This is a genomic window from Allobosea sp. P4_E12 (assembly GCF_056401655.1).
This window is the reverse complement of record NZ_JBFUIY010000005.1, coordinates 55,354-282,361: the sequence shown is the minus strand read 5'-3', so window position 1 is coordinate 282,361 and position 227,008 is coordinate 55,354. Positions and strand designations below refer to the sequence as shown.

Annotated in this window: 213 protein-coding genes, 1 tRNA gene and 1 pseudogene (2 of these 215 running past the window's edge); 95 read left to right on the top strand and 120 right to left on the bottom strand. The window is 64.9% G+C overall.

Translation table 11 applies throughout. The annotated features are described in order from the left end of the window. Positions 1–699, bottom strand: the 5' portion of a protein-coding gene (locus AC1DW9_RS08615) for an ABC transporter ATP-binding protein (RefSeq protein WP_441487889.1). The gene continues 120 nt to the left of window position 1, outside the view; 699 of the gene's 819 nt are visible here — the first part of the coding sequence; it begins with the start codon at positions 697–699; its stop codon lies off the left edge, out of view. Continuing rightward, positions 696–2,633, bottom strand: a complete 1,938-nt coding sequence (locus AC1DW9_RS08610) for an AMP-dependent synthetase/ligase (RefSeq protein WP_476775379.1) — start codon at positions 2,631–2,633, stop codon at positions 696–698. Before AC1DW9_RS08610 ends, AC1DW9_RS08615 begins: the two co-directional genes overlap by 4 nt. Before the next feature lie 381 nt (positions 2,634–3,014). On the opposite strand from AC1DW9_RS08610, the gene AC1DW9_RS08605 reads away from it, so the two are divergent. After that, positions 3,015–3,755, top strand: coding sequence for a bestrophin-like domain (locus tag AC1DW9_RS08605; RefSeq protein WP_441487888.1), 741 nt, complete (start codon positions 3,015–3,017; stop codon positions 3,753–3,755). Between the two features lie 26 nt (positions 3,756–3,781). Here the strand turns inward: AC1DW9_RS08605 and AC1DW9_RS08600 are convergent, their stop codons facing one another. Both AC1DW9_RS08600 and AC1DW9_RS08595 read right to left on the bottom strand, forming a co-directional pair. Further along, positions 3,782–4,456, bottom strand: coding sequence for a Crp/Fnr family transcriptional regulator (locus AC1DW9_RS08600; protein ID WP_441487887.1), 675 nt, complete (start codon positions 4,454–4,456; stop codon positions 3,782–3,784). 119 nt (positions 4,457–4,575) lie between these two features. Then, a complete protein-coding gene (locus AC1DW9_RS08595) occupies positions 4,576–5,853 on the bottom strand; it encodes an MFS transporter (protein WP_476855071.1) in 1,278 nt (425 codons plus the stop codon). A gap of 105 nt (positions 5,854–5,958) precedes the next feature. Here AC1DW9_RS08595 and AC1DW9_RS08590 point away from each other — a divergent pair, with 105 nt between their 5' ends. Further along, complete coding sequence (locus AC1DW9_RS08590; RefSeq protein ID WP_441504319.1) at positions 5,959–6,435, top strand: winged helix-turn-helix transcriptional regulator; 477 nt, start codon at positions 5,959–5,961, stop codon at positions 6,433–6,435. A gap of 39 nt (positions 6,436–6,474) precedes the next feature. On the opposite strand, the gene AC1DW9_RS08585 is transcribed toward AC1DW9_RS08590, so the two are convergent. Continuing rightward, positions 6,475–7,068 carry a LysE family translocator gene (locus AC1DW9_RS08585; protein WP_476775353.1) on the bottom strand — a complete coding sequence of 198 codons (594 nt, stop codon included), beginning with the start codon at positions 7,066–7,068 and terminating at the stop codon, positions 6,475–6,477. A 126-nt stretch (positions 7,069–7,194) separates the two neighbouring features. Further along, complete coding sequence (locus AC1DW9_RS08580) at positions 7,195–10,752, bottom strand: indolepyruvate ferredoxin oxidoreductase family protein (RefSeq protein ID WP_476855070.1); 3,558 nt, start codon at positions 10,750–10,752, stop codon at positions 7,195–7,197. Between the two features lie 255 nt (positions 10,753–11,007). Between AC1DW9_RS08580 and AC1DW9_RS08575 the strand changes: the two genes are divergently transcribed. Both AC1DW9_RS08575 and AC1DW9_RS08570 read left to right on the top strand, forming a co-directional pair. Beyond that, the gene (locus tag AC1DW9_RS08575) at positions 11,008–11,658 is read left to right on the top strand and encodes a DUF1007 family protein (RefSeq protein WP_441504316.1); all 651 of its coding nucleotides are present in this window, start codon (positions 11,008–11,010) and stop codon (positions 11,656–11,658) included. After that, positions 11,649–12,668: a nickel/cobalt transporter gene (locus AC1DW9_RS08570; protein ID WP_476775351.1), complete on the top strand. Its 1,020-nt coding sequence runs from the start codon at positions 11,649–11,651 to the stop codon at positions 12,666–12,668. The genes AC1DW9_RS08575 and AC1DW9_RS08570 overlap by 10 nt, the downstream gene beginning before the upstream one ends. A gap of 44 nt (positions 12,669–12,712) precedes the next feature. Here AC1DW9_RS08570 and AC1DW9_RS08565 read toward each other — a convergent pair whose 3' ends face one another. From AC1DW9_RS08565 to AC1DW9_RS08540, 6 genes are all read right to left on the bottom strand, one after another. Beyond that, on the bottom strand, positions 12,713–13,654 hold the full coding sequence (locus AC1DW9_RS08565; RefSeq protein ID WP_441504314.1) for a DUF6454 family protein: 942 nt from the start codon (positions 13,652–13,654) through the stop codon (positions 12,713–12,715). Positions 13,655–13,784: 130 nt separating this feature from the next. After that, positions 13,785–14,174: a nitrile hydratase accessory protein gene (locus tag AC1DW9_RS08560; RefSeq protein ID WP_441504313.1), complete on the bottom strand. Its 390-nt coding sequence runs from the start codon at positions 14,172–14,174 to the stop codon at positions 13,785–13,787. Then, complete coding sequence (nthB, locus tag AC1DW9_RS08555; RefSeq protein WP_441504312.1) at positions 14,161–14,820, bottom strand: nitrile hydratase subunit beta; 660 nt, start codon at positions 14,818–14,820, stop codon at positions 14,161–14,163. The genes AC1DW9_RS08560 and nthB overlap by 14 nt, the downstream gene beginning before the upstream one ends. Continuing rightward, positions 14,817–15,446 (bottom strand): nitrile hydratase subunit alpha, encoded by a 630-nt coding sequence (gene nthA / locus AC1DW9_RS08550; protein WP_441487877.1) that lies wholly within the window; start codon positions 15,444–15,446, stop codon positions 14,817–14,819. The genes nthB and nthA overlap by 4 nt, the downstream gene beginning before the upstream one ends. 10 nt (positions 15,447–15,456) lie before the next feature. After that, complete coding sequence (locus AC1DW9_RS08545; protein ID WP_476775350.1) at positions 15,457–16,653, bottom strand: amidase; 1,197 nt, start codon at positions 16,651–16,653, stop codon at positions 15,457–15,459. A 5-nt stretch (positions 16,654–16,658) separates the two neighbouring features. Next, entirely contained in the window at positions 16,659–18,248 is a 1,590-nt protein-coding gene (locus AC1DW9_RS08540; RefSeq protein WP_476775349.1) for a gamma-glutamyltransferase family protein, read from the bottom strand. Between the two features lie 113 nt (positions 18,249–18,361). On the opposite strand from AC1DW9_RS08540, the gene AC1DW9_RS08535 reads away from it, so the two are divergent. Next, entirely contained in the window at positions 18,362–18,601 is a 240-nt protein-coding gene (locus AC1DW9_RS08535; protein ID WP_476775348.1) for a hypothetical protein, read from the top strand. 16 nt (positions 18,602–18,617) lie between these two features. Here AC1DW9_RS08535 and AC1DW9_RS08530 read toward each other — a convergent pair whose 3' ends face one another. The 3 genes from AC1DW9_RS08530 to AC1DW9_RS08520 all read right to left on the bottom strand — a co-directional run bounded on the left by AC1DW9_RS08530 (position 18,618) and on the right by AC1DW9_RS08520 (position 22,173). Further along, a complete protein-coding gene (locus AC1DW9_RS08530) occupies positions 18,618–18,983 on the bottom strand; it encodes a DUF1850 domain-containing protein (RefSeq protein WP_476775347.1) in 366 nt (121 codons plus the stop codon). After that, positions 18,980–21,118 carry a TRAP transporter permease gene (locus AC1DW9_RS08525; protein WP_476775346.1) on the bottom strand — a complete coding sequence of 713 codons (2,139 nt, stop codon included), beginning with the start codon at positions 21,116–21,118 and terminating at the stop codon, positions 18,980–18,982. Before AC1DW9_RS08525 ends, AC1DW9_RS08530 begins: the two co-directional genes overlap by 4 nt. Positions 21,119–21,204: 86 nt before the next feature. Further along, a complete protein-coding gene (locus AC1DW9_RS08520; protein WP_441487871.1) occupies positions 21,205–22,173 on the bottom strand; it encodes a TAXI family TRAP transporter solute-binding subunit in 969 nt (322 codons plus the stop codon). Positions 22,174–22,413: 240 nt separating this feature from the next. On the opposite strand from AC1DW9_RS08520, the gene AC1DW9_RS08515 reads away from it, so the two are divergent. Next, positions 22,414–24,033, top strand: a complete 1,620-nt coding sequence (locus AC1DW9_RS08515) for an OpgD/OpgG family glucan biosynthesis protein (protein ID WP_476775345.1) — start codon at positions 22,414–22,416, stop codon at positions 24,031–24,033. A gap of 12 nt (positions 24,034–24,045) precedes the next feature. On the opposite strand, the gene AC1DW9_RS08510 is transcribed toward AC1DW9_RS08515, so the two are convergent. Further along, positions 24,046–24,309, bottom strand: coding sequence for a hypothetical protein (locus tag AC1DW9_RS08510; RefSeq protein ID WP_141740062.1), 264 nt, complete (start codon positions 24,307–24,309; stop codon positions 24,046–24,048). Between the two features lie 115 nt (positions 24,310–24,424). Between AC1DW9_RS08510 and AC1DW9_RS08505 the strand changes: the two genes are divergently transcribed. From AC1DW9_RS08505 to AC1DW9_RS08470, 8 genes are all read left to right on the top strand, one after another. Further along, complete coding sequence (locus AC1DW9_RS08505) at positions 24,425–24,571, top strand: hypothetical protein (protein WP_441504308.1); 147 nt, start codon at positions 24,425–24,427, stop codon at positions 24,569–24,571. Positions 24,572–24,586: 15 nt separating this feature from the next. Beyond that, positions 24,587–25,321 carry a zinc ABC transporter ATP-binding protein AztA gene (gene aztA, locus AC1DW9_RS08500; RefSeq protein WP_476775344.1) on the top strand — a complete coding sequence of 245 codons (735 nt, stop codon included), beginning with the start codon at positions 24,587–24,589 and terminating at the stop codon, positions 25,319–25,321. Positions 25,322–25,345: 24 nt separating this feature from the next. Then, positions 25,346–26,221 carry a metal ABC transporter permease gene (locus AC1DW9_RS08495; protein ID WP_441487868.1) on the top strand — a complete coding sequence of 292 codons (876 nt, stop codon included), beginning with the start codon at positions 25,346–25,348 and terminating at the stop codon, positions 26,219–26,221. A 37-nt stretch (positions 26,222–26,258) separates the two neighbouring features. Further along, a complete protein-coding gene (locus AC1DW9_RS08490) occupies positions 26,259–27,200 on the top strand; it encodes a metal ABC transporter substrate-binding protein (protein ID WP_476775343.1) in 942 nt (313 codons plus the stop codon). 42 nt (positions 27,201–27,242) lie between these two features. After that, positions 27,243–28,205, top strand: a complete 963-nt coding sequence (locus AC1DW9_RS08485; protein ID WP_069879062.1) for a CobW family GTP-binding protein — start codon at positions 27,243–27,245, stop codon at positions 28,203–28,205. A 14-nt stretch (positions 28,206–28,219) separates the two neighbouring features. Further along, on the top strand, positions 28,220–29,227 hold the full coding sequence (locus tag AC1DW9_RS08480; protein WP_476775341.1) for a WD40 repeat domain-containing protein: 1,008 nt from the start codon (positions 28,220–28,222) through the stop codon (positions 29,225–29,227). A 3-nt stretch (positions 29,228–29,230) separates the two neighbouring features. Further along, complete coding sequence (locus tag AC1DW9_RS08475) at positions 29,231–29,515, top strand: hypothetical protein (protein ID WP_476775340.1); 285 nt, start codon at positions 29,231–29,233, stop codon at positions 29,513–29,515. A gap of 84 nt (positions 29,516–29,599) precedes the next feature. Next, positions 29,600–30,028, top strand: a complete 429-nt coding sequence (locus AC1DW9_RS08470; protein ID WP_441487864.1) for a GNAT family acetyltransferase — start codon at positions 29,600–29,602, stop codon at positions 30,026–30,028. A gap of 19 nt (positions 30,029–30,047) precedes the next feature. Here the strand turns inward: AC1DW9_RS08470 and mutT are convergent, their stop codons facing one another. From mutT to AC1DW9_RS08450, 4 genes are all read right to left on the bottom strand, one after another. Further along, the gene (gene mutT / locus AC1DW9_RS08465; protein ID WP_069879059.1) at positions 30,048–30,452 is read right to left on the bottom strand and encodes an 8-oxo-dGTP diphosphatase MutT; all 405 of its coding nucleotides are present in this window, start codon (positions 30,450–30,452) and stop codon (positions 30,048–30,050) included. Between the two features lie 173 nt (positions 30,453–30,625). Beyond that, the gene (locus AC1DW9_RS08460; protein ID WP_441504303.1) at positions 30,626–31,552 is read right to left on the bottom strand and encodes a DMT family transporter; all 927 of its coding nucleotides are present in this window, start codon (positions 31,550–31,552) and stop codon (positions 30,626–30,628) included. Next, positions 31,533–32,783 carry a bifunctional glutamate N-acetyltransferase/amino-acid acetyltransferase ArgJ gene (gene argJ, locus AC1DW9_RS08455; RefSeq protein ID WP_441487862.1) on the bottom strand — a complete coding sequence of 417 codons (1,251 nt, stop codon included), beginning with the start codon at positions 32,781–32,783 and terminating at the stop codon, positions 31,533–31,535. The genes AC1DW9_RS08460 and argJ overlap by 20 nt, the downstream gene beginning before the upstream one ends. Before the next feature lie 170 nt (positions 32,784–32,953). Then, entirely contained in the window at positions 32,954–33,814 is an 861-nt protein-coding gene (locus tag AC1DW9_RS08450) for a peptidylprolyl isomerase (protein ID WP_441487861.1), read from the bottom strand. 350 nt (positions 33,815–34,164) lie between these two features. On the opposite strand from AC1DW9_RS08450, the gene secA reads away from it, so the two are divergent. Then, positions 34,165–36,942 carry a preprotein translocase subunit SecA gene (gene secA / locus AC1DW9_RS08445; protein WP_476855069.1) on the top strand — a complete coding sequence of 926 codons (2,778 nt, stop codon included), beginning with the start codon at positions 34,165–34,167 and terminating at the stop codon, positions 36,940–36,942. An 87-nt stretch (positions 36,943–37,029) separates the two neighbouring features. Here the strand turns inward: secA and AC1DW9_RS08440 are convergent, their stop codons facing one another. The 4 genes from AC1DW9_RS08440 to AC1DW9_RS08425 all read right to left on the bottom strand — a co-directional run bounded on the left by AC1DW9_RS08440 (position 37,030) and on the right by AC1DW9_RS08425 (position 41,595). Beyond that, positions 37,030–37,953: a TorF family putative porin gene (locus tag AC1DW9_RS08440; RefSeq protein ID WP_441487859.1), complete on the bottom strand. Its 924-nt coding sequence runs from the start codon at positions 37,951–37,953 to the stop codon at positions 37,030–37,032. A gap of 226 nt (positions 37,954–38,179) precedes the next feature. Beyond that, on the bottom strand, positions 38,180–39,607 hold the full coding sequence (locus AC1DW9_RS08435) for a L,D-transpeptidase family protein (RefSeq protein WP_476775338.1): 1,428 nt from the start codon (positions 39,605–39,607) through the stop codon (positions 38,180–38,182). Positions 39,608–39,775: 168 nt separating this feature from the next. Next, positions 39,776–40,729: an acetyl-CoA carboxylase carboxyltransferase subunit alpha gene (locus tag AC1DW9_RS08430; RefSeq protein WP_441504299.1), complete on the bottom strand. Its 954-nt coding sequence runs from the start codon at positions 40,727–40,729 to the stop codon at positions 39,776–39,778. Between the two features lie 98 nt (positions 40,730–40,827). Next, a complete protein-coding gene (locus tag AC1DW9_RS08425) occupies positions 40,828–41,595 on the bottom strand; it encodes a class I SAM-dependent methyltransferase (protein ID WP_441488330.1) in 768 nt (255 codons plus the stop codon). A 159-nt stretch (positions 41,596–41,754) separates the two neighbouring features. Between AC1DW9_RS08425 and gloB the strand changes: the two genes are divergently transcribed. From gloB to AC1DW9_RS08410, 3 genes are read left to right on the top strand one after another with little or no spacing between them, the layout of a single operon-like run. Next, positions 41,755–42,519 (top strand): hydroxyacylglutathione hydrolase, encoded by a 765-nt coding sequence (gene gloB / locus AC1DW9_RS08420; RefSeq protein WP_441487856.1) that lies wholly within the window; start codon positions 41,755–41,757, stop codon positions 42,517–42,519. Between the two features lie 9 nt (positions 42,520–42,528). Beyond that, positions 42,529–42,987 (top strand): cupin domain-containing protein, encoded by a 459-nt coding sequence (locus tag AC1DW9_RS08415; protein WP_441488329.1) that lies wholly within the window; start codon positions 42,529–42,531, stop codon positions 42,985–42,987. Then, positions 42,987–43,748, top strand: coding sequence for a GNAT family N-acetyltransferase (locus AC1DW9_RS08410; RefSeq protein ID WP_476775337.1), 762 nt, complete (start codon positions 42,987–42,989; stop codon positions 43,746–43,748). Before AC1DW9_RS08415 ends, AC1DW9_RS08410 begins: the two co-directional genes overlap by 1 nt. A gap of 117 nt (positions 43,749–43,865) precedes the next feature. Here AC1DW9_RS08410 and AC1DW9_RS08405 read toward each other — a convergent pair whose 3' ends face one another. The 3 genes from AC1DW9_RS08405 to AC1DW9_RS08395 all read right to left on the bottom strand — a co-directional run bounded on the left by AC1DW9_RS08405 (position 43,866) and on the right by AC1DW9_RS08395 (position 47,743). Beyond that, positions 43,866–45,845: a potassium transporter Kup gene (locus AC1DW9_RS08405; protein ID WP_476775336.1), complete on the bottom strand. Its 1,980-nt coding sequence runs from the start codon at positions 45,843–45,845 to the stop codon at positions 43,866–43,868. Between the two features lie 106 nt (positions 45,846–45,951). After that, positions 45,952–47,226, bottom strand: coding sequence for a flavodoxin-dependent (E)-4-hydroxy-3-methylbut-2-enyl-diphosphate synthase (gene ispG / locus AC1DW9_RS08400; protein WP_441487853.1), 1,275 nt, complete (start codon positions 47,224–47,226; stop codon positions 45,952–45,954). Next, on the bottom strand, positions 47,219–47,743 hold the full coding sequence (locus AC1DW9_RS08395; RefSeq protein WP_441487852.1) for a transcriptional repressor: 525 nt from the start codon (positions 47,741–47,743) through the stop codon (positions 47,219–47,221). Before AC1DW9_RS08395 ends, ispG begins: the two co-directional genes overlap by 8 nt. Positions 47,744–47,873: 130 nt before the next feature. On the opposite strand from AC1DW9_RS08395, the gene AC1DW9_RS08390 reads away from it, so the two are divergent. Together AC1DW9_RS08390 and AC1DW9_RS08385 are read left to right on the top strand one after the other, a co-directional pair. Further along, positions 47,874–48,659, top strand: coding sequence for a 3-hydroxybutyrate dehydrogenase (locus AC1DW9_RS08390; protein WP_441487851.1), 786 nt, complete (start codon positions 47,874–47,876; stop codon positions 48,657–48,659). Then, positions 48,656–49,726 carry a patatin-like phospholipase family protein gene (locus AC1DW9_RS08385; protein ID WP_441487850.1) on the top strand — a complete coding sequence of 357 codons (1,071 nt, stop codon included), beginning with the start codon at positions 48,656–48,658 and terminating at the stop codon, positions 49,724–49,726. The genes AC1DW9_RS08390 and AC1DW9_RS08385 overlap by 4 nt, the downstream gene beginning before the upstream one ends. A 106-nt stretch (positions 49,727–49,832) precedes the next feature. On the opposite strand, the gene AC1DW9_RS08380 is transcribed toward AC1DW9_RS08385, so the two are convergent. The 8 genes and pseudogenes from AC1DW9_RS08380 to AC1DW9_RS08345 form a co-directional block, all read right to left on the bottom strand. Then, entirely contained in the window at positions 49,833–50,438 is a 606-nt protein-coding gene (locus tag AC1DW9_RS08380) for a class I SAM-dependent methyltransferase (RefSeq protein WP_441488328.1), read from the bottom strand. A gap of 56 nt (positions 50,439–50,494) precedes the next feature. Then, positions 50,495–51,649, bottom strand: a complete 1,155-nt coding sequence (locus AC1DW9_RS08375; protein WP_476775335.1) for a glycosyltransferase — start codon at positions 51,647–51,649, stop codon at positions 50,495–50,497. A 112-nt stretch (positions 51,650–51,761) separates the two neighbouring features. Next, a complete protein-coding gene (locus AC1DW9_RS08370; protein ID WP_476775334.1) occupies positions 51,762–52,976 on the bottom strand; it encodes an MFS transporter in 1,215 nt (404 codons plus the stop codon). A gap of 209 nt (positions 52,977–53,185) precedes the next feature. Beyond that, on the bottom strand, positions 53,186–53,485 hold the full coding sequence (locus tag AC1DW9_RS08365; protein ID WP_441504292.1) for a hypothetical protein: 300 nt from the start codon (positions 53,483–53,485) through the stop codon (positions 53,186–53,188). 99 nt (positions 53,486–53,584) lie between these two features. Further along, positions 53,585–54,214: a S8 family serine peptidase gene (locus AC1DW9_RS08360; protein ID WP_476775378.1), complete on the bottom strand. Its 630-nt coding sequence runs from the start codon at positions 54,212–54,214 to the stop codon at positions 53,585–53,587. 50 nt (positions 54,215–54,264) lie between these two features. Beyond that, positions 54,265–54,639, bottom strand: a pseudogene (locus AC1DW9_RS08355) (hypothetical protein); the annotation flags it as partial. Between the two features lie 763 nt (positions 54,640–55,402). Continuing rightward, positions 55,403–56,086, bottom strand: coding sequence for an anti-sigma factor family protein (locus tag AC1DW9_RS08350; protein ID WP_441487845.1), 684 nt, complete (start codon positions 56,084–56,086; stop codon positions 55,403–55,405). 45 nt (positions 56,087–56,131) lie between these two features. Then, positions 56,132–56,692, bottom strand: coding sequence for a sigma-70 family RNA polymerase sigma factor (locus tag AC1DW9_RS08345; protein WP_476775333.1), 561 nt, complete (start codon positions 56,690–56,692; stop codon positions 56,132–56,134). A 253-nt stretch (positions 56,693–56,945) separates the two neighbouring features. Here AC1DW9_RS08345 and AC1DW9_RS08340 point away from each other — a divergent pair, with 253 nt between their 5' ends. Then, positions 56,946–58,559, top strand: a complete 1,614-nt coding sequence (locus AC1DW9_RS08340) for a gamma-glutamyltransferase (RefSeq protein ID WP_476775332.1) — start codon at positions 56,946–56,948, stop codon at positions 58,557–58,559. A 21-nt stretch (positions 58,560–58,580) separates the two neighbouring features. On the opposite strand, the gene AC1DW9_RS08335 is transcribed toward AC1DW9_RS08340, so the two are convergent. From AC1DW9_RS08335 to cax, 3 genes are all read right to left on the bottom strand, one after another. Continuing rightward, entirely contained in the window at positions 58,581–60,167 is a 1,587-nt protein-coding gene (locus tag AC1DW9_RS08335) for an ABC transporter substrate-binding protein (protein WP_441504288.1), read from the bottom strand. A 41-nt stretch (positions 60,168–60,208) separates the two neighbouring features. Continuing rightward, positions 60,209–61,702: an amidase gene (locus tag AC1DW9_RS08330; RefSeq protein ID WP_441504287.1), complete on the bottom strand. Its 1,494-nt coding sequence runs from the start codon at positions 61,700–61,702 to the stop codon at positions 60,209–60,211. A 180-nt stretch (positions 61,703–61,882) separates the two neighbouring features. Beyond that, positions 61,883–62,977, bottom strand: a complete 1,095-nt coding sequence (gene cax / locus AC1DW9_RS08325; protein WP_441504503.1) for a calcium/proton exchanger — start codon at positions 62,975–62,977, stop codon at positions 61,883–61,885. An 861-nt stretch (positions 62,978–63,838) separates the two neighbouring features. Between cax and AC1DW9_RS08320 the strand changes: the two genes are divergently transcribed. Continuing rightward, positions 63,839–64,903 (top strand): AI-2E family transporter, encoded by a 1,065-nt coding sequence (locus AC1DW9_RS08320; protein ID WP_441487840.1) that lies wholly within the window; start codon positions 63,839–63,841, stop codon positions 64,901–64,903. A gap of 119 nt (positions 64,904–65,022) precedes the next feature. Here the strand turns inward: AC1DW9_RS08320 and aptA are convergent, their stop codons facing one another. Next, positions 65,023–66,372 carry an omega-aminotransferase AptA gene (aptA, locus tag AC1DW9_RS08315; RefSeq protein ID WP_476775330.1) on the bottom strand — a complete coding sequence of 450 codons (1,350 nt, stop codon included), beginning with the start codon at positions 66,370–66,372 and terminating at the stop codon, positions 65,023–65,025. Between the two features lie 351 nt (positions 66,373–66,723). On the opposite strand from aptA, the gene AC1DW9_RS08310 reads away from it, so the two are divergent. Beyond that, a complete protein-coding gene (locus AC1DW9_RS08310) occupies positions 66,724–67,272 on the top strand; it encodes a cupin domain-containing protein (protein WP_476775329.1) in 549 nt (182 codons plus the stop codon). Between the two features lie 149 nt (positions 67,273–67,421). Here AC1DW9_RS08310 and AC1DW9_RS08305 read toward each other — a convergent pair whose 3' ends face one another. Next, positions 67,422–68,645 carry an MFS transporter gene (locus AC1DW9_RS08305; protein WP_476775328.1) on the bottom strand — a complete coding sequence of 408 codons (1,224 nt, stop codon included), beginning with the start codon at positions 68,643–68,645 and terminating at the stop codon, positions 67,422–67,424. 158 nt (positions 68,646–68,803) lie between these two features. Between AC1DW9_RS08305 and AC1DW9_RS08300 the strand changes: the two genes are divergently transcribed. Both AC1DW9_RS08300 and AC1DW9_RS08295 read left to right on the top strand, forming a co-directional pair. After that, positions 68,804–69,340: a TetR/AcrR family transcriptional regulator gene (locus tag AC1DW9_RS08300; RefSeq protein ID WP_476855068.1), complete on the top strand. Its 537-nt coding sequence runs from the start codon at positions 68,804–68,806 to the stop codon at positions 69,338–69,340. 48 nt (positions 69,341–69,388) lie between these two features. Beyond that, positions 69,389–69,871 carry a Rid family hydrolase gene (locus AC1DW9_RS08295; RefSeq protein ID WP_476775326.1) on the top strand — a complete coding sequence of 161 codons (483 nt, stop codon included), beginning with the start codon at positions 69,389–69,391 and terminating at the stop codon, positions 69,869–69,871. A gap of 166 nt (positions 69,872–70,037) precedes the next feature. Here the strand turns inward: AC1DW9_RS08295 and AC1DW9_RS08290 are convergent, their stop codons facing one another. Next, positions 70,038–71,246, bottom strand: a complete 1,209-nt coding sequence (locus tag AC1DW9_RS08290) for an MFS transporter (RefSeq protein ID WP_476775325.1) — start codon at positions 71,244–71,246, stop codon at positions 70,038–70,040. 299 nt (positions 71,247–71,545) lie between these two features. Further along, positions 71,546–72,160: a TetR/AcrR family transcriptional regulator gene (locus AC1DW9_RS08285; RefSeq protein WP_476855067.1), complete on the bottom strand. Its 615-nt coding sequence runs from the start codon at positions 72,158–72,160 to the stop codon at positions 71,546–71,548. Between the two features lie 307 nt (positions 72,161–72,467). Here AC1DW9_RS08285 and AC1DW9_RS08280 point away from each other — a divergent pair, with 307 nt between their 5' ends. Then, entirely contained in the window at positions 72,468–73,586 is a 1,119-nt protein-coding gene (locus AC1DW9_RS08280; RefSeq protein ID WP_476775323.1) for a helix-turn-helix transcriptional regulator, read from the top strand. Between the two features lie 84 nt (positions 73,587–73,670). Here AC1DW9_RS08280 and AC1DW9_RS08275 read toward each other — a convergent pair whose 3' ends face one another. Beyond that, positions 73,671–74,033 (bottom strand): winged helix-turn-helix transcriptional regulator, encoded by a 363-nt coding sequence (locus AC1DW9_RS08275; RefSeq protein ID WP_476775322.1) that lies wholly within the window; start codon positions 74,031–74,033, stop codon positions 73,671–73,673. Positions 74,034–74,128: 95 nt separating this feature from the next. Between AC1DW9_RS08275 and AC1DW9_RS08270 the strand changes: the two genes are divergently transcribed. The 10 genes from AC1DW9_RS08270 (at position 74,129) to AC1DW9_RS08225 (ending at position 86,154) form a co-directional block, all read left to right on the top strand. Then, positions 74,129–74,782, top strand: coding sequence for a hydrolase (locus AC1DW9_RS08270; protein ID WP_441487830.1), 654 nt, complete (start codon positions 74,129–74,131; stop codon positions 74,780–74,782). A gap of 2 nt (positions 74,783–74,784) precedes the next feature. After that, entirely contained in the window at positions 74,785–75,615 is an 831-nt protein-coding gene (locus tag AC1DW9_RS08265) for an alpha/beta fold hydrolase (protein ID WP_476775321.1), read from the top strand. 33 nt (positions 75,616–75,648) lie between these two features. Then, positions 75,649–75,933, top strand: a complete 285-nt coding sequence (locus AC1DW9_RS08260) for a XapX domain-containing protein (RefSeq protein WP_441487828.1) — start codon at positions 75,649–75,651, stop codon at positions 75,931–75,933. After that, a complete protein-coding gene (locus tag AC1DW9_RS08255; RefSeq protein ID WP_476775320.1) occupies positions 75,930–77,897 on the top strand; it encodes an amidohydrolase in 1,968 nt (655 codons plus the stop codon). The genes AC1DW9_RS08260 and AC1DW9_RS08255 overlap by 4 nt, the downstream gene beginning before the upstream one ends. A 19-nt stretch (positions 77,898–77,916) precedes the next feature. Then, complete coding sequence (locus tag AC1DW9_RS08250; RefSeq protein ID WP_476775319.1) at positions 77,917–78,363, top strand: DoxX family protein; 447 nt, start codon at positions 77,917–77,919, stop codon at positions 78,361–78,363. Beyond that, positions 78,363–79,991 (top strand): MFS transporter, encoded by a 1,629-nt coding sequence (locus AC1DW9_RS08245; protein WP_476775318.1) that lies wholly within the window; start codon positions 78,363–78,365, stop codon positions 79,989–79,991. Before AC1DW9_RS08250 ends, AC1DW9_RS08245 begins: the two co-directional genes overlap by 1 nt. Before the next feature lie 259 nt (positions 79,992–80,250). Further along, the gene (locus AC1DW9_RS08240; protein ID WP_441487824.1) at positions 80,251–80,712 is read left to right on the top strand and encodes a hypothetical protein; all 462 of its coding nucleotides are present in this window, start codon (positions 80,251–80,253) and stop codon (positions 80,710–80,712) included. Positions 80,713–80,741: 29 nt separating this feature from the next. Next, complete coding sequence (locus AC1DW9_RS08235) at positions 80,742–81,383, top strand: L,D-transpeptidase (RefSeq protein ID WP_441487823.1); 642 nt, start codon at positions 80,742–80,744, stop codon at positions 81,381–81,383. A 94-nt stretch (positions 81,384–81,477) separates the two neighbouring features. Next, complete coding sequence (locus AC1DW9_RS08230; RefSeq protein ID WP_441504272.1) at positions 81,478–82,515, top strand: amino acid ABC transporter substrate-binding protein; 1,038 nt, start codon at positions 81,478–81,480, stop codon at positions 82,513–82,515. Positions 82,516–82,812: 297 nt separating this feature from the next. Beyond that, positions 82,813–86,154: an autotransporter outer membrane beta-barrel domain-containing protein gene (locus tag AC1DW9_RS08225; protein WP_476775317.1), complete on the top strand. Its 3,342-nt coding sequence runs from the start codon at positions 82,813–82,815 to the stop codon at positions 86,152–86,154. A 150-nt stretch (positions 86,155–86,304) separates the two neighbouring features. On the opposite strand, the gene AC1DW9_RS08220 is transcribed toward AC1DW9_RS08225, so the two are convergent. Continuing rightward, entirely contained in the window at positions 86,305–86,967 is a 663-nt protein-coding gene (locus tag AC1DW9_RS08220) for a peroxiredoxin (RefSeq protein WP_476775316.1), read from the bottom strand. Between the two features lie 193 nt (positions 86,968–87,160). On the opposite strand from AC1DW9_RS08220, the gene AC1DW9_RS08215 reads away from it, so the two are divergent. Beyond that, positions 87,161–88,227, top strand: a protein-coding gene (locus AC1DW9_RS08215) for an IS630 family transposase (RefSeq protein ID WP_476775315.1) whose coding sequence is annotated in 2 segments (ribosomal slippage) — positions 87,161–87,647 and positions 87,647–88,227 — 1,068 coding nt in all. Because the reading frame shifts where the segments join, the coding sequence is not laid out codon by codon here. A gap of 141 nt (positions 88,228–88,368) precedes the next feature. Here AC1DW9_RS08215 and AC1DW9_RS08210 read toward each other — a convergent pair. From AC1DW9_RS08210 to AC1DW9_RS08180, 7 genes are all read right to left on the bottom strand, one after another. After that, complete coding sequence (locus tag AC1DW9_RS08210) at positions 88,369–89,349, bottom strand: peptide ABC transporter ATP-binding protein (RefSeq protein ID WP_441487820.1); 981 nt, start codon at positions 89,347–89,349, stop codon at positions 88,369–88,371. After that, the gene (locus AC1DW9_RS08205) at positions 89,346–90,371 is read right to left on the bottom strand and encodes an ABC transporter ATP-binding protein (protein WP_441487819.1); all 1,026 of its coding nucleotides are present in this window, start codon (positions 90,369–90,371) and stop codon (positions 89,346–89,348) included. Before AC1DW9_RS08205 ends, AC1DW9_RS08210 begins: the two co-directional genes overlap by 4 nt. A 2-nt stretch (positions 90,372–90,373) precedes the next feature. Beyond that, positions 90,374–91,285, bottom strand: a complete 912-nt coding sequence (locus AC1DW9_RS08200; protein ID WP_441487818.1) for an ABC transporter permease subunit — start codon at positions 91,283–91,285, stop codon at positions 90,374–90,376. A gap of 48 nt (positions 91,286–91,333) precedes the next feature. Further along, positions 91,334–92,344 (bottom strand): ABC transporter permease subunit, encoded by a 1,011-nt coding sequence (locus AC1DW9_RS08195; protein ID WP_069879020.1) that lies wholly within the window; start codon positions 92,342–92,344, stop codon positions 91,334–91,336. Positions 92,345–92,412: 68 nt separating this feature from the next. Next, positions 92,413–93,237, bottom strand: a complete 825-nt coding sequence (locus AC1DW9_RS08190; RefSeq protein WP_441487817.1) for a M55 family metallopeptidase — start codon at positions 93,235–93,237, stop codon at positions 92,413–92,415. 66 nt (positions 93,238–93,303) lie between these two features. Further along, entirely contained in the window at positions 93,304–94,914 is a 1,611-nt protein-coding gene (locus AC1DW9_RS08185; RefSeq protein ID WP_476775314.1) for an ABC transporter substrate-binding protein, read from the bottom strand. A 73-nt stretch (positions 94,915–94,987) separates the two neighbouring features. Then, on the bottom strand, positions 94,988–96,577 hold the full coding sequence (locus AC1DW9_RS08180) for an ABC transporter substrate-binding protein (protein WP_441487815.1): 1,590 nt from the start codon (positions 96,575–96,577) through the stop codon (positions 94,988–94,990). A gap of 413 nt (positions 96,578–96,990) precedes the next feature. On the opposite strand from AC1DW9_RS08180, the gene AC1DW9_RS08175 reads away from it, so the two are divergent. The 10 genes from AC1DW9_RS08175 to AC1DW9_RS08130 all read left to right on the top strand — a co-directional run bounded on the left by AC1DW9_RS08175 (position 96,991) and on the right by AC1DW9_RS08130 (position 106,363). Continuing rightward, positions 96,991–97,674 carry an RNA polymerase sigma factor gene (locus AC1DW9_RS08175; protein ID WP_476775313.1) on the top strand — a complete coding sequence of 228 codons (684 nt, stop codon included), beginning with the start codon at positions 96,991–96,993 and terminating at the stop codon, positions 97,672–97,674. A 95-nt stretch (positions 97,675–97,769) separates the two neighbouring features. Further along, the gene (locus tag AC1DW9_RS08170; RefSeq protein WP_441504266.1) at positions 97,770–98,294 is read left to right on the top strand and encodes a DUF4142 domain-containing protein; all 525 of its coding nucleotides are present in this window, start codon (positions 97,770–97,772) and stop codon (positions 98,292–98,294) included. Between the two features lie 10 nt (positions 98,295–98,304). After that, positions 98,305–98,625, top strand: a complete 321-nt coding sequence (locus AC1DW9_RS08165; protein WP_441504501.1) for a cupredoxin domain-containing protein — start codon at positions 98,305–98,307, stop codon at positions 98,623–98,625. A gap of 73 nt (positions 98,626–98,698) precedes the next feature. Then, positions 98,699–99,604, top strand: a complete 906-nt coding sequence (locus AC1DW9_RS08160; RefSeq protein ID WP_476775312.1) for a patatin-like phospholipase family protein — start codon at positions 98,699–98,701, stop codon at positions 99,602–99,604. Between the two features lie 154 nt (positions 99,605–99,758). Continuing rightward, the gene (locus tag AC1DW9_RS08155; RefSeq protein ID WP_441504264.1) at positions 99,759–100,661 is read left to right on the top strand and encodes an amino acid ABC transporter permease; all 903 of its coding nucleotides are present in this window, start codon (positions 99,759–99,761) and stop codon (positions 100,659–100,661) included. A gap of 10 nt (positions 100,662–100,671) precedes the next feature. After that, a complete protein-coding gene (locus tag AC1DW9_RS08150) occupies positions 100,672–101,436 on the top strand; it encodes an amino acid ABC transporter ATP-binding protein (protein WP_441487809.1) in 765 nt (254 codons plus the stop codon). A 20-nt stretch (positions 101,437–101,456) separates the two neighbouring features. Next, on the top strand, positions 101,457–102,287 hold the full coding sequence (locus AC1DW9_RS08145; protein ID WP_441504263.1) for an ABC transporter substrate-binding protein: 831 nt from the start codon (positions 101,457–101,459) through the stop codon (positions 102,285–102,287). A gap of 124 nt (positions 102,288–102,411) precedes the next feature. Next, positions 102,412–103,809, top strand: a complete 1,398-nt coding sequence (gene argH, locus AC1DW9_RS08140) for an argininosuccinate lyase (RefSeq protein ID WP_476775311.1) — start codon at positions 102,412–102,414, stop codon at positions 103,807–103,809. 86 nt (positions 103,810–103,895) lie between these two features. Beyond that, positions 103,896–105,005 carry an aminotransferase class I/II-fold pyridoxal phosphate-dependent enzyme gene (locus AC1DW9_RS08135; protein ID WP_476775310.1) on the top strand — a complete coding sequence of 370 codons (1,110 nt, stop codon included), beginning with the start codon at positions 103,896–103,898 and terminating at the stop codon, positions 105,003–105,005. A 5-nt stretch (positions 105,006–105,010) separates the two neighbouring features. Next, the gene (locus tag AC1DW9_RS08130) at positions 105,011–106,363 is read left to right on the top strand and encodes a M20/M25/M40 family metallo-hydrolase (protein ID WP_476775309.1); all 1,353 of its coding nucleotides are present in this window, start codon (positions 105,011–105,013) and stop codon (positions 106,361–106,363) included. A gap of 65 nt (positions 106,364–106,428) precedes the next feature. On the opposite strand, the gene AC1DW9_RS08125 is transcribed toward AC1DW9_RS08130, so the two are convergent. From AC1DW9_RS08125 to AC1DW9_RS08110, 4 genes are all read right to left on the bottom strand, one after another. Further along, positions 106,429–107,400 carry a Rossmann-fold NAD(P)-binding domain-containing protein gene (locus tag AC1DW9_RS08125; protein WP_476767662.1) on the bottom strand — a complete coding sequence of 324 codons (972 nt, stop codon included), beginning with the start codon at positions 107,398–107,400 and terminating at the stop codon, positions 106,429–106,431. Beyond that, complete coding sequence (locus AC1DW9_RS08120) at positions 107,393–108,010, bottom strand: helix-turn-helix transcriptional regulator (RefSeq protein WP_476775308.1); 618 nt, start codon at positions 108,008–108,010, stop codon at positions 107,393–107,395. Before AC1DW9_RS08120 ends, AC1DW9_RS08125 begins: the two co-directional genes overlap by 8 nt. 25 nt (positions 108,011–108,035) lie before the next feature. After that, positions 108,036–109,151: an aminotransferase class I/II-fold pyridoxal phosphate-dependent enzyme gene (locus tag AC1DW9_RS08115; protein ID WP_476775307.1), complete on the bottom strand. Its 1,116-nt coding sequence runs from the start codon at positions 109,149–109,151 to the stop codon at positions 108,036–108,038. A gap of 285 nt (positions 109,152–109,436) precedes the next feature. Further along, positions 109,437–112,484 (bottom strand): aminotransferase class III-fold pyridoxal phosphate-dependent enzyme, encoded by a 3,048-nt coding sequence (locus AC1DW9_RS08110; protein ID WP_441487801.1) that lies wholly within the window; start codon positions 112,482–112,484, stop codon positions 109,437–109,439. A gap of 140 nt (positions 112,485–112,624) precedes the next feature. Between AC1DW9_RS08110 and AC1DW9_RS08105 the strand changes: the two genes are divergently transcribed. Continuing rightward, entirely contained in the window at positions 112,625–113,059 is a 435-nt protein-coding gene (locus AC1DW9_RS08105; protein ID WP_476855066.1) for an Lrp/AsnC family transcriptional regulator, read from the top strand. Between the two features lie 58 nt (positions 113,060–113,117). Here AC1DW9_RS08105 and AC1DW9_RS08100 read toward each other — a convergent pair whose 3' ends face one another. Beyond that, a complete protein-coding gene (locus tag AC1DW9_RS08100; RefSeq protein WP_441487799.1) occupies positions 113,118–113,657 on the bottom strand; it encodes a phosphatase domain-containing protein in 540 nt (179 codons plus the stop codon). 186 nt (positions 113,658–113,843) lie between these two features. On the opposite strand from AC1DW9_RS08100, the gene AC1DW9_RS08095 reads away from it, so the two are divergent. From AC1DW9_RS08095 to AC1DW9_RS08085, 3 genes are read left to right on the top strand one after another with little or no spacing between them, the layout of a single operon-like run. After that, positions 113,844–114,938: an amino acid ABC transporter permease gene (locus AC1DW9_RS08095; protein ID WP_476855065.1), complete on the top strand. Its 1,095-nt coding sequence runs from the start codon at positions 113,844–113,846 to the stop codon at positions 114,936–114,938. A 2-nt stretch (positions 114,939–114,940) separates the two neighbouring features. Then, positions 114,941–116,038: an amino acid ABC transporter permease gene (locus AC1DW9_RS08090; protein ID WP_476775305.1), complete on the top strand. Its 1,098-nt coding sequence runs from the start codon at positions 114,941–114,943 to the stop codon at positions 116,036–116,038. Between the two features lie 25 nt (positions 116,039–116,063). Further along, positions 116,064–116,750 (top strand): GntR family transcriptional regulator, encoded by a 687-nt coding sequence (locus tag AC1DW9_RS08085; RefSeq protein ID WP_441487796.1) that lies wholly within the window; start codon positions 116,064–116,066, stop codon positions 116,748–116,750. On the opposite strand, the gene AC1DW9_RS08080 is transcribed toward AC1DW9_RS08085, so the two are convergent. Together AC1DW9_RS08080 and AC1DW9_RS08075 are read right to left on the bottom strand one after the other, a co-directional pair. After that, a complete protein-coding gene (locus AC1DW9_RS08080) occupies positions 116,726–117,190 on the bottom strand; it encodes a protein-tyrosine phosphatase family protein (protein ID WP_441504254.1) in 465 nt (154 codons plus the stop codon). The two genes, AC1DW9_RS08085 and AC1DW9_RS08080, sit on opposite strands and share 25 nt — an antisense overlap. Before the next feature lie 354 nt (positions 117,191–117,544). Beyond that, complete coding sequence (locus AC1DW9_RS08075) at positions 117,545–118,588, bottom strand: transporter substrate-binding domain-containing protein (RefSeq protein WP_441504253.1); 1,044 nt, start codon at positions 118,586–118,588, stop codon at positions 117,545–117,547. Positions 118,589–119,101: 513 nt separating this feature from the next. Between AC1DW9_RS08075 and pepT the strand changes: the two genes are divergently transcribed. The 6 genes from pepT (at position 119,102) to AC1DW9_RS08045 (ending at position 127,082) form a co-directional block, all read left to right on the top strand. Continuing rightward, positions 119,102–120,358 carry a peptidase T gene (pepT, locus tag AC1DW9_RS08070; protein WP_441504252.1) on the top strand — a complete coding sequence of 419 codons (1,257 nt, stop codon included), beginning with the start codon at positions 119,102–119,104 and terminating at the stop codon, positions 120,356–120,358. 282 nt (positions 120,359–120,640) lie between these two features. Further along, positions 120,641–121,507, top strand: coding sequence for a helix-turn-helix transcriptional regulator (locus AC1DW9_RS08065; protein WP_441504251.1), 867 nt, complete (start codon positions 120,641–120,643; stop codon positions 121,505–121,507). Positions 121,508–121,821: 314 nt separating this feature from the next. Beyond that, positions 121,822–123,894: a TonB-dependent siderophore receptor gene (locus AC1DW9_RS08060; protein ID WP_441504250.1), complete on the top strand. Its 2,073-nt coding sequence runs from the start codon at positions 121,822–121,824 to the stop codon at positions 123,892–123,894. Between the two features lie 11 nt (positions 123,895–123,905). After that, entirely contained in the window at positions 123,906–124,763 is an 858-nt protein-coding gene (locus tag AC1DW9_RS08055; RefSeq protein ID WP_476775303.1) for an alpha/beta hydrolase, read from the top strand. Beyond that, the gene (locus tag AC1DW9_RS08050) at positions 124,760–125,941 is read left to right on the top strand and encodes an ABC transporter substrate-binding protein (RefSeq protein WP_476775302.1); all 1,182 of its coding nucleotides are present in this window, start codon (positions 124,760–124,762) and stop codon (positions 125,939–125,941) included. The genes AC1DW9_RS08055 and AC1DW9_RS08050 overlap by 4 nt, the downstream gene beginning before the upstream one ends. A 52-nt stretch (positions 125,942–125,993) precedes the next feature. Beyond that, positions 125,994–127,082 (top strand): DUF2218 domain-containing protein, encoded by a 1,089-nt coding sequence (locus AC1DW9_RS08045; RefSeq protein ID WP_476775301.1) that lies wholly within the window; start codon positions 125,994–125,996, stop codon positions 127,080–127,082. Positions 127,083–127,182: 100 nt separating this feature from the next. On the opposite strand, the gene AC1DW9_RS08040 is transcribed toward AC1DW9_RS08045, so the two are convergent. The 12 genes from AC1DW9_RS08040 to AC1DW9_RS07985 all read right to left on the bottom strand — a co-directional run bounded on the left by AC1DW9_RS08040 (position 127,183) and on the right by AC1DW9_RS07985 (position 138,457). Further along, positions 127,183–128,139, bottom strand: a complete 957-nt coding sequence (locus tag AC1DW9_RS08040) for a VOC family protein (RefSeq protein WP_441504246.1) — start codon at positions 128,137–128,139, stop codon at positions 127,183–127,185. After that, on the bottom strand, positions 128,136–129,242 hold the full coding sequence (locus AC1DW9_RS08035) for a 5-methyltetrahydropteroyltriglutamate--homocysteine S-methyltransferase (RefSeq protein WP_441504245.1): 1,107 nt from the start codon (positions 129,240–129,242) through the stop codon (positions 128,136–128,138). The genes AC1DW9_RS08040 and AC1DW9_RS08035 overlap by 4 nt, the downstream gene beginning before the upstream one ends. Before the next feature lie 27 nt (positions 129,243–129,269). Next, complete coding sequence (locus AC1DW9_RS08030; RefSeq protein WP_441504244.1) at positions 129,270–129,980, bottom strand: ABC transporter ATP-binding protein; 711 nt, start codon at positions 129,978–129,980, stop codon at positions 129,270–129,272. After that, positions 129,973–130,725 (bottom strand): ABC transporter ATP-binding protein, encoded by a 753-nt coding sequence (locus AC1DW9_RS08025; RefSeq protein WP_441504243.1) that lies wholly within the window; start codon positions 130,723–130,725, stop codon positions 129,973–129,975. The genes AC1DW9_RS08030 and AC1DW9_RS08025 overlap by 8 nt, the downstream gene beginning before the upstream one ends. Continuing rightward, positions 130,722–131,723, bottom strand: coding sequence for a branched-chain amino acid ABC transporter permease (locus tag AC1DW9_RS08020; RefSeq protein WP_476775300.1), 1,002 nt, complete (start codon positions 131,721–131,723; stop codon positions 130,722–130,724). The genes AC1DW9_RS08025 and AC1DW9_RS08020 overlap by 4 nt, the downstream gene beginning before the upstream one ends. Next, positions 131,720–132,577: a branched-chain amino acid ABC transporter permease gene (locus AC1DW9_RS08015; RefSeq protein ID WP_476775299.1), complete on the bottom strand. Its 858-nt coding sequence runs from the start codon at positions 132,575–132,577 to the stop codon at positions 131,720–131,722. Before AC1DW9_RS08015 ends, AC1DW9_RS08020 begins: the two co-directional genes overlap by 4 nt. Before the next feature lie 27 nt (positions 132,578–132,604). Beyond that, entirely contained in the window at positions 132,605–133,780 is a 1,176-nt protein-coding gene (locus AC1DW9_RS08010; protein ID WP_476775298.1) for an ABC transporter substrate-binding protein, read from the bottom strand. A gap of 45 nt (positions 133,781–133,825) precedes the next feature. Continuing rightward, the gene (locus AC1DW9_RS08005; RefSeq protein ID WP_113516179.1) at positions 133,826–134,509 is read right to left on the bottom strand and encodes a 4-carboxy-4-hydroxy-2-oxoadipate aldolase/oxaloacetate decarboxylase; all 684 of its coding nucleotides are present in this window, start codon (positions 134,507–134,509) and stop codon (positions 133,826–133,828) included. Continuing rightward, the gene (locus AC1DW9_RS08000) at positions 134,506–135,231 is read right to left on the bottom strand and encodes a PIG-L deacetylase family protein (protein ID WP_476775297.1); all 726 of its coding nucleotides are present in this window, start codon (positions 135,229–135,231) and stop codon (positions 134,506–134,508) included. Before AC1DW9_RS08000 ends, AC1DW9_RS08005 begins: the two co-directional genes overlap by 4 nt. Positions 135,232–135,257: 26 nt before the next feature. Next, positions 135,258–136,373: a 4-oxalomesaconate tautomerase gene (locus AC1DW9_RS07995; protein WP_476775296.1), complete on the bottom strand. Its 1,116-nt coding sequence runs from the start codon at positions 136,371–136,373 to the stop codon at positions 135,258–135,260. Between the two features lie 3 nt (positions 136,374–136,376). Beyond that, complete coding sequence (locus AC1DW9_RS07990; protein WP_476855064.1) at positions 136,377–137,363, bottom strand: Bug family tripartite tricarboxylate transporter substrate binding protein; 987 nt, start codon at positions 137,361–137,363, stop codon at positions 136,377–136,379. A 182-nt stretch (positions 137,364–137,545) separates the two neighbouring features. Beyond that, positions 137,546–138,457 carry a LysR substrate-binding domain-containing protein gene (locus AC1DW9_RS07985; protein ID WP_476775294.1) on the bottom strand — a complete coding sequence of 304 codons (912 nt, stop codon included), beginning with the start codon at positions 138,455–138,457 and terminating at the stop codon, positions 137,546–137,548. 503 nt (positions 138,458–138,960) lie between these two features. Here AC1DW9_RS07985 and AC1DW9_RS07980 point away from each other — a divergent pair. Continuing rightward, on the top strand, positions 138,961–140,124 hold the full coding sequence (locus AC1DW9_RS07980; RefSeq protein ID WP_441504500.1) for an MFS transporter: 1,164 nt from the start codon (positions 138,961–138,963) through the stop codon (positions 140,122–140,124). Between the two features lie 273 nt (positions 140,125–140,397). Here the strand turns inward: AC1DW9_RS07980 and AC1DW9_RS07975 are convergent, their stop codons facing one another. Continuing rightward, complete coding sequence (locus tag AC1DW9_RS07975; protein WP_476775293.1) at positions 140,398–141,711, bottom strand: aspartate aminotransferase family protein; 1,314 nt, start codon at positions 141,709–141,711, stop codon at positions 140,398–140,400. A 135-nt stretch (positions 141,712–141,846) separates the two neighbouring features. Between AC1DW9_RS07975 and AC1DW9_RS07970 the strand changes: the two genes are divergently transcribed. Beyond that, the gene (locus tag AC1DW9_RS07970; RefSeq protein WP_441492102.1) at positions 141,847–142,638 is read left to right on the top strand and encodes an IclR family transcriptional regulator; all 792 of its coding nucleotides are present in this window, start codon (positions 141,847–141,849) and stop codon (positions 142,636–142,638) included. Positions 142,639–142,703: 65 nt separating this feature from the next. Here AC1DW9_RS07970 and AC1DW9_RS07965 read toward each other — a convergent pair whose 3' ends face one another. The 11 genes from AC1DW9_RS07965 to AC1DW9_RS07915 all read right to left on the bottom strand — a co-directional run bounded on the left by AC1DW9_RS07965 (position 142,704) and on the right by AC1DW9_RS07915 (position 156,157). Then, complete coding sequence (locus AC1DW9_RS07965) at positions 142,704–143,651, bottom strand: ABC transporter permease (protein WP_476775292.1); 948 nt, start codon at positions 143,649–143,651, stop codon at positions 142,704–142,706. Beyond that, entirely contained in the window at positions 143,648–144,517 is an 870-nt protein-coding gene (locus AC1DW9_RS07960; protein ID WP_476855063.1) for an ABC transporter permease, read from the bottom strand. Before AC1DW9_RS07960 ends, AC1DW9_RS07965 begins: the two co-directional genes overlap by 4 nt. A 79-nt stretch (positions 144,518–144,596) precedes the next feature. Continuing rightward, positions 144,597–146,138 (bottom strand): ABC transporter substrate-binding protein, encoded by a 1,542-nt coding sequence (locus AC1DW9_RS07955; RefSeq protein ID WP_476775290.1) that lies wholly within the window; start codon positions 146,136–146,138, stop codon positions 144,597–144,599. Between the two features lie 33 nt (positions 146,139–146,171). Next, entirely contained in the window at positions 146,172–147,680 is a 1,509-nt protein-coding gene (locus AC1DW9_RS07950) for a M81 family metallopeptidase (protein WP_476775289.1), read from the bottom strand. Between the two features lie 191 nt (positions 147,681–147,871). Then, positions 147,872–148,906: an ABC transporter ATP-binding protein gene (locus tag AC1DW9_RS07945; protein ID WP_476775288.1), complete on the bottom strand. Its 1,035-nt coding sequence runs from the start codon at positions 148,904–148,906 to the stop codon at positions 147,872–147,874. Next, positions 148,903–149,721, bottom strand: coding sequence for an ABC transporter ATP-binding protein (locus AC1DW9_RS07940; RefSeq protein ID WP_441492108.1), 819 nt, complete (start codon positions 149,719–149,721; stop codon positions 148,903–148,905). Before AC1DW9_RS07940 ends, AC1DW9_RS07945 begins: the two co-directional genes overlap by 4 nt. Continuing rightward, positions 149,718–150,587 carry an ABC transporter permease gene (locus tag AC1DW9_RS07935; RefSeq protein ID WP_441492109.1) on the bottom strand — a complete coding sequence of 290 codons (870 nt, stop codon included), beginning with the start codon at positions 150,585–150,587 and terminating at the stop codon, positions 149,718–149,720. Before AC1DW9_RS07935 ends, AC1DW9_RS07940 begins: the two co-directional genes overlap by 4 nt. A gap of 5 nt (positions 150,588–150,592) precedes the next feature. After that, positions 150,593–151,534 carry an ABC transporter permease gene (locus tag AC1DW9_RS07930; protein WP_441492110.1) on the bottom strand — a complete coding sequence of 314 codons (942 nt, stop codon included), beginning with the start codon at positions 151,532–151,534 and terminating at the stop codon, positions 150,593–150,595. Positions 151,535–151,571: 37 nt separating this feature from the next. After that, positions 151,572–153,170, bottom strand: a complete 1,599-nt coding sequence (locus AC1DW9_RS07925) for an ABC transporter substrate-binding protein (protein WP_476775287.1) — start codon at positions 153,168–153,170, stop codon at positions 151,572–151,574. 222 nt (positions 153,171–153,392) lie between these two features. Next, positions 153,393–154,703: an alanine racemase gene (locus AC1DW9_RS07920; protein WP_476775286.1), complete on the bottom strand. Its 1,311-nt coding sequence runs from the start codon at positions 154,701–154,703 to the stop codon at positions 153,393–153,395. After that, on the bottom strand, positions 154,694–156,157 hold the full coding sequence (locus AC1DW9_RS07915; RefSeq protein WP_476775285.1) for a M81 family metallopeptidase: 1,464 nt from the start codon (positions 156,155–156,157) through the stop codon (positions 154,694–154,696). The genes AC1DW9_RS07920 and AC1DW9_RS07915 overlap by 10 nt, the downstream gene beginning before the upstream one ends. Positions 156,158–156,348: 191 nt before the next feature. Between AC1DW9_RS07915 and AC1DW9_RS07910 the strand changes: the two genes are divergently transcribed. Beyond that, positions 156,349–157,863 carry a M81 family metallopeptidase gene (locus AC1DW9_RS07910; RefSeq protein WP_441504222.1) on the top strand — a complete coding sequence of 505 codons (1,515 nt, stop codon included), beginning with the start codon at positions 156,349–156,351 and terminating at the stop codon, positions 157,861–157,863. A 115-nt stretch (positions 157,864–157,978) separates the two neighbouring features. Next, positions 157,979–158,173, top strand: coding sequence for a DUF6494 family protein (locus AC1DW9_RS07905; RefSeq protein WP_441504221.1), 195 nt, complete (start codon positions 157,979–157,981; stop codon positions 158,171–158,173). 181 nt (positions 158,174–158,354) lie between these two features. Here the strand turns inward: AC1DW9_RS07905 and AC1DW9_RS07900 are convergent, their stop codons facing one another. Continuing rightward, positions 158,355–159,329, bottom strand: a complete 975-nt coding sequence (locus AC1DW9_RS07900; protein ID WP_441492116.1) for a LysR family transcriptional regulator — start codon at positions 159,327–159,329, stop codon at positions 158,355–158,357. 68 nt (positions 159,330–159,397) lie between these two features. Between AC1DW9_RS07900 and AC1DW9_RS07895 the strand changes: the two genes are divergently transcribed. The 11 genes from AC1DW9_RS07895 (at position 159,398) to AC1DW9_RS07845 (ending at position 169,455) form a co-directional block, all read left to right on the top strand. Then, positions 159,398–160,555: an NAD(P)/FAD-dependent oxidoreductase gene (locus AC1DW9_RS07895; protein WP_441492117.1), complete on the top strand. Its 1,158-nt coding sequence runs from the start codon at positions 159,398–159,400 to the stop codon at positions 160,553–160,555. Beyond that, positions 160,552–160,815, top strand: a complete 264-nt coding sequence (locus tag AC1DW9_RS07890; RefSeq protein ID WP_441504220.1) for a 2Fe-2S iron-sulfur cluster-binding protein — start codon at positions 160,552–160,554, stop codon at positions 160,813–160,815. Before AC1DW9_RS07895 ends, AC1DW9_RS07890 begins: the two co-directional genes overlap by 4 nt. Beyond that, positions 160,808–162,094 carry an FAD-dependent oxidoreductase gene (locus AC1DW9_RS07885; RefSeq protein ID WP_476775284.1) on the top strand — a complete coding sequence of 429 codons (1,287 nt, stop codon included), beginning with the start codon at positions 160,808–160,810 and terminating at the stop codon, positions 162,092–162,094. Before AC1DW9_RS07890 ends, AC1DW9_RS07885 begins: the two co-directional genes overlap by 8 nt. 3 nt (positions 162,095–162,097) lie before the next feature. After that, complete coding sequence (locus tag AC1DW9_RS07880; protein WP_441504218.1) at positions 162,098–163,504, top strand: aldehyde dehydrogenase family protein; 1,407 nt, start codon at positions 162,098–162,100, stop codon at positions 163,502–163,504. 25 nt (positions 163,505–163,529) lie between these two features. Continuing rightward, positions 163,530–164,438 (top strand): 4-hydroxy-tetrahydrodipicolinate synthase, encoded by a 909-nt coding sequence (gene dapA, locus AC1DW9_RS07875; RefSeq protein WP_476775283.1) that lies wholly within the window; start codon positions 163,530–163,532, stop codon positions 164,436–164,438. 121 nt (positions 164,439–164,559) lie between these two features. Then, positions 164,560–165,387, top strand: coding sequence for a transporter substrate-binding domain-containing protein (locus tag AC1DW9_RS07870; protein ID WP_441492122.1), 828 nt, complete (start codon positions 164,560–164,562; stop codon positions 165,385–165,387). A 49-nt stretch (positions 165,388–165,436) separates the two neighbouring features. Then, a complete protein-coding gene (locus AC1DW9_RS07865) occupies positions 165,437–166,099 on the top strand; it encodes an amino acid ABC transporter permease (protein WP_441492123.1) in 663 nt (220 codons plus the stop codon). Between the two features lie 13 nt (positions 166,100–166,112). After that, positions 166,113–166,910 (top strand): amino acid ABC transporter ATP-binding protein, encoded by a 798-nt coding sequence (locus AC1DW9_RS07860; RefSeq protein WP_441492124.1) that lies wholly within the window; start codon positions 166,113–166,115, stop codon positions 166,908–166,910. Between the two features lie 7 nt (positions 166,911–166,917). After that, complete coding sequence (locus AC1DW9_RS07855) at positions 166,918–168,069, top strand: saccharopine dehydrogenase family protein (RefSeq protein WP_476775282.1); 1,152 nt, start codon at positions 166,918–166,920, stop codon at positions 168,067–168,069. Continuing rightward, positions 168,066–168,800, top strand: a complete 735-nt coding sequence (locus tag AC1DW9_RS07850; RefSeq protein WP_441504215.1) for an aspartate/glutamate racemase family protein — start codon at positions 168,066–168,068, stop codon at positions 168,798–168,800. The genes AC1DW9_RS07855 and AC1DW9_RS07850 overlap by 4 nt, the downstream gene beginning before the upstream one ends. 97 nt (positions 168,801–168,897) lie before the next feature. Next, positions 168,898–169,455: a L,D-transpeptidase gene (locus tag AC1DW9_RS07845; protein ID WP_476775281.1), complete on the top strand. Its 558-nt coding sequence runs from the start codon at positions 168,898–168,900 to the stop codon at positions 169,453–169,455. Between the two features lie 66 nt (positions 169,456–169,521). On the opposite strand, the gene AC1DW9_RS07840 is transcribed toward AC1DW9_RS07845, so the two are convergent. Genes AC1DW9_RS07840 through AC1DW9_RS07825 form a run of 4 tightly spaced genes read right to left on the bottom strand, consistent with a single transcriptional unit; the run spans position 169,522 to position 173,680 of the window. After that, on the bottom strand, positions 169,522–170,271 hold the full coding sequence (locus tag AC1DW9_RS07840; RefSeq protein ID WP_441504213.1) for an SDR family NAD(P)-dependent oxidoreductase: 750 nt from the start codon (positions 170,269–170,271) through the stop codon (positions 169,522–169,524). Between the two features lie 4 nt (positions 170,272–170,275). Further along, positions 170,276–171,568, bottom strand: coding sequence for an ABC transporter substrate-binding protein (locus tag AC1DW9_RS07835; RefSeq protein ID WP_441504212.1), 1,293 nt, complete (start codon positions 171,566–171,568; stop codon positions 170,276–170,278). 53 nt (positions 171,569–171,621) lie between these two features. After that, positions 171,622–172,917, bottom strand: a complete 1,296-nt coding sequence (locus tag AC1DW9_RS07830) for an ABC transporter substrate-binding protein (protein WP_441504211.1) — start codon at positions 172,915–172,917, stop codon at positions 171,622–171,624. Next, positions 172,889–173,680: a FadR/GntR family transcriptional regulator gene (locus AC1DW9_RS07825; protein WP_441504210.1), complete on the bottom strand. Its 792-nt coding sequence runs from the start codon at positions 173,678–173,680 to the stop codon at positions 172,889–172,891. The genes AC1DW9_RS07830 and AC1DW9_RS07825 overlap by 29 nt, the downstream gene beginning before the upstream one ends. Positions 173,681–173,785: 105 nt before the next feature. Between AC1DW9_RS07825 and AC1DW9_RS07820 the strand changes: the two genes are divergently transcribed. From AC1DW9_RS07820 to AC1DW9_RS07800, 5 genes are read left to right on the top strand one after another with little or no spacing between them, the layout of a single operon-like run. Then, positions 173,786–174,910 carry a mandelate racemase/muconate lactonizing enzyme family protein gene (locus tag AC1DW9_RS07820; RefSeq protein ID WP_441504209.1) on the top strand — a complete coding sequence of 375 codons (1,125 nt, stop codon included), beginning with the start codon at positions 173,786–173,788 and terminating at the stop codon, positions 174,908–174,910. Between the two features lie 5 nt (positions 174,911–174,915). Next, positions 174,916–175,791 carry a carbohydrate ABC transporter permease gene (locus tag AC1DW9_RS07815; protein WP_441504208.1) on the top strand — a complete coding sequence of 292 codons (876 nt, stop codon included), beginning with the start codon at positions 174,916–174,918 and terminating at the stop codon, positions 175,789–175,791. Next, the gene (locus tag AC1DW9_RS07810) at positions 175,784–176,617 is read left to right on the top strand and encodes a carbohydrate ABC transporter permease (RefSeq protein WP_476775280.1); all 834 of its coding nucleotides are present in this window, start codon (positions 175,784–175,786) and stop codon (positions 176,615–176,617) included. Before AC1DW9_RS07815 ends, AC1DW9_RS07810 begins: the two co-directional genes overlap by 8 nt. Before the next feature lie 35 nt (positions 176,618–176,652). After that, positions 176,653–177,522 (top strand): DUF6772 family protein, encoded by an 870-nt coding sequence (locus tag AC1DW9_RS07805; protein WP_476768824.1) that lies wholly within the window; start codon positions 176,653–176,655, stop codon positions 177,520–177,522. Continuing rightward, positions 177,522–177,857 (top strand): hypothetical protein, encoded by a 336-nt coding sequence (locus AC1DW9_RS07800; RefSeq protein ID WP_476768816.1) that lies wholly within the window; start codon positions 177,522–177,524, stop codon positions 177,855–177,857. Before AC1DW9_RS07805 ends, AC1DW9_RS07800 begins: the two co-directional genes overlap by 1 nt. A gap of 42 nt (positions 177,858–177,899) precedes the next feature. Here AC1DW9_RS07800 and AC1DW9_RS07795 read toward each other — a convergent pair whose 3' ends face one another. Further along, on the bottom strand, positions 177,900–179,099 hold the full coding sequence (locus AC1DW9_RS07795; RefSeq protein ID WP_476768815.1) for an aminotransferase class V-fold PLP-dependent enzyme: 1,200 nt from the start codon (positions 179,097–179,099) through the stop codon (positions 177,900–177,902). A 65-nt stretch (positions 179,100–179,164) separates the two neighbouring features. Here AC1DW9_RS07795 and AC1DW9_RS07790 point away from each other — a divergent pair, with 65 nt between their 5' ends. Continuing rightward, positions 179,165–179,974: an IclR family transcriptional regulator gene (locus AC1DW9_RS07790; RefSeq protein WP_441504205.1), complete on the top strand. Its 810-nt coding sequence runs from the start codon at positions 179,165–179,167 to the stop codon at positions 179,972–179,974. A gap of 2 nt (positions 179,975–179,976) precedes the next feature. Here AC1DW9_RS07790 and AC1DW9_RS07785 read toward each other — a convergent pair whose 3' ends face one another. The 6 genes from AC1DW9_RS07785 to ybaK all read right to left on the bottom strand — a co-directional run bounded on the left by AC1DW9_RS07785 (position 179,977) and on the right by ybaK (position 184,451). Further along, positions 179,977–180,477, bottom strand: coding sequence for a RidA family protein (locus AC1DW9_RS07785; protein ID WP_441504204.1), 501 nt, complete (start codon positions 180,475–180,477; stop codon positions 179,977–179,979). 43 nt (positions 180,478–180,520) lie between these two features. After that, positions 180,521–181,315 (bottom strand): amino acid ABC transporter ATP-binding protein, encoded by a 795-nt coding sequence (locus AC1DW9_RS07780; RefSeq protein WP_441492139.1) that lies wholly within the window; start codon positions 181,313–181,315, stop codon positions 180,521–180,523. Positions 181,316–181,329: 14 nt separating this feature from the next. Then, positions 181,330–181,965 (bottom strand): amino acid ABC transporter permease, encoded by a 636-nt coding sequence (locus AC1DW9_RS07775; protein WP_441492140.1) that lies wholly within the window; start codon positions 181,963–181,965, stop codon positions 181,330–181,332. A gap of 6 nt (positions 181,966–181,971) precedes the next feature. Next, positions 181,972–182,640 carry an amino acid ABC transporter permease gene (locus tag AC1DW9_RS07770; RefSeq protein ID WP_441492141.1) on the bottom strand — a complete coding sequence of 223 codons (669 nt, stop codon included), beginning with the start codon at positions 182,638–182,640 and terminating at the stop codon, positions 181,972–181,974. 103 nt (positions 182,641–182,743) lie between these two features. After that, a complete protein-coding gene (locus tag AC1DW9_RS07765) occupies positions 182,744–183,616 on the bottom strand; it encodes a transporter substrate-binding domain-containing protein (protein ID WP_441492142.1) in 873 nt (290 codons plus the stop codon). Positions 183,617–183,977: 361 nt separating this feature from the next. After that, on the bottom strand, positions 183,978–184,451 hold the full coding sequence (gene ybaK / locus AC1DW9_RS07760; RefSeq protein WP_441504203.1) for a Cys-tRNA(Pro) deacylase: 474 nt from the start codon (positions 184,449–184,451) through the stop codon (positions 183,978–183,980). A 284-nt stretch (positions 184,452–184,735) separates the two neighbouring features. Between ybaK and AC1DW9_RS07755 the strand changes: the two genes are divergently transcribed. The 3 genes from AC1DW9_RS07755 (at position 184,736) to AC1DW9_RS07745 (ending at position 186,002) form a co-directional block, all read left to right on the top strand. Then, positions 184,736–184,954 (top strand): hypothetical protein, encoded by a 219-nt coding sequence (locus AC1DW9_RS07755; protein ID WP_441492144.1) that lies wholly within the window; start codon positions 184,736–184,738, stop codon positions 184,952–184,954. Between the two features lie 222 nt (positions 184,955–185,176). Then, positions 185,177–185,386, top strand: a complete 210-nt coding sequence (locus AC1DW9_RS07750) for a hypothetical protein (protein WP_113516134.1) — start codon at positions 185,177–185,179, stop codon at positions 185,384–185,386. A gap of 139 nt (positions 185,387–185,525) precedes the next feature. After that, positions 185,526–186,002 carry a Ros/MucR family transcriptional regulator gene (locus AC1DW9_RS07745; protein WP_441492145.1) on the top strand — a complete coding sequence of 159 codons (477 nt, stop codon included), beginning with the start codon at positions 185,526–185,528 and terminating at the stop codon, positions 186,000–186,002. A gap of 141 nt (positions 186,003–186,143) precedes the next feature. On the opposite strand, the gene AC1DW9_RS07740 is transcribed toward AC1DW9_RS07745, so the two are convergent. The 3 genes from AC1DW9_RS07740 to AC1DW9_RS07730 are packed head-to-tail and all read right to left on the bottom strand — an operon-like array spanning position 186,144 to position 189,365. Next, entirely contained in the window at positions 186,144–187,223 is a 1,080-nt protein-coding gene (locus tag AC1DW9_RS07740; RefSeq protein WP_441504202.1) for an HlyD family secretion protein, read from the bottom strand. Positions 187,224–187,239: 16 nt separating this feature from the next. Then, positions 187,240–188,910 (bottom strand): MFS transporter, encoded by a 1,671-nt coding sequence (locus AC1DW9_RS07735; RefSeq protein WP_476768813.1) that lies wholly within the window; start codon positions 188,908–188,910, stop codon positions 187,240–187,242. An 11-nt stretch (positions 188,911–188,921) separates the two neighbouring features. Beyond that, positions 188,922–189,365, bottom strand: coding sequence for a MarR family winged helix-turn-helix transcriptional regulator (locus tag AC1DW9_RS07730; RefSeq protein ID WP_476768823.1), 444 nt, complete (start codon positions 189,363–189,365; stop codon positions 188,922–188,924). A 208-nt stretch (positions 189,366–189,573) separates the two neighbouring features. On the opposite strand from AC1DW9_RS07730, the gene AC1DW9_RS07725 reads away from it, so the two are divergent. Further along, on the top strand, positions 189,574–190,665 hold the full coding sequence (locus AC1DW9_RS07725; protein WP_476775279.1) for a tartrate dehydrogenase: 1,092 nt from the start codon (positions 189,574–189,576) through the stop codon (positions 190,663–190,665). A 45-nt stretch (positions 190,666–190,710) separates the two neighbouring features. Here AC1DW9_RS07725 and AC1DW9_RS07720 read toward each other — a convergent pair whose 3' ends face one another. Continuing rightward, the gene (locus AC1DW9_RS07720) at positions 190,711–191,718 is read right to left on the bottom strand and encodes a PdxA family dehydrogenase (protein ID WP_476855062.1); all 1,008 of its coding nucleotides are present in this window, start codon (positions 191,716–191,718) and stop codon (positions 190,711–190,713) included. Between the two features lie 86 nt (positions 191,719–191,804). Here AC1DW9_RS07720 and AC1DW9_RS07715 point away from each other — a divergent pair, with 86 nt between their 5' ends. Together AC1DW9_RS07715 and AC1DW9_RS07710 are read left to right on the top strand one after the other, a co-directional pair. Further along, positions 191,805–192,770 carry an alpha/beta fold hydrolase gene (locus AC1DW9_RS07715; RefSeq protein WP_476768811.1) on the top strand — a complete coding sequence of 322 codons (966 nt, stop codon included), beginning with the start codon at positions 191,805–191,807 and terminating at the stop codon, positions 192,768–192,770. Then, positions 192,770–194,335, top strand: coding sequence for a rhodanese-like domain-containing protein (locus tag AC1DW9_RS07710; protein WP_476768810.1), 1,566 nt, complete (start codon positions 192,770–192,772; stop codon positions 194,333–194,335). The genes AC1DW9_RS07715 and AC1DW9_RS07710 overlap by 1 nt, the downstream gene beginning before the upstream one ends. A 61-nt stretch (positions 194,336–194,396) precedes the next feature. On the opposite strand, the gene AC1DW9_RS07705 is transcribed toward AC1DW9_RS07710, so the two are convergent. Both AC1DW9_RS07705 and AC1DW9_RS07700 read right to left on the bottom strand, forming a co-directional pair. Then, on the bottom strand, positions 194,397–195,464 hold the full coding sequence (locus AC1DW9_RS07705) for an isocitrate/isopropylmalate dehydrogenase family protein (protein WP_441505604.1): 1,068 nt from the start codon (positions 195,462–195,464) through the stop codon (positions 194,397–194,399). Between the two features lie 2 nt (positions 195,465–195,466). Then, positions 195,467–196,885 carry an MmgE/PrpD family protein gene (locus AC1DW9_RS07700; RefSeq protein WP_476768809.1) on the bottom strand — a complete coding sequence of 473 codons (1,419 nt, stop codon included), beginning with the start codon at positions 196,883–196,885 and terminating at the stop codon, positions 195,467–195,469. Between the two features lie 121 nt (positions 196,886–197,006). Here AC1DW9_RS07700 and AC1DW9_RS07695 point away from each other — a divergent pair, with 121 nt between their 5' ends. After that, entirely contained in the window at positions 197,007–197,693 is a 687-nt protein-coding gene (locus AC1DW9_RS07695) for an FCD domain-containing protein (protein ID WP_441505606.1), read from the top strand. On the opposite strand, the gene AC1DW9_RS07690 is transcribed toward AC1DW9_RS07695, so the two are convergent. From AC1DW9_RS07690 to AC1DW9_RS07680, 3 genes are all read right to left on the bottom strand, one after another. Then, a complete protein-coding gene (locus tag AC1DW9_RS07690; RefSeq protein ID WP_476775277.1) occupies positions 197,694–199,424 on the bottom strand; it encodes an ABC transporter permease in 1,731 nt (576 codons plus the stop codon). Between the two features lie 111 nt (positions 199,425–199,535). Further along, positions 199,536–200,597, bottom strand: a complete 1,062-nt coding sequence (locus AC1DW9_RS07685) for an ABC transporter substrate-binding protein (protein ID WP_441492157.1) — start codon at positions 200,595–200,597, stop codon at positions 199,536–199,538. A 54-nt stretch (positions 200,598–200,651) separates the two neighbouring features. Next, positions 200,652–201,746, bottom strand: coding sequence for an ABC transporter ATP-binding protein (locus AC1DW9_RS07680; protein ID WP_441492158.1), 1,095 nt, complete (start codon positions 201,744–201,746; stop codon positions 200,652–200,654). Positions 201,747–202,097: 351 nt separating this feature from the next. Between AC1DW9_RS07680 and AC1DW9_RS07675 the strand changes: the two genes are divergently transcribed. The 9 genes from AC1DW9_RS07675 (at position 202,098) to AC1DW9_RS07635 (ending at position 211,173) form a co-directional block, all read left to right on the top strand. Further along, on the top strand, positions 202,098–202,799 hold the full coding sequence (locus AC1DW9_RS07675) for an FCD domain-containing protein (protein ID WP_441505608.1): 702 nt from the start codon (positions 202,098–202,100) through the stop codon (positions 202,797–202,799). A 32-nt stretch (positions 202,800–202,831) separates the two neighbouring features. Beyond that, the gene (locus AC1DW9_RS07670; protein WP_441505609.1) at positions 202,832–204,274 is read left to right on the top strand and encodes an MmgE/PrpD family protein; all 1,443 of its coding nucleotides are present in this window, start codon (positions 202,832–202,834) and stop codon (positions 204,272–204,274) included. Between the two features lie 95 nt (positions 204,275–204,369). Beyond that, positions 204,370–205,332, top strand: coding sequence for a tripartite tricarboxylate transporter substrate binding protein (locus AC1DW9_RS07665; RefSeq protein WP_476768806.1), 963 nt, complete (start codon positions 204,370–204,372; stop codon positions 205,330–205,332). Between the two features lie 49 nt (positions 205,333–205,381). Beyond that, positions 205,382–205,879 (top strand): tripartite tricarboxylate transporter TctB family protein, encoded by a 498-nt coding sequence (locus AC1DW9_RS07660; protein ID WP_441492161.1) that lies wholly within the window; start codon positions 205,382–205,384, stop codon positions 205,877–205,879. A 10-nt stretch (positions 205,880–205,889) separates the two neighbouring features. Next, positions 205,890–207,386 carry a tripartite tricarboxylate transporter permease gene (locus tag AC1DW9_RS07655; protein ID WP_441492162.1) on the top strand — a complete coding sequence of 499 codons (1,497 nt, stop codon included), beginning with the start codon at positions 205,890–205,892 and terminating at the stop codon, positions 207,384–207,386. Further along, complete coding sequence (locus AC1DW9_RS07650; protein ID WP_441505611.1) at positions 207,383–208,756, top strand: MmgE/PrpD family protein; 1,374 nt, start codon at positions 207,383–207,385, stop codon at positions 208,754–208,756. Before AC1DW9_RS07655 ends, AC1DW9_RS07650 begins: the two co-directional genes overlap by 4 nt. 3 nt (positions 208,757–208,759) lie before the next feature. After that, a complete protein-coding gene (locus AC1DW9_RS07645; RefSeq protein WP_441505612.1) occupies positions 208,760–209,509 on the top strand; it encodes an SDR family NAD(P)-dependent oxidoreductase in 750 nt (249 codons plus the stop codon). After that, positions 209,506–210,279 carry a sulfite exporter TauE/SafE family protein gene (locus AC1DW9_RS07640; RefSeq protein WP_441505613.1) on the top strand — a complete coding sequence of 258 codons (774 nt, stop codon included), beginning with the start codon at positions 209,506–209,508 and terminating at the stop codon, positions 210,277–210,279. The genes AC1DW9_RS07645 and AC1DW9_RS07640 overlap by 4 nt, the downstream gene beginning before the upstream one ends. Before the next feature lie 117 nt (positions 210,280–210,396). Continuing rightward, positions 210,397–211,173, top strand: coding sequence for an enoyl-CoA hydratase/isomerase family protein (locus AC1DW9_RS07635; protein WP_441505614.1), 777 nt, complete (start codon positions 210,397–210,399; stop codon positions 211,171–211,173). 37 nt (positions 211,174–211,210) lie between these two features. On the opposite strand, the gene AC1DW9_RS07630 is transcribed toward AC1DW9_RS07635, so the two are convergent. Genes AC1DW9_RS07630 through cyoA form a run of 5 tightly spaced genes read right to left on the bottom strand, consistent with a single transcriptional unit; the run spans position 211,211 to position 216,171 of the window. Continuing rightward, complete coding sequence (locus AC1DW9_RS07630) at positions 211,211–211,960, bottom strand: SURF1 family protein (RefSeq protein WP_441505615.1); 750 nt, start codon at positions 211,958–211,960, stop codon at positions 211,211–211,213. A 10-nt stretch (positions 211,961–211,970) separates the two neighbouring features. Then, positions 211,971–212,348: a cytochrome o ubiquinol oxidase subunit IV gene (gene cyoD, locus AC1DW9_RS07625; protein ID WP_441477516.1), complete on the bottom strand. Its 378-nt coding sequence runs from the start codon at positions 212,346–212,348 to the stop codon at positions 211,971–211,973. Further along, positions 212,345–212,980 (bottom strand): cytochrome o ubiquinol oxidase subunit III, encoded by a 636-nt coding sequence (gene cyoC / locus AC1DW9_RS07620; protein WP_441505616.1) that lies wholly within the window; start codon positions 212,978–212,980, stop codon positions 212,345–212,347. The genes cyoD and cyoC overlap by 4 nt, the downstream gene beginning before the upstream one ends. 9 nt (positions 212,981–212,989) lie before the next feature. Then, positions 212,990–214,990, bottom strand: coding sequence for a cytochrome o ubiquinol oxidase subunit I (gene cyoB, locus AC1DW9_RS07615; RefSeq protein WP_476775276.1), 2,001 nt, complete (start codon positions 214,988–214,990; stop codon positions 212,990–212,992). A gap of 41 nt (positions 214,991–215,031) precedes the next feature. Next, positions 215,032–216,171: a ubiquinol oxidase subunit II gene (cyoA, locus tag AC1DW9_RS07610; RefSeq protein ID WP_441505618.1), complete on the bottom strand. Its 1,140-nt coding sequence runs from the start codon at positions 216,169–216,171 to the stop codon at positions 215,032–215,034. A gap of 126 nt (positions 216,172–216,297) precedes the next feature. On the opposite strand from cyoA, the gene AC1DW9_RS07605 reads away from it, so the two are divergent. Then, complete coding sequence (locus AC1DW9_RS07605) at positions 216,298–217,623, top strand: MFS transporter (RefSeq protein WP_441505619.1); 1,326 nt, start codon at positions 216,298–216,300, stop codon at positions 217,621–217,623. A 101-nt stretch (positions 217,624–217,724) separates the two neighbouring features. On the opposite strand, the gene AC1DW9_RS07600 is transcribed toward AC1DW9_RS07605, so the two are convergent. From AC1DW9_RS07600 to proB, 12 genes are all read right to left on the bottom strand, one after another. Then, positions 217,725–217,931, bottom strand: a complete 207-nt coding sequence (locus tag AC1DW9_RS07600; RefSeq protein ID WP_441492172.1) for a hypothetical protein — start codon at positions 217,929–217,931, stop codon at positions 217,725–217,727. Between the two features lie 571 nt (positions 217,932–218,502). Beyond that, positions 218,503–218,579 (bottom strand) — tRNA-Arg (locus tag AC1DW9_RS07595). A gap of 142 nt (positions 218,580–218,721) precedes the next feature. Further along, positions 218,722–219,108, bottom strand: a complete 387-nt coding sequence (hisE, locus tag AC1DW9_RS07590; protein ID WP_476770380.1) for a phosphoribosyl-ATP diphosphatase — start codon at positions 219,106–219,108, stop codon at positions 218,722–218,724. 142 nt (positions 219,109–219,250) lie between these two features. Beyond that, positions 219,251–219,757, bottom strand: a complete 507-nt coding sequence (locus AC1DW9_RS07585) for an RNA pyrophosphohydrolase (protein ID WP_441492174.1) — start codon at positions 219,755–219,757, stop codon at positions 219,251–219,253. Next, complete coding sequence (locus tag AC1DW9_RS07580) at positions 219,754–220,962, bottom strand: divergent polysaccharide deacetylase family protein (RefSeq protein ID WP_476775275.1); 1,209 nt, start codon at positions 220,960–220,962, stop codon at positions 219,754–219,756. Before AC1DW9_RS07580 ends, AC1DW9_RS07585 begins: the two co-directional genes overlap by 4 nt. A 125-nt stretch (positions 220,963–221,087) precedes the next feature. Further along, positions 221,088–222,422 (bottom strand): S41 family peptidase, encoded by a 1,335-nt coding sequence (locus AC1DW9_RS07575; RefSeq protein WP_441492176.1) that lies wholly within the window; start codon positions 222,420–222,422, stop codon positions 221,088–221,090. Then, positions 222,422–223,792 carry a murein hydrolase activator EnvC family protein gene (locus AC1DW9_RS07570; protein ID WP_441505622.1) on the bottom strand — a complete coding sequence of 457 codons (1,371 nt, stop codon included), beginning with the start codon at positions 223,790–223,792 and terminating at the stop codon, positions 222,422–222,424. The genes AC1DW9_RS07575 and AC1DW9_RS07570 overlap by 1 nt, the downstream gene beginning before the upstream one ends. After that, the gene (gene rlmH / locus AC1DW9_RS07565) at positions 223,789–224,268 is read right to left on the bottom strand and encodes a 23S rRNA (pseudouridine(1915)-N(3))-methyltransferase RlmH (RefSeq protein ID WP_441505623.1); all 480 of its coding nucleotides are present in this window, start codon (positions 224,266–224,268) and stop codon (positions 223,789–223,791) included. Before rlmH ends, AC1DW9_RS07570 begins: the two co-directional genes overlap by 4 nt. 12 nt (positions 224,269–224,280) lie before the next feature. Then, positions 224,281–224,610: a ribosome silencing factor gene (gene rsfS / locus AC1DW9_RS07560; protein ID WP_441477524.1), complete on the bottom strand. Its 330-nt coding sequence runs from the start codon at positions 224,608–224,610 to the stop codon at positions 224,281–224,283. Positions 224,611–224,760: 150 nt separating this feature from the next. Continuing rightward, positions 224,761–225,372 carry a nicotinate-nucleotide adenylyltransferase gene (locus AC1DW9_RS07555; protein ID WP_441492179.1) on the bottom strand — a complete coding sequence of 204 codons (612 nt, stop codon included), beginning with the start codon at positions 225,370–225,372 and terminating at the stop codon, positions 224,761–224,763. Beyond that, on the bottom strand, positions 225,369–226,610 hold the full coding sequence (locus AC1DW9_RS07550; protein WP_476775377.1) for a glutamate-5-semialdehyde dehydrogenase: 1,242 nt from the start codon (positions 226,608–226,610) through the stop codon (positions 225,369–225,371). The genes AC1DW9_RS07555 and AC1DW9_RS07550 overlap by 4 nt, the downstream gene beginning before the upstream one ends. Positions 226,611–226,710: 100 nt before the next feature. After that, positions 226,711–227,008, bottom strand: the 3' end of a protein-coding gene (gene proB / locus AC1DW9_RS07545) for a glutamate 5-kinase (RefSeq protein WP_441505624.1). It continues 827 nt past the right edge of the window; only the last 298 of its 1,125 coding nucleotides appear in the window; its start codon lies off the right edge, out of view — the gene reads right to left on this strand; its stop codon occupies positions 226,711–226,713.

Genomic DNA, 227,008 nt, shown 5'->3' with positions numbered 1-227,008 from the left:
GACCACACCCATGTCGTGCTCGATCAGCGCGATCGTCGTGCCAAACTGGTTGTTCACGTCGAGGATGAAGCGACACATGTCCTCCTTCTCCTCGAGGTTCATGCCGGCCATCGGCTCGTCGAGCAGCAGGAGTTCCGGCTCCATCGCCAGCGCGCGGCCCAGCTCGACACGCTTCTGCAGCCCGTAGGGCAGCTTGCCGACCGGCAGCTTGCGGATGTGCTCGATCTGCAGGAAGTCGATGATGTCCTCGACCACCTTGCGGTGCTCGATCTCCTCGGCCATCGCCGGCCCCTGTCGCAAGGCCTGCCAGAAGAAGCCGCGCCGCATCTTCAGCGTGCGCCCGGTCATGATGTTGTCGAGCGTCGACATGCCCTTGAACAGCGCGACGTTCTGGAAGGTCCGCGCGATGCCGGCCGCAGCCGCCTGATGCGGCTTCATCCTGGTGCGCCGCACGCCCTTGTAGGTGATCTGGCCTTCCTGCGGATGATAGAAACCATTGATGCAATTCAGCATCGAGGTCTTGCCGGCCCCGTTGGGGCCGATGATGGCGCGCACCTCGCCCTTGCGGATGTCGAAGGAGACGCCAGAGATCGCCTTCACGCCGCCGAAGCGCAGCGAGACATTCTCGACCGAGAGCAGGATCTCGCCCTTCTTGGCGGGGATCGGCGTGCCGGTGACGTTCATGGGTTCCGCATTCATGCTGCCCTCGCCGCGCCAGGTCGCTCGGGCGCCGTTGCCGGGTAGGTCTTGGCGTCACGCACCTTGACCCGTGCGGAAATCACGCCCTTGCGGCCATCCTCGAAGGTGACTTCGGTAGAAATGTCGGCCTCACTCGAGCCGTCATAGAGCGCGTTCACTAGGGGCGCGTAGCGTTCGGCGATGAAGCCGCGCCGGACCTTCTGAGTCCGCGTCAGCTCGCCATCGTCGGCGTCGAGTTCCTTGTGCAGGATCAGGAAGCGCTTGACCTGGGCTCCGCCCATCGCCGGCTCGGACGCCAGCGACTTGTTCACCTCGTCGATATGTTTGGCGATCATGCCGTAGACGAGATCGTGGCCGGCCAGTTCCTGATAGGAGGCATAGACGACGTTGTTGCGCTCGGCCCAGTTGCCGACGGCCGTCAGGTCGATATTGAGCGCAACCGTCGCGTAGTCGCGGCCTTGGCCGAAAGCGACCGCCTCCTTGATGTTCGGATAGAACTTGAGCTTGTTCTCGATGTATTTCGGCGGGAACAGCTCGCCGGAATTGAGCTTCCCGACATCCTTGGCCCGGTCGATGATTTTGAGATGGCCGGTCTCGTCGAAGAAACCGGCATCGCCGGAACGGACATAACCATCCGCGGTCATCGTCTCTGCCGTCTTCTCCGGATCCTTGTAATAGCCGCCGAAGATGGAGGGCGACCGGTAGAGGACCTCGCCATTCTCATCGAGTTTGATCTCGACCAGCGGCGCCGGGCGGCCGACGGTGTCGGCCCGGATTTCGCCATTGGGCTGCATGGTGATGTAGACCCCGGCCTCGGTCTGGCCGTAGAGCTGCTTCAGGTTGACGCCGATCGACCGGTAGAAGCGGAAGATCTCGGGGCCGATCGCCTCGCCGGCGGTGTAGCCGACCTTGATGCTGGTCAGGCCGAAACGATTGCGCAGCGGAGCGTAGATCAACGCCTCGCCGAGCTTGTAGAGCAGCCGCGCTCCGAGCGGGACCGGTTCGCCGTTCAGGATCTTCTCACCATGCTTCTTCGCCACGCCGAGGAAGAAATGGAACATCTTGCGCATCAACGGCCCGGCATCCTCCATGCGCACCATGGTGATGGTCAGCATGTTCTCGAAGACCCGCGGCGGCGCGAAAGCGTAGGTCGTGCCGACCTCGCGGCGATCATCGATCACCGTCTCCGGCCCTTCCGGGCAGTTGACGCAGAAGCCGGCGACGATCGCCTGCGCATAGGAGAAGACGTGGTCGCCGACCCAGGCGATCGGCAGATAGGCGATGACCTCGTCTTCCTCGTTCAGCCCGTCGAACTGGCAGCCGATCTCGGCCGCCGTGATGACGTTGTAATGGCTGAGCATCACGCCCTTGGGGCGGCCGGTGGTRCCCGASGTGTAGAGGATGACAGCGAGGTCCGAGCCGGTCCCGGCCTCCATCTCGCGGTCGAGCCCGGCCGACGCTGCTGAATTCGCCTTCAGGGCCTTGGCCCCGGCCTCGATCACGCGACCAATGTCGTGCAGCTTGGCATGGTCGTAATCACGCAGGCCACGCGACTCGTCGTAGAGCATGTTCCTCAGGCGCGGCAGGCGGTCGGCGATCGAGAGCACCTTGTCGACCTGCTCCTGATCCTGGACGCAGGCGAAGACCGCCTCGGCATGGTCGAGCACATAGGCCATCTCGTCAGCGACGGAATCGGCATAGACTGGCACCGGAATGGCGCCGAGCCACTGCGCCGCGCACATCGACCAGTAGAGGCGTGGCCGGTTGTAGCCGATGATCGCGACCTTCTCGCCGCGCTTGAGACCGAGTTCCTGCAATCCCTTGGCATAGGCACGAACCTGCTCGGCCATCTCGGCCCAGTTCCAGGATTGCCAGATGCCGAGATCCTTGTGCCGGTATGCCGTGCGGCTGCCGCGCTCACGCGCATTGCGCATCAGCAATTTCGGAAAGGTATCCGCCTGGCCGGCGGTTGCGCTTGCCACGGTTGCGTTCTCCCTGTCCGGCCGCCGTACATTGCAGCAGCCTTCTTTCCGGGCCGGTTCCGACCTCTTTGTTCATGCAAGCCTTGCAGGCCCGACACATCTTCGCAAGGAGGCACTTGACAGACAACTTGTTAATTGGTCGCTATTGTCCCGCCGAAGTGTGCGAGAGCGTGAATCCTTGCCGTTCTGGAGACTTCGGCAAGCCTGAATTCGGGACCTGCCAGATCCAGCCGGCCACTCCTATTCCTAGGAGTTGCGCGAATTGACTGAGCTGTCTTCTTCGATGTTCTGAAAAACGACACCGCAAGGCAGCCACCAACCAGGCGCCGCTCCATGGATCCTTACGTCATCGGCTGCATAGCCTTTCTGTGCGTGTTCGGCGCGGCCTTGATCGGGATGTTTTTGCGCGCACGCCTGCCGGAACATCACCTGAGTCCGGAGTCCCGGGACGCCATCAAGCTTGCGACGGCAGTCGTTGGAACGCTCTCGGCGCTCGCGCTTGGCCTCTTGATCGCCTCAGCGAAACGATCATTCGACGAGGCAGGGACGGGCTTGAGAACAACGGCGGCGCGCGTACTCCTGCTCGACCGCGTCATGGCGCAGTACGGCCAGGAGACGAGGGAAACGCGGGAAACGCTCCACAAGCTTCTCGAGATCAGGTTGAGCGATGCCGGCAGCGAACGGTCGCTCGACGACGGTCTGGATATCGAAACGGTCCAGGGGGCGCTACGAAACCTGTCGCCACAAACTGACTCCCAGCGCTGGCTCCAGGCGCGCGCCCTTCAACTCAGCGGACAGATTGCGGAGGCGCGATGGATGCGCGCCGAAACGGAAGTGGGAGGATTTCCCGGCGCATTCCTGGCCATCCTCGTGTTCTGGCTCGCCTTGCTCTTCGCCTCGTTCGGTCTGTTGGCCCCGGGCAATGGAACGGTTATGGCGACTTTGTTCGTCTGCGCCTTGTCGGTGACCGGAGCGCTGGTGCTGATCATCGACATGGACCATCCCTATCTCGGCTTCATCCGGATCTCGGACGCTCCCTTGAAACAGGCATTCGAACGCCTCGGCCGAGAGTGATCAGGCATGCTGGATGGTTTGTGCTCCTAACCATCGTAACGCGCGAGCCGATCCAGATCGAGCACGGTCACCGCGCCGTGGCCGACCTCGAGCAGACCGAGGTCTGCAAGCTTAGCAAGCCCCTGATTGGCCATCTGCCGCGACATGCCGGCGAGCAGGCCGAGCTCTTCCTGCGAAATCGCGAGTGTCAGGCTCTGGCCGGGATACAGGATCGGGTTGAACAGCCAGGCAAGATTGCGGGCGAGACGGGCGGTCGAGTCCAGCATCCGCTCGGTCTCCGCCAGTGCGATGAACTGGCCGAGCCGCTCGTTGAACTGATGGACGAGGAAGCGATTGAACGCCGCACTGTGTTCGAACAGCCAGAGGAAGGTCGAGCGCCGCATCAGCGCGAGCTGGGTGTCGCGTAGCGCCACCAGATCATAACGACGCAGCTCAGCCTTGATCACCGTGCCTTCCCCGAACCAGGCCCCGGCACGCAGGCCGGCCAGCGTCGCGGATTTGCCCTCCTTCGAGGTGGTGCTCATCTTCACCAGCCCCTCGGCGACACCGGTCCAGGATTCGAGCCGGTCGCCGACATGACAGATGTAGTTGCCCTTCCCGTAGGATTTCAGGCTGATTCCGCGTCGCGCTTCCTCAAATTCTTCCGGCTTCAGGTCGCGCGACCAGGCAGCGATGCGGCGCAGGTCTTCGGGAGAGATCAAGGCATGTTCACCGCGCGTTAGAGCGGGCATGGGCCCGCAATGCCGAACCATTATGCGGCGTCATGGACGGCCAACTCAAGCCCGGCGCACCAAGCGGGGTTTGGTACGGGCTCTTCGGTTCATTCGGCCCGGATCTCTGCGGGCTCGTGCCGCCGGGTCGCCGCCCAGAACAGCAGCGCCAACAGGCTGATCGAGGCTCCCAGCACGCAGACGCCAGTCCAGCCTGCGCGGGCATGGACCATGGTTGAGGCGATCGAGCCCAGCGCGCTGCCCAGCGAATAGAAGACCATATAGCCGCCGACGAGCCGGCTTCGGGCATCGGGCCGCACCGCGAAGATCATGGTCTGGTTGGTGATATGCACGGCCTGGATCGCGAGATCGAGCAGGACAACGCCGATGATCAGGTTCCAGAGCGATGCGCTCATCGAGGCGATCGGGACCCAGGACAGCACCAGCAGGCCCAGCGAAAGACCGGTGACGCGCTGACCGAATCCTCGGTCCGCGAGGGATCCGGCACGGGCGGCAGCAAGTGCCCCCGCCAGCCCGACGAGACCGAACATCCCGATCTCGGTATGGGACAGGGAGAAAGGCGCGGTGGTGAGCGGCAGGACCAGCGACGTCCAGAACACGCTGAAACTGGCGAAGATCAACAAGGCGAGCACGGCTCGTACCCGCAGAACCGGCTCCTTGACGAACAGGTCGACGACGGACGCGAGCAGCTCCGGATAGGAGATCCTCGTCGCGGCGCGCTCATGCTTCGGCAGCACCCGGAACAACAGGAAGGCCATCAGCACGGAGAGCACGGCCGACGCCAGATAGACCAGGCGCCAGCCCCCGATATCGGCGAGCACTCCCGAAACGAACCGCGCCAGGAGAATGCCGATCACGATCCCGCTCGTGATCCTGCCCACGGTCCGCCCGCGCTCCTCGTCTGCCGCCATGCTGGCCGCAAAGGCAACGAGCACCTGCACGACGACTGCGAGCAGGCCAACTGCCACCATCCCCGCCAGCAGGACGGCTGCGCTCGGGGCCAAGCCGACGACAAGCAGTGCCAGGCCTGAGAGCAGCGCTTGCGTGCCGATCAACCGCCGACGATCGAGCAGATCGCCAAGCGGCACGATGAAGACCAGCCCGAGCGCGTAGCCAATTTGCGTCACCGTCACCACGCCGCCGATCGCGGCCGGACTGATCGCGAGATCGCGCGCCATCACATCGAGCAGCGGCTGGGCATAATAAATATTTGCCACGCTGAGGCCGCAGGCGACGGCGAAGAGCAGCGTTACCGCGTGGGAGAGGCCCTGGCGCGCGCTGGCTCCGTCTTCCTGTCCCGGGGCATTGYGGCCGCTGGGAGGCTCGACCCGGGATATGGCGGGGGTGGCTGAATTCAGAGGCTTCATTAGGTTATCCCATGCAACATGGTTCTATAATAGAACCATGTTGCATGTAGCTGAATCCAGTCCTATTTTGGAACCGGACATCACGGGGAAGTGAGACGGAAACCGATGGTCAAACGCACCAGCCTCAGGGATGCGGATTGCCCCGTCGCCCGCGCCCTGGACGCAATCGGCGACTGGTGGTCTCTCCTGATCATTCGCGATGCGTTCAGCGACGTGCGGCGCTTCGGTGAATTCCAAAAGAGCCTCGGCGTCGCCAAGGGCATCCTCGCCGCACGGCTGCGCAATCTTGTCGAACTCGGCATTCTTGAGATCGCGCCCGCTTCGGATGGCAGCGCTTATCAGGAATATGTGCTGACGCAGAAGGGCCGCGGCCTGTTCGTCGTCGTTGCTGGATTGCGGCAATGGGGGGAGGACCAGTGCTACGAGCCGGGCGAGCCCCATTCCGCACTCATCGACAACGAAACCGGGCAGCCCGTCGGGCGCCTCGAACTGCATTCCGCCGACGGGCGGGTCCTTGGCCCGCTCAACACGACCGTGCGCTTGGCCGCACCACCGTCCACACGGCCCCATGGCGGGGCCTGAACCTGCAGTCGACCGGCCGCATTTGCCTATGGGCGAGCCTCAACGCACCAGCGCAAATGCGACCGACGCAATCAGCAGGACCGCGAAGACGATATTGATGGCCCGATTCAGCCGCGGCCGACGAAAACAGCGGGTCAGCGCCGCTCCCGTGGCGAGCCAGAGCAGATTGACCGCGGCGATGATCGCCATCAGCACCGCCGCCTTCGCCAGCGCATCGGCGGCAACCCGCTCGCGCAACAGGACAAAACCGGAGAACAGCGCCGCCATCGCCGCATAGCCCTTCGGGTTGACGAGCGACAGCAGGGCACCTGCTGCGAAGGACGGTCGCTCGCCGCGTTCGCTCGCCTCGCTCAGGGGCGGCGCAGTGGCGATGCGATAGGCCAGATAGAGAAAATACCCGGCCGCAGCGACCGTCACCACTGGCGCTACGCCAGGCAGCGCCATCAGCATCCCGACCATGCCGCTGGCGGTGATCGCGATGACCGCGGCCATACCGCTGGTGATGCCGGCAGCATAGACGAGCCCCTCGCGGGCCCCGAAGGCAGCACCGGTTGCAGCCAGGCTCAATGTGGCAGGTCCGGGACTGCCCGCGAGTGCGAGCCCGGCAAGGACGAAACCGAACAACCCCTCCATGCTGCGCCTCCACTGGTGGATGAGCAGCATGTTGTCAGGCCCGGGCGGCTGAATGTCTTGAACGATCGTGCGGACCAAACCGGACGGCGGAGGTCATCCCCCTGGGACGACCCCGGTCAGGTCCGTCTACTCGGCCGCTCTCGGCATGGCCAATGCCGCAGCCGAGCCGTCACGCAGCCGGGCCAGGAGATCGGTCTCCTCGGCCTTGGCCTGCTTGAGGTGGCGTTCCTTGACATGGCCAAAACCACGGATCTTCTCCGGAATTGCCGTCAGTGCCACGCAGAGCGCATGGTTCTCCGGTGTCAGCCGGTTCACCAGCTCGCCGATCAGCGCGTCGTATTCAGCGATCAGCCGGCGCTCCGTTCTGCGCTCCTCGGTACGGCCGAAGATGTCGAAGGCCGTGCCGCGCAGGCCCTTCAGTTTCGCCAGCAGGCCGAAGGCCTTCATCATCCAGGGGCCGAAGCTCATCTTCCGCGGCAGGCCGGTATGGGGATCGACCTTGGCGAGCAGAGGCGGCGCGAGATGAAACTCGTAGCGCAGCCTCTCACCCGAAGCGCTGTCCTTCTCGAAGGTGGCGGCCACCTGCTTCTGGAACGAGCCATCGGCATAGAGCCGCGCGACCTCATACTCGTCCTTGTAGGCCATCAGCTTGAAGAGATAGCGCGCCACGCTTTCGGCAAGCGCGCTCTGCCCCGGCATGACCTGCACTTCCTTGACCTGGATGCGCGCGACAAGATGGCGATAGCGCGCCGCATAGGCCGCATTCTGGTAGGCAGTGAGATAATCGACGCGACGCGCGATGATCTCTTCCAGCGTCTCGGAGAGATGCCGCGCCCGTGTCGGCGCCTTGGCCTCCGCAAGGGCAGAGATCAGAGCGTCCGGATCATGCGCCGCACGCCGGCCGAGCTCGAAGGCCTGCTTGTTCGTGGCGATCGCTTCGCCGTTGAGCTCGATCGCTCGGAGCAGCGAGGCGCGCGACAGCGGCACGCCGCCGAACTGCCACGCATAACCGAGCATGAACATGTTCGCGGCAATGGCGTTGCCGAGGAAAGCGTTCGCAGCCGCCGTCGCATCGACGAGATGCGTCCGCTCACGCCCTGATGCCGAGATGATCGCCCGTTTCAGCCGCTCGATCGGCAGCGAGAAATCGGCATTGCGGGTGAAATCCCCCGGCATGCTCTCGGCCGTATTGACCACGACGATCGCGCCGTCCGGTCGTATCGCGCCAAGGACCTTCTTCGAGCCAGTGACGGTGAGATCGCAACCGAGCACCAGATCCGCCTGACCGGCGGCGACGCGAATGGCGTGAATGTCTTCGGGCCGCGGCGCGAGCTTGACATGGCTGAAGACCGCCCCGCCCTTCTGGGCAAGACCGGCCATGTCGATCATGCCGCAGCCCTTGCCCTCGAGATGCGCCGCCATGCCGAGAATGGCGCCGATCGTCACCACGCCGGTGCCGCCGACACCGGTGACAACGACCGCGAAACTGCGATCGAGGGCCGGAACCTGCGGCTCTGGAAGCTCGCCTGCGCTGAGCGCGCCGGCATCGAGCCGGCGCGGCGCCGCCTTCTTCGGCCGGGCGCCATGCACGGTAACGAAGGAGGGGCAGAAGCCCTTCACGCAGGAAAAGTCCTTGTTGCAGTTCGACTGGTCGATCTGGCGCTTGCGGCCGAACTCGGTCTCCAGCGGCTGCACCGAGACGCAGTTCGACTGCACGCCGCAATCGCCGCAGCCTTCGCAGACGAGTTCGTTGACGATCACCCGCTTGTCGGGATCGGGATAGGCGCCACGCTTGCGCCGGCGGCGCTTCTCGGTGGCGCAGGTCTGGTCGTAGAGCAGCAACGACACGCCCGGAACCTGCGCAAGCTCGCGCTGCACGGCATCGAGGTCATCGCGATGATGGATCGTCGTGCCGGCGGGCCATTGCGTGCCCGGCGGGTATTTGTCCGGTTCGTCGCTGACCACCGCGACGCGATGCACGCCTTCCGCTGCGATCTGGCGGGCCATCTGGTCGGGCGTCAGATGCCCTTCCGCCTGCTGGCCGCCGGTCATGGCGACCGCATCGTTRTAGAGCAGCTTGTAGGTGAYGTTGACGCCAGCAGCGACCGCCCAGCGGATCGCGAGCGAGCCGGAATGAGTATAGGTGCCGTCGCCGAGATTCTGGAAAACGTGCTGGCGCGTCGAGAACGGCGCTTCGCCGATCCAGTTCGCGCCTTCTCCGCCCATCTGGGTGAAGCCTGCAGTGCTCCGGTCCATCCACTGCACCATGTAATGGCAGCCGATGCCCGCATAGGCGCGCGAGCCTTCGGGCACCACGGTGGAACTGTTATGCGGGCAGCCCGAGCAGTAATAGGGCGTGCGCTTGGCGATATCCTGCGCCTCGGCGAGGCGCCCCTGCGCCTGGGCGATCTCCTCGAGCCGGCCCCGTAGCACAGGGTCGTCCTTGTATTGCAGCAGCCGCGCGCCAAGCGCGATCGCGACGTCGTTGGGATCGAGCGCGCCATGGACCGGAAAGAGCCATTCGCCCTTCTCGTCCTTCTTGCCGATCACCATCGGCTGGTGCTTGGAGCCATAGAGCTCCTCGCGGACCTGCACCTCGATCAGCGAGCGCTTTTCCTCGACCACCATGACGAGATCGAGCTTTGAGGCAAAATCCTTCAACTCGCTCGGATCGATCGGCCAGGGACAGGCGACCTTGAACAGCCGGATGCCGAGGTCATTGGCGCGAACCTCATCGATGCCGAGGTCTTCCATCGCCTGGCGGACATCGAGATAGGATTTTCCGACGGTGATGATGCCGATGCGCGGCTTCTTCCCCCCGGATGTGATGGTCTGGTTGAGCTTGTTGGCACGCAGATAGGCAAGCATCGCGGCGCGCTTGTGGATATGCAGCCGCTTCTCCTGATCGACGAAATCCAGCTCGCGGCGGATGCTCAACCCGCCCGGCGGCATGACGAAATCGTCCGGCGTCACGATCTTGACCCGGTCGACCGAGCCATCGACGGAGGCCGTCGACTCGATATTGTCCTTCACGCATTTGATGCCGACCCAGACCGAGGCAAAGCGCGAGAGCGCGATGCCGTGCAGGGAATAATCCATGATCTCCTGAACACCGGCCGGGTTCAGGATCGGCATCATCCGGTCGACGAAGACGAACTCGGTCTGATGCGCATTGGTGGACGATTCAGCGGTGTGGTCGTCGCCCATCAGGCAGATGACGCCGCCATGGGGCGAGGTGCCGGCCATGTTGCCATGGCGGAAGACGTCGCCGCTGCGGTCTACGCCCGGGCCCTTGCCGTACCAGAGCGCGAAGACGCCGTCATGCTTGCCTTCGCCCTGCAGCTCGGCCTGCTGCGTGCCCCAGACCGCGGTCGCGGCCAGATCCTCGTTCAGCCCCGGCTGGAAGACGATATCGGAGGCCTTGAGCTGTTTGCCGGCCCGTAGCAATTGCTGGTCGAGCCCTCCCAGCGGCGAGCCGCGATAGCCCGAAACGAAGCCCGCCGTGTTCAGGCCGGCGCGGCGGTCGCGCTCGCGCTGGACCATCAGCATGCGGGCGATCGCCTGCGTTCCGGTCAGGAATATCTGCTGTTTCGAAAGGTCGTATTTGTCGTCCAGCGCGACCTCGCGCAACAGGCCGGCCTCGGCCAAGTCTGCGGTGCCGGATTTCTGTTCCATCTCGGCCATGTCCGACCTCCCCGATCGTCCCGTTACGGCAGAATGGGGCCAGTTGGTCCGGCCTCCAACTTGATATTATGTCAGTAATGCTGACATATCGCCTCGTTACGGTCAATCACCCTGGGATCGTTCCAGAATGCGCCGCGATTTGGCCCCCTTTGCGAGTGATGGGTGGGCTTGAACCGGCCTTGGCATCGGCCGCCGTTTACGGTTGGTTAACCATGTCGGGCCAGCTTCGCCGCTGAAATCGAGGGATTCCCTGTCGTGACCCGATGCCGCCGCGGCCTTCTCATTCTCGCCGGACTTGCGGCCTGGTTCGGGTTCACCGGCCTCGCGGCCGCGCATCCCCATGTCTTCGTCAGTGCGCGCACCGAGATCATCTACGCCCCCGACGGCAGCGTGAAGGCTCTGAAGCATATCTGGAGTTTTGACGAGGCCTATTCCGCCTTCATCACGCAGGGGCTCGACAAGAATGGCGACGGCAAGCTCACGCCCGACGAGCTGACGGAGCTCGCCAAGGTCAACATGGAATCCCTGCCCGATGTCGGCTTCTTCACCATCGCCAAGGCGAACGGCAAGGTGCAGGCCTTCGGCGAGCCAAGCGAGGCTGCGCTCGCCTTCGAGAACAAGATCCTGACCTTGACCTATGTCCTGCCCCTCAAGCAGCCAGCCACCGCCAATCGGTCCTTCGGCATCGAGATCGGTGACCCGACCTATTTCGTCGCCTTCGACATCGCCGAGGCCGCTGACGCCGTGATCGCGCGCGATGCACCCAAGGGCTGCGTCGTCCGCATCGCTCGTCCGCCCAAACTCGACGCTGCCGTCCAGCAGAAGCTCGCGCAGGAAGACATCACAGCCCAGCCCGACATGAGCGGATACCAGGTCACGACGCGCGCGCTGGTCGCATGTCCCTGAGTCTCGCGCGTTCGACATCGCTACGCCTGCCGATCGTCTCGCGTCGGCTCGCCCTGATGGCCCTCGCGCTTCTGGCCGTTGCCGGCACCCTTGCCGTGCTGGCCTATGTGATTGCCAGCGTAAGCCCACCACCGCCCCCGCCACCGCGCAACCCCTTCGGGACTGCCCTGCCCCGCGAGGCCCTGCCTTCGACGACGGGCATCGGCGCGCTGCTCCTGTCCTGGCAATCGGCCTTCTATCGCGAACTCACCGCGACGCTGAAGGCGATCCACGCCAGCGGCGCAGCCCTGCCCGGCTTGCTTGCTCTGGCCTTCGGCTATGGCGTCTTTCATGCAGCCGGCCCCGGCCACGGCAAGGCAGTGATCTCCGGCTATATCGTCGCCGATAATCGCGGCCTCAGGCGTGGCCTCGCCTTGAGCTTTGCCGCCGCGATCCTCCAGGCGCTGGTCGCCATTGCACTGGTCCTGACCCTGACGATCGCCTTGAGAACGACCGCTGCGACCATGAGCGCGACGACGACGCTGATCGAGCAGGCGAGTTTCGCGCTGGTCGGGCTGGTCGGACTATGGGTGCTTTGGCGCAAGGCCGGGGCGCTGCTCGCCCTGTCGGGCGATGCCGCCGCCCATGATCCGGCCTGCGACCATGTTCACATGCCCGGTCCCGACGAGATCGCCCGATTGCGCGGCTGGCGTGAGATGGCCGGCGTGGTTTTCGCGGCCGGCCTGCGTCCTTGCGCCGGCGCTCTCATTATTCTCGTCTTCGCCTTCTCGCAGGGGCTGCTCTGGGCCGGCATCGCCGCGACCTTCGCCATGGCGCTCGGCACGGCCCTGACCACGGGAGCGCTTGCTGCGCTCGCGGTCTTCTTCAAGTTCGCAGCCCTGAAACTGGCCGGAGGCAGCAGCCTGCGCGGAGCAAGAGTGATCGCAGGGCTCGAACTGCTCGCCGCCGCTTTCGTCGCCGTGCTGGGCGCAGCACTCTTCCTCGGACTCTGGGTGACCCAGGGAAGCTGAGCCCCCGATGCCGCCGCGCTTGCGTCCGTTTTGCTTCGTCGCCCTTACTTGGCCGTCGCCTCGTAGGTGAAGAGCACCGACTTGTCGTCATCCGGGATGAAATGGGCCCGCACGCCGTCAGCAGTCGGCTCGACCCAGAACGGGTTCTGCGTCATCGGCAATCCAGACGGCGACCAGAGCTCGATCGGTACCTGATAGACGGGCCGATTATCCCTGAGGTCGACGATCTCGAACCCGCCGAGGCGAAAGATCGGTCCGTCTTTCGTCGCGCGATAGGCGTTGAGGCCGGAGCAGAGCATCCGGCTCATGCCGATATAGTGGCAGTCCTGATAGTCGATATAGAGCGCGGGATTGATGACCCGCAGTTGTTCAGGCGCCACGTCTGGATTGGTCACCCGGCCCTCGCCGTCCAGGGTCCATTTGTAGAAGCGGCGCGAACCCCAGCTTACCCCATGCAGCGATTTGTCGTCGGTATTGTGGACGATGCCGCCGATATGGTCCTTGAAGCGCAGCACCTCGGTCGCCTTCAGCGTCTCCGGATCGACCTTGTAGACGATCGACTGACTATTCGGCCGATACTCGGCAACCGTCACCCAGATATGCTTGCCATCGAAGTCGATCCCGCCGGGGTGGTACATCGAGCCCTCGCCGAGCGTGATGCTGGCCAGGAGCTTCCCCTCGGCATCGACCTTGAAGAGATGGCCGACGCCCTCGCCGGTATCACGATCATAGCCATCGCGGGGTTCGGAGAAGCGGGTCGTCGGCTTCGTGATCTCGACCGAGGAGACGAAGAAGGCATCGCCGATCTTCAGCATGCCTTGCGGGTGATGTGTCGGGAATTGCAGCGGAACGGCAGCTTTCTGCGTCCATTGCGTGTTGCGGGTGAGCTTTTCGATACGCCCGTTGAGGGCCGGATCGGCCGCATGGGCAGGCGCGGTCAGCAACAAACCGGCAAGGCCGACCAGGCAAGTCATCGTCTTTTTCATCAGGGCCTCCCAGACCGCATGTTTCTCCGAAAGCAGAGCCGATGCCGATCGCGATGTCGTCCCCTATCCAGCGCCCGACAAACTCATGTGACAAGTCCACGCCGCAGTGATGCCGAAGCGTTGCGCGCCCTCAGCTCACGCGCTGCGGGTCGTTCTCCAGCAGGATCGGCTTGCCATGCGGCGTCGCCTCGGCCGCGCGCTCCCAGGACGCCGCGAGCGCTTCGACGCCCTCATGCGAGGCCAGCCCCTTGGCGATCAGGAGATGCTCCAGCGCCTCGCACCAGCGTTCGTAATAATCGGAACCGTCGCGGCAGCCGCCGGCCGCGACCGCCTCCCGGATTTCGGCCCCGAGGGCTTGCGCCCATTCCTGCGCGGAAAAGATGCCCCGGTTCTGCAGCGCAACGACCAGCGCAAAGGCCTGGGCCTGCCAGGGTTCCGCAAAGACCGGCCCTTCCGCATCGCGCGGGATCGGCGTGCCCGCTGCGAGCGCATCGGCAAGGGCTGCGTCAGGCCGGTTCAAGATAGCTCTCCCACGCCTCGACGCTGACGCTGGACGTCGGGTCCGCATCGCGGCCCCAGAGTTCGGGGCCACTGAAGACCACGGTATAGAGCCATTGCGCTGTTTCCGGTGCACCATGGGCGCCGGTATCGGGGAAGACGTGGTTGCCGCGGATTGCCTCGATCCGGCCGAGCTTGCCGCGGGCATAGCGTGGCAGGCGAGTATGGCCGGCCGGGTGCATCACGATGGCGCGCACACGATCGCCGACAGCAAACAGCGCCGACGCCGAAGCCTCGCGCTCATAGGGAAAGCCACGCCGCAACACGGCTGGGACATCTGCGCCGTTCAGCACCCGTTTAGGCGTCGTCCCTGCCCCTGCGGATGTCCCGCTGTCCATCTCGGCCGGCGTCGCAAAGCCGTGCCGCTGCAGCACCGTCCGCAACCCTTCGTACCAGATCTCGTAATAGGAGAAGGAAAGGTAATCTGCCGGCGGGATGCTCTCGCGCGCATGCCGGATCTCGTCGATGGTCCAGTGCCCCATGGCGCCTGCCGCGACGTTCAGCGCGAGCATGCGGCTCTCCCATCCGCCATGGAAGACCGGCTCGTTCGGCTCCGGCATAACGGGCCCGAAGCCCATTTGGCCGCCGAGATCCTGCCCGCCATTCATGCTGACGCTCCCGCCTTCGGCAACCCGACGCCGATCATCGAATCCCGCGTGACGATGCCGGCAAGCCTCTCCTCGTCCCAGCCCTCGGTACCGGCAGGGCGCTGCGGGATGACGAGGAAGCGCGTCTCGGCGGTTGAATCCCAAACCCGGATGCGCTGGCCCGCGGGCAGCGTCACGCCAAAATCGGCCAGCACGCCGCGCGGATCGATGACGGCGCGCGAGCGATAGGGCGGCGACTTGTACCAGACCGGCGGCAGGCCGAGCACCGGCCACGGATAGCAGGAGCACAGCGTGCAGACGATCAGATTGTGCTCGTCGGGAGTGTTGAACACCGCAACGATATGCTCCCCGCCACGGCCGCCATAGCCGAGCTCGGCGACGGCCGCCGTGCCGTCCTGCCTGAGCCGTTCTGCGAAAGCGGGGTCCGTCCAGGCCTTCGCCACGACCAGCGCGCCATTGCGCGGGCCGACCTTGGTCTCGTAGGTCTCGACAATGGCATCGAGCGCCGCCGGGTCGACATAGCCCTTGGCGACGAGGAGCGTTTCCAGCGCCTTCACCCGCGCCTCGATCGGCGTGAAGTGATTGTCATGGTCGTGATGATGGTGGTGGTGATCGTGCCCGCTCATGGCAGCCTCCTCACGCAATCCTGATCCGTGCCGCCCGCTCGAACTTGACGGCGAAATGCACAAGCGACTTGTCCGAGCCCTTCGGCCCGATCAGAGACAGGCCGAGCGGCGCCTCGTCGCGCTGGGCCGCCGGAATCGTCACCTGCGGAAAGCCGGAGAGCCCGGACAGGCAGAGTAGCCGCAGTGCCCGGTTGCGGAAATCCTCCAGCTCGCCTTCGGTCGCGCTGACCAGCGGCGCGATATCCGGCACCGTCGGCAGGATCAAGACACCGTCCGAGCCCAGCAGCCGCGCAAGCTTGGCCCGGAAGGCCTTGCGCAGACTTTCGCCCTTGGCGTAGTCCTCGTCACTCACTGATTTCGAAAAGGCGAAGCGCTCGGCGACGCCCGGTCCGAGCGGCGGATGGAACCGCTCGATCATCGCGCCGTCGGCGTTCCAGGCATCGCGCCCTTGCACCCAGCGGAACGCCCAATAGAGCGCATCGATATCGCGCGCGACCTTGACGGTCTCGGGCTGACCCATCAGCGGCATCGCGCGCTGCACGACATTGCGCAGCACATTCTCGGCATCCGGCGTCGCTTGCGCAAACATGTCCTGTGCCAGCAGGAGACGCGGGATCTCCGGCAGGACCGACCGATCCTTGCCGAGCACGACATCGGCGACGCGGGCAAAGGTCTTGCCGTCGCGCGCGAACCAGCCCGGTGTATCCAGGCTCTCGGCCAGCGGCCAGGTCCGCTTCAGTGAAAGTCGGCCATGTGTCGGCCTGATGCCGAACAGCCCACCATAGCTCGCGGGCGCGCGGACAGAGCCGCCCGTGTCGGAGCCAAGCGCGATATCGGCAAGCTTGCCGGCAACGGCCGCCATCGAGCCCGAGGACGAGCCGCCGGTGATGCGGTCGGGCGCAGCCGGATTGATCGGCGCGCCGAAATGCGCGTTCTTGCCATTCATCGAAAAGGCGAGTTCGTCGGTGATCGTCTTGCCGACGAAGCGAGCCCCGGCATCCAGCAGCGCCTTCACGATCGGCGCCGTCTTGGTCTTGATCCCCGACTGCGCCAGCACCGTCGGCGAACCCGCCCCCGTGGGGTAACCCTTGACGTCGAACAGGTCCTTGACCGCGAGCGTCAGTCCGGCGAGCGGGCCATCCGGCGCGTTCTTAACCGGCGCGTCCGGATAGGGCATGAAACAGCGGAAGGGATCGTCCTTGACCATCAAGCTCAAACTCCCCTCGCATCGCCATCGGAGCGCGGATCATGCGTCGCTTCGACATGGCCCTTCTGATGTTTCACCAGCATGCCGGCATGGCCGAAGCTGTCGGCATAGGCTTCGCTGTACTCCTCGACCGGGTGGCCGGCGGCAGTAAGCCTCGCGAGCAGCATCGGATCGAACCGGCTTTCCAGCTTGAGCGAAAGCGAACCGGCACCCCAGGTCTTGCCGAAGAGCCAGCGCGGCGCATCGACTGCGGTCGCGGGATTCTGGCCGAACCGATAGCGCGTCAGGATCTGCGCCTGGAACTGCGGCTGGCCGTCACCACCCATCGCGCCATAGGAAACCACGCGCCCGTCATCGAAGCGGGCGAGCGGCGGATTCAACGTGTGGAAGGGCTTGCGGCCCGGCGCCAGCGGATTCAGCGCGGCCTTGTCGAGCGAGAAGGAGACGCCGCGATTCTGCCAGTGGATACCGGTCTTGGGCAGGACGCATCCCGAGCCATATTCCCAATAGATCGATTGGATATAGGAGACGGCGAGCCCGTTGCCGTCGATAGCGCCCATCCAGACCGTGTCGCCCTCGCGAGGCGCGAAGAGCCAGCTCGCGGCCCGCTTGCGATCGATCGCCGCCGCCTCGCGGGCGAGGGCCGCCTCGGTGAGGAAGCTCGCAGGATCCGCCTTCATATGGGCAGGGTCGGTGATCTGCCGATCGCGGATGGCAAAGGCGCGCTTGGTCGCTTCGACCAGCCCGTGATGATGGTCAAAACCCTCCGCCCGCGTCACGCCGAGCTTCTCGAAGATGCCGAGGATCAACAGCGAGGCGAGCCCCTGGGTCGGAGGCGGGAAATTATAGACGGTTAGGCCTGGCAGTTTCATCGACAGCGGCTGGACGGCGCGGGCCTTGAAAGCGGTGAGATCCGCCCGTGTAACCGGCGCGCCCATCGCCTCAAGATCGGCGCCGATCTCCCGGCCGATATCGCCGCGGTAGAAATCATCGAGCCCGGCATCGGCCAGCTGCTTGAAGGTACCCCCGAGCGCATCCGGCTTCCGGCGCGCACCCGCCGTCGGCCGCTCGCCGTCCGGCCAGAAGAAGTCGCTGAAACCGGGAGCCAGCTTTGTCGCCTCTGCCTCTTGCGGCCAGGTTCTCAGCTCGGAGTCCGGGACGGCGTAACCGGCGTCGCAATGAGTGATCGCATCGGCGAGCAGATCGCGCACCGGCATTTTCCCGCCGAGTGTCTTCGCCAGCTCCAGAGCGGCCTGCCAACCGCCGACCGCACCAGCAACGGTCACCGCCGCATCGGCGCCGCGCGAGGGGATGCTGTCATGCCCCTTCTCGCGATAGCGCTCGATCGTCGCCAATGTGCCCGCCGGACCACAGGCCTCGATCGCATGCACCTTGCCGCCGGGCTCGTGCACCAACCAGAACCCGTCACCACCAATGGCATTCATATGCGGATAGACCACGGCAATGGTCGCCGCCATCGCCACCATGGCCTCGATCGCATTGCCCCCCTCGGCGAGAACGGCGCGCCCGGCTTCCGAGGCGAGGCGATGGGGCGCAGCTGCGGCACCAGTGGAGAAAACAGGCGTATCGATCATCAGGGGGATTTCAATCCAGCCGGGAGCAACCATTTGCCGAGTGGCGCGATTTTGTTGCATGCCGGCAGCGCGTCGGCTAGGTCGTAGCGCGCATGAATTCTCAAGGAACGAACATGGCTGAAGAGAGTGGCACCTGGCGTACCATGATCATGGTGATCTCGCTCGGCATTCTGATCGCCGTCGAGCTCTTCGGCGTCGCACTGGCATCGGGCTGGGCCCTCGCCGGGCTTTTCGAGCTCGGCCATATCGTCGGCTATATCCTGATGGCGCTGTTCTCGGGCTTTGCGGCCTACGGGATGCTCGCCTTCATGCGTCGCGTGTTCAAGTTCGAGCATATCGGCGAGCGCCACTGAACTCAGCCACACGGCCTCAGCCGCAGGGTTTGAGAACGACCGGATCGGCCTCTTCGGGCAGATAGCTGCCCATTGGCCGGCAAGCTGCCCCGACACAGATCGTCCAGTCCGCCGTCGCGCCCGAGCGCCGCATCACGACCTCGGCGAGTGCCGGCAAGGCCGGTGTCCAGCGCCAGAAGCCGTCGCGCAATCTCGCGCCGTCGGGCGGGTCCATGCCGGCTCCTGATCCTTCGATGCGGGCCTCGACGAGCCGCAGACCGTCTGGCGTCTCCCTCCAGACCTCTTCCCACAGCGTCTTCTGTACCGAATGCCGCCAGCCGAGCGTGATCTCGTCGGCGCCGAGCGCGACGACGAGTGCGCCGGCCGCCAGGCACAGGCTCACGCTGTGCTGCTCGCCCGCTGGCCGCGCGTCTCCCACCAGTGGCGTGCAACCAACGCGGCAGCGAGCAGATAGCCGAGCGCGTCGCTATAGGCGAACTCTCCGAACAGGAACACCGCAGCCACGAAGGCGAGGATGCGTTCCGTCACGTTGAGACGGTCGAACAGATAGCCGATGGCAACGATCCCGAAGAGACCGATGGCGACGCTGGCCTTGAAAACGGCGTAGATCACCGAAGGCCAGAAACCGATCAGGGCCGACATCGGATCGCCCTGTTGCAGCATCAGCGCCGGCGAATAGACCGCGATGAATGGGATAACATAGCCCGCCAGCGCGACCCGCATCGCTTCCCAGCCGATCTTGTCCGGGTTTTCCTTCGCGATCGGCGCCGCCGCGAGTGCCGCCAGGGCCACGGGCGGCGAGAGATCGGCCATGATGCCGTAGTAGAACGCGAACATGTGGCTCACGATCAGCGGTACGCCAAGCTGCTCTAGCGCCGGAGCCGCCAAGGCTGCCACGATGATGTAGGTCGGGATCGTCGGGATCCCGGTGCCGAGCAGGATCGACAGGATCATCGTCAGGACCAATGCCAGGAACAGGCTGGTCTTGCCGAGCCCGATGACCCAGGCGCCGAAGGTCGTGCCGATGCCCGTCTGCGTCATCAGGCCGATGATGGTTCCGACGATCGCGCACGCAATGCCCACAGGCAGCGCGGTCTTGGCCGCATCGGCCAGCGCATTGCGGCAGATCACCAGCGTGGCGCGACCGCCGATGGTGAGGGCGTTCAGGGCGATCAAACCGGCGATCAGCCCCGCGACAACCCTGACGTCCATCCCGTTGCGCAGCAGCGCCCCCGCAATCAGGCCGAGGCCCACCCAGAAGATCACGCGCAGCGTCATCGTCTTGAACCCGAGCGCGACACCGGTGCCCAGCAGCAGGCCAACGGTCAGCGCTAGCCCGATCGTGCCGGCGAAGAGCGGGGTGAAGCCGTGGAACAGCATGAAGACCAGCACGGCGAGCGGCAGCGCCAGATACCAGCGCTCGCGCAGGGCCTTGAGCGGGCTGGGCAGCAAGCGCCGCTCGATGCCTTTGAGGCCGTGTTTGCCTGCCTCGAGATGCACCATCCAGAACGCCGAGGCGAAATAGAGCACTGCCGGGATTGCTGCGGCCTTGACGATCTCCGAATAATCCACGCCCAGCGTCTCGGCCATGATGAAGGCGGCCGCCCCCATCACGGGCGGCATGATCTGCCCGCCCATCGAGGCAGTGGCTTCGACTCCGGCGGCGAAGGCGCGCCGATAGCCGAACTTGATCATGAGCGGGATCGTGAACTGCCCGACCGTGACGACATTCGCGACACCCGAGCCCGAGATCATGCCCATCAGGCCGGAGGAGAACACCGCGACCTTGGCGGGGCCCCCACGCGCGCTGCCGAAGAGCCCAAGCGAAACGTCATTGAAGAGGTGGATCATCCCGGCCTTCTCCAGGAAGGAGCCGAAGACGATGAAGAGGAAGATATAGGTCGCCGACACATAGGTCGGCACGCCGTAGAACCCCTCAGTGCCGAAGGACAGATGGCCGATGATCTGATCGAAACCGTAGCCGCGATGATTGAGCGGCGACGGCAGGTACTGGCCGAAGAACCAGTAAAGCAGGCACACACCGCACATGATCGGCAGGGCATTGCCCATCAGCCGCCGCGCGGCCTCGAAGATGAGAACGATCAGCAGCGTTCCAACCACGAGATCGGCGGTCGAGGGATCGCCATCGCGCAGGATCAGATCGGCGTAGAAGACGAGCTGATAGAGGCCGACACCGAAACCGATGACACCCAGCGCCCAGCCAGCCCAGCGCCCTGCATTGGTCTTCGCCTTGAAATTGGCGACGAGGCCGAAACTGAGCAGCAGAAGGAAGCCGACATGGACGCCGCGCACCGCCTGGCTCGGCAGCACATGCCAGGCTGAGATCGCGATCTGGAAACAGGCGAATGCGAGCGCGACGGCATAGGCTAGCAAGCCCCAGCGGCCGGGCCCGAAACCCGGCGGAAAGCCGTGCTCGAAATTGTCGAGCGCCGCATTCTCGACCGGCGTTTCGCTCGCGCCCGAAAGCGCGTGCAGTTGGTCCGTCTGACTCGTCATCGCGTCGCATATCCCCAATGGCGTGCGCATGCGCCGGCGCCGCCTGCCCGAAGGCCAGCGCCGGGAGAGTTAAATGCGAGAGCTGATCAGGACCCGACCTTGAGGCCCTTTTCCTTCAGATAGCGCGCCGCGCCCGGATGCAGCGGCACCGGCATGCCCTCGAGCGCGCTCTCGAGCTTGATCGCCTTGCCGGCCGAGTGCGCTGCGCCAAGTTCCCCGAGATTATCGAAGATATTCTTCGTCATCTGGTAGACGAGCTCCTCCTTCACCCCCTCATGAGTGACGAGGTAGTTCACCACTGCCGCCGTGTTCACCGCGGCCGCCTGGCCGCCATAGGTGTTGGCGGGAATGGTCGCGCTGACGAAAGGCGCTCCGGCCTTGTCGATGACCGCCTTCGGCACTTCGACGACGACGATCTCGACCGAGGATGCGAGATCGCGGATGGAGGCCACGCCGAGGCCCGCCGACTGAAGCGTCGCGTCGAGCTGGCGGTTCTTCATCAGCTCGACCGATTCGGCGAAGGGCAGATACTCGATCTTGCCAAGGTCCTTGTAGGCCAGGCCTGCCGCCGCGAGGATCGCGCGCGCATTCAGCTCGGTGCCGGATTTCGGGGCTCCCACCGAAAGCCGCTTGCCCTTGAGATCGGCGAGCGTCTTGATGCCGCTTTCCTTGGACGCGACGATCTGCACGAAATTCGGATAGATCGCGGTGATGCCGCGCAATTTCTTCAGAGGGCTCTTGAAGCCGGCATCTTCATCGCCCTTCCAGGCCGCATCGAGGGAATCGCCGAGCGTGAAGGCGAGTTCGCCACGCCCCTGCTGCAGGAGCACGAGGTTCTCGACTGATGCCTTGGTCGCCTGCACCGTCGGGCGGGTGCCCGGAATCTTCTCGCCGTAGATCTTCGAGAGGGCAACGCCCATCGGATAATAGACGCCGGAGGTGCCTCCGGTCAGCACGTTGACGAACTCTTGCGCGCGAGCGCCCGCAGGAGCAGCGGCGATCAGCAAGGCGGTAGCGATACCGGCCAGAGACCGGCCGCGAAACAGCGTCTTCATGGATCCTCCCAGAACCTTAGTTCCCAGCACGAGCGGCCGGGCTTTAACCCTTGTAGAACGGCCCGTTGAGACAAGGAAAGCCCAGGAAATGCATTGCCGGGGCAGCTCCGCCGCGCGCCCGTGACGCTTTCGCCATTTTTCCGGTGCATCCGGCAGGCTCCCGAGCCTGGTTGCCCTTGCCCTTTGGACAGGTTAGCCCGGACAATATTCCCTCAGAAGCGTTCCGAGATCCGTCCAACCATGCAAGCCCGCACGAAATCGCCTTCCCTGGACCGCCGCACGCTGCTCGCCGGCGCAAGCGCCACGGCGGCGCTCGCCGCGCTCGGCTTCGCACCGGCAGCCCTGGCGCAGCAGGGGCTGAAGCTCGGCGAGGCTGAGGCGTTCAGCTTCGAAGGGCTGAAGGCGCGCGCCCGCGACCTCGCGAACAAGCCTTATGCGCCGCCCCCGCCGCCGCGCGCCGATATCTTGGCGCGGATCGATTACGACGCCCATGGCAAGATCAAATTCAAGCCGGAGATGGCCTTGTGGGCGAACGGTCCCTCGCCCTGGCCGGTGACCTTCTTCCATCTCGGCCGCTACTTCCAGAAGCCGGTGCGCATGCATGTCCTGGACAGCGGCAAGGCGCGCGAGATCGTCTATGACGAGAGCTATTTCGAGATGCCGGCGGATTCACCGGCGCGCCAATTGCCGGCGGGAGCGGGTTTCGCGGGTTTCCGCTTCCAGGAGAGCCGCTCCGGACATCCCGGCCGCAAGGGCGAGAAGCTCGACTGGCAGAAGAATGACTGGGTCGCCTTCCTCGGCGCCTCCTATTTCCGCGCCATCGGCGAACTCTATCAATATGGCCTGTCTGCCCGCGGCCTTGCCATCGATCCGGCCGTCGGCGGCAAGCCTGAAGAGTTTCCGGATTTCACCCATATCTGGCTGGAGACGCCGCAGGCCTCGGCCGAGTACGTCGTTGTCTATGCCCTGCTCTCCGGCCCCAGCGTCGCCGGCGCCTATCGCTTCCGGATGCATAGAGGCAAGGGCGTCGACATGGAGATCGAGAAGGCGATCTTCCTGCGCAATGACGTCGCCCGGCTCGGCATCGCGCCCCTGACCTCGATGTACTGGTATTCGGAGACCGCGAAATCGACCGCCGTCGACTGGCGCCCCGAAGTGCATGATTCCGACGGCCTCGCGCTCTGGACCGGCTCCGGAGAGCGCGCCTGGCGCCCCCTCAACAACCCCAGCCGCACCACAGCCTCGTCCTTCGTCGACAACAATCCGCGCGGTTTCGGCCTGATGCAGCGCGACCGCGAGGTCGGTCATTATCTCGACGGCGTCTTCTACGAGCGCCGCCCCAGCCTCTGGATCGAGACGATCGGCCAATGGGGCAAAGGCGCCGTTCAGCTCATCGAGATCCCGACCGACGACGAGATTCACGACAATATCGTCGCGATGTGGGTGCCCGAGGGTCCCGCCAAGGCCGGGGCCGCCTACGAGTTCCACTACAAGCTGCATTGGCTCGCGGACGAGCCCTTCCCCTCGCCGCTCGGCCGCGTCGTCGCGACACGGCTCGGCAATGGCGGCCAGCCCGGGACCACCCGGCCGAAGGGCGTGCGCAAATTCATGGTCGAGTTCAAAGGCCCGGTGCTGGAGAACATTCCCTTCGGCGTGAAGCCCGAGGTCGTGCTCTCGGCCTCGCGCGGCGCGTTCTCCTATGTCTTCGCCGAGGCCGTGCCGAACGACGTGCCCGGCCATTGGCGCGCGCAATTCGACCTGACGGTCGAGGGAGCGGATCCGGTCGAGATGCGCTGCTTCCTGCGCGGCGGCGACACCGTCCTGACCGAAACCTGGCTGTACCAGTATCTGCCGTTCTGAGCGGGAACTGGTTCAGCCCTCCATCTGGCGTTTGCGCACCCGCTCCACTGACACGAACAGGGTATTGGCGGCGCCGGGCTCGACGTTGAACACGTCGAAACTCGGCGCATCCGGATGATCGGCCGGCATGTGCAGCGCCGCGGCCCCCTTGCGGCCGGCAAAGGCCATGATGCGGAAACTCAGCCCGTCAGGCAGGCCGATCTCGATCGCATCGGCCGGAATTTCCGTGACGACGCCGTCACGGACGGCTCTGAAGGTCACTCGGTCACCACTCACGCGCGCGCTCCGGTTCTGCTGCCATTGACCATGGTGGATAACGCCACGGCCGGAAGCCGACAACAATCGCGATCTCGCTTGCTCCGGAGATCGCGTAACATTATATCATTCACCCATGAGCCATTCGCACCGCCCCGCAGCCGCTGCCCTCTCGGAAGATCCGGGCTGGTCGCTGCTGCGCCTTTCGGCGGCGGGTCGGCTCGGGCTCGCGCTCGGCATCATCGCCTTGCTCTGGCTTGCCACATTTGCAGTCATCTCCTGACGAAAGCTGCCCTTCGTGCCCGCCATTCGCCTCGATGACCTCACGCTCGGGTATGACCGTCACCCGGCGGTTCATCACCTCTCCGGCGAAATCGCCGCCGGAAGCCTGACTGCGATCGTCGGACCGAATGGCGCCGGAAAATCGACGCTGCTGAAGGCCATTGCCGGTGCCTTGACCCCGCTCGACGGGCACCTGACTCTCGCCCGCGGCAAGCGCCTCGCCTATCTCCCGCAATCAGCGGAGCTCGATCGTTCCTTCCCAATCCATGTCTACGATCTCGTTGCCATGGGGCTGTGGGGCAAGGCCGGYATCTTCGGCCGCATCGGCTTTGGAGCGAGGACCAGGATCGAGGAAGCGATCGCCGCCGTCGGCCTGACCGGCTTCGAGCGCCGCCCCATCGGCAATCTCTCCGGCGGCCAGATGCAGCGCGCGCTCTTCGCCCGCCTGCTGCTGCAGGACGCCGATATCATTCTGCTCGACGAACCCTTCACCGCCATCGATGCTCGGACCACGGCCGATCTGCTCGCCTTGGTTCAACGCTGGCATGGCGAGGCGCGCACCGTGGTTGCCGTCCTCCACGATATCGAGACGGTGAAACGCGCCTTCCCCGAGACGCTGCTGCTGGCCCGGGAGGCTGTCGCCTGGGGCGCGACCAACGACGTCCTGACGCCTGAAAACCAGCTCAAGGCCCGGCGCATGGTCGAGGCTTTCGACAGCCATGCGCCCGCCTGCGACCGCGACGCGGCCTGAACCTTCCGCAAACCTGGCACGCCGATGCTCCACGATATTTTCATCGGCCCCTTCGCCGAATTCGACTTCATGCGCCGGGCCCTTGTCGGCGTCTTCGCGCTCGCCGTCTCCGGCGCGCCGATCGGCGTCTTCCTGATGCTGCGACGCATGAGCCTGACCGGCGACGCCATGGCACATGCGATCCTGCCCGGCGCTGCCATCGGCTATCTCGTCGCCGGGTTCTCGCTGCCAGCCATGACGATTGGCGGCCTCGTCGCCGGCTTTGCCGTCGCGCTGGCGGCCGGCGCGGTCGCCCGGCTGACCGTGATGAAGGAGGATGCCTCGCTTGCCGCCTTCTACCTGATCTCACTGGCGCTCGGCGTCACCATCGTCTCGCTGCGCGGCTCGGCGGTCGACCTTTTCCATGTCCTGTTCGGCAATGTGCTGGCGCTGGATGACGATGTGCTGGTGCTGCTTTCGAGTGTCGCGACACTGACCCTGGTCACGCTGGCCTTGGCCTATCGCCCTCTCGTGCTCGAATGCGTCGATCCGGGCTTCCTGCGCTCGGTCAGCCGCTCCGGCGGTGTCGTGCATCTCACCTTCCTTGGCCTCGTCGTGCTCAATCTGGTCGCCGGTTTCCATGCGCTCGGCACCCTGCTTGCGGTCGGCCTGATGATGCTGCCTGCTGCCGCAGCGCGCTTCTGGACAGCCGACATCACGCGACTGATCCTGCTCGCCTCCGGTTTCGGTATCCTGTCCGGCTATGCCGGGCTGGTTGTCTCATACTCGGCCGGCAGCAATCTTCCCGCGGGCCCAGCCGTCATCCTGTCCGCCGGCGCACTCTATCTCGGCTCACTCCTGTTCGGCACGCAGGGCGGGCTCGCACGCCGGCTCTTGCCTCGGTCCCATCTCCAACGTTAGTAATGTTATAGTGTTTCATTATTCGCTGGAGAGCCGCATGTTGAATCGTCGTTGCCTCATCGCCGGGCTCACCGCGGGACTGGCCCTCTCGGCCGCGCCGCTGATCGCGCGTGCCCAGGAGAAACTGCCGGTCGTTGCGAGCTTCTCGATCCTTGGCGACTTCGCCAGGGAGATCGGCGGCGAACGCGTCGCGGTGACGATTCTCGTCGGCCCTGATGGCGATGCGCATGTCTATTCGCCGACGCCGGCCGATGCGAAGAGCGTGGCGGCGGCGAAGCTGGTCCTGATCAACGGGCTCAAATTCGAAGGCTGGTTGTCCCGGCTGATCAAGTCCTCCGGCACGAGCGCAACCGTCGTGACGGCGACGCGGGCAATCTCTCCCCTGAAGCTGCAGGACGACGATCATGACCACGGCAAGTCGGGCGGCCATGATCATGCGGGCCGGGACGACCCTCATGCCTGGCAGAGCGTCGTCAACGCCAGGCTCTATGTCGCGAATATCCGCGATGCGCTGAGCGCGGCCGACCCTGCCGGCAAGGTGGCTTACGAGGCCAATGCCGCGGCCTATCTCGGCAAGCTCGATGGACTTCAAGGCGAGATCCAGGCTGCCGTAGCCCGCATCCCGGTCGACCGACGCAAGGCCATCACGTCGCACGATGCCTTTGGTTATTTCGTCAGGGCCTATGGCATTGAATTCGTGGCGCCACAGGGTGTTTCGACCGAGGCTGAAGCCTCGGCCAGGGACGTGGCGCGCATCATTCGCCAGGTTAAGGCGCAGAAAATTCCGGCGGTCTTCCTCGAGAATATCACCAATCCCCGGTTGATCGAGCAGATCGCGCGCGAAACCGGAGCCAAGATCGGCGGCCGGCTCTACTCCGATGCACTCTCGACCGCATCCGGCCCTGCCGGGACTTACATCGAGATGATGCGACACAATATAAGGCAGATCGAAAAGGCGCTCGGCACAGGCGCAGCGTAAGCTGCGCTGACGAGCGGCACTCGGCAGCAATCAGGTCGTCCCATGTCTGAAAAGATCCCCGTTACCGTGCTCACCGGCTATCTCGGAGCCGGCAAGACCACGCTCCTCAACCGCATCCTCACCGAAGACCACGGCAAGAAGTTCGCCGTGATCGTCAACGAGTTCGGCGAGGCCGGCATCGATGGCGACCTCGTCGTCGGCGCCGACGAGGAAGTCTTCGAGATGAACAACGGTTGCATCTGCTGCACCGTCCGCGGCGACCTGATCCGCATCCTCGACGGGCTGATGAAGCGCAAGGGCAAGTTCGACGCGATCATCGTCGAGACCACCGGCCTCGCCGACCCGGCCCCCGTCGCACAGACCTTCTTCGTCGACCAGGATGTCGGCGATGCGACCAAGCTCGACGCCGTCGTCACCGTGACCGACGCCAAATGGCTGAAGGACCGCCTGAAGGATGCTCCCGAGGCGAAGAACCAGATCGCCTTTGCCGACGTCATCATTCTCAACAAGACCGATCTGGTCACGGCCGAAGAACTGGCCGGGGTCGAGGCGGCGATCCGCGCGATCAACCCCTATGCCAAGCTGCACAAGGCGACCCGCTGCGACGTCGCGATCGACAAGCTGCTCGACCGCAACGCCTTCGATCTCGATCGGATTCTCGACATCGAGCCCGACTTTCTCGAGTCCGGCCATCACCATCATCATTCCGATGATGTGCGCTCGATGTCGTTCACGATCCCCGGCGATGTCGATCCCGACAAATTCATGCCGTGGATCAACGACATCTCTCAGGCGCAGGGTCCGAACATCCTGCGTTCCAAGGGCATCCTGTCCTTCAAGAACGAGCCGCGCCGCTTCGTTTTCCAGGGCGTGCACATGATTCTCGACGGCGATCTGCAGCGTGACTGGAAGGCAGACGAGAAGCGTGAATCGCGTCTCGTCTTCATCGGCCGCGATCTCGACGAGAACGAGTTGCGCAAGGGGTTTATGGCCTGCGCGGCGTGAGCTAAAGCCACGCCATGGACACGCAGACAAAACCCGTTTCGCTCCGCGAGCATGTCGTCCCGGTCACGGCCGGCGAGCATGTCGTCTCGGCTTCATGGCTCAAGCAGACGCTGGTGTTCGCGCTCGCCGACGGGCGCGTGCTGCGCTGGCGTGACGGTGAGGCCGAGAGCATTGACGCCCATGCTGGCGGTATCCTCTCCGCCTGCTCCGCTGGCGAGCGCCTGATCAGCGGCGGCGATGACGGACGTGTCGTCGCCACGGCGGCCGAGGGTGAGCCGGTCGAGATCTACCGTGATCCCAAGCGGCGCTGGATCGATGCCGTGACGTTCTCAGGCTCGGGTGCCATCGCCTGGAACACCGGAAAGACCGTCCATGCCCGCGACGACAAGGGCAAGCTCCGGTCCTTCGACTTCGCCTCGACGCCGCAGGGCCTCGTCTTTGCACCTAAGGGGTACAGGCTCGCCGTCGCGCAGATGAACGGCGTCTCGCTCTGGTATCCGAACACCGAAGCGAAGCCTGAATTCCTTGAATGGAAGGGGTCGCATCTCGACGTGACCTGGTCCGCCGACGGCCGCTTCGTCGTCTCGTCGATGCAGGAGAACGCGCTGCATGGCTGGCGCCTCGGCGACAAGCCGACGCATATGCGCATGACAGGCTATCCGGCAAAGCCACGCTCGCTGTCCTGGTCGCATGACGGGCTCTGGCTCGCCTCCAGCGGCGCGGATGCGGCCATCATCTGGCCCTTCCAGGGCGAAGGCCCGACGGGCAAGGCCCCGCGCGAGTGCGGCGCGCGCCATGCCAAGATCACCCGCGTCGCCTTCCACCCCAAGGCGCTCGTGCTGGCCGTCGGCTATGACGATGGCTGCATCCTGCTGGTCCGGCTGACCGATGCCTCCGAGCTGCTGGTGCGCCCTCCGCTCAAGGCCAGCGGTATCACGGCCTTCGCCTGGGACAAGCTTGGCAAGCGCCTCGCCTTCGGCGCCGAGGATGGTGCGGCCGGCATCCTGACCCTGCCGACCTGAGCGATGCGCTTCGGCCTCTTCGGCAAGGACCCTGCGGGCAAGGCCGTCGCTTCGGAAGCGGCCACCCGGATCAAGGCCGAGACCCGGGACCTCCTCGACCTGCCGGAGCGGGCCGCGATCGCCGTCAACGAGATCCTCTGTGCAGACCCCGCCTGCCCCGGCACCGAGACGGTGATCCTGGTGATGAACCCCGGTGAGAAGACCAGGGCCTACAAGGCGCAGATGCCAATGGCGGAGCTGACGCGGGAGGCCTTGATCGTGACGTTGGAATTGGTCGCGGATCGCTAAAGCATCGGCCCGAAAAGTGGATTGCGGTTTTCCGGAAAGCCGATGCAGACACGAGAGCCAAGTGCCTGAACCGAGGGGTAGCGCGTGACGGACTCACTCTTGATCCGCGATATCGGCGATGATGACGTCGAACAGGTCAGCGCTCTCTGGCGCGCCGCCGGCGTCGCGCGCCCCTGGAACGACCCTGAAACCGATATCGCCTTTGCTCGCCGTGATTCGCACTCGACCGTCCTGGTCGCAGTGCTGGACGGCACGATCGTCGCAACGGTGATGGTCGGCGAGGATGGACATCGCGGCTGGGTCTACTACGTCGCGGCTGATCCGGAGCATCAGGGCCAGGGCCTTGGCCGCCGCATCATGGACGCGGCCGAGCACTGGCTCGCCGAACGTGGGGTGTGGAAGCTGAACCTGCTCGTCCGCGGCGACAACGCCAGGGTCAAGCAGTTCTACGAGCACCTCGGCTATACCGACACGCAGTCGACCTGTTTCCAGAAGGTCCTCTCCCGGGCCTGAAGCGGCCTCGAACAGCCCGTCACGCCCCCAAGAGATCGATCAGGTGCGGGATCAGCGGCTCGTCGGCCGGCGGCATGGCGAGATCCCGCAGCTTGCCGGGCCGCACCCATTTCAGCGCCTGACCTTCTGCCGAGACGACCGCACCTTCCCAACGCCGGCAGATATAGAGCGGCATCAGCAGGTGGAATTCCGGATAGGCGTAGCTCGCGAAGGTCAGGGGCGCCAGGCAGTCCTCTTTCACGCTGATGCCGAGTTCCTCAGACAGCTCGCGGATCAGCGCCGGCTCCGGCCGCTCCCCCGCTTCGAGCTTGCCGCCGGGGAATTCCCACAGTCCGGCAAGCGACTTGCCCTCCGGACGCTGCGTGACGAGAACGCGGTTGTCGGTATCGATCAGTGCACAGGCAACAACGAGAAGCAGTTTCACGAAGGCTCAGGTCCCCGGAGAGGAGGTGATGGCTCACGCTCCTTACCGTCAACGGTGGCCGCGTCATAGGCCGAACCGTCTGTTCCGGTGAGCGCATCCGCCTCGCGGCCGGATCTCCTTCGCGAGGACGCTCGGCCCCGAGGAGCAAGGCAAGCGCCGCCCCCGGGTGCGGCTCAGGCCTCCCTCACCCGTCGTGCCGTCGAGACCAGAAACACCCCGACGAGGATGATGCAGCCCCCGACGAGCTGCCGCAGCTCCAGTGTTTCACCAAGGATGAGCACACCCATGACGGTCGCGACGGTGGGAACGAGATAGCCGGTCATCGCCGCCCGCGTCGGCCCCGCCGCACGGATCAGCTTCATGAAGATCGCCATCGGGACCGCCGTCGAGGCGACTCCGAGCGCTAGCATGACAGGCAGGTGATTCTGGATCGGAAGCAGTCCGGCGGGCCCGATGAAGACGAGTGTCAGCCCAAGCGCGACAATCCCGGAGACGACCTGCTGGCCGAGCGCGAGGCGCGCGGGATTTCCGGCCGGGGCAGGCACGGCACGGACATAGAGATTCCCGGCAGCATAGGCCAGCATCACACCGACCATGGCGGCGACGCCATAGGCAGTCGCGCCGCCTGCGACCAGGCGTGGGCCGATCAGGATCGCGACGCCGACCATCCCGAGCAGGACGCCAAGGACACGGCGGCCGGAAAGCCGCTCCTCCGCAAAGAGAAAATGCGCGAAGATCGCGGTCACCAGCGGACCGGCGGCCTGGATCATCGCGGCAGGCCCGCTGGCGAGCTGCGTCAGCGCATAGGCGACGAGCACATTCGGCACCCAGCCATTGGTGGTGCCGAGCACGAGCCAGTGCCGGAGTTCATGCCGCCGGGGCAATGGGCTCTGCCCGAGAAAGCTCACCCAAAGGGCCAGCGCTGTCGCCCCGAGCAGACCGCGCCCCGCCGCGACGGCCAGCGGCGGCACCTCGCCGCTCATCAGCTTGATGAGCAGGAAGCTGCAGCCCCAGAAGAACGAGCAGAGGAACAGATTGCCGACGATGAAGCTCCGGCTGGGTTCAGCCGGAGCGGTCGCCTCAGGAGCGATAATCGCCATTGATCTCGACATAGGCCTTGGTGAGATCGCAGGTCCAGACGGTGGACTTGCCCCGGCCCAGCCCGAGATCGGCCGTGATGACGATGTCGTCGCCCTTCATGTAGTCGGAGACGGCGGTCTCGTCATAGGACGGCGCACGGGCGCCCTGCTTCGCGACCGTGATGTCGCCGAAGGAGATGTCGAGCCTGTCGCGATCGGCCGGCTCGCCGGCCTTGCCGACGGCCATGACGACGCGGCCCCAATTGGCGTCCTCGCCGGCGATCGCCGTCTTGACCAGCGGCGAATTCGCGATCGAGAGCGCAACGCGCTTGGCAGAGCGCGCGGAGGTGGCACCGGTGACCCGCACCTCGACGAATTTCCGCGCACCTTCGCCGTCCTTGCAGACGAGATGGGACAGCTCGAGAAGCAATGCATTGAGCGCACGCTTGAAGCCGGAGAGGCGTGCATCATTGACCTCGGTGATCTCCGGCACGCCGCGCGCCGCCGCCTTCCCCGTGGCGAACAGCATCAGCGTGTCGGAGGTCGAGGTGTCGCTGTCGACCGTGACGGCATTGAACGAACCCTTGACGCCCTTGGAGAGCAGCGCCTGCAACACCGGCGCGGCAATCGGCGCGTCGGTGAAGACGAAGGAGAGCATCGTCGCCATGTCGGGCGCGATCATGCCGGCGCCCTTGGCAATGCCGGCGATGACCACCTCATGCCCGTCGATCTTCGCCTTACGCGAGAGCGCCTTGGGGAAGGTGTCGGTGGTCATGATCGCCTTGGCCGCATCGATCCACGGGCCGTCCGCCGCGCGGGAGGCGCAGTCCTTCAGGACGCCCTCGAACTTCGTCGCATCCAGCGGCTCGCCGATCACGCCTGTGGAGGCGATGAAAACCTCCTGCGGCTTGCAGCCGGCCGCCTTGGCGGCGATCTCGGCGGTCAGCTTGACGGAATCGCGGCCCTTGAGGCCGGTAAAGGCATTGGCGTTGCCGGAATTGACGACGATCGCCCGCGCCTTGCCTTGCGCCAGGTTCTCCCGGCACCAGTCGACCGGCGCGGAGGGGCATTTCGAGCGGGTGAAGACACCGGCGGCCTGCGTACCCTCGTCGAGCAGCATGAAGACCACATCCGTTCGCCCCTTGTAGCGAATGCCCGCTTCGGCGGTGGCAAAGCGCACGCCCGGCACAGCCGGGACCTTGGGCTGGCGTTTCGGCGCGAGCGGGGAAACGGGAACATCCTTGCCAGCCATCGAAGCATCTCCTGAAACGAGGCGTCCGATTTGCCGCAGCAGCGGACGGAAGACAAGAGTTGGAAATGCAGAGCCCAAACGCATGATGCCCGGGTTTGCCCCGGGCATCATGTCGTAATTCTCCCTGAAATTCCCGGGCCAGGCCCGGGAACGGAGCAACGATCAGCCGTTCAGGGCTTCTTCGGCTCGGCCGGCTTGTCCGCGGGCTTCTCGGCTGGCTTGTCCAGCCGCTCGACCTTGGCCTTCTCGCGCATCGCCAGCACGATGTCCTGCTGGGCCTTGCGCTCGAGATACTGGTCGATCTGCGGCTTGACATCCTCGAACTTGGGCAGCGGCTTGGAGCGCTTGTCCTCGACCTTGATGACATGCCAGCCAAACTGGCTCTGCACCGGCTCCGAGATCTGTCCCTTCTCGAGCTTGAAGGCAGCCTCCGAGAACTGCGGAACCATGCGCTCCTTCGTGAACCAGCCGAGATCGCCGCCTTCCTTGCCCGAACCAGGATCCTTGGAGAGCTCGGCTGCGACCTTGGCGAAATCCTCGCCCTTCTTCACCCGTGCCGCAGCGTCCTTGGCCTTGGCTTCATCCTCGACCAGGATGTGGCGCGCATGCACCTCTTCCTCGGGCGCCATGGCCTTGACGGTATCTTCGAAGAGCTTCTTCGCCGCTTCCGGCGTCGCAGCCTTCTTGGCCTCGCGCGTCAGATACTCGTCGAGCAGCACCTTCTCGCGGTAATAGGCGAGGCGCGACGCGAAATCCGGCCCTTCCGCGATCTTGGCTGCTACGGCAGCCTTGGCCCCAAGCTTGAGGTCGACGAGGTAGTTGATCACCTCGTCGCGCTTGCGGTCTTCGGGGAGCTGCGCGAGGCGTTCGCCCAGATCTTCGCTGGCAAGCGTCATGTCGCGCTCGGTGATCGCGATTCCGTCGACCTTGGCCACGACCTTGTCCGCCTGAGCGAAGGCCGGCAGGGCAAGCATCGGTGCGCCGGCCAATGCAAGCCCAAGCGGCAGCATGGCGAAACGGGACAATTTCATCGGGACGGCCTTTCGCTGATGTCCAGAATAATGCTGGCGCTCCACTGCCAGTTGAACACGGCGAAGGCAAGGCGATTGAGCCACTTAGAGGTTGCCTGAAGATTGCTTTTCGGTAATCCGCAGGCGCTTTTTACATCCCCGCCACCGATCCCCTTGGCACCTGCGGTGCAAAACCCCACATCCCGGCGAGCGATGCCTCACGATCAGCGCGCCGGCTCCGGCAAAAGCGACGCTGGACCCCGCACCCGCACGCGTCTAAACACGCGGTCGAATTGAGATAATCCGGCTTCCGTCGGCGCAGGATGATGACCATGCGCCGCCGCGAGCCAGGCACCGAAAGAAGGCCAGACATGCTTGGCGCGCTCGCAAAGAAACTCTTCGGCTCGTCGAATGACCGGCGCGTCAAGGGCTATGCCCCTCGCGTCGCTGCGATCAATGCCCTCGAAAAGGAAGTCGCCGCCCTCAGCGATGAGGCGCTGCAGGCCCGTACTCAGGAATTCCGCCAGCAATTGGCGAACGGCGCCAAGCTCGACGATCTGCTCGTGCCGGCCTTCGCAACCGTGCGCGAAGCTGCCAAGCGCGTGCTCGGCCAGCGGCCCTACGATGTCCAGCTCATCGGCGGTATCGTGCTGCACGAGGGTGCGATCTCGGAAATGAAGACCGGCGAAGGCAAGACGCTGGTCGCGACGCTGCCGACCTATCTCAACGCGCTTGAAGGCAAGGGCGTCCATGTCGTCACGGTCAACGACTACCTCGCCCGCCGCGACGCCGAATGGATGGGCAAGCTCTACAACTTCCTCGGCCTGACCACCGGCATCATCGTCCACGGCATCGATGACGACGAGCGCCAGCGCGCCTATGCCAGCGACATCACCTACGGCACCAACAACGAATTCGGCTTCGACTATCTGCGCGACAACATGAAATACGACGTCGCGCAGATGTCGCAGCGCGGCCACCATTTCGCGATCGTCGACGAGGTCGATTCGATCCTGGTCGACGAAGCCCGCACGCCGCTGATCATTTCCGGCCCGCTCGACGACAAGTCCGATCTTTATGTCATGATCGACAAGCTCATCCCCTCGCTGGTCAAGACCGATTTCGAAGTCGATGAGAAGCAGCGCGCCGTCTCCCTGACCGAGGCCGGCAACGAGCATATCGAGGAGCTGCTGCGCCAGGCCGATCTGCTCAAGGAAGGCGATCTCTACGACGCGGCCAACGTCACATTGGTCCATCACGTCAACCAGGCCCTGCGCGCCCACTCGCTGTTCACCCGCGACAAGGATTATATCGTCCGCAACGACGAAGTCGTGATCATCGATGAGTTCACCGGCCGCATGATGCCCGGCCGGCGCTACTCCGAGGGCCTGCACCAGGCCCTGGAGGCCAAGGAGCACGTCACGGTCCAGCCCGAGAACGCGACGCTCGCCTCCATCACCTTCCAGAACTATTTCCGGCTCTATTCGAAGCTCGCCGGCATGACCGGTACGGCCTCGACGGAAGCTGACGAGTTCTTCCAGATCTACAAGCTGGAAGTGCTCGAGATCCCGACCAACGTCCCCGTCGCGCGCCTCGATGAGGATGACGAGGTCTATCGCACCTTCGAGGAAAAGGTCCGTGGCGTTATCCGCGAAATCAAGGCCTCGCAGGACAATGGCCAGCCCATGCTGGTCGGCACCACGTCGATCGAGCGCTCCGAGCTCGTCGCCGAAATGCTGAGCAAGGAAGGCTTCAAGCAGATCGATTTCAGCGCTCCGAACGCTTTGGAGCCGATCTATGAGGCCGCCCGCCAGGGCAAGCCATCCAAGTATTTCGCCGTGCTGAACGCCCGCTTCCACGAGCAGGAAGCCTATATCGTCGCCCAGGCCGGCGCCCCAGGGGCGATCACCRTCGCCACCAACATGGCCGGYCGWGGCACYGACATCMWGCTCGGCGGCAATGCCGAGATGCGGATCCAGCACGATCTGCGCGACATGCCCGAAGGGCCCGAGCGTGACGAGAAGGCCAAGGCGATCCGCGCCGAGGTCGCCGACTTCAAGCAGCGCGTGCTCAAGGCCGGCGGACTCTACATCGTCGGCACCGAGCGCCATGAAAGCCGGCGCATCGACAACCAGCTCCGTGGCCGTGCCGGCCGCCAGGGTGACCCGGGCCGCTCGAAATTCTTCCTGTCGCTGCAGGACGATCTGATGCGGATCTTCGGCTCCGACCGCATGGACGGAATGCTGCAGAAGCTCGGCCTCAAGGAGGACGAGGCCATCGTCCATCCCTGGATCAACAAGGCCGTCGAGAAGGCGCAGGGCAAGGTCGAGGCGCGCAACTTCGACATCCGCAAGAACATCCTGAAATACGACGACGTCATGAACGACCAACGCAAGGTCGTCTTCGAGCAGCGCCGCGATTTCATGCGCCAGGCGAGCGTGCGCGAGACCATCGACGACATGCGCCACGGCGTCGTCGAGGACGTCGTAACCCGCCGCATCCCCGAAGAGGCCTATGCAGAGCAGTGGGATGCTGCTGGCCTGCGCGAAGACGTCCATAACTTCCTCAATCTCGATTTGCCGATCGAGGACTGGGCCAAGGAGGAAGGCATCGCCGACGCGGAACTCCGCGAACGCATCCGCACCCAGGCCGACCTGGCCTATGCCGAGCGCATCGCCCGCAACACCGAAGAGGTCATGACCTATGTCGAGAAGCAGGTGCTGCTGCAGACGCTCGACCATCTCTGGCGCGAGCATCTCGTCACGCTCGACCATCTCCGCCAGGTTGTCGGCTGGCGCGGCTATGCCCAGCGCGACCCGCTGAACGAGTACAAGCAGGAAGCCTTCGAGCTCTTCGACGGGTTGATCGGCCATCTGCGCGAGCAGGTCACCGGCAACCTGATGCGCATCGAGGTCCGCTTCGATCAGCCGGAGGATGGCATCCTGCCACCCCAGGATACCCTGCCTGCTCCCGCCTTCGGCGATTACGGCGGCAGCGGCCTGCAATATGCCGCAGTCGAAGAGGGCGAGGTCGCGGTTGTGGACCGTGACCCGACCGATCCATCGAGCTGGGGCAAGGTCGGCCGCAACGAGCCCTGCCCGTGCGGCTCCGGCAAGAAGTTCAAGCACTGCCACGGGCAGTTCGCCTGACACCCCGGTGGCCTCAAGCTTCGGAATATGAAAAAGGGCCGCTCTCACGAGCGGCCCTCTTCGTTTGTCCTGCATGATCGCGCGGCGTCACTTCGGCGCGAAGACCCCGACGCTGCTGGCCGTGATGTCGAAGGAGAGCGTCCCGACTACGGTCGGGTTGCACCAGTTCGAGCTATAGCCGCCTCCCGCGTTGCCTCGGGTGATCCCGCGCGGATCGGAGGTCAGCAGGAAGCAGTTGGCCTTGGACAGGTTGGTGTCGTGATAGCGCAGATCGGCGGTCAGGTTCTTGTAGGTGTAGGACAGGCCGGCATTCCAGTAATTGTAGTCGGGCAGCCGGATCGGCGTCGGGAACGCGATGTTGGTGCTGGTGGTGCCGAGCCAGTAGCGGCCGAACTCTCCAGAGACCGAGAGACCCTCGAGGAAGGGCAGATTGTACTTGGCCGTCAGCGAAGCGTAGGTGCCCGTTGCGCCCGTGCCGAGCCAGTCCCAGGCATAGAAGACATTGGCGCCGAGCGTGGCCTTGTCCTCCCAGTTATAGGAGACCTTGCCGGCAAGCTCGGTGAAATCGGTATTGCGCGGCGTCCAGATCACGCCGAGCCCGTCGATGAAGCGCTTCTCATTCGGATAATAATATTGGATCACGCCCAGGTCGAAGGTGACCGGGCCGAATTTCGGACGGATACCGCCATAGAAGTCGATCTCGGCGGGCGGGCTGGTCGCGAGATCGACATTGGCACCGAAGACGCCGAGATAGAACAGGTTGTCATAGAACTGCAGCTCCACCGAGCCTTGGGCGCCGGGCTTGCGGTCCGTCTGCGAGATGCCGCGGAAAACGTAGTCGGTCACGCCCTTGATGCTGACCGCAGCATCGATCCAGGTGATGCTCGGCGGAACCGGTGCCGGCGGCGGACCCTTCTTGCTTGGCAGGTCGGATGCCTGGGCCGCACCAGCAAACATGGCGAGCGACAGCGCCGCGCCAGTCGCCGGAAGACGTATCAGATCGAGAACCATCAGTAGCTCCGTCAAAAGACAGAAACCGCGCGCGAATTGCCGCGTTTCTGCCCCAATCAGGCCGATGGAACCGGATTCTCAGCAAGACGAGCTTTTTGGCATCCTGCACAGGAAAATCGCAGAAGCCGCCTGTCGGGCGGCATCTGCGCTGTCAAAATGAGCTTCTGCGAGGAAGTCAGGATCTGGTGATATTTTTGTCACGCATCGAATGCGCGACAAAGGAGACTCAACGGGTCGCGGACTGGCTCGAATAGGCAGCGTTCGACTGGTCGAGTTGCGTCGTGCGCAGCGTGTCTGCCCGACGCGGCGGCAGCGGCGTGCGCACATTGGTCGGCTTCGCCGGAACGACGGAAGCGACTGGCGCGGCCACAGGCGCCTCCACAGGCTGCGCCGAGCCTCCGATCAAGGGCACGAAGCTCAGCGCACGCTGATAGAAGGGGCGGTTATCAGCGACGGTGCCCACGGCAGGGGCCGCCGGCACCGCGCTGGCAACGACTGGCACCTGCTGGGCAGCACCCGGCAGGACCTTGGCCACCTGGGTCGCGGCAACAGCCGCGGCCGGCGCAGCGGCGGGCTTGACCACCACAGCGGGAGCAGCAGCCGGCGTCGCCACTTCGGCCGGCGCGGCGGCAACTGCCGCGAGGACAGCCTCATTATCGGCCGAAACCGCACGCACCGTCGCCTTGGTCCGTCCCTTGTCGTCCAGCACGACGACGCGCGGGCCAACGGTCAGCGCGTCCGGGCGGCTGATGCCGACGTCCCGCGAAGCCCAGGATGCCGACCTGTTCAGCGAATCGGACCCACCCGTGACGAGCGTCTGCTTGAAGGAACTGTGCTGGTCTCCGTCATCATAGATCAGCTTCACCGCCGGCGTGCCCTTCGCCACCAGCGCCGCAACCTGGACCTCGTCCTGCTGGCGCTTCTGCGCCACGGCCCCGCCCAAATTGCCGCCGTTGAAGACGTAGCGGCCGCCACTGACACCGACGCTCGGCTCGTCCTTGGCGACCTCGAAATAGTCCGAGCCTTCCTTCAGGTTCTTCCAGAAGGCGATATTGGGGTCGAGCCGGTGCTTGGCGAGGTTTTCCGGCGTCATCCGGAAGGGGAAGGCCTGCATCTGCACGGACTTCTGGCCGGCGCCCTGTGCTTCGCGCACCAGCGCATAGATCTCGCCGATCTGATCGTCGGTCATCGAATAGCAGCCCGCCGAGGAGCAGGCGCCATGAACCATCAAATGCGCGCCGGTGCGCCCATGGGACCGGTCATAGGCATTGGGATAGCCCATGTTGAACGAGACATAATAGGACGAATTCGGGTTCATCTGCCCCGGGGAGATGGCATAGAAGCCCTCCGGCGCCATGCGATCGCCTTCGCGGACCTTCGGACCGAGCTGGCCGGACCAGCGGCACATCGGGAAGGTCTTCAGCAACTCGTAGCGGCCATCGCCCTTGCGCTTCCAGACCTCGAGCTCCGACTCCTTCTTGTAGGAGCGGATCAGGATCGGCTGATCCTTGCTCATGCCCTTCTCGGACATCAGCGCATAGGTCGCCGATGGGATCGGGATGTTATGGCGCGCAGAGCCGCGATACCGCTCCTCTTCGCAGGCGCCCAGGGTCAAAGCAACGAGCGCCACGAGGGCGATGTGTCTTGCTGCCACGTCGTCGATCCCATTGATCAAGCGGTCGTCGCCGACCTTCTATGCTCAAGACGGCAAAATCGTGCCGCTCATCATGGTTGTGAAGCGTTAGGCTTGACCGTTCCTTACCACAAGGGGGTCAGATCTGGCCATACGGTAAAGGAAGCGTAAACAGCGGGATTGCGAAGCTCAAAGGCTGCGGCCGATCGCGAGGAATTTCTCCTCGCGCTGGGCGACGACCTGCTCGGCCGAGAGGCCCGCGAGATCGGACAGGGCAGCTGCGATCGCATCGCCAGCGCGCGAAATCGCCATCTCGGGATCGCGATGCGCCCCTCCGGTGGGCTCGCTGACGATCCGGTCGATAATGCCGAACTTCAGCAGGTCCTGCGCCGTGATCTTCATGCCGGTCGCGGCGTCCTGCGCGCGTGCCGTATCGCGCCAGAGAATCGAGGCAGCGCCCTCCGGCGAGATCACCGAATAGATCGCATGTTCCATCATCATCACGCGGCTCGCGGCAGCGATGGCGATGGCGCCGCCTGATCCGCCCTCGCCGATCACCAGCGCGACGCTCGGGCTGCGCAGACCGAGCCATGCCTCGGTCGAGCGCGCAATCGCTTCCGCCTGCCCGCGCTCCTCGGCCTCGATCCCCGGATAGGCACCGGCGGTGTCGACGAAGCTCAGAACCGGCAGGCCGAAACGGTCGGCGAGCTCGGCCAGACGAACGGCCTTGCGATAGCCCTCAGGCTTCGGCATGCCGAAATTGTGCCGGATGCGGGTCTCGGTGCTGTTGCCCTTCTCCTGCCCCATCACGCAGACCGGCTGGCCGCGGAAGCGCCCGAAACCGCCGACGATCGCCTCGTCCTCGCCGAAGGCGCGGTCGCCCGCAAGCGGCGTGAATTCGGTGATCAGCGCCGCACAGTAATCGATGAAATGCGGCCGCTGCGGATGCCGGGCGACCAGCGTCTTCTGCCAGGGCGTCAGGGCGCCATAGAGGTCCTTGAGCGCCTGGTTTGCCTTGGCATCGAGCTTTCCGATTTCCTCGGACAGAGAATAGCCGTCCCCCTTTGCATCCAGGGCACGCAATTCATCCGCCTTCGCCTCAAGCTCGGCGACCGGTTTCTCGAAATCAAGATAGCTACGCATTGTGATCCAGTTCTGGGGCGGGGCCGTCGATCCGCAGGGGGAGACGGAAGACCGGGGCCCGAAAAGCGGCGGACCTTGGCCGTGCCACGCTGTGATTGTCAACCCGCCGGGCGCTTGTCCGGCGTTTCGCCCAATCGTGGCGTCGGGGTGGGCTGGGGCAGCAGGACGGGACGAAAGGCAAAACTGCGCCGCGTCGCACGCAGCGGCGCCCGGCGATAGAACTGCTTGGTCGCATCGATGACATGGACGCCAGCGAAGGGCAGCGACAGCCCCGAGCCAACCCGCTCCCAGGCTGGGGCGGAGCGCATGAACAGCTTGCGTTTGAGCGGGGGCACATAGAGCGCCTCGGCCCAGTTCTCCGGAGCGAAAGTCGCGCCGCGCATCAGCGATTCGAGCTGTGAGCGGCTGAACGGGCGGCCGTGACCGAAGGGCGTTCCGTCCATCCGGGCCCAGAGCCCACGGCGATTGGGCGCGACGACGAGCATGCGGCCACCGGGACTGAGCACGCGCGCCACCTCGTCGAGCAGGTCGTCGGGGCTCTCTGTCTCCTCAAGAGCATGAACCAGCACGACCCTATCGACCGAGGCTGTCGGCAAGGGCAGCAGCGTCGGCTCGACCAAGGCCGAGGCCGAGAGACCTTCCGACGGCCAGTTCACCACGCCTTGCGCCGCCGGCATGAAGGCGAGCACGCGCTCGGCATTGGCGCCAAGCACCGTCAGGTAGGGGGTGCAGAAACCCAGGCCGAGCAGGCGCTGGCGTCCGCAATCCGGCCAGAAACGCAGCATCGCCCGGCCGATGAAGCGCCGGGCGACATGGCCGAGGGGACTGGCATAGAAGGCGCGAAGGTCGACGACGTCGAGAGCCATGAACATGAAATGGACCGGCGGTGGCGCCGACGCAAGGGCACCGGGTTCTGCTCGGGCAGCACACGGCCATGCTTGATCGCGTGCCGGTCATGCCCCAATTCATGATGCGCTGATCGCCTCCCGGCGGTTATCCTTCGCTTCCCGCGCCAGGAGCCTTCCATGTCCCTCGACATCCATATCTTCCGCACGCTGAGCGACAATGCCGGCGCCTTGATTCGCGATCCCGCGACCCATGCCTGCGCGGCGGTCGACGTCCCCGACGCAAAGGAGGTGCTGGCCGCAGCCGAGGAGAAGGGCTGGGCCATCTCCGACATCTTCATCACCCATTCCCATTTCGACCATGTCCAGGGCGTCGCCGCGCTCAAGCAAGCCACGGGCGCGACAGTCTACGGCCCCGCGGACGCCCGGGACGCTGCCCCCGTCGACACCGTCGTCGGCGAAGGCGATCGGGTTCCACTCGGAGGCTTCGTCTTCGACGTCTGGCACACGCCCGGCCACGCCGATGGGCATCTGACCTTTGTCGGCGAGCAGACCCGGCTCGCGCTCGTAGGCGATGTCGTCTTCGTCATGGGTTGCGGACGCGTTCAGCCCGGGCAGTTGCCCGCCATGTGGACGTCGCTGTCGCGGATCATGACCCTGCCCGACGACACCCAGCTGATCACGGGGCACGACTACACCCTCGCCAACGCCCGTTTCGCGGTGTCCGTGGATCCCGCCAATGCCGTGCTGAAGACCAGGCTCGCCGAGGCCGAAGCGGCCAAGGCGGCCGGGCGGTTCTGGGCGCTGACCACGATCGGCGAGGAAAAGGCCACCAACCCCTTCTTCCGCGCCGGACAAGCCGCGCTCGCAACCTCTGCCGGCCTTGCCGGGGGTGAACCCGGCAAGGTCTTCGCCGCCCTTCGTGAAGCCAAGAACAGGTTCTGAGCGATGACGATGAACCGGCTCGACGGGTTGAGCGCGGCAGAGATCATTCGCCTGCTCGAGCTCAAGCCGCATCCGGAAGGCGGGCATTATCGCGAGACCTTTCGCGACGGGGCAGGACCGGAGGGGCGCGGCTTTTCGACGGCGATCTATTATCTGCTCGACACCGGCGAGACATCGGAATGGCACCGCGTCGATGCAGCCGAGATCTGGCATCACTATGCCGGTGCGCCGTTGGTGATCAGCGTGTCCCCAAACGGCCATGACGCCTCGGCGCATCATCTCGGCGGCGATCTCCTCGCCGGACAGCGCCCGCAATTCGTGGTGCCGACCCGCTGGTGGCAAAGTGCGACGTCGCTCGGTGCCTGGACGCTGGTCGGCTGCACGGTCGCGCCCGGTTTCGACTTCTCCGGCTTCGAGATGGCGCCACCGGGCTGGCGGCCTCAACCCCGCGCGGCACGAGGCGCCTGATGATCTCTGATGTTCCGTACGATCCGGCATGCATCGCCGAATGCGAAAGGCGCATCGTCAACGCCTGGCCGGCTCCCTCGACGCTGCTGATCGGCGACTGGGTCGTGCGCTTCGCCAACGGCTATTCCGGCCGGGCGAATTCCGCCTCGCCCTTGAAGCCGGAGGCCGAACTCGACGATGCGACCCTCGAACTGATCGAGGAATTCTACAAGGCCGACGGCCTCCCGCCCTGTGTCAGGCTGACCCCGCTGATCTCGGCAGCAACGCGCGAGCGCATCCTCGCCCGCGGCTACCGGCTGAAGGATGCATCCTTTGGGCTGATCGCCGATCTCGACGGCAAGCCGCCGGAGGTCGAACCCGCGCTTCAGATCGAGGCCCGTCCGAGCCGGGACTGGATTGCGGGAGTGACGTCGCACCAGACCGGCTCGAGACGCAGCGAGACCAAGCTGGCGGCGATCGTCGAGAAGGTGCGCCTGCCTGCGGCTTTCGCCACGCTGTTCCATGGCGGCGAGCCGGTAGCCTTTGGCATGTGCGTCGCCGAGCGCGGCATGGCCGAGATCGGCTCGATCGGCGTCGATCCCGGTCACCGCGGACAGGGACTTGGCCGGCGCATGGTTTCCGGGCTCATGTCCTGGGCGCAGCTGCTCGATTGCGACCGTGCCTATCTCCAGGTCGACCAGACGAATGCGGTCGCGATCAGCCTCTATGCGAGCCTCGGCTTTCGCCGGCTCTATGCCTACGAGACGCGCATCCTGGAATGACACCGCGCCTTGGCCGCCTTCACCGGCGACCCAGGAAAGACCCGCGATCCAGGCCCGAACATCGACAGGCTGCAATCAGGGACGGGGTCGGCTCGCCGCCGTCCTCATCATCCTGCGCTACACCGTCACTTGCGTCCCGACCTCGACCACGCGTCCCGTCGGGATCTGGAAGAAGCTGGTCGCGTCCGTCGCGCTCTTGGTCAGGGTGATATAGAGCTTGTCCTGCCAGATCGGCATGCCCGATTGCGGTGAGGCCTTGATCGAGCGCCGCGACAGGAAGAACGAGGTCGACATGATGTCGAACTTGAAGCCCTGCTTGCGCAGCATGGCGAGCCCTTTGGGCACGTTCGGGCTCTCCATGTAGCCATAGACCAGTTCGACACGCCAGAAATCGTCGGTGATGCGCGAGAGGCGAACGCGCTCTTCGTCGGCGACGCGTGGCGTATCGGCCGAGCGCACGGTCAGGATGACGTTGCGATCATGCAGCACCTTGTTGTGCTTCAGGTTGTGCAGCAGCGAAGCCGGGGCCGTCTGCGGGTCGCTGGTCAGGAACACCGCCATGCCCTTGACCCGGACAGGCGGGCTCTTGGAGAGCATCGCGACCAGCTCGAGCAGCGGGACATCGGTCTTGCGGGTCTTGTCGAACAGGATCCGGGTGCCGCGCACCCAGGTCGCCATCAGGACAACCAGGGCGATGGCCAGCAGCACCGGCATATAGCCGCCACTGAAGAGCTTCAGCAGGTTCGCGGTAAAGAATGCGACGTCGATCACGAGGAACGGCAGGATCAACGCCGCGGCGGCCGGGCGGCTCCAGCCCCAGCTCTTCTCGATGACGATGAAGGCCAGCAGCGAACTGACGACCATCGTGCCGAAAACCGCGATACCATAGGCATGCGAGAGGCTCGACGACGTCTTGAAGCTCCAGACCAGCAGCAGCACAACGAGCAGCAGCAGCATGTTGATTCGCGGAATATAGATCTGCCCGGAGGTGTGCTCGGAGGTATGGCGGATTTCCAGGCGCGGCATCAGGCCGAGCTGGATTGCCTGTCGGGTCAGCGAGAAGGCCCCGGTAATCACGGCCTGGCTGGCAATGATCGTCGCAACCGTCGCCATGATCACGAGCGGCAGGATGAAGCCTTCCGGCGCCAGCTTGTAGAACGGGTTGTCGATCGCGGTCGGGTCGGACAGAACCAGCGCGCCCTGGCCGAGATAGTTCAGCACGAGAGCCGGGAAGACGAGGTAGATCCAGGCGCTACGGATCGGTCCACGGCCGAAATGGCCCATGTCGGCATAGAGCGCTTCTGCGCCCGTCACGGCCAGGCAGACCGAGCCGAGCACGGCCAGCGACACGTTCGGATGATCGACGAAGAAGCGCAGGCCATAATAGGGATTGATCGCTGCAAGCACGCCGACATCGTCCGCGATGTGGAGAATGCCGAGCCCCGCCAGGGTCGCGAACCAGATCAGCATGATCGGCCCGAAGAAGGTCGCCACCTTGGCGGTGCCATGGCTTTGCACCATGAACAGGCCGACGAGGATCACGGACGCGATCGTGACGACGTAGTCGTCGAGAGCCGGCGTCACGAGCTTGATGCCTTCGACCGCGGAGAGCACCGAGATCGCGGGTGTAATCACCGCATCGCCATAGAACAGAGCAGCGCCGGCCATGCCGAGGAAGAGCACCACTCCTCCCCGCATGCGGCCAAGCGCGCGCTGCGCCAGCGCCACCAATGTCAGGATGCCGCCTTCGCCATTATTGTCGGCTCGCATCAGCAGCACGACATATTTCAGCGTGACGACAATGACGAGCGACCACAGGATCAGCGAAAGCACGCCAATGACGATGTCGCGCGGCACCGCCGCCACTTCACTCCCACCGCCGCTATGCACCGCCGCGGCCGTAACGATGGTCTCGCGCAGGGCGTAAAGCGGGCTCGTACCGATATCGCCATAGACGACGCCAAGCGCCCCAAGTGCGAGAGCCGTGTAGCTTGCCGTCGAATGCCCGCCTGTCGCAGAAGAGCCGTGCCCGTCTTCAAGGCCGAAACGTGTCTCGCCAACCTGTCCGGTCGGCGGAGTCGGCTGCTCATGCCCCATCAGGGTTCTCCGCGGGTGCTGCAATGCAGCGAAAGGCCGGGGCCTCTAACATAACGCCGCCACCGCGCAAAGGCGCGCGGCCGAACCGCGCACAAGGAGAGCCGGCTCATTCCGCCGCATCGGCGCGCATCCCGTAGCGTCGCTCGATATAGGCGTTGACCATGTCCTTGAATTCGGATGCGATTCCGGCGCCGCGCAATGTCGCGACCTTCTTGCCGTCGACGAAGACCGGAGCGGTCGGGACCTCGCCCGTTCCCGGCAGCGAGATGCCGATATCGGCATGCTTGGATTCGCCCGGCCCATTCACGATGCAACCCATCACCGCGACGTTCAGCATCTCGACGCCGGGATAGCGGGTCTTCCAGTCCGGCATCGAGGACGAAATCCAGTTCTGGATATCCCGCGCCAGTTCCTGGAACACCGTCGATGTCGTGCGGCCGCAGCCGGGACAGGCCGCGACCAGCGGCACGAAGGCGCGGAACCCCATGGTCTGCAGCAATTCCTGCGACGCCTTGACCTCCAGCGTCCGGTCGCCGCCGGGCTCCGGGGTGAGCGAGAAGCGGATCGTGTCGCCGATGCCTTCCTGCAGCAGGATACCGAGCGCAGCCGAGGACGCGACCAGCCCCTTCGACCCCATGCCCGCTTCGGTCAGGCCGAGATGAATGGCATAGTCGCCGCGCTCCGCAAGCGTCCGGTAGACCGCGATCAGATCCTGCACGCCCGAGACCTTGGCCGAAAGGATGATGCGGTCCTTGGCCAGACCGATCTCTTCGGCCCGTTGAGCCGAGAGCAGGGCCGACTGCACCATGGCCTCGCGCATCACTGCCCGCGCATCGAGCGGCTGCGGGGAGGAGGCATTCTCGTCCATCAGCGCGGTCAGCAGCTCCTGATCGAGCGAGCCCCAGTTGGCGCCGATACGGACTGCCTTGCCATGCTTGATCGCGAGCTCGACGATCTGGCCGAATTGCCTGTCCTTCTTGTCCTTGAAGCCGACATTGCCGGGATTGATCCGGTATTTTGCCAGTGCCTCCGCGCAGGCCGGGTGATCCGTCAGCAGCTTGTGACCGATATAGTGGAAATCGCCGACCAGCGGCACGTCGATGCCGAGGATATCGAGGCGCTCGCGGATATGCGGCACGGCAGCCGCAGCCTCGTCACGATCGACGGTGATGCGAACGAGCTCGGACCCCGCACGCGCAAGCGCGGCGACCTGCCCGACGGTGGCCGCGATATCGGCAGTATCGGTATTCGTCATCGACTGCACGACGATCGGCGCGCCGCCCCCAACCTCGACGGTTCCGACCTTAACCGGGACTGTGTAGCGGCGCGGCCGCGGCCCGGCGACATCGGCAAGCGCGGCCGTAAGAACCGTTTCATTCATGGGGATGTGCGCTCCGGCAATGGTCGCAGCGACCGACGATCTCGACGACCTGATGCGAGGGCACGAATTGTCGCCCATGTACGATCGCCGCCACCGCCTGACGCATGGCCGGCGAGGAATCCTCGTCGACGCCGCCACAGGTCTCGCAGATCAGGAAGGCGACAACGTCGCTGGCGCCGTGACCGTGCAGGCAGGCGACATAGGCATTGCGCGAGCTCAGGCGGTGCACGAACCCCTGCTCGACCAGGAAATCCAGGGCGCGATAGACCGAGATCGGCGCGAGACGCCGGCCACCGGGCGGCGAAATGCGATCGGCCAGATCATAGGCGCCGACCGGGCGATGGTCGGCATGCAGGGCCTCCAGGGCCTTGCGACGGATCGGCGTCAGTCTCAGGCCGCGCTCCCGGCAGAGCTTCTCGGCGCGCGCCAGCGCTTCCGCGGCATGACGCTGGTGATCCTGGGCATGGCGACAGGCCGCATGGTCATGGCCGTCATGCGCGTGGGCGTGTGGCTGCATTTTCATCATGTTGCGTTGCAATACTACATCGGGCAACGTGCCGCGACCGCCTTTGCGGGGACGGAAAGACTGCCCGTTCAAATATGCAACGTAAGCATTTTCTCAGCCCGTGTCAGGAGCCTCGACGCTCATGTTCCTTAAAGATCGTACCGCCCTCGTCACCGGATCGACCTCCGGCATCGGTCTCGCCTATGCGCGCGCACTCGCCAGGGAAGGCGCCCATCTTGTCATCAACGGCATCATGCCGGCCCCCGATGCCGAGGCGCTGCGCAGCGGACTCGAGAAGGAGTTCGGAATCAAGGCCCAGTTCTCGCCGGCCGACATGACCAAGCCGGCCGAGATCGCCGCCATGGTTGCGGAGGCGGAGAAGACATTCGGCGCCATCGACATCCTGGTGAACAATGCCGGGATCCAGCATGTCGCGCCGGTCGACGAGTTCCCGATCGAGAAATGGGACCAGATCATCGCGATCAACCTGTCCTCGGCCTTCCACACCACCCGCGCCGCGCTGCCCGGAATGAAGCGCAAGGGCTGGGGCCGGATCATCAACACTGCGTCGGCCCATGCCTTTGTCGCCTCGCCCTTCAAGTCGGCCTATGTCTCGGCCAAGCACGGCATTGCCGGCTTCACCAAGACGGTCGCGCTTGAAGTCGCAACCAAAGGCATCACGGTCAACGCCATCGCACCCGGCTACGTCTGGACCCCGCTGGTCGAGAAGCAGATCCCCGATACGATGAAGGCGCGCGGGTTGACCAAGGAGCAGGTCATCAATGACGTGCTGCTCGAGGCCCAGCCCACCAAGGAGTTCGTGACGGTCGAGCAGGTCGCGGCGCTCGCGATCTTCCTTTGCACGGATGCGGCGAAATCCATCACCGGTGCCACCTTGCCGATGGATGGCGGCTGGACCGCAGCGTGACCGGCAGGCGCAGGACCGGCGCGCGTCTGGTCGAGGGCCTCGCCGGTCCCAAGGCCGAGAAGAGCGTTTCCCTTGCTCTCCAGGGTGGTGGCGCCCATGGCGCCTTCACCTGGGGCGTGCTCGATGCGATCCTCGAGGACGGACGCCTCGCCATCGAGGCGCTGTCTGGCACCAGCGCCGGTGCGATGAACGCAGTCGTGCTTAGCGAGGGCTGGATCGACGGCGGCATCGACGGCGCCCGCACCCAGCTCGAGAATTTCTGGCGGCGCATCAGCGTCGACGGCAAATATGGCGGCTCCGAGCGTTCGCTGATCGACACCATGCTCGGCGCCTGGGGCAAGAACGGCACCCAGCCTGGACTGCTCTGGTTCGAGCTCTTTTCCAAGGTCGCGAGCCCCTATGACGTCAACCCGCTGAACATCAACCCGCTGCGCGGCGTGATCGCCGACCTGATCGACTTCGACAAGGTTCAGGCGTGCCGGGCGGTCAAGCTCTTCATTGCCGCAACCAATGTCCGCACAGGCAAGATCAAGGTCTTCAATGGCGACGAACTGACGGCCGACCACCTGATGGCCTCGGCGTGCCTGCCGATGCTGTTCCAGGCGGTCGAGATCAAGGGCGAGGCCTATTGGGACGGCGGCTATATGGGCAACCCCGCCCTGTTTCCCCTGTTCTATGAGGCTACCGGCGACGACATCCTGCTGGTGCAGATCAACCCTCTGCAGCGCAAGGAACTGCCGACCAATGCCCGCGCCATCCAGGACCGGCTGAACGAAATCACCTTCAACGCCTCGCTGCTGCGCGAGCTGCGCGCCATCGATTTCGTCAATCGCCTGGTCGATGCCGGCAAGCTGCCCAAGGACGAGTACAAGCGCGTGCTGATGCACCGCATCGATGGCGGGCCGCCTCTGGCCGAGTTGACCAGTTCCACGCGCATGAACGCGGAATGGGACTTTCTGCTGCGGCTGCGCGACATGGGCCGTGCTGCCGCGAAGCGCTGGCTGAAACGCAATTACGACGCCATCGGCGTCCAGGGAACGCTCGACCTGAAGGAGGCGATCTCCTAGGGCATCGGCCCGGAAAGTGGATTGCGGCTTTCGTGAAAGCCCATGCAACCGCAGACGTTAGATCATGGGATCGGATACGATATGCCCCATGATCGGGGCCATCGGGTCAGGCGATACTCAATCGCCAGACCGTGCTCTTCTTGATCTCGGCGTCTTCCAGCGAGCGCGTCACGGGGACTTCATAGGTCGCCAGTTCCTGCAAGCGCTGCCGCGGCAGATAGCTGCGCCCCGGATCGCCGATCAGCACTTCGGCGCCGCGGGCAACCAGCCCCGAAAGCCAGTCGACCACGCTCTCCGCCATGGCCCGTTCATAGCAGACATCGCCGGCGCAGATCAGCTCCCAGCCGTCATCGCGCCCGATCAGGTCTTCCAGAGCTGCAGTCACCGAGACACCGTTCGCCTCCGCGTTCAGCGTGATCGCCTCGGCCGCGAAAGCATCGATGTCGCAAGCCTGAACATGGGCCGCCCCTGCTTTTGCCGCCGCGATCGCGACGAGACCCGAGCCGCTGGCAAAATCGAGCACGCGCTTGCCGCGCACGATCTCGGGATGATCGAGAAGATGCCGTGCCAGCGCCTGTCCGCCTGCCCAGGCGAAGGCCCAGAACGGCGGCGGCAGCCCGATGACCGCAAGCTCGTCCTCTGTCTTCTGCCAGAGTTCGGTCGCCTCCTCGGCGACATGCAGGCTGATTTCGGACGCATGAGGCACCGGCATCAGCCGCGTATGCGCGAGGATGAAGCCGCGCCGATCAAGCGTGGCGAGCGGCGCGCTCACGCTGCGACATCCGTCTGGGGCCGGGCCAAGAGGCCACGATAGAGCGCCTTCACCGCATCCATGACATCGCGTTCGGTGTGGCCATCGAGCAGACGGTTGCGCGCGCTCGCGCCCATCCGCTCAACCAGCCCCGGCGCAGCTGCGAGCACGATCAGCGCCTTGGCGAGCGCAGCCGCATCGTCCGACGGCACCACCATGCCGTCCTGCCCGTCGCGCACGAAGCTGCGGCAGCCCGGCACATCGGTCGTCAGGATAGCCCGGCCGCAGGCCGCCGCCTCGAGGATCGTTCGCGGCAGCCCTTCGCCGCCGCGCGATGGCAGGCAGCAGAGATGGTGGTTCCGCCAGACACCCTCGATATCGCGCGTCGGACCGGCCCAATGGATGCCGGGACGCGCAGCCCATTCCTTGAGAGTCGTCTCCGGGATCGCCTTCGGATTGGACGCATCAGGCGCACCATGGATGGTGAGTTCGACGCGCACCCCCTGCGCCCTGGCGAGCTTCACCGCCTCGACGGCGAGGTCGACGCCCTTCGACCAGAGCATGCGCGCGACCAGCGCGACCTTGAGCGGCGGCGCCGGCGGCATCGGCTCCGGCATCAGCACGAGCGGATCGACCCCCGCGCCGCCGACGATCGCGACCTTGCCCTTGTCTTGCGGATCGAACCCCAGCGTCACCGGATCATCGGGATTCTCGAACAGGAAGCGGACGCCGGGTCCGTCGATCGCCTCACGCAGCCAGGTCCGGGCGGCCAGCCGCGCCAGGGCGGCGAGCTGCCCCTGTCTGGCCCCGAGGAAGCCGAGCCCGGTCAGCGCATAGACGCGCCGGTCGATCCCGGCGAGCCTGCCGGCCAGCCCTGCCAGCGCGATCGGCTTCAGCGCGATGCAGTGCAGGATATCCGGCCGTTCGGCTGCGATCAGACGCTTCAGTGTCTGGACCTGGCGCACCAGTGCCAGCGGCGAGAGGCTGCCCCGTTCCGCTTCGAGCGCAATCAGCCGGGCGCCCGTCGCCTCGATGACGCGACGATGCTGGCGCTCACGCGCGATCACGACGACATCCAGATCCAACTCGCGCGCAGCGCGCGCCATCGGCAGGAAATGCGAGGCGAAGAACCAGTCTTCCGTGACGACGAAGAGGAGTTTGGGGCGGCGCATGATGGCCGGACATGAGGCTGAAGCGGACGAGAAGGTCAAGCGGCCCGCTTGTCAGGGGCCGTGCCGCAGACCTGTCCGGCCACGAGCCAGACAAGGCCAAACCCTCCATGGCTCAGCTATGGCGCGGTTCCTTCAGGGTCGGCAGGAACCAGGCGAGCAGGCCTATCGCCGGCAGGAACGAGCAGATTCGATAGATCGTCTCGATGCCGAGCTGGTCGGCAAATTCGCCGAGCAGGGCTGCCGCAATGCCACCGAGTCCGAAGGACAGCCCGTAAAAGAAGCCCCCGACCAGTCCGATGCGGCCCGGCATCAGTTCCATCGCATAGATCAGGATGGCGGCGAAGGCGCTCGACATGATCAGGTTGATGATAATGGTCAGGACGCCCGTCCAGAAGAGGTCGGCATAGGGCAGCACGAGCGTGAAGGGCAGCGCACCCAGGATCGAGAACCAGATGATCTTGTTGCGCCCGATCCTGTCACCGAGCATGCCGCCGAACAGGGCACCGGCCGCCGAGGACCCCAGGAACAGGAACAGCATGACCTGGGAGGTCTGGACGGAAACGCCGAACTTCCCGATCAGGTAGAAGGTGTAGAACGAGCTGAAGCTCGCGCTGTACGCGTTCTTCGAGAACAGCAGAATAATCAGGATTGCGATGGCCGGAGCAACGCTCGCCAGGGGCGGTGCCGGGATCGCGACCGGGTCGGCTGCACCCGCGACCTTGCCGCGCACCTGCCGCGGACCGACGAGTGCGGACTGCCCTGCGGTCCAGACCATCAGTGCCATGGCGATCAGTGCCGCCGCCGAGAACCATGCCAGGCTGCCCTGGCCGTTCGGCACGATGATGAAGGCTGCCAGCAAGGGCCCAAGGGCGCCCCCGGTCTGACCGCCGACCTGGAAGATCCCCTGTGCCAAGCCATGCTGCCCGCCGGACGCATTGCGCGCCATGCGCGTCGCCTCGGGATGAAAGATCGATGAACCGATGCCGACGCAGGCTGCCGCCAGCAATAGCAGCGAATAGCTGCTGGCAAAGGCCAGGCCGACGAGGCCGAACAGGGAAAACCCCATGCCGACGACCATCGAATACGGCATCGGCTTCTTGTCGGTGTAGAGACCGACCAGCGGCTGCAGCAGCGAGGCCGAGACCTGAAATGTCAGGGTGATCAGCCCGATCTGTCCGAAATCGAGCGCATAGGCGGTCTTGATGATCGGATAGATAGCCGGAATCAGCGACTGAATCATGTCGTTGAGCAGGTGCGTCACGCTGAGGGCGATCAGCACGGGCATTGTTGCGCGACGGGCGATCCCGACCGGCGTAGTCACATTCATGAGCTATGACTTATGTTTCGGCTAACCAGTCAGTCGCTCACTAAAGCAAGCCGAGAGGCCGGACAATTTCATTGCCATGCTCTGCAAGCGATGCTGCGCGTCGCCCAGCGCGGACACTTCACGGCTGGACCAGTTGCGGCCGGACACTCAAACGGGTCCGGCCCTCCGGAGGTTGCGGAGAGCCGGACTGCAAGAGGCCACGCGCTGGCTCAGTAGAGGCTGCAGACCCGGCGGTGGCCGACGACGTCGCCGAAACGGTTGATGCGCTCGACCAGCTCGCAGCGGCGGACGGGAGCATCCTCCTCATAGACCGGCTCGGCATAGGCACGGCCAGTTGAGGCAGCGAGCAATCCGCCGACGGCCAGCGCTCCGACGATGCCGGCACCGACACCCCAATACGGGCCGCGGTAGCGCGGGCGGGCTTCGGCGCCACCTACGCTGGCGAGGAGCGCGGTGCCGAGCGTGAAGGCGGCGAGAGTGGCGGCCATGCTCTTCCGGAAGGTGGTCATCGTCTGTCTCCTGCAGCTCGATCGGGAGCGAACCATTCGCCCTCCATGACCATTGGTCGCGGCAAGCGCGCAGAAGGTTCAAAGCAGCGCCGTTTTTTTTCAGGGGCGAGCCGTCGACATTGGCAGGGCGCGCGACAGGGCCGCCGGTCCGTCGACCCGGCCCGCTCCGAAGACAGGGTCCTTGCCCCTGCCGCCGAGATCGACGGCGCTTTCGCTCAGGAGCCTGCGCACCTCATCGAGGCCGAGCTCCGGACGCTTCTCGAGCAGCAGTGCCACGAGTCCCGAGACATGGGCCGCTGCGATCGAGGTGCCTGACGAGAAGGCGTAGCGTCCTTGCGGCTCGGCCGCGAGCACATCGACTCCCGGTGCGGCAACCGCAATGTAATCACCCCGGTTGGCCCCGGAGAACGGCTTGTCGTCTGCATCGGTCGCAGTGACGGCAATGACATTCGGATCGGCGCCCGGATAGAGCGGCGCCGCCTTGGCTCCGCCATTGCCCGCGGCCGCGACCGCGATCATGCCCTTGGTCTTGGCCCCTGCGAGCGAGCGTGACAGCAGCCGGTCCTGCGGGCCGGCGAAGCTCAAGTTGAGAATGCGGGCGCCCTCGCCTGCCGCCCAGTCGAGCGCCGCCAGGAATGGGAGGTCGTGCCATTGGCGGGCCCCGTCGTCGCCGCTCCCGAGAAGGCGCGCGCCGCCAGAAGCCGCGCGCCCGGAGCAATCCCCTGCAATTGCGCCTGCGCCAGGATCGCCGCCGCCATCGCAGTGCCATGCGCATCGGGTTGGCCTTCGCCGCCGAGCGCATCGAAGGAACCGGCAAGAACACCCTGCAGCTCCGGATGGCTGGTATCGGCACCGGAATCGATCACGGCCACGCGGATCGCCGCACCGCGCGCGATCTTGTGCAGATCGTCGAGATGCAGCTTCTCGACCACATATTGCGGCTGCAGCTCGCGCTTGGGCACAGTCGAGACAAGTGGCGGGATCGGAGGAAGATCCGGGATGACGATCGTTTTTTCGGCATCGTCAGGCCTGCCTGCTGGCGGTACCGGTACACCATCCGCGCCCGCCGGCTGGGCGGTGCCCTTCGGTTCGTCCTGCTGCAAGGTATAAAGATAGTTCGGCTGGGCACTGGCGACGCGCGGATCGCCCACCATCTCGGCCAGCACGCCCCTGGCGCTGCGGCCGCCCTCGAGACGCGCACGAATGATGGTCATGCCGGCAAGCGCGAACCGCCGGCTGGCAATCTGCGTCGCGCGATAGCGGCGAAGCACCGCCTCGGCTTGCGCATTCGGCGCGAGCTCGAACAGGATCTCCTCATTGACCAACCGCCGTTCGGTGGCCGGCGGGACGATCACATTGGGCTGACGCGCGGCCGGCCGGGCGGCTCGGGTCGGCGGCGGTGAGACGGGAGGAGCGGCGCGCCGCGTCCGGGGCGGCGCAACCTCTCGAACCGACGGCGGCCGCCGCGGCCTGCGCAACACCGGCTCCTCCTCATAATCCTCGATGATGACCGGCCGGCGGCTCGCTTGATCCAGGATCAACCCGCCGATGATGCCGGCGCCGACACCGACGGCCGCGGGCCCCCAGCTACCTCCGCCCGGATATCGTCCAGGATAACGAGGCGGCCGCCCAGGCGCGCCACCGGGACGCTGGTCGGGATAGGGCCTGGTCGTCGGGACGCGATCGCTTCCTGTCTCCGACCTCTGGCTCAGTCCCTGGCCCTGGCCGAAGCGCTGACCGCCGGTCCTGAAATCTTGAGCGGAAGCTGGGAAAATCAGCCCGATGAGCCAGACAAGGGCGGCGCAACCGGCAAATCGCGCCCACTGTTGATGCGACCTCCCGCTGGTTTGACGGAGCACGGCACCCACTCCCCATTTCGGCCCCAAGGCCAGCATCCCAAAGCCCCCGTCGCGCCCGCTACGGGGCCGGCGCTACGAAGCTGATGATCGCAGCCTCGGCCTTCATCCGCGCCGCGATGGCGTCGACCTGCGCCGGCGTCAGCTTCGCGTCGCCGACGCGCACCTTGAAGAAGCCGTTGGCGCGCGGACCGTCGACCACCGACGCCTCGTAGCGCTTGAAGAAAGCGGCAATGTCGGCGGCCCTTGCATCCGGTACGAAGCTGAGCAGGACATAACGCTCCGAGGACGATGTTCCCGGCGCAGACGCAGTCCGGAACCCACCCCCGCCACCGCGCAGGGCAACGCCCGTCAGCGCAACGCCCTGAATCGCGATCAATGCCAGAGCCGCGGCGCTGGCATAGGCAAGCTTTCGCGGCGGCAGCGCCGCCAGCCATTGGCCGAGCCAGCTCAGGAAGCCGCCGCGGGCCCGTGCCAGAAGCGGCGCCTGCTGCGGTTCGGCTTCGATGCCGGCCATCAGACGGTCGAGCGCGCGTGGCGAAGGGGCGCCCAGGCTCTCGTTGAGCAGGATCGTCTCCGCCATATCCTCACGGATGATCTCGAGCCGTGCGGCGAGTTCAGGATCAGTCGCCAGCGCCGTCTCGACGCGCGCCTTGTCGGCAGCCGAAATGCGGTCATTGGCGTAGAAGGGCAGCAGCTCTTCGAGCTCACGTCGCCTCGGATCGGTCGCGATGCCCTCAGTCATGGCGCACCTCCCGATTGGGCGGATCGAACCGGCCTCCGAAAGCACTCATGGCCAGCCCCGATCGATCCCGGCCGCCTTGAGCAGCTCGCCCAGCTTCTTGCGGGCATGGAAGAGCCGCGTCTTGACGGTGTTCTCGGGGATGCCGACAATCCGCGCCACCTCCTCCACGGAGGTCTCGTGATAATAGACGAGATCGATGACCTCGCGGTGTTCGAGGCTGAGTTTCCCGAGGCAGGCCCTGATCGCGAGACCCTTGTCCTGCTTCTGCAGCACGATTTCAGGATCGTCCGCCTCGTCCTCGATGGATTCGGCGAATTCGTCGTCCAGGCCAGCCTCGCGCCGCTTGCGCAGCAGCGAGTAGGCCTTGTTGCGGGTGATGGCGAGGAGCCAGGTCGTGACGCTGGCGCGCGCCTCGAACCGGTCCGCCTGCCGCCAGAGGTCCATGAAGACGTCACTGATCACATCCTCCGCAACCGTCTCGTCGCGCACGAGCCGCAGCGCGAAACGAAAGACATGCACCTGGTGCCGCGAGAACAGCACCTTCATCGCGAGCCGGTCGCCCGAGGCGATCCGCTTGACGAGGTCTTCGTCGGACTCGGTATGCATCGCGCGGGGCCCTGCATGCCGGCTCGCAGGTTTGTCGCTGCGAATGCGGCGGAGGTTCAATCCGTTCCAAGATTAATGGCTCGCACGCATTGCGCCAGCCATTTGCTGCGACATCCTCAACCTGGGGTCGCGAACCCTGCCGCCGCAGCAGAGCCGCCCCCGAGCCGATCGCAGGGCGGGCCTGCTTTGCCAGCCTTCCGCCGCGCCGCGGAATCGTGGAAGCATGCGCCCTCGAACAAGGGGAGTTGGATATATGGCCGTTGCCAAGAGCGCGCGTGAGACTGTCTACCGGACGCAGAACTGGAACCTGACCAAGCCCTCGGCGCGCGGAAAGAACGGCATTGTCGTCTCGCAGAACCGCGAGGCAGCCGCAGCCGGCGCAGCGATCCTGGACGCCGGCGGCAATGCCGCAGACGCCGCCGTCGCTGCCTGCTTCGCGCTCGCCGCGGTCGAACCCTGGAACAGCGGTCTCGGCGGCATCGGCTTCGCGGTCGTGCTGAAGGCCGGTGAGCAGCGGGCGCAGGTCATCGATTTCGGCCCCGTCGCGCCCCGTCGCGCCGATCCGGCGGACTACCCGCTGACCGGCGCGATGAAGAAGGACCTCTTCACCTGGCCGGAGGTGGTGGACGACCGCAATATCCACGGACCGCTCTCCTTCTGCATCCCTTCGTCGGTTGCGGGCTATGCGGCGCTGAAACAGCATTTCGGCAGCGGACTGCCGGTCTCCGACCTCCTCGCCCCTGCGATCGCGCTCGCCAGGCGCGGGCTGGCGCAGGACTGGTACACGACGCTGAAGATCGCCTCCTCGGCCTCGGTCTTGCGGCTCTATGAAGAAAGCGCCCGCATCTATCTGCCTGGCGGCCTGCCGCCGGTGCCGCCCTATCAAGGTGTCCCGGGCTTCATGAGGCTCGGCAATCTTGCAGCGACCCTGGAGCGCCTGGCCGAGGCCGGCCTGCGCGACTTCTACGAAGGCGAAACCGCAAGGCGCCTCGCAGCCGATATCGCGGCAGTGGGCGGCGTCGTCGATGCGACCGACCTCGCAGGCTGCGAAGCGACCGTCCGGCAGGCTCCCGTGATCGACTGGCGCGGAACGCATCTGCTGCACACGGCCGGCGGGCTGACGGCCGCCCCGACGCTCGCCGCAGTCGTCGAAGGCATGGCGGCAGTCGCTCCGCCGACGGGAGGCCCGGACGCCGCCTGGTTCGCAAAGCTCTCGACGGTGATGCGCGAGGCCTATGCCGAGCGCCTCTCCGGACTCGGCGCCGCACAAGCTGCACCGGAACCGGCCGACACCTGCACCACGCATCTGACCGTGGTCGATGGCGAGGGCAATCTTGTCGCCATTACCACCACGCTGCTCTCGTCGATGGGCAGCCGCGTCGTGCTGCCCGAGACCGGCGTGCTGATGAACAACGGCATGATGTGGTTCGATCCGCGCCCCGGCAGCGCCAATGCGATCACCCCTGGCGCGCGACCGCTCTGCAACATGTGCCCGGTCGTGGTGACTCCGAAGGACGGCAACTGGCCGCGGTTTGCCATGGGCGCCTCGGGCGGCCGGCGCATCCTCGCCAGCGTCTACCAGAGCCTGGCCTGGACGCTCGATTTCGGCATGGACGTCGGCGAGGCCGCCCATGCGCCGCGCATCGACGTCTCCGGGCCGGATTCGACCAGCGCCGATTGCCGCCTGCCCGACGATGTTCTCGATGCGCTGGAAGCGGCCGGACCGGTCTCGATCGTCGAGCACGGGGTGCTGCCGATCAACTTCGCCTGCCCGAACCTGATCCGCGCCGACACCGACGGCGCGGAGGGTTGCAGCGATCTCGTATCGCCCTGGTCGGCCGCGGTCGCGGCAGCCCCTGCGGCCTGACGCGACTCCGCCCTGCGCCGGTCAGGCCCGGCGCAGGCCCCACGGATAGGGCGCGGAGCCCGGCAGCATGCCGGTCAGGCTCTTGCGATAGGCCGTGCGAATAACGAACTGGCCGAGCGGGATGGTCGCAACCTCTTCCAGCGCCAGCCGCGCCAGGGCAACGGCCGCCTTCTTCTGGCCAGCCGCATCGGCGGCGTAGAGCCACTCCTCGGCCAGTTTCTCGGCGGTCTCGTTCTCCCACCAGCCGAACCAGCCCTTCGCTCCCTGACCACGGACGAGCAGCGACAGGGCCGGGTTGCTCCAGCCCACCGCCGGGCCGGTGGTGTGAAATATGCTCCAGCCGCCCTTCTCGACGCTTTCGCGATTGCCGCGACGCTGCACGACCGTGCCCCAGTCGCTGTCGGCCATCTGCACATTCATGCCGAGACGCTGCAGCAATTCACCGGTGACCTGCCCGAGCGGGCCGATATCGGGGAAATCGGTGGGGCTGATGATGACGACCTTCTCGCCAGCATAACCGGACGCCGCCAGGGCGGCCTTCGCCTTGTCCAGGTTTTGCGGCATCAGGTCTTCCTGCTCGCCGGTATAATAGGGCGTGCCGCGCGGCCAGAGGCTGCGGCAGGTCTGCCAGAGCGTGGTGTCGTCGCCCTGCGTCGCCTGCATGTAATCCTCCTGGTTGACCGCCATGCGAACGGCTTGGCGCACCTTGGGATTGTTGAAGGGCGGGTGCAGGTGGTTCAACCGCATGATCGCCATCCGGCCGGAGGTGTCGGTCGCCTCCCGCCTGATCTCGGGATTGCTCGCGAGCAGCGGCTGCAGGTCGGTCAACGGACGCTCCCACCAGTCGACCTCGCCCTTCATCAGGGCCGAAGCCGCGGTCGCGGGATCGGGCAGGACCTGCCATTCCACCCGCTCGAAATAGCCGGTCTTGCCGCCGGCGTTGCGGCTCGCCGGCTCGGGACGCGGCTTGTAGCCGGCGAATTTCTCGTAGACCACCCGGCTGCCGGAGACATACTCGCCCGGGATGAAGCGGTAGGGGCCGGAGCCGACGATCTCCGTCACCTGCTTGCTGGCATCGGTCACGGCCAGCCGTTCGGGCATGATGAAGGGCGGCGTATCGACCTTGGCGAGAGCCTCGAGCATCGTCGGGAAGGCGCGCGTCAGCTTGATCTCGAAGACCCGGTCATCGACGACCTGCCAGCTCTCGACCACCTTGGCCAGCAACTGCCCGTACGGGTCGCGCTGGCACCAGCGCTTCAGGCTGGCGACGCAATCGGCGGCCTTGACCGGCGCGCCGTCATGGAAGACCAGACCGTCACGAAGCGCGATGCGCCAGGTCTTGCCATCGTTCAGCACCTCGTGCCCTTCGGCCATTTGTGGCTGCGGCTTGAAGTCCATATCGGCGCCGAAGAGCGTGTCGAAGACATAGTAGCCGTGATTATTGGTCACGGTCGCGGTGGTCCAGATCGGGTCGAGCGCGCTCAGATTGGCCTGCGGCACGAATTTCATCAGCGTGGAGCGCCCGGCCTGGGCCCGGGCGAGAGACGTCAACGAGGCACTGCCGAGGCCGGCTGCGACGGCCCCCTTCAAGAATATACGGCGCTTCAACGGAAATCCCCTCTTGTCATTGTATTGGCGGCGACGGCGCGTCAGTCGAACCCCAGGAACCCTGGACTGTCGCTCAGGCGTCGAGCCTTCGCCAGCGCGGCGATGTCCGGCACCGGTCGCGCCGTACGTGGATCGCCTGCCAGCACCCGCTCGAGGGCCGCCGCAACGGCAAGCACCTTGGCGTCGCCGCCGCGCGGACCGACGATCTGCAAACCAAATGGCATGCCGTTGCGATCCAGTCCGACCGGCAGCGAGATCGCGGGGTGGCCGACCACGGTGACGGCATAGGCCAGTGCCAGCCAGTGGAAATAGGTTCGCGTCGCCTTGCCGTCGATTTCGGCCGGATAGAGTTCGCTCCAGGGCCGCGGGCTCAACGTCACGGCCGGCGACAGGATGACGTCGAAGCGCGAGAAGAAGCTCTGCCAGTTCTTGTAGAGCACGGTCTGCTGCTTCAGCGCCTGGGTGACGTCGAGTGCGCTGTAGCGCAGTCCTTCCTCGACATTGGCGCGAACATTGGGGCCGACCTGTTCGGGCGTGTCGCGCACCCGCTCATGCATCGAGGCCAGGAAGGAGAGCGAGCGCAAGACCTCGAAGGTTTCGTCCGTGCCGCTGCAATCGGGCGTCGCCTCGTCAGCGACGGCAAAGAGGTGATTGAACAACCCGGTCTTCTCGGCAAAGACCTCACGGATATGCCGCTCGGTCGGCGCGAAACCGAAATCGGGCGTCAACGCGACCTTCAGCGAGGCAAGGTCGATCTCGGCCGGCCGCGCGAAATCCTCCGGTTTGCGCACGGTCTGGCCGAAGATCGTCGTTGCCAGCGGATCGCAGGCATCGTCCGAGACCATGGTCGAGAGCAGCAGGCAGAGGTCGGGCACGGTCCTCGCCATCGGGCCCAGCACACTCAGCGGGTTCCAGCCGAAGGGTCGCTTATCGCTCGGGACCAGCCCCGGTGTCGGCCGAAAGCCGACGACGCCGTTGAAGGCCGCCGGATTGCGCAGCGAGCCGCCCGTATCCGAGCCGGTCGCGATCGGCACCATGTTGGTTGCCAGCACGACGCCGGACCCGCCGGAGGAGCCGGCCGCCGATTTGGAGGGATCGAAGGGATTGCCGGTGACGCCATAGACGGCATTGCGCGTGTTCGCGCCGGCGCCCCATTCCGGCGTGTTGGTCTTTCCGGCGATGATGGCGCCGGCCTTGCGGACCGAGGCGACGATCAATTGGTCTTCAGGCGGCACGAAGTCCCGAAACAGCGGGCTGCCATAGGTCGTCCGCAGGCCCGCGACATTCTCGAGATCCTTGATGCCGACCGGCAGGCCATGCAGGGCGCCGAGAGCATCGCCGCGCATCGTCGCCTCATCTGCCATTCTCGCCGCCGCCCGCGCTCGCTCGTCATCGCGCGCAACCATGGCATTGACGGCCGGGTCGACGGCATCGATGCGGCGGATGCAGCTTTCCAGCAATTCGCTGGCTGAGAGGGACTTCGCCCCGATCAGGGCGCGCGCCTCGACGGCACTGAGATCGCAAGGTTCGCTCAAGGCAGGCCCCTCCATTGGCATGACGCGGCGCAAGGGCCGCGTCTCGTCAGCCAGATCGACAGGAGGCCAAGCTGGCATCGCGGGGACAGGCCTCGCAATGCACAGGATTGCATCGACCCGATGCGCCGGCCGGCGGTCGGGCCGATGGCCGGCTCGCGGGCCAAGATCGGGCCGCTTCGCCTACTGCATATTTGGCGGCAGAAGGTAAAGCGTCATGGCGAAAATCAGATAGACCATCAGCAGGAGCACGCCGACGAACCAGGTCGAGCGACCACCGCTGGTCGTCAGGAACGCGGTCAGCGTGGAAATGAGCACCATGACCACCGCGCCCGGCCAGAACAGCAAATTCATCGGCGCTGGACCGATGACGTAGCTGAGCAGGACCAGCACCGGAGCGACGAAGAGCGCGATCTGGGATGCGCTTCCCAAGGCGATGCCCACGCTCAGGTCAAGCCGGTTTCTGCTCGCGCCGGAGAACGCCGAGGCCATTTCGGCAGCGCCGCCGACCAGCGCCACGACGATGAATCCTACAAACGCAGGCGTCATTCCCAACGCAACAGCGGCTTGCTGGACGGATTCGATGAAGACTTCGCTGACCAGTGCCACGAGGACCGTAACGCCGGCCAGGGTCGCGAGAGCCAAGCCCAGCGGAAATGCCTCTTCGCCGGCCTCCGCTGTATCCGTGCTGCCGAAGAACTCCCGGTGTGACTTGAGCGAGAATACCAAGCCCAACGCATAGGTCCCGATCAGCAGCACCGACAGACCCACGCTCAATTGATGGGCGAAGCTCGATGACGCCACGGAGCCCGCATCGGGAACGATCGACGGAGCCAGCATGGCGACAACGGCAAGAAAGAGAAGGCTCGTTTGGAGGCGGGCACTGACCCGATTGTAGTCCTGCACATGGTATTTGAGACCGCCGATCAGAAATGACGCCCCCAGCATGAACAGAGTGTTGGTCACGATCGCTCCGGCGATGGACGCCTTCACCAACGTGAATTCACCGGCGCGTAGCGCGGCCAGCGCAATGATCAGCTCGGTCAGGTTGCCCAACGTGGCGTTGAGAAGGCCGCCCACGGCATCACCTGTCTTCACGGCAACGGACTCCGTCGCGTGACTCAGCAACGTCGCCAAGGGTACGAGTGCAAGTACGGCAAGCACGAACAGGAGTGTATGTGCTTCGGGCTTGAGGCGCTGGGCGATGAATACTGCGGGTACCATCGCCAACAGCCAGAGAATGGCATTGTGGCGGATTTCTCGGAGCAGCGGCGCAATCATTGCCATCAGGTAGGCCTTCCCTGTCTTGGAACTGGCACCTTCGTTTGGGCTCCGGGCGTCACTCCAGGCGTTCTCAGTTGAACCTTATTTCTCGTCAGTAAAATCGATCTCCGTCGCGCGGAGCGCTTGGACGCTGCCCGCTGCAACAAGACCGGTCAGGACGATGCGCTCAATCACCAATCCCGAGCCCGATCATGACAACCAGAACTCCGGACAGAATTGGCCCTATCACACGGAATTGTTGCGCGAGGGCGAAGAAAGAGGCGCGCCTTTTCTCTTTGGGCTCCATCAGATGAAACCTCGTAAGATTAGGCACCCACACGCCCCCAAGCAGACCGCGGCAGCCTTCCATTATAGTAAGGCAAGCGCTTCCATCTGTGCGTCGAACGCTAGAACAAGGCGTCGGCCACCGAACGGATCGAAAGCTGCCATGAGCGAATTTCCGACTGCCGGAACTGTCTATCGATCGTATTCACCGGTCAAGATCGCCGTTTCGGATGGATTAATCTGTTCTCGCGAAGATGGGTGCGCCGCCGGTACGCTGACGAGCGCGTTGGAGAGTACTCGACTTTCTGCCAGTCGCCAGCGGAACCGGACATGCCGATTCCCGGGCACATCATCGAATGCCAGAACGTTAGTTTACAGGGCTTACGTTCATTGTACTGTGTTCTGCGTGTCAGCCAACGATGAGCCGTGGTTGTTCGGCCAATCGGATAGGCAGGCACTTGGAACTCGTCTTCCGCTGCGTCCACCGGAGATCCAGCCCATTCTCGTCGCAGTTCCGACCTGGTCCAGAATGGGCTGAGTACTACACACCACGCGAGGCTCTTGCAGCAAACTGTTTAAGGGGGCAGATCGATGGACGGGAAGGCTCCAAACCTCGGTCGCCCATCGACCATGATCGACAATGCCATTCGGGTCGGTCTGGTTGCCCTGCTGGTCTATGCCTGCGCACGGATCGTGCTTCCCTTTGCATTCCTTTTGATTTGGTCAGCGATCCTGGCGGTGATGCTGTATCCGCTCCATCTGCGCTTGATGCCGCGGCTCGGGAATCGTGGATCGGCGCTGCTGATCGGACTGATCGGCGTCGTGTTGATGCTGGGGCCGATGGTGATTGCGGTGACGTCGCTTGCGACGACGCTCTATTCGCTGATCTCGACCTTGCAGAGCCAGAACGTAACCATCCCACAGCCACCCCTATGGCTCGATGGCACCCCTTTGATCGGCAAGAAATTAACGGAGATCTGGACACTCGTCGCCTCCAACCTGCCGGCGGCGCTGGCAAAATACGGCCACCTGCTCAGCGGGCCCTTGGCATGGCTGGCTACGTTCGCTGGTGGCCTTGCCGTTGGCGAACTCTCATTCGTTCTTTCCTTCGCGATCGCCGCGGTACTCATTGTCTACGGCAAGGACGCAGCAACCTTCGCTAGACGCCTGTTGACACGCGTCACAGGGAGCAACGAGCGCGCGGTGCAACTGGTCACGCTCACTGCAGCCACGATCCGCGGCGTGGGACTCGGGGTTGTTGGCGTTGCTCTGATCCAGTCATCGCTTTTAGGCCTGGGCTTCTTCGCCATAGGAATTCAGGCAGCCGGTCCCTTGACCCTTGTTGCGCTCATATTGGGCATCATGCAGGTGCCGCTGATTTTGCTGACGCTGCCTGTGGTCGGCTATGTCTTCATTTACGAAGCAACGCAGCCGGCAGTCATCTTTCTGATCTGGAATATTGTCGTCGGTCTCGGCGACAACATTCTCAGACCATTGATGCTCGGCAGAGGGCTGAATGTCCCGATGCCGGTCATTCTGATGGGTGTTATCGGCGGCATGATCGTCGACGGGCTCCTCGGACTATTCGTCGGGCCCGTTCTTCTGGCCGTCAGCTACGTGTTGCTGCTGGAATGGCTGCAGCAACACCCGGTGTGAATTGCTCTCCTACGGCGTCCTTACCTCGATCGCAGGCAGCGCCGCACCGGCGGAGGCGCGCCTCACGCCCTCCGTCGAAGGCGGCAAGCGCAATGGCCGCGAATGCACCGGCGCTTGCTCTAGGCTGCGCGCTTCAGCGCTTCGCCGAGCAGGGACACCATGTCGTCGATCTGCCCGGGCTCGACGATCAGCGGTGGCGACAGAGCGATGATGTCGCCGGTGACGCGGATCAGCAGCCCCTTCTCGAAGCAGTCGACGAAGATGTCATAAGCCCGCGCCCCGATCGCTCCAGCGCGCGATTCGAGCTCGATGCCGACGACGAGGCCGATGGTGCGGATATCGATCACATGCGGAGCGCCCCTGAGGCTATGCATCGCCTCCTGCCATTTCGCCGCGAGCTCGGCGGCGCGCGTCAGGAGCCCCTCTTCGGCATAGATGTCGAGCGTCGCGAGACCAGCGGCGCAAGCGATCGGGTGGCCGGAATAGGTGTAGCCATGGAACAGCTCGATCGCAGCCTCCGGACCGGTCATCAGCGCATCATGCACCTTGCGGCTGGCGAAGACGGCGCCCATCGGCACCGCACCATTGGTCAGCCCCTTGGCCGTCGTCATGATGTCCGGCACCACGCCAAAATACTCGGCCGCAAAGGGCGTGCCGAGACGGCCGAACCCGGTGATGACCTCGTCGAAGATCAGCAGGATGCCGTGACGCGTCGCAATCTCGCGCAGGCGCTGCAGATAGCCCTTCGGCGGCAACAGAACGCCGGTCGAGCCTGCGACGGGCTCGACGATCACCGCCGCGATCGTTTCCGCGCCATGCAGCGCGACCAGGCGCTCCAGATCGTCGGCAAGTTCGGCGCCGTGCTCCGGGAGCCCCTTCGTGTAGGCATTGCGGGCAAGATCATGCGTATGGCGCAGATGATCGCTGCCCGGAAGCTGCGGGAAGACACGCCGGTTATTGACCAGTCCACCGACAGAAATGCCGCCGAAGCCGACGCCGTGATAGCCGCGCTCGCGGCCGATCAGGCGGGTTCGCGTCCCCTGCCCGATCGCGCGCTGATAGGCGATGGCGATCTTGAGAGCCGTATCGACTGATTCCGAGCCCGAACCGGTGAAGAAGACGCGATCGAGTTTCGCCTCTCCGGCCCCTGGCGCCAGGGCGGCGAGGCGCTCGGCGAAGTCGAAGGCGATCGTGTGCCCCATTTGGAAGGACGGCGCATAATCGAGGGTCGAAAGCTGGCGCTCGACCGCTTCCGTGATCTGGCGGCGGCCATGTCCGGCATTGACGCACCAGAGCCCGGCCGTGCCGTCGACCACCTTGCGACCATCATCGGTGGTGTAGTGCATGCCCTGGGCCGAGGCGAGGAGCCGCGGCGCGGCCTTGAACTGCCGGTTGGCGGTAAAGGGCATCCAGTAGCTGTCGAGCGAGCGGGCGTTCTGCAATGAGGCTGGCGGAGTGTTGGCGGTCATGGCGTGCTCCCTTGTCTGCCTGCCACAAGCCACGTTCCGTCATTGCCAACAAGTCTGTTTCGGATGAAACATAAGACGCTGATTTATAAGGAGACAAAGATAGATCGATGCAGATATTGAACAGAAGGAACAGCGGGTGATCGGCATCGATGTCGGAGGGGTGACTGCGCCATGCCGGTAAGCTCCGACACGAAAATGAGCTCATTTGGGGCCCGTGGGCGTCGGTTTGACAGATAAGCTGTCCCCTTCGCGTCAAACACAGTTGGCATATGTCCCACGGCAAGCGCACGGGACGAAGATGTGTCGAGGATCGTCGCGGGACAAGCACGGGTTGGCGGGGAGGAGAGTTCGGTGTCTGTGGACGTAGGTGCTCGCCTTAGATTCATCCGACAGAAATACAATCTATCGCAGCGCACGCTCGCTAGGCGTGTCGGCATAGCCAATTCGTCGATATCGCTGATCGAGTCGAACTCCATTAGCCCATCCGTTGGAGTCCTGAAGCGAATTCTCGATGGAGTTCCCATTGGACTCAGCGAATTCTTCTCAATGGAGCCTGACGGGCCGCAACAGACCTTCTATCAAGCCAGTGAATTGGTTGAGATTGGCAAGGGCGGGATTTCGTATCGGCAAGTGGGCGAGAGCCTGTTCGGTCGCGCACTTCAAATCCTGAAGGAACGCTACGAACCAGGGACCGACACAGGTCGTGTGCTGCTCGCCCATGATGGCGAAGAGGGCGGAATTGTCCTCATTGGCCGGCTGGAGGTCACGGTCGAGGATCAGCGCCGAATACTGGGCCCCGGCGATGCGTATTATTTCGATAGCCGAAGGCCGCATCGGTTTAGATGCGTGGGGCCGGTTGCCTGCGAAGTTGTAAGTGCCTGCACGCCGCCATCGTTTTAGCCCCGAGTTTGGGCCGGTGACGCGCCAACCGCTCTTGACGCCAACCGTCGATCGCGGACGGCATCTGCGATTGGCCGTCCAGGCTGCCCTGGCCTGCGAACCGTCTGAGTGCCTGCATCCCCGGATATTGCTTGGCGTCCGTTAGGCAGTCATTGCACCGATCTCCTGACGCTGCGCGGCATGAGGCTGACGAGACCGAGCAGCGCCAGCGCGACACCGATCCAAAGCGGCGAGCGCAAACCATAACCGGCGACGATACCGATGCCACCGAACCAGGCGCCTGCCGCAAGACCGATATTGATGACCGATGTGTGGACTGTGTTCACCAATGGCCCGGGGTGCGCTGTCTTCATGACGCGTGAAATCATCGCCGGGTTCATGGGGACCCCGACCAATCCTATCGCAATGAAAGCAACGACGCTGACAATGCGGTGATCGGCAAAGACTGCGAATGTCGCGAGCGTCCCCGCCAATGCGATCAGGCCGCCGACGAGGATCGGAATCGTATGCTTGTCGGCGAAGCGCCCAACGATCGCGTTGCCGATGACGTTGGCTGCACCATAAGCGCCGAGCAGCAGGGGTACCGTGGCAGGAGAAAAGCCCGTCACATCCGTAAAGATCGGCGAGAAATAACTGAATGCGGCAAAGGTCGCGCCAATGATCAGACCGCTCGTGGCATAGGCCGCCCAAAGCTGGCCGTTTCGGAACGATGCCAGTTCAGTGCTCAAGCTGATTTGGGCCGATTTCCTGGATGCCGGAACCAATGCTGCTATGATAGCGGCACACAGCATCGCGAGCGCGACGACCAGCCAAAAGCTCGCTCGCCAGCCAAAGCGCTGATCAATCAAGGTCGCAGCCGGCACGCCCAGGACCGTCGCGAGCATCAACCCGGCGAGCACGATCGATGAGGCCCGCCCTCTCGCGTCCGGTCGAACGACTTCGGCACAGATGGCCAACGACACCCCGAAACATGCCGACCCGGCAACACCGGTGATGATCCGCGCGGCAACCATGATGCCATAACCATCCGCCGTCGCGGCGATGATCCCTCCAACACTGTAGAGCGCAAGCAAACCAAGCAGTGCGCGCTTGTTTGGAACTCCGAGTTTGAGAAGCGCGAGGGTCAGCAGCGGCCCACCGACGACCATCCCCGCCGCATAGATCGAGATCAGATACCCGACCTCGGCAATCGTTACGCCAAGCGCGGCCGACAGCGAGGGCATCATGCCGGCGACCATGAATTCCGATGTGGTCAGCGAAAAGATCGTCAATCCCAGGACATAGACCACTACCGGGAGTCCTTCCCGCACGGCCTGCGCTGTCGGCGTTCCGGAAGCCGAGCTCGCCGGGCTGCTGCGATCGACAGTGTCCATTGTCACTCAATCCATTCTATAATTCTTACTATAAAATTCGCTACCCGGCTTGCGTGCCATGGTCAAGGATTTATATAATTCACGCTACAGAAAGGAACACCATGGCAGTCCGAGGCCGCCCGCGCAGCTTTGCCCGTGACCACGCACTTCAGCGCATCATGGAAGTGTTCTGGGCCAAGGGGTATGAGGGCACTCAGCTCAACGACCTGACGGCAGCGATCGGGATTACGCCGCCGAGTTTTTATGCAGCCTTTGTCTCGAAGGAATCAGCGTTTCGGGAGGCGGTAGAGCTCTATGTGGCGACCGCGGGATCTGGCGCCCTGCGCGCGCTCGACGAAGGCACCACCGTACGGGAGTCGATCCGCGCCATGCTTCAGGCCAGCATCGACACGGCGCTCAGCGCACCACACTCTGGCGGCTGCCTGCTGATCCTCGGCGTGGTGAACTGCCAGATTGAAACCGAACCACTGCGCGAACTGCTCAGGAGCATTCGCGAGGAAACCGAGATGCGTATTCGCGCCAGGCTGGCTCGGGGCGTGGCGGAGGGTGACCTGGTGGGTTCGAGCAATATCCCGGTGCTGGCCAACTACTACAGCGCAGTGATGCAAGGCCTTTCAATGCAAGCTCGCGACGGCGCCACGAGAGACGAGCTCGAGGCGCTCATCGCTCCGTCAATGGCCCCGCTGCACGTGTAGATCGCAGGCCGACGTGCCCAAACCATGCCCCCGAGAAGTCGAAACACGATGGAAGAACAGGTCAATCGTTCGATCCGCGATCATGCTACGTCCACTGGCAAGGTGGTGGTGCCCGCCGTGCTCAAGGACGATGTCGAACAGTTCCATTATGCCCCGGCGCGGCGCGCTGGAGATTTCGTATTTCTGTCCGGGCTTGTCGCCAGCAACAGGCAATCGACAGCGATGGACGCCGAGCGCTTTTGTAGCGAATTGCGTCGTGTCTTCACATTGATGGAACAGCTTCTGAACGCATGCGGGGCGCGTGTGGATGATGTCGTGGAACTTCAGATGTTTCATGTGCTCGGCAGCGACCGACTGGCGTTGGACAAAGCAGGACAACTGGCCGCGATTGCGGCCGTCCGGGACGAGTTCTTTCCCGCCCCCTATCCCGCCTGCGTCGAACTGGCCGTCGCTGAACTCAACGCGGCAGATGGGCTGGTGGAGATCAAGGCGACCGCATTTGCCCCCCTCTTGCCTCGTGGCCAGATGTAACGTGGTGAGCGCTCGACGTCCTGGTTGCAAAGCAATGAATAGCAAACCAGACGACGAGCGATGAGCGAAATCAAACAGTCCTTGGCAACAGCGACCGTCTTACGACCGGGTGCAAGTGTTACTGCCCTCCATGGCAGATACCCGTTGCACCAGGCGGATTGCATCCTCATCGGTGAGCATGGCTCTCCGATTTCATCGACAATGACAGCACCAATGCCATGCCTGCCAACACCGCAGCGACGAAGCCGAGATTGTTCGAGCCCAGCCACTCAATTCCTAGACCGCCGATGGAACCCGATAGTGCGATGGCGAGGTACAGGATTGCCTGGTTGAGCGAAACGAGAACATCGGCGGCTTCAGGCTTCAGGGAGATCAGTCGGTGCTGTTGCGGCGTCGTAATGGCGAAGGCGGCGATGCCGTAGACCGCGATCAATGCAAAGGCCCATGCCAGGTTATCGGTGGTCAATCGCAGGACGACCAGGCTGAGAATGAGCCAGACCAAGGCGATCGCCACCACCCTGCGGCCGCCAAAGCGGTCGGCGAGCATACCGGCGCCCAGGTTCCCGACAGTGCCAACCACGCCAAGCGTTGTCATGAGCCCCGCAAGGTAGAGACTGTTTCCCTGCGTCGCCGTTTCAAAGATGATCCCCATATAGGTGTAGGGCATATACACAGCGGTGAAGGCCAGCAGGGTCACTCCGAGGACCGCAGCGATTTGAGGCTCGAGCAGGAACCGCATTTGCTGGCGTAACCCCGGTGCTGTCGCGATCGTCGTTGTCTTCGGGACGGAGATGACGATCCCGATGACGCCAACCACGGCCAGTCCGGTTGCAAGCCACATGGTCGACCGCCAGCCGAACATCCCGCCGAACGCTGTACCCAAGGGTGCCCCAAGCGCAGTCGCCGCAGTGAAGCCGCTCACGACCAAAGCAATGGCTCGGCCCCGGTGTGCTGGCGAAACCATCGCGGCAGCAGTTACGGTGGCGGTCGGCACAAATAATCCAACGCCGAGAGCAGCCACGACCTGACCGGCCAGAACATGAGCATAGGACGGCGCGAGCGCAGTCCAGACATTCCCGGCAAGATAAGTCACCACTGCGGCGACCAGTACGGTTCTTCGGTCCCATCCCCCGGTGGACGTCGTCAGGACCGGGCCCGCGAGTGCGCAGGTCAACGCGAAGATCGTGATGACCTGCCCCGCGACGGACGGGGCGATCTTGAGCGAACTGCTGAGAAGGGGCAGCAAGCCCGCCAAGACGAACTCGCCGGTCCCGACGACAAAGACACCGAATGCGAGCATCGAAACCGGGAGCCATGGGCTCTTGGCCTGCGGCCGATCGACTTCACGTGGAGTTTGCAGCGGCGCAGCGACCATGAATGGACCTTTCCGGCCCGGCGATGTCAGCACCGATGCCAAGTTGTTTGGTTGAACAATTGGGATATGAGCCGGCAGCCGGCGCGGCGGCGCGGCTCATCAAGACGTTCGGCCTCAAGCGCACGAAGCCGTTCGATGAGAGGTCCTTTAGGGGCCCGGCAGGATGAACTTCAGGTTTTCAAGGAAGGTTCGGAAAGCTGGCGACAACCCGTCTCGCCTCGCCAACAAATCCGCAGATCGGCCACGAGCGGCAGGTCGCTGATGGTGTTCCGGCTCTCCGGAGCGGAATGGGTCGCCGCTCATCTTAGACCCCGCGCCGCCCGGAGCCGCTGCCTGGATGCGAGCCGCGCCAGTTCGAACTGGTCGGCTTCCTCCATCAGGGCCGCCACATTGGCCGATGCCTGATACGAAGTAAGCTCAAAGGCGAGCTGCTCAATATCGGTGTCGGGCTGAAGCTCTCCCGCCCGCATCGCTTCGATCGACAGATTGACGATGCACTGCCTCGCCTCGAGCCGATGATGCTCCACCCGATCGCGGATCCGTCCCGGACGCGTGCGGTATTCACTGCTCAGCGCGTGAACCAGGCAGCCGCCCGGAAGCGTTCTTTGCTCCACGAATGTGTACCAGCCCTCGATAAGAGCGATGAGACGCTCGACCGCGTTTGGCCTTGCCCTGGCGGGGCCAATGACGGCGTCCGTGTATAGCGACACGCCGTTCTCGATCGTCGCGAGCTGCAGCGCCTCTCTGTCGCCAAAGAGGATTTGGATGTTGCCTCGTGCAACCCCCGCATCAGCGGCCACGCGCCCGAACGTCAGACCGTCCAGCCCCTCGATGGAGGCGATCCGGGTTGCATGGTGAAGAATGTTGGCCCGGGCGCGGTCGCCGCGCTCCTTCCTCTTATCGCTCGTCATCATGTCACCTCACAGTTCGCAATAAATATACAGTCGTATGTATATTGTAAAGCCCGTACTGAAGGGATTGACCGGACGTTGTTCCTCTGAGAAGCGGCCGCCAGGCCCGTCGAACGCCGGGGCCAGACTCTCAAACGGACCTAAATGGCCCGCTGGGAACCGGAAACACGCCGGCGCGCCTCAGTCGATCGTGGACCGGCACCGGACTTTGTCTGATAGTGAGCCGGCTGATGGCCGAAGTGCCCTACTATTGTTGTATTGCTGAATCAGCGCGGTATCGGCCGATGATCGGTCAGGACCGGAGGGTGGCATGAGCGATCCACGCGAGCATCAGCTCATCGATGCCGTCTACGAGGCAGCCCTTGTGCCAAGCCTCTGGCCATCCGTGCTCGCCAAATTCGCCGATATCTGCAGCGCGAAGGACGCGGTGCTTTGCACCGTCCGGGGCGAGGAGATGCGCTTCGTCAACTCCTCACCCGCGTTTGAGCAGCTTTGGCTCGATTTTCTCAGCCTCTATCCGGGGGCGTCCAACGAGCGGACCAAACGTCTGATGGCGCTGCAGCATCCCGGTTTTGCAACCGATGCCGACGTCTTCACCATGCAGGAAATGGCTCAGGACCCGATCTATCGCGACTTCTTCATCCCGCGTGGCTATGGCTTCGGCGTCGCGACCGCAATCGAGGTTCCGAGCGGCGACACCATCATCGTCCATGCCGAACGCGACTATGCCTCGGGGCCGGTCGGGCGCGATCTCGTCGCGCAGGTCGATCGCACACGGTCCCATTTTGCTCGCGCCGGCATCCTGGCAGCGCGGCTCGACATGGAGCGGGCCCGCACCGTTGCCCACGCGCTCGAGATGATCGGCCTTCCTGCAGCCGTGCTCGGATGGCGCGGACAGGCCCTCGCTGCGAATCCGCTCCTCGTCAGGCTGATGCCGGATGTCGCGCAGGACCGCCCATCCCGGCTCGGGCTCGCCAATCCTTCTGCGGACCGCTTGCTTCTCCAGGCGTTCGCAGCCCTGGGCAAAGCGCCGCACGATGCCGCCGTCCGCTCGATCCCGATTGCCGCCGAGGGCGAAAATCCGCCCTTCATCGCGCATCTCGTGCCGGTGACCGGGGCGGGTCACGATGTGCTGTCGCAAGCCCATGCGATTCTGGTCGTAACGCCGGTCGTCCCCGGAGAGGTCCCGACCGCTTCGGTCATCCAGGGCCTGTTCGACCTGACGCCGGCGGAGGCGAAGCTCGCTGCCTTGATCGCCGCCGGAAGCCGCCCCCGTGATGCCGCGCTCGCCCTCGGCATCGGGGAGGAAACCGTTCGGACCACTCTGAAGCGGGTCTTCGCGAAAACGGGCCTCGAACGCCAGGCCGATCTGGTCGGGCTCTTGCAGGGCGCCAGCCTCGGCGGGCGCGTTCTCCACCCCCAGCCGTAAAGGGCTGCAACCCCCACGATGTCACCGATCTGAACGCCAGGCGGCTCAAGACGGCAACGTTGGGGTGGTTCTCCCCGCGGATGCTTACTCGCCCGCTGAACGTGCCAGGACCTGGCCATACCGTGCGTGGGAAAAGGCCTCGCTCCGCCTCAGTTCGGCGTCGAGAGCCTGCCCCTCCTCAGTCAGGCTATATTCGACATGGCGGACATTCTCGCTCAGGTCGCAGCGGATGACGAAGCCCTTGCCTTCAAGTGACTTGAGCCGGGCGGAAAGAACACGCGCGGAGATCGATCCGGGCAGCGCGCGGCGAAGCTCCGCAAACCGCAGCGCGTTATTCTGGCCGAGAACCCAGATGATATGGCTCATCCATTCCTGGGCAAGGAACTTGAGCAAAGGTTCCACACGGCATTTGCTATCGTCGAATTCAATTATTTCAATCTTGTTCATGGCAAGCTTGCGGTATCCATAAGGTTACTACTGGTCGAGGCCGTATTGCAGCGCTAGCGTGCAGCCGTGTTCATTGCCGCGATGGAGGTTGGTTCATGGCTCGCGCAACTCCGGTTCCAGGTAAACTGCTGCTCTCTCCTCAGGATCACACCCTGATCCTGATCGACTTTCAATCGCAAATGTCCTTCGCAACGAAATCGATCGATGCCGTGGCATTGCGCAACAACGCCGCCCTGATTTCCCATGCCGCCGCCGGCTTCGGCGTTTCGGCCATCCTGACGACCGTCGCCGAGAAGAGCTTCTCCGGGCCGATGTTCGAGGAGATCACGACCGCCTTCAACGGCCAGAAGCTGCTCGATCGCACCTCCATGAATACCTGGGAGGATGCCGCGGTGATCGCGCGCGTCAACGAGATCGGCAAGAGCCGCATCGTGCTTGCCGGCCTTTGGACCTCCGTTTGCATCGTCGGCCCGGCGCTCTCGGCCATCGACCAGGGTTTTGAAGTCTACGTCATCACCGACGCCTGCGGAGACGTCTCCGACGAAGCGCATGAGCGGGCCGTCGAGCGGATGGTACAGGCCGGCGCCCGTCCGATGACCGCGTTGCAATATCTGCTCGAGTTGCAGCGCGACTGGGCGAGGACGGACACCTACGATCTCACCACCGGCATCGCCAAGAAGTTCGGCGGGGCCTACGGTCTCGGCATCATCTACGCCAAGACGATGTTCGGCGCACAAGAGGGACATTGATCATGCCCAAGGTCAGCACGAAGGACGGTCTCGAAATCTTCTTCAAGGACTGGGGTCCGAAAGACGCCCAGCCGATCGTCTTCCACCATGGTTGGCCGCTCAGTTCGGACGACTGGGACGCGCAGATGCTGTTCTTCCTCGCGAAGGGCTACCGCGTCGTCGCCCATGACCGGCGCGGCCATGGCCGTTCGACCCAGACCGGAGACGGTCATGACATGGACCATTACGCGGCCGATGCCGCGGCGGTGGTCGAGCATCTGGACCTGCGAAACACCGTTCATGTCGGCCATTCGACCGGCGGTGGCGAGGCGCTGCACTACACGGTCCGCCATGGCAAGGGCCGCGTAGCCAAGCTGGTGCTGATCGGCGCGGTGCCCCCGCTGATGCTGAAGACCGCGGCCAATCCGGGCGGGCTGCCGATCGAGGTCTTCGACGGCTTCCGGCAGGCGCTCGCCGCCAATCGCGCGCAATTCTTCCTCGATGTGCCGAGTGGGCCCTTCTACGGCTATAATCGCCCGGGCGCGAACCCGTCACAGGGCATCATCCGGAATTGGTGGCGCCAGGGCATGATGGGGGGCGCCAAGGCGCATTACGACGGCATCAAGGCCTTCTCGGAGACCGATTTCACCGAGGATTTGAAGGCGGTCGAGGTGCCGACACTGGTGATGCATGGCGATGACGACCAGATCGTGCCGATCGCCGACGCGGCCCTGCTCTCGATCAAGCTGCTGAAGCACGGCACGCTCAAGGTCTACGAGAAGCTCCCGCACGGGCTCTGCGCGACCCATCCGGAGCTGGTCAACGCCGATCTGCTCGCTTTCGTGAAAGGCTGATTGTCGGGCGGCCAGAGCCCAAGGGAGGTCGATATGAAGCCCTATCTGCTGGCCCTGGGGGCCGGCCTGCTGGTCGGCATCATCTACAGCCTGCTCAATGTCCGCTCGCCAGCGCCACCGGTGGTGGCGCTGATCGGTCTCCTCGGCATCCTGGCCGGGGAGCAGATCGTGCCAATTGCCAAGCGCGTCCTCGCGGGCGAGCGGCTCAGCATCGGCTGGCTCAAGAGCGAATGCGGTGAGCACCTTTTCGGCGCCCTACCCGCGCGCTCCGCCGAGAAGCAGGCCGAACGCAACGATGCCGGCAGCAAGCCTTCATGAACCCGACCCGCAGACAGACCACGCTCGGCGGCGCGGCCGGCGCGCTTTCCACGCTGCTCGGCGGCCGGGCCGCCGCCCAGACATCGACGACAGGACAAGCCGCCATGACCGCCGACCTTCTTCTCGTGAACGGACGCTTCAGCACTCTGGACCGCAGAAACCCCGATCCGCAGGCGGCTGCCATCTCCGATGGCCGTTTCATCGGTGTCGGAGCTGAACAGGACATGCGCGCTCTGGCCGGCCCGACGACTGCGATCGTCGACCTCGGCGGCCGGCGTGTCATTCCGGGGCTGATCGACAGCCATATGCACATCATCCGCGGCGGGCTGAACTACAATATGGAGTTGCGCTGGGACGGCGTGCGCTCGCTTGCCCAGGCGATGGAGATGCTGAAGCGCCAGGTCGCGGTGACCCCGCCGCCACAATGGGTGCGGGTGATCGGCGGCTTCACCGAACATCAATTCGCCGAGAAGCGTTTGCCGACGCTCGACGAGATCAACGTGATCGCCCCCGAGACGCCGGTCTTCATCCTGCATCTCTATGACCGCGCCCTGCTCAACGCCGCGGCCCTCCGCGCCGTCGGTTACGGCAAGGAGACGCCCGATCCACCGGGCGGCGAGATCCAGCGCGATGCAAACGGCAACCCGACCGGACTGCTGATTGCCAAGCCTAACGCCAACATCCTCTATGCCACCTTGGCGAAGGGCCCCAAGCTCCCGCCCGAGTACCAGCTCAACTCGACGCGCCATTTCATGCGCGAGATGAACCGGCTCGGCGTGACCAGCATCATCGATGCAGGCGGCGGCTTCCAGAACTACCCGGATGACTACGCAATCATCGAGAAACTGCATGCCGCAGGCGAGCTGACCTTGCGGCTCGCCTATAATCTCTTCACGCAGAAGCCGAAGGAGGAGCTCGCCGATTTCGCGGGCTGGGCCAACCAGGTGAAACCCGGCCAGGGCGATGATCTCTATCGCCATAATGGCGCTGGCGAGATGCTGGTCTATTCGGCCGCGGATTTCGAGGATTTCAGGGTCGAGCGACCGGACATGCCGTCCACGATGGAGGGCGATCTCGAACCCGTCGTGCGGCTGCTCGCCGAGAACCGCTGGCCCTGGCGCCTGCATGCCACCTACGATGAGACCATCACCCGCGCGCTCGACGTCTTCGAGAAGGTCAACCGCGACACGCCCTTGCAGGGGCTGCACTGGTTCTTCGACCATTGCGAGACGATCAGCGATCGCAACATCGATCGCATCGCAGCGCTCGGCGGCGGCATCGCCGTGCAGCACCGGATGATGTTCCAGGGCGAGGATTTCGTCGAACGTTATGGCGCCAGGGCGGCCGAGCGCACACCGCCGATCGCGCGCATGCTCGAGGCCGGCGTCCCCGTCGGTGCCGGCACCGACGCGACCCGCGTCGCGAGCTATAACCCCTGGGTCTCGCTCGCCTGGCTCGTGACCGGCAAGACGCTGGGCGGCCTCAGGCTCTACCCGCAGCGCAACCTGCTCGACCGCGAAAGCGCGCTTCGGCTCTGGACGCAGGCCAATACCTGGTTCTCGACTGAGGAAGGCAAGAAGGGCCAGATCAAGACCGGCCAGCTTGCCGATCTCGTCGTGCTCGATCGCGACTACATGACCGTGCCGGAGGATGAGATCCAGGACATCGAGAGCGTGCTAACGCTGCTCGGCGGCAAGCCGGTTCACGGCACCGGCGACTATGCCGGGCTTGCCCCGCCACTGCCGCCGGCCATGCCGGACTGGTCACCGGTCAGGACCTTCGGCGGCTACCAGAGGCGTGCGGGCATGGATGGCCGCAAATATGCCTTCGCGGCCGCCTGTGGCTGTGCCAGCGCGTGCGGCGTCCACGGACACGCACATGCTTCGGCCTTGGCCGCAACCGTGCCGGTGCGCGACGAGGGTTCGTTCTGGGGAGCTCTTGGCTGCTCCTGCTGGGCCTTCTGAGCGCACGAAGGGATCGATCATGTCCGGTTCGCCATTCTCTTCCGCTCAGCAGGCCGTCGAACGGCTCCTTGGCCAGTCATGGCTGGTTGTTCTCGCCCGCATCGCTGTGGCGCTGCCCTTCATGCTCAGCGGCATCGCCAAGCTGTTCGATTTCGCAGGAGCGACCGCCGAGGTCCGCGGTCTGACCGGGCTCGAGCCTGCCGCACTCTTCGCCACGCTCGTCATCCTGACGCAGCTCGGCGGCTCTGCATTGCTGATTGCCGGCGGCCGCTATGCCTGGATCGGCGCGGCGGCGCTGGCCGGCTTCACAATCCTCGCGACACTCTATGCCCATGCCTTCTGGATGAAGCCCGCAGGCGAACGCTTCCTGCATCAGAACATCTTCTTCGAGCATGTCTCGATTGTCGGCGGGCTGGTGTTGCTGGCGATGCTTTCCGCCCGTTCGAGCTGGGGAGCACGAGTCTGATGGCCCAAGTGCCACACGATACCGCAGCCAGACCGGCGTCTTCGGCCTTCGCGCCGCTACAGCACTCCGTCTTCGCCGTACTCTGGGCGGCCACGGTCCTTGGCAATGTCGGCTCCTTCATGCGCGACGTCGCAAGCGGCTGGCTGGTCACCGATCTCTCCGGCTCGCCTGCGGCTGTCGCCATGATCCAGGTCGCCGGTACCTTGCCGATCTTCCTCCTCGCGATCCCGGCCGGCGTGCTCTCCGACATCGTCGACCGCAGGAAATTGTTGATCGGCGTCCAGCTGCTGCTGGGCTGCACCAGCGCTGTCCTGATGACGCTGGCCCTGACCAACCGGCTGACGATCGAACTTCTGGTCGGGCTGACCTTCATCGGCGGTGTCGGCGCGGCCTTGATGGGGCCGACCTGGCAATCGATCGTCCCCGAGCTCGTGCCGATGACCGAGCTGCGCAATGCCGTCGCCCTGAACTCGCTCGGCATCAACATTGCCCGCGCGATCGGCCCTGCCGCCGGCGGCGCGCTCCTGGCGGCCTTTGGTGCCGCCTCGACCTATGGCGCCGACGTCCTGAGCTATGTCTTCGTCATCGCGGCACTGCTCTGGTGGCAGCGCCCCGCCGGCGCCGATGACGAGCTCCGCGAACATTTCGGCGGCGCTTTCAGGGCGGGGCTGCGCTACGCCCGCGCCAGTCGAGAGCTTCACCTGGTTCTTCTGCGGGCCGTCCTGTTCTTCGCCGGCGCCAGCGCCATTTGGGCGCTGTTGCCCCTCGTTGCCCGACAGCTGCTCGGCGGGGGCGCCGGTTTCTATGGCCTCCTTCTCGGAGCTGTAGGAGCCGGCGCGATCGCAGGCGCCATCGTGCTGCCGCGGATCCGGGCCCATCTCGATGCCGACGGCATCATGCTCGGCGCCGCACTCGTCACGGCCGCCGTGACGGCGGCGTTGGCGGCGGTGCCACCGCAATGGCTCGCCATTCTCATGCTGCTCGTCCTGGGCGGCGCCTGGATCGCTGCGCTGACGACGCTGAACGGCACGGTACAGGCCATTCTGCCAAACTGGGTGCGCGGGCGCGGCCTGGCGATCTACCTCACGATCTTCAACGGCGCGTCGGCCGCCGGAAGCCTGCTCTGGGGGCTTGTTGCCGAAGCAATCGGGCTGCATGCCACCTTGCTCGTCGCAGCACTCGCGCTCGCGCTGGTCGCCGTTGCGGTCCTGCGCCTGCGGCTACCGGCGGGCGAGGCCGATCTCACCCCCTCGACCCATTGGCCGGAGCCGGCGATCGCCGATCCGGTCGAACACGATCGCGGCCCCGTCACCATCACGATCGAGTACCGTGTCGCTCGCGAAAGCCGGGCCGCCTTCCTCGAGGCGGTGGCGCGGCTCGCTCCGGAGCGGCGCCGGGACGGCGCCTTCGCCTGGGGCGTCAGCGAGGATGCCGCCGACCCCGACTGCATCCTTGAATGGTTCATGGTCGAGTCCTGGGCCGAGCATCTGCGTCAGCACAGGCGTGTCTCGCAGGCCGATGCCGATATCCAGGCGGAAGTCACGAAATTCCATACAGGCCATGACAAACCGGTCATCCGGCATTTCCTGGGCTTGCAAGCGCGCCCCAACTCCGTTCCAGGCCAATAACCAGGGAGGCGCCTGCGCTGTTCAGGCGCGTTCAACACCGCGTGGGGAAGGTCATAGATCTCGCAGCGGAAGATACATCGATGCTTGTGCAAGTGATGGCTTGAATTCTGCCGGCGGCTTCGTCCATGATGACCTGTGTCCGAAGATGCTGGAGTGTAATGTGGTACCGCAACACGACAGAGGCCAAGCCACTTTCCCGGCAATTCTGCACCATTCAGGCGGTGCAAACCCTCCCAGAACAACTTCTCTTCGATCTGGCATGCTGACCCGCCTCGCCGCGGCGGCGTTCACGCTGGCCGCAGCAGGCTGCGCCGGAACCAGTGAAAATGCAGGCAGCTCGTCCGCCGGTGCCGCAGCTGGACCGAGCAGCATCCCGCGCGAGCGCCTGATCGGGAAATGGGGCATCGCCTCCTTCCACGCCGACAAGGACCGCAAGCGGACCGAGGCCCAGGCCAAGGCCCAGTGCAACATGCCCTACTCGATCACCAAGGGCCCGACCGACGGCGTCATGATGCATGTCGCCGACGATCCGAAGCTCTATGAGCTCAAGCTCAAGGGCGGACCGGGCGGACGGAACTTCCTCGGCTTCGAGGCTCCCGCCGGCGACCCGCAGGATCGCGAGATCCTGTCCGCGACCGACAGGGAGCTGGTCATGCGCTTCGTCGATCCCGACGCGCATCGCCGCTATGGAACCTTCATCTTCGTGCGCTGCGGAGCCTGAGCGCATCTTACAATCCGGGAGTGAGCAGTATGCGGGTAAGCGGACGGAAGCAGACAATCGCTGGAACCTGCCTCGGCCTTGCGGCTCTGGCCTTGGGTGCTGTCGCGACACTGCCCGGCAGCGCATTCGCGGCCCCCAAGGCCGGCGAGGCGGAGACCCTCGACATCGGTGACGAGCCGGGGCGCATTTCGGGTGAGGAAACCGTTGTCGCCGACGGCCCCTACGCGCGTCAGGCCGTGCTGTTCCGCTCCAACGAGCCGCCGGGAACCGTGGTGATTCATACCTCGGAACGCTTCCTCTATGTCGTCCAGGGCAATAACCGCGCTCTGCGCTACGGCATCGGCGTCGGCCGTGAAGGCTTCCAGTGGTCGGGCCTGGTCAAGATCAGCCGCAAGGCGGAATGGCCGGACTGGCGCCCGCCGCCGGAGATGATCGCACGCCAGCCCTATCTGCCGCGATTCATGGCCGGCGGTCCGGGGAATCCGATGGGAGCGCGAGCGCTCTATCTCGGCTCGACGGTTTTCCGGGTCCACGGCACCAACCAGCCTGAGACCATCGGCCAATCGATTTCGTCCGGCTGTTTCCGCCTCGCCAATGGCGACATCATCGATCTGTATGAGCGAGTCCCGCTCAACACCAAGGTCGTCGTCCGGCACGGTGCAAGTCTCTGACACGGTGCAAGTCTCTGACACGGTGCGAGTCTCTGACTTGCGCGACGAGCCCCCTGCCAATTCCGCAATCTGTCCCAACCGGAGACCGATGGTCATGCTGAACGCGGCCAAGACCTACCTTCGCAGCGCGCTTGCCTGTTTCGCGGCCGTCACGCTCTGGGGAGCGGCGCAGCCGGCCGCAGCCGGAACGCTCGACACCGTCAGGCAGCGCGGCACCCTGCAATGCGGCGTCAGCGAAGGCCTGATCGGCTTCTCCGAGAAGGATGCGCAAGGCGCGTGGTCGGGTTTCGATGTCGATTTCTGCCGTGCCGTCGCGGCCGCGATTTTCGATGATCCGGCCAAGGTCAGCTTCGTACCGCTTTCGGCGAGCCAGCGTTTCGACGCGCTGCGCGCCGGCCAGGTCGACCTGCTCTCGCGCAACTCCAGCTGGACTCTGGCGCGCGAGGCCGAGCTCGGCCTGTCTTTCGCCGGCGTGACCTATCACGACGGCCAGGGCTTCATGATCATGAAGTCGGTGACGGCAACCTCGGCGCTCGAACTCGACCGCACCAAGATTTGCGTCGAAGCGGGCACGACGACGCAACTCAACCTCTCGGACTTCCTGCGCTCGAACTCGATAACCTATGAAGAGCGTGCCTTCCCGACGGCTGCCGCTGCTCTCGCGGCCTTCCAGGCCGGAGAATGCAATGTGCTGACGCGCGACCAATCGGCGCTTTATGCCGAACGCCTGAAGCTTCCTCGCCCCGCCGATGCCGTCATCCTGCCCGACGTGATCTCGAAGGAGCCGCTCGGCCCGGTAACGCGCGGTGACGATTTCGCCTGGTTCACCTTTGTCAAATGGGTGAATTTTGCTCTCGTGAACGCCGAGGAGCTTGGCATCACCTCAACCAACACGGCCGAGGCCCTGGCCTCCGCCAAGCCTGACGTCCGTCGCTTCATCGGCGCCGAGGGTGGTTTCGGCAAGATGCTCGGGCTCGACAATGCCTGGGCCATTCGGGCCGTGAAGGCCGTCGGCAACTACTCTGAACTCTACGAGCGCAATCTTGGTGTGAAATCCCGCCTCGGCATCCCGCGTGGCTTGAACCAGCTCTGGAGCATGGGCGGAATCCTGTACGCTCCCCCGCTGCGCTGAATCCGCTGAACGCGGCGAAGTCCTCTGATCCTTCGCCGCCTCAACCGCTGCCCCTCCGACTACCCCACGCAACATGACCGCCATGGCCGACCGGCCACGGCGGTCATGTTGCGTGGGAACCGTCGTTAATCTCATGGAAACCAACGAAGCCGCGAATGCCGCATCTCAGGGCTTTCCCTGATCGACAGTTGTCCGCGCTGCAGCCAGTATCCGCAGATACGGCAGAAACACGGGTGATTCGGCGCAAGGCGAGAGCAGAACAGAAGGACGCAAGCGCCACCGCAATCGGAGGGCATCATGAGAATGATGTACCGTTGGGTCGTGCCTACGAGTGGCCTGCCAGCCTGCGGAGCAGCAAGCGTCGGACTGCTCTTGTCCTCCCTCCCGCTCGGCGCCCAGACGGTCGGGCCGAGCCCACCGACGATCACGGCGACGATCAATGTCACGGCGGGCACCACGACCGTCGTCGGCAGCACGAATGTCGCGACGGCCGGTGCCACGAACGCAAGCAACGTCACCGGTGGCACGCTCGTCATCGACAGTCTGGCAGGCCCCCTTCCCGGCGCGATTACCTTTCAGGCATTGAACGGCAATGCGCTCCAGGCCAATGGCGGCGCGATCACCGTGCCAAACGGCAATCTCAGCATCCTGACCCAAGGCGGCCACGCAGTTCTTGCCAATGGCGCGACCAGCAGCGCAATTCTCGGCGGCGTTTCGATCACGACGACCGGCGTTGGAGCGGCACTGGTTGCGATCGGCGGCAGAATCGACGCAACCAACGTCATCGTCAACAACACCGCGACCGCAACCCCCACCATCTCGGCTGGCCATGGCGCGATCGCGGAGGGCGGCGGCGCCGTCAATCTTCATAGTGGCACGAGCATCACGACGGCTGCGTTCAACTCCGTCGGTCTCGGGGCTTCAGGTGCCGGCAGCCGCGTCATTGCGGACGTTCTCATTCCGGTCACGATGAATGGCGGCGGCTCGATGGGGATCTATCTCCATGACGGCGGCCAGGTCAGCATCCTTCCCGGGTCGACGTTTCAAATGAACGGCACCGGCAATGTCGGCATAGGCGTCGACAATACGACGGTGGCACTTGGAACCATCGGCAGCGGATTAACTATCAATCTCAACAACACTTCGGGCGGACCGGGCAGCACCGGCCTCTTCGCCGCGAACGGTGGCTCGCTCAACATCGCGAATGTGACGGTTCAAGGCTCCAATGCCGCTGCCGGTGCCTGGGCGAGAGACAATAGCAGCATCACGCTGTCGGGGAGCAGCGTCATCAACATCAACTCCGAGCAGGGCCCGAACGCCTACGTGCTTCAGACGGCCAATCTCGCGACGGCCGCCGGCCCCGTCGCCTCGGTCTTCAGCCTGGTCGGCGCGATTCCGGTCAGCGGTCTGCTGGCACAGGGAGCCGGAGCCCTGATCACCAGCACCGGCACGACCATCACTGTGACCTCGAGCAATGGTGCGGCCGGCGCCGATGCCGGCCTCGGCGGCACCGTCGACATGACCGACAACACGATCACCACGACGGGGACGAACGCATTCGGCATCCGCGTCGATTCCAACGGCACCGTCATCGGGCGCGCTTCGCGCGTGACCACTTCCGGAGCACGTGGCGCCGCCCTCTTCATCAATGGCGGGCCGGGCTTGATCGACCTGACCGGCACGACTGTGCAGGCGACGGGTTCGAGCACCGTTGGCCTTTCCTCGTTGAACATCACCCCAGCCAGCGTGAACATCGTCAGGCTGTCGGGCGGCGGTCTCGTCAGTACGACCTCGACCGCGGTCGAGGCACAAGGTCCGCTCAATCTCACCACGGCTGGAACGGTCGTGACCGGCGGTGGCGGGCTCCTGCTCCAGACCTTCGCCAGCACCTTCGGCCCGGCGCAGCCAACCGCCGTGCAGTTTGACGCCTCGAACGGGAGCGTCCTGACCGGCGATGCGCTCGTCGCCGCGCAGACCACCGCCAACATCAGCCTCGCAACCGGCTCGCAATGGACGGGGGCGGCCTTCGACGTGACCAATGTCACGGTCGACCCGACCAGCACCTGGACGGTCACCGCGAACTCGACCGTCACGCAGCAGGTCGCGAATGCCGGGCTGATCCAGTTCACGCCGCCGGGTGGCGATCCAACGAAATTGGGCAGCTACAAGACGCTGACGACACGGAATTATTTGGGCGCAGGCGGAACGCTCGGGCTCAACACCTTCCTCGGCAGTGATGGCTCTCCCTCGGACCGGCTGGTGATCAACGGCGGCGTTGCCAGTGGCAATTCGTTCCTGCGCGTGACGAACACCACGGGCCCGGGCAATCTCACCATCGGCAACGGCATCCTGGTGGTCGACGCGATCAATGGTGGCACGACCGTGCCTGGAGCCTTCGCGCTCGGCCGGCCGGTGGTCGCGGGCCCTTATGAGTATTCACTGTACCGCAGCAGCGTCGACGCCTCGGGTCCGGAAAACTGGTACCTGCGCTCCGAGATAACCCCTGCGCCGCCCGGTCCCGGACCGACGCCATCTCCACCAGGAACGGGCATCCCGGATTTTCGGCGCGAAACCTCGCTCTATGCGGCGCTGCCGGCGATGCAGCTGATCTATGGCCGTACCCTGATCGACAGCCTGCATGAGCGCGTCGGCGAACTCGCGCCGCTGGAAGCGCCGGCGGTCAGCGAGGAGCGCACGATCTGGTGCAAGAACCCCGACAAGAACTTTCGCTGCACGACCACCGTGCGGCTGCCGGCGAGCGCAGCCGCACCCGGTCGCTCTTATGCCTCGGCCGGCTGGGCCCGGATCATCGGCACCCATGGCAACCAGGATGGCGGGCCCTGGGGCATCTTCCGCAACGGCCCGAATTACGACTACGACCTCTATGCCTTCCAGGCCGGTCTCGACCTCTATCGCAGCGTGAGCGCCGACGGCTCGCGAGACCATGCCGGCATCTATGCCGCGATTGGCCGGATCGAGGGCGACGTCACCCATTTCAACGGCATCAGGGCCGGGCGGAACACCATCGATGCCTACTCGCTCGGCGGCTACTGGACCCATTTCGGGCCGTCGGGCTGGTATCTCGACGGCGTCGTCCAGGGCACCTGGTATGATGCCAAGGCCGATTCCAAGCGCGGCTTCATCCTCAACCGCGACGCGTTCGGCTTTGCCGCCTCGCTCGAGGGCGGCTATCCGCTCCAGCTCGGCTACGGCGTCATCCTCGAGCCGCAGGCGCAACTGGTCTATCAAACGATTTCGAACGGGAGCGCCTCCGACACGGCAGCGCTGGTGCGCTTCTCCGATGCCGACTCACTCGCCGGCCGGATCGGCGCCCGCCTTGCGCGAAGCTGGACGCTGGAGGACGCCACTGGCGGCGTCAAACCGCGGATGCTGACCGCCTGGCTGAAGGCCAGCCTCTGGAACGAGTTCTTGGGCAATCCCAAGACCGCGTTCTCCTCAGCCACCGGCTTCATCCCGTTTCGCGCCGATCTCGGCGGCAGCTGGGCCGAGTTCAAGGTCGGCGCCGACGCGCAGATGACCAGGAACACCGCCCTCTACGCCAGCGCCGGCTACTCGATCGGCCTCAACGGCCGCTCGCATGCCTATGACGGCAGGCTCGGCATCAAGGTCAGCTGGTGAGCCGCAACACCAAAGCGAGGAATTGACGGGCGCTGATGCAACCAGCCGCCCCTCTGGCGCAGAACCGGCCACGGGCGGGCTGCAATCCTGCTCCCACGGCTCGTCGCCTTACTGCGACTGTAGCGAGCATGGCTTGAGGCAAAGTCTCTCTCAGCCCCCAGGCTGCGCCACGATGCGGATATAGGGCTTGGGTTCCCTCCAGCCATCCGGGTAGAGCTGCTTTGCTTCATCGTTCGACACCGAGCCGGCGATGATCACGTCTTCACCCTGCTTCCAGTTGGCGGGGGTCGCGACCCGGTGCTTCGCCGTCAGCTGGAGCGAATCGATGACACGCAGAACCTCGTCGAAATTCCTCCCTGTCGTCATCGGATAGACCAGGATCAGTTTGATCTTCTTGTCCGGCCCGATGACGAAGACATTGCGCACGGTCTGGTTGTCGGCCGGCGTCCTGCCATCCGAGGTGCCGGATGTGCTGGCCGGCAGCATGCCGTAGAGCTTGGAGATCTCCAGATCCGGATCGCCGATCATCGGGTAGTTCGGCTTGTGGCCTTGCGTCTCCCCGATGTCCTGCGCCCAGCGTGCATGGTTCCCGACCGGGTCGACGCTGAAGCTGATGATCTTGACGTTGCGCCGATCGAACTCGGGCTTGATCTTGGCCATGTAGCCGAGCTCGGTCGTGCAGACCGGCGTGAAATCCTTGGGGTGGGAGAAGAGCACACACCAGGAATCGCCGATCCAGTCGTGGAAGCGCATGCGCCCTTCCGTCGTTTCGGCCTCGAAATCAGGTGCTGTACTGCCGAGCTGGAGAATCATCACAAGCCTCCTGTCGCAACGACCTTGTCGCACAGGCCGATATTAACACGGAACGGCTGGGCGAAGGACATTCGCGACCGGCCACTGGACCAGATCAATGGTGGCGTAATACCAACGGCCGCTGAGGCTGACTCACGGGGTCTTTTCGGCGGCCCGGTTCACTGATTCCATAGGCGCGAGGAGGATTCGCGCCATGCCAGCTGCGGTGAAGCTTCGGACGCACTACTCGGCCTTTGACCTGCGACGGATCGCGGCCGGGTCGAGGCACGCCAACCAGAGCCGACGGCTTCTCTCGTTGGCCGCGGTTCTCGACGGCATGGATCGGGAGCAGGCAGCGCGGATCGGCGGCATGGACCGCCAGACGCTGCGTGATTGGGTCCATCGGTTCAACGAACGCGGCCCCGACGGACTCCGCGACATTCGATCCAAGGGACACCCGCCCAAGCTGTCGAAGGACCAGTTGATCGCACTCGCCGAGATCGTCGAGATCGGCCCCGACCGCGCCGTTCATGGCGTCGTGCGCTGGCGTCGCATCGACCTGCAGAAGATCGTCCTCGAGCGCTTCGGCGTCGACTACCACGAGCGCACGATCGGCAAACTGCTGAAGCAGATCGGCTTCACTCACATCAGCGCGCGGCCGCACCACCCGGCCCAGGACAAGCGCGTGATCGAGGCGTTCAAAAAAACTTCGCGGTGACGCTGAAGGCCCATCTCGCTCACCTCCCGAAGCGCAGGCCGATCGAACTCTGGTTCCAGGACGAGGCCCGCATCGGCCAGAAGAACGGCCTTGTCCGGCAATGGGCCAGGCGCGGAACGAGGCCGCGCCAACCGGCCGACCAGCGCTACGAAAGCGCCTATCTCTTCGGAGCGATCTGTCCGGCACGGGGCGTCGGCGCAGCGCTCGCCATGCCCTTCGCCGACACCCACGCCATGCAGGCCCATCTCGACGAGATCGCCAGGACGGTGGCCAAGGGCGCGCATGCGGTCTTGCTGCTCGATCGCGCCGGATGGCACACCACCGGCAAGCTCGTCGTGCCCGCAAACATCTCCCTGATCTTTCTGCCCTCCCGCGCCCCGGAACTGAACCCGGTTGAAAATGTCTGGCAGTATCTGCGCGCCAACTGGCTCTCCAACCGCGTCTTCGACACCTACGACGGTATCATCGACGCTGCCTGCGACGCATGGAACCGCCTCGTCGCACAGCCAAAGACCATCACCTCAATCGGAATGCGAGAGTGGGCTCATGTCGGTCAATCATGAGGGCCGTTGGTATAAGGCAGGCCATCGCGGCGAACGCAGGCAATCAGCCCTGACGCGGCCGCCCCCCGATCTTCAACAAAAACCACGTCCCAACACTGTCGCGGTCGATCGAAGTCGACCGCGACTGCTCGCGCTTGCAGCTCAGGCCGCCTCGGCCAGGAAGCGTTCCGCGTAATGGCAAGCGACGAGCCGCTCATCCAGCTGGCGCGCCACCGGGCGCTCGGCCCGGCAGAGATCGGTCACATAGGGGCAGCGGGTCGAGAACACGCAGCCCTTCGGCGGATCGAGCGGCGACGGCAGCTCGCCGCGCAGCACGATGCGTTCGCGCTTTCCTGCCGCCACGCTTGGCGTCGAGGCCAGCAGCGCCTGTGTGTAGGGATGCAAGGGCCGAGCGAAGATCGCATGCTTCGGGCCATGCTCGATGGCGTGGCCGAGATACATGACCATCACGTCATGTGCGATGTGACGCACGACGCCGAGATCATGCGAAATGAAGAGATAGGCGAGCTTGAGCTCGTCCTGAAGGTCGGCCAGCAGATTGAGCACCTGGGCCTGGATCGAGACGTCGAGCGCCGAGACCGGCTCGTCGGCCACCAGCAGCTTCGGCGAGAGGATGAGCGCGCGCGCGATCGCGATGCGCTGGCGCTGCCCCCCCGAGAACTGATGCGGATAACGGTTGTAGTGCTCCGGACGCAGGCCGACCTTGGCCATCATCGCCCGCGCCCGCTCTGTCCGCTCCGCCTTCGTCAGCGCGGTATTGATCAGAAGTGGTTCTTCCAGGATCGCGCCGATCTTCTTGCGCGGGTTCAAAGAGCCATAGGGGTTCTGGAAGACGAGTTGCACGGTTCGCCGCAGGCGCTTGGCTTCGCCCGGAGGAGGCGTGACGGCGTCAAGACCGTCGAGCATCAACGCGCCCGAAGTCGGCTTCTCGATCAGCGTCGCCATGCGGGCGAGCGTCGACTTCCCGCAACCGGATTCGCCGACGACGGCGAGCGTCTTGCCGGCTTCCACGGAGAAGGACACGCCGGTGACCGCCTGCAACTGGGCCGGCGCGCGGAGGAAGCCGCGATTGACCGAATAGACCTGTGTCAGTTCGCGCGCTGTGACGATGGGAGTGCTCACGATGTGCTCTCCACCGTCACGGGGTGAATGCCACCCGCCGCTCTGGCCTTCTCCCGCTCCGGATCGCCGAGCGGGTAGTGGCAGCGGATCTGCCCTCCCTGCCAGGGCCGGAGATCCGGGCGCACAAGGCGCGAATGATCCGTGGCATAGGCGCAGCGCGGGCTGAACAGGCACCCCTGCGGGCGGTCATGCGGGCCGGGAACCATGCCGGGAATCGTCGCGAGCCGGTGCTCGCCTTCGCTGCGCTCCGGCAGGGCGGCAAGAAGTGCTGCGGAATAGGGATGCTGGGGGGCCGCGAAGAGGGACGCCACATTGCGCTCCTCCATCACCTGCCCGGCATACATCACCATGATGCGCTGCGCAGTCTCCGCGACCACGCCCATATTATGAGTGATCAGGACGAGCGCCATGCCGCGCTCCTTCTGCAGCGACATCAGGAGATCGAGGATCTGCGCCTGGATGGTGACGTCGAGCGCCGTCGTCGGCTCGTCGGCGATCAGCAGCCGGGGGTTGCACGCGATCGCCATGGCAATCATGACGCGCTGGTTCATGCCGCCGGACAATTGATGCGGGAAGGCCTTGAGGCGGCTTTCCGGCGCAGGGATTCCAACCTGTTCGAGCAGCTCGATGCTGCGCCTGCGCGCCGCCTTGCTATCCATCCCCTCATGCGCCTTCAGCGTCTCGGCCAGCTGGAAGCCGATGGTGAAGCAGGGATTGAGGCTGGTGCTCGGCTCCTGGAAGATCATCGCGACATCCTTGCCGGTGAGCTTCCGGCGCTCCCGATCGGAGATCTTGAGCAGGTCGCGCCCGGCAAAGGCGAGTCGGTCGGCCTTGATTCGGCCGGGATATGCGACAAGTCCCATCAGCGCGAGCATGGTGACGCTCTTGCCTGAACCGGACTCGCCGACCACCCCGAGGATCTCTCCTTCCTCGAGCGACAGGCTGACACCGTCGACCGCCCGCATCACCCCCGTAGAGGTCGGGAACTCGACACTCAGATTCTCAACTTCGAGCAGCGGCATGGTCAGCGCTTCAGTTTGGGATCGAGGGCATCGCGAAGGCCATCACCGAGCAGATTGAACGCCAGCACGGTGATCAGGATCATCAGGCCCGGCAAGGTGACGACCCACCAGGCGCGCAGCACGAATTCACGCGCATCGGCCAGCATCGTGCCCCATTCGGGCGTCGGCGGCTGGGCGCCAAGGCCGAGGAAGCCGAGCGCCGCCGCGTCGAGGATCGCGGTGGAGACGCCGAGCGTCGCCTGGACGATCAGAGGGGCGGCGCAATTCGGCAGCACTTCCTTGAACATCAGGCGTAGCGTGCCGGCACCGCTGACGCGGGCTGCGATGACATAGTCCTTGGAGGTTTCGCCAATCACCGCCGCACGCGTGATGCGGACATAGTGCGGCAGCACCACGATGGCGACCGCCAGCATCGCGTTCATCAGGCCCGGCCCGAGGATCGCGACGATGACGATGGCGAGCAGCAGGCTCGGCATCGTCAGGACGATGTCCATCAGCCGCATGATGACGATTTCGGTGATGCCCTTGAAGAAGCCGGCAACCAGGCCGAGCGCGATGCCTGCCGCCATGGCGATGGCAACGACCACGATGCCGATCACCAGTGAGAGACGCGCGCCATGAAGCAGTCGGGACAGGATATCGCGGCCGATCGCGTCGGTGCCGAGCGGATAGGCCAGCGAGCCACCCTCCTGCCAGAAGGGTGGCTTGAGGAAGACGGCATTGTTGGTGAGATAGGGCGAGTGTGGCGAGAGGACATCGGCGAACACCGCCATCAGCAACACCGCCACGATGACGACGAGCCCGGCAACCGCGCCGCGATTGGCGCTGAAATAGCTCCAGAACTCGCGCAGCGGATGCGGCGGCGTGCCAGCCGGCACGGCAGCGGAGGGTGCTTCAAGCGTTTCGGCAGTCATCTGTCAGCGTCCCGCGAAGAAATCAGCCATGTCACGATCACAGGTCCTTCAGCGCGCATGTCTGATGCGTGGATTGATCAGGCCGTAAAGCAGATCGACCAGGAGGTTGACGCTCATGACGACGACGCCGATTAACAGGGTGCCCCCCTGCAGGACCGGATAGTCGCGCCGGCTGATCGCCTCGATCAGCCATTTGCCGACTCCCGGCCAGGAGAAGATCGTCTCGGTCAGAATCGCGCCGGTAAACAGCACGCCGACCTGCAGACCAATGACCGTCACCACCGGAATGAGCGCATTGCGCAGCGCGTGCAGCGCAATGACCCTGAGAGGCGCCATGCCTTTGGCGCGTGCCGTGCGGATATAGTCCTCACCGAGCACTTCAAGCATGGCGGAGCGCGTCATCCGGGCAATGACCGCAAGCGGGACCGTACCCAGGACGATCGCCGGCAGGACGAGATGCGACAGCGCCGACTTGAAGGCGCCGAAATCGCCCGCCAGCAGGCTGTCGATCGTCAGGAAGCCGGTTACCGGCTCGATATAATACTGCACCGCGATGCGGCCGGAGACCGGCGTGATACCGAGCTGCACGGAGAACAGCAGGATCAGCAGCAGGCCCCACCAGAAGATCGGCATGGAATAGCCGGTCAGGGACAGTCCCATGACGCCGTGATCGAAGATCGAGTTGCGTTTGACCGCAGCCAGGATGCCAGCCGGCAGGCCGATCGCCAGCGCCAGGAAGATCGCGCACAGCGCAAGCTCGATCGTCGCCGGGAACAGCGCCGAGAATTCCGAGATGACGCTTTCGCGTGTCACGATCGACTTGCCGAGATCACCCTGCAGGACACGGCTGATATAGATGCCGTATTGCGTCAGAACCGGCTTGTCGAAGCCGAACTCCTTGCGCAGAAGCTCGTGGCGGGCCGGATCGATGCCACGCTCGCCGGCCATGGTTTCGATCGGATCGCCCGGGACCAGCCGGATCAGGAAAAAGGCGAGCAGCGTGATGCCGATGAAGGTCGGAATCACCAGGCTGACGCGGGTCAGGATGAAACGCAGCATGGATGAGCCAGTCTTGTCGGGGTACCGGCGGCCTGAAGCATGGACCGCGAACGGGATGTTTCGTCCTGCTATTGCAAATTAGAACTATATCCTAATGCGAAGACCAGGAAACGCTGCAAATCGAGGATATCGTCGGCGATGTAGCGCACCGTGAACGCGTCGAGGCGCTCGATGCCCTTCAGCATGACGAGGTACTCGACCGGCTGCCGATAGAGGAAGCTGAGTTCCAGCGTGATCGGGCCCGGCAGCCGATAGGGGACGATCCCCGCCCGGCGTGCGATGGCGCGCTGCACGCCCTCGGCAATCAGCTCGTACGAGGCCTCCGGCATCAAGGTGCGCGCCGAGAGGCGGCTATGCGCCCATTTGACCGTGACGGCCTCGATATCGGGCAGGAGCGCCCTGGTCTCCTCGATGCAGACATCATCGCCGCTGACCAGCAGCACGGGCGTGCCGAAATGCCCGGCGATCGCGGCATTGATCATCGCTTCCGGGGCCGAGACGCCATTGACGCGAACCTCGCGCAGCGAAGCGCTGCGAAAGGTGTGCGCCAGGATGCCGTCCGGGTTGGTGGCGCCAGCGTGGTAGCCGATGAAAAGCGCGCCGGCATACTCGCCCGACTCCATGCCCTGCATCATCGAGAGCGGGCGCGGCCAGGATCGGACGACCTGGACTGCCTTGGGCAGGCGGTCCAGCAGCAGGTTCTGCGCGTTGCCATGGCTGTCGCTGATGACAACCTCGCTCGCCCCAGCCGCGAAGGCGGCGTTGGCGGCGGCGGCGACGCTGTCGGTCATCCAGATGCGCGCCGACTGATACTCAAACCCTTCGGGGCGCGTGTGCTCGCGCGTCACGACACCGGCGATGCCCTCGATATCCGCCGAAATATAGATCCGCATGATACTGCGCCCCCGCCACCAATTGTATTCGGGCGCGGTTCGCCTCTCCGCGCCCGAATGTCAACGTCATTTCGCCAGCGATACACCGGTAAAGGGCTGGCCGCCGAAGAAATGGATCTTGTAGTCTTTCACATCCTTGCGCACCGGCGTGAAGGCCTGCGCGTTTGCAAAGAGCAGACCCCCGACATCTTCCTGGAAAATCTCCTGCATGCGCAGGAACATCTTGGTGCGCTCGCCCTGATCCGTGATCGTATTGGCCTTGGTCAGGAGGTCGGAGAATTCCTTGTTGCACCAGCGGGCACGGTTGGCACCGGTTTTCACGCCATCGCAATGCCAGCCTGACAGCAGGATCTGGCTCGGATCCGGATAGTCCCAGGTGTAGCCGAACATGCCGACCTCATGGTCGCCGGCGCGGCCGCGCTTGAGATACTCACCCCATTCGAAACTCTGGATCTCGGCCTGGACGCCGATCTTCGCCCAGTCCGCCTGAATCAGCTCGGCCGCACGGCGTCCGTTCGGCATATAGGCGCGAACGACGGGAATGGCCCAGAGCGTGGTCTTGAAGCCGTTCGGCAGGCCCGCCTCGGCGAGCAGGGCCTTGGCCTTCTCCGGATCATAGGGGCGCGGCTTCAGGCCTTCGTGATGCGACCAGAGCGATGGCGGGACGATCGCGGCTGTCTGCTTGCCGGTGCCCTGATAGACTGCATCGATGATCGCAGGGATGTTGGTCGCATAGACCAGTGCCTCGCGCACCCGCTTGTCGTCAAAGGGCTTCTTCTGCTGGTTGAAGGCGAGGAAGCTCTGATCGGCAATGCTGCCGGAGAGCATCGTCAGATTGGGATCGGCCCGCATCGCCGGCAGGTCGCCGGGATTCGGATAGCGCGCGATCTGGCATTCGCCCGATTTCACCTTGGCGAACCGCACCGAGGCATCCGGCGTGATCACGAAGATCAGGTCGTTGACCAGCGCCATGCGATCCCGGTTTCCGGCCGCCTTGGTCCAATGGTCGGGCACCGCGCGAAAGCGGATCGTGGCGTCCTTCTGGTAGGCCAGCAACGAGAATGGGCCGGTACCGATCGGCGCCTGGTTGACCTGCTCGGGCGTGCTCGCCTTCAGCATCGCATCGCCATATTCCGCCGACAGGATCGACATGGGCTCGACCGAAAGCGCGCTGAGCAAGGGTGCGTAGGGCCGTGACAGGATGAGCCGGACGGTCTGGTCATCGACCTTCTCGACCGCCTTCAGGCTGGGCCGGACGATCTCGTTGAAGAACTGATAATTGGTGCTGCCGACCTTATGGTAGGGATGGTTCTCGTCGAACATGCGCTGGAACGAAAAGACCACGTCATCGGCCGTAAAGCCGCGTGTCGGCGTGAACGCCTTGTTCGCGTGCCATTTCACCCCGCTGCGCAGCTTGAACGTATAGGTCAGCCCATCCTCGGAAATGGTCCAGGATTCGGCCAGGCTCGGAATGATCTGGGAACCGCCGCGCTCGGTGGCGACCAGGCGATCATAGATCTGGGCCGCCACGTCGTAAGCCGTGTTCTGCGAAGAGAACTGCGGATTGAGGAAGTCGGGACTCGCCTCTGAGCAGACGACGAGCGTTTGAGCCGCGACCGCGCCAGCCTGTAAAGCTAACGCAACGGCAGACGCCGCTGCGAAATGTCTAATCTTCATGACGCTCTCCCGAAGTAAAAAGGGCGCGGCCTCTCGGCCGCGCTCCAATCAATGCATCAGTCGGGGCGGGGCCTCAATTGATGTCAACGCCATAGAAGGTATGCCTGCTGAACGGGGATAGCTTGAAGTCCTTCACTTCCTTGCGGACAGGCTTCAGTTGCACCGCATGCGCGATGGTGAACCAGGGCGCCTGCTCCTTGAAGATCACCTGGGCCTGGCGATAGAGCTCGGTGCGCTGCGCCGTATCGGTAATCTTCTTGGCCTTCTGCACGATGTCCTCGAAGGGCTGGTAGCAGAACTTCGCGACGTTGCCGCCATTGTTCTTCGACGCATCGCAACCCAGCAGCGTGTGCAGGAAGTTGTCCGGATCGCCATTGTCGCCGGTCCAGCCGAACATGCCGGCCTGATGCTCGCCCGCCTGCAGGCGCTTGCGGTACTCGCCCCACTCGAAGGTCTTGATCTCGGCCTTGATGCCGACCTTGGCGAGATCCGCCTGCATCAGCTCCGCGATGCGCTTGGCGTTGGGGTTGTACGGCCGCTGCACCGGCATGGCCCAGAGGTCCATCTCGAAGCCGTTCGGATAACCCGCCTCGGCAAGCGCCTTCTTGGCGGCCTCGGGATCGAAGGGATCGTCCTTCACGGTCTCGTTGTAGGACCACATCGAGGGCGGAATCGGATTGATCGCCGCGATGCCGCTGCTCAGATAGACGGCGTCGATGATCGCCTTCTTGTTGATCGCCATGTTGACGGCATGGCGCACCTTGACGTCGTCGAACGGCTTCTTGGTGGTGTTGTAGGCGAGATAGCCGATGTTCAGGCCCGGCTGCTCCAGGATCTGGACATTGGCGTCCTTCTTCATCGCGTCCAGATCGGCCGGGTTGGGATAGGGCATGACATGGCATTCGCCCTTCTGAAGCTTGGCCCAGCGGACCGAGGCATCCGGCGTGATGGCGAAGATCAGGTCGTCGATCTTGGCCTTGCCGGCCCAGTATTCCGGGAACGCCTTGTACCGGATGATCGCGTCCTTCTGATACTGCACCAGCGAGAACGGCCCGGTTCCGATCGGATCCTGATCGATCTTCTCGGGCGTGCCGGCCTTCAGCATCGCATCGGCATATTCCTTCGACTGGATGCTGGCATATTGCATCGCGAGGTCTGACAGGAAAGGCGCCTCAGGGTTGTTCAGCGTGATCTTGACGGTGTAGTCATCGACCTTCTCGACCGACTTCAGCAACTTGGGCATGCCCATGTCGTTGAAATAGGAATGATTCGAGCTGGTGACTTTGTAATAGGGATTATCTTCTTTCCACTGCCGGTCGATCATGAAGATGAAGTCGTCGGCATTGAAGTCGCGCGTCGGCTTGAAGGCACGGGTATTATGCCACTTCACGCCCTTGCGCAGGTTGAATGTGTAAACCAGCCCATCGTCCGAAACCGTCCATTTCTCGGCCAGAGCGGGGAGGACCTTGGTCCCGCCGCGTTCGAACTGGACGATAGTGTCGTAAATCTGGGTATTGGCATCGAACGACGTGCCTGTCGTGTTGATGCTCGGAGCGAAGTTCTCGGGACTACCTTCCGAACAATAGATCAACGTCTTGGCTGACAGCGGTCCCGCCGCCATCAGGGCAGCCGCCGACAGCGTGGCGAACAGGATTTTTTTCATGGTCAGCTCTCCCACTTAATGACCCTCGGGCCGGATTGGTCCGCGCCCAGTTCCGCCGAACCCGCCCTGCCCGCGGCAGGATCGTCGGCCCGAACGGAAGTTGGTCCCGATTGAGGCTGAACCTATTGGAATGCGCAGAGAGTGGGTAGCTGATTTTCTGGGGTTATGAACGCCGATCGGACCTGAGCCCGGGACGGCCTCGCCACCGCATAAACCGGCCAGTCCCGGCCCTGCTTTCGCAATGGATGAGCGGCCTCGCTGCGGTGGCCGTCGCATGCTCACCAGGCCTATGCTGGGCAGGATCAGCTTCGCGGACCACTGCCGCCGCCAGCGCAGATCCCGCCGGCGCGTATCTGTTTTTCTGGGAACCTTTTCCGTCGCTTTCCATCTCTTACAGAGGGAGGAGATCGCCCATGCCGCAGGTTCGAAGAGATGCGCTCGACTCTATCTCGGTGCTCAACGACCTCGATCTGGCGCGCCGGGCGCTCGCGCGCGACGGCGATGCATTCCGCACGATCATGCGGACGCATAATCAGCGGCTCTACCGTCTCGCCCGCAATGATAGCGAAGCCGAAGACGTCGTGCAGGAGGCCTATCTCCGGGCCTTTACCCATCTCGAGAGTTTTCGCGGCGACTCCACGCTTGCCACCTGGTTGTCCCGCATCGTCATCAACGAAGCGCTCGGGCGTCTGCGCAAGAACCGGAAAGAGGCGGAACTCGCGCGATCCAGCGACCGGGGCGCCGCCGCCGCGCAGATCATTCAGTTTCCTTGCAACACGAGTTGTGACGATCCAGAGCGGGCCATGGCGCAACGACAGATCCTTCACCTTGTCGAGCGGGCAACCGACAATCTCCCCGATGCCTATCGCTCGGTCTTCATGGCCAGGGTCATCGAAGGCCTGAGCGTCGAAGAAACGGCGGAATTGCTCGGTCTGCGGCCCGAAACCGTCAAGACCCGTCTGCACCGGGCCAGACACCTCCTGCGCAAGCAGCTGGACGAACAGATCGGTCCCGTCCTGCTCGACGCCTTTCCATTTGCCGGCCGGCGCTGCGAGCGCCTGACCGGCGCGGTGATGAAACGGCTCGGCTTTCCCTGATCAATCCGGGAACGTTTTCGATCCCGCAGCATCCAATGATCGTCAATTGAAAGACAAAGCCTGAAGCAATTAAGCGATCAGGCAAAGGAGGTTCCATGTTCACGCGACAGAACACGGCATTGGCCGCACTTGGCCTTCTCGGTGCGATGTCCTTGGCGCAAGCCGCCGACACGCCGACCGATCCGCAGATCGCGCACATCGCCTATACCGCCGGCACGATCGACGTCGAGGCGGCAAAGCAAGCCATCGCGAAATCCAAGAACAAGACCGTCGTAGCCTTTGCCCATGACATGGTTCGAGACCATGAAGCGGTGAACAAGCAGGCGCTCGACCTGGTCAAGAAGCTGAAGGTCAGCCCTGAAGACAACGATACCAGCCGCGCCTTGTCTCAGGCCGCGACAGCGGAGCGGAGCAAGCTCTCGAAACTCCAGGGCGCAGCCTTCGACAAGGCCTATGTCGATAACGAAGTGGCCTACCACAAGCAGGTGAACGGCGCGCTCCAGACACTGCTGATCCCCTCGGCAAGCAACACCGAGCTGAAGGGCCTGCTCGAAACCGGCCTGAAGATTTTCCAGGGCCACGAGCAGCACGCCGCACATGTCGCAGCCGAACTCCGGTGAGGACAAGATCATGTCGTTGAAGCGGCGCCTCTGGGCCATTGCCGGACTGTCGCTGACTCTGGGCGCTGTTCCGGCACAAGCGGAAACCATTCAGGTCGGGATCGACCGGCTGGTGTTTTCGCCTGCGGAGATCACCATGAAGGTCGGGGACACCGTCGAGTGGCTCAACAAGGACATTCTCGCCCACACCGCGACCGTGAAGGGCGGGATGGACGTGATGATCCAGCCGAAGAAATCGGCGAGTCTGGTCCTGCAGAAGATGGAAACGGTCGAGTATTACTGCCGCTTCCACCCCAACATGAAGGGCCGCATCACGGTGTCGGCGCCATAGCCGCCGACATCCTGGCTTCGCGGTCGCGACAGCACCCGGCGTCACGACCGCGGAATCCGAGGAGGCCCTGCCCATGACCAGCGCCGCTGCCCGACCAGCAACCGCCTTCGTCCTTGCGGGAGGTGGCAGTTTCGGCGCCATCCAGGTCGGCATGCTGCGATCGCTCGCGAGCCAGGGCATTGCAGCCGATATGGTCGTTGGTTCAAGCGTCGGAGCGCTGAATGGCGCCTATTACGCGGGGAACCCCACGCTTGAAGGTGTCCAACGACTGGAGACGATCTGGCGCGGACTGCGCCGGCGCGACGTGTTCCCGTTGAGCTGGCGCACGATGCTCGGCTTCCTGTACCGGCGGGACTTCCCTATCGCCTCGGATCCGTTGCATCGGCTTGTTGAGCGCAATCTCTCTTACGCCAATCTGGAGGACGCAAAGATCCCGATGCATGTCGTCACGACCGACATTCTCTCGGGCGAGACGGTCGTGCTTTCGGAGGGCTCGGCTGCGCAGGCCATCATTGCGAGCGTGGCGATACCGGCAGCCTTCGCGCCGGTACGGTTCAACGGCCTCTATCTCGCCGATGGCGCGATATCGAGCAACACGCCGGTCAAGGTCGCAATCGCATGCGGCGCCAAGCGCCTGATCGTTCTCCCCACCGGCTACGCCTTTGCTCTTGACAAGCCACCGGTCGGGGCCGTCGCAAGCGCGCTGCATGCCTTGACGCTGCTGATCGTGCGGCAACTTTTCAGCGAGCTGCAAGGGCTCGACGGCAGCATCGATTTCTTCGTCCTGCCGCCGCTCTGCCCACTCGCCGGATCGCCCTATGATTTCTCGATGACCAGCGAGCTGATCGAACGGGCGGCGAAGAGCACCGACGCCTGGATTGCCGACGGCGGCCTCGACCGGCCGGGCGCTCTTGCCCATTTGAGCACACACAAGCACTCGGGATCACAGGGTGAATGCGGCAGCGTGCTCTCTCATTGAGGCCGCTCCTCTCGAAGAATCCTAGCGCGTCAAGCGCGAGGCAGCGCGCTTGACACCCATGCCTCAGATTAGACAAAAATATTTGATTTGGAATTTACAGTCCATCTACCGCCTGTTATGGCTCCCGCAACGATCGGGAAGATCGGGGGGATGAATGGCTGCCGACAGGGTTGTTTGCCGGAAGGGCGCGATTTACGGCGACGAGATCCTGGAGGTCGCGGCGCTTCCCACGATCCGCAGACGCCATTACGGCCGCGTCGTCGGCGTCGCCCTGATCGTCGTCGCCCTGGCCTTCATCGCCAAGGCCTTCTCCGAGGGCCAGATCGAATGGAAGATCGTTGGCCAGTTCTTCACGGCCCCGGCCATCCTCTTCGGCCTTCTCAACACGATCTGGATGACCTTGTACGCGATGGCGCTGGGCATCGTGCTCGGCGTGATCTTCGCGATCATGTACATGTCGCCCAATCCCGTGATCAGCCGCTGCGCGGTCGCCTATATCTGGTTCTTTCGCGGCACGCCGCTGCTGCTCCAGCTTCTGCTCTGGTTCAACCTCGCTCTGGTCTTCCCCACCATCTCGATCCCCGGACTCTTCGAAGCCCGCATGGTCGACGTGATGACACCCTTCGTCGCGACGCTGCTTGGGCTCGGCCTGAATCAGGGCGCCTACACGGCGGAGGTCGTGCGCGGCGGCATTCTCTCGGTCGATACGGGCCAGGTCGAGGCGAGCAAGAGCATCGGCATGACGCCGCTGGCGACGCTGTTCTACATCGTGCTGCCGCAGGCGATGCGGGTCATCGTGCCGCCGGTCGGCAACGAGGTCATCAGCATGGTCAAGCTGACCTCGATCGCCAGCGTGATCGGCTATAGCGAAGTCCTGCGCAACTCACAGGACGTCTATTACGCGAATGGCCGCGTCATCGAGCTCCTGATCGTCACCGCGTGCTGGTATCTCGCGGTCGTGACCTTGCTCCAGATCGGCCAGCACTTCATCGAGCGCTATTTCTCCAAGGGCTATACCCGGCGCAACGGGGTGCCCGCTCCGGCCGCGTCGGCGTGAGGTGGCCATCATGAACGAGATGGTCCGCGCCGCCGGCGTCAACAAGGTCTTCGGAACATTCGCAGCACTGAAGGACGTCTCGCTTGCGGTCTCGCGCGGCGAGGTGACCTGCATCATCGGCCCCTCGGGCTCGGGCAAGAGCACGTTCCTGCGCTGCATCAACCAGCTTGAGCGCCCCGATTCCGGTGCGATCGTCATCGACGGCGAGCTCATCGGCTATCATCGCACCAAACAGCACCTGCTGGAGCTCGCCGACAAGGAGGTTGCCCGGCAAAGGCTGATGACCGGCATGGTCTTCCAGCGCTTCAACCTCTTCGCGCATCTGACGGCACTGCAAAACGTGATGCTCGGGCCGATCAAGGTCCAGGGCAGACCGCGGCGCGAGGTCGAGAAGGAAGCGGTGACGCTGCTTGAGCGGGTCGGTCTCGCCGATAAGCGTTTCAACTATCCCAGTGAACTCTCCGGCGGCCAGCAGCAGCGCGTCGCGATCGCCCGCGCGCTGGCAATCCAGCCGAAGCTGCTGCTTTTCGACGAACCGACATCGGCGCTCGACCCCGAACTGGTGGGTGAAGTCCTGAACGTCATGCGCGATCTGGCCCGCTCCGGAATGACCATGATCGTGGTGACGCATGAGCTCGCCTTCGCCCGCGAGGTCGCCGACCATGTCGTCTTCATGGATCAGGGCGCCATCGTCGAACGAGGTGCCCCCGGCGCCATCCTCGTCGATCCGCAGCACCCCCGGACACAGAACTTTATCAAAGCGGTCCTGAAGTGACCGAGCAGGAGGAAAGCCCCATGAAAAGATCGATTGCCCTTGGCGCCGGGTTGGCAGCGCTGCTCGCCTGCTCAGTTGCCCATGCCGACGACTCGCTCACGAAGGTCAAGCAGGCCGGCAAGCTCGTCATCGCGACGATGCCGAACTATCCGCCGATCACCTACAAGGATCCCGCCACGAGCAAGCTGACCGGCTTCGACATCGACCTCGGCGAGGCCATTGCCGCAGAGCTCGGCCTCAAGGTCGAGTGGCAGGAAATCGCCTTCGCCCAGATGCTCCCCTCGCTCCAGACCGAGCGCGTCGACACAGCTCTCGCCGGAATGAGCGACACCGTTCCGCGGCGCGAGATCGTCGACTTCGTCGACTATATGCGCTCCGGCACCCAGTTCTATACGGGCGCCCAGCAGGCAGCCAAGATCAAGACCCCGGCCGATCTGTGCGGCAAGAAGGTCGGCGCCAGCCGCAGCACCAACAACCCGCAGCGCATCGCCGAATGGAGCACCGCAAACTGCGAGTCCAAGGGAGCGCCTGCGATCACCGTGGTCGGCACCGAAGGCTCGGTCGACGCGCGCAACCAGCTCAAGACCCAGCGCATCGACGCCTCCGTGCAGGGCAATGAGACCCTGCCCTATTTCCAGGCAATGGAGCCGAACACCTATGTCCTGCTCGGCGAACCCTTGACCGAGGAGATCACCGGTCTGCCGGTGCTGAAGACGAAGCCGGCACTGCGCGATGCCATCAAGGATGCGCTCGACAGGCTGGTGAAGAACGGCACCTATGCCAAAATCCTGGACAAATACGGCCTCGCCCGGAACGGTATGAGCGAGATCAAGATCAACAGCGCCAAGTGACACCCAATAGGTGACACGCAAAGGGGCGGCGCCTGCCGCCCCTTTCGCCTATCCCCCGCCTGAGCCTTGCCCTGTCTGTGCGGGGCTCAGGCCACCACGTTCTGAACAACAGGAAGCTGAAGAGATGTCGGAGCAGAAGAGTGGCGCCAACAAGATGTGGGGCGGACGCTTCACGACGGCGCCGGCGGAGATCATGAAGAAGATCAATCCGTCGATCGGCTTCGACTATCGCCTCTACCGGCAGGACATCGCCGCCTCGAAGGTCCATGCCCGGATGCTGGCGCGGCAGGGCATCATCGGGGAGGCGGACAACGAGACAATCCAGGCAGGGCTCGACCAGATCCTCCGGGAGATCGAGGAGAGCCGCTTTACCTTCAGCGTCGATCTCGAGGACATTCACATGAATGTCGAGGCGCGGCTGAAGGAGATCGTCGGCGAGCCGGCGGGCCGGCTTCATACCGCTCGCAGCCGCAACGACCAGGCCGTCACCGACGTCCGCCTGTGGATGCGCGATGCGATCGACGGGCTCGATGCGGTCGTGCAGGAACTGCAGCGCGCCCTGATCGAACGCGCCGGCGAGCATGTCGAGACCCTGATGCCGGGCTTCACTCATATGCAGGTCGCGCAGCCCGTTACCTTCGGCCACCATCTCATGGCCTATGTCGAGATGTTCGGCCGCGACCGGCAGCGGCTGGCAGGTGCTCGCGAGCGCACCAATATCTGCCCGCTGGGCGCCGCCGCCCTGGCCGGAACCGCCTTCCCCATCGACCGGCATTTCACGGCCGAGCAACTCGGCTTCTCCGCCCCGACCGAGAACTCGATGGATTCGGTCGCCTCGCGCGATCACATCGTCGAGCTGCTGTTTTGCTGCTCGATGCTGGCCGTGCATCTCTCGCGCATCGCCGAGGAGATCACCTTGTGGTGCAGCGACGGCTTCCGATTCATCGCCCTGTCGGACGCCTTCACGACCGGCTCCTCGATCATGCCGCAGAAGCGCAATCCCGATGCGGCCGAACTCGTACGCGGCAAGACCGGGCGTGTCGTCGGCTCGCTGAATGCCCTGCTCATGACCGTCAAGGGTCTGCCCATGACATTCATGAAGGACATGCAGGAAGACAAGGAGCCCATGTTCGACGCATTGGAGACAGTCCAGCTCTGCGCCGAGGCCACGACCGGCATGATACGCGACCTGACCGTCCGCCCGGACCAGATGCGCAGCTTCCTGGAACGCGGCTTTCCGACCGCGACGGACCTCGCCGACTGGCTCGTTCGCGAGGGCGGCATCCCCTTCCGCGACGCCCATCACATCACCGCCAAGGTCGTCGCCAGGGCCGAGGCCAAGGGCTGCACCTTGAGCGCGCTTGATATCGAGAGCATGCGGGACGTCGATCCGCGCATCACCGAGAAGGTCTACTCGGTGCTTGCGCCGGAGCATTCGGTGAACAGCCGCCGCAGCTATGGCGGAACCTCGCCGGATGTCGTGCGGGAAGCGATCGCACGGGCAAACGCGCGCTGGCTGTGACGCCCGGCATCTGCGCGAAACCAGGGGGAAGTGCTGCCGTTCCGCAGTGAGCCTGCAGCCTTTCCGTTCGATGGAAGGAATGAGCCTTGAAATTCGATATCTTCCAGATGGAGCGCAATCAGACGCTCTTCGAGAACGAGGTGGAGATCAATCTCACCGAGAGCGGCGTTCATCCCTGGGCGATCGAGGACATCCTCCCGCCAAGCGAGATGCAGGACCTGCTCAAGCTGCCATTGGGCTATGGCTGGACCGATGGCCGGCCTGACCTGAGGGCGAATATCGCCTCATGGTATCCGGGAGCCGGGCCGTCCAACGTTCTCGTGACCAATGGCTCCTCCGAGGCGACGATGATCGCGCTGATGACGCTCGTCGAGCCCGGCGAGCGCATCGTCTTTGCCGTCCCCAATTTCATGCAGGTGGATGGTCTTGGCCGCGCACTCGGATTCGACGTCCAGCGACTTGAACTGAGCGGTGACAATGGCTGGCAGTTCGACCCCGCCAGCCTCGATACGGCCGCGGCGGGAGCCAAGGTCATCGCCGTCACCAATCCGGCCAACCCGACCGGCAGCGTGCTGACGCAGGAAAGCCGCGACGCGCTTGTCGCCGCGGCAAGGCAGAGCGGTGCCTGGCTGCTGGTCGACGAGATCTATCGCGGAGGCGAGATCGACGGGCCTGAAACCCGGACGCTCTGGGGCACCTATCCGCGACTGGTGGTGACGAGCAGCCTGTCGAAATCCTTCGCCTGTCCGGGCCTGCGCCTCGGCTGGATCGTCGCACCAGTCGACGTGGTTGCCGGCGCCGCGGAACGTCAGGACTATACGACGATCGGCAGCGGCATCCTGAGCCAGATCCTTGCGGCAGCAGTCATGAAGCCCGATACGCGCAGCCGTCTCCTGTCGCGTGGCCGCGACCTGCTGCGAACCAATGCCAATCTCGTCGGCGACTGGATGTCGCGTCATCCCGGCTGGTCGTGGAAGCGGCCGGAGGCGGGCGGCATGGCCTTCCTGCGCTATCCTCTCAACCTGCCGTCCGAGGAATTCTCCCGCCTGCTTCGTGAGGAGGAGAGCGTCTTCGTCGTCGCCGGCAGCTGGTTCGGGATCGAACAGCACATCCGGATCGGCATCGGCGTGCCGACCGAAACGCTCGCCGAGGGGCTGAAGCGCCTCGACCGGTTTCTGGTCCATCACGCGGGGTGAATGCGGTGGATGACGCGGTCAGCCGTGGACGGGACGATCTGGCCCGTCTCGTTGCCATTCCCTCGGTCAGCGCCGAGGGACGCGGCCTGAACGAGGCGGCGACCCTCGTCCGGGATCTGCTCGACGACGCTGGCTTCGTCACCGAGATCCACCCTGGCTCGGTCGGTCCCTTCGTCGTCGGCACGGCTGGCGAGGGACCGCTGACCGTCGTGATCTACAATCACTCCGACGTGCAGCCGGAGGGTGACGCGGCGCTCTGGCTGAGCCCGCCCTACACCCTGACGGAACGCGATGGCCGCCTCTATGGCCGCGGCGCGGCCGATGACAAGGGCGAATTCGCCAGCCGTCTTGCCGGCTGGCGCCGCTTCCAGGCCCAGCAGGGCGGGCCGCTTCCGTTCCGGCTGATCTGGATCGTTGATGGCGAGGAGGAGATCGGCAGTCCTTCGCTCGAAGGCTTCCTGGCGAAGCGCTTCGCCGGCGAGCGCGCCGATCTGTGCTGGTGGGAATTCGGCGAGATCGATGCCTCCGGCCGGCCTGTCATCCTGTGCGGTTTCAAGGGCATCACCGCGATCGAGCTGCGCTGCCGCACCGCGAGGGGCGACCTGCATTCGAGCTACGGGGCGGTCTACGACAATGCGCTCTGGCGCATCTGCGCCGCTGTCGCCTCGATGCGCGACGCCGCGGGGCGGATCACGATCGATGGCTTTTATGACGATGTGCGGGCGCCCTCGGCTGCGGAGCGCGCTACCGTACTGCCGCCGCCCTTCTCGCTTGCCAGCGTCAGTGCTGCGACGGGCGGGGAGCGTACGCTGAACGGCGTCGGCGACCAGAACTTCTTCTCCGCGATGAATTTCGCTCCCTGCCTCAATGTCAATGGCATCGGCGGCGGCTATCAGGGCGAGGGAGCCAAGACCGTGCTGCCCGCGGAGGCTTTCGCCAAGCTCGATTTCCGACTTGTGCCAGATCAGGCTCCAACGCGCGTCGTCGAACTTGTGCGAGACCATCTCGAACGCATCGGCATGGCGGATATCGAGGTCATCGTTCACGACGCCATCGTCAGGCCGGTGCGCAGCGACGCCGGTCACTGGTTCGTCGCCGCCTGCTCGGAGATTCTTGAAACTGAGTTCGGCCGCCTCCCGATTGTCCAACCCAGCTCCCCGGCGTCGGGCACCGCCCATCCCTTCATCGACCATCTCGGCACCGATGTGTTCGGGATCGGCCTCACCCACCACGGGGCGCAGTTGCACGCGCCGAACGAAAACATCGAGATCGATCATTTCGAACGGATGGTCGCGGCGTCCTGCGCCATCTTCAGGATGCTGGCGCGCCGTGCGAATGCGGACCAGGGCGCCATCTAGCGCGGCCTGTCATTCACCGGCTACCCTTGGTCGAGACACCTGATCTCCGGTGCCCGCAGACACCATCAGGCACCCGGCCTCGGCGAGGCGCCGCAGCCTTCGAGGACGACGCGCGCGATCGCGATGTCCTGAACGGCAAGCCCGGTCAGATCAGCAATCGTGATGTCGCGGGCGTCGTTGCGTCCGATCGCGCGCCCGGCAAGGACCGCACCAAGTTCAACGCAAGCCCTGCGCTCGATCAGTCCGTCGCGGGCCGCGGCGGCAAATTCGCCATGGTCGAGGCATTGATCGAGGGAATCGGCGATTCTGATATCGGCTGCCGCGACGAGGCCGCTCTCGAGCTCCTGCTTGCCCGGCGCATCAGCCCCCATGGCCGTGATATGTGTGCCCGGGCGAATCCATGCCGCCTTGAGCAGGGGGCTCGTGGCCGGCGTCGTGGTGATGATGGCATCCGCCTCGGCACACAGAGCCTCGGGCGATGTCGCGAGGGTAACAGCAATGCCTTCGCCCAGCAGCTCCGCCTGCACCGCCTCGGCGCGCTCCGCCGAGCGCGCCCAGATCGCGAATTGCGGCGCCCGTTCGCGCATCAGATGCGCGGCGGCACGGATCTGAAAGCGGGCCTGCGTGCCGGCACCGACAATGCCGATGCGACGCGCGTCGCTGCGGGCTCCGGCTCTGGTCGCGATGGCACCGGCGAGCGCGGTGCGCAGATCGGTCAGCCACCCCTCGTCACGCAAGATCGCCACGACCGCACCGGTCTCGGCCGAGAGAGCGATCATCATGCCGCTGCTGGTCGGCAGGCCGCGCCTGGGATTGTCGTAGAAACCGGTCGCGATCTTCACCACGAAGATCGGATCCCCCGTGATGTGACCGAATTTGATATGGCAGTCGCCGTGATGCGCGGGAAAGCCGAGATAGCCGACGGGCGGCATCTGCACCCGTCCCGCCGAGGCGGCCTTGAACCCCTCCTCCAGCGCCACGACGGCCCGGTCGAGATCAATGGCGGCTTCGATCTGGGCCCGCGCCAAATCAAGCATCGGTCGGTCCGTTCGCTTGGTTCAGATAGTTGTAGACGGTGGCGCGCGCGAGCCCGAGGACGCGCGAGATATAGGCTGCAGCATTGCGCCCGCCAAAGGCGCCGCTCGCGGCAAGATCGGCCACCAGTTGCCGCTTCTGCTCGCGGCTCAGCGCGGTCACGATCAGGCCGCGCTCCTGCGTCCATTGCTGGACATACTCGTTGATGCGCTCATGCCAATCCTCCTTGAACAGGACGGGCGGCTTGTCGGCTCCCGCGGGCACGGCCACGAGCGCGCCGAGCGTCTGCATCACGGCGTGGAAATGCGAGACGTCGACATTGATGCAGAGCACGCCGATCGCCGCGCCATTCGCGGTGAGGACGACGCTGATCGATTTGATCCGGCGGCCGTCCCAGTTGATCTTCTCGTAGGGACCGATCGTCGTCTCGGCCTCGTCGAAACCGATCTCGTTCAGGAGCGATGGCTCGCCCAGGACGCGCTGCGAGAAGTTGCCGGCGATATGGACCACGGTCTGCGAGCCGAGATCGTGCAGCACGACCTCGGCATAGGGACGGAACAGCAGGGCGACGGCGTCGCAGATCGGCGCATAGACCATGAGTTCGGTCGGCATGATCCAGGTCCTTGGCAGCCCCGGTCTAGCGCGGCTGCGACTTCAGATAGTCGCTCAGGCGTTCGAGACCGGCCTCCAGATGGTCGCCCGGAGCCCCGATTCCGATACGGATATAGCCGTCGAGACCGTAGACGTCTCCGGGCAGGAGCATGATGCCGCGTTCTTCGCGCAGCCGATGCACGAGTTCCGTCGAGTTCATCGAATGCGCATATTTCACGAAGGCCATGCCGCCGGCCTTGGGCGGAACGAAGGAGAAGAACTCGCTGTTGCGCTCGACCCAGCTCGTCAGGAGCGCCAGGTTCTGTCTCAGGATGGTCTTGCTGCGCTGGAGGATCTCGGCGCGCTTGGCCGGCTCGACGACGATGCGGGCGACATACTCGCTGATCGCGCTCGTGGTGATCGAGGTATAGTCCTTGCGCTGCCAGGCGGCGTAGATGTCGGCGGTGGGGCCGACCAGCCAGCCGATGCGCAGGCCCGGCAAGGCCATCGCCTTCGACAAGCCGCTGGTGATGATCGCCTTCTCGTAGAGATCGGCAAAGCTGGGCGGTTCATCACCCTCGAGCTCGGCGCCCTTGTAGACCTCGTCGGCATGCAGATAGGTGCCGTTCTGGCGGGCAATGGCGACGAGCCCGTTCATCGTTTCGCGCGAGAGCAGGCTGCCGGTCGGGTTGTTCGGGTGACAGATCGTCATCAATTTGGTGCGTGGCGAAACGGCCTTGCGGACGTCGTCGAGATCCGGGGTCCAGCCCAGTTCCTCGCGCAGCGCGACTTCCTTCACCGTGACCCCGATGGCCCGGGCCCAACCCCAGATCTGCAGATAGTTGGGCACGAAGACGACGATCTCGTCGCCGGGCTCGAGCAGCGACATTACCATCAGGAAATTGGCCTCGGCCGAGCCATTGGTGACGATGACCTCGTCGGATGTCCGGCCGCGATAGAGCCGCGCCACCGCTTCGCGCAACTCGACGGCCCCGTTCGTCCAGCCATAGCCCAGTTCGACATCGAGCAACGCATTGCGCTGGCCTTCGTCGAGCAACCCGTTCAGGCTGTAGGGGTGAACGCCGCTATCCGAGAGATTGAACTCAACGGTGTTCTCGTAAAGCGACTGGATCCGCTCCAGGCTGAATTCTTCGATCTTCATGACGCTCGTCCAAACGCGGGTTCGAGCTGTCTAGCATATGGGGTAAAGACAAAACAGTCTAAATTAGAAGCATTGTCTAATTTGATGGATCCTGGGCCGCTCGAGCCCCTCTTCGCGACGGAGCCGATACACCGTCGTCGGCGTCTCGCGCAGGAATTCGCGTTTTCGCCATCGCAGCCGGGCTGCACAGGCGCGCCCCAAGATTGCCCCGGCGGAGGTTGCCCACCGCCGTGCCTGTTTCAGCGAGCGACGCGCCTCGCCTGCTCGGTGCGCCGATCAGTAGCTTCAGCCCAGCGTGTCGCGCATCGCCTCGTCGAGGGTCTCGAGCAGGATGTCTGCATGCTCGCGCCGGAAGGTCATGGGCGGGCGCAGCTTGATGACGTTGTCGAAGGGGCCGTCGGTCCCCATCAGCACGCCGAGCTCCCTGGACCGATTGACGATGGCCGAAGCGGGTTCGCCGGCATGCTCCTTGGTTGCCCGGTCCCGCACGAGTTCAAGGCCGAGGAACAGGCCGCGCCCGCGCACGTCGCCAATGACCGAATGACGGTCCATCAACTTGCGCATGCCGGTGAGGAGATAGTCTCCCTGCTCCACGGCGTTCGGCAGAAGACGCTCGTCTTCGAGCACATCGAGGACAGCGAGCCCCGCCGCGCAGGACACGGGATTACCGCCGAATGTATTGAAATACTCCATCCCGTTGGCGAAGCGTTCCGCGATCTCGCGGCGCATCGCGACAACGGCAAGGGGATGACCGTTGCCGATCGGCTTGCCCATCGTGACGATGTCCGGCACGACACCGTGCTCCTTGAAGGCCCACATCGATTGGCCCACGCGGCCGAAGCCCACCTGGACCTCATCCGCGATGCACAGGCCACCGGCGCGACGAACGGCATCGTAGATCGCACCGAGATATCCCGGCGGCAGGAAGACCTGCCCGGCGACGCTTGGGATCGTTTCGGCGATGAAGGCGGCGGGCGCATGCCCGTCCTTCACGAGCCGGTCGATGATCTCGCAGGCATGCTCGCCATAGCGCTTGCCGATCTCGCCCTCCGGCCACTCCGCCGGCGCGCGATAGGGATCCGCGACGGGCAGCACATGCGTATGCTCCGGCCGCCCGCTGCCTCCCTTGCGCTTGAACTTGTAGGGGCTGATGTCGATCAGGCCCTGTGTGTGGCCGTGATAGGCCCAGTCCAGGACGATCATGTCGCGTCGCCGCGTATAGGCTCGGGCCGCGCGCAGCGCGAGTTCGTTCGCCTCGCTCCCCGTGCACACCACGAAGAACGTATCGAGCTCACCCGGCAGCGTCTTCGCCAGGCGCTCCGTGTAGTCGATGATGTTGTCGTGGAGATAGCGCGTGTTGGTGTTGAGGCGCTGGGCCTGCCGCGTGATCGCATCCACCACGCGCGGGTGGCAATGCCCGATATGGGCGACGTTGTTGTAGCAATCGAGATGGGCCCGGCCGGTCTCGTCGATCAGCCAGACATCTTCGCCGCGAACCATCTTGAGCGGCCTGCGATAGGACAGCGACAGATTTGGGCCCAGTCGCTTCTTGCGCGCCGCCTGCAGGGCATCCTTTTCTTGTCCGGTCCTGTCGAAGGTCTCCGGCGGCAGGCCCGCGAAATCATAGGGCGAAGGAAAGAGGTCGTTCCAGACGCCGGGAAAAGCCGACTCGCCAACGCCCGGAATGACGCTGACGTCATCATAATCCGCGGCGACGAGCTGCAGATGGAGATGCGGTATCCAGCCGCCATTCTCTGCATAGTCGCCAAGCCGCGCCACACAGGCGCCGGCCGGCAGTTCCTCGCCGACGCGGCGCTCGCGAACCGACGCATGATCCAGGTGACCCCAGAGGCTCCGGAAGCGCAGGCCAGGTTCCGGCTCATGCTCGAGCAGCAGGAGCCCGCCATAATCTTGCGGCGCAGGATTGATCGTGGCCGCCACCACCTTTGCCGGCAGCGGGGTAAAGAGCGGCGCACCCGCAGGCGCGAAGATATCGAGGCCGAGATGGATGTTCCGGCGCGCGCCGTCGATCAGGGTCGAGTCGAAAAAGGGCGCCGTATAGACGGTGCGCAGTTCGCCATACGGCCCGAGGCCGAGCGTAAAGCCGTGTTCCCTCTGCAGATCGGCATAGGCCCGGTCGGCCGCAGCATGATCCTGCGCCGCGCTCGCCCGCGCCAGCGACGCCTCGGGATTGCCGAGATCGACCACATGCTTCTGCTGGCGCGCCGGATGCGGGTGCATGAGCGGCGCCAGCGTCCGGCGGTTTGCGGCCAGCCAGCCCCGCAGGCGCCCGGCCCCGGGCGTCGCCTCGAGGCCACAGGCGTTGCGCAGGATCGCCGTGGCGATACGGCGATCGACCTTGCCGAGCCGCTCCAGGAGAGTCCAGGCCGGCCTTTCGCTGACGAGGAGATAGGGATTCTCGATCGCTTCGGCATGACGCGTCGCCGAAATCGACACGCTCACCGCCAACCGTGCGGCGATCAGATCGAGCAGGATGTCGAGCTCGGCGTCCTGCAGCGGCAGTTCCGCGTGATAGCCCGCAGTGATCATGGCGGCTGTTTCGATCGGGCTCTTCTCGTCGAGCATCGCATACGTGCAGGCGACGGCGAGCTCGGCGATAAGCGGCGAATGGGCCGCGTCACCAAAATCGATAAGACCCGCGATCGCGCCCTTCTCGGGATCGGCGACCAACAGGTTCCAGTCATTGGCGTCATTGTGGATGACACCATGGCGCAGGCGCCGGAGCGTCGGCGCGACCCGGGAATCATAGGTGTCGAGCACCTTCTCCAGGCAGCGCCGCTGTGCCGCATCGGACACATGGGACAGGCGCTGGCGCGCCCGCGGCGTCTCTCGGATCTCCCAATCGAAGGCGACATGCGCACCGGGATGACCGAAGCTGCCGAGCACCCGGTCGAGCTGCCCGAGGACACGGCCGATGTCGCGCAGCGTTTCCGGCGTCTTGGCAACCTTGGCCAGCGGTGTGCCGGGGAGATAGGAGACGAGACGGACACAATGACGCTCGCCGCCGCGGCCGGTCAAAAGGCCGAATTCCAGCCCATCGCGCGTCGGCACCACACGCGGCGTCGGCAAGCTCGGATCGTTGATTTCGACGTGCCGCAGCAGCGCGGTCTGGAATTCGATCGCGGTGAGCGGCTCGGCCCCATTGACGATCTTCAGGATGAAACGCTGCCCATCGTCCGCGCGCACGTCGAAATTCTGGTCGCGCTCACTGGGCAGGCCATCAAGGCGGCCGACAACGCCGAAGCGTTGCCGCAAGACCTCCGCCGCCTCGTCGAGGGAGAATGTCGGGCGTGGGTGGTTGACGAAGGTCATCGCAGGCTTTCCGAATTGTCGCTCTGCCATCAATCTGACATTGATGCGGTGGCGGCCGCGCTGCTCCAATCGGCGGTTTTGCCGCCATTGTGGCGGTAGCAACCTGCTATCGCCGCCACACGGATATCTGCGAGCCCTTGATGGCGATGGACGAGACGAACGCGAAGATTCTGCGGCTGCTCCAGGACAATGCGCGGCTGCCGATCAAGACGATTGCGGGAAGCGTCGGGCTCGCCCGCAGCTCCGTGCGCGAGCGCATCGCCAAGATGGAGACCGACGGCACCATCCGCGGCTACACGGCAACCGTCATGGAGGGCCGTTCGGGTGTTGACGCATTCCGCGCCTTCCTGATCATCCGCCTCACCAAGACACCGGCGCGCGACACGGTGGATCGGATTGCCGTGCTCCYGGCGGTCAGGCGGTGCTACTCGATCGGCGGCGAAATCGACGTCATCGCCGAAATCGAGGCGGAGACGACCCGGGCGTTGAACTCCGTGCGTGACGAGATTGCGTCGATGCCGCATGTCGCCGACCTGACGACGGCAATCGTGCTCGCAGACGAGAAGCCAGCCTGAGCGATCGACGGACGCCGGCGGTCAGCTCTTCGTCACGCCCGCGCCGCGACAGCCCGCATCACATGCGAGACCGCGCATGAGCGATCAGGTACTCGACCTGCGCGGGCGTCTCGATCGCGCCGGCTGCGTGTTCATGCCGGATTTTCGCGATCGCGGCCTCGGCTTCGAGGCCGCATTCGATGAGCAGCAGCGCTGCGACCGTCCCGGTGCGCCCAAGCCCCGCCTTGCAATGGATGGCCCAGTTCTCCCCCGCCGCGAGGCGACGCAACAGCGCAAGCTTCTGCCAGTCCGCGGCGAAGGCCGCAGTCGGCGCGCTGTAATCGGGAATGGCTGCATGGGCCCACTCCAGTCCGGCCTCCCGGACAGCCACGGAAAACAGCTTCTGCTCGCAAGGCAGCTCATGCGCCTCGACGAGACTGAGGAGCCCACCGGCTCCGAGCCTGGCGAGATGATCGAGATCCTGGGCGAGAGCCAGCACGGGATCGGCGCCTGGCAAGGGGCGCCCTCGCCACGATCCCGGACAAGGGGCCAGCACCAGCTTTCCGGCGATCCCGGGCAGCGCGATGATCGATGCTGGCTTCGAAGCTGACTTGTCCAAGCAGACCCCTCCGGCCCGCGCGCAAAGCGCGCAACGCCCATCAATTGACTCAGTGATATAGCTGTGTACAGCTATATCACTATGGAGTCCATGTCAGCCCCTCCGCCCAACACAGTGAGTTCCATGCCGCCTCCGCCACGGACGAGGCGTGAGCGGCTCGCGGCCGTGCTTTGGCCGGCGGCGACAATGCTCGGGATCGCCCTTCTCGGTCTCCTCGCGGCTCGCAACGTCTCTGCGAACCTTGCGGCTGCGGGAATGGAAATCGACTTCTCGTTCCTCTGGCAGGAAGCGGGTTTCGATGTCAGCGAAAGCCTGATCGGCTATTCGCCCCGCGACACCTACGCTCGTGTGCTGCTCGTCGGCATCTTGAATACCCTCGCCGCGGCGGCCCTCATCCTCGTCCTGGCAAGCGGCATCGGGCTGTTCGTCGGCATCGCCATGACCAGTTCCAACTGGCTCGTGCGCACGTTGGCGCGCACCTATGTCGAGTTGCTCCGCAATCTGCCGAAGCTCCTGATCGTGATCGCGCTCTATGTAGCGATGGTGCGCAACCTGCCCCATATCCGCTCGGCCTGGACCAGCCCCTTCGGCGCGATGCTGAGCAATCGCGGTCTCGTGCTGCCCTGGCCGATCATCGAGCAGGGCGGCCAAGCGCTTGCTATGGCAGCCTGCCTCTGGCTCGCAGGCGCGTTTCTGTGGCTCCGCGCCGCCCGGCTGCACCAGGACCGCACAGGCAAGCGCCGCCCGGTCTTCCTGCCTGTGGTCGCTGCCGCGGCGAGCCTCTACGCGGCGCTCGACCTGACAGGGACACTCCACGTCACCTGGTCTGTGCCGAAGCTGGCGGGCTTCAATGTTACCGGGGGCGTGAGCCTGTCCTTGCAGTTCACCGCGCTTGTGGTGGCCCTGTCGGTCTATCACGGCGGGCAAATCGGCGCGATCGTGCGCGGCGGCATCATCGCCACTTCGCACGGGCAGCGCGAGGCAGCACAGGCGCTCGGCCTCGACTGGTTGAAGACGATGCGGCTCATCGTGCTGCCCCAGGCACTGCGCGTGATCACGCCGCCGCTGGGTAATCAGTACTCCAACCTGCTGAAGAACACCTCGATCGCGCTGGCGATCGGATACTCCGATTTGCTCAGCGTCGTGAGCACATCGGTGAATCAGACATTCCGCCCGATCGAACTGATGGCGCTCGTGGCCGCCTTCTTCCTGATCGCGAACCTGCTGATCTCGGTCTTGGTGAACTGGTGCGACCATGCCTTCYGGCTGAAGGCGCGCTGAGAATGACGCTGACAGTCGAGACGATCGCCCGCGCGAATGCCCTTCCCCGGAAAGGGCTCGCGCCCATCCAGGGCTGGCTGCGCCAGAATCTGTTTTCGAGCTGGTGGAACACGGTGCTGACCGTCGTCACGCTCGCTCTTCTGGTCCTGTTCGCCTGGAGCGCGCTGACCTGGGTGGTGCTCGAGGCGGTCCCGTTTTCCGGCAACCGGGCCGAATGCCTGAATGCCTCGGGAGCCTGCTGGGCCTTTCTCAGCGAGAAGGCCAATCTCGTCCTGACCGGGACCTACCCGGCCGCCGAGCGCTGGCGCGCGCAACTCGCCAGCGGCCTGATCATCGTGACGATCCTCGTCTTTGCACTTGTTCCGATGAGGCTTGCGATCCGGGCAGCCATGGTCGTGGGCACTGCTGTGCTCTCCTACCTGCTTCTGCGCGGAGGCTTCGCTGGCCTGCCCTTCGTCGAATCCCACCGCTGGAACGGCCTGCCCCTCATCCTGTTCCTGTCTGCCTTCACGATGGCGGCAGCATTTCCGCTCGGCATCCTGCTGGCGCTGGCTCGCTGGTCGCAGCATCGCGCGCTGAACCTTGCCGCCGTCTCCTATATCGAGACGGTGCGCGCCATTCCGATGGTCGCGGTCTTGTTCGCCGGCATTTTCGTATTGCCGCTGCTGCTGACGCGCGGCGCGACCATAGAGCCCGTCGCCGCCATCCTGATCGTGCTGACCCTCTTCTATGCGGCCTATTTCGCCGAGGACATTCGCAGCGGGCTGCAGGCGCTGCCCAAGGGGCAGATCGAGGCGGGAGCCAGCCTCGGCCTCACCGCCGCGCAACGCATTCGCCTGATCGTGCTGCCCCAGGCCTTGCGCACGGCCATCCCCGGCATGACGAACACGATTATCGGCAGCTTCAAGGACACCTCGCTCGTCGCCATAGTCGGCATGCATGATTTGCTTTCGACAGCCCGCATGGCATATGCCGATCCTCTCTGGCAGGCCTATGCTTTGGAGGCGAACATTGCGATCGGGCTGTTCTATTTCCTCTGCTGCTGGATGATCTCCGAACGAGCTCGGCGGCTCGGGCACGGCGCCGGCAAGCTCGGCTGAGACCGGCCTTGCGACAGGGAGAGCTATGACGATCGAACTCACCAGCCCCGAGGCGCAGCAGCTTCGCCAGATGGTCCGCTCGCGCAACGACGTGATCTTCGAGATCGTGCGCGACCGCATCTGCCTGCGTGAATATGACGAAGGGCATGTCATCCACGAAGCAGCACTCGCCGCGGAGTTCCACGTCAGCCGCACGCCGATCCGGCAGGTCCTGCAGCGCCTTGTCTACGAACAGCTCGCGGAGACGCGAAACGGCGTCGGCACCATCGTTTCCTATGTCGATCATCACGCTGTCGACATGCTGCGTTTCCGCATCGGCCTGACGGGTCTGATCGCCGATCTCGTGCCGCTGCAGCTCCCGACTTCGCTCCGGTCCGACTATGCGCGGTTGCGCTCATTGGCCGAGGGGCTGCGTGACACCTCCCCCGTCAAGGATGTCTGGGGCGTCTGGCGCGCCCATCACGAGGCGCGCAACGCCTTGATCGGCGACGAGGCGCTGCGCCAGATGGACGACATGATTTTCTTCCGCATCGCGCGAAGCTGGGTCAGCTGGCTGAAATGCGATCCGGAGCTCGTGCGCGCCCTGCTCGTGCAGGAAATCGCGGCGACCGCCGAGAAGACCGAAAGCCTGCCGGCATCGGAGCTGTTTCGCCTGCATGCGGCGCATCTCGAATTGCTGCTCGCACGCTATGGCGAGGACGATAGCAAGTAGGAGACCTGGGCCTCGCTTTCGATTGCGCCCGGCCGAGCCGAGCGCACCGCGGCGATCGCGTCCTGCGGCGGCATTCCGGTCTCGATCAGCACGCGCGCGGCCATCATGCCGCTGCGGCCATATCCAGCGAGACAACAGAAGGCGGCACCCCGGCCGAGGCTTAGCTCGCCAAGGATCGCCTGGGCCAAACGCGGCCAGTCCAATGTCTCGTCCGGCGCGGAAAAATCCAGGATAGGCGCACAAACGAGGCGGATCCCGCGCAGCTCCGCAGCGCGTTGCAGATGTTCGCTGTCATCGGCATCGCATTCCGTCTGGTCCAGGAGGCTCACCAGGAGCGTCGTTCCCCTCGACTTCAGAACATCGAGAACCTGCTCCTGCTGATCCGCGTCGATGGTCCGTTCGCCCCGCCGGAGGATGACGAGCCCCGGCAGCGGCAACATGCCCACGGCTCCGGCATGCCCGCGGACCGTAACCCATACCGGCCCTTCCTCCATGCCCGCCCCCTGCAAACCTTGCCGGATCCAGTGTTCCGATCGGTGCCGACTAGAGGCAGATCAGGCGGAACTGTCCAGAACAATGGCATCGGCCGTCTCGGAAGAGCAGGCGACGGCGGTGCCGGAACGCATTCCGGCTCGCCGAGCGGTCGGCGAGCCGGAAGAAGGACACGCAGTCGCACTGCGGTTGAACGACGGCCTAGAGCATCGGCCCGAAAAGTGGATTGCGGTTTTCGGGAAAGCCGATGCAAAGACAAAGGGTTAGATCATCGGACTGGATACGATATCCGGTCCGATGATCTAGCGGACGGGGAACGCGAAGATCAGTCCGCCATCCCTGGCCAGGCGGTTCGGAGACGCTGAGCGGTCCATGGCGAGGGGCGAGCCCTTGCCGATATGCTTTTCGAAAACCTCGCCGTAATTGCCGACCTGCTTGATGATCTGCGCACTCCAGTCGGGACGCAGGCCAAGCTTCTTCGCCATGTCGGCAGTTGGCCCGGTCGGGGAGATCAACCGTTGCTCGTCGACTGGCAGATCCTTGAGCGAGGCGAGCTTGGCATCGATATTCTGCGAGGTGACACCGAATTCCTCGGCGGCGATCATGATCTGGACGCCCCAGAACAGCGTCTTCTCCAGCTCCGTATCCGGGCGCGACACAAGGGCGAGCGGCTCGGTGGCTGAACGTTGGGGAACGATCACGTAATCGTCCGGCTTCGGTGCCAGCAGACGATCGGCGGCCAGGGCCGATACCGAGCTCGCCACCGCATCGCATTTTCCGGAGAAGAATGCCTGCAGGCGTGCGGTCTTGTCGGCGATGTTCTCGACCTTGTAGGGCAGCTTCGCGGTGCCGAACCAGTCGGCGAGATAAAGCAGCGTCGTCGAGCCTTCTTCGGCACAGACGGTCGCGCCGGACAGGTCAGCGAGCTTCGTCATGCCGAGGCTTTTCGGCACCATGAAGCCCTGCCCGTCATAGAAGGTGGTCGTCACGAAGGACACGCCGGGATCGGCGTCGCGGGTGCCGGTCGCGGTGATGCCGCGCGAGGCAATATGTGCGCTGCCGCTGATGATCGCCTTCAGGCTGTCGGAGAACCCGATGCCGCGCAGCTCGGCCTTGGCCCCATCGCCGAAGATCGCAGCCGCCGCCATGCGGCAGAAATCGACATTGAAGCCGCGGAATGCGCCCTGGCTGTCGGGGACGGAGAAGCCGGGTGAATTCGGATTGACCAGGCAGACGAACTTTCCGTCCTGCTTGATCTTGTCGAGGACCGGGCCAGCCTGTGCGCCCGGCGCAGCGGCAAGCAGAACGGCCGCGGACAAGGCCATGCGGAGCACGTGAAACGCCATATCAATCCCCCTCTTCCCTCTGGAAGCTTATAGCTATCTACCTGTATACAGCAACGCAGCAAACCGTCAAACCCACGGCATCGCTCGCGGCGCTTTCCGTCGCGATGCCTCCCCATTCTGAAGACCCAGATCGAAGAGCCCCTCCCGGGGGTTCCGGTATGGCGCCTGAATCGAGGGCGGCCAGACTGGGCCATGGCAGACCAACGATGGCCTGTGCCTCCTGGTCGGGCCTTGAAGAGGGCGGCAGTTGCGAGGACCGTTGCTGGCGCGTCGGGGCCTGCTCGTCCCGGTTCGGTGCACAATCGCGACGCCCCGCCACACCACCCGGATTGCGGCACACGAAGGGGAGACCAGCCGGGCCGCCCCTGTCCGGCAGCCGCCATTGCGCTAGGTTCGTCGCAGCGGGAGCAGCCAATGGCCGGCCGCGATCGCGCCGGTTGCTTTCGGGGAACGGAAACGCCGACATACCGCCTGACACGGCATCAGAGCCTCGAAGAGTCCAATGGAGCAGGAATGAGCATTCGCGAGCAACTGGTCGAACGATTCTTCCGCTATCTGGCGGTTGAGAGTCAGAGCGACGCCACAGCGACGACGCTGCCGACCACTCCGGGCCAGCAGCGGCTCGCCGCATTGCTTGCAGAAGAGCTGCGCGCACTTGGACTTGAAAGGGTCGTGCTTGACGACCACGCCACCGTCACCGCCATGAAGCCGGGCACGAGGCCGGGCGCGCCGAGGATCGGCTTCATCGCGCATCTCGACACGATCGACACCGGCCTCTCGCCGACGATCCGCCCGCGCATCCTGCGCTTCGAGGGCGAGGATCTTTGCCTGAACCCGGAAAGGGACGTCTGGCTGCGCGTGGCGGAGCATCCCGAGATCCGCTCCTGGGTCGGGCAGGACATCATCGTCGGTGACGGAACGAGTGTGCTCGGAGCCGACAACAAGGCCGCGATTGCCGTAATCATGACGCTGCTCGAGCAGCTCGGCGCCGGGAGCCAGCATGGCGACATCCTGGTCGCCTTCGTTCCTGACGAGGAGATTGGCCTGCGCGGCGCGAAGGCACTCGACCTCGCCCGCTTCGACTGCGATTTCGCCTATACGATCGATTGCTGCGAACTTGGCGAGGTCGTGATCGAGAATTTCAACGCCGCTGCAGGCGAGATCGTCTTCACTGGCGTTACCGCCCACCCGATGTCGGCGAAGGACATCCTCGTGAACCCGCTGCTGATGGCGCTCGACTTCATCAGCCAGTTCGACCGCGCGGAAACGCCCGAGCACACCGAGGGCCGCGAAGGCTATTTCTGGTTCAACGACATCGTCGCCAATGCCAGCGAGGCGCGCCTGCGCGTCTTGATCCGCGACTTCGACAGGGAGCAGTTCGAGCGGCGCAAACGGCGCATCCGCAAGGTTGCCGACCTGATTGCCGCGCAATATCCCAAAGGCCGTGTCGACTGCCAGGTGACCGATACCTACAGCAACATCCATGACAGCCTGGGCGATGACCGCCGCTCGGTCGACCTGCTCTTTGCGGCGCTGAAGGCACTGCAGATCGAGCCGAAGCTGATCCCGATGCGCGGCGGAACAGACGGCGCAGCGCTCTCGGCCAAGGGATTGCCGACCCCCAACTTCTTCACGGGCGCGTACAACTTCCACTCGCGCTTCGAGTTCCTGCCTGTTCCCGCCTTCGAGAAATCATGGGAGGTCGCGCGCATGATCTGCACCTTGGCAGCGCAATCAAACGGCCCACTCGAGGTAACCCGCCCGGATTGAACGGGTCCGCGCTGAGCGTCGTCGGTCGCAAAAGGGTTCATGCTCCCGACGACACCAGCGGGCAGATCGGATCGGGCGCCCGGACGCGTCCTGGCAAGGGGACCTTCGCCGGACGTCAGCGGCGCGCCTCGTCGCGCTCGACATCTACGCTGCCACGGCCGCCCGAACGGCAGACCGCGTGTAAGTCCAGGATCATTAGAATTCTTACAAACTATTGATATTGAAGAGATTTACGTTTCTCGTCTATGACGGATCCCAGGGTACGGATGCCATGGGGCAGGAATGGACGATAGGCTCGATCAGGATCGGTCGTCGGCTTCGATGCAGTTGTTCTCGAAGCGGCTGAAGGTGTCCGCCGGAACGTTTCGGCACGGGCGGGGCGAACAGGTCGTCGGGCCGATGAAGCGGGGGCTCAAGGTCGTCGTCATGCTGCAGGGACATCAGTCCTATGAGCTCGACGACAGGCCGCCTCTGACCATCAACAGCCCGATGCTGCTGGTCGCCGCCAATGACGGCGATCATGTCCAGAAACGGACCTGCCTGTCGGGCGAGGGCGTGCGCTGCGCGATCGTGCAGCTCGATGCCGACTTCGCGCAGGACGAACTCGGCGCCAGCTTCTCAGGTCTGATGGGACAGATGCAGGGCAGCGGGATCGGCCCGGGACTATGGGCGCGCGCTGCCGGCGCCGATCTGCGCGGGATCGCGCTGCAGATGGCGGAGTGCCGGATCGAAGGCGCGATGCGCAATCTCTACATGGCCGGGAAGGCGCTCGAACTCGCGGCCACAGTTGTGGACCAGATCGTCAACGAGCGGCCGCAGCGAGCCGCGCGGCTGTCGCCGCGAACGATCGAGCAACTGCGTGCGGCGCACGCTCTGCTTCTTCAATCGGCCCGCAATCCCCCGACACTGGGGGAACTCGCCAGGAATACCGGCCTCAATGTCACCAAGCTGACGGCTGGATTTCGTCAGCTCTACGGAGCGAGCGTTTTCGACTATCTCCAGGCCCATCGCCTGCAACAGGCCTACGACCTGATCCGCAGCGGCGAGAAGAGCGTCGCCGAGGCGGCCTACCACGTCGGATACAACCCTGCGCATTTCTCGGGGATTTTCCGGAAGCGCTTCGGCATTCTGCCCAGCACCTTGCGTTGACGCCGCTCTGCTGAAATTCTGGCAACCGATTGGAAGGCTTCGAAACTCATTCGAAAGAAATACTGCGGGCAGCCAAAGTCGATCCGATTGCCCCGATTGTTGTGCTGGTCGAGAAGAAACCCGCAATACGGCGGGGCATCTCGATCATGAACACATGCAACTCGAACAAGGATGGATCTTGGTCGATCCGAGCAGCAGGCGCTCCTGTATGCTTCTGGCGTCGTGCCAGGACCGTGGCGCTCGCCAGCGTCGCTCTCAGTGTTCTTCCGGTCGCGCTCGCTGGTCCAGCCCTCGCTCAAAGCGAATCTCCCACCGTGTCGCTCGACACGATCGAAGTTCAAGGCGCGACGGAGAAGGCGAATGGGCCGGTCGACGGCTATATCGCGCGGCGCAGCGCCAGCGGCACCAAGACCGACACTCCCCTGATCGAGACGCCGCAATCGATCACGGTCATCCCGCGCGCCCAGATCGACGATCAGGCCGCGCAGAGCGTCGGCCAGGCGCTTCGCTATTCCGCCGGCGTCCTGGCGGAGACGCGCCTGTCCTCGGGTCGCTACGACAGCACCTTCATCCGAGGCTTTGGCGGTAGCGGTTCGAATGCAGGCTTCGTCAATTTCCAGGACGGCCTGCGTGTCCAACGCGGCGTCAATTTCCTCGTCCCGGCCATGGAAACCTACGGGCTGGAGCGGATCGAGGTGCTGCGCGGTCCGGCTTCCGTGATCTTCGGGCAGGTCAAGCCGGGCGGCCTAGTGAATCTGGTCAGCAAGCGCCCGACGGATCAAGCCTTTGGCGAGATCCAGGCTCAGATCGGCTCGCATCAGCGCCGCCAGCTCGCCTTCGACATCGGCGGGCCGGTGAACCCGGACAAGACGGTCCTCTACCGGATCGTCGGGCTCGGCAGGGCCGCAGATACGCAGGTCGATTTCACCAAGGAGGAGCGGGTCTTTATCGCGCCATCGCTGACCTTCCAGCCAAGCGCTGCGACGAGCCTGACCATCCTCACCTCCTTCCAGCGCGACCCGGAAACCGGCTTCTACGGCTTCATCCCGGCAGTCGGCAGCGCATTGCCTAACCGCTACGGCCGGATCCCCAGCAAGTTCTTCCCCGGCGAGCCCGCCTATGAGGGCTATAGCCGAAACCAGATCGCAGCAGGTTACGCGCTCGAGCACCGCTTCAACGATGTCTTCAGCTTCCGCCAGAATCTGCGGTTCACCGACCTCGAGTCGCGCTTCAGGACTGTCGCCGTGGCAAGCCTGGCCGCCGACCAGCGCACGCTCATGCGCCGCGTGACGGCGTCGAACGAGAAGGCCCGGACCTTCGGCATCGACAACCAGCTCCAGGCCGATTTCCGCACCGGTCCGCTGACTCACAAGGTCCTGCTCGGCGTCGACGGCTACTGGATGGACGGCACCGCCTTCACCGGCGCGGGTGGCACCGTCCAGACCCTCGATTGGGTCAACCCGGTCTATGGCCGCACGCCCTTTGCAACACCGGCCCTGCCCGGCACCACGCAGGAAACGACGCAGTTCGGCGTCTATCTCCAGGACCAGATCAAGCTCGACCGGCTCTCGCTCCTCATCGGCGGGCGCTTCGACAACGCCAGAAGCCGCACGCGCGCCCTCACCAATGGCGCACTGACGAAGCAGGACGACGACGCCACGACAGGCCGCGCCGCATTGATGTACAATTTCGACAATGGCCTGGCGCCCTATGCGAGCTATTCGACCTCGTTCGAACCGGTTGCGGGCACGACCTTTGGCGGCTCGCCCTTCAAACCGACCGATGGCGAGCAGTATGAGGTCGGCCTGAAATACGCGCCGCCCGGCTACGACGCCTTCATCCAGGCAGCCGTGTATCAACTGACCCAGAGCAATGTGCCGACGGCCGACCCCGCCAATGCGGGCTTCCAGATCCAGACGGGCGAGGTACGGGCGCGTGGTTTCGAGGTCGAGGGTCGGGCGAAGCTGTTCGACAGTCTCGAGCTGATCGCGGCCTATGCCTATACCGACGCCGAGGTGACGAAGAGCACCGGCGTCGACCTCGGCAAGAGGCCGACGGTGGTCCCCCGCAACATGGCTTCACTCTGGGGCCACTACACCTTCAAGACGGGCCTGTTTGCGGGCTTCGCCCTGGGCGGCGGCGTGCGTTATGTCGGCGAGGGCGCAGGTGATCCCGGCAACACCTTCAAGACGCCGGACTACACCCTGCTCGATGCGGCCATCAGCTATGATTTCGGTGTCCGGGCCCAGGCGCTGAAGGGCTGGAAGGTTCAGGTCAATGCCCAGAACCTGCTCGACAAGGACTATGTCGCGGGTTGCTACGCGCTGACCCAGTGCTCGTTCGGCCTTCGCCGAACGGTGCTTGCGACCCTGTCCTACAAATGGTGAGCCGCGACGGCATGGACGCCACGAGATTTCGCAACACAGCCGGCCCCGAGCTCCCGTCAGCGGAGCCCGCGACTCTGGCGCAGGCGCGTCAGCTGGACATCGTGGCAGGCCATGGCGAGATCTATCGGCTGCTGATCGCGATCCCGCCGGGTCCGGCACCGGCGGCCGGGTTTCCGGTGATCTATCTGGTCGACGGCAATGCTCTCTTTGCCACGGCCGTCGAGACGGCACAGCTCCAGGGTCGGCGGCAGGATGTGACAGGGGTCGACCCGGCGACCATCGTGGGCATCGGTTACCCCATCGACGCTCCGTTCGATGGTGCGCGCCGGCAAGGCGATCTCCTGCCGAACGAGGGCGGCGCGGACCGGTTCCTCGACTTCATCGAGGAGAGCGTAAAGCCGGCGGTCGCAGCGCTCGCCGCCATCGATCCCAGCCGCCAGGCCCTGGTGGGGCATTCCTTTGGTGGCTTGTTTGCACTGCATGCGCTGTTCACGCGGCCTGAGCAGTTCAGGTCCTATGTCGCCGGCAGCCCTTCGATCTGGTGGAACGATCGCGCGATCGAGGTCAGCGAGGCCAGTTTTGTCGCGCGCCGCCGCGATGGGCCCCTGCCGCGGCTGCTGATCACAGCTGGAGGCAGCGAGCAGGCACGCGACGCGCGCACCTCTCCGGAACGCGCTCAACGCCTGCATATGGCGCGCATGCTTGACAATGCTGCCGAAATGGCACTGCGCCTGGCCTCGTCGCACCGCGTCGCGGTGGAGCATGTGATCTTCGACGGCGAGAACCACATCTCGGTCATCCCCGCGATGCTGGCCAGGGCGGTTTCGTTCGCGATCGCCGGCACCGCCGGCCGGGAGACGACGGCATGAGCCAGGTACCGATCTCGTCGCGCGAGCTGCGGCCATTTGCGTGGGTTCTGGGCCTCGTGCTGACGCTGTTTGCGTTGACGGCGGCCGGCCCGGCCCCGGCCGCTCCCGTGACGGTGACGGATGTGCTCGGTCGCACGGTGACCTTGCCGGGCCCGGCCAAGCGCATCGTGCTGGGGCAGGGTCGCCAGCTCAATGCGCTGGGGCTCATTCATCCCGACCCGATCAGCCTGCTTGTCGGCTGGGGCAATGACTTCCAGCGCCAGATGGGCGAGGCCTATGCGCTGTACCGCGCGCGGTTCCCCGCGATCGAGACGCTGCCGACTGTCGGAGACAGCACCGCAGACGGGTTTTCCTTCGAGAAGGCGGTCGAACTTGACCCGGACCTGGTCGTTCTGAGCCTGTCGATCGCCGGCACGCGCCGCGGCCCTGGCGATCTCGTCGCGAAATTCGAGGCGGCGGGCATCCCGGTGATCGTGGTGGATTTCTTCCTGCAGCCGTTCCGCGACACGATGCCCAGCCTGCGCATCCTCGGCAAGGCGATCGGCAGGGAGGCTGCGGCCGAAGAGTTCGTCACCTTCTACCAAGACCGGAGACAGCGCATCGCCCAGCGGCTTGGTCCGGTTGAGCGACCGTCCGTCTTCATGCATGCGCATGCCGGAAGCGCCGAATGCTGCTTCTCGCCGGGAAAGGGTACCTTCGACGACTACATCACGGCCGCGGGCGGAAGAAATATCGCGGCAGCGTTGCTGCCGGGAGCGACAGGCCAGATCAGCCTCGAGCAGGTTCTCGCTGTTGACCCGGCGATCTATATCGCGACAGGCGGCACCCATCTCGCAAAGAGCGGCGGGCTGGTGCTGGGTCTGGGCGTTCCCGCCGAGGTCGCGTCGCGCAGCCTTGCAGCCCAGCTCGCTCGTCCCGGCCTCAAGGCATTGACGGCGGTGAGGAACGGCCAGGCCTATGGTCTCTGGCATCTGTTCAACGACACCCCCACCCATATCGCGGCGATCGAGGCGATGGCGAAGTGGTTCCATCCGCAGCTGTTCGCCGATATCGACCCGCAGGCGACTCTGGACGAGATCTCCCGGCGCTTCTCGGCGATCCCGCTACAGGGAACGTTCTGGCTCGAGCCGCAAAGCGGAAAGCCGCAAGACTTGGCAAGCCCGCCGGCAAAGCCATGAATTTCGCTGCAAATCCCGCCTCCCCCGCCGCTGCCCGCGAGGTTACCCTGCCATGACCGCTCTCGTTGCCCACGCGCGGATCGCTCTGGCCGATCCGGACGCCGTCATCGCTCCGCTCTGCGAACATCTCGTCGAGCATGGGGCTGAGATCACACAGGAGGAGGGCGCGACGATCATTGCGCTGGGCAGCTATCGCGGCCGGCTGCAGTCCAGCGACGGGCATCTCGTCGTGCGCGCCGAGGCCCCCGATTTGGCGAGCCTGCAGGGCGCCAAACAGGCGATCGCGAGCCATGTCATCGAGTTTGCGCCGCGCGGCGAGGCCGTTCCCCTGATCGCCTGGACGGGAGCGGGCAGCGGCGTGGCGATCCCATCGAGTTTTCGCATCCTGACTGTGACTGGCGTTCGGGATATCTCGCCGCATATGCGCCGGATCAGCTTCCAGGGCGACGACCTTGCCAGGTTCGACAGCCTGGAGGCACTGCATGTCAGGTTGTTCCTGCCGCCGCCTGATCTGGCCGAGCCGGAATGGCCGACATTCGGAGAGGATGGGATCTTGCGTCTGCCGGAAGCAAACAAGGCGCCGGCGGTGCGCAAATACACGATCCGAGAGATCGATACGGTCGCGGGAACGGTCGCGCTCGATTTCGTGCTGCACGAGGATGCCGGTCCCGGCGCAGCCTTCGCGGCGCGGGCCCGGCCGGGCGATCGCATCGGCATGGCAGGCCCCGGCGGACGTGGCTTGCGCGAGGCCGACTGGTATCTGTTCATGGGCGACGAGACCGCGCTGCCTGCGATCGGTCGCATGCTCGCCCACCTGCCACTAACGGCACGGGGCCTCGCTTTCATCGAAGTCACCGATGCCGGTGAAGAGCAGGCCCTGGTCTGCCCCGCCGGTGTGGAGATTCGCTGGCTGCATCGCCAGGGCGCCGAGGCCGGCACCACGACACTGCTCCAGGACGCCTTTGACGCTGTCCTGTGGCCTTCGGACGAGGCGACCGTCTATCTCTGGGCCGCGCTCGAACATGCCGGCTTCAAGGCCCTTCGCATGGCCGCCCGCAAGCGTCTGCGGCCCGAGCGCGATCATCATCTGATCGTCAGCTATTGGCGTCGCGGCATCAGCGAAGACCGGCAAGCCGACTGAATTTGCGGCACTACGCCGGGCCTGACCGCCCTCCGTTTCGGGGCGCGACGGGGCTCGGGCCGCCAGCGGGTGATCGAACTCTCGCGGCCGCCTTCTCCGCTCATCCGGCGGCCGGCGGGGTACCGTGCGTGTGGAAGCTCTCGATCGTCTTCAGCCCCCACGCCTGCCCCTTCTTCCGCTCGGTTTCGGTCCACGTCACCGTCTGCCAGTCCGGATCGAGAATGAGGCGTGCGCCGGCATTGGCGATCTCGATGCGATTGCCGGCGGGCTCGTAGACATAGAGAAAAAAGGTCTGCTGAACCGCGTGCTTATGGGGCCCGGTCTCGATGTGAATGCCGTTCTCGAGAAAGATGTCGGCGGCTTCGAGAATGTGTTCGCGCTGGTCGGCCGCATAGGTGAGGTGGTGGAAGCGCCCGAGAGCCGCGGTGTGGTCGCGCGTATAGGCGATGTCGTAGCTCTTGTTGTTGACGGTGAACCAGCAGCCGCCAACCTCGCCGGAATCGAGCACGATCTGTTCCGTGATGCGGCTGCCCAGGGCCTTCGGCATGAAATCGCGGATCACCGCGACGTCCTGCGCCAGCAGATTGAGATGGTCGAGACGGCGTACAGCACAGCCGCGACCGTGATTGCGTTGCGCCTGGTTCTTCAGCGCAGGCCGTTCGTGCGGCGGCGCCGCGTATTTTTGGGTGTCGAAATAGATCTCGAACACATGATTGTCGGGATCGCGGAACCGGTAGGCCTTGCCATGGCCGAGATCGCCGTCGTTCCAGCCGATGCCGGCCCCCATGGCCTCGATCGCGTTGACCCGGCGCATCAGGCCAGTCTCGCTTGTCGCCCGATAGCCGATATGGCCGACCCCCGTCGTGGTCGAGGCCGTGAGTTTCAGCGTGTGGAACTCATAGTCGTCCCAGGCGCGCAGATAGACGCTGTCGCCCTCCCGTCCGCTCTCGGTCAGCCCGAGGATATTGACGAAGAAGTCGAGGCTGGCCTCCGGCTTGTTCGTGAACAGCTCGACATGGGCGAGATGAGCGATATCGAAACAGGGTTCCTGGCTCATCCCCACACCTCCTGCGCCACCTCGACGATGCGCGCCAGCTTGGCCCATTGCTCGTCCTCCGCCAGCACATTGCCCTCTTCGGTGGAGGCGAAGCCGCATTGGGGCGAGAGGCAGAGCTGATCCAGGGGCGCGAAGGCCGAGGCCTGCTCGATCCGCCGCTTCAGGTTGTCCTTGCTCTCGACGCTGCCGAACTTCGAGGTGACGAGGCCCAGCACGACCTGCTTGCCCTTCGGCAGGAAGCGCAGCGGCTCGAAGCCGCCGGAGCGGTCATCGTCCCATTCCATGAAATAGCCGTCGACATTGATCTGGTTGAAGACCATGTCGGCGACGGGCTCATAGCCGCCGGAGGCGATGAAGGTCGATTTGAAGTTGCCGCGGCAGGTATGAGTGGTGATCGTCATGTCCGCCGGCTTGGCCGCCGTCGCCGTGTTGATGACGTCGCGATAGATATGGATCAGCTTGTCGGGGTCATCGCCACGATCGACCAGCATCTGGCGCTGCTCGGGATCGCAGAAATAGGAGAGGCTGGTATCGTCGAGCTGCAGGTAGCGGCAGCCGGCGTCGTAAAAGGCCTTCACCGCCTTGGCGTAGGCCTTGCCGAGATCGGTGTAGTAATCCTCCATCCTGAAATAGGCGGAGATATCGACGGCTTTCCGGCCGCCGCGATAGTGCAGCATGCTCGGGCTCGGGATCGTCATTTTCGGCACGCGATCGGTGACGGAGGCAAGAAACCTGAAATGGGCGAGATGCGGGTGGTCGTCGGGGAAATCGAGTTTGCCGGTCACGCGAAGGCCGCGGGCCTTGGTCGCGACGCCCTTGAACTGGATGCCTGAATCCGAGTCGTATCCCTGCACGCCGGAGAGATTCTCCAGGAAATCGAAATGCCAGAAGGCGCGGCGGAACTCGCCGTCCGTGACCGCCTGGAGCCCCACCTCCTCCTGCTTCTTCACCAGCGCCCTGATCTCGGCATCCTCGATCGCCGTCAGATCGGCGGCGGAGATTTCGCCGGTCACGAGCTTGGCGCGCGCGTCCTTGACGCGTGCGCTGCGCAACAGGCTTCCAACCATATCGGCTCGGAACGGCGGCTTGTGTCGGAGGGGCATGCGGTTTCCTTCCCTGATCATGGTCTTCTAGGCAGCGGCGCTGAGGCCGAGATGGCGCTCCAGCCGCGCCGGTTCGCGCAGCAGCGCGGCACTGTCGTCGGCAAGCACGACACGACCGCGCTCCAGCACGATCGCGGTGTCGGTCAGCTCCAGAATTGTCCTGGCATGCTGTTCGATGACGATGGCTGCCAGCCCTTCGTCCCGGAACAGCGTCTTCAATGCCGCGAGCAGTTCCTCGACGATGATCGGCGCCAGCCCCTCGGTCGGTTCGTCCAGAAGCAGCAGCCTGGGATTGAGCATCAGGGCGCGGCCAATGGCCAGCATCTGCTGTTCGCCGCCGGAGAGCTGGTTGCCAAGATTGCTCTTGCGTTCGGCGAGGCGCGGAAACATCCGGAAGACGCGTTCCGTCGTCCATGGGCCGGGGCGCGCAACCGCAGTCAGGTTCTCGACAACGGTCAGCGACTTGAAGATGTTGCGCTCCTGCGGCACCCAGCCGATGCCGGCATGGGCACGCTGCTCGGGCGTAGCCGTGGAGATGTCGACATCGGCAAGCGTGATCCGCCCGGCTCGCCGACGCGTCACGCCGATGATCGTGTTGACCAGCGTCGTCTTGCCGACGCCGTTGCGGCCCAGCAAGGCGAGCGAGCGCCCCTCGTCGAGCGAGAGCGCGACATCGAACAGAACGAGAGCGTCGCCGTAGCCGGCGTTCAGGCCTTCGATCCGCAGGAGCTCAGACATGGGCGGCCTCGCCGAGATAGGCCTGCTTGACGGCGGGGTCGCGCGCGACCACCGCAGGTTCGCCTTCCGTCAGCACGCGGCCATTGACGAGAACGGTGATCCGGGTCGCGAACCGGAAGATGATGTCCATGTCGTGTTCGATCAGCAGCACCGAGACATCGTCCGGCAATGCTGCGACCGTCTCCAGCAATTCGCGCCTCTCGGCTTCGGGAACGCCGGCGGCGGGCTCGTCGAGCAGGAGCACGCTCGGCCTGGCCGCAAAGGCCGCGGCGATCTCGATCTGGCGCTGCTTGCCATAGGGCAATGTCGCGATGCGCTGATCCATGATGTCCTCGAGCTTGAAGCGGGCGAGGATATCGGCCGTCTCGGCGATGGCCTCGTCATCGGCGTCGAGCCTTTGGAAAAGCCGCATGCCCCGGCCGAGCCGCTCTGCGGTGACGAGAGAGATCATCTCGAGCGGCGTCATTGTGCCGAAGAGCTGATTGATCTGGAAGGTTCGGGCGACACCGCGCTTGACCCGCGCCTCTCGCGACAGGCCGGTAATGTCCTGCCCCATCAGGCTCACACGCCCCGATGTCGGCCGCAGAACCCCTGTGAGCAGATTGACGAAGGTCGTCTTGCCCGCGCCGTTCGGGCCGATCAGCGCGTGGCGCGCGCCCTTTTCCAGCGAGAACGTCACGTCGTCGGTCGCAGTGATGCCGCCGAAGGTCTTGACGAGATCGAAGGTCTGCAGGACGGCGCTCACGACGAGGCCCCACGTTTCGGAAACCGCGCGGCCAGCGCCTTGATCGCGCCATGGATCAGTTCACGACCACCAAGGACGAAGAGGACGAGGAAAAGCCCGATCCAGAACATCCAGTATTGCGGGGTGAAGGTCGCGATGGCGTCCTGCAGGAACTTAAACGCGATCGCACCGATCAGGCCGCCATAGAGATAGCCGGCCCCGCCGATGATCAGCACCAGCATCAGGTCGGCTGAACGGTGGAAGTCGAACACGTCCAGGGAGACGAATTGCGTGGTTTGGGCGAGCAATGCGCCCGCAGCCCCGGCATAGGCCGCCGACAAGGCATAGATGGCCGCAAGGCGCCAAGGGACAGGCACGCCGGATGCGGCGGCGCGCAGTTGATTGTCGCGGATGCCGCGAAGGGACAAGCCGAACGGCGAATTCACGATGCGCCGCGCGATCAGGAACAGGATGAACAGCACCGACAGCGAATAGAGGTAGGCCGTGCGGCCGAAGATATCGAAATCGAACGTCCCGATGACCGGCGCCATCGTGATGCCCTGCAGGCCGTCGGCGCCACCGGTGAGCCATGCCAGCGAGTTTGCAACCTCGTAGAGGATCAATGCCACGCCGAGCGTGATCATGAGGCGGGTCAGATCCGTGCCGCGCAGGACGAGCGGACTGGTGAGCAGCCCGAGCAGCGCGGATGTCGCCATGCCGAATGCCAGGCCGGCCAGTGGATCGGCCGTGACATACTTGGCCAACAGCCCGGCCGAATAAGCCCCCATCCCCAGGAAGGCGGCGTGCCCCAGCGATACGATCCCGGCATAGCCGAGGATCAGATCGAGCGAGAGGGCGAACAGGGCAAGGATCGCGATCTCGTTGAGGATCAGAAAGCGCGTTGGAAACAGCACGAAGGACGCTGCGGCGAAGAGCCAGAATGCCAGTTCGCCTGGGTGCCAGCGCCGGGCGCGGTGCAGCGAGTGCCTGACGCGCTGTTCGAGAACCGTCCCGCTCATGTGCGAGCCCTCGCGAACAGGCCCTCGGGGCGAAGCAGCAGCAGGATGACCATCAGCGCGTAGATGATGAAGGCTCCGGCCTGCGGGACCAGATATTTGCCCATCACATCGGCAACGCCGAGCAGCATGGCCGCGAGGAAGGGGCCGGTGATCGTCGAGGTGCCGCCGACCGTGACGACGATCAGGAAGTAGATCATGAATTTCAGCGGGAAGGTCGGATCGAGCCCCATGAGCTCGATCCCGAGCGCGCCGCCGAGCCCCGCCAGTCCGGAACCGAGCGCAAAGGTCAGGGCGAACAACCGGTTCACAGGAATGCCCAGGCCACGCGCGACGCGGGCATCGTCCACGGCGGCCCGCAGCCGGCTGCCGAAACGTGTTTTTGCAAAGCCCCATTGCAGGGAGACCGCAAGCAGCCCGCAGATCCCGATCACGAACAGACGGTAATAGCCGATGCCGATACCGAGCACGTAGAAACGCCCCTGAAGCCAGGGCGGCAGCTGGATGATCTGCTGGCTCGAGCCGAGCAGCCAGTCGGTGCCCGCAACCGCCATGAAGACGAGACCGATCGAGAACATCACCTGATCGAGATGGCTCTTGGCATACATCGGTCGATAGACGAGCCGCTCGAGCACGATCCCCGCCAGCGCAGCGGCAAGGAAGGCGGCCGGAAGTGAAGCCAGGAACGGCAGGCCCAGCCGCTGCATCAGCAGCACGGTCACATAGCCGCCGAGCATGGCGAAGGCGCCATGGGCGAGATTGACGAAATTCATCAATCCCATCGTCACGGAAAGCCCGCAAGCGAGGACGAACAGCACCATCCCATAAGCGATGCCATCGAACAGGATGGTGAGCATGGCGTCGGTCCGGCCGCGTCAGACCGCCTATTTGCGCGCCTTCACGGGATCCTTGACCTGCGGGATCGTGGCAAACTCGACGTTGAACAGGTCGGAACCGACCTTCTCGGTGCGGCGGACATAGATGTTCTGGATGATGTCGCGCGTCGCCGGATCGATCGTGATCGGTCCGCGCGGGCTCTCCCAGGACGCGCCCTTCATCGCCGCGATGAGCTTTTCGCCGCTGGCGTCGCCATTTGTCGCCTTGAGCGCCTCGGCGATCAACCGCATGCCGTCATATCCGCCGACGGCCATGAAGTTCGGACGCACGCCTGGATTGGCGGCCTCGAACGCCTTCACGAAGGCCTGGTTGGCTGCACTGTCGTGCTTGGCCGAATAATGATGCGTGGTGATGGCGCCGATCGCGACGTCCCCCATGCCGTTGAGGATATCGTCATCGACCACGTCGCCTGGGCCGATCAGCTTGACGCCGGCCTTGTCGAGGCCGCGCTCGACGAACTGCTTCATGAACTGTGCGCCAATGCCCGACGGAACGAACACGAACAGGGCATCGGGCTTTGCCTCGGAGACGCGTTGCAGGAACGGCGCGAAATCCGGGTTGCGCAACGGCACGCGCACGCTTTCGACCGTGCGGCCGGCGGCCTTGAATTTGTTGGCAAAGGAGGTCTCGGCGTCGATCCCGGGGCCGTAATCGGTCACGACGGTAAAGACGCGCTTGATGCCGTTAGACCAGGCCCAGTCCGCCATCGGCTCGGACGCCTGCGGCAGGGTGAACGAGGTGCGCACGATGAAGGGCGAGGCCTCGGTGATCGATGCCGTCGCAGCCGCCATCACGATCTGCGGGATCTTGGCCTGGGTCGCGATCGGGGCCGTCGCCATGGCGAGCGGCGTCAGGCCGAAGCCAGCCAGAACCGCCACCTTGTCGTTGACCACGAGTTCCTGTGCGATCCGGCGCGTCGCATCGGCGTTGCCGGTATCGTCCTTGAGAATGACCTCCAGGCGCTTTCCGCCATGCGTCGCGCCGTTCTGAGCCAGGAAGAGCTTCACGGCCGCTTCGATCTGGCGTCCCGTCGATGCGAAGGGGCCAGTCATCGGCAGGATCAGCCCGACCTTGACCACCTCCTGGGCCTGCGCCGTGGAGCCCAGTGTCGCCGCGAGCGCACCTGCCATGAAGGCCTTCAGAACCGTCCTGCGGAATGTCATCGTGATACCCCTCCCTGGGTCTGGCTCTTGTTTCCGAGCCGCCTTTTAGTTGTCGTCGCGATAGACGAGCCCGGCTTTCGCGAGCCCATCGCGCATTCCATACATATCGAGCCCGAGCTCGCCGGCGGAGAGCCGGCGGCGCTTCTCATCTTCATTCGCTTCCCGCGCCCGCGCCGCGGCGGCAACCCTCTCCGCTTCGAGCCGTGGAACCACCACCACGCCATCATCGTCGGCGACGATCACGTCGCCAGGATTGATCATCGCACCGGCACAGACCACCGGCACGTTCACCGATCCGAGCGTCGCCTTGACGGTCCCCTTGGCCGAGATCGCGCGCGACCACACCGGGAACCCCATCTCCGTCAGGATGCGCACATCACGCACCCCGGCATCGATGACGAGGCCGATGCCGCCGCGCGCCCTGAGAGAGGTCGCGAGAAGGTCGCCGAACATGCCGTCAGTGTTGTCTGCCGTGCAGGCGACCACAAGTATGTCGCCGGGCATGACCTGCTCGATCGCGACATGGATCATCCAGTTGTCGCCGGGTTGGGCGAGGACGGTGACGGCCCCACCGGCGATCGAGGCGCCGGCATAGATCGGGCGCATATAGGGCTTCATCAGGCCCGTCCGGCCCATGGCCTCATGGGTGGTCGAGACGCCAAGTTCCTGGAATGCCGCCATATCGGCGCTTGCAGCCCGTTTCTTCGTGCGGACGACGACGCCGGTCATGCCAGGGACTCCAGGGCTTCGGGGAACAGGCGCTGGTAGGCCTCACCGTAAGTCATCGCCTTGCCGGAGTTGCGCCCACCCTGCATGCCGCGGTTGAGCGCCACTCGGGTGTAATACTCCCAGAGATGCTTCTGCGCGGCCAGGATTTCGAAGGCCTTGCGCTTCGTCTCCCAGACGTCGTCGATGTTGAGGATCAGGTTCGGTTTGAAATTGCACTGTTCGGGCTGGTGAGGCTCGAACAGGAAGACAGGAGGTGCGGCATAGGGGCGTGCGGGGTCCGGCTTATGGCCGGCGGCCTGCGCGATGATCCGCGCTTCCTGCGCGAAGCGTGCTGCTTCGGGATGGTCGACATTGTAGGGGTCTTCGAGCGCGTGGGTCAGCACGAAGCTGGGATTGAGCTCATGGAAGAGGTCGATCGCCCGGTCGAGCATCGGCCCTGTCGTGCGCAGCGGATAGTCGCCGGCATCCATGAATTCGATCTCGGCCCCGAGGACCGCGGCGGCGCGCTCGGCTTCGTCGCGACGCTGCGCCTTGACGTCCTCCACCCGCACACCCGCCTGCTTCCAGGCGAACTGGCTTTCGCCGCGCTCGCCATAGGCCAGGCACAGGATCTTCAGGCGCATGCCCTGCTTCGCATGCAAGGCGATGGCGCCGCCCGCACGCCAGACGAAATCGCCGGGGTGGGCGGTGATCACCAGACCCGTCTTCTGCAGGCTCGCCATTGAGCTGTAGTCCTCTCTTCTCGGTCCTATTCGGGGGCGCGACGTGCTTCGTCGCCGCTGCGCGCGAGCGCATGCGGTGGCACGTAGGCCTGGCCATCCATCAGAATGCGCGCGGTGCGCAGCAGGCCGGCGCGCTCGATGACGGGGCGCTCCGGCGTGCCACCCACGGTGAGCTTCACCGTGAATTCCCCGGTCGGATGTTCGACGGAAATCGCGCGTTCGCGACCGGTAGGCATCGCGGCGACCGAAGCTGCCGGCGACCCCGGCAGGGCTGCGGCTGTCGCCACCGTCACCGCGGCAAAGACACCGATCGAAGCGTGGCACTCATGCGGGATGAAGCTGCGCGTCGCGATCGATCCTGCAACGGGCCGCGCGACAAGGGCGATCTTCGGGACCACCATCCTTGCCACATCGCCGAGATTCATCAGAGGTCCGGCCGCGAGGCGTATGCGCTCGATGCGCTGCTTCAGCTCCGTATCCTCTTGCAGCGCTTCGCGGGTTTCGTGGCCCGTGCGTCCAACATCGACCGCCCGGAGAACGATGACCGGCATGCCGTTATCGATCAGGGTACATTCGACACCGTCGATGATGTCGACCGGATTTCCCGTCGGCAACAGCGCGCCACAGACGGAGCCTTCCGTGCCGAGGAAGCTGATGTCGATGGGTGCGGAGGTTCCGGGCACCCCATCGATGCGGGCATCGCCCTCGACGCCTGCCTGACCGGCGTCGGTCCGCATCGCGAGATCGGCGATGGTGCCGGTGTTCAGCGTCCGGACCCGCACCGTCGTGCTGGCGCCCTCTGTTCGAACGAGGCCCCGCGCCAGCGCGAAGGGGCCGATACCGGCAAGGATGTTGCCGCAATTCGGCGTGGTGTCGACCGACGCGGTCTCGATGCCGACCTGCGCAAACAGGAAATCCACGTCGCAGCCTGGCTCGCTCGAGCGCGAAACGATCGCGACCTTGCTCGTCAACGGGTGAGCCCCACCAAGCCCGTCGACCTGACGCTTGTCGGGCGAGCCCATCACCGCGAGCAGGAACGCGTCACGCGCGCCCGTACCAACCGGCAGATCCTCGGCGAGGAAATAGGCGCCCTTCGACGTACCGCCCCGGATCAGCATGCATGGCACGGCAATCTGCGACATCGCTCAGCCTCCGCTCGTGATGCTGGCACGTGTGATGATATCGCGCCACAGCGTCCCCTCCGAGGCGATCAGCCGCCCGAAGCCTTCCGGCGTCTCGCGGCGTGCGATCGCGCCGTCGCGATCGAGCGCCGCGACAAATTCGGGCTGGTCGAGCAGCGCGTTGATCTCGCGGTTGAGGCGCTCGACAATTGCGGCCGGCGTGTGCGCGGGGGCAACGATGCCATACCACTGCACGGCTTCGAAACCCGGCAGCCCGCTTTCGGCGATGGTCGGGAGCTGAGGGGCAAAAGAGGTGCGCTCGGAGCTGGCGACGCCGAGCGCTCGCAACTGGCCCGCTGCGGCGAGCGGCAGAACCGCCGGACCGCCAGTCAGCGTGAATTGCACGGAACCGGCGACGAGATCCGTCACCGACGGTGCGGTGCCGCGATAGGGCACATGAATCGCCTCGAAACCGGCCCGATGCGCGAGATAGGCACCGGCAATATGCGCCGCGCTGCCTTGTCCGCCGGAGCTGTAGTTCAGCTTGCCCGGATTGGCCTTGGCATAGGCCACGAACTCCTGAAACGAGTTCGCCGGCAGGCTGGGATTGATGACGAGGATGTTCGGCACCATGGCGACCAGGGCCACCGGCTGGAAGTCCTTGACCGGATCATAGGGTACGTTGGGATAGAGCGCCGGGTTGAAGGCAAGCGTGCCGATATGCCCCATCATCAACGTATGGCCATCCGGATCGGACTTCGCGACCTGGCTCGCCGCGATCATGCCGCCGGCGCCGGGGCGGTTCTCGATGACGAAGCCCTTGCCGGGGATCGTGCGTTCCAATCGGTTGGCAATCAGACGCGCGAGGAGGTCGGTGCTGCCGCCAGGGGTGAACGGCACCACGAGCCGAATGATCTGCGTCGGCCACGCCGGCTGGACCTGCGCACGCGCCGCGTGCCCGAGGCCGGCCAGACCCAGCCCGGCAAGGAGTGATCGGCGGTCGATGTTCATCACGCGCCACGCCCTTGCCGCGCGCCGTACCCGGCCGCCTCGCCAAATCCGATGAACGCGATCGTCGCTGCTTTGGAGCCAGGCATGGGTCGTCCCTTGCTTGTGCGTTTCCTTGTCCCGCGAGGACCCTGACCCCAAGCTATTCTGCCATCAAATGAGAAGAATGCAGCGATTGATTACTTTCATGCATCTTTATCCGAGACACTGTTTCTCAGCGCCTCGCTGACCAGCGCCAGGAGGTCGCGCGCCGCCGGCCGCAGCAGCATATTCTTGCGGGTGACGATGCCGAGAGTGCGGCTGATGCTCGGTGAACGCAGCGGGATCGCAACCAATTCGCCGGCATCGACAGAGTCGAGCGCGAGCTGCGGCACGATCGCGTACCCGATCGCGGAACGGACCAGACTCACTGCGGTAATGACGCGCTGGACCTCGTAGCGCCAGGTCAGGGCCTCGCGCCGCGCACCCAGCGCATCGTCGATCAGGACGCGGTTTCCGGTCTCGGCACTGATCCGCACGAGCGGCAGCCCCTGCAACTGCGCCCAGGTCAGCGACTCCGATCGCGCGAGCGGCATGCTGCGGTGACTGACCAGCACGAACGGCTCCTTGACCACCGGTTTGAGCTCGAGGTCCCAGCGATTGGCGGCGACGATGGTCACGCCAAACTCGGCCTGGCCCGACTGCACCTTGTCGGCGATCTCCGAAGCCGAGTTATCGTGCACCCGGACGCGCACTGCCGGGTATCCTCTGGCGAACTCTGCGATCACCGACGGCATGCAGTGGACCGCGATGGTTGGCAGACAGCCGACCGCAACCTCTTCCTCGGCATCCGCGGCATCGACCCGCGCCTCATCGATGGCCGCACCAAGCTCTTCAAAGATCTTGCGGGCGCGCGGCAGGAGCGCCGACCCCGCCGGGGTCAACGAGACCTGGCGCGTGGTGCGCAAGAGCAGCGTCGTTCCGAGGGATTCCTCGAGCTTCCGGATCCGATGGCTCAGCGCGGTCTGGGAGAGATTAAGATGCGAGGCCGCGGCATGAAAACTGCCCCGCTCGGCGATACTGACGAAGGCCTGCAGGCCCAGAACGTCGACCCTCACCCGCAAGATCCTCCAACCCGGTCCAATCGACGTCAGCACGACCTCAGGGTCGCATCAACCATGCGCAGTGAACCGGCATCAGACTCGTCGACCTACGCCGGCAGAGGCGAGTTCAGATCGGCAGAATCGAAAGACCGGCACGGCTCCAGCATCGCCGGGAGCGGTGACCGCTGACAACAGCCTCCAAAGCAATGGCTCCATTTTCGCCGGATCACCCATGTCGGCCGTACGGCAGAAGGAAGAAGCCGACTGTTGGTCCGGTTCTCCGGATTTGGAGGACAACCACGAAAGGCTGCGGCCCGGCGAACCGCATGCTTCTGCTGCAGCCCCCATAGCCGGGAAACGGCCTCGACCGGTCGCCGACATTGCCGGAAGACCAGTTCAACGCCGCAATCCCTGCATGCTCGTGCTGGAGCTGGAGGGGGAATGACGAGCGGCGACGCGACGGGAGATCTGCCTTGAAGCTGCCGGTATGGGCGAGCGCCTTGAGCGCGACTCTCCTTGTGCAAGTCATCAGCTCATTTGCCGCCGCGGCGATTCCTCTCCTGGGTCCGATTCTGACGCAACGCTGGGGCATGACGCCAGAAAGCATCGGCTATGTTTCGGCGGTCGTTTCGGTCGGCATATGCTGGTTCCTGGCGTGCGGCGGCCCGATGCTCGATCATCACGGCCCGATCCGAGCCTTGCAGCTCGGCCTGATCTTCGTCGCGGTGGGTCTCCTGCTCCTGTCGCAGTCCTTCGGCCTCGTCGGCCTTGTCGGTGCGCTCCTTGTGGGCCTGGGCCTGGCGCCCAATACGCCAGCTGGCAGCCAGTTGCTGATGCGCACGGCGCCGCCCAGGCACCGCACACTTGTGTTTTCGATCAAGCAGGCGGGCGTGCCTCTGGGCGGCACGATAGCCGGTCTCGTTGTCGCGCCTCTGGTCCTGGGGCTCGGCTTCGTCGGTGCGGTCTGGACGATTGTCGCGATCATCCTTCTCTGCATCGTGCTGGTTCAGCCCTTTCAAAGAAGTCTTGATGCCGAGAAGGGCCCACGGAACCGGGCCTGGGCCCGGCTGTTCCTCTCGCCGTCTTCGCTCAGCCGATCGGCCCGGGTTCTGAACTCGCACCCGTCCTTGCCGATGCTCACCGCGCTGGGTGTGTCGTTTTCCATAACGCAGGCCAGCATCACGGCCTTCACGGCAACCTACATGGTCACGCAGCACGGAAAGACCCTGGCGCAGGCCGGCCACTACATCGCCGTCTTGCTTGCAGCGAGCACGGTCGCGCGCATCTTCTTCGGATGGCTGGCGGATCGCATGGGCGGCGGGCTCCTGCTTCTCTCGCTTCTGGCCTTGGGCGCAGGCTCCGCGATCATGCTGCTTGTCTCTTCGACAACCGCCAGTCCCTGGATGGTCTATGGCTGCATGGCACTGGTCGGAGCCACCTCGATGGGGTGGAACGGTGTCCACATGGCCGAACTTGCGCGGGTCGCGCCGCCCACTCTGATTGGCGACGTAACGTCGGGCGCAAGCCTGTTCGGCTTCGTCGGCTCGATATGCGGGCCGTTGGTGTTTGCCATTGTCGCCAGCCGCACAGGAAGCTTTGAATGGCCTTTCCTGCTCGTCGCTGGCCAGCTGGCGGCATTCGGCTTGTTCGCTCTTGGGAGACAGTTCAAACGCCCCGCTTGAGGAGGCGCGTGCTCATTCCAACACTGCGGAAGCAAGGAAATCCGCAGCCATGGCTCACCTGCCGGCACCGGGCTTGCGTCTCAGGCTCAGGAAACGAAGTGCCAGCGGCGGCAAAGGGTCTTCAGGCTCGCTTGGCCGGCCATTCCGTCCCAAGAGAACCAAATCAGCTGCTCCCGAGAACGAGCGGACGGTGCGAACCGGCCGCCCGCTCGTGATTACTGCAAAGGAAGGAATGCCCAGGGCGACCTGGGTGTCCCAGGGGTATCCGTCCGATCAGATCTCGCGCACGGATCCGCGCACTGCTTCCAATGTGGCCTCGACGATTGCCGCATCGTGCTCCGACGAGACGAACCAGGCACCACGCTCCAGCACGCGAACGCCGCGTTTCAACAGCGCGAGCGCGAAACGGCTATAGGCCGCCTTGTCGGAGGCCGCGACCTCCCGGTAGTTGCGGGCCGGCGCGTCCAGCCCGAACGCAATGTGGAACATCAGCGGAAAGCCCGCGACCTGCGCCTTGATGCCCGCCTGAGCCAGGATCTCACGGATACCGTCCTGAAGGCGCTGGCCGTGAGCCGAGCTGCGCTCGTAATGCTCCGGCGTCAGCCCCTGCTGCGTCGCGACCATCGCCGCCATCGCGATCGGCTGCGCATTGAAGGTGCCGCCATGGAGCACACCATCCGCGAACATATCGATCAGCTCGCCCCGCCCCGCGATCGCTGCGACGGGAAAACCGTTGGCAATCGCCTTCGCCAGGATCGTCAGGTCCGGCGTGACGCCGAAGCGCTCCTGGGCACCACCGCGGCCGAGGCGGAAGCCGGTGATCACCTCGTCGAAGATCAGCAGGGCGCCATGGGCGCGACAAGCCGCGAGCGCACCTTCCAGATAGCCCGGTAGCGGCGCGATGGCGCCCTGGTTGCACATGGCCGGCTCCATCATCACCGCCGCGACGTCGCCGCGGGCAAGGCGAGTCTCGAGAGCAGCGAGGTCATTCCAGCCGAGGATCGACAGACCGTCGCCCGCGCTGGGGTCCTGCCCCCGGCTCCCGGCGACGGGCGTGGGCGCGTCGCTCGGACCAGCCGCATTGAGACCCGGCGCCGTTGACCACAGGACGTTGTCGAACCAGCCGTGATAATGCCCTTCGAACTTGACGATGGTGCGCCGCCCCGTCGCCGCACGGGCGAGGCGGATCGCGGCCTGCGCCACCTCGGAGCCCGAGGAACCGAAGCGAAGCCGCTCGGCACTGGGAACGCGCTCGCAGATCAGCTTCGCCGCCTCGTGCTCGATCGGTGCCTGGCCGGCAAACAGGATGCCACGCTCCGCCTGGCGCTGCACCGCCTCGATGACCCTGGCCGGGGTGTGGCCGAGCACCGTTGCCCCCATTCCGCAGTAATAATCGATGATGCGGTTGCCATCGACATCGATGAGATAGGCCCCTTCGCCTCGCTCGAAGACGAGTGGGCCCGGCGCCATGCCTAGTCTGAAGTTGCTGTTCACGCCGCCAGCGATGTAGCGCGCATTCGCAGCGATCTGCCGCGCCGATTCCTCAAAACGCAGTGTTGCTGCTGGTCCGCTTCCGTTCGCTCGCACGTGCCTGTTCTCCACCGCCGGTATTTTAAGCAGACCAGAGCCCTCATCCCATGTAAAGGAACAGGGGTTTCGTCTTGCGGAATTCAGAGGGACCCGCTATGCGAAGTCTCGCGACAGCGAGGATGCGGGGCGACCATGCCGAAGAAATCGGGCAACCCTTACGTCGTGCAGCCCGTGATGAAGGCGCTCAAGGTGCTGGAATTCGTCGCGCGCCATGGTCACGAGATCGCGCTCACGACCGTCGGACGTGAGCTGCGGATTCCGAAGACGACGACCTTCCGCTACCTGCAAACGCTGACGGAAGCCGGTTTCGTCAGCCACAACCGCGAGACCGACAAATACAATCTCGGGCCGCTGCTGCGCTCGATCGCGCGTGCCGATGCGAGCTTCAGCAAGATCCGTCAACTCGCACGCCCGGCGATGGTCGAACTGATGAACGAGTTCAATGAAACCGTGAATCTCGCGGTGAAGGGCAACGGCACGATCGTCTATATCGACCTCATCGAGGCCAATCGCTCGCTGCGCATGCAGGCGCGGATCGGCGACAGCCATCCGATGCATTCCACCGCGCTGGGCAAGGCGATCCTGGCCTTCCTCCCCGAAGCGGAAAAGCTGCGCCAGCTCGACCTGCCCTTGACCGAGCGAACCGGACGCACGCTGCTCGAGCGCGAAGAGATCGAGCGCCAGCTTCGACAGGTCGCAAAGCTCGGTTACGCGACGGAAATCGGCGAGAACGAAGACGGGGCGATGTGCGTCGGCGTGCCGATCTTCGACGACAATCATTACCCGGTGGCTGCCCTCAGTATCTCGGCGCCGTTGATGCGAATGCCGCGGCCACTCGCCGCGAAGGCGGGAATGCGGCTGCGCGAGGTCGCCGCGCATATCTCGAGCCATCTCGGCTCGCAGGACCCCATCGTTTCCGCCTGACAGGCATGGCCGGCGCGAGCCCTGCACATGCAGGCCCGTGCGGGACCTCGCGCTGCGGAGCGGTGTCAATGATATTCGATGCGTGGATCGATCCACGCATAGAGCAGGTCGATGATCAGGTTGACCAGCATATAGCCGACCAGGATCACCATGATGCAGCCCTGGATCAGCGGGTAGTCGCGGGTGCTGATCGCCTGGATGACCAGACGTCCGAGCCCCGGATAGGTGAAGACCGCTTCCGTCACCACCGCACCGCCGATAAAATTCGCCATCATCAAGCCGACGATCGTGACGAAGGGCAGCAGCGCGTTGCGCATGATGTGGAGGCCGACGACGCGGCTTTCCGGCAAACCCTTGGCCCGCGCCGTGCGGACATAATCCTGCTTCGCTTCGCCGATGAGCGACGCGCGCAGGAACCTTGCAAAGATGCCGGAGACATAGATGCCCAGTGTCAGCGCCGGCAGCATGAGACTGCGTAGCGCATCCACCGGCGCCTCCCAGAACGGCACGTAGCGCGAGGCGGACGGCAGCCAGCGGAGCTCCACGGCGAAGAGCAGGATCAGCAGGATGCCGAGCCAGAAGGTCGGAACACCCAGCGCCAGCGCGCTCCACCCGCTCAGCAGGCGGTCGAGCCAGGAATTGGGGCGCACGGCGCTGGCAATTGCGACGGGTATGCCGACGGCCAACGCCACCAGGATCGCGGCGACCGCCAGTTGCAGCGTTGCTGGCAGCCTCTCCCCGATCAACGCCAGGACGGGCTGGCGGCTGTGGAGCGAGAGGCCGAAATCGCCGCGCACGGCCTGGCCGAGCCAGTCGAGATACTGGATCAGCATCGGTCGATCGAGGCCATAGCGCGCGATGGTAGCCGCAATCTCCTCCGGCGAGGCGTTCTCGCCAACGAGCACCGCCACGGGGCCGCCCGGCACCGCGTAGATCATCGCGAAGATCGCGAAGGATGCGAGAAAGAGCACCGGCAGCATCTGAAACAGGCGGCGCAGCAGATAGCTCGTCATCGCCCCCTGCGCTCCGGCGCACCGGGATCATGCCTGTCGAGCAGCGCGGTCAGGGCACGGCCAATCGTATCGAAGGAGAGGATCGTCAGCGTCAGCACGAGACCGGGCAGCACGGCGTAGGTCGGCGCCTCGTGCAGATAGGATTTCCCCGTTCGCAGCATTTCGCCCCAGCTCGGCGTCGGCGGCGGCACGCCGACGCCGAGAAAGGCGAGCGCGGCCTCCAGCAGGATCGCGACCGAGGCGAGTACGATCGCCTGCACGACGAGCGGGCTCAGCGCGTTGGGCAGGATGGTGCGGAACATGATGTAGGACGAGCCGCCGCCGAAGCTGCGCACCGCCGTGACGAAATCGAGCTGGCGCAGAGCCATGACCTGCGCCCGCGCGATCCGCGCGAAATTCGGTATCCCCGCAATGCCGACAGCGACCAGGGCCGCCGCCTGGCTGCGACCGAGGACGGCGATCAGCRCCATGGCGAACAGGATGTTCGGCAGCGCCAGCAAGACATCGATGCAGCGCATCAGCACAGAATCGCGCCAATCACCGAAAAAGCCGGCGACGAGCCCGATCGGCACCCCGATCAGCGCTGCGATAACGACGGCACCGAAGGCGGTGACGAGCGACGTTCGCGCGCCATAGACCACGCGTGCCAGGATATCCCGCCCAAGCTCGTCGGTACCAAACCAGGCGGAAGCCGATGGCTGCATCAGCGAGTCCGCCAGGTTCTGCGTCAGCGGGTCGAGCGGGAGCAGATCGGCAAACACCGCCGCCAGTGCCACCAGCAACAGGAAGGCGAAACTCAACGACGTGCTGCGGCGGGCAGAAAGCCGGCGCAGCACGTACAGGGTCGATCCTGAGGTCGCGCTCATCGCGGGACGCCGCGCAACCGATGGCTGCGTGACGCCGCGACCGCGTCCCGGCGACGGCGTCCCGCCTCACCGCTCCGCATTACTTGAACCCGATCGTCCGCGCGACGAGGAGGTTGTCGATCTCGAGTGTCACCCCGCCAACCTTGTCGGAGGCGACGATCAGGCCGACCTCATAGGAATTGGTCGGTATGGCGAAGGCCTCGTCCACCAGCACCTTGTTCAGGTTGTCATAAGATGCCTTGACCTCGGCCGCCCCCCCCGCGGCGCCATCGACCTTGGCAATCGCCGCGACATAGGCCGGATGCGGGTGCGGGTCCTTGAGGATTGGGTTCTGGGAGGTCCGATAGATCGAGTTCGTCGTCACGCGCGACGGGAACTTCTGGACATTCCCGACTGCACCGAAGACCGCGGCGAAATCGCCGCCCAGCAGCGCACTGACGAATTCGGCCCCCTGGCGGATATCGAGCTCGATCGGGATCCCGGCCTTGCCCAGCGAGGCCTGTACGATCTGGCTGATCTGGACCGAGGCCTCGTCGCTGCCATTGACCAGCATCTTCCAGTCTTTCATCTCGGCCGCCGAGAGGCCGGATGCCGCAAGCAAGGCCTTCGCCTTGTCGAGATCGTAGGCGTAGGCCTTGGTGAAGCTGGCGTCGAAGGCCGGGCTTGCCGGCGCCCAGGGCTGCGCGACGACCTCGCCCATGCCGGCATAGCCGACGCGTAGGATGCCCGCGCGATCCATCAGGTGGTTGAAGGCCTGGCGGTAGGATTTGTTGCGGAATGGGCCACGCGTCGAGTTGATGCGGAAGACCTGCACGAGCTTGCCGGGTCCGGAAAAGACCTGGTAGCCAGCACTCTTGAGGCGGACGGCACTCCGCGAGGAGCCGTTATAGATGATGTCGACGGCGCCCGACTCGAGCGCCGCGCTCGCCGCCGCATCCTCGCTGAACACAGTGAAGACGAGATCCTGCACGATCGGCTGCTTCTCGCGCCAGTAGTTCGGATTGGCCTTGAGGCGCAAGCCCTGCCCGACTGCGCGGCTCACCAGGGTGAAGGGGCCGGTGCCGGCCGGAACCGTCTCGACCGTATCGATGCCCTTTGCCTCGATCGGGATCAGGAACTGCAGCAGGTCGAGGATCTGCCGTTCCGGAACCGGAGCCTTGAAGTTGATCACCACGGTCCGGTCATCGGGCGCCGACCAGTCCTTGACGATCGACATCGTGGAAAAGACGTTCTTGCCGCGCTTGGGATCGGCTCCCTTCTGCAGCGTCGCCAATACGGAATCGGCCTTGAACGGAGTGCCGCTATGGAAGGTCACGCCATCCCGCAGCTTCACGCTGACCGAGGTCTTGTCAGGCGCGATCGTCCACTCGGTCGCCAGGCTCGGCTCCGGCTTTCCCTCGGGCGTGTATTCGATCAGGCTGTCATAGAGGTTCTTGATGACGTGGAAATTGACGGTCGAGAGCTGCTGCGGATCGTAATTGGCGAGTTCGCTCAGCACGGCGACACGCAAGGTGCCGCCCTTCAGTTGCTGAGCGATGGCTGGGAGTGACATCGCCAGGGGAGCTGCTGCAGCCAGGGCGATGCCCCCCATGCAGAATTGACGTCGCGATACGGTGGTCATCCGGCACACTCCCCTTTTTGGTTGGTCTTCGTGTCAGCTCGTCCCCGCGCCAGGCTGGGTCGAATGCGCCCGCCAGTCGCTTATTGTTTCAAGTGGATAGACGGGGCGCGGAATCCGCGCCCAGGGCAAGGTGAAGACGTCCGACTGCCCGGGCCCGCGCGTGTCGGCACGAATGACCTGCGAGGAGATCGGCGCGAAATACTGGAAATTCGACGCCGTCTTGAGGACAGCCATCTTGTAGTCCGCGAGATCGACGCCGAAAGCTTCGTAGACGCCCGGCACATTGCCAGCGACACCGCGCAACTCGCTGATCAGGAGCGTCACGGGCCCGACGTCGAAAACGACGACCCGGCCCATATCGACCTCGTTCTGGTGGTTGTAGATCAGCGGCACGGGCCCACCCCCGATACGCTGGACCGTGCCGGTGACCTCGAGCGGCGTAAAGAAGGCCGGCGCCGCATCGCCGCCCAGCGGCAGCGTCACCCGTGCACCCTCGCCGGCCGCGACCAGCGTCGCGACGGCCTGCGGCGAAATCAGCGGGATCAGCGCGCGGCTGCCGATGCCGAGCCTGAGGATGGATTCCAGGATCAGGTTGCTGTCGCCGGCGGAGCCACCGAAGACGGTATCGCCGGTGTCGCTGAGCACGACCATGCCGCGCTCGGCAGCGTCGGCCTTGCGCACGGCCTCGTCGACCGAGAGCGCCTCGCGGACCTGGAAATCATCGCGCATCGACCAGGCGAGGTCGGCGAGCTCATCCGCCAGAGTCTCGGCCAGGGACGGGTCGCCATCCGTGACGACGATCGTCGACCAGCCGCCCTCGGCGACATCGAGCCAGGGCTGCATCGGATAGTTCGATGCCTGCAGCACGCGCTCGTCGGCCTCCAGCTCGCGGGCCCGATCGAACCAGCGCTTCATCGGCCCCTTCGACGTCAGGAACTGCTCTTGATGCGACAGCAGCGGAATCTTGCGCCAGGCCATCACCGGCCGCCGCTTCTCCGCGAGAATCTTGAGCAACAGAGCCGTCCCGATTTTGCCGGTATCGAAGACGTCATGCGGCTGCGTACGATGCCCGACGATCGCCGTGCAATTGGCCATGATCTTGCGGGTGATGTTGGCGTGGTGATCGAGGCCAAGCAGGATCGGGACCTCGGATCCGAGGATCGAACGGCAGAGCTCGGCCTGCTCGCCTTCGACATCGTCGATATCCTCGGCAGCAGCAGCGCCGTGGAGTTGCAGGACGAGTCCGTCGATCGGGCCGACAGCCGCGAGCCCGGTCCGGATCTTGTCCTGGAAGAAGTCGAACGCCGCGCGCGTGATCCGGCCGCCGGCGACGCTCCAGGCCCTGATGATCGGGATCGTCTCGACCGCAAGGCCGGATTCAGCCACCGCTGCATAGTGACCGCCGATCTGCCCGATCTCGCCGAACTGACGCGCGATCTCGGCCCCCTCATACAGGCCGAATGCCTCGAAATCCGCAAGCGTGGTCGGTACAGGATTGAAGTCGTTCGTTTCCTGCACAATGTGAATCAGGGCCAGGCGCACAGAATTCCTCCCGGAAAACGACGGCTCGCCAGCCGCAACGGCAAGGCGATCTCAATGGGTCGCACACCTCGTTATTGAGCGCTCACGCCGGTTGAACCTGTCGCAATGCGCGAAAACATGGGAAAAACGTACTGACGGCGCTATTTCGGGTCAAGGATTCCCTGTTTCGCAAGAAGAAACCGCTCCGATCTTCACAGGACCGGCAAACCTGTATTCCCGACCTCGCCTGGCTCACGAGACAGCGCTTCTCGGCGCGGCCAATAGCGGCACGAGACGCCGTGACCTGCCGCGACTTCGTGCCACTCCGCAGTGTTGCTGCTCGCGTGATCGTCGCCGTGGACACAGTCGCCGCCATTGCCTTCGAGAAAGCGCAGATCCGGCGGCGGCCGCCGGAGCCGTTCGCGCTGGCGGACGGGATCGGGCACCGGCACTGCATCCAGCAATACGCGCGTATAGGGATGGGCGGGGCTGTCATAGACTTGAGCCGCGCTGCCCATTTCGACGACCCGGCCGCGATACATGACCGCTACGTGATGGGCGACTTCGCGAACGATCGCGAGATCATGCGCGATGAACAGATAGGACAGGCCGAGCTTCGCCTGAAGTGACTGCAACAGGTCCACGATCTGCGCCTGGGTGCGGACGTCGAGCGCCGAGACCGGCTCGTCGCAGACGATGAAATCCGGGCTGACCGCCAGGGCCCGGGCGATGACGACGCGCTGGCGCTGCCCGCCGGAAAATTCGTGCGGGTAGCGCTGCATCATGCCCGGGTCGAGGCTGACCAGGTCCAGAAGCTCAGCGACACGGTCCTGCAGCCGGGCAGGAGGCACCGAGCGATGCACCTGGAGCGGCTCGCGCAGGATCTGTCCGATCGTCATGCGCGGGTGCAAGCTCGAATACGGATTCTGCAGCACGAACTGCATATGGCGCCGCATCTGCCGCAATCGTGCGGCCGGCATCGTAGTCAATTCCTCGCCGAGCAGTTTCACCGAGCCCGAATATGTCTTCTGCAGCTGCAGGATCGCCCGGCCGGTCGTGGTCTTGCCCGACCCGGACTGGCCGACGAGCCCGAGCGTCTGGCCGGGTCCGATATCGAAGGAGACACGATCGACCGCCTTCAGCGGCTTGCCGTCGCCCCTGCCGGGAAAGCGCACCGACAGATCGCGGACCTGAAGCAGTGGCCGCGGCAGCGCCTCGGCGAGTGCGGCGGGATCATGAGCGGTCATCGCGTCGGCCCGGTGCTCTGGAGACGCGGCACGGCATCGAGCAGGGCGCGCGTATAGGCGTGCTGCGGCGCGGCGAAGACCCTCTCGATCGCTCCGGCTTCGACGATCTCGCCGCGGTACATCACATTGACCCGGTCGACCATGCCGGCCACGACGCCGAAATCATGGGTGATCAGCATCAACGCCATGCCGCGCTCCTCCTTCAGCCGCAGGAGCAAGCGCAGGATCTGCGCTTGCACGGTGACGTCGAGCGCCGTCGTCGGCTCATCGGCGATCAGCAGGTCCGGCTCGCAGGAGATGGCCATCGCGATCATGACGCGCTGGCGCATCCCGCCTGAGAACTGGTGCGGATGATCGTCCAGGCGCCGCGCCGCATCAGGTATCCCGACCTGATCGAGCAGTTCGATGCAGCGTTCGCGTGCCGCCTTGCCGGACAGCCCGGTGTGGTGGCGCAGCATGTCGGTCATTTGCGCGGCGATGCTCAGGACCGGATTGAGCGACGTCATCGGATCCTGGAAGACCATGGCGATGCGCCGCCCGCGCAAAGCCCGCATATCGACTTCGCTCTTCGCCAGGATGTCCTGCCCCATGAAGCTGACCTCGCCGCCAAGCGCGACAGAGGTGCCTTCGGGAGTGAGCCGCATCAGCGCCTTGGCCGTGACGCTCTTGCCGCAGCCGGATTCGCCGACGAAACCGACCGCTTCATCGGCAGCGATATCGAAGGAGATGCCGCGTACGGCCTGGATGACCTCCCGGCGCGTCGTGACGCTGGCGGTCAGGTTGCGGACGCTGAGGAGCGGGTCGGTGCGGGTCATCGCACGCTCCCGACATCGAGCACGTCGCGCAGCCCATTGGCCAGGACGATAAAGGTCAGCGTCGCGAACACGATCGCGGCGGCGGGGCCGATCACGGTCAGCGGTGCCAGCTCCATGAATTGCCGCGCTTCGGACAGCATGCCACCCCAGTTCGGGTCCGGCGGCGGCGGCCCGAGCCCGAGGAAGGACAGGGCCGTGACCGTGAAGATCGTCTGAGACAGGGTCAGGCTGGTCGCGACGAGGATCGGCGAGACGACGAGCGGCAGGATATGGCGGAGAACCAGCCGCAATTCGCTCATGCCGATGCTGCGCGCCGCTTCGACATGGTCCCATTGCTTCACGCTGAGCACGGGCGCGCGCACCACTCTGGCCATTGCCGGCGTGTACACGATGGCGATGGTGAGGATCAGATTGGGAATGGTCGGTCCAAGCGCCGCAACGACCGCAATCGCGAGAAGGAGCACCGGGAAGGCGAAAACCACATCCAGGACGCGCATGATCACGTCATCGACCAGGCCGCCCAGATAGCCGGAGAGCAACCCGAGGACGAGACCTCCGACGAGGGCGATGAAGACGGCCGTGATCGTGATCAGCAGGGTCGTGCGGCCACCGACGATCAGCCGGCTGAGGACGTCGCGACCGATCGAGTCCGTGCCGAGCCAGTGGCGCGCGCTGGCTCCGGCAAGGGAGTCGGGCGAGGTCGCGGACGGATCGAACGGCACGAGGAAGGGCGCGAAGATCGTGACGATCAACATCGTGGCCAGCATTGCCAGCCCGATCCCCAGCAGCAGGCCGCCTTGCGTGATCCGCACTGGCTTGACCGCGCGCGCGCCAAGGGCCTGCTCCTGAACTCCCTCCTGCGACACGGCCCTCACAGCTTCACCCGCGCGTCGACCCGGGCATAGGCGATGTCGATCATCGTATTGACCACGACCACGATGGCCGATGCCGTCAGGACGATAGCCTGGATCACCGGATAGTCGCGGCTATTGATGGAATCGAAGAGATATTGGCCCATTCCGGGAATGGCGAAGATGGTCTCGACCAGGATGCTGCCGCCAAGCAGGGCTGCGATCTTGAGACCGGTTGCGGTGATGACCGGCGTCAAGGCGTTGCGGACGAGGTAGTCGCGGAGGATCCTGCCCGGAGGAAGCCCTTTCGCGCGAGCGACCATGACGAAATCCTGGTTGGCCACCTCGAGGACGGCAGCGCGGGTGTTCTCGGAAATCGTGACCGAGACCGCCAGCGCCAGGGCGAGCGCCGGCAACAGCAGGCTACCGATATTGGCGAGCGGATCCTCGAGAAACGGCGTGTAGCCGAAGATCGAGATCTGCGGGAAATAGAGGCCGAAGAGCAGCACGATCAGCGTCGCGACCACATAATTCGGCACGGCCAGCATAACGCCATTGTAGAGCCGCACGATCCAGTCGATCGCGCCACGCATCCGCGCCGCTGCCAGCCCGGTCGCTACCCCCATCAGCATCGAGATGATCGCGGCAACCAGCGTCAGCTGGAAGGTCACCGCAAGCCGATCGAGCAATTCCGGCCGAACCGGCTGGCGCGTCACGAAGGACGTGCCGAGATCACCGAGGAGGGCATGCCCGAGCCAGACCCCGTACTGCGCCAGCAGCGGCCGATCGAGCCCGAGTTCCTGCCGGATCGTCGCCAGAACCTCCGGTGCGACGCTCTGTGAGCCCGCTGCGGCAATGGCAAAATCGCCTGGCAAAGCCCGCATCATCGCGAAGGCAATGAAGGAGACCGCCAGCAGGATGACCAGCATCCAGGCGAGGCGGCCAAAGACAAAGCGCGTCATCGGCCGGCGCCCAATGTGCCGAAAGCGAACGGGGGAGTTATTTTTTCAGCCATGCCGTGCGCACGAAGGAGCGGATATTCGCAGCGATCGGGACGTAATCCTTGACGTAGTTCCACCAGATCTCCCAGCGGAGCGGGTACTGGTAGACTTGGATGATGTAGGCTTGGTCGGCGATATGGCGCTGGATCGCAATGTTCTTGGCCGCACGCAGGCCGAGGTCGAGTTCGGCGCGGGCTTCCAGGATCATTCTGTCGAGTTCGGCATCGTTCGATCCGGTGCCCTTGCCGGTAGCGCTGTCCGACTTGATGTATTGAAGGGTGGCGTCCGAGTCCGGCGTCCAGGACAGGGCGACCGAGAGCAGCGTCGGCCACGTACCGGTGTTCCACATGGTCAAGAGCGGGGCCGTCTCCATCGGCGTCAGTTTGACCGTGATTCCTGCCACCTGCCATTGCTGCTGCAGGATCTGCGCACAGGCGACGTCGAGCGGGTTGGCTGCGACGATGATGTAATTGCCGAGATCGATGCCCTCGGGATAACCGGCCTCGGCCAGCAGAGCCTTCGCCGCTGCCGGATCATGCTTGTAGTAGGGCAGTTCCCCGGTGCCATCATAGCCGCCGACCTGGCTTTCCGGGATCATCGCGCCGATCTTGCCCGAACCGCCCAGGATCGTGTCGAGGCAGGCCTTGCGATCGGTCGCGAGACTAAGCGCGCGGCGCACCCTGACATCGTTCAGGGGCTTGGCCTTCATGTTCAGCCAGACCGGAAAGGTCCGCGAGGTCTGACCGGGAGCGGACACGAGGTTGGGCGAGGTGCGCGCAATCGCCGCCGCGACTTTCGGGTCCTTCAGCCAGGTCATGTCGATCGCGCGCGACCGCAGCGCCGAGGTCAGCGTGGCCTGGTCCTTGTAGAACTTGAACACCACCCTGGAGAGATGCGGCTGCCCCTTCTCATAATAGCCCGCGTGCGCGGTCAGCGAGAATTGCAGGTTCGGCTGATAGGCCTCGAACACGAAGGGGCCGGTTCCGACGGGCTGGGTGTTGAGGTTCTCGACCCCGGCCGGGACGATCGCACCATTGGGGCTGGTCGCCAGATTGCTCAGGAAGGCCGCATCGGTCGCGTTCAGCTGGAATTTGACAGTGTAGGGGTCGATGACCGTAACCGCATCGACGCTGGAATAGAACGCCCGCAGGCGGCTGCCGGAAGCCGGGCTCAGGATGCGATCGAAGGTATGCTTCACATCATTGGCCGTGAAATCCTGGCCATTGTGGAATTTCACGCCCTGCCGCAGCCGGAAGACATAGGTCTTGGGATCGGGCTGCTCGTAGCTCAGCGCGAGGTCGGGCTCGATCTTCATCTGCGCGGACCAGCGCAGCAGCCCCGTATAGATCAGGCTGGTGAAATCATAGGAGGAGAACGCCGTAAGCGTGACCGGATCCAGCCCGATCGGGTCGGCATCGGCGCCGATCGTCAGTGTTCCACCGGAAACCGGCGTCTCGGCCGCAGCATCGCCGACCATGATCGCGGGCGAAAGCGCCATCGCACTGCTGGCGAGCACAAGCCGCAGCAGGCTGCGGCGCGATAGCTCCTCTGCCATCTCCGGCTCGGGGGCGATCATCGGGAATGACGGAGGCTTCACGAACGATCCTTCCACATATGATCACAGGGCATGATCTCGGCCTGAAGCCTGCAAGACGCTGATCTCCCATCAGCACCCGCCGCATGAAGCGAGACGCCTGTCGCCCTCGCCGATTCCGGCCCGCAGATCATCCCTCTCTCCGACGGAGGCTAGGAGTCGCCAGAATTCGCGTCAAGGATTCCTGGTTTCGCAACAAGAAACACGGTTTCCAAGTAGGGCCTCTCAGAAGAACGTTCTGACGGCCCCGCGCACGCCGTAATCGTCGTCGACCAGCATCAGCAGAGCCCATTTGTCGAAGGTCGTGCAGGGATGACCGATGCCGAAGCCGACCATGTCTCCAACCTGGAGCGGGCTGTCCTCCGGCGTACCGAGATGGCAGTGCTGGTCGTTGAGTGCGAGAACCGTGTGCCCTGCCGGCATCGGCTCGGGATTGCTCATGCCCTGCCGGAACCAGCGCAGGGGAACGGGCATGCCTGCGTCGTAGCTGATGTCGCGCTTGCCGACGGTGAGCAGGCTACGACCGCGCTCGGGCCGCGATTGGACATAGGCCCAGACCTCAAGCGCCGGCTCGAGTCCGCCCGCCGGCAGGGTCAGGCTTGTTTCCATGACGATGCGCCGGAATGCACTGGCATAGGCTGTTGAATCGTGCGTCAGGTAACAACCCGAGCGCAGGACCTTCACGATGGATCGCGCAAAGGACGCCGCGTTCAGCTTTTCTCCGACGCGATCGAAAAGGGCGGTTCCGCCGGCACTCAGCACCATGGGATCGGGGCCGAGCAAACCCTCCGCTTCGGCGGCCAACGCCACGTCGATCATGTCGTCGAGGAGGCGGTCTGCACCTGCGGTGACACTATGTAACCCTTCGAAACACTCGAACCCGGCAAGTTGCAGCCCAGCCGCCCCACTGATGGCACGGGCGATCGCCATCGCCTCGGCCCGGCTGCGCGCACCCGTTCGGCCGCCCATGAAACCGATCTCGACGAGGATGCGCAGCGGATTGCCCGATGGCGGCGGCGCGCGCCGGGCGGCCTCCGCCAGCAATGCGACACCTTCGACGCTGTCGGCCAGGCAATACAACGCAAAGCCCTCATCCATCACGGCATCGAGGCAGGCGGCGATCTCCTGGCGTCCGACAGGCTGATTGGCGAGGATCACGCGTCTGACACCGAATTGGCGGCACACCTGAAGCTGCTGGATCGTCGCCACGGTAATGGCCCAGGCGCCGTCGGCGATCTGCAGGTCGAAGAGCTGCGGCGCCATGGTCGTCTTGCCATGGGGCGCGATCACCAGACCGTTCTCTGCGGTGAACGCGCTCATCCAGACGCTGTTTCGCCTCAGCACGCTCTCGCGGATCACCGCAATCGGGAGCGGCAAGTCGCCGGCCAGAACATTCCAGCCTTGCGTCCCGATATCGCCCAGTCGCAGGCCCGATATGCCTGGCGGCAGCCCCTTGCTCAGCCCATCGAGGCGTTGATCGTCGATATCGGCGAGTGACAGACGCGGCAGCGCGCCACCGGGGGCGATCAGAGCCATGGGTTCGGGTCCAGCGGTGAGAACGGGCGGCGGATCTTGGTGTAGGCGATCTTGCTGGCGTCCGGTGGGTATGGGCCGCCGCTGTCGAGATAGAGAACGCTGGCCGCGATCGGCGCAAAGGCCGCATGGAAATGGTTCGAGGATTTGACGACCACGACCCGCTTTGCCGCCAGATCAATGCCGAGATTGGTGAAGACCGGAGGGCTGAAGGTCTGGGCGCGGGTCGATGCGAGGACGATATCGAGAGCGCCAATGCGGATCGCCGCAGCCGGCCCGAGTGAAACCCAGCTCTGCGCAAAGGGCACCACGAGCTCGGGCGTCGTGCCTGTCACCAGCACCGTGGCATCGATCGGCCGGCCCGACGACGGCGCAGCCTTGCCAGCGAAGCGCAGGGAAATCTCGGCTCCAACCCCGGCGGCGCGGCACAGGCTCACGGCGACGGGGTCCCAGAGCGCCCCGATCGCGGCCGGCACCTCCGGCCGTCTGAGCAGCGCCTCGACCATCACCGAGGAATCGCCGGCGACGCCGCCGCCGGGATTGTCCCAGCGATCGGCGAGGATGACGGGACGGCCATCCTGCGCCAGTGCCAGCGCCGCCTCGATACCCTCATCAGGCTTGTAGTGCTTCGGTGCCGCACCGCTGGGACCCCAGCGCAGGATTTCCAGCCCAAGCGTCTTGGCGAGCGCCGCCGCCTTGTCCGCATCGCGATCGGCGATGACGAGCACCTTCGTGCCGACATCCGCCACGTCCGCCGCCTGGAAGCCGTGCGCGACCGAGATACTCAGGATACCGTCCCGGCCCTCCATCGCCTTGATACGGTCGACGAAACTGCGGCCTGGCTCACGGCTTGTCATGAAGCTCGCAATTCCGCGGCAGTCGAAGACGGCGCTGACGGGTTTCACCTGCGCGCGCGCTGTCCGCAGACAGAGCTCGAGAAGATCCTCCGCCCGATCGAGAAAGTCGGTATGCGGAAACTCCTTGAAGGCCACGATGATATCGGCGGCACCGACCATCTCAGTGGTGAGATGGCAATGCATGTCGAGCTCGGCCCCGATGACGCAATCGGGGCCGGCAAGCGCGCGGGCGCGCGCCATCAGGTCGCCCTCGCAATCGTCATAGTCGCGCGCAACCATTGCGCCATGCAGCCCCAGCAGCACGATATCGACGGGCAGCGCATCACGAAGCTGGCTAAGAATTTCATCCCGCAGGCTTTCATAGCCCTCGCGCGAGACGAGCCCTGCAGGTTCGGCCCATGTCGCCGTGCCCTCGATCAGGGTGTAGCCCTCGCTGGCAGCGCGGCGGCGGGCGGCGACCACCGGTGCCGAGCACAGCGTCGGCGTTTCCGGGTGCGTACCGGGCGGACAGTAGAAGGCCGCCTCAAAGGCGCTGCGATCGACGAAGAGCGGAGCGAAGGTGTTGGTTTCAGTCGCCAGCGATGCAACGAAGACGCGCATGCAGATAGCCCCCGCTCGGCGACACGACGCAACCGCACCGTCCCGCTCCTCCGCCAGGATCTAACGGGAGGTCGCTTCCCCCTGTCAAAGCAGAGTGGTTTCTCCTGACGGAATAATGGCGTCTTGATCCGGAACGCCCCCGCGTCCGAAATGGTGCCACGCCGCTTCCTGTCGAGATTGGTTTCCCCAGCATGGCACGCCCCCGCCGCATCCTGCTCGCCGCGCTGTTTCACGAGACGCACAGCTTCATCGACGAGGTTACGAGCCTCGCCGACTTCACGATCCGGCGCGGTGGCGAGGTGTTGCAGCGGCGCGGAGACGGATCCACGCTCGATGGTTTCCTGGAGGTGGCCGAAGCCGAGGGGTGGCAGGTCGTACCGACGATCGACTACACGGCCCTGCCCTCGGGCACCGTCGAACAGGCTGTCTTCGACCGCTTCCGAGACGAGTTCGACGCAGGGCTCAGGGCAGCGCTTGCGGATGGCGGCCTCGACGGCATCTGGCTCGCCCTGCACGGTGCCATGGTGACGTCAGCATGTCTCGACCCGGAGGGTGCTTTGCTCGCCCATATCCGTGCGGTGCCCGGCTGCGAGGACCTGCCGGTCTTCGGTGTCTTCGACCTCCACGCGAATTTCACCGCGGCCATGGCTGCCCACGCCAATGGCCTCGTCGCCTATCGCGAGAACCCGCACACCGATGCTCGGGAATCGGCCAAGCGCGCGGCGCAGCTGCTCGCACGGGCCCTGAACGAGAACAGCCTTCCGCGCATGCATTCGTGCAACGCTCCCGTCATGTGGCCACCGACAGGAACCGGAACGGCCGATCGGCCGATGCGCGAGCTCGAGGCCATGGCTCGGGCGATCGAAAGCGACGATCCCGCGATCTGGGCTGTCAACGTCGTCGGCGGCTATTCATTCTCCGATGTTCCCGAGGCCGGCGTCGCATTCTGCGTGGTGACCACGGGAGCGGAAGCTGAGGCGCGTGGAGCGCTGGCGCGGCTCACTGAAACGGCCGCGACCCTGCGCGCCTTCGGCCTGCCCAGCGAATGGGATCTCGACGACGCCGTTGCGGAGATTCAGCGTCTGCCGGGCGGCCCCTATATCGTCGTCGAGCCGGCGGACAATATCGGTGGCGGCGCGCCCGGCGACGGCACGTCCGTGCTCCGCGCGTTCCTGCGCCATGAGGTCGAGAACTGTGCCATTGCCATCGCCGACGCCGCGGCGGTTGCTGCGCTCTCTGATGCCAGGCCGGGCGATGTCCGGAGGATCTCGGTCGGCGGCAAGGGGAGCGCCATTGCCGAAGGCCCAGTCGAAATCGAGGCCCGATTCGTCAGCTCAAGCGATGGCGACTTTGCGCTGGAGGACCTGAACAGCCATCTAGCCGCCTCCCAGGGCGCCCATTTCAGCATGGGGCCCTCTGCCGTGGTGACCACTGGACGCGGGATCAGCGTGCTGCTGACCAGCCGCAAGACACCCCCCTTCGACCTTGGGCAGTTCCGCTCGCAGGGCATCCACCCGGAGACCCTGAAGGCGATCGGCGTCAAGGCGGCCGTCGCGCATCGGCGTGCCTACGACAAGATCGCCAAGGGCAGCTACACGGTTGCAACATCCGGCCCCTGCACCAGCAAGATCGCTTCGCTGCCCTACACGCAGCTCCGCCGGCCAGTCTTCCCAATCCATCCGGATGACGCGCTGGACGACCGTTGAGCGGCCCCCGACGCCGGAAGCCGATGCGCGCTCAATTGCGCGGGTGCTGCCGGTGAGCTCATCCGGGTGTATCACCAATGTACGCGGCCCTTGGCAGCGAGTTTGGAGAGCGATCATGGATGAGGACCGTTTCAACATGGCCGTCCGGAAGTTCCTGAAGGAGGTCGGGCTGACCTCTCAACGGGAGATCGAGCGCGTCGTACGCGAGGGAAACCTGCAAGGACGCGTCGTGCGCCTGCGCATGTCGCTCACGTCAGACGATGCGCCCTCGCTTCAGCATAGTGTCGAGACAACCATCGACCTCCGCTGAGGCGGCTGGCGGAGTGGCCCAGAACCCCCGCGGAAGCATCGGCAGCCGATCGCTTTACCTGACTGCGAAGGTCGCCGCGTTCGCTTTCGCGAGCATTCACCTGTAGCAGGGTGCCACCCAGCGATCAGGGAAGGCCTCATGCAATGCTCGAAATCTGTAATAACTAAGCAAATTTCGACTTCTAATAGAATTTAATCAGATCCGTACACAATTGCCTCAGCGATTTGACATAGGTATTATTGAATAGAAAAATTGCCTCACCAAAGTAAATCGGAATCTCCGGCAATCCATCTATATCAACCTTTGTTACATTTGGCTCCTGCTCCCCCAGGCACCATTCCGGAATGATCGCAAAGCCGAGGCCGGCCTCGACACATCGCTTGACGCTCGAACTGCCCGACGTCGAGATCGCGATCTCCATTTCGGAATCCTGTGGCCTGAGATAGTCGACCGCGAGATTGCGAAGGAGCTGGCCTGGCTCATAGGTCACGAACGGCCGGCCTGTGGCCCAATCCTTGATGCTGCTCGGCGAAGGCGGATCCCCCCAGGACGTCGGGAAGATCAGCGCCGGCCGATAGGTGCAGACGAGGTGCTGCGGAACGTTCGGGTCCCCGAAATACCGTTCGGTGATGCAGACATCCAGGCTGCCGTCCTTGATCAGTTCCGGGAGCGACGTGTCGCGCTCATAGGCCACGATCTCCACCTGGGGGTAACGCTCACGGAAGCGGGCCAGGACCGGCGGCAGGAGATAGTAGAAGATGGCTTGCGGAAGCCCGATACGCAGGACCGGACGCTCCTTGTCCAGGGTGCGGTCGAGCCGGGCGAGCATCGTATCCAGCTCAGGCAGCAGCAACTTGTAGAGGCTGCGTCCGCGAGGCGTCAGAATAACCGTCTTCGCGCCCTGCTCCGAGACCACCAGGCGCTCTCCCAGAACCTGCTCAAGCCGCCGGACATGATTGGCGGCAGACTGATAGCTCATGCCGAGCTTGCGCGCGGCTGCGGAATAGGAGCCGTCGCGCGCAACGATGAAGAACGTTTGGATGAGCGTCAGGTTGGCGTCACGCATGGCAGCCCCTCCCAGGAAAGCGACCTGCATGTCCCACAGCCGAGCGATTTCCGCCACTTTCAAACAATGAGGCAAGTCGGCGCCGATCATTTGGATCGACCGGCCGGGCGAAGCGGAAGAGGTTCGGCGCACCTCTTCTGGGAAACAAGATCGCCGTCATGGCCCGCCCCTCCTCAATGCATGTCGCCGTGGTTGGCGCGGGAATCGTCGGTGCTGCCGCCGCCCATTTCCTCGCGGCCGCGGGCGCAAGGGTCACGTTGCTGGATGCATCGGGCCCGGCAGCCGGTGCGACCGGCGCATCCGACGGCGCGGTCTCGGTGGCCAGCAAGCGCCCGGGGCCGATGATGGACCTCGCCCGTCATGCCAGGGCCTTCTACGGTCAGTTGGAAGCCGACGGCCTCTTCCAAGGGCTGTTCCATCGCCGCTCGACCTTCCTGATCGCGCAGAACGCCCTTGAAGCGGAACTCGTGTCGCAGCACGGCGCTGACCTCGCCCAGGCCGGCGAACGCGTCATCGCGGTCGCGCGAGCCGACCTGATGAACCGCATCCCCGGTCTTGGCGAACGCGTCGCGGCCGCCCTCGAGATTCCCGATGACGGCCACGCCCTTGGGTACCAGATCACGGCGCGCCTGCTGCAGCGGAGCGACATCGTCGTGCGGCGCCGGGCGCCGGTGTCCGAGATCGTGGTGCGGGATGGCCGTGCCGTCGGCGTCGCGCTCGCGGACGAAGTCCTGCCGGCGGACGCGGTCCTCGTCGCGGCCGGTATCGGATCGGCCCATCTCCTGAACCTGGGCGACATCCTTATCCCGCGGAAGGGACAGATGGTCGTCACCGATCGGGCAAGTGCCGGGCGTCCCGCCATCGACGGGCATCTCATGGCCGCCTCCTATCTCGCGGCCAAGCGCGGCATCGTTCTGGACAGATCGCATATCGGCCTCGTCATCGACCCGCTGGTGACCGGCCAGTTCCTTCTGGGCGGCAGTCGAGAGGACAATCGCAGCGATCATCGAACAGACGCGGTGACCGTGTCGGCCATCTTGCGGGCAGCCCTCGATCTCTATCCACCGCTCGGGGCGCGGCGCGTGGTGAGAACATTCGCGGGCGTGCGGACGGCCTCGCGTGATGGGCTGCCGATCATCGGCAGGCACCCGCATGTCGATGGGCTCGTCGTCGCGACCGGTTTCGAGGGCGACGGCATCTGCCTTGGTCCCTTCATGGGCGAATCCGCGGCGCGAATAGTCCTGGACCGGCCGCTCGCCGCCGATCTTTCGATGCTGACACCCGCTCGATTTGCCGGGGTCGAGGCCTGCCAATGATGTCGCGGATATTCTGGAACGATCGCGTCGTGCCCTTCCGCCCCGGCGAGACGATTGCAGCGGCCTTGGGCCGGGCCGGCATCCTCAGCCTCGGTCCGGAAGGCGCGCCGGTGCGCGGACGTGTCTTCTGCGGCATCGGCGCGTGCCAGGCTTGCGTCGTCTCGGTCGAGGGTGGCGCACCGGTCGAGGCGTGCCTGACGCCCGCCAGGGATGGGTTGAGAATTGGGTCCATGCCCTCGGTTGGGGGGCGGAATGACTGACATTCCGATCCTCGTCGTCGGCGGCGGGCCCGCCGGAGCAAGCGCTGCGGCCACTCTCGCAGAGGCTGGATTGCGTGTGCTTCTGGTCGAGCAGCGCGATCAACTGGGCGGCGCGATCCACCGCCAGGCGGCCCGCGGCGCGGCCCATGCCGTGCACACGCCCGCCCGGCACCGACGCAACTGGGCCGAGCTCGCCCAGCGTATCGAGGCTGCCGGCAGCCGCATCGAATTGCGCACCGACACCGTCTTCCTGGGCGTCGACGGCGATGGCCGCCATCTCTTCGACGATCGGGCGGCCGGCAGGGTTTTTGCCCGCACGGTCCGCGCGGCAGTCATCGCTGTCGGAGCGGTTGAGAAGATCCATCCGTTCGAGGGCTGGGACCTGCCGGGCGTCATGACCGCGGGCGGAGCTCAGGTCCTGCTCAAGGAGACCGGCGTCCCACCGACGGGGCCCATCCTGGTCGCCGGAACAGGCCCCCTTCTTCTTGCCGTATCCGCACAGCTTGCCAAGGCGGGCAACCCGCCGGTCGCGGTGCTGGAGCGAGGGCGTCCATGGCTTCGCTTCAACGCCCTGCTGCAGATGGTCGGGGCAGGGCCGCAACTCGGCGAGGCGGCTTCCTACGCCGCCACGCTCCTGTCGCAGGGCGTCCCCTACCGGACCGGAACCGACATCCTCTCCGTTCGCGAGGATGATGCGGGTCTGGACATTCGGGTCAGGCGCAGTGGCTCCCTTCATCGTCTGCGCGCCCGGCATGTGCTGGTGCATGACGGCATCGAGCCCAACCGGGTCGGCATACCCCTTTCGGATCCTGACGGGGCCGTTCCCGTTGTCCTTGCCGGCGACGGGCGCGAGGTTCTGGGCGCGGACGCGGCCATCCTGGACGGCCGCCGTGCAGCCTGCACGATCCTCGCGCGTCTGGGGATGCGGCGTCCCGACGGGCAAGTCGAGGCCAGGCTGACGGCGGCGCGGAATGTCCAGGCCGCCCTCTTCAACCTGTTCCGCTCCGCCTTGCCGGAGCCAACCCCCGAGACGCTGATCTGCCGCTGCGAGGCGCGTCGCCTCTCCGACTTCAGATCGCTCCCGGACGATGCCTCGACTCGGGAGATCCGCCTCATGGGGCGGTTCGGGATGGGTGTCTGCCAGGGGCGTTTCTGCGGCCCGACGATCGCCGCCCTGCGCGGCGAGGCCGTGCCTTCGGCCATCCCACCTCGTTGGCCCCTGCGGCCGGTGTCCTTGGCAGCACTTGCCGACCTGAAAACAGACGATCTGGAGTCCTAGACCGTGACCATCACCCTTGTGAAACGTCCCGCAGCCGCAACCGCATCCCCACAGATCGAGGTGTTCAATCCCTACTCGGGCGCCAGAATTGGTCAGGTCGCGGTTGCCGATGAGGTCGCGGTCGCAAAAGCTCTGCAAGGCGCGCGCCGGGCGTGGCGCGAGTTCCGCTTCAGCACTCCGGCGGAACGCAAGGCCTTGCTCTACCGCCTCGCGGTGCTTCTCGCTGATGAGGCCGACGATATGGCCAAAATCATCTGCGCTGAAGTCGGCAAGACGATCGCGGAGGCCCGCAATGAGGTCCGTCGCGCCCAGAACACCCTGCGCCTGTCCGGCGATGCGGTGACCGTGCTGCATGGCGAGGTGCTGCCGACGGCAATCGTGCCCGGCGCGCCCAGCAAGTTCGCGTCCATCACCTATGAGGCCGCCGGCGTGGTCGGGGCGATCACGCCCTTCAACTATCCGCTCAACCTGCTTTGCCATAAGCTCGGTCCCGCGATCGCGGCCGGCAACGCGGTCGTTGCCAAGCCGTCACCGAAGGCGCCGCTCGCGGCGGCGCGCCTGGCCGAACTCGCTGCCAAGGCCGGCTTTCCCGCAGGCCTGTTCACCGTCGTGCATGGGGGCGCCGAGGTCGCCGCGACCATTGCCGGCGGCGATATCGACATTCTGAGCTTCACCGGCGGACCCGCAGCCGGGCTGGCGCTGAAGAACGCATCCGGCCTGGTCCGTTGCCTGATGGAGCTCGGTGGCAATGACCCGCTGATCGTCATGCCCGACGCCGATCTGGACCGCGCGGCCGACGTCGCCATTGGCCATCGTTTCGAGATCGCCGGGCAAAGCTGCGCTGCGGTGAAGCGCCTCTTCCTTCACGACTCCATTCGCGAAACCATGCTGGAGCGCATCGTCGCGAGAATCGAGGCCGTTCGCACGGGCGATCCGGCCGATGCGGACACGGTCATGGGAACCGTCATCGATGAGCAGGCCGCCATGGAGGTGGAGCGGCGTGTCAGGCAGGCGGTCACCGATGGGGCAGAGCTGCTGGCAGGCGGCGTCCGGAAGGGGACGCTCTTTGCTCCGACGCTCCTCGACGCCGTGTCGGAAGGCACGGACCTCGTGCGCTCCGAAACCTTCGGCCCGGTTCTGGCAGTCCGCCGCTTCAGCGATGTCGGCAGCGTCATCGCCGAGGTCAGTGACGGCATCTACGGCCTCCAGGCCGGCGTCTTCACCAACGATCACGCGCTGGTCAAACGCTTCTCGCGCGAACTGCGCGTCGGTGGCGTGATGATCAATGAGGGCCCCGATTTCAGGGCCGAGAACGTGCCGTTCGGCGGAATCAAGTCCAGCGGCCTGGGACGCGAGGGCATCCACATGACCTTGCGGGAAATGAGCGAGACCAAGGTCGTCATCGACTGAGGCTTCGGGAAAAGGGAATTGCACAATGATCGATAAGCAACTTCGTCAGCGCATGGCTGGCGTCTTCACCGCTCTCGTGACGCCGTTCAGGAACGGCGCGGTCGATACCCCGGCGCTCGAAGCCTTGATCAAGAAGCAGCTGGAAGCGGGTGTGGCCGGGCTTGTACCGGTCGGCACCACGGGCGAGGCCGCGACCCTGACTGACAGCGAGGCAGAGGACGTCATTCGCACCACGGTCGCAGCGGCCAAAGGCCGAGCCTTCGTGATGGCCGGCGCAGGATCCAACGCGACGAACCTGGCCATCGGGAAAGCCGTGCGGGCGCAGGCGCTGGGCGTCGACGGCCTCCTGATCGTCACGCCCTATTACAACAAGCCTTCTCAGGCCGGCCTGTTCGACCATTTCTCCGCCATTGCTGCGGCGGTGGAGATCCCGATCATGCTCTACAGCGTGCCGGGACGTACCGGAGTCGAAATCGCGCCGGAGACGGCGGCGCGCCTGGCGAAAGCCCATACCAACATCGTCGGCATCAAGGAGGCCGGCGGCAAGGTCGAGAGGATCACCGAACTGCGCCGTGCCCTCGGTGAGGAATTCGTGATCCACTCAGGCGATGATGGGCTCACCCTGCCCTTCCTCGCGGTCGGTGCCGACGGCGTGACGAGCGTCGCCTCGAACCTGCTGCCCAAGGACATCGTCGCTCTGCACAAGGCCTGGGTCGCTGGCGAGACAGACAAGGCTCGGCGCCTTCATGAGGCTCTGTTCGACGTGATTGGACATCTCTTCATCGAGAGCAATCCAGTACCGCTGAAGGCAGCGCTCGCCCGCACCGGGGCCATCAGCGCCGAAATCCGAGCGCCGCTCGCCCCGTTGCGCCCGGAGAGCCTTGCGTCGCTCGAGGCGAGCCTCAAGACCTACGAGACAACCGCCAACATATAAAAAAACCGGTAGGAAGCGGGGCTACTCTCGCATTGTTCGCGAGGGTGGCTCGCCTACGGTGCCGTCAATCCGGATATCGGAGCAAGGCCGAGTACATCGGCGGGGAACGGAGTTTAGACCCATGAAACAAGTCCTTCGGGCAATCTGCGCCGCCGGCCTCTCGCTGCTGGCGCTTTCGGGAACGGCCAGAGCCGAGGATACCGTGGAAGCCGTGCGCGCTCGCGGCGTTCTGCGCATCCCGGGAATTCTCAACGAGGATCCCTATTTCAACAAGGATCCGCGGACCGGCGAATGGCGCGGCTTTGCCATCGAGATGGCCAGGGACATCGCCAAGACGCTGGGCGTCAAATTGCAGGTCGTTGAATCGACCTGGCCCAATTCGATCCTGGACGTGCAGAGCGGCAAGGCTGATCTGGCCCTGGGCGTCACCGCGACGCCGCAACGGGCGCTGTCGGTCGCGTTCTCCCAGCCGACCTATTTCAACAGCTTCGTCATCGTCTCGCCGAAGCCCGAATTGTCGAAGCGGAGCTGGGCCGAGCTCAACGATCCCAAATACACTTTTGCCGTCGATCTCGGCTCCTCCCAGGACCTCATCGCGCAGCAATACCTGCCGAAGGCAAAGATGCTTCGGTTCAAGTCCCGCGACGAAGCGATCGTCGCCGTCGTCACCGGCAAGGCCGATGGCCTCGTGAACACGATGCTCAACGGCCTCGTCATGGCCAAGAAGGCCAGCGGCATCGGCAAGGTCATGGTGCCGCAGCCCGTGCTCTCCACCCCTTCGGTGGTGGCTATGAACTGGGGAACCGACGAGAAGTGGAAGGCCTTCATCTCCTCCTGGGCCGAATACAACCGCCGCATCGGCAACAACCAGACCTGGATCGTGAACAGCCTGGAGCCATTCGGCATCACGCTGGACGATATGCCCGAAGGCTTCGGCTTCGGCGGCTGAACTCCCAGGCGGCCCGCGAGGGCCGCCTCCACGGAAGGCTGGAGAGAACATGTATACGTGGAGCTTTGCCCCGATCCTCCAGGCGAGCGATCTCTTCCTGTGGGGGGCGTGGATCACCGTCGTCTATACGATCGGCTCGATCGCACTTGGCCTGATCCTCGGCCTGGCGGTCTGCTTCGCGCGGCTGTCGGGCAATGGACCGCTGAACTGGTTCGCACAGGGCTTCCAGGAGCTGTTCCGGTGCACGCCCCTGCTCGTGCAGCTGCTCTGGATCTATTACGCCTTGCCGCTGATTCTCGGGATCGACATCCCGAACTGGGCGGCTGCGATGACGACGCTGTCGCTCTATGCGGCCGCATTCTATGCCGAAGTCTTCAGGGGTGGCATCGTCTCGATCGACAAGGGGCAATCCGAAGCAGGCGCCGCGATCGGCATGTCGGGATGGCAAGTCATGCGCAGGATCGTCCTGCCGCAGGCGATCCGCAGGATGATGCCCGCCTTCATCAATCAGTCGGTCACGCAGTTCAAGAACACCTCACTCGTATCGGTCATCTCGGTCGCCGACCTCACCTATATGGCGACCGTCGTGAACGGGCAGACCTATCGACCGCTGGAGGCCTATACGGCTGTCGCGATCCTCTATTTCGTCATCCTGTTCCCGGTCACGAAATTCGCCGACGTCGTTGAGCGCCGCATGCGCGCGGGCAATTGAGGAAAGGCGTTCCATGACCTCCAAACCTTCGTCGACCTCCAAGCCTTCGTCCGCTTCGTCCGGCTCCCTCCTGGAAGCCTCCGGCGTCACCAAGAACTTCGGGGCCCTGAAGGTGCTCCATGGCATCGACCTGGCGGTGAAAGCCGGCGAGGTCCTCTCGATCATCGGCCCTTCCGGCTCGGGAAAGTCCACCTTCATCCGCTGCATGAACATGCTGGAAAGGCCCGATGCCGGCGATATCCTCTTCCGCGGCAGGCGCGTTGGTCTCAAACATGTCGGCGATGCCCATTTCATGGGCCAGGGCGAGCTACGGCGCCATGTCGGCATGGTGTTCCAGCACTTCAATCTGTTTCCCCACAAGACGGTTCTGGAGAACGTGATCGAAGGACCGATCATCGTGCAGCGCAAGCCCCGCGCCGAGGCCGTCGAGATCGCGATGGACTATATCGCGAAGGTCGGGCTCGCCGATAAGCGCGATGCCTGGCCGAACCAGCTTTCCGGCGGACAGAAGCAGCGCGTCGCGATCGCGCGGGCCCTGGCCATGCAGCCGGATGCCCTTCTCCTGGACGAAGTCACGAGCGCGCTCGATCCCGAGCTGGTCGGCGAGGTTCTCGGCGTCGTACGCAGCCTCGCGGATCAGGGAATGACGATGGTTATCGTCACCCATGAGATCTCCTTCGCGGCCGACGTCTCGGACCGGATCGTCTTCATGGAAGCCGGGCGCATCGCGGCGGAGGGCTCGCCGACCGATATTCTGCGCAGCCCGAGCAACGAGCGCCTGAAAGCGTTCCTGTCGCGCTTCCATGCCTGATGAACCGATGAACAGGCTTGGGGAGGAACACCGCCCGTTTTCCGTCGTGATCGTTGGCGGCGGCAGAATTGGCTCGGCGCTGGCGGTCCTGCTTCGCGAGGCCCCGGAGTTCGACGTCGTGATCGTGGATCCGACGGAGCCGGCTCGGGTAAGCGCTCGCAATCTCAATCTGCGCCTGGTGGACATCGATCCCGCCAACCCATCCAAGCTGGACAGCCTGCTGGCCCGGTCCGACGCGGTGGTGGCCGCGCTGCCATCATCCGCGACACCTCCCATAGCCGCGGCCGCCCGGCGCAGCGGCGTGCATTACCTTGATCTGAGCGATGATACGCCCGGCCTCGAGGCCGTTCGACGCGAGGCCGGGTCGGCCTCCAGCTGCTTCGTTCCGCAATGCGGTGTATCGCCAGGATTGATCTCGCCGCTGGTGCTGGACCTCTTGTCCAGGGGTGTGATGCAAGGCAGCGAGGTGAATGTCCGGATCGGCACCTTGCCACGGCATTCGACCAATCGGTTCGGCTACGGCCTCACCTGGGATGTCGATGCCCTGCTGCGCGAATATCTGCAGCCCTCGACCGCGTTGATCAACCGCAAGGTAACGCGCCTGCCTCCCCTGTCCGAGCAGGAGCAGCTCCGTCTCGACGACAGCCTCTACGAGGTCTTCGTTTCCGGAAATATCCCCCTGAGCCTGTGCACATGCCTGGAGGGGCGTGTCGACAGCCTGGTCTCCCGGACGATCCGCTATCCCGGCCATCTCGACTACATGAAGTTCCTGCTGGACGATCTGAAACTGCGGCACCGGGTGGATCAGCTGCGGAACCTCTTTCTGAACGCGCTCCCCGAGATCGACGACGACCGGCTCCTGGTCTTCATCACGGCCGTCGGCCTGCGGAACGGGCGGCGGATCGAACACCGGTTCGCGCGTCACGTCGTTCCCGCGACTGTCGGCACCGTTTCGTTGAGCGCGATGCGGCGGACTGCGGCATCCCATGTCGCCGCCGTCCTGGACCTCATTCGGGAGGGACGGCTAAGCGGCAGCGGACTGATCGCTCAGGAGGATATCCCGATTGACGCATTGCGCGCCAATCGCTTCCTGTCGTGGTTCTTCGACGGGATCACGACCGCCTCGGCCGAGCACTCGAGCATGGAAACGGCATCGTGAACAGCAATCCCACTCCCGCGCGGACAAACGGCGTGGTCGCCGATCTCGGGATCGGTGTGCTCATGCTCGACACGCAATTCCAGCGTCTGCCCGGGGATATCGGGAACGGAACGACATGGTCGTTCCCGGTCCAGTTCCGGGTTGTGCGCGGCGCGAATCCCGCTGCGGTGGTCCATGGGCAAGCCGCGGGACTGCTCGAGCCCTTCATCGCTGCAGCGCTCGATCTCGTCGCGACCGGCGTGCGCGGCATCACGACGAGCTGCGGCTTCCTGGCGCTCCTGCAGAAGGAGATGACCGCGGCGCTGCCAGTGCCGGTGGCGACCAGCAGCCTGCTCCAGGCACCGGTGATCGAGGCGATGCTTCCCGCCGGCCAACAGGTCGGCATTCTCACCTTCGCAGCGGAAGCGCTGACACGAAGGCACCTCGATGCGGTCGGCGTCAGGGCGGACACCCCGATCGAGGGTCTGGCGCCGGAGAGCCTGTTTCGCCGCGTCTATGGCGGCCAGGGCGGGATTTCGGATTTCGCTACGCTCGAGCGGGAGGTCGTCGACGCGGCGCTGGCGCTCGTAGCCAGGCATCCCAATGTCGGGGCCATCCTCTGCGAATGTACCAATCTGCCGCCTCATGCAGCAGCAATTGCGGAGGCGACCGGACGACCGGTCTTCGACATCATCGGCTTCATCGACTGGTTCGCGCGCAGCTTGACGCCTCCAAGATATGTGCGGCGCTGAACTCCGGCTCCGTCCCAGTCTGCGCCGGCGCATTCTGTCTTGACGCCCCCTCCATTTCTCCCTTGAATCGCCAGCTGGGGGCGTTGCAGGGCGGGTCATGCTGCGCGCTATCATTCTCTTCGTTGCGGCGCTGGCGCTCTCGGCGCCCGCCTACGCCTACGACAATGCGGTCAGCCGCGGGCTTGCCGACTTCCTCAACATCTTCAGCGAACAGGCGATCCCGCGCCAGATCGTGCCTTGGCGCGGGCAATACGCGCCCGGCACGATCGTCATTTCAACGAGCCAGCGGCGGCTTTTCTACGTGCTCGGGAATGGGCAGGCGATCCGCTATGGCGTCGGCGTCGGGCGGCAGGGCTTTAGCTGGTCGGGGACCAAGATCGTCACGAGAAAGCGCGAGTGGCCGGATTGGCGGCCTCCCGCGCAGATGCTGAAACGCCGGCCCGATCTGCCGCGCTACATGCCGGGCGGCATCGACAATCCCCTGGGCGCACGCGCGCTCTATCTCGGATCAAGCCTGTATCGCATCCATGGCTCCAATGAGCCCAACACGATCGGGGCAGCCGTGTCGTCGGGTTGCATCCGGATGACCAATCGCGACGTTGTCGACCTCTACGATCGCGTCAGGGCTGGTACCAAGGTCGTTGTGCTGCGGTGACGGGAAGCCCCCGGATCACAGCATCATGAGCCCCGCATGCTACGCGAGAGCCGCGGGCCGCGCAGGCTACAGTCGCAATCCGCCATCGACCGCGATCTCGGCGCCGTTGATATAGGCCCCCTCGCCGCGGCACAGCAGCAGCGCCACTCCGGCGCAGTCGCGTGGTGCGCCAATCCGCCCAAGCGGGACGCGCTCCAGGACCGCCGCCTCATAGACCGGGTCGGCCAGCACGGCGCGGTTGCGATCGGTCAGGATCGCGCCCGGCTTGATCACGTTGAAGGTGACATCCGGCGCCCGGACGGTGCGCGCGAGATTCAGGATCATGCTCGTCTGGGCCGCCTTGGTGGCGGCATAGTAGAGGCAATCGGCATTGGGCCTGGCCTCCTGAACGCTGCCGATCGCGATCACCCGGCCAAAGCCTCCCGCGATCATGCCGGGCAGGAAGGCCTGGATCAGGCGGACCGTGGCGTGGAGATTGACTTCGCTCTGCACCACCAGGGCACGATCACTGACGATGTCCCACCGCTCCCTGATCTCGGCCGAAGCACACAGCACCAGGATGTCGGGAACGAGGCCCCGAGCGTTCAGGTCATCACGCATTCGGCCGGGCATCGCCGGGTCTGCAAGATCCGCGATCAGGCCGCTCGCCTTCAGCCCGGCCGCATGCAGCCGCGAGAGCGCCTCCGCGTTTGCGGCCGCATCGCGATCATGCAGCACGGCATGCGCACCGGCCCGGGCCAGTTCCGACGCCACGGCCAGGCCAATCCCCCGCGCCGCGCCGGTGACCAGAGCGACGCGCCCATGAAGCCCTGCCATCCGCCTAGCCGAGCAGCGGGCGAACGCGCTTCACCGCGTCGTCCATTGCCTGTTGCGGTGGCTTGATGCCGAGCACTGCGGCCTGCGTCTCCTCGATGAAGATGTCATGGGCGCGCGCCTGCTCGTCGAAGGCCGGCAGATGAATGCGGGAGGCTTTGAGCGCTGCCGCCTCGTCGGCCGCATAGGGCATCGCGGCAATCAGCGCCGGATCGGCATAGGTCGAGATCCGGACAGGACCGTTGCCATTCAGGGCCATCGCCTTGGTGCCGGCCTTCGACGAGAGAGCCCGGATGAGATCCCAGGACAGCGGCTTCTGCCTGCTGTTCTTCGGGATCACCAGCGACCAGAACTCGACTGTCGGCGCAAACGCGACCTTGCCGACAAGGTCGGAGGCCATCGGCGGCAGTAGCGACTTGAAGCGCCCGCCATACTTGCCCTTGGCCGGATCGTTATAGGTCACCAGCCGGGCGAACGGGTTGATCGTCATCGCCGCCCTGCCCTGCTGCATCCAGGTGGTGATCTCCTCGTTGTTGACGGTCGCGAAATTGCGCGGCAGCACGCCCGCCTTGTAGAGATCGGCAAGCACCGTCAGGGCCTTCACCATTGGCGCCTCTGCCGCCACGAGCTTGCCGTCGCTGGTCATGTAGTCGCCACCAAGACAGCGGGCGAGGGTCAGGAAATTGGAGGCGAAGACCGCTGTGAAGGCAAGGCCGTTGACCTGCGTGCCGTCCTCGCGCTTGAAGGTCAGCTTGCGCGCCACCTCGATCAGTTCCTCGAAGGTGGCCGGCAGTTTGGTGATGCCGCGTTCTTCCAGCAGCGCCTCGTTATAGATCAGCGCATTGGTGGCGTGGCGAACCGGTATACCGTGCAGGGCGCCGTCGACTTTCAACGGCTCGACCAGTCCCGGCGCGAAATCGGCGAAATCCTCGACTGGCGCATCCTTCAGCAAGGCATCCAGCGGCTCGAACAGCTTGAGATTGCGCGGCACGGCGCGGCCATTGAGCAGGTAGGCGAGATCGATCGAGGTCTCGGTCAGCGTCACCTCGCGCAAGAGGCGCTCATGGATGGCGTTGACGTCGCCGAAGGTGACCCAGTTGACCGCCGCGCCTGCCTGCTTGCGCCAGGCTTCGGTCGCATCGCCGCCCGGGCCCGTCGTGGCCGAGGTCTGATGGACACGGTGCCCGAGTGCGGTCACCGTCCGGGCCTGAGCCATGGCGCCTGTCGGCAAGGCCAGCGACGCTGCCGCTCCGCTGGCGAGCAGTCCGAAGCGGCGGCGCGAAAGAGTGCGATTGTCCATAGTGTTCCTCCCGATGGTGCTCCGCGCTGTGCCGCGCGATTGTCAGAGATGGTTCAGGCCGGCAGCAGGGGCTGCACGCGCTTGACGAGCGAGGACATGGCCTCCTCCGGGGTCTTCATGCCGAGCACGGCGGCTTCGGCCTCTTCCTTGAACAGGTCGCCGGCACGGGCCGCCTCGTCGAAGGCTGGCAGCGGCACACGGGCGACCTTGAGCACCTTCAGCTCTTCCGCCGCATAGGGAACGGTGTTGGCGAAGCCGGCATCGGCATAGGTCGAGGCGCGCACCGGGCCATTGCCGTTGAGGGCAGCCTTCAGGGTCGCATCCTTCGCGGTCATCGCCTTGATGAAGTTCCAGGCGAGATCCTTGCGCTTCGCGTTCTTCGGGATGACCATGCCCCAGAACTCGACCTTGGCTGGCGCAGCGTCATATTTTCCGGCCAGCGTCTTCGAGGCGGGGACGGCGACCGTTCTGATCTTGCCGGGAAATTTCGACTTCTGCGGGTCGTTGTAGATGCGATTGCGGCCCATGCTCTGCAGGCTCATCGCGGCACGCCCGGTCTGCATCCAGACATTGACGTCCTCGGGCGAGAGCGTCGCGAAATTGCGCGGGAAGGCACCGGCCTCGAACAGGGCGCGCAGGAGCTTGATGGCGTTCAGCATCGGCGGCTGGTCGGCGACGCATTTGAAGTCAGACGTGATGAAGTCGCCGTCCCAGGCGCGAGCGATATCGATCACGTTCGGGTAGGTGACGCCGGGCATGCACAGGCCCACCACCGCGGTGCCGTCGCTGCGGCGATAGGTGCAGGCCCTGGCGATCTCGACCAGTTCCTCGATCGAGGCCGGCGGCTTCGAAAAGCCCCTCTCGGCCAGCAATTCCTCGTTGTAATGCAGCCCCGACGAGGCATGGCGGAACGGAACCGCGAGCTGCTTGCCGCCGACCTTCATGCCTTCCATCAGCCCGGGGAAGATGTCAGCCGGGTCCTCCAGGGGATCGCGGCTCAGGTAACCGTCGAGCGGCTCGAACAGGTTGGCGGCGCGTGGAATCACCTGCGTGTTCAGCACGAAGCCGACATCGACGGTGCTTTCGGAGAGGCTTGCCTCGCGAAACAGCCGCTCCTGCAACGGTCCGGTATCAAAGGTCGTCCACTGGATCGTGGCACCATTCTTCTGCGCCCAATCCTTCGTGATGTCGCCGCCTTGTGCACCGGTCGCGACGGTCTGCATCACCCGGTGCGCAAAGACATTGAAAGGGCCGCCCTGCTGCGCGAAGGCCGGAGCGGCGCCGGCAAAGCTCAGGCCGATGAAGCCGCCCAGGAGCTGCCTACGGTCCAACCCTGTTCCTGCCGTCATGATTATCCTCCCCGAGTGTCGCGAGTTCCGCGATGGCGGCTTCAGCCGCTTCGAAATGCTTGTTCATGGCCATTTCCGCCGCCTCGGCGTCGCCGGCGCGGATCGCTTCGACAACGCGGACATGGCGCTCATAGGTCTTGCGCCAATCGGCCTGCGTGCGGGCGCTGCGCGAATTGAAGATCTCCATCACTTCACGGATCACCGGACGAAGGCCCTGGATCTGGAGATCAAGCAGCCGGTTGCCGGCGGAGGCGGCAATCGCCTCGTGAAAATCGAGATCTGCCTCGATCCAGCGCGGCACGTCGCCGAGCGACGCCTCCATGCGCACGAGGATGCCAGTCAGGCGCTCGATATCGGCGGGCGAGCGACGCTCGGCGCTATAACGCGCGATCGGCGGCTCTAGGATGCGGCGCAGTTCGACAGCCTCGGTGAGCCCGGTCTTGCTGCCTCTCACGGCGAAGCGAAAGAAGCGATCGAGCGGAGCGGCATCGAGCGCCTGGACGCGCGTGACCTTGCCCTGCTGGATGTTGACGACGCCCATGGCTGCGAGCTGGCGGATCGCCTCGCGCGCGATCGGTTTGCTGACTCCGAAGGATGCGGCAAGGCGCGCCTCGGATGGAAGCGCGTCGCCGGGCTTCAGCCTGCCATCATGGATTGCCTGGGTGATGCGCGCGATCAACGCATCGCCCAGCCGCGTCGGCACGACATCGGAGGCGGCGAACGGGTCGCTGTCGATCTCGGGCAGTGTCGCGGCTTCGGTCATTCGCATCCTCCCCTTTCATGATTGACAGATACAGAGCAGGTTTGCAACTGATCAACCTATCAGTTAGGTTGATCAGCCCTCCCGCAAACCAGGGACCGATACCAGATGACCGGCCGCAGCATCGCCAGGATCGAGTCCCATCCCCTGCGGGCGACACTCGAGAAGACGCAACGCACCTCGCAAGGTGACTATCCCGCGATCGAGCTCGTTGTCGTCGAGGTCACGACCAGCGACGGCATCACCGGCTACGGCGAGGCGCTCGCGCGCCGCGGAGCCGCCGGCTATGCGCGCCTGATCGACGATGCGCTGAGCCCGCGGCTGATCGGCAAGGATCCCGCAGACCGGCGGGCCCTGTGGAAGTCGATGCGCCATGCCCTCTCCGGGCGGCCCGGTGGGCAACTGGTCGAAGCCATATCCGCGATCGACATCGCTCTCTGGGATATTGCCGGCAAAGCCGCCGGCGAACCGATCCACAAGCTGCTCGGCGGCATGGGGCGGCTCCGCGTGCCGGCCTATGCCTCATCGATCAACTGGCTCGACGATGCGACGGTGGAAGCAGAGGTCGCAGCGGCGGTGACGGCCGGGTTCCGCGAGATCAAGGTCAAGCTCGGCCATCCCCTGAAGGACGCGATCGCGCGCGCCAAATTCATCCGCAAGCTCGCCGGGGACGATATCGCCCTCTATGTCGACGCCAACTGGGCCTATGACGTCGACGACGCCATGATCGTCGGGCGGGCGCTGGCCGATCTCGGCTACGGCTTCTTCGAGGAGCCGATCGCGCCGCATGACCGCGCAGGCTATGCGCGCCTCGCCCAACACCTGCCGATCCGGCTCGCGGCGGGCGAGAGCGACTATGTCGCCAGCGAGGCCCTCATGATGCTGCAGGACCGCTCGCTCGGCCTGATCCAGCCGGACGTCACACGCTCGGGCGGCATCACCGAGACCTGGCGCATCGCTGAACTCGCCGCGAGTTTCAACACGGCCTATGCCCCCCATGTCGGCTGGTCCGGCGCAATCTGCGTTGCCGCCAGCCTGCAGCTTGCCGCCGCGGCCGAAAGCCTGCGGACCTTCGAGTGCATGGTCTACGCCAATCCGCTGCGCGACAGCTTCACCACACCGGTCGTTGGCGAAGGGCATCAGCTCGTCGACGGTATGCTCGACGTGCCGCAAGGTCCCGGCCTCGGCATCGAAATCGACCGCGAGATGCTCGCGCGCCACCGTATCGCCTGAGCATCATGGCCAGTCGCACGCCCCTCTCTGCCCTCGCCCTCGTCAGCCCGGTCCAGCTGATGGTTGGCGGTATCATCTTCCTGCCGGCGATCTATGTGTTCTGGCTCAGCCTGAACCAATCCTCCTTCGGTCAGGCAGCCAGCTTCGTCGGCCTCGCCAACTACGCCAAGGTGCTCGGCGACCCGTATTTCTGGCGGGCGTTGATCAACACGGTCATCGTCGTCGCCGTCGTCGTGCATGTCGAGCTGCTGCTCGGCCTGCTCATGGCGCTGTTCTTCGCCTCGGGGGTGCCCTTCCGGGCGCTCCTGCTCGCCATCGTGCTTGCGCCCTACGCGGTCAGCGAGGTCTCGGCGGTGGTGATGTGGCGCTATCTGTTCGAGCCCGATGTCGGGATGATGAGCCAGGCGCTCGCCTGGTTCGGCTTGCCACCGATCGAATGGGCGGTGAAGCCGTCGCATGGCCTTTTCATGGTCTCTTTGCTCTCGATCTGGCTGCACCTGCCATTCAGCTTCATCATCATCTACGCCGCAAGACTCTCCGTCCCGGACGAGCTCTACGAGGCCGGCGCCATCGATGGTGCAACGGGTTGGACCGCATTCCGCCGCATCACCTTGCCGCTCCTGATGCCGGCGCTGCTGATCGCCGCCCTGTTCCGCTACATCTTCGCCTTCCGGCTGTTCTCCGAGGTCTGGCTGATGACCGGCGGAGGTCCCGCACGCACCACCGAGGTGATGGCCGTCTATCTCTATCTCGAGGCGTTCCGGTACAACTCCTTCGGTGCTGCGGCCGCGACCGGCTGGTTGCTGGTGCTCGCCTCGCTCCTGCTTGCGCTGTTCTACCTGCGCTCTCTCTACCGGGAGATGTTCAGAAAACATGCGTAAGCGCTCATTCCCCCTTGCGGTCCTGAAGGGCTTTGGCGTCCTCGCGATCGCCGCCTGGTCGATCCTGCCGATCGCGCTGATCGTGATGTCGTCCTTCAAGTCGGACCGGGACATCTTCTCGTTAACCTCGCGGTTCAGCTTCACGCCGACGCTCGCCAATTACGAGCTGCTCTGGAGCCGCTGGGGCGACTTCTTCCACGGGCTCTGGAACAGTTTCCTGGTTACGTCCGGAGCGACCGTGCTTGCCGTCACGGTTTCACTGCTCGCCGGCTTCGCCTATTCCCGTCACGCCAGCCGGGGCCTGCAGGCCAGCGCCTTCTTCCTGATCTTCATCCGCCTGATCCCGCCGATCGTGATCACGCTGCCGCTCTTTCCGGTGGTCAACTGGCTCGGGCTCAACGACACGCATCTCATCCTGATCGTGCTCTACGCCACCTTCTTCGTCTCGCTCGGCACGATCGTGATGCGCACCTTCATCGACCAGATCCCGCGTGAACTCGACGAGGCGGCGATGATCGACGGGGCCTCGCAGTTCCAGATCATCCGGCGCGTCATCTTCCCGTTGGCCGCGCAAGGCATGCTGGCGGTCTCGGTCTTCGTCATCGTCTACGCCTGGAACGAGTTCCTCTTCGCCTTCATCTTCACCACGACCAAGGCCAAGACCGCGCCGCTGGTCGTCGCCGAGATGATCGGCGCGGTCGAGGGCGTGGAATGGGGCGTGCTCTTCGCCGCCTCGGCCGTCCAGCTGCTGCCAGTGCTCGCCTTCGTCATCCTCATGCAGAAGCACCTCGTCGCCGGCCTGACCGCCGGCGCGGTGAAGGGGTAAGCCCAATGACCGCGACCAGCTCCCAACTCGATGACATGCGCCGTGCGATCCGCGAGGCGGATCCGCAACTCAGCCGCTTCGATCCCTTGCCTCGCATCATCTGCCTCGACGATTTCGACCGCGGCATGTGCGGCTGGACCCAGCTCGTCGGCAATTACGAGGACACGCTGGACGCCATGCTGCCGGGCTATGCCCAGCATTCGCACGCCATGCTCTCGACGCTGCCAAACTGGGATTTCGGTTCGCATGGCGGCGTCGACGGCTCCTATGCGCTGAAGATCGCGACACGGCCGAAGAAGGGCGCGCAGAACGTCGCAATCAAGCGCCTGACCTTCCGCAAACCCGGGCCGATCCGTCTCGAGGCCTATTTCAGCTTCAAGCCGGAAGCGACGGAACTGCAGCTCTCCGAAACCGACATCCGCTCGTTCGGCTTCCTTTACGATCTCCAGGTCGGCGACCAGCATGGCGCCGGCGGCGAGCGCGTGATGCCGCATCTGCGCTTTCTCAATGCGCTCGACGGCGCGCATGTCCAGAAATGGCAGTTCAAACGCCGCACCACGCCGATCAAGCCGATCGGCTCCGCCGGCAAGACGATCTCGCATTACCATCTCTCGCCGGACGACTGGGAGGACCTGCCGGGCGGCGAGCAGCGGCTCTGCTACAACGAGATTCCGACCAAGGTGAACTGGCACTATCTGCGCTTCGACTTCGATCTGGCGACGATGCGCGCCACCGGCTTCCAGGTGAACGACCGCAGCTTCGACATGAGCAGCTATGAGTCGATCCGCATCCCGGCGATGAAGAACCTCTGGTGCATGCTCAATCTCGGCTTCTTCGCCGAGACCGACACCGACAAGCGCGCCTTCGCCTATCTCGATTCCGTTTGCCTGTCGGGAGATTTCTGATGCTGCCCGAGAACCTCACCGCCATCGTCGCCCGCAACGAAACCTGGACGGGCGAGGCCGCAACCGAGCCCTACGAGGCTGGCTGGGCCAAGGAAGCCATCATCTTCGTGCGGGCCCTCAAGCCACCGGAGGGTGCGCTGCCGCAGGCCCGCATCGAGATTTCGGCCGACGGGCTGCATTGGGCCCCGGAAGGTTCGCTCTTCGATCTGCCCGCGCGCGAGAACGCCGTGACCTTCCAGCGGCTCGCGCATTTCGGCAACTTCCTGCGTGTTGCGGTCTCGCTGCCGGCCGGAGCGGAAATCACCGTGCTGGTGAGCCTGCACCTAAAAGCGTGACGCACCGACAGTCACCGGAGCCTGCGATCCGCGGGATAGGCATCAATCCGGCCAACGCCTGAGATAGGCTGCCCGACGGCTTCGGCGTTCCTCCAGCGGCGTGGCGATGATGTCATTGCTGCGCAGGGCAGCGCTGAGTTCTTCGGCCAGGCGATTGGCAACGGTGTCTTCCTGTCCTGGGTGGAGATTGCAGGGGTCGAGATAGAAGAAGCCGTGCTCGACCTCGTGATCGCGCACGATGATGGGGGGCTCGCCGCGCGCGAGCGCGTCGGCGAGGTCCCAGGCCGTGATATGGGCGGCCTGCGGTTCGACCGAGAGCTTGAGCCGGTCGAGCGGGTTGTCGGTCGGATCAGGCTCGATCTCGACACGGATCCCCGGCCTCTCGGCCAGGCGTTCACGCCACAGCGTAAGGGCGGCCTGTTCGCGCTCCCGGATGCCGGCATGGTCGCGCGTCTCCCATGCTTCCAGGGCAGCGATGGTGCCGACGATACTCTCCTTGCCGACCTTCATGCCGCGGCCGATGCCGCCGTTCTGAAGAAATGCCGCGCGCACGAGGTCCTTGCGACCGGCGACGATTCCGGCTGTCGGGCCACCGAGAAACTTGTGAGCCGAATACAGCGCAATGTCCGCGCCTGCGGCCAGGAAGCGCTGGAGGTCGTATTCCGAAGCGGCATCGACGATGACCGATACCCCCCTTGCCCGGCAAATGGCGGCGAACTCCTCGAGCGGGAGCTGCCCATAGCTGACCGTATGATGGGACACGACATAGACCGCAGCGGCAGTCCGTTCCGAGATCGCTCCGGCCAGTTGATAGGGCCGTACGCTCGTGGCCTGCCCGACCGGCACTACCCTGGCGCCAGCGAGCGCAATGCCTTGTTCGACGGGAGCGCCGTAGCTCACCATATGCCCGGTCATGATCAGGACTTCGTCCTTCAGGCCCGTCGTGTCCGGCAGTCGTTCGACGGCATAGAGGTCACTGCCCGTCATCGCCCCGGCCACGGCAAGCGTGATGCCGGCCGAGCAGGAAGCCGTGACGAATCCAGCCTCGGCTCCGCACAATCTGGCGATGACGCCGCTGGCGACCTTCTGAAGTTCGTCGACTTCGACGAATTGCGGCATGACCCCAGCCATCGCCTCGATGGCCTGCGGCACGATGATCGAGGCGCCGAGCCCCGTCATCGTTCCCGACACATTGATGATCGCACGGAGACCGAGCGCCTTTCGGGTATCGGGCTTGTTCATGGCGTTCCTCCGGAAGCATGGTTACGGTAAGGGGTCCGCGGAATCGCGTGACGGAGAGCTGGCAGATGAAGGACAGTGAGATGGGCGTGGCGTCCGCGCCCTCCGCCACTGGGCCGCGGCGCACGCGGGTCAGCGGAATCGAGCGATCGGTCCAGATCCTTGACTATCTCCAGGAGACGGCGCGGCCGGCGACCGGATACGATATCGCCCGCGCGGTCGGAGCGCCGCTGTCCACGGTCTATTCGATCGTCGAGGAACTGGTCGCCAGGGACCTGCTTTCGCGCAATGGCAGCGTGGTCTGGCTCGGCCCCAAACTCTATCACTACGGCCTCGCCTACGCGCGCGATCTTGAGATCATCACGGTCGCCACCCACGAGATGCATGTGCTCTCTCGCGAGGTCGGTGAGACAGTCCAGATCTGCGGCCGTGACGGCGACATGATGGTGGTGGAGGCGATGGCCGAGGGGCCCGGCCACTTCAAGGTCACATCGCGGATCGGAACCCGGGTGCCCCTGAACTGGACCGCCTCGGGCCGGCTTCTGGTCGCCCATCTCGATTTTCAGGACCGGGTGGCGCTGTTCCGGCGCTGCGCCAAGGCCTCGCCAACGGGGCGGGCAACGGTCGACCCGGTCGCGCTCGCCGAGCAATCCGACGAAGCACTGTCCGCCGGCATCGCCGTGCAGGCTGGCGAATCCGACTATGCCGTGGCCTGCGTCGCGGCACCGGTGCGCAACAATTCCGGAGATTGCGTGATCACCATCTCGATCGTGCTGCCGGAATTCAAGGTCCAGGAGGAGCCCTCCCGCTTCGCCGATGCAGTCCGGAGCGCGGCACAGCGCATCGAAGCAAGCCTTGGCTGGCAATTCAGGCAGTAGCATCATGAGACCGCGACGACCGCTTCGATCTCCACGGTGATGCGGCGCGGCAGCGAGCCGAACCCGACGGCTGAACGCGCGTGCCGGCCAGCATCGCCAAAGACCGCGACGAAGAGGTCCGAGCAGCCATTGATGACGGCGGGATGGTCGGTGAAGTCCGGCGTGGCGTTGACCATGCCGAGCACCTTGACGATGCGCCTGACCTTTCGAAGGTCCCCCAGTGCCGTGTGCAGCACCGCGATGAGGTTCAGCCCCGTCAGGCGTGCATGAGCATACGCCTCCTCGACCGAGACGTCGGCGCCGACCTTGCCCGTGTGGATGCGACCGTCCTCATGCGTCGGCCCCTGACCCGACAGGTAGAGCAGCGTACCTTCCCGGACATGGGTCGTGAAATTGCCGATCGGTGTCGGCACTTGCGGCAATTCAAGACCAAGTTGTGCCAGCTTCTCATAGGGCGACATCGCAAGATCGGAGGGAGGAGCAAGATCGGATGGAGGCGGCATCGCTGAACTCGGTCGGAATGGGTGTCAGGGCGCCAGCAGCCGCTCAATGAGCATGCCGAAAGGCGGCGAAGCGCGAGAGGAAAGCCCGCAATCGTTCGTTCGACTGTTCATCGAAGACGGCCTTCGGCGGCGCGTCGATCGCGATCAGTCCCTGGTCGGTGAACACCACGCGGTCGGCGACTTCCCTGGCGAAGGCCATTTCATGGGTGACGAGGATCATCGTCCGGCCCTCCGCGGCCAGTTCCTGGACGACCTCCAGCACCTCGCCGACAAGCTCGGGATCGAGCGCGGAGGTTATCTCGTCGAGCAGCAGGACCTTCGGCTCGATCGCAACCGCTCGCGCGATACCGACCCGCTGCTGCTGCCCACCGGACAATTGCGAGGGCAGCGCGTCGAGCTTCTCGGAGAGGCCGACGCGCACGAGCCATTTCTCGGCAATCTGCCTTGCCTCGCCCTTGCTCTTGCCGCGCGACTTCATCAGCCCGAGCATGACGTTCTGGGCCGCCGTCAGATGCGGAAACAGGTTGAACTGCTGGAAGACCATTGCCGCATCGACCCGGATGCTGGCGAGTTCACGGTCACTGCGCCGACGGCGGCCGGCGCCGTCATCCCGATAGCCGACTTCCACTCCATCGATCCGGACCGAGCCGCCATCATATTCCTCGAGGAAGTTGATGCAGCGCAGCAAGGTCGTCTTGCCACTTCCGGATGGGCCGATGACGGCGATCACCTGTCCCTTGCCGACATCCAGATCGATGCCCTTCAGCACCTGGTGCGCGCCGAAGGACTTGGTCAGGCCCTTGATGCGGATCACCGGCTCGTCGGGCGTCTCGATCATGATCGTCCTTCCGCTCAGATGAAACGCTTTTCGAGACGCCGGCTCAGCGTCGAAAGCGGATAGTTGATGGCGAAATACATCAGCGCCCCCATCACATAGAGCGGCAACGCTACATGGGTGCGTCCAATCACCTGCTGCAGCGCGAGCATCAGGTCGACGATCCCCAGCAGGGAGACGAGCGAGGAGCCCTTCACCGTATCGACGACGCTGTTGACGAAGGGAGGCAGGAAGCGTCGGATCGCCTGCGGTGCAAGCACATGGACGAAGCGGTCGAGGAGGCCGAGCCCGATGGACTTCGCCGCTTCCGTCTGCCCTCTGGGGATGGACTGGAAGGCGCCGCGGGTGATTTCAATGACCTGGGCGGACTTGAAGGCGGTCAATGCCACAATCGCGGCGGTCAGGCTCGGCAGGTTCACCTTGATGGCCGGCAGCCCGTAATAGACGAAATAGAGCAACACCAGGATCGGTACGCCGCGCACGAAATCGGCATAGATCCGGATCGGAAACCGCGCCCAGAGCGGGCCGAAAGCGAGCACGCAACCGAGCGGGACACCGATCAACAGCGAGAGCGCGATCACGCCGGCCGAGACCAGGAGCGTGATGCGCAGGCCATCGAGCAGAAACGGAAGCGTCTGCAGGAACAACGTCATGGCCGCTCACCGCGTGATGGCATAGCGCCGCTCGGCCAGCCGCAACAGCAGCAGGATGGCGTAGCTGGTGACCAGATAGATCGGCGTCGCGAGCAGATAGACCTCGACCGTCCGGAAGGTCTGCGTCTCGATCCAGCGCATGCCGTAAGCCAGTTCAGGGACGGCGATCGCGGAGGCGATCGAGGTGTCCTTGAACAGCGAGACATAGGTGTTCGAGAGCGATGGCAGGGCGATGCGCAGCGCCGTCGGCAGCCGGACATGGACGAGCACGCCCGCTGGCGTAAGACCGATCGCCTTGCCAGCCTCGATCAGCCCTTTCGGCACGGCTTCGAAGCCGGCGCGCAGGACCTCGACCAGATAGGCGCCGGAATAGATCGCCAGCGTCACCACGAACGAGGTCGTGGCGTCATATTGCAGATCGATCGCGCTCGGCACGCCGTAGAAGACGAGATAGACGAGCAGCAGCAGCGGGACGTTGCGGATGAACTCGACATAGCCCCGGATGAACGGCCTGGCCCAGCGTGGCCCGTCCATTTCGACGAGCGCCAGAACCAGCCCGATCACCATGCCGATCGCGATCGTCGCGATCGCGAGTTCGATGCTGAGCAGGAGACCGTCGAACAGCTTCGCGGCGTAGCGCCAGACGATCGCGAAGTTGAAGTGGTAGTTCGTCATGCCGGGAGACGTCTCGTCACGGGCCGTGCAGGCGACTTCGCCGCCCTGCCGCGCGCCAGCGGCGAGCGCAGGGGTCGGCGAAGCGCGACCGCGAAAGCCGCCGTCAGAATTTCGGCAGCCCCGTCTCGCGGACTGGCGGCGTCAGACCAAAATAATCGCTGATCGCGACATCGAAAATCTCGTTCTGGTGGCCGTACATGGCGATCCCGAAGGTGGTGTCGACGAAGCGCACCCAGTCCGGATCGCCCTGGCGCATGGCCGCGCCGTACAGCATGGAGTTCCAGGACTTGCCGGCATCGGCATATTTATCGGGGTGGCGCTTCGCGAGCCACCAGACGGTCGAGAGATCGACGGCGGCGGCATCGGCACGCTTTGAATCGAGCGCAAGGACGACATTGGCCTGGCTGTCGAGCTGCATGACCGTCGCCTGCGGCAGGACCTTCTTCACCGACGCTTCGGCATCGACGTTCTGCAGGATGGAGACCCGTGCACCCGATCCTGCCTTGAGCAGGGCGTCGAAGCTCTTCTTGTCGCTGTCGGGGCGCGTCAGCAGGGCGATGCCCTCGACATAATAGGGTCGGGAGAACGCGACGAGCTGCGCCCGCGCCGGTGACATCGTCATGAACTGGATGACGATGTCGACCTTCCCGGTATTGATGTTGGGAATGCGTTGAGCCGCATCCTGCCTGACGAACTCGACCTTCTTGTCGTCGTCGAAGAGCCCCTTGGCGAGGATCCGCCCCATGGCGATGTCCATGCCGACGAGCTGTCCCTTCTCATCCTCGAAATGCCAGGGCGCATTGGTCGAGCCCGTGCCGACGATGAGCTTGCCCCGGTCGAGAACGGTGCGCAGCAGGCTGTTGGGAGCGGCTTGTGCCGCCGCCTGCCTGGCTGAACTGGACGCTGCCGCAAGTGCAAGGCCACCGACAAGGCCGGCCTTGAGCAGGTTTCGTTTGCTGTCGACGACGTCTGTCATAGCGGCACGCTCCCCTTATGCGAGGCGGTCGCCTCGTATGGACTTATTCTATAATTACAGAATAAGAAGCATAACTATGTTAGCCTAGTTTTGATCGACAGAGCCTGTCAAGCGACGTCCAGAGGCGCCGAGGGAAGCGGCGCAACGAGACGGGGAGCAGATTGCTGGGGCATCTCCAATGGTGTTCGGCCGCTGGATTGGACCCCGAGGCCAGACCTGCGAGTGGCGGCGTTCAACGCCGGGTTCGACACAACGAAGCCGCCGCAATCACCGCGCTGTGTCGTCGGGCCTCTTCTCCCGGACCAGCGCTTGATCGCTCGAGCCCGGAACGTCGCAGAAGCCGAGCCAGAGACGATCACCGCTAGGAAACGATCGCGACGGTCGCCGCATTGCTTGCGCGGACAAGGTCGTCCGGCGCCAGCTTGACCTGCAGGCCACGTAACCCTCCATTGACGAAGACATATGGCTCGGAGACGGCCGTGATCTCGACAAGGGTCCTCAGCTTGCGCTTCTGACCGAATGGGCTGACGCCGCCGACCTTATAGCCCGTCAGGCGCTCGGCATCGCTCGGCGCCAGCATACGCGCGCTCTTGCCTCCAACGGCCGCGGCCACCCTCTTCATGCTTGCCTCGCAGTCTGATGGGAGAACCAGACAAACGGGTATGTTGTCGACCTGCGCAATCAATGTCTTCAAGACCCGACCGGGTGGTTCACCCAGGGACTGGGCCGCCTGAAGACCGACGCGATCGCTATTGGGGTCGTATTCATAGGTTCGGAGTTCGAAGGAAACGCCGCCCGCTTTCAACACGGCCGTGGCAGGTGTGGATTGTCCCATAGCCCTCAAACCCTGGTGCTTTGGCCGCGATTGCGGCCCGCGCCGAAACGCCCCCTCCCTATAGAAATCCCGCGCCCCGAGAGACATCCCCATCTGCTGGGCCCATGAGGCACCAAGGGCTTCACTGGAGGCGGCCGTTTCGATGCGCGCGTCTGCTCCGCAGACCAGGACGAAGCCGCCCCCTTGGAAGCATCCGCGGCGAGCTTCGCGACAGCGTCACACCCTCTTGAAACCCCAACCGTCCAAACTAGTTTTCTGGGATCAGCCACGGAAGGAGAGATCCGATGACCGCGGTGACTGAACTCAAACCGGAAACGCACAGCGTCTGCATCACCTGCCATGAGGATTACCGGTATGCGCTTCTGCGCATCGGCCAGATCGAGGATGCGCAGCCCAATTCGGCGAAAGCCCTCGAATTGCAAGCTCTGAGGGCCGCGATCGTCGACTATGAGACGCGCAAGGCATTGCACGCGAAGGGACCAGAGGTGACGGCCGCGAGGTGACAGGCTCCGCAATCAGCTGAACATCGCCCACGCCGTCGAACACGTCCAACGACTGATCGGCTGCATCAAGGGTTCTGGCGGGGAGAGCGTGTTAACCGGCCTCGTCGTCACATTGGCCGCTCGCGAGGACCACGGTGCCGGGGGCACGTGGCGAGGCGGCTGTGAATACGTTGTAAGTTGATATCGAATGACGAACACAGATCAAAGAACGGGGGTGAGAGAATGCCGCAGAAGCCGACGCGCGAGTTTGCAGTGATCAAAGTGAAGCACGTTACAGTCAGCGCAGACACGACACTGGGCGCCGTAATCGCCTTGGAAGTCGATGGGAAGAACGAAATCTCCCTCTTCATGGTGCCAGAAGTTCTCGCCTCGCTGGAGGCCATGCTGGCCAAGGCCAGTCTCGAACAGGCGCGTCACCACCCAGTTCAGTAGGCCGCCGCACGCCCTCTCACCAGAATAAACCGGGACTGCAAGCATCGGAATTGAGCGAACCACCGCAACGAGTATTGCAAATAGAACGTTCGGCAGGTTAAATGAGACCTAGGCGCAATATTCTGATTTGGGAAAAGCCATGGCCAACGAAGATGAAAATTATATTGATCTGACGGCGATGGTTATTTCGGCCTACGTCGCACATAACAATGTCCCTCGCAGCGATCTCGTTGGCTTGATTGCGAGCACGTATTCAGCGTTCGCGCAGCTCGACGCCAAATCCGAAGCTGCGCCGCCACCGGTCGCGCTCGTACCGGCCGTTCCGATCAAGAAGTCGGTCACGCCGGACGCCATCATCTGCCTGGAAGACGGCAAATCGTTCAAATCCCTCAGGCGTCATCTGGGTACGGCCTACAATCTCACTCCTGAGCAATATCGCACCAAGTGGGGCTTGCCCTCAGACTATCCGATGGTCGCACCGAACTATTCCGAGGCCCGGGCCGCCCTTGCAAAGGCATCGGGCCTGGGTCGCAAGGCCAAGGTGGTCCCGGCCGCACCCGTCGTCGCGAAGCCACCGCGCGCCAAGCGCGGCCCGCGCTCAGGCTCCAGCGCCTGACCCGGCCGCGAAGCTGACGGCCGTTGGCGCCTGCCGTTTCGGCGCTTTCGGGACTGGATATTTCTGGATCACCGCAGCCATTTTGGAGCGCGGGCGATCCAGAAGTCCGCAATTGTCCCCCTGGTCGCTTGCACGCCGATGTTATTGCTTGTCGGCGCTGGATAGGTTGACGGCTGCCTCAACCGGCGTGGCGGTGTCGATGCTGACGATGACCGACATGCCGGGCGCCAGATCCTCGGTCAAAGGCTGGCCGTGATCGATCGCGATCCGCACCGGCAGCCGCTGCGCAATCTTGGTAAAATTGCCGGTCGCATTGTCGGCCTTCAGGATGCTGAACTCGGAGCCCGTGGCTGGCGAGAACTCCTGGACATGCCCGGTCAACGAGGCGTGATGCAGCGCATCGACCGTAAAGGTCACCGGCTGGCCGATCTTCATCCCGGAGAGCTGGTTTTCCTTGAAGTTCGCGATCACCCATTTCCTGGCCGGAACCAGCGACGCCAGTTGCGTGCCAACAGCAACATATTGCCCGAGCCGCACGCCGATCTCGCCCATCTTGCCGTCCTGCGGCGCCAGGATGCGGGTGTTCTGCAGATCGATCGCGGCCAATTGCACTGCTGCCTCGGCATTGCGCACGGCTGCCTCCAGCCCGGCGCGCCCGACGATGATGGACTGCCGATCCTGCCGGGCGACATCGAGGGCCGCTTCGGCCTGGCGTAGGCTGGCGCGGGCCTGGTCGAGCACCAGACTGGCCTGATCGGCCGCGCTCTGCGTCGAAATCCCCTTCTCGCGCAGGGCGAGGATGCGCCCGGCATTGGCTTCCGCGGTTTCGACCGCCGCCTGCGCACTGGCGATCTGGGCTTCTCCGGAGCGCAGGCGCGCTTCGGCAGCGCGCTGCGATTGATCGGCATTGGCGAGATTGGCCCGCTGGCCGGCAAGAGTGGCCTGCGCCTGCCGCACACGCTGCTCGTAGATCCGGTCGTCGATCTGCACGATGAGATCACCAGCCTTCACCGTTTCGAAGTCCTGAACCGCGACTTTCTTCACATAGCCCGCCAATTGCGGGCTGATGATCGTGACCTGGCCTTTGACATAGGCATTCTCCGTGCTCTCGACCGAGCTGGCGAAGGGCGGCAGCCGCCAGGCGTAAAGCACGAGCAGCACACCGCCTGCGGCGACCAGCAGCGCAATCAGGGTTCCAGGTGAGCGAATGGCTTTCGACATGATGGCTGGTTTCGGTTCAGAGGGCTTCGGCCGGGCGTAAGAAGAACTTGGCGCTGCGCAGTCTTGCGTAGAGCAGATGGATGATCAGTCCGCCGAGCGCGGCTCCTGCCAGGGCCGCGATGAGCAGGAATGCGTCGTTATAGGCGAGGATATTGGCTTCGCGGCTGGCCTGCTGGGCGAACAGGGCGACGCCCTCGGCATTCAGCAGCCGCCCGTCGGTGAGCAGCTTTCCATAGACTGCCGAAAGCTGCCTCACCCGCTCCGCCACCGCCGGGTCGGACAGCGAGAAATGTTCGACGAGAAGGCTGGAATGGAACTTCTCGCGGAGCGTGACGAAGCTGCCGAAGAAAGCCGAACCGATCAGGCCGCCCAGACTCTGCGTGAAGAGGAAAACCACGATGAAGCTGGTAATAAAGGCCGGCCCCTGCCGGAGCGCAGCCATGAGACCGGTCAGCATCGCCGGAGGCAGGAACAGCGCGCCGCCAAACGCGATCAGGGCCTGGCTCAGATACATGTTGTCCGGCCGCGTCAGATTGGTCGCCTGACTATCCATGGCGGCACCGGCGCAAATGCAGAGCAGCGCGACGCCATGCAGCAGCGGCACGCGCTCGGGCTTGAGAGTGGCGCCGCAAAGGAGCCCGCCGCACAGCGAAGCCAGCAGGATCACCACATATAGCCCCCTGCTCTGCTCATTGAGCAGGCCAAGATTCTGGAACAGGGCGAGTGCACCCGAAGTCTGCTCGGACAGCACGATGCGGAAGACCAGCAGCACCGTCGTGATATGGAGCATTTCCCGGCTCATCAGCCAGCGCACATTCAGCAGCGGCGTCTCCCGATTGATCTCAATTGCCACCGCAAGCCCGAGCGACAGGATGGCCAGGGCAAGGCACCAGCCGATCCAGGGTGCTTCCAGCCACCAGACCAGGCGGCCCATCACCAGGATGACCGCGAGCAGGCCAAAGCCGATCGCGATCAAGGGGTAGCTGATGAAATCCAGCCGCTGCAGGACCTTCGCATGGGGAATCGGCGTCAGCGGCAGATAGAAGATCACGGCAAGCGAAATCAGCGCGAGGCCGATCGTCATCGTGTAGAGGCCCTGCCATTGGCCGATATCGAGCAGCATCGGCGAGATCAGCCGCGCCAGCGTAGGGGTGATCGCGGAGCAGGTCAGCGTCAGGCTCAAGCCCCATGACATCTTCCTGGCCGGAGGAAAGGCCTCGAGCATGTAGAGGAAGCCGAGTGTCGATATCGGCGATGCCGCCATGCCAGCGAGGAAGCGGACCCCGATCGCCGAATGCAGATCATGCGCGATGAGATGCAGAAGCGACGCGGCGACGAAGATGCAGATGCCGAGCTCAGCGAAACGGCGCAGCCCGAACTGGGTCCGGACCTTGGTCAGGATCAGGGTCAGGCTGACATTCGGCGCCATATAGGCGGCGATCAGCCAATTGATCTCGAGCTGAGTCGCCCCAAACGCCCCCTGGATCTGATTGGTATTGGCAGCCACGAAGTTCATGCCGAGGCCCTGTGTGCCAATCAGAAGGGCGGCGGCCGCGACATAGGCCGCGGCAACGGCAAAGGGCTTTGCCGGCAGCAGAGCCGGGCTCTCAGGGCGGGAAGGCTCTTGGACGTTCGCAGATGAAGGATCTGCTTCGGGCCGCGCTTCCGTTTCGTTGGTCGTAGCCATGGCCATGAGCCTCAGGACTGAGGCTCCATATTGCGGATCATCTGCCGAAGCACGCGGATCGCGATCTCGAGTTCGGCAGGGTCGATCTCGCGCAATACCTCGCGGCCGATCTCGCCGGAGATCTCCTCGATCTCCTCGACCTGATGTTGGGCGGCTGGGGTCAGGCTGATCTGTTTCGCCCGCCGATCGCCGTCGATGGCGCTTCGCTCGATCAGGCCGTTCTTCTCCATCCCGTCGAGCAGGCGCACGACGGTCGGGCCCTCGACCTCCAGCAGACTGGCGAGTTCCGTCTGATTGATCGCCGGGCAACGCGAGAGATGAAGCAATGCGCGTGCACGCGACAAGGTCAGGCCGCGTTGGCGCACAAGGCGATCGAACAGGGTTCGCAATTTGCGGCCGGCCGTCGACAGCTCCGTCAGGAAGCTGCGCTCGAATCCAGGTTGGGCACCGTCCATAGAACGCATATATGTAGTATGCTATCTATTAGTCAAGCACCCAACCAAAGGCATTCGGACAAACCCAGGCGCAGGCCGACAATCCGTCGGGGATGCCCGAGGCTAGGAGCGCAGCGGTTTTCCTTGCCCAGCCGGTAGACTATTTCCGACACGGCTCTATAATTGTCGACAATAGGCAATAATTCGAACGCAAGGACGGAGCCGTCTGATGAAAACCTACAGGATTGCCGCCATTCCCGGCGACGGGATCGGCGCCGAGGTGATCGAGGCGGGTCTCGAAGTCCTGTCGCTCTGCGCCGCCCGGTCCGGCAGTTTCGCGTTCGACTTCACCCATTTCGATTGGGGTTCGGACTACTTCAAGCGCCATGGCCGGATGATGCCCGAAGACGGGCTCGACCGCATCCGCGATTGCGACGCGATCTATTTCGGTGCCGTCGGCGCGCCCGATGTGCCCGATCATGTCACCCTATGGGGCCTGAGGCTCGCCATCTGTCAGCCCTTCGACCAATACGCGAATGTGCGCCCGACGCGCATCCTGCCGGGCATCGAGCCGCCCCTGCGCGGGGTGGCTCCGGATGATCTCGACTGGGTGATCGTGCGCGAGAATTCGGAGGGCGAATATGCCGGCCAGGGCGGGCGCTCGCATCGCGGGCAACCCGAGGAGATCGCGACCGAGGTCTCGATCTTCACCCGCGGCGGGGTCACGCGCATCATGCGCTTCGCCTTCGAAATGGCGCGCTCTCGTCCCCGCAAACTCTTGACCGTCGTCACCAAGTCGAACGCACAGCGCCACGGCATGGTGATGTGGGATGAGATCGCCGCCGAAGTGGCGCGCGAGTTTCCCGACGTGACCTGGGACAAGATGCTGGTCGACGCCATGACCATCCGCATGACACTGAAGCCGCGGAGCCTCGACACGATCGTCGCGACGAATCTTCATGCCGACATCCTGTCCGACCTCGCCGCAGCCCTCGCCGGCTCGATCGGCATTGCCCCCACCGCCAATCTCGACCCCGAGCGCCGCTTTCCCTCGATGTTCGAGCCGATCCACGGCTCCGCCTTCGACATCACCGGCAAGGGCATTGCCAATCCGATCGCCAGCTTCTGGTCCGCCGTGATGATGCTCGACCATCTCGGCGAGGCGGACGCAGCCGCGCGGCTGATGCGCGCAATCGAGCGCGTCACGGCTGACCGGGCAAACCACACGCCGGATCTCGGCGGCGCGGCGACCACGCGCTCGGTGACCGATGCAGTGCTGGAGGCGCTCCGCGGCGACAATCTCGCTCACGCCGCCAGCTGACCGGCGCCCTGCGGATAGCGGCATCGTCGCGACCCGCCCGGCGGTTCAGGCGGCGACGCGGACTGTCGCCAGTCGGCTCGCAAGTTCGACGGCGCTCTGGAGCGCGCCGGGCGAGGCCACTCCCTGGCCGACAATGTCGAATGCTGTGCCATGCGCTGGCGTCGTGAAGACGACATCGAGCCCCGCCGTCACCGTGACGCCGCGATTGAAGCCCCTGAGCTTCGTCGCGATCTGGCCCTGGTCGTGATACATGGCCACAACGCTGTCGAATTCGCCGGCGAAGGCACGAATATAGACCGTATCGGCCGGATAGGGCCCGGTGCAGCTGATGCCTCCAGCCGCGATCCGCTCCACGGTCGGCCGGATTAGCTCGATCTCGTCGCGGCCGAACAGGCCGTTCTCGCCGGCGTGAGGATTGAGTGCGGCCACCGCGATGCGCGGGCTGACGATCCCGGCGCGCTTCATCATCCGGTCGACGAGTTCGACCGCATCGGTGATCGCGCGCGCATCGATCAGGTCGAGGGCTTCGCGCAGCGAGACATGCGACGTCACCCGCGACATCCACTGGCCGTCGAGCACGTTCATTTCCGAGAAATAGCCGTGATGCCTGAGCAGATGCGCGAACAACTTGTGCTCGTCGGGAAAGCGCCAGCCACCTGCGAACATCGCGGCCTTGTTCAGCGGCGCGAAGGTGATCGCATCGAGCTCCCCGGCCTGCGCCATGCTGATCGCACGGGCCAGCGTCTCGCCTGTGATCCGGCCGGATTCCGCCGATATCTGCCCGCGCCCGAGTTGAGCCGGATCGGCATTGCCGAGATCGACGAGCGGGATCTCGGGAGCATCCCAGTCGATCTCGTCGCGTTCAGTCACGCCGGTCCAACGGAGCTGAACACCGGCATCGCGCGCGCCCTGCTCCAGCACGCGACGATCACCAATCGCAACGAGCCGGACATGCTCGCGATAGCGGCCTGYGGCGAGAACCTTGGCCGCGATCTCGGGACCGATGCCGGTCGCGTCTCCGAAGAGGAAGCCGAGGCGAGGCTTATCCTGCATGGCGGCCATGACGTCCCTCAGATTCAAGATGCTTATTGTCGACAATATGATATTCATCGCATGGGATCCGATGAGGAGCAATGCCGATGATGCTGGAACGATCAGAACCCGGGGCGAACCTGCCGCCACTCCTGCCGCATAGCACCGTGCTGATGGCAGGATTCGAGCGGCGTAAACTGCGCACCCGCGGTGCCGAAATCGAGGTGGCCATAGCCGGAAGCGGGCCGCCCTTGCTGCTGATCCACGGCAACCCGCTCAATCTGTCGAGCTGGCACAAGATTGCGCCATCGCTGGCTCAGAGCTTCACGGTGGTCGCGACCGACCTGCGCGGGTATGGCGACAGCTCCAAGCCCGACGGCGGAGAGGATCATGCCGGCTACAGTTTCCGCGCGATGGGCGAGGACAATTTCGACGTGATGGACGCGCTCGGATTCGACCGTTTCGCAGTCGCCGGGCACGACCGGGGCGCGCGCGTCGCCTTCCGCATGGCTCTCGACCAGCCGGACCGCGTCACCGCGCTGGCCGCTCTCGACATCGTGCCGACCCATCATGTCCTGACCAATGTCAGCCTCGGCTGGGGGCTTGAATCCTACCACTGGTTCTTCATGGCGCAGAAAGCGCCGTTTCCCGAGCGGCTGATCTGCGCCGATCTCGACTATTACATCCGCTACAAGCTCAACAAGAAGGGTGTCGGGCTCGAGATCTTCACGCCCGAGGCGCTGGCTGACTACGCACGCTGCACGACCCCGGAGCAGATTCACGCCGTCTGCGAAGATTATCGCGCCACCGTGACCCTCGACCTTGCCATGGACACGGCGGATTACGGCAAGCGCAAGATCGCCTGCCCCGTCCTCGTCCTGTGGGGCTCGAACAGCCATTGCGGCCGGCATTTCAAGCCGCTCGAAGCCTGGCAGGAATGGGCGGACGGCGTGCGCGGCTGGGCCATTCCGACCGGGCACTATCCGGCCGAGCACCGACCCGACCTCGTCTACGCCGCCTTCCATGACTTCTTCTCGGGACGTGAGCCCGTGCCCTATGCCGAAGCCGCCTGATGCCGGCGCTCGATCCGCAGGAAGCGAAGCGGAGGCTGCACGCACCCGGGGAGATCGCCTGTCTCGATTTGCGCGAACAGGGTCAGTACGGCGAAGGCCACCCCTTCCTCGCCGTGCCCTGCCCCTATAGCCGGCTGGAGGCGCTGGTCGGGGTACTCGTGCCCCGCCGCGACGTGCCGGTCGTGCTGGTCGACGAGGGCGATGGGGTGTCCGAGCGCGCCGCAACGCGGCTCACCGCGATGGGTTACAGCCGTATCGACTGGATCGCGGGCGGCGCCCCGGCCTGGGCGGCGGCCGGATACACCCTGTTCAAGGGCGTGAACCTGCCGAGCAAGACGCTGGGCGAGCTGGTCGAGGAGCATTGGCACGTGCCTGCGATCGGTCCCGACACTCTCGACGCCTGGCAGGAGCAGGGCCGCCCGCTGCACCTCCTCGACGGTCGCTCAGCCGGCGAATACACGAAGATGACGATCCCGGGCTCGCGCTCCTTTCCGAACGGAGAGGCGGCGCATCGCTGGGACGCACTCGCCCCGGGGGAAGCCCCCGTCATCATCAACTGCGCCGGGCGGACGCGCAGCATCATCGGCACCGCGGGCTTGGCGCTGATGCAGCCGGGCGCAGTGGTGCTTGCCCTGGAAAACGGGACGCAGGGCTGGGCGCTCTCGGGCCGTGCGCTCGCGTATGACTCTGCCGCCGGTCCTTTGCCGCAGATCGACCGCGCGGCAAGCCGCCTGCGGGCCGATGCCTTCATGCGCACGCATGCTATTTCGCGGATCGACCGCCTCAAAGCCGAAGACCTCGCCGGAGAGCCCGGCCGCACGACCTATCTTCTCGACATGCGCGATCCGGCCGAGCACGCGGCCACGCCGCATGCCGCGGCGGCCTCAGCGCCAGGAGGCCAGCTCATTCAGGCCACGGACCACTGGATCGGCGTCCGCCGAGCGCGCATCATCCTGGCCGACGATACCGGGTTGCGCGCGGCGCTCGCTGCGTTCTGGCTGCGCCAACTCGGCTACGAAACCTATGTGCTTCCCGATATCGAGTCCTGGCCGGCCGACTGGCGCCTGCCGGTATCCGAACCGCCTCCCGACCTTGTCGCACCACCTGCAATCAGCGCCGATGAGGCGATCGAGCGCGCGCAAGCCGGAGACCTGCTGCTCGACCTGCGCGGCTCGCTTGCCTATCGCGCCGGCCATCTGCCGGGCGCCGCCTGGTCGATCCGGCCGCGCCTGCCGGCCGTGGCGGGCCGGCATGTGCTGCTTGCGGGAGACGAGACAGCAACCGCGCTCGCCAGCCGCGACCTCGCGGAATGCGGCGCGACATCGGTTCGCCGGGTCACAGGCGACGCAAGCGATTGGCGCGCGGAGGGGCTTGCCCTCGACAGCTCGCCCGACGCCCCCGCGGACGCCGACGCCATCGACTTTCTGTTCTTCGTGCACGACCGGCACGACGGCAATCTCGATGCCGCGCGGCGCTATCTTGCCTGGGAGCTCGGGCTGGTCGCCCAGCTCGACGCAGACGAACGCGGCGAATATCGGCTCGACACGCTCGACCTCAGAGCCTGATGCAACATTTCGGCATCGGGCTCAGGATCATCGGAGCGGAACGCGTATCCGGCCCGCTGATCTAACCGATCGCCCTGGTGATCGCCTCGGTCATGCCACGGGTCCCGGTGGTGCCGCGGATGTCGCGCGTGCGCGTCTCGGGCCCCGAGAGCGCGGAGCGGATCGCCGCTTCCATCGTGCGTGCGGCCTCCACCGCCTGCGGCAGGGATCGGACCCGGCCGAGATGCTCGATCAGCATCCGCGTCGACTCGATCATTGCATAGGGATTGGCTACGCCCTTGCCGGCAATGTCGGGCGCCGAACCATGCGTCGCCTGCGCCATGGCGAGGCCGCCCTCGCCGATGCACAGGCCGGGCGCCATGCCGAGCCCGCCGACCAGCCCCGCGGCTTCATCGGTCAGGATGTCGCCGAACATGTTCGTCGTCACCACAGTGTCGAAGCTCTGCGGATCGCGCACCAGGCGCATTGCGAAGGTATCGACGATCACCTCGTCGATCGTGACATCGGGATAATCCTTCGCCGCCTCGTAGCAGCTCTCCACGAACATGCCGCAGCCGAGCTTGAACACCGTGTTCTTGTGCACGAGCGTCAGGCGCTTGCGCCGCGACCGGGCGATGTCGAGCGCGGCACGGGCGACCTTGCGGCTGCCCCTGCGCGAGATGACGCGCACCGAGATTGTCAGGTCGTCATTGGGCCGGAACTCGCCCGAGCCCATCACGACATTGCGGTCCGGCTGGAAGCCCTCGTTGTTCTCGCGCACGATGACGAGGTCGACATCGTCATAGATGCAGCCGATGTCGGGGTAGGATCGCGTCGGGCGGACATTGGCGAACAGGTCGAAATGCTTGCGCAGGATCGGATGCGGATTGATCGCGCCCGGCCCCTTTGGATAGGCCTGATGACCGATCGGCCCGAGGATGAAGCCGTCGAAGGTGGCGAGCGTCTCCAGCGTGCCATCCGGCAGCGTCGTGCCGTGGCTATCGAGCGCGGCGCGGCCGATAGGCATGGGCCGCCAGTCGATGGCGAGCCCGTGCCGGGCGGCCGCTGCGCGCGTCACCTCGACCGCAGCCGGGACGATCTCGTGGCCGATATCGTCCCCGTTGAGGACGCCGATGGTGAGCTTCGCCATGGTCAGAGCCTCAAGGGCGCCATCAGGCGCTCGATCGAGGGCAGAGTGTCCAGGTCGCGCACCATGGCGATCACGTCCTCGATCCGTTCCCGGCCGAGACTGGCGAAGCCCGCGGTCTCGCGGAACTTGTCCGAGACCTCCTCGTAGCTCATCGGGTTGGCCGGACTTCCCTTGCCGAAATCGGCCCGGCCCGAGATGGTCCGGCCATCTTTCAGCGTAATGGCGATGAGGGTCGTCATCTTGTCGTAACCGGCGGCCTCAGCCTCATCGTCCACCACGAAATCGACCCGCTCGATCATTGCCTTGACGTCGGCGCGGTTCACCACCGCGTCGGTGAATTCCGCAAGGCCGGCCTTACCCTCGATCAGGAGGATCGCCATGCAGAACTCCATCGAGAACTTGGCCTGGAGCTCGTTGGTCGGCCGATGGTGGATCAGCGCGTTGGGCATGTTGTGGTTGGTGCCGACGCGGACCCGCTCCACCGCGTCCGCGGTGATCCGGTTCTCGCGGATGAGACGCAGCATCTCGGTCATACCCGGATGGGTCAGCGAGCCTGAAGGATGCGGCTTGATCGAGATGCCGGGCGCCGCAAAGGTCCAGGGCGCCCCGAGCTGGTTCAGGATGGCGCCCTCGTCATAGCCGCCGCCGGCAGCCCGGAAGAAGCCGCGCGGCGCCTCCAGGATCTTGTCCGTGGCGCTCCAGCCATATTCGGCGAACTGAGCCGCCGCGACGCCGCTCTCCGACGAGCGCCCGGCATGGAAGGGCTTGGTCATCGTGCCGAAATTCTCGCGCAGTCCGGCCGACTGACTGCCGGCGATCGACAGCGCGCGCAGGGTCTGGTCGAGGTCGAGCCCCATCAGCCTGGCGCTGGCCGCCGCAGCCGCGAAGGTGCCGCAGGTGGCCGTGGCGTGGAAACCGGTCTGGTAATGTCGCGGGTTGATCGCCTCGGCGATCTTGCACTCCACCTCGACGCCAAGATGGTAGGCGAGCATCACATCGCGCCCGCTGGCACCCTTCGCCTCGCCCATGGCAAGCGCCGCCGGCAGCGCAGGTGCGGTCGGATGGGTGAGGAGCCCGTAGACCCGGTCCTTGGCCACGGCAAGCTGGGTATCGTCATAGTCGTCGGCGTGAATGCCGACGCCGTTGGCGAAGGCCGCGAAGCGCGGCGCGACCTTCAGCCGCGAGCCGATGACCGTGGCCGGTCCGCTCGCCAGGTTCAGATCGGCGAGATGGCGGCGCACATAGTTGCCGCTATGGGCGACCGAGCCCGACAACGCCAGCCCGAGCCCGTCGAGGATCGATTTCTTGCCGAGTGCGACGACATCGCCGGGCAGATCCGCCGGCGACGCATCGCAGATGAAGGACGCCACATAGCGCGTCAGACCGTTATCCGCGGGCGAAAGGTTATCGGGCGTCTTCATGGCGTCCTCCAGGCTAGCCATCAGCCTCTAATTGTCTTTTGCCGATTGTCAACAGTTTAAGATCCAATGGCGTTGCCCGGCTCCGACTGATAGATTGGGCCAATCACACGGAACCCAGTGCATGAGCCTCGATATCGATTCCGCCCTGCAGCTTCGCCGCAACCAGTCCCTGACCTCGATCATCCGCCACGAGTTGGAGCAGATGATCGAACGGGGCGAACTGAGTGCCGGCGAGCGCCTCAACGAGAACGCGCTCGCCGCCAGGCTGGGTGTCAGCCGGGGGCCGATCCGCGAGGCATGCCGGGGACTCGAGCAGAGCGGGCTGGTGAACGTCGTGGTCAACCGTGGCGTGTTCATCCGCGCGCTCGACGGGCGCGAGGCGGCCGAGCTCTACGAAATACGGGCGGCGCTCTACGGTTTGGCAGGCAGGTTGCTGGCGCCCATCGTCACGGACGAGCAGGTGGCCATCCTCTCCGGCTATGTCGCGGAGATGGACGCCGCGATGGCAGCCGGCGACCTCAACAGCTTCTATCCCGGCAATCTGCGCTTCCACGAAGCCATCGTCGAATTCGGCGGCAATGGCCGCCTCGCAGCCGAATGCGCCGCCATCCACCGCGAGATGCACCTCCTGCGCCGCCGCACCCTCGATATGCCCGGCCGGATGACGACCTCGAATGACGAGCACCGCGCGATCCTCGAACGGATCGCGGCACGCGACCCCGCCGGTGCCGAGGCTGCACTGGAGGAGCATGTCCTGATCAGTCGCACCGCCTTGTTCGGCCCGCTCGGCCATTACCCGGACGCCTGATCAGCCGCGGACCGGCGCGACCTTCGCGCCGCCCAGGAGCGGCAGGCGGTTGGCGAGGAACACGACCGCGAACGAGACGATCAGCAGCATGATCCCGAGCACCGAGATCGCGCCGAGATCGCCGGATTCGTTGAGGTCGTAGATGATGACCGATACGAGCTTGGTGTCGGCGGTGGTCAGCAGGATCGTCGCCGAAAGCTCGCGGATCGTGCCGATGAACACGAAGCACCATGCCGCCACGACGTTTGAGCGCAACAACGGCGCGGTGATGGTGCGCAGGGTCGTCATCCGCGTCGCGCCGAGGATGCGCCCCGCCTCCTCGAGCTCGACATGCACGCTCTTGAAGGCGGACGAGAGTTGCTGGTAGCCCGCAGGCATCTCGATGGTCAGGAAAGCGATCAGCAGGATCCAGAGCGTGCCGTAGAGCGGCAATATCGGGCTGGAATAGCTGAGGAAGAGGCCGACGCCGAGGACGATGCCGGGGATCGCGACCGGCGCGGTAGCGAGATAGCCGAGCAGCGGAGCCCCGCGCGAACTGCCGCGCGTGACGAGATAGGCCACGACGAGCGCGATCGCCGTGCCGATGGTCGCGGTGAGGAAGCCGAGCAGGAACGTGTTGCGCAGCGCAAGTTGTGTCGCCGAGAACTCGAAGAACACGAACCAGATATGGTGGAGCGTGAAGCTCTCGAAGGTCAGCGGCTCCGCCACCGTGCGGGTGAGCGCGGTCTTCACCAGCGCGGCATAGGGCATCAGCACCGTCAGCGACAGGATAAGGAAGGTGAAGCCGAGCGCCAGCCATTTCCAGCGCCCGAGCACCGTGATGCGCGCGCTGCCGCTCTTGCCGCCGACCGTGGTGTATCCGCGCCGGCCAAGGATGCGCCGCTGCGTCCAGAGCAGCAGGATGGTGACGAGGAGCAGCGGCAACGCCGCCGCCGCAGCGAGCCCGGGCTTGGGCGGGTACTGGAACAGGCTCCAGATCTTGGTGGTGATGACGTGGAAATTCGCCGGTAGGGCGAGGATGGCAGGCGAGCCGAACATGGTCAGCGCCTGCAGCACCGCGATCAGCGAGCCTGCGAGCATGGCCGGCAGGACGAGGGGCACCGTCACCTTGCGCAAGGTCGTCCACAGGCCACCGCCGAGGATGGCGGATGCCTCCTCGAGTTCGGTCGGAACGCGTTCGAGCGCGTTCGTCACCAAGGTGAAGACATAGGGAAACGTGTAGCACGCGATCGCGAAGACGAGGCCGGACAGGGTGTAGATGTCGACGAGGTACTCGTAGGGATCGAGGTCGAACAGCCAGCGATAGACGGCATTGATGATGCCGCTATTGGGCGCGGCCAGGATCTCCCAGGCGATGGCGCCGAGGAAGGGCGGGGTCACGAAGGAGGCCATGACGAGCCCGCGCACGAGCGTGCGACCCGGCATGTCGGTGCGGGCCACGATCCAGGCGAGTGGCGTCGCGATGGCGCAGGACAGCACACCGACGCTGAGCGCCATGGTGATCGCCACGATGAACGGCCGGCGCAGCGTCGCATCGCTGACCAGAGCCCTGAAATTCGCCAGGCTGAGGCTGCCGGACTGATCGGTCACGGCGTAGTAGCCGAGCCATGCGAGCGGCAGCACGACCAGCACCGAAAGGATAACCGTGAGCAGCACGAAGATCGGCCGCGACCAGTCGATGGTGACGTGGCGTATGGGAACTCCGGACACGATCCCGGTTATCGCTGTCATGAGGATCTCCGTGCGCCGCCAGCGCGCGACGCGCCGGCGCCGGGTGCAGCTCTCGTCAAAGGGCGATGCACGGCGCGGAAGATCCGCGCCGTGGGGTCCGCGCGGAACGGATCAGGTGCCGAAATACTCTTCGTATTTCTTCTTGATCATCTCGATATTCGGCTCGAGCTTCAGCGGGTCGGAATAGAGCAGCTTGATCTTGGAAAGCGGCGTACGCGTCTCCTTCTCCTTGACGCGCGGGTGGAACGAGCGAAGCCCGCCGGAATCGCTGTTGAGCTGTTGTGTCTCCTGGTCGAAGAGGAAGGAGTAGAACAGCTTCGCGGCATTGGGGTGCGGCGCGTTCTTCAGTATCCCGCCATGACCGATGGCGATCGGCGTGCCCTCGGTCGCATAGACGATCTCGACGGGAACGCCGGACTCCTTGAGCATGAACATGTTGTATTCGTTGCCGTCGGCTTCGATCGAACGTTCGCCCTGGGCGAGTTTCTTCGGCGGCTCTGTCGATGACTGGACCTGCATGATGCGCTGCTTGCCGAGCTTCTCGAAGAACTCCCAGCCGAGCGCCTGACTGAGGACGTCCGTGCCGGTCATCACCGTGCCGGAATAGCCGGGATGGGCCTTGACGATGCGGCCGCGCCATTTCGGATCGAGCAGGTCGGCATGGCTCTTGGGCGCATCCTCCGCCTTCACCTGCTTGCTGTTGTAACCGATGACCGAGAGATGCGCGCGATAGGCCGCATAATAGCCGTCGGCATCCTTGGCCTCCTTCGGCCAGTCCTTCGCGACCTCGGCCGGCACGGCCTGGGCCAGCCAGCCATTGCGCTTGAACAGGACGAAATGCACCGCGTCGGAGGTTTCGACGACGTCGGCATTATGGATGGAGCTGCCATATTCCTGGCTGAGGCGCTGGAACACCCGCTCGGAACCGGAACGCTCGACCTTCACCTTGATGCCGGGATATTTCGCCTCAAACGCATTGCCGACCTTTTCCGAGACCGCCACGTCGGTCGCGGTGTAGAAGGTGACCGTGCCTTCTTTCTTCGCCGCCTCGATAAGCTCCGGCGTGACCTGATAGGGGGCCGGAGCCTGCGCCAAAGCGGGCATGCTTCCGAGAGCGGTCGAGAGCAGAAGGCCGGCCACCACGGATCGTCTGTCGAACATTGGGCGTGTCATTCTCGTTCCTCCTCATTGTTATGATGTTGGCGAGATTGCTTTCGCGCCCCCGGTTCAGCGGGCGAGAGCGCGGCAGTGCTCCTGTGGAAAGTGCAGCCAGACGGGTTGGCCGCGGTCGATGGCGAGGTGCGGTTCGGCAACCGTGCGGATCTGCGCGCCGCCGGGAAGTTCGATCAGGTAGTCGCGATGCGAGCCGAGATAGACCTGGCGCAGGACCGTGCCCTGCGCCCGGTTCGGCCCGTCGCCCTGCGGCTTGGCGTCCAGCACGATGTCATGATGGCGCACCGAGACGACGCCATCGCCGCCGGCCGAGAAATCGCCGGTGCCGCAGCGAAGCTTCAGCGGGCCGCACTCGACCGTATCGGCATCGAGCCACCGGCCCTTCAGGATGTTGGTGCCGCCGAGGAAGCGCGCCACGAATTCCGATTGCGGCCGCTCATAGATCTCTTCCGGGCTGCCCGCCTGCTCGATCCGGCCCTGGTTCATCACCACGATGAGATCGGCCGTGGTCATCGCCTCGGCCTGGTCGTGCGTCACATAGACGGTGGTGTAGCGATAGGCGTCGTGGAGCCGGCGGATCTCGAAGCGCATCTCCTCGCGCAGGTTGGCGTCGAGATTGGAGAGCGGCTCGTCGAGCAGCAGGATCTCGGGCTCGACGACGAGCGCGCGTGCCAGCGAAACGCGTTGCTGCTGCCCTCCGGACAGCTCTCCCGGATAGCGCTCGGCCAGCGGCTTCAACCGCGTGACGTCGAGGATCTTGTCGACGAGCCGCGCGATCTCGGCCGCCTGCATCTTCCGGAGGGACAGCCCATAGCCGATATTCTCGCGAACGGTCATGTGCGGCCAGAGCGCGTAGCTCTGGAAGATCATCGACATGCCCCGCCGCTCCGGCGGTTCGCTCCAGCCGGCCGACGAGATCGTGCGCCCGCCGACATGGATCTCGCCACCCTTGGGCGTGATGAAGCCGGCGATGAGGCGCAAGGTGGTCGTCTTGCCGCAACCCGACGGCCCGAGCAGGCAGACGAGATTGCCCTTCTCGACATTCAGATCGACGCGATCGACGACCGTCATCGCGCCGTACCGCATCGTCAGATCGGCAAGTTCCAGAAACGCCAATGCATCCTCCCAGACGCGATATCGCCTGGACATCCGGGGTCCGGGCTTCGTTTTTCTGGATCGGCGGCGAGCGGGTACGCCTGCTCCGCTATCCCAATTTTGATACGAGCTAAGGGCCAATCCTCAGGATTGTCAACAATAAGCATTCTACGATCAACCCTGAGCTGCACTTGAACGGTTGTGCAGTGGGCCGACCGGATCTCCGCGCCTAGGCGGCAGGCGGCAGATCCAAGCCTTAAGCCCAAGTCCCGATATCGGTCTCGGGAGGCGTGGATCTGCGCCGATCTGTTCCCTCCCCGGGACGCGCGACCACCTCATGAGAGCATGGTAACTCGAGAATTGCAAACTGTTGACAGTTTTCTGTAGACGCTGATATCAGAACCTATGACCATTCCAGACGATGCCCTGACCATTCTGAGGACCCGCTCGCTTTCGGGCGTGCTCGAACGCGAAATCGAGAGGGCGATCCTTGCCGGCGAGATTCCGCCGGGGAAGCGGGTCAACGAAAACCATCTGGCGATCCGCTTCGGCACCAGCCGCGGCCCGGTGCGTGAGGCGCTGCGGGCCCTTGAAGGGCTCGGCCTGGTCGAGCTGATCCCCAATCGCGGCGTCTTCATCCGCCAGCCGGCGGTCGAGGAGGCCATCGAGATCTACGACGTGCGCACGGTGCTGTTCGGTCTTGCCGGCAAGCTCCTGGCCGAGCGGGTCAGCGAGGCGGAGGTGGCGCGGTTGAGGGATTATCTCGAGCAGATGGAAGCAGCCGCGCGCCACCGCGACTTCGACCGCTACTACCCGCTCAACCTCGCCTTCCACGAATTCATCATCGATGCCTGCGGCAATGGCACGCTCGCCGCACAATATCGCGGGCTGGTCAAGAAGCTGCACCTGTTTCGTGCCCGCAGCCTGGTGCAGGGCGGCGGCCTGGAGGTTTCCAACTCGGAGCATCGCGAGATGGTCGAGGCGATCGCCGCCCGCGATCCCGAGCGTGCCCAGCGCGCCCATTCCGACCATGTCGCCCGCGCCAAGGCGCGCCTGCTCGCCGCCTACCGGAAGACCGAGGCGCAGCCCACGCGTCTGACCAGCTGACGATCTTCGTTCAAGAGAAAGCCGGATACGCCATGACCGAGCTCAACCACGTTACTGCCTCCGCTGTCGCGTTCATCGAGAGGGCGAGCTACGACGGCCTGCCAGCTGAGGCGCTGCGGATCGGCCGGCGCTGCATCATCGATACGCTTGGCCTCTACCTGGCCGGTGGACTTGAGGACTCGGTGCGCATGCTGGCGGCCGATGCGGCGGAAACCGGCGGCAAGGCCGAGGCGCTGCTGATCGGCCATGGCCATACCCGCGTTCCCGCGGCGCTGGCGGCGCGCGTGCTCGGCACTGCCGGCCATGCTCACGACTGGGACGACACCCAGGTTTCGAACGACCCGCGCCATGTCTACGGCCTGCTGACCCACCCCTCGGTGCCGCCGCTGACCGCCGCGCTTGTGCTGGCGCAACGCCTTGGCGGCGTTGACGGCAAGCGCCTCATGCTCGCCTTCCAGACGGGGTTCGAGGTCGAATGCAAGATCTCGGAATGGATGACGCCGCGCCATTATCGTCGTGGCCATCACAGCAGCGGCACGGTCGGCACCTTCGGCGCCGCCGCCGCCGCCGCGAAGCTGCTCGGTCTCAAGGGCGCTGAGGTGGCGCATGCCCTCGGCATCGCAGCGAGTTTCGCTGCCGGCATCCGCTGCAATTTCGGCACGATGACCAAGCCGCTTCATGTCGGTCGCGCTTCGGAAAACGGCGTCACCGCGGCCCTTCTCGCGGCACGCGGCTTCACCGCCGACCCGGCGGCCCTCGACGGCACCTGGGGCTTCTTCCAGGTGATGGGCGAGGGACTTTCGGAAGAGAAGCTGCCGCAGGGCTTCGGCGAGACGCTGACGATCGCTGAGCCCGGCATCAGCATCAAGCCCTACCCGTCCGGCATCCTGACCCACCAATCGATGGACGCGATGCTGGCGTTGGTGCTCGCGCATGACCTCAAACCCGAGCAGGTCGAGCGCATCCGCTTCTTTGCCGGCAGGAACATCCTCGAGCCGATCCGCTATCCGCTGGCGCAGAACCACCTCCAGGCCAAGTTCTCGATGCCCGCGCTGCTCTCGATGATCGCGCTCTGTCGCCGCGCCAGCCATCACGAGTTCAACGACGCGTTCGTGGCCTCGCCGGCGATGCAGGACATGCAGAAGCGCACCGAAATCCTCAACGACCCCGAAATCGATGCGCGCGGCTATGACAAGATCCGCTCGCGCATCGAGGTCGAGACCAAGGACGGCCGGACCCTCGTGCAATGGGCCGACGAGCGCTATCGCGGCGGCCCGGACAACCCGATCAGCGACGCCGATCTCGAAGCCAAGTTCCGGATGTGTGCCGAGGGCGCGATCACCGACGCCGCCCAGGACAGGCTGCTCGATCTGGCCTGGGGCGTCGACGCCCTGCCGCGGATCGAGATGCTCGTCGAGCAGCTCGTCTTCGACACCACGCCGGCAGTCCGGCCGCTGCGCAACGCCGCGCAGTAAGACGGCCTGGCGCGGAGAAGCCGCGCCGCCGCGCCAATCGAACGAGGCCTCTCCGAAGCAGGGAGGCCCATTCATCGATCTCAGGGAGAGAAACCATGCGACATCTGGCCATCGCCACAGCCGTCGCCACCAGCCTCTCGGCCTGGTCGGCAGGCGGCGCCGCCGCGCAAGCGCCGGTCGATTACCCGCATAAGGTGGTCACGCTCGTCACGCATTCGAGTCCGGGGGGCGGCAGCGACGTCTTCTTGCGCGAGATGGCCAAGCACCTGCCGAAATACATCAAGGCGACCTTCATCATCGAGAACGTGCAGGGTGGCAGCGGAGCCCGCGCCGTCTCGCGGCTGGCGACGGCGCCCGCCGATGGCAGCGTCTTCTACGCGACGACGCCGACCTACATCTACACCTCGCTGCTCTCGAAGACACAGCACGGCTACAAGGACGTCGAGCCGCTGGCGAACTTCTTCACCGACTCGGAGGTGATCTACACCCGCGCCGACGGCCCCTACAAAACCCTCAAGGACGTGATCGACAAGGCGCAGAGCTCGCGTGGGCGTTGGGGCGCGGCCAATCCGGCCTCGCTGGAGCGCCAGGCGGCCGAGCAGCTCAAGAAGGCGGCAGGCGTGTCCCCCGCCGTGGTCTCGCATGAGGGTGGCGGCGACCTGATGATCAACGTGCTCAACGGCACGCTCGATATCGGCATCGGCGAGATCCCGGAGATTCGTCCGCAACTCGAGGCCGGCAAGATCCGGCTGCTCGCGACCTTCGATGCCAAGCGTATGGAAGCCTTCCCCAACGTCCCGACGGTGAAGGAATCCGGCTACGCGATCGCGCTCGACAAATTCCGTGGCCTTGCCGGCCCCAAAGGGCTGCCGCCGGCGATCACCAAGATCTGGGACGAGGTCGTGCCGAAGATCCTGGCCGATCCCGAGTATCAGAAGGTCTACAGAACCGAGAGCCTGGTCGCGAACTTCATACCCCACGACCAGTACCAGGGCTTCGTCCAGAACTTCGGCACCGTCACCGAAGCCTTCCTGAGGGAGAACGGCGTCCTGAAGTGACGCCGCGCTCCAGCGACCATGTGCGCAACCCGTCGGGAAAGACCGTAGCATGAGCGGGCGAACAGCTCAGAAGGATCTGGCAGGCGGGCTCATCGTGCTCGCCATCGCGATCCTGTACTACCTCGGCATCAGCGACATCGCGGAGAGTTCGCTCGCCGACGATGTCGGCGCGGGCGGATTGCCGCGTATCCTCGCCTTCGCCCTGGCCGGGTTCGGCGCGGTCCTGGTGGCCCGCGCCATCATCGAGGGCGCGCTGGCGCGGGCGCCGAAGCCAGCCGCGATAGTCACTCAACCCGGTGATGACGACCCGATCGCGCCGCTGCCGCGCGCGCTCGGTTTCCTCGGCTTCGGTGCGGCCTATGTCGTGCTCGTGCCGATCATCGGCTACCTGCCCGCCATTGCCCTCCTGATCGGCGCGATCGCTCTCTTCGAGGGCGCGGCGGCGAACTGGAAAACCGCGCTGATCGCGATGGGCGGGGCCGTCGGCTACTGGGCGATCTTCGTCAAGCTGCTCGGCGTGCATCAGCCCTCCGGCTGGTTCTTCTAAGGGGACGATGATGCATTCGCTCGGAATCGCATTCGACCTCCTGTTCGGCTCGCCGATCATCCTGTTCTCGATCGTCGGCCTCATCTGGGGCATCATCGGCGGATCGCTGCCCGGTATCTCGGCCTCGATCACCATGGCCCTGCTGCTGCCCTTCACCTACGGCATGGCGCCGGTGCAGGCGATCGTGATGCTGGCCTGCACCTATATCGGCGCCGAATATGGCGGCTCGATCCCGGCCATCCTGATCCGCACACCCGGCACCAACTCGGCCGCCGCGACCGTGATCGACGGCTACGAGATGAAGAAGCAGGGCCGGGCCGGCGAGGCGCTGGGCATCTCGCTCTGGTCGGGCGTCATCGGCAGCCTGTTCGGCCTGGTCATGCTGATCATGCTGACCGAGCCGCTCTCCTGGGTCGCACTCGCCTTCAGGCCAACCTCCTATTTCGCGCTCGGCATTCTCGGCCTCAGCGTCATCGCCTCCATGACCAACGGCTCGCTGCTCAAGGGTCTCGCCGCGGCAGTCGTCGGGCTGATGATCTCGACCATCGGCACCGACCCGATCTCGGGCGTGACGCGCTTCACCTTCGGTAGCCCGGAGCTGCTCGGAGGCGTCGAACCCGTCCTGATCATGATCGGCATCTTCGCGGTCAGCGAGTTGATGATGCAGTCCGGCTCGCGCGACATTGGCGGCCTGCGTGAACAGGTCAAGGTCCGCCTGCCCAGCTTGAGCATGATGAACAGGCTCAAGCGCTCGCAGTTCATCGGCTGCCTGCTCGGCACATTCGAGGGGCTGACCCCGGGTGGCGGCGGTTCGATTGCGGCCTTCCTGTCCTATAACGAGGCCAGGCGCTGGTCGAAGGAGCCGGAGAAATTCGGCAAGGGATCGGAGGAGGGCGTCGCTGCGCCCGAGACCGCCAACAACACGGTGGCCAGCACCGCGTTGATCCCGCTTCTCTCTTTCGGCATTCCGAGCTCGAACTCGACTGCGGTGCTGCTCGGCGGCCTGCTGATCCACGGGCTGCTGCCCGGGCCACGCCTGTTCGAGCAGAATGCCGATGTCGTGGTCGGGCTCTATCTCGGTTCGTTCATCGCGACCCTGGCACAGATCGTCGTCGGCATCCTGCTGCTGCCCGTCTGCGTCTGGCTGGTGAACCGGCCCCGCGCCTATCTCGCCGGCTTCATCCTCGCCTTGATCCTGTCGGGCATCTACACGCTCAACACCTCGCTTGCCGATCTCGGCATCGCGCTCGGCATGGGCCTCGTCGGCTACCTGATGCGCCGCGCCGGGTATCCGTTCCTGCCGCTGATCCTCGGCGTCGTGCTCGGTCACATGGTCGAGTCGAGCTATCGCCGCTCGCTGCTGCTCTCCGGCGGTGACCATTCGATCTTCCTCGAAGACCCGATCGCGGTCGGCCTGCTGCTGGCATCGACCGTCTTCGTCACCCTCTCGCTCGTCCGCGAATTCCGTGACGCGCGCAATGCCAAGCTCAAGGATGCGCACGCGTGAACCACCAGACTTCGATCGCCGATGAGCCGGTCGCGCTGCGGCTCGCCAGCTTCGCCGCCCATGCGAGGGTGAGCCCCAAGGCGCGGGAGACCGTCCGCCTGCTGCTGCTCGACGTCGCCGGGCTTTGCGTCGCGGCGCGTGGCACCGACTATGTCCGCGCCGCCCTGGCCTCGACCGCGTCGTCGGGCAAGGCAACCGCGATCGGCCATGCATCGGGCCTGGGCCCCTATGACGCCGCGCTGGTCAACGGCACCGCGGCGCATGGCGAGGATTTTGACGATACATTCGAGGGCGGGCCGATCCACGCCGGCGCCGTGATCGTGCCGGCCGTGCTGGCGGCGGCGGAGCATCGCGGGTTGTCGGGCGAAGCCGTGCTGCGCGGTGTTGCAGTCGGCACCGAGCTGATGTGCCGAATGAGCCTGGTGACGCCGCAAGCGATTCACAAGGCCTGTTTTCACCCGACCGCGGTGATCGGCGCTCCCGCAGCTGCCGCCGCGGTGGCGAGCGCCCTCGGCCTGCCCCCGAAGCTGATCGCGCATGCCATCGGCGTCGCCGGCAGCCTGGCCTCCGGCATCATCGAATATCTCGCCGACGGCAGCTGGACCAAGCGGCTCCATGCCGGTGCGGCAGCGCAGGCCGGCATCCGGGCCGCCCTGCTGGCCGAGGCCGGCTTCCTCGGACCCGCAACCGTGATCGAGGGCCATCACGGTTTCTACCGCGCCTTCGCTCCGTCGAAGGCACCGGATTTCACGCCGCTGCTCGACGGGTTGGGCGAGAGCTGGGTGCTCGAGACACTCGCCTTCAAGCCCTATGCCTGCGGAACGATGACCCAGCCCTTCGTCGACTGCGCCATCGCACTGGCGCAGCAGGGTATCAAGGCGCAGGACATCGTCAGCCTCGAATGCGAGGTCGGCGAAGGCACGGTGCACCGGCTCTGGGAACCACTGGCGCTGAAACAGGCGCCGCCCAACGCCTATGCGGCAAAATTCTCGACGCCCTATTGCGTCGCCGTCGGTTTCATCGATGGCGGCGCCGGGCTTGGGCAATTCACCGAGGAGCGCGTGGCGGAGGCGAGCGTGCGGGCGCTGGCCGCCAAGGTGTCCTATGTCGTCAATCCAGAAGACGCGTATCCGCGCAATTTCAGCGGCCATATCAGGGCTACCCTCACGGATGGCTCGCTACGCGAGCTGCGTCAGCCGCACATGCGCGGCGGGGCGCATGAACCTCTTTCCGCAGGCGATATCCTGCAGAAATTCCACGACAACGCCGCCTTCGGGAGCTGGGCGCGCGAGCGCTCTGAGCAGATGGCCGCCGCGCTCGACACGCTCGTCGCCGGCGGCAGCGTCGACCTCTCGGCGGCACGGGGCTGAGCGATGACTGAACTCGACGGCAAGGTTGCGCTGGTCACGGGAGCAGCCCGCAATATCGGGCGCGCCATCGCGCTCGAACTCGCCGCCGGTGGGGCAGCGGTGATGGGCGTGGCGCTCTCGGACGAGACAGGGCTTGGCGAAATGGTCGCCGCAGTCGAGGCCGAGGGTGGTCGTGCCGCCTGGCAGTTGGCCGATGTCACCAACCCTGGCTCGGTCCGCGCCGCCGTCGAGGCCACGCTCAAGCGCTTCGGCCGGATCGACATCCTCGTCAACAATGCCGCGATCCGTGGCGAAGTGGCCTTCGATGCGATGACCTTGGCGCAATGGCATCAGGTGCTGGGCGTCACGCTCGACGGCCCGTTCCTGTGCTCGCAGGCGGCGCTGGACGCGCTGACCGCGAGCGGCGCAGGCGCCGTCATCAACATCGGCGGACTGACAGCCTATACCGGCGCGAAGCAACGCGCCCATGTCGTCACCGCCAAGGCCGGACTCGACGGTCTCACCAAAGCGCTGGCGCAGGAGCTGGCCGAGCGCGGGATCACCGTCAACCTCGTCTCCCCCGGCCTGATCGATACGGTGCGCGGCGGCCACTCCGCCGCCGAGCCGGACCATCACAAACACCGCACCACCTTGGTCGGACGCCGCGGCCGGCCGCAGGAGGTCGCGGCGATGGTGCGCTATCTTGCCGGGCCGAACGGGCGCTATCTCACCGGCCAGACCATGCATGTGAATGGCGGGGCCTATCTGCCATGAGCCTCGTGGCCGACCCGGCCTTGCTCGGATCGGCCGTGCAGGTTGTGACGGCGCTCGCCGTCGGCACAGCCGCCCTGGTCGGATCGCTGCTGAGTGCGCTCACCGGCTCGGGCGGCGCGATCGTGCTGTCGCTGGTGCTGGCCCCGATCATCGGCGTCGCCTCCGTGGTGCAGACGATCAGCGTTGCGATGCTGCTCAGTCATGTCGCGCGCGTCGGCGCCTTCCGGACACTGATCGACTGGCCCGTCACGAGGCGCATCCTGTCGGCGGCGATCCCCGGCTGCCTTGCCGGAGCGGTGCTCTATACCCGACTCGACGAGGCGGCGATCGGGCTGGTGCTCGGGATCTTCCTGATCGCGATCGTGGTGCTCAAGCGCCTGTTCGCCGGCCGGCGCTTCGAGATCGGGCCGACCGGCGTTCTCGTCGCGTCAGCATTCTTCGGCTTTCTCTCGGGCACGACGATCGGCGGCGGATTGCTGATGATCCCGATCCTGCTCGGCGCCGGGCTTGGCGGTGCAGCGCTGGTCGCGACCGATGCGATCGTCGGTCTCACCATGCATCTCACCAAGACACTGGTCTTCGGGCAGGCAGCAGTCCTGACCAGCGCGCAGGTCTGGCTCGGTGCGGTGATCGGGCTTTGCATGTTTCCGGGCGCTTGGCTCGCCAGAGCACTGCTCGCCCGCATACCGCTCAAGGTCCACACGCTGCTGCTCGACGGCGTCGTTGCGCTCGGCGGCTTCTCCTTCGTGGTCCAGGCCCTGAGGGACTGAGCTTGAAACGATGTCCGACACAGGTTCCGGCGCACGCCGGTCCGACGCCGCGCTCCAGCCGGGCGCCGGCGACAGCGGTTCCCCTGATGCCGGCTGCAGGAAGGAGAGCAGGAATCGATGAGTGACGAGATCTGCTATGAGGTCGACAGCGGGATCGGCTGGATTACGCTCAACCGGCCGCAGGCGCGCAACGCGCTGACATTTGCGATGTATGACCGTGTCGCCGAGATCTGCTCCGATCTCAAGGGCCATGGCTCACCCAAGGTTCTGGTTCTGACCGGGGCGGGAGAGAAAGCCTTCGCCGCCGGAACGGACATCTCGCAGTTCCGCGCCTTCGACAAGCCGGAGGATGCGCTGACCTATGAGGCACGCATCGACGGTGCATTGCAGAAGATCGAAAGTTGCCAGGTTCCGACCATCGCGGCGATCTCGGGAGCGGCAACGGGCGGAGGCGCCGGCATCGCTTGCGCCTGCGATCTCCGGATTGCGACGCGCAACGCCCGCTTCGGCTTCCCGGTTGCGCGCACGCTCGGCAATTGCCTGTCCATGAACAATTATGCGCGGCTCGCCACCCTGCTCGGACCGGCGCGGGTCAAGGACATCGTCTTTACCGCGCGGCTGATGGATGCCGACGAGGGCCACCGGATCGGTCTCTACACTGAACTCGTCTCCGACCATGCCGCGCTGATGGAGCGGGCAAAGGAATTGGCCACGACCATTGCTGGCCATGCACCGCTGACCCTGCGCGCGACCAAGGAAGCGATGCGACGGATCACCAGATCCGACCGCACAAGGGAAAGCGACCTCATCCTGATGTGCTATATGAGCGCCGATTTCCGAGAGGGTATCGAGGCCTTCCTCACCAAACGCGCGCCGACCTGGCAAGGACGATGAGGCTTGGTGAACCTCGGAAGCCGCGGGTTCGCTGCATTTATGCTGACGGCGGCTCGTCGGCCTTGCCCCGGATCACATAGGCCGCCGCCCCCGCGCTCATCAATGCAAGGCAGAACCAGGTCAGCGCGTAGACAAGATGCGTGTTGCGGAAGCTGACCTGTGTCATCCCGCCCTGCGGCAGCGGGCCAGGCTCGGAGACAGCGTCGGCATCGACGAAATAGGGTGCGACCTCTCCGACGCCCTGTGCCTGCGCGATCTGCACGACATCGCGGGAATACCAGCGCCCGGCGGCGGGATCATTCGCACGCAGGAAGCCGCCACCCGGCTCGCTCAGCCGCAGCAACCCGATGGGACTCGCCGCTTCGCCGGCAACCTTGCGGCGTTCGTCCGGCCCACGCCGCCCCTCCGGCAGGAAGCCGCGATTGACGAGAACGGTAAAGCCGGCATCCGTTCGAAACGCCGCCAGCACCCAGAAGCCGGGGCCGCGCTCCGTCACCGCCATCGTCAGCGTTTCCGGCCCGGGGAGATAGCGCCCCTGCAATGCAACGCGGCGATATTCGTCGGTGGCGGCGTTGATCCTGCCCCATTCCGCCGGCCCGGGCGCGGCCGCTGGCGGCGCGTGGATGCGTGCCTCGACACGGACGATGAGGTCGAGCTTCCAGGCCCGCCGCTGCATCTGCCAGATGCCGAGCCCTGCGAAGATGAGCGCAAGCACGCAGGCTGCGGCGACAAAAACGACATGGGCCGTGCGCGGTCGGCGCCCCTGCCCCGCGTCCGGGAACGTCACGACGCCAGCCTCACATCCTGTGCATGTCGCTCGGCATCATGTTGGCGTTGAGGTGGTACATGACCCACAGCGAGCCCGAGAGCACGATCACCACGATGATGATGGTGAAGATCAGCGCCATCATCGACCAGCCGCCTTCGGAGCGGCCGTTCATGTGAAGAAAATAGACCATGTGGACGACGATCTGCACCGCCGCGAAACCCATGATCACGAGCGCGGTCAAAGTCGCGTGACCGAGCACGTCATTCATGACGAGCCAGAACGGGATCGCGGTCAGGATGACCGAAAGCACGAAGCCGGTGATGTAGCCGCGCAGGCTGCCATGGGGAGCGCCATGGGCGTCCCCGTGCTCGCCATGCGGCTCGGCGTGATTCTGGCTTCCGCTCATTTCAGCACGCCCATCAGGTAGACGAAGGTGAAGACGCCGATCCAGACGATGTCGAGGAAGTGCCAGAACATGCTCAGGCACATCAGCCGGCGGCAATTGGCCTCGATCAGTCCGTGTCTTGCGACCTGCCTCATCAGCACGACCAGCCAGATCAGGCCGAAAGTGACATGCAGCCCGTGCGTACCGACCAGCGTGAAGAAGGAAGAGAGGAACGCGCTGCGCATCGGCGTCGCGCCCTCGTGGATCAGGTGGGCGAACTCGTAAAGCTCGACCGCGAGGAAGCCGAGGCCAAACAGGCCGGTCACGACGAGCCAGCTCTGCATTGCGGCCTGCCGGCCCTTTTCCATCGCCAGCATGGCGAAGCCATAGGTGATCGAGGAGACCAGCAGCAGGCCGGTATTGACCGCCACCAGCCTGAGATCGAACAGGTCGGCGCCGGACGGCCCCGCCGCGTAGTTGCGCCCCAGCACCCCGAACGTCGCGAACAGCACCGCGAAGACGAGGCAATCGCTCATCAGGTAGATCCAGAAGCCGAGCATGGTGGAGCCGCCGGAGTGCTCGTGCTCCTCTTCCGTGACGTAGAACGTCGGGGCGCCGTTTCGGACCGGGACCTGTGCTGCCGCCTTCGCCATCATCATTCCTCAGGCCCGGGCCAGCAGCTTGCTGCGCGAATCCTCTTCGCGCAGTACGGTCTCTGCCGGGATGTGGAAGTCGCGGTCGTAATTGAAGCTGTGCGTGATCACACTCGCCACGGCGCCCACGAAAGTCAGCGCTGCCAGCCACCAGACGTGCCAGATCAGCGCGAAGCCGCAGAGCGTCGCGAAGCCCGCGATGATGACACCGGCCCCGGTATTCCTCGGCATATGAATCGGCCGGAAGCCAGCGAGCGGGCGCTGATAGCCGCGCTTCTTCATGTCGGACCACGAGTCATGGTCGTGGATCACAGGGGTTAAGGCGAAATTGTAATCCGGCGGAGGCGAGGACGTCGACCATTCCAGCGTGCGCCCGTCCCAGGGGTCGCCGGTCGTGTCGCGCAAGGCATCGCGACGGATGATGCTGACCGCGATCTGGATGAGGAAGCAAAGGATGCCGAACAGGATCAGCACCGCGCCGATTGCCGCGATCACGAACCAGATCTGCAACGAGGGGTCCTCGAAGCGATTCAAGCGGCGGGTCACGCCCATCAGGCCGAGCACATAGAGCGGCATGAAGGCGACGTAGAAGCCGACGACCCAGAACCAGAAGGAGAGCTTGCCCCAGAACGGATCGAGCTTGAAGCCGAAGGCCTTCGGAAACCAGTAGGCGATGCCGGCGAAGATGCCGAAGACGACGCCGCCGATGATGACGTTATGGAAATGCGCAACCAGGAACAGGCTGTTGTGCAGCACGAAATCGGCCGGCGGCACCGCCAGCATGACGCCGGTCATGCCGCCGATGACAAAGGTCAGCATGAAGGCGATGAGCCACATCATCGGCAGCTCGAAGCGGATGCGGCCGCGATACATCGTGAACAGCCAGTTGAAGATCTTCGCGCCCGTCGGGATCGAGATGATCATCGTCGTGATGCCGAAGAAGGAATTGACGCTGGCGCCCGAGCCCATCGTGAAGAAATGGTGCAGCCAGACGAGGTAGGACAGGATGGTGATCACCACCGTCGCATAGACCATCGAGGCATAGCCGAAGAGCCGCTTGCCGCAGAAGGTCGAGGCCACCTCCGAGAAGATGCCGAAGGCCGGCAGGATCAGGATGTAGACCTCGGGGTGCCCCCAGATCCAGATCAGGTTCACGTACATCATCGGGTTGCCGCCGAGATCGTTCGTGAAGAAGTTGGTGCCGACATAGCGATCGAGCGTCAGCAGCGCGAGCGTCGCCGCCAGGATCGGGAAGGTCGCGACGATCAGGACATTGGTGCACAGCGACGTCCAGGTGAAGACGGGCATCTTCATCATGTCCATGCCGGGCGCGCGCATCTTGATGATGGTCGCCACCAGGTTGACGCCGGAGAGCGTTGTGCCCACGCCCGCGATCTGCAGCGCCCAGAGATAGTAGTCCACGCCCACCCCGGGTGAGTAGGCGGCACCTGAGAGGGGCGGGTAGGCAAGCCAGCCCGTCTTGGCGAATTCGCCGATGAAGAGCGAGGCCATCACCAGCACGGCGCCGCCCACCGTCATCCAGAAGCTGAAATTGTTGAGGAATGGGAAGGCGACATCCCGCGCGCCGATCTGCAACGGCACGACGAAGTTCATCAGCCCCGTGACGAAGGGCATCGCCACGAAGAAGATCATGATGACGCCATGGGCGGTGAAGATCTGGTCGTAATGGTGCGGCGGCAGGTAGCCCTCGCTGCCGGCAAAAGCGATCGCCTGCTGGCCCCGCATCATCAGCGCGTCGGCGAAGCCGCGCAGCAGCATGATGACCCCCAGGATCATGTACATGATCCCGATCTTCTTGTGGTCGACGCTGGTGAACCACTCGTTCCAGAGATAGCCCCAGGCCTTCATCCGCGTGATCAGCACGAGGAGCGCAAGGCCGCCGAGCACCACGACAGCAAAGGTCGCCACCAGGATCGGCTCGTGCAGCGGCAGCGCTTCGAAGGTGAAACGGCCGAACACCAGCTTCCACCATTCGGGATAGGAGGTCATGGATCCCTCGTCTCGCTAGCGGCGACCATCTCGGACGCGGTTCAGTTGGCAACGCGGGCGGTGACGCCCGCGGTACCGTAGACGTCGGCGGGTGTGCAGATCGCCGTGACGAAGGGGCGCGGCGGCATCGGCTGCCCGCCCCGGCGCACGCTCTTGTCGTATTCGAGCGCCATCACGGTCGAGATCCCCTCCCTGCCGCCGCCGCCCTTGGCATCCATCGCCATCATGTCGCGCGTGCACATCTTGGCGCGATCGACGCACATGTTGAGGACCGCCTGGAACAGGTCCGGTGCGACATCGCGGAACTGCCGCGTCGACTCGCGCTCGCTTGGGCGTTCCAGCACCAGATATTCCTCGCGTCCGAGTGGCCCGCCCTTTTCGCGCGCGGCTCGGGTCCAGGCCTCGAAGCCCTGGCGGTCGACGCCGCGGAAACGGAAGCGCATGTCGGAGAAGCCGGCGCCGCTGTAATTGGCCGAGAAGCCCTCGAAATCGCCGGGATGATTGATCACGGCGTTGAGTTTCGTCTGCATGCCCGGCATGGCGTAGATCTGCCCCGCCAGCGCCGGAATGAAGAGGGAATTCATGACGGTGGAGGACGTGATCCGGAATTCGATCGGCTGGTCGACCGGCGCCACGACCTCATTGAGCGAGGCGATGCCCTGCTCCGGGTAGAGGAACAGCCACTTCCAGTCGAGCGCCACCACCTGGATGACCAACGGCCCTTGCGGTGGCGCGTTCTCGCTCATCCTCGCAGCGGCAGCCGGCTTCGCCGCGCTGATGCGCCCGAGCGGCCGGTAGGGGTCGAGCAGATGCGTGGCCATCCAGGTGATCGCACCGATGACGATAATGATCAGCAACGGAACCGCCCAGATCACCACCTCGAGCGGCAGCGAATGGTGCCAGTCGGGGTCATAGGTCGCGTTGGCCGAAGCGCGGTAGCGCCAGGCGAAGAACACCGTCAGCGCCATCACCGGCACGATGATCAGGAGCATCAGCGCCGTGGAGGTCAGCAGCAGGTTTCGCTGCTGCACGGCAACATCGCCGGACGGTGCCAAGAGCACCATCTGGCAGCCGCCGAGCATCGCGAAAACAGGCAGAACCGTTAGAAATCGAAGGATCCGCAAGAGACTCGAGACCTCCCTGCCGCCGGAACAACCTTCTCTATGCCCATTCCTTCGCATCACCCATCAGACAATCTGTCCCATTGCGAAGGTTTGACGGGTATCTGCGATCCACCGTATCCATTTGCATGAGGTGCGGGCAAGCCCGTACGATCCGACCCGCCCGATAACGAGGGGTTCCCGGTCATGAGCGCTGAGGCAGCGAACCATACATCGGGCCACCTGACGGACGAGCACGGGCGCGACCATGTCTCGCCCGGCGAGATCGCGATCGGCGTGATCATCGGCCGGACTTCCGAATATTTCGACTTCTTCGTCTTCGGTCTCGGCTGCGTTCTGGTCTTTCCCGAGCTGGTGTTCCCCTTCGCCGACCGGCTGACCGCGACGCTCTATGCCTTCGCGATCTTCGCGCTGGCTTTCATAACCCGCCCGATCGGCACAGTGCTGTTCATGGCGATCGACCGTCGCCACGGCCGCGCGGCCAAGCTTACCGTTGCGCTCTTCCTCCTCGGTGGCGCGACGGCCGCCATCGCCTTCCTGCCCGGCTATGCCACGATCGGCATCTGGTCCGGCATCATTCTCGCGATCTTCCGGCTCCTGCAGGGCATCGCGCTCGGCGGAGCCTGGGATGGGCTCTCCTCCCTGCTCGCCCTCAACGCGCCCGCCGGCCGCCGCGGCTGGTACGCCATGCTGCCACAGCTCGGTGCTCCGCTTGGCTTCATCCTTGCCGCCGGGCTGTTCGCCTATTTCGAAGGCTCGCTGTCGCGGGAAGATTTCCTCGACTGGGGTTGGCGCTACCCCTTCTTCGTCGCGCTGACGATCAATGTCGTGGCGTTGTTCGCGCGGCTGCGGATGGTCGCAACCCACGAGTTCGCCCAGCTCATGGAAACCCGCGAGCTCATGCCCATGCCGGTCCTTGAACTGGTCAGGGCGCGCGGCAGCACCCTCATCCTCGGCGCCTTCGTGCCACTGGCGAGCTTCGCGCTGTTCCACCTCGTCACCATCTTCCCGGTGAGCTGGATCAACCTCTTCACCGAACGTTCGGTTTCGGAATTCCTGATGGTGCAGGCGGCCGGCGCCGTGGTTGGCTTCGGCGCGATCGTCACCTCCGGTTTGATCGCCGACCAGATCGGCCGCCGCAACACGCTCCTTGTGTCTGGCGGAATGATCGCGCTCTTCAGCCTGTCGAGCATCATCGCCCCCCTGCTCTTCGGCGACAGCCTGGCCGGGCAGACGATCTACGTGATCATCGGCTTTGGCCTGCTTGGGCTCTCCTACGGCCAGACTGCCGGCGCCGTGGCCTCGAGCTTCGGCACCCAGTACCGCTATACCGGCGCAGCGCTGACCTCGGATCTTGCCTGGCTGCTCGGCGCGGGCTTCGCGCCACTCGTGGCGCTGACCGTGTCCAGCCAATTCGGGCTCGCCTGGGTTGGCGTCTATCTGCTCTCGGGCGCGCTCTGCACGCTCGCGGCACTAGGGATCGATCGGCGGCTCGAGGGGCGTTACGGCTGAACCACCCGCAACCCGCAAGCGATGATATGCGTCCGCGCCGAGCCTGAGGCGGTGGAAGAGGCTGAAATGGTCCGAAGTCAGCGGCCGCTCAGCGCCTACGGCTAACGCGTCGCACGCCGTGTTGCGCGCACCACGGTGGGAGCCGTGACCGCCCCCGCAGCGCCCCCAACGACCGCACCGACCGGACCACCGACAAGTGCGCCCGTTCCCGCTCCGGCAGCGGCACCGCCGATCCTCTGCTGGGTCGTGTTGCAGGCGCTCGCCGCCAATGCGGTGAGTAGCAATAGCGTCATCACTGAAGCCTTCATCGCGCGTCCTCCTGGTTGCGCAACGTCCTTGAACGGCAGCTGTTCCCCTGCCGTGGACCGATCGGGTGGCAATCTCTTCGGCTTCGCCCCCAAAACGGATCGCAGCATCTGAGCAGTGACGGTGCCGCATCATGCTCAGTCCATTGCGCCCGGTCGTTCGTCGGATCTCACGCTGAGCCACGCCGCTTCGAATTGGCGCGCAGTCGCCAGCGCTTGGCAGCGGCGCTGCCTTGCGGTCGACAAGGAGCGGCAACAACCACCCTGCTCACGGGGAATGCTCAGCAGGCGATCGAGAGACTGGATGCACGACGATTCGGCCCAGCAGGCCCCGCGATAGGCGCGTGGGGTCAAATGGGCCATGATCGCGCGAACCGCGCCGAAATCATGGGACGACCGGGCACATGACCGACACGCGGCCGGATCGATCGCTGGCAGAACGACACGCGTTGGCGAAGATCGACCACCCCATGGCCTTCGGCCGAGTGCAGAGCGCTGAATCGTGCTTGAATGAAAGCTTACAAATGGCCCTGAAAACGAACCGTAAGCAGTGCTCCTGAGAAGGAGCCAAAAATGGCGCGCCCGAAAGGATTCGAACCTCTGACCCTCAGATTCGTAGTCTGATGCTCTATCCAGCTGAGCTACGGGCGCGTATCAGGTGGCTCGGCCGTGGCCGCGTCGATCTGATGTGGCGGGAATAACCGCAACGCTTCGGCTTGGCAACCCCCGTCTTCCCGGAAATCTGACATTCCCGGGGATGAGGGGGCAAGCGCGCCAAAAACGCGCGGGATGCTCAGTCTTCGCGCAAGCCACCCCCGCCAATTGCGGCAACCTCGGCGCTTTCCTGTCGCGCTTGCTTCGCGGCGCGATTCTTCGGCAATTTCTCGGCAATGCCATAGAGCTGTTCGCGCCGGTCCATCTCGCGCCAGACATCCGCGGGCGCGATACCGATCTCGCTCCAGAGCACGACGAGATTGTAGATCAGGTCGGCGCTCTCGAGGATCACCCGCTCGCGGTCGGCCTGGACCGCTTCCAGCCCGACCTCCACCGCCTCCTCGGCCAGCTTCTTGGCCATCTTCGGCAGCCCCTCGCCGATGAGCTTGGCGGTGCGCGAAAAGGCCGGGTCGCGCGTGCGCGCGGCAAGGACCGCAGTGTGAAGCTTGAAAACCGAATCAACCATATCGCGAGCCTCACCCCCTCATGTGAGCATTTCGTGACAGGGAGCATCAGGCAGCACGCAGCGCGAATCACTCCCCAGGAAATGGTAGAGCAAATCGCAGGGCGCGAAATGTTTGTTTCACGCCGAGACGAACTTGGAATGATCAGTCCGCAGCGAAGGGAGCGAAGGACCGGACCACGTCGCGATAGACGGCCTGCTTGAACGGAATGATCAGATCGGGCGTCTCTTCCAGCCGTGCCCAGCGCCAGGCCTCGAACTCTGCCTTGTGACCTCCTGCCGGGTGCAGGATATCGATCTCGCTGTCGGGACCGTCGAGGCGGAAGGCGAACCATTTCTGGGCCTGGCCGCGCCAGCGACCCTTCCAGGCCTGTTGGCCGATATCCACGGGAAGATCATAGCTCAGCCAGACGGGCACCTCCGCCAGCAGCGAGACGGAGGTGACATTGGTTTCCTCCTGCAGCTCACGCAGCGCCGCCTGATAGGGCGTCTCGCCGGGATCGATGCCACCTTGCGGCATCTGCCAGGCGAAGCCCGGCGCAACATGCTCGCGCTTGGTCTTGTCCGCCCGGCGCCCGACGAAGACGAGCCCGTCGCGGTTGAACAAGGCCAGCCCGACGCAGGGGCGATAGCCGGGAGGCGGCTCGGTCATTTCAGGGACCCTGTTGTGGAGGGATTGCGCAGTCCGCGGGCTGCGCTGACCGGCACGATGACGAGGCCCTTGGCCTCCAGAGATTTGGCCCAGCGGGCAATGCGCTCGATCGAGACCGGCAGCGCGCTCGCCGCGCCGATCGCCACACCCTGTTCGCGCGCCTGAGTCTCAAGCCGCTGCAGCTGCTGGTCGATCGCATCGGCGCGGGTGACCGTATCGATCACCCTGTCGACCTTGAGTGCCGGAATCTGCGCCCGCGCTGCCGCGCTCGCGAGCTGGCTGCGCGAGGACGAGCCGTCGTCGAGGACCATCAGCCCGCGACCGGCGATCTCGCGCAGGACCGGCGACAGGGCGTTCTCATCCGCCGTCAGCCGGCCACCGAGGAAATTGACGATGCCGACATAGCCGGTGAAGCGACCCAGCACCCAATGCAGCCGATCGAGATTCTCCGCGGCCTTGGGGCCCGAGAGCAGGGTATGCGGCCCGGGATCGTTGTCGGGATAGTCGAACGGTTCCATCGGCACCTGCAGGAAGACCTCATGGCCGTCGCCACGAGCCCGCTGCACGACGCGCTCCAGCTCGACTCCATAAGGCGCGAAGGCCAGCGAAACCGCGCCAGGCAGCTGCGTGATCGCATCTGCCGTACCATTCTGGCTGATGCCCAGCCCGCCGACGAGAAGCGCAATGCGGCCCGCCGGCTTGGTCTCAGGCGCCGGACCTAACGGGCGGGCATAGACCTGCATCGGTGTCGCGCCGTCCGGCGCCACCTTCGGCAGAAGGCCGAACCGGCTGCGTTCGACCAGCCGGCTGTCGGGAGCCGGCGCGAGCTTGACCTCGCCGCTATCGGGAATCGTGATGACGATCGCACCGGGGGCCTCTGCCCCGGGGCGCACGACGGTCACCCCTGATTCGATTTCAAGCTGGCGCGCTGTGGATTGGGAGCGCGGATCTGTGACATTCGGTTCGGCGGCAGGTGCGGCCGCGATTTCCCTTGAAGGCTGCCTGATCTCGATCGCGGCAGTCGCCATCGGCTCGCCACCGTCGGGATCGCGCCGGAACAGCAGGATGGCAATCACCGCAAGTGCCGCGCAGCCCATCGCCCCGCTCAGGGCAAGCGACAGCCAGCGCGCCCACGGTTTGCCGTGGCGCACCGGGCGACCCTGCCCCAAGGGCCGATCGAGCTCGGTAAGCGGCGTTCCGGCCAAGGGCAGCCGTCCTCAGCTGTTCGAATCGGACCCGAATCAGCGGCCCGCACGCCTAGTCTTGGCGCGTGCGGGGCCAGCAGTCGAGAGCGCCGGAGAACGGCGCTCTCCTCCCAGTCGGATGGAGATCAGTTCGGCTTGGCGGGCTCTGGGGTCGGAACCGGGCCGGCGACGTCCTTCTTGACACCCCGCAACAGATTCAGCGCGGCAAGAAGCTGCGTATCCTTGGCCGGGTCATTCGGCACATAGGAAGCCGAACCCGACTGCTCATCCTTGCCGTCGCCCGACTTGAGATGGCCCTTCAGGGATGCCTCGCCCTTGTTGTCCGTCAGCTTGTCCTTGAGCTCTGGCGGAATTTCCTGGACGACCTCGATATCCGGCGTGATGCCCTTGGCCTGGATCGAATTGCCCGATGGCGTGTAGTAGCGCGCCGTGGTCAGGCGCAGGCCGCCATTCGAGCCGAGCGGGATCACGGTCTGCACCGAGCCCTTGCCGAACGAGCGCGTGCCCATCACGGTTGCGCGCTTGTGATCCTGCAGGGCGCCGGCAACGATCTCGGCCGCCGAGGCCGAAGAGCCGTTGATCAGAACCACGACCGGCTTGCCCTTGGTCAGGTCGCCCGACTTGGCGTTGAAGACCTGGGTCTCCTCGGCATTGCGACCGCGCGTCGAGACGATCTTGCCGCGCTCCAGGAACGCGTCCGACACCAGCACCGACTGGTCGAGCCTGCCACCGCGATTATTGCGCAGATCGATCACATAGCCCTTGATCTTGTCGACACCGATCTCGGCATTGACCTTGTCGAGCGCCTTGCGCAGGCCCTCATAGGTCTGCTCGCTGAAAGTGCCGATGCGGATATAGCCGACATCGCCCTCAACCCGCTCCTCGACCGCCGGGACGACGATGGTGGAACGCGTCAGGGTGAACTCCAGCGGATCCGGCTTGCCCGGGCGCTCGATCTTGAGCTTGACCTGCGTGTTGATGATGCCGCGCATCTTCTCCACGGCCTGGGTCAGGCTCAGGCCTTTCACCTGGTCACCATCGATCTCCCTGATGATGTCGTTGGCGAGGATGCCGGCCTTGGAGGCGGGCGTGTCGCGAATCGGCTTGGCGACCTTGAGGACGCCGTCCTCCATCGTGACCTCTATGCCGAGGCCGCCGAACTGGCCGCGCATGTCCGTGTCCATGTCACGGAAGCTCTTGGCGTCGAGATAGGCCGAATGCGGATCGAGCGAGGAGACCATGCCGTTGATCGCGGCCTCGATCAGCTTCTGCTCGTCGGGCTTCTCGACATAGTCGGTGCGAATCTTCTCGAAGATGTCACCGAACAGGTTGAGGCTACGATAGACCTCGGCCGAGGCCGCGACCGCGCTGGTCGAGGACAGCAGGTGGGTCTGCGTCGCCAGACTGGTAAGGCCCGCGCCAACGATTGCGCCGGCGAGAACGAGGGAGACCTTGCGCATCATCCGCGAACCTTTTCGCTTTGCGATTTCGTCCACCACGGTGCCGGGTCGATCGAAACGCCGTCTTTTCTGAACTCAATATAGAGAACCGGTTCCCCAGTCCCCGAACCTACGATCGTCGCGGCAGCTTCCGACGTTTGACCCATCATCGCAACCGGTTCCCCGGCAAGGACGAATTGGTTCAGCGACACGTCGATCCGCTGCATGCCGGCCAAGAGCAAATAGTACCCCCCACCCGCGTTCAGGATCAAGAGTTGCCCGAAGGAGCGGAACGGCCCAGCGTAAACAACCCAAGCGTCGGAAGGCGCCGAAACTAGGGCATTAGGGCGGGTTGTCAGTGAAATTCCGCGCGTCGTGCCGCCAACGCCGTCATTGTCACCAAAACCACGCAATTGTGATCCGGCAGCGGGCAGCGGCAGCATGCCGCGAGCTTCCGCGAAAGCGATCTTCGGCGCAAGCCGGGCGGGGTCCTTGAAAGCGAGCGCCGCCATGCGTTGCCGCTGCTCGCGGGTCTCGGCCTCCAGAGCCTGGCGCGCCGCTTCCGCGGCGCGATTCGCGACGGAGATTTCCTTCTCGATGCGCTCGACGAAATCGCGCAGACCCTTCGCCTGCGCCGCAAGCTCTCCGCTCATCCCGCGCTGCGCCTCGATATCCTTGGCGGCGCTGGCCTCGCGCTCGCGCCTGGCGTCGATCAGCGAAGCAAGGCGCTGGCGCTCGCCCGCGAGCGTTTCCAGCTCACCGGTCATCGCCTTGCGCTCTTCCGCGATCCCGCCGCGCAACCGCACCAACTCGCCGAGATCTGTGCTGAGGATCTCGATCTCCTGGCGCAGATCGGGCACCACAGCGCCGAGCAGCATCGAGGCGCGCACCGCCTCCAGGATATCCTCCGGCCGCACCAGAACGGCCGGCGGCGGCCGGCGGCCGATCCGCTGGAGCGCGGCCAGGACTTCGCCGATCAAGCCGCGGCGGCCCTCGAGGGAACGCCGGATCGCGGTTTCGCTGGTCTGCAGAAGCGCCAGCCGCTCCTCGATCGCGCCAATACGACGTTCGACCCCCTGGGTACGGGTCGTCGTCTCGAGCAGCGCCTTGTTGAGACCGGCCCGATCGGCCCGGATCGTGGCGATCTCAGCCTCCAGCTTGGCTCGCGCCTCGGCATTGCCGGCCAGCCGTTCCTCGATCGCCTTCAACTCGGCTTCGCGGGCCTGTTTCTCCACCTGTTTCTGCGCGATTTCGGGCGCCACGCGATCCGGATCGGGCCCCGGCTCCTGAGCGTTGACCGCCAGATGACCGAGACCGAGCGCGAGCCATAGCAAAGCGGCGCTGCCGAGGCGGCGCGAACTGGCTCGAATCACTGATGCGGCGGACGTCATGCGCGATGATAGGGATGTCCGGCGATAATCGTCATGGCCCTGTAGAGCTGCTCCAACGCAAGCACGCGCACGAGCTGATGCGGCAATGTCAGGGCCCCGAAGGCCAGCGTCAGATCAGCACGATCCCGAATGGTCTCATCCAGCCCGTCCGCACCGCCGATCACGAGGCTCGCGGTGCCCGTACCGGCGTCTCGCGAGGCCGCGATCCTGCCGGCGAAGGCATCGCTCGTCAGGCTCCTGCCACGCTCGTCAAGTGCAATCAGCAGCCCCGGCGAGAGCTTTGAAAGGATCGCGGCAGCCTCATCGCGCTTGCGCTCTTCAGGCCGCCGCGCCCGGCTTTCAGGCAGCTCCGTGACATCGGGCCCAGTCAGACCAAGGCTGCGCCCGAGACCATGGCTACGTTCGCGGTAGCGCTCGCAGAGGTCCCGTTCCGGCCCGTCCTTGAGCCGGCCGACGGTGATGATGGCGAGCCGCACCGGAAATCAGGATCAGCCGACGAGCCGCTCATTCGGGCGGTCGGCGCCCCACATCTTTTCCAGATTGTAGAACTGGCGCACTTCCGGCCGGAAGACATGGACGATGAGATCGCCCGTATCGATCAGCACCCAGTCGCAGGCAGGCATGCCCTCGACCTTCGGCGTCGGCAGTCCCGTCTTCTTGAAGGCCTCGACGAGGCTGTCGGCAATCGAGGCGACATGGCGGTTCACGCGCCCTGACGCGATGATCATCGCGTCAGCCAGCGAAGTCTTGCCAACCAGATCGATAACGGTGATGTCCTCGGCCTTCATATCTTCGAGAACATGGATTGCGAGGGCCACGCTGTCGGCGGACGGGTTTCCGGGGACAGCAGCCTGGGGAAGCGGCTTCGGCTCGGCTTCACCAAGGGTTTGACGGTTCAGTTCCGTATCCTCACATGACGACGCGCTCTCAGCGCGACGATCCTAAATTAAGCGATATGAGGTCGAAATTCAATCGCGACCAGCCAACTGGCGCAAATAGGTCGAGGACAGCTCGGAGCGCCGGCCATGCAGGAACACCCAGGCGGGGGGCTCCAGCAGCGGCAGGGCGGCAGCGGCATTCTCGGAAACCCGCCAGCGCGACAGCCAGTTGGCGGCCGGCGAAGCCACCGCGCGATGCGTCGATCCCGGGCGGTCGATCACGGCGATGGGCATCATCCGGGCAATGGCTCGCCACTCGTTCCAGCGGTGGAAACCCGCAAGATTGTCGGACCCCATGATCCAGACGAAGCGGACGCCAGGGCAGCGCAATTTGAGGGCGCGCAGGGTATCGGCGGTATAGCGGGTGCGCAGGCTCGCCTCGACCCCGGTGACATGGATGCGGGCGTGATCGGCAAGCTCTTGCGCCGTCGCAATGCGTTCGCCGAGCGATGGCAGGGCCGCATTGTCCTTGAGCGGATTGCCCGGGGTGACCAGCCACCAGACGCGGTCGAGCTGCAGCCGACGCAGCGCCGTCAGGCTCGCCATGCGGTGACCGTCATGTGCCGGGTTGAAGCTCCCGCCGAACAAGCCGATCCGAAGGCCCGGTGCATGGGGCGGCAGGCGCAGATCCTCTGCCCTCACGGCCGGATCTGGCCGCTGCCATGAACCCGGTATTTGAAGGAGCAGAGCTGCTCGACACCGACCGGCCCGCGCGCATGCATACGCCCCGTCGCGATGCCGATCTCGGCGCCGAAGCCGAACTCGCCGCCATCGGCAAACTGGGTCGAGGCATTATGGACGACGATGGCTGAATCGACCTCGGCCAGGAAGCGCTGCGCCGCCGCCTCGTCGGCAGTCACGATTGCATCTGTATGGTGCGAACCGTAGCGCTCGATATGCGCGATCGCCGCATCAAGCCCGTCGACCACCTTCACCGCAATGATCCGGTCCAGATATTCGGTTGCCCAGTCCGCCTCGGTTGCAGGCGTCACCTGCGGATTGGCCGCCTGTGCGGCGACATCGCCACGAACCGCGCAACCGGCCTCGACCAGCATCCTGAGGAGCGGCTGCAAATGGGTTGCAGCACAGGCGGCATCGACCAGTAGGCTCTCGGCCGCGCCGCAGACGCCGGTACGGCGCAGCTTTGCGTTCAGCACGATCGCCTTGGCCATGTCGAGATCGGCGGCTCCATGGATATAGACATGACAGTTGCCGTCGAGATGCGCGAAGACCGGCACACGCGCATCGCTCTGGACACGGGCGACCAGGCTCTTGCCGCCGCGCGGCACGACGACATCGACGGCACCGCCGAGCCCCGCCAGAATCTCGCCAACCGCTGCGCGGTCACGTGTCGGCACCAGCTGGATCGCGTCGCCCGGCAACCCTGCAGTTTCCAGTCCCTGGCGGAGCGCTGCAGCAATCTCGGTCGAGGTGCGGAAACTATCCGAGCCGGCGCGCAGGATCGCGGCATTGCCGCTCTTCAGGCAAAGCGCGCCGGCATCGGCGGTGACATTCGGGCGGCTTTCGAAGATCACCGCGATCACGCCAAGCGGTGTCGCCACGCGCTCGAAGGCAAGGCCATTGGGCTGGGTCCATTTGGCGAGCGCGCGACCGACGGGGTCGGGCAACAGGGCGATGCCCGCCACCGCTTCGGCAACCGCCGCCAACCGGGCCTCGTCCAGCATCAGACGGTCGATGAAGGCGGCGTTCTGGCCGGCGCCGCGCGCCTCATCGAGGTCTCGCGCATTGGCGGCGAGGATCGCCGGCGCACGCTCGCGCAGGGCCTCGGCCATCGCCATCAGCGCCGCGTTGCGCTGCTCAGCCGACGCAAGCGCGACCAGCCGCGCAGCAGCGCGGGCCTGCCGGCCTAGCCCATGCATGACCGTGCCGATTTCCTCTTGGCCATCGCTTGCAGAAACCACGCGCAGCGCGCCTTCGCCAGTCATCGTCAACTCACCCGTTTCCTTGAGCCCGGCGACCTTAGCCGACACCGAGCGCCATGTCGTCACGGTGGATCATCTCGGCGCGCCCGGGATAGCCGAGGATCGCCTCGATATCGCGCGAGGCCTTGCCGAGCACGAGCCCCGCCTCCCCCGCATCATAGGCCACCAGCCCCCGTCCGAGCACCCGCCCATCCGGATCACGGATGAGCACGGCATCGCCACGCGCGAATTCACCCTCGATCCGGCTGACGCCGACAGGCAGCAGGCTCGCTCCACCGCGCAAGGCACGAGCGGCCCCTGCATCGACATACAGGGTGCCGCGCGGCTCGAGCGAG

What these genes read in the sequence shown, in the direction of transcription:
- hisE (WP_476770380.1), bottom strand. Translation starts at nt 219,108, where the DNA reads ATGGTTGATTCGGTTTTCAAGCTTCACACTGCGGTCCTTGCCGCGCGC.
- AC1DW9_RS08085 (WP_441487796.1), top strand. Translation starts at nt 116,064, where the DNA reads ATGACGATCGAACTCACCAGCCCCGAGGCGCAGCAGCTTCGCCAGATG.
- AC1DW9_RS08565 (WP_441504314.1), bottom strand. Translation starts at nt 13,654, where the DNA reads ATGAAAAAGACGATGACTTGCCTGGTCGGCCTTGCCGGTTTGTTGCTG.
- AC1DW9_RS08270 (WP_441487830.1), top strand. Translation starts at nt 74,129, where the DNA reads ATGGCTCGCGCAACTCCGGTTCCAGGTAAACTGCTGCTCTCTCCTCAG.
- cyoD (WP_441477516.1), bottom strand. Translation starts at nt 212,348, where the DNA reads ATGAGCGGAAGCCAGAATCACGCCGAGCCGCATGGCGAGCACGGGGAC.
- nthB (WP_441504312.1), bottom strand. Translation starts at nt 14,820, where the DNA reads ATGAATGGCGGGCAGGATCTCGGCGGCCAAATGGGCTTCGGGCCCGTT.
- AC1DW9_RS07825 (WP_441504210.1), bottom strand. Translation starts at nt 173,680, where the DNA reads ATGACCGAAGCCGCGACACTGCCCGAGATCGACAGCGACCCGTTCGCC.
- AC1DW9_RS07945 (WP_476775288.1), bottom strand. Translation starts at nt 148,906, where the DNA reads ATGACCGCTCATGATCCCGCCGCACTCGCCGAGGCGCTGCCGCGGCCA.
- AC1DW9_RS07770 (WP_441492141.1), bottom strand. Translation starts at nt 182,640, where the DNA reads ATGACGAACTACCACTTCAACTTCGCGATCGTCTGGCGCTACGCCGCG.
- AC1DW9_RS07550 (WP_476775377.1), bottom strand. Translation starts at nt 226,610, where the DNA reads ATGCATGGGCTAGGCCGGCAGGCCCGCGCTGCTGCGCGGCTGGTCGCG.
- AC1DW9_RS08350 (WP_441487845.1), bottom strand. Translation starts at nt 56,086, where the DNA reads ATGACTGAGGGCATCGCGACCGATCCGAGGCGACGTGAGCTCGAAGAG.
- AC1DW9_RS08405 (WP_476775336.1), bottom strand. Translation starts at nt 45,845, where the DNA reads ATGGGGCATGAGCAGCCGACTCCGCCGACCGGACAGGTTGGCGAGACA.
- ybaK (WP_441504203.1), bottom strand. Translation starts at nt 184,451, where the DNA reads ATGGGACAATCCACACCTGCCACGGCCGTGTTGAAAGCGGGCGGCGTT.
- AC1DW9_RS08525 (WP_476775346.1), bottom strand. Translation starts at nt 21,118, where the DNA reads ATGACGAGTCAGACGGACCAACTGCACGCGCTTTCGGGCGCGAGCGAA.
- AC1DW9_RS08035 (WP_441504245.1), bottom strand. Translation starts at nt 129,242, where the DNA reads ATGCCCCTCCGACACAAGCCGCCGTTCCGAGCCGATATGGTTGGAAGC.
- AC1DW9_RS08075 (WP_441504253.1), bottom strand. Translation starts at nt 118,588, where the DNA reads ATGGCGTTTCACGTGCTCCGCATGGCCTTGTCCGCGGCCGTTCTGCTT.
- dapA (WP_476775283.1), top strand. Translation starts at nt 163,530, where the DNA reads ATGATCGATAAGCAACTTCGTCAGCGCATGGCTGGCGTCTTCACCGCT.
- AC1DW9_RS08485 (WP_069879062.1), top strand. Translation starts at nt 27,243, where the DNA reads ATGTCTGAAAAGATCCCCGTTACCGTGCTCACCGGCTATCTCGGAGCC.
- AC1DW9_RS07915 (WP_476775285.1), bottom strand. Translation starts at nt 156,157, where the DNA reads ATGCGCGTCTTCGTTGCATCGCTGGCGACTGAAACCAACACCTTCGCT.
- AC1DW9_RS07965 (WP_476775292.1), bottom strand. Translation starts at nt 143,651, where the DNA reads ATGACGAGCTATCTGCTGCGCCGCCTGTTTCAGATGCTGCCGGTGCTC.
- AC1DW9_RS08440 (WP_441487859.1), bottom strand. Translation starts at nt 37,953, where the DNA reads ATGGTTCTCGATCTGATACGTCTTCCGGCGACTGGCGCGGCGCTGTCG.
- AC1DW9_RS07885 (WP_476775284.1), top strand. Translation starts at nt 160,808, where the DNA reads ATGACTGACATTCCGATCCTCGTCGTCGGCGGCGGGCCCGCCGGAGCA.
- AC1DW9_RS08170 (WP_441504266.1), top strand. Translation starts at nt 97,770, where the DNA reads ATGTTCACGCGACAGAACACGGCATTGGCCGCACTTGGCCTTCTCGGT.
- AC1DW9_RS07685 (WP_441492157.1), bottom strand. Translation starts at nt 200,597, where the DNA reads ATGACACGCCCAATGTTCGACAGACGATCCGTGGTGGCCGGCCTTCTG.
- AC1DW9_RS08490 (WP_476775343.1), top strand. Translation starts at nt 26,259, where the DNA reads ATGTTGAATCGTCGTTGCCTCATCGCCGGGCTCACCGCGGGACTGGCC.
- AC1DW9_RS08255 (WP_476775320.1), top strand. Translation starts at nt 75,930, where the DNA reads ATGAACCCGACCCGCAGACAGACCACGCTCGGCGGCGCGGCCGGCGCG.
- nthA (WP_441487877.1), bottom strand. Translation starts at nt 15,446, where the DNA reads ATGAGCGGGCACGATCACCACCACCATCATCACGACCATGACAATCAC.
- AC1DW9_RS07800 (WP_476768816.1), top strand. Translation starts at nt 177,522, where the DNA reads ATGCTGCCCGAGAACCTCACCGCCATCGTCGCCCGCAACGAAACCTGG.
- AC1DW9_RS08450 (WP_441487861.1), bottom strand. Translation starts at nt 33,814, where the DNA reads ATGAAATTGTCCCGTTTCGCCATGCTGCCGCTTGGGCTTGCATTGGCC.
- AC1DW9_RS08365 (WP_441504292.1), bottom strand. Translation starts at nt 53,485, where the DNA reads ATGACCACCTTCCGGAAGAGCATGGCCGCCACTCTCGCCGCCTTCACG.
- argJ (WP_441487862.1), bottom strand. Translation starts at nt 32,783, where the DNA reads ATGGCTGGCAAGGATGTTCCCGTTTCCCCGCTCGCGCCGAAACGCCAG.
- AC1DW9_RS07710 (WP_476768810.1), top strand. Translation starts at nt 192,770, where the DNA reads ATGCCGGCGCTCGATCCGCAGGAAGCGAAGCGGAGGCTGCACGCACCC.
- AC1DW9_RS08460 (WP_441504303.1), bottom strand. Translation starts at nt 31,552, where the DNA reads ATGGCGATTATCGCTCCTGAGGCGACCGCTCCGGCTGAACCCAGCCGG.
- AC1DW9_RS07775 (WP_441492140.1), bottom strand. Translation starts at nt 181,965, where the DNA reads ATGACGTTGTTCCTGCAGACGCTTCCGTTTCTGCTCGATGGCCTGCGC.
- ispG (WP_441487853.1), bottom strand. Translation starts at nt 47,226, where the DNA reads ATGAATGAAACGGTTCTTACGGCCGCGCTTGCCGATGTCGCCGGGCCG.
- AC1DW9_RS08380 (WP_441488328.1), bottom strand. Translation starts at nt 50,438, where the DNA reads ATGCCGGTGCCTCATGCGTCCGAAATCAGCCTGCATGTCGCCGAGGAG.
- AC1DW9_RS07735 (WP_476768813.1), bottom strand. Translation starts at nt 188,910, where the DNA reads ATGGCTACGACCAACGAAACGGAAGCGCGGCCCGAAGCAGATCCTTCA.
- AC1DW9_RS07795 (WP_476768815.1), bottom strand. Translation starts at nt 179,099, where the DNA reads ATGAACAAGCCCGATACCCGAAAGGCGCTCGGTCTCCGTGCGATCATC.
- AC1DW9_RS08220 (WP_476775316.1), bottom strand. Translation starts at nt 86,967, where the DNA reads ATGATTCTCCAGCTCGGCAGTACAGCACCTGATTTCGAGGCCGAAACG.
- AC1DW9_RS08165 (WP_441504501.1), top strand. Translation starts at nt 98,305, where the DNA reads ATGTCGTTGAAGCGGCGCCTCTGGGCCATTGCCGGACTGTCGCTGACT.
- AC1DW9_RS08245 (WP_476775318.1), top strand. Translation starts at nt 78,363, where the DNA reads ATGGCCCAAGTGCCACACGATACCGCAGCCAGACCGGCGTCTTCGGCC.
- AC1DW9_RS07755 (WP_441492144.1), top strand. Translation starts at nt 184,736, where the DNA reads ATGACCGCGGTGACTGAACTCAAACCGGAAACGCACAGCGTCTGCATC.
- AC1DW9_RS07805 (WP_476768824.1), top strand. Translation starts at nt 176,653, where the DNA reads ATGCGCCGTGCGATCCGCGAGGCGGATCCGCAACTCAGCCGCTTCGAT.
- AC1DW9_RS07910 (WP_441504222.1), top strand. Translation starts at nt 156,349, where the DNA reads ATGGCACGCCCCCGCCGCATCCTGCTCGCCGCGCTGTTTCACGAGACG.
- AC1DW9_RS07655 (WP_441492162.1), top strand. Translation starts at nt 205,890, where the DNA reads ATGCATTCGCTCGGAATCGCATTCGACCTCCTGTTCGGCTCGCCGATC.
- AC1DW9_RS07600 (WP_441492172.1), bottom strand. Translation starts at nt 217,931, where the DNA reads ATGAAGGCTTCAGTGATGACGCTATTGCTACTCACCGCATTGGCGGCG.
- AC1DW9_RS07665 (WP_476768806.1), top strand. Translation starts at nt 204,370, where the DNA reads ATGCGACATCTGGCCATCGCCACAGCCGTCGCCACCAGCCTCTCGGCC.
- AC1DW9_RS08285 (WP_476855067.1), bottom strand. Translation starts at nt 72,160, where the DNA reads ATGATGACGAGCGATAAGAGGAAGGAGCGCGGCGACCGCGCCCGGGCC.
- AC1DW9_RS08265 (WP_476775321.1), top strand. Translation starts at nt 74,785, where the DNA reads ATGCCCAAGGTCAGCACGAAGGACGGTCTCGAAATCTTCTTCAAGGAC.
- AC1DW9_RS07585 (WP_441492174.1), bottom strand. Translation starts at nt 219,757, where the DNA reads ATGACCGAGCCGCCTCCCGGCTATCGCCCCTGCGTCGGGCTGGCCTTG.
- AC1DW9_RS08425 (WP_441488330.1), bottom strand. Translation starts at nt 41,595, where the DNA reads ATGGCTCTCGACGTCGTCGACCTTCGCGCCTTCTATGCCAGTCCCCTC.
- AC1DW9_RS07970 (WP_441492102.1), top strand. Translation starts at nt 141,847, where the DNA reads ATGCCGAAGAAATCGGGCAACCCTTACGTCGTGCAGCCCGTGATGAAG.
- AC1DW9_RS07640 (WP_441505613.1), top strand. Translation starts at nt 209,506, where the DNA reads ATGAGCCTCGTGGCCGACCCGGCCTTGCTCGGATCGGCCGTGCAGGTT.
- AC1DW9_RS07700 (WP_476768809.1), bottom strand. Translation starts at nt 196,885, where the DNA reads ATGAAGACGCCCGATAACCTTTCGCCCGCGGATAACGGTCTGACGCGC.
- AC1DW9_RS08115 (WP_476775307.1), bottom strand. Translation starts at nt 109,151, where the DNA reads ATGAAGATCGAAGAATTCAGCCTGGAGCGGATCCAGTCGCTTTACGAG.
- AC1DW9_RS08175 (WP_476775313.1), top strand. Translation starts at nt 96,991, where the DNA reads ATGCCGCAGGTTCGAAGAGATGCGCTCGACTCTATCTCGGTGCTCAAC.
- AC1DW9_RS07890 (WP_441504220.1), top strand. Translation starts at nt 160,552, where the DNA reads ATGATGTCGCGGATATTCTGGAACGATCGCGTCGTGCCCTTCCGCCCC.
- AC1DW9_RS08015 (WP_476775299.1), bottom strand. Translation starts at nt 132,577, where the DNA reads ATGCTCACCATCCTGTTCGATGGCATCGCTTATGGGATGGTGCTGTTC.
- AC1DW9_RS08410 (WP_476775337.1), top strand. Translation starts at nt 42,987, where the DNA reads ATGATCTCTGATGTTCCGTACGATCCGGCATGCATCGCCGAATGCGAA.
- AC1DW9_RS08155 (WP_441504264.1), top strand. Translation starts at nt 99,759, where the DNA reads ATGGCTGCCGACAGGGTTGTTTGCCGGAAGGGCGCGATTTACGGCGAC.
- cyoB (WP_476775276.1), bottom strand. Translation starts at nt 214,990, where the DNA reads ATGACCTCCTATCCCGAATGGTGGAAGCTGGTGTTCGGCCGTTTCACC.
- AC1DW9_RS07905 (WP_441504221.1), top strand. Translation starts at nt 157,979, where the DNA reads ATGGATGAGGACCGTTTCAACATGGCCGTCCGGAAGTTCCTGAAGGAG.
- AC1DW9_RS08240 (WP_441487824.1), top strand. Translation starts at nt 80,251, where the DNA reads ATGCTGACCCGCCTCGCCGCGGCGGCGTTCACGCTGGCCGCAGCAGGC.
- AC1DW9_RS07745 (WP_441492145.1), top strand. Translation starts at nt 185,526, where the DNA reads ATGGCCAACGAAGATGAAAATTATATTGATCTGACGGCGATGGTTATT.
- AC1DW9_RS08225 (WP_476775317.1), top strand. Translation starts at nt 82,813, where the DNA reads ATGAGAATGATGTACCGTTGGGTCGTGCCTACGAGTGGCCTGCCAGCC.
- AC1DW9_RS08020 (WP_476775300.1), bottom strand. Translation starts at nt 131,723, where the DNA reads ATGAGCGGGACGGTTCTCGAACAGCGCGTCAGGCACTCGCTGCACCGC.
- AC1DW9_RS08260 (WP_441487828.1), top strand. Translation starts at nt 75,649, where the DNA reads ATGAAGCCCTATCTGCTGGCCCTGGGGGCCGGCCTGCTGGTCGGCATC.
- AC1DW9_RS08090 (WP_476775305.1), top strand. Translation starts at nt 114,941, where the DNA reads ATGACGCTGACAGTCGAGACGATCGCCCGCGCGAATGCCCTTCCCCGG.
- AC1DW9_RS07725 (WP_476775279.1), top strand. Translation starts at nt 189,574, where the DNA reads ATGAAAACCTACAGGATTGCCGCCATTCCCGGCGACGGGATCGGCGCC.
- AC1DW9_RS08540 (WP_476775349.1), bottom strand. Translation starts at nt 18,248, where the DNA reads ATGATCGATACGCCTGTTTTCTCCACTGGTGCCGCAGCTGCGCCCCAT.
- AC1DW9_RS07695 (WP_441505606.1), top strand. Translation starts at nt 197,007, where the DNA reads ATGAGCCTCGATATCGATTCCGCCCTGCAGCTTCGCCGCAACCAGTCC.
- AC1DW9_RS08505 (WP_441504308.1), top strand. Translation starts at nt 24,425, where the DNA reads ATGAGCCATTCGCACCGCCCCGCAGCCGCTGCCCTCTCGGAAGATCCG.
- AC1DW9_RS08080 (WP_441504254.1), bottom strand. Translation starts at nt 117,190, where the DNA reads ATGTTGCCGCTGCCGGGGCTCGTCATCCTCCGGCGGGGCGAACGGACC.
- AC1DW9_RS07575 (WP_441492176.1), bottom strand. Translation starts at nt 222,422, where the DNA reads ATGCGCAAGGTCTCCCTCGTTCTCGCCGGCGCAATCGTTGGCGCGGGC.
- gloB (WP_441487856.1), top strand. Translation starts at nt 41,755, where the DNA reads ATGTCCCTCGACATCCATATCTTCCGCACGCTGAGCGACAATGCCGGC.
- AC1DW9_RS07835 (WP_441504212.1), bottom strand. Translation starts at nt 171,568, where the DNA reads ATGGACAATCGCACTCTTTCGCGCCGCCGCTTCGGACTGCTCGCCAGC.
- AC1DW9_RS07785 (WP_441504204.1), bottom strand. Translation starts at nt 180,477, where the DNA reads ATGCCGCCTCCATCCGATCTTGCTCCTCCCTCCGATCTTGCGATGTCG.
- AC1DW9_RS08300 (WP_476855068.1), top strand. Translation starts at nt 68,804, where the DNA reads ATGGAAGTGTTCTGGGCCAAGGGGTATGAGGGCACTCAGCTCAACGAC.
- AC1DW9_RS07810 (WP_476775280.1), top strand. Translation starts at nt 175,784, where the DNA reads ATGCGTAAGCGCTCATTCCCCCTTGCGGTCCTGAAGGGCTTTGGCGTC.
- AC1DW9_RS07645 (WP_441505612.1), top strand. Translation starts at nt 208,760, where the DNA reads ATGACTGAACTCGACGGCAAGGTTGCGCTGGTCACGGGAGCAGCCCGC.
- AC1DW9_RS08275 (WP_476775322.1), bottom strand. Translation starts at nt 74,033, where the DNA reads ATGAACAAGATTGAAATAATTGAATTCGACGATAGCAAATGCCGTGTG.
- AC1DW9_RS07780 (WP_441492139.1), bottom strand. Translation starts at nt 181,315, where the DNA reads ATGATCGAGACGCCCGACGAGCCGGTGATCCGCATCAAGGGCCTGACC.
- AC1DW9_RS07955 (WP_476775290.1), bottom strand. Translation starts at nt 146,138, where the DNA reads ATGACCACCGTATCGCGACGTCAATTCTGCATGGGGGGCATCGCCCTG.
- AC1DW9_RS08235 (WP_441487823.1), top strand. Translation starts at nt 80,742, where the DNA reads ATGCGGGTAAGCGGACGGAAGCAGACAATCGCTGGAACCTGCCTCGGC.
- AC1DW9_RS07840 (WP_441504213.1), bottom strand. Translation starts at nt 170,271, where the DNA reads ATGGCAGGGCTTCATGGGCGCGTCGCTCTGGTCACCGGCGCGGCGCGG.
- cyoC (WP_441505616.1), bottom strand. Translation starts at nt 212,980, where the DNA reads ATGGCGAAGGCGGCAGCACAGGTCCCGGTCCGAAACGGCGCCCCGACG.
- AC1DW9_RS07920 (WP_476775286.1), bottom strand. Translation starts at nt 154,703, where the DNA reads ATGGCTCTGATCGCCCCCGGTGGCGCGCTGCCGCGTCTGTCACTCGCC.
- AC1DW9_RS08280 (WP_476775323.1), top strand. Translation starts at nt 72,468, where the DNA reads ATGAGCGATCCACGCGAGCATCAGCTCATCGATGCCGTCTACGAGGCA.
- pepT (WP_441504252.1), top strand. Translation starts at nt 119,102, where the DNA reads ATGAGCATTCGCGAGCAACTGGTCGAACGATTCTTCCGCTATCTGGCG.
- AC1DW9_RS07680 (WP_441492158.1), bottom strand. Translation starts at nt 201,746, where the DNA reads ATGTCCAGGCGATATCGCGTCTGGGAGGATGCATTGGCGTTTCTGGAA.
- AC1DW9_RS07730 (WP_476768823.1), bottom strand. Translation starts at nt 189,365, where the DNA reads ATGGACGGTGCCCAACCTGGATTCGAGCGCAGCTTCCTGACGGAGCTG.
- AC1DW9_RS07995 (WP_476775296.1), bottom strand. Translation starts at nt 136,373, where the DNA reads ATGTCGCAGATTGCCGTGCCATGCATGCTGATCCGGGGCGGTACGTCG.
- AC1DW9_RS08590 (WP_441504319.1), top strand. Translation starts at nt 5,959, where the DNA reads ATGGTCAAACGCACCAGCCTCAGGGATGCGGATTGCCCCGTCGCCCGC.
- AC1DW9_RS08010 (WP_476775298.1), bottom strand. Translation starts at nt 133,780, where the DNA reads ATGACATTCCGCAGGACGGTTCTGAAGGCCTTCATGGCAGGTGCGCTC.
- AC1DW9_RS08395 (WP_441487852.1), bottom strand. Translation starts at nt 47,743, where the DNA reads ATGCAGCCACACGCCCACGCGCATGACGGCCATGACCATGCGGCCTGT.
- AC1DW9_RS08345 (WP_476775333.1), bottom strand. Translation starts at nt 56,692, where the DNA reads ATGCATACCGAGTCCGACGAAGACCTCGTCAAGCGGATCGCCTCGGGC.
- AC1DW9_RS08125 (WP_476767662.1), bottom strand. Translation starts at nt 107,400, where the DNA reads ATGCTTGATTTGGCGCGGGCCCAGATCGAAGCCGCCATTGATCTCGAC.
- AC1DW9_RS07990 (WP_476855064.1), bottom strand. Translation starts at nt 137,363, where the DNA reads ATGAACATCGACCGCCGATCACTCCTTGCCGGGCTGGGTCTGGCCGGC.
- AC1DW9_RS07830 (WP_441504211.1), bottom strand. Translation starts at nt 172,917, where the DNA reads ATGACGGCAGGAACAGGGTTGGACCGTAGGCAGCTCCTGGGCGGCTTC.
- AC1DW9_RS08040 (WP_441504246.1), bottom strand. Translation starts at nt 128,139, where the DNA reads ATGAGCCAGGAACCCTGTTTCGATATCGCTCATCTCGCCCATGTCGAG.
- AC1DW9_RS08200 (WP_441487818.1), bottom strand. Translation starts at nt 91,285, where the DNA reads ATGACTGCCGAAACGCTTGAAGCACCCTCCGCTGCCGTGCCGGCTGGC.
- AC1DW9_RS08515 (WP_476775345.1), top strand. Translation starts at nt 22,414, where the DNA reads ATGCAAGCCCGCACGAAATCGCCTTCCCTGGACCGCCGCACGCTGCTC.
- AC1DW9_RS07865 (WP_441492123.1), top strand. Translation starts at nt 165,437, where the DNA reads ATGTATACGTGGAGCTTTGCCCCGATCCTCCAGGCGAGCGATCTCTTC.
- AC1DW9_RS07570 (WP_441505622.1), bottom strand. Translation starts at nt 223,792, where the DNA reads ATGACGTCCGCCGCATCAGTGATTCGAGCCAGTTCGCGCCGCCTCGGC.
- AC1DW9_RS07790 (WP_441504205.1), top strand. Translation starts at nt 179,165, where the DNA reads ATGAAGGACAGTGAGATGGGCGTGGCGTCCGCGCCCTCCGCCACTGGG.
- AC1DW9_RS08480 (WP_476775341.1), top strand. Translation starts at nt 28,220, where the DNA reads ATGGACACGCAGACAAAACCCGTTTCGCTCCGCGAGCATGTCGTCCCG.
- AC1DW9_RS07845 (WP_476775281.1), top strand. Translation starts at nt 168,898, where the DNA reads ATGCTGCGCGCTATCATTCTCTTCGTTGCGGCGCTGGCGCTCTCGGCG.
- AC1DW9_RS08535 (WP_476775348.1), top strand. Translation starts at nt 18,362, where the DNA reads ATGGCTGAAGAGAGTGGCACCTGGCGTACCATGATCATGGTGATCTCG.
- AC1DW9_RS07940 (WP_441492108.1), bottom strand. Translation starts at nt 149,721, where the DNA reads ATGACCCGCACCGACCCGCTCCTCAGCGTCCGCAACCTGACCGCCAGC.
- AC1DW9_RS07750 (WP_113516134.1), top strand. Translation starts at nt 185,177, where the DNA reads ATGCCGCAGAAGCCGACGCGCGAGTTTGCAGTGATCAAAGTGAAGCAC.
- AC1DW9_RS08030 (WP_441504244.1), bottom strand. Translation starts at nt 129,980, where the DNA reads ATGTCTGAGCTCCTGCGGATCGAAGGCCTGAACGCCGGCTACGGCGAC.
- AC1DW9_RS08605 (WP_441487888.1), top strand. Translation starts at nt 3,015, where the DNA reads ATGGATCCTTACGTCATCGGCTGCATAGCCTTTCTGTGCGTGTTCGGC.
- AC1DW9_RS08430 (WP_441504299.1), bottom strand. Translation starts at nt 40,729, where the DNA reads ATGCGTAGCTATCTTGATTTCGAGAAACCGGTCGCCGAGCTTGAGGCG.
- AC1DW9_RS08145 (WP_441504263.1), top strand. Translation starts at nt 101,457, where the DNA reads ATGAAAAGATCGATTGCCCTTGGCGCCGGGTTGGCAGCGCTGCTCGCC.
- AC1DW9_RS07715 (WP_476768811.1), top strand. Translation starts at nt 191,805, where the DNA reads ATGATGCTGGAACGATCAGAACCCGGGGCGAACCTGCCGCCACTCCTG.
- AC1DW9_RS08180 (WP_441487815.1), bottom strand. Translation starts at nt 96,577, where the DNA reads ATGAAAAAAATCCTGTTCGCCACGCTGTCGGCGGCTGCCCTGATGGCG.
- AC1DW9_RS08195 (WP_069879020.1), bottom strand. Translation starts at nt 92,344, where the DNA reads ATGCTGCGTTTCATCCTGACCCGCGTCAGCCTGGTGATTCCGACCTTC.
- AC1DW9_RS07815 (WP_441504208.1), top strand. Translation starts at nt 174,916, where the DNA reads ATGGCCAGTCGCACGCCCCTCTCTGCCCTCGCCCTCGTCAGCCCGGTC.
- AC1DW9_RS07740 (WP_441504202.1), bottom strand. Translation starts at nt 187,223, where the DNA reads ATGTCGAAAGCCATTCGCTCACCTGGAACCCTGATTGCGCTGCTGGTC.
- AC1DW9_RS07765 (WP_441492142.1), bottom strand. Translation starts at nt 183,616, where the DNA reads ATGACAGACGTCGTCGACAGCAAACGAAACCTGCTCAAGGCCGGCCTT.
- AC1DW9_RS08390 (WP_441487851.1), top strand. Translation starts at nt 47,874, where the DNA reads ATGTTCCTTAAAGATCGTACCGCCCTCGTCACCGGATCGACCTCCGGC.
- AC1DW9_RS07820 (WP_441504209.1), top strand. Translation starts at nt 173,786, where the DNA reads ATGACCGGCCGCAGCATCGCCAGGATCGAGTCCCATCCCCTGCGGGCG.
- AC1DW9_RS08520 (WP_441487871.1), bottom strand. Translation starts at nt 22,173, where the DNA reads ATGAAGACGCTGTTTCGCGGCCGGTCTCTGGCCGGTATCGCTACCGCC.
- AC1DW9_RS08375 (WP_476775335.1), bottom strand. Translation starts at nt 51,649, where the DNA reads ATGCGCCGCCCCAAACTCCTCTTCGTCGTCACGGAAGACTGGTTCTTC.
- AC1DW9_RS08230 (WP_441504272.1), top strand. Translation starts at nt 81,478, where the DNA reads ATGCTGAACGCGGCCAAGACCTACCTTCGCAGCGCGCTTGCCTGTTTC.
- AC1DW9_RS08000 (WP_476775297.1), bottom strand. Translation starts at nt 135,231, where the DNA reads ATGGCGAGCCTGCAGAAGACGGGTCTGGTGATCACCGCCCACCCCGGC.
- AC1DW9_RS08295 (WP_476775326.1), top strand. Translation starts at nt 69,389, where the DNA reads ATGGAAGAACAGGTCAATCGTTCGATCCGCGATCATGCTACGTCCACT.
- aptA (WP_476775330.1), bottom strand. Translation starts at nt 66,372, where the DNA reads ATGACCGCCAACACTCCGCCAGCCTCATTGCAGAACGCCCGCTCGCTC.
- AC1DW9_RS08320 (WP_441487840.1), top strand. Translation starts at nt 63,839, where the DNA reads ATGGACGGGAAGGCTCCAAACCTCGGTCGCCCATCGACCATGATCGAC.
- AC1DW9_RS07670 (WP_441505609.1), top strand. Translation starts at nt 202,832, where the DNA reads ATGACCGAGCTCAACCACGTTACTGCCTCCGCTGTCGCGTTCATCGAG.
- AC1DW9_RS08065 (WP_441504251.1), top strand. Translation starts at nt 120,641, where the DNA reads ATGGACGATAGGCTCGATCAGGATCGGTCGTCGGCTTCGATGCAGTTG.
- AC1DW9_RS07635 (WP_441505614.1), top strand. Translation starts at nt 210,397, where the DNA reads ATGAGTGACGAGATCTGCTATGAGGTCGACAGCGGGATCGGCTGGATT.
- AC1DW9_RS08160 (WP_476775312.1), top strand. Translation starts at nt 98,699, where the DNA reads ATGACCAGCGCCGCTGCCCGACCAGCAACCGCCTTCGTCCTTGCGGGA.
- AC1DW9_RS07690 (WP_476775277.1), bottom strand. Translation starts at nt 199,424, where the DNA reads ATGACAGCGATAACCGGGATCGTGTCCGGAGTTCCCATACGCCACGTC.
- AC1DW9_RS08050 (WP_476775302.1), top strand. Translation starts at nt 124,760, where the DNA reads ATGAGCCAGGTACCGATCTCGTCGCGCGAGCTGCGGCCATTTGCGTGG.
- AC1DW9_RS08190 (WP_441487817.1), bottom strand. Translation starts at nt 93,237, where the DNA reads ATGCGGATCTATATTTCGGCGGATATCGAGGGCATCGCCGGTGTCGTG.
- AC1DW9_RS08475 (WP_476775340.1), top strand. Translation starts at nt 29,231, where the DNA reads ATGCGCTTCGGCCTCTTCGGCAAGGACCCTGCGGGCAAGGCCGTCGCT.
- AC1DW9_RS08370 (WP_476775334.1), bottom strand. Translation starts at nt 52,976, where the DNA reads ATGAATGTGACTACGCCGGTCGGGATCGCCCGTCGCGCAACAATGCCC.
- AC1DW9_RS08415 (WP_441488329.1), top strand. Translation starts at nt 42,529, where the DNA reads ATGAACCGGCTCGACGGGTTGAGCGCGGCAGAGATCATTCGCCTGCTC.
- AC1DW9_RS08185 (WP_476775314.1), bottom strand. Translation starts at nt 94,914, where the DNA reads ATGAAGATTAGACATTTCGCAGCGGCGTCTGCCGTTGCGTTAGCTTTA.
- AC1DW9_RS08045 (WP_476775301.1), top strand. Translation starts at nt 125,994, where the DNA reads ATGACCGCTCTCGTTGCCCACGCGCGGATCGCTCTGGCCGATCCGGAC.
- AC1DW9_RS08305 (WP_476775328.1), bottom strand. Translation starts at nt 68,645, where the DNA reads ATGGACACTGTCGATCGCAGCAGCCCGGCGAGCTCGGCTTCCGGAACG.
- AC1DW9_RS07605 (WP_441505619.1), top strand. Translation starts at nt 216,298, where the DNA reads ATGAGCGCTGAGGCAGCGAACCATACATCGGGCCACCTGACGGACGAG.
- AC1DW9_RS07855 (WP_476775282.1), top strand. Translation starts at nt 166,918, where the DNA reads ATGAACAGGCTTGGGGAGGAACACCGCCCGTTTTCCGTCGTGATCGTT.
- AC1DW9_RS07860 (WP_441492124.1), top strand. Translation starts at nt 166,113, where the DNA reads ATGACCTCCAAACCTTCGTCGACCTCCAAGCCTTCGTCCGCTTCGTCC.
- AC1DW9_RS08290 (WP_476775325.1), bottom strand. Translation starts at nt 71,246, where the DNA reads ATGGTCGCTGCGCCGCTGCAAACTCCACGTGAAGTCGATCGGCCGCAG.
- AC1DW9_RS08545 (WP_476775350.1), bottom strand. Translation starts at nt 16,653, where the DNA reads ATGGTCAAGGACGATCCCTTCCGCTGTTTCATGCCCTATCCGGACGCG.
- AC1DW9_RS08150 (WP_441487809.1), top strand. Translation starts at nt 100,672, where the DNA reads ATGAACGAGATGGTCCGCGCCGCCGGCGTCAACAAGGTCTTCGGAACA.
- AC1DW9_RS07870 (WP_441492122.1), top strand. Translation starts at nt 164,560, where the DNA reads ATGAAACAAGTCCTTCGGGCAATCTGCGCCGCCGGCCTCTCGCTGCTG.
- argH (WP_476775311.1), top strand. Translation starts at nt 102,412, where the DNA reads ATGTCGGAGCAGAAGAGTGGCGCCAACAAGATGTGGGGCGGACGCTTC.
- AC1DW9_RS08110 (WP_441487801.1), bottom strand. Translation starts at nt 112,484, where the DNA reads ATGACCTTCGTCAACCACCCACGCCCGACATTCTCCCTCGACGAGGCG.
- AC1DW9_RS08570 (WP_476775351.1), top strand. Translation starts at nt 11,649, where the DNA reads ATGTCCCTGAGTCTCGCGCGTTCGACATCGCTACGCCTGCCGATCGTC.
- AC1DW9_RS08495 (WP_441487868.1), top strand. Translation starts at nt 25,346, where the DNA reads ATGCTCCACGATATTTTCATCGGCCCCTTCGCCGAATTCGACTTCATG.
- AC1DW9_RS07930 (WP_441492110.1), bottom strand. Translation starts at nt 151,534, where the DNA reads ATGACGCGCTTTGTCTTTGGCCGCCTCGCCTGGATGCTGGTCATCCTG.
- AC1DW9_RS07705 (WP_441505604.1), bottom strand. Translation starts at nt 195,464, where the DNA reads ATGGCGAAGCTCACCATCGGCGTCCTCAACGGGGACGATATCGGCCAC.
- AC1DW9_RS07660 (WP_441492161.1), top strand. Translation starts at nt 205,382, where the DNA reads ATGAGCGGGCGAACAGCTCAGAAGGATCTGGCAGGCGGGCTCATCGTG.
- AC1DW9_RS07900 (WP_441492116.1), bottom strand. Translation starts at nt 159,329, where the DNA reads ATGATCGGCGCCGACTTGCCTCATTGTTTGAAAGTGGCGGAAATCGCT.
- AC1DW9_RS08055 (WP_476775303.1), top strand. Translation starts at nt 123,906, where the DNA reads ATGGACGCCACGAGATTTCGCAACACAGCCGGCCCCGAGCTCCCGTCA.
- AC1DW9_RS08005 (WP_113516179.1), bottom strand. Translation starts at nt 134,509, where the DNA reads ATGACCGGCGTCGTCGTCCGCACGAAGAAACGGGCTGCAAGCGCCGAT.
- AC1DW9_RS08585 (WP_476775353.1), bottom strand. Translation starts at nt 7,068, where the DNA reads ATGGAGGGGTTGTTCGGTTTCGTCCTTGCCGGGCTCGCACTCGCGGGC.
- AC1DW9_RS08205 (WP_441487819.1), bottom strand. Translation starts at nt 90,371, where the DNA reads ATGCCGCTGCTCGAAGTTGAGAATCTGAGTGTCGAGTTCCCGACCTCT.
- AC1DW9_RS08340 (WP_476775332.1), top strand. Translation starts at nt 56,946, where the DNA reads ATGGCCGTTGCCAAGAGCGCGCGTGAGACTGTCTACCGGACGCAGAAC.
- AC1DW9_RS08120 (WP_476775308.1), bottom strand. Translation starts at nt 108,010, where the DNA reads ATGCCGACCGAACTCATGGTCTATGCGCCGATCTGCGACGCCGTCGCC.
- cyoA (WP_441505618.1), bottom strand. Translation starts at nt 216,171, where the DNA reads ATGCGAAGGAATGGGCATAGAGAAGGTTGTTCCGGCGGCAGGGAGGTC.
- AC1DW9_RS07675 (WP_441505608.1), top strand. Translation starts at nt 202,098, where the DNA reads ATGACCATTCCAGACGATGCCCTGACCATTCTGAGGACCCGCTCGCTT.
- AC1DW9_RS08250 (WP_476775319.1), top strand. Translation starts at nt 77,917, where the DNA reads ATGTCCGGTTCGCCATTCTCTTCCGCTCAGCAGGCCGTCGAACGGCTC.
- AC1DW9_RS07895 (WP_441492117.1), top strand. Translation starts at nt 159,398, where the DNA reads ATGGCCCGCCCCTCCTCAATGCATGTCGCCGTGGTTGGCGCGGGAATC.